A 230,686-nucleotide genomic window follows, 5' to 3' on the forward strand; every position below is an offset into this window, starting at 1 on the left:
CGATTCAGGAAGACAAGCGGAAAAATACAGATTTGTTTCAACCGCTCACCTTTTAACCATAACGCCTATTTTTGCTGCTTTTTTATCGCCGAAGGGAGATCAGCAAGGCTGTTTAATACCCAATCCGCCGCACTTTCTGCTTCCGGGTTTATCGGCTTGCCGGTACGCACCAGCACTTTTGTCCCGACGCCTGCTGCCGTAGCCGCCTGCATATCTTCTAATTTGTCACCCACCATATACGAGGCGGCCATATCAATGTGCAAAAAGTCGCGAGCCGAGATCAGCATTCCTGGATGCGGTTTGCGACAATCGCAAACCTGGCGATACTCTTCCACACTTCCCTGCGGGTGATGCGGGCAGTAATAGATACCATCAAGGTCGACATCGCGATCCGCCAGCGACCAGTCCATCCATTCTGTTAATGTCTCAAACTGCGCTTCGGTGAACTTGCCGCGCGCGATCCCTGACTGGTTGGTGACAACCACCAGCGCATAGCCCATCGTCTTGAGCTCACGCATGGCATCAATAACACCGTCGATAAATTCGAACTCGTCGATTTCATGTACGTAGCCGTGATCCACATTAATAGTGCCGTCACGGTCGAGAAAAATTGCGGGTACGGACTTTGCCACCTTTTATAGCTCCTGAATAAGGCATGTGCCGCTAGTATCGCATTTTTCGGCAGGCAAGAAAGTGCTCATCGTAGAAACCCTGATTGATTTAGACGTCTGGATGCCTTAACATCCATTTTGTTGACGGTTTTTGACCGTATCAGGCAGACGAAAATGCCACGGCTAACTACATTACGATAATAAATAATCAATGATTAAACTTTCGAATATCACAAAAGTGTTCCATCAGGGGACTCGCACCATTCAGGCGCTGAACAACGTTAGCCTGCATGTCCCTGCCGGACAAATTTATGGCGTCATCGGTGCTTCCGGTGCCGGTAAAAGTACGCTGATCCGCTGTGTAAACCTGCTGGAGCGCCCGACAGAAGGAAGCGTTCAGGTTGGCGGACAGGAACTGACGACACTATCTGAATCTGAACTGACTAAAGCGCGTCGTCAGATTGGCATGATTTTCCAGCACTTCAACCTGCTGGCCTCCCGAACCGTTTTTGGTAATGTCGCGCTGCCGCTGGAACTCGACAACACGCCGAAAGATGAGATCAAACGCCGCGTGACAGAACTGCTTGACCTTGTGGGGCTGGGTGATAAGCACGACAGCTATCCGGCAAACCTTTCTGGTGGTCAGAAACAGCGTGTCGCTATCGCCCGTGCACTGGCAAGCCAGCCGAAAGTATTGCTGTGCGATGAAGCCACCAGCGCGCTGGACCCAGCCACTACTCGCTCCATTCTCGAACTGCTGAAAGACATCAACCGTCGTCTTGGTCTGACCATACTGTTGATCACGCACGAAATGGATGTGGTGAAACGCATCTGCGACTGCGTAGCCGTCATCAGCAACGGTGAGCTGATTGAGCAAGATACTGTCAGCGAAGTGTTTTCCCACCCGAAAACCCCGTTGGCGCAAAAGTTTATTCAGTCCACGCTGCATCTGGATATTCCGGAGGATTATCTGGCGCGCCTGAAGACAGAATCGACGACCGACAGCGTCCCGATGTTGCGCATGGAATTCACCGGTCAGTCGGTGGATGCGCCGCTGCTTTCCGAGACGGCGCGTCGCTTTAACGTGAATAACAACATTATCAGCGCGCAGATGGATTACGCCGGCGGCGTCAAGTTCGGCATCATGCTGACCGAAATGCACGGCACACAAGAAGAAACGCAAGCCGCGATCGCCTGGCTGCAGGAACACCATGTAAAAGTAGAGGTACTGGGTTATGTCTGAGCCGATGATGTGGCTGCTGGTACGCGGCGTCTGGGAAACGCTGGCAATGACCTTCGTATCCGGGTTCTTTGGTTTTGTGATTGGTCTGCCGGTGGGCGTTCTGCTGTATGTGACGCGTCCCGGGCAAATTATCGAGAATGCTAAGCTCTACCGTACGCTTTCTGCGGTCGTGAATATCTTCCGTTCGATTCCTTTCATTATCTTACTGGTATGGATGATCCCGTTCACCCGCGTGATTGTGGGCACTTCTATTGGTTTGCAGGCTGCAATTGTCCCGCTCACCGTCGGCGCGGCGCCGTTTATCGCCCGCATGGTGGAAAACGCGCTGCTGGAAATCCCGACCGGCCTGATTGAAGCCTCGCGTGCGATGGGCGCGACGCCGCTGCAAATCGTACGTAAGGTGCTTCTGCCAGAAGCGCTGCCAGGTCTGGTGAACGCGGCGACCATTACACTGATTACCCTGGTCGGTTATTCCGCGATGGGCGGTGCCGTGGGCGCCGGCGGTCTTGGACAGATCGGCTATCAGTACGGTTACATTGGATACAATGCAACCGTGATGAACACAGTGCTGGTATTACTCGTTGTTCTGGTTTATTTAATTCAGTTCGCGGGCGATCGTATCGTCCGTACGGTGACGCACAAGTAACGTTCGACAAAACATAACATCACATTAAGGAAATAAGCATGGCGTTCAAATTCAAAACCTTTGCGGCAGTTGGGGCCCTGATTGGTTCTCTGGCACTTGTGGGTTGCGGTCAGGATGAAAAAGATCCAAACCACATCAAAGTCGGCGTGATTGTGGGTGCAGAGCAGCAGGTTGCTGAAGTTGCACAGAAAGTCGCGAAAGAAAAATACGGCCTGGATGTCGAACTGGTGACCTTCAATGACTACGTTCTGCCGAACGAAGCGCTGAGCAAAGGCGATATCGATGCCAACGCCTTCCAGCACAAGCCGTACCTGGATCAACAAATCAAAGATCGCGGATACAAGCTGGTTGCCGCAGGCAACACCTTTGTATATCCGATTGCAGGTTATTCCAAAAAAATCAAATCTCTGGATGAACTTCAGGATGGCGCGCAGGTAGCGGTTCCGAACGATCCGACCAACCTGGGACGTTCCCTGCTGCTGCTGGAGAAAGTCGGTCTGATCAAACTGAAAGAGGGCGTGGGCCTGCTGCCGACCTCTTTGGATATCGTCGAAAACCCGAAAAATCTGAAAATTGTCGAACTGGAAGCACCTCAGTTGCCGCGTTCTCTTGACGATGCGCAGATTGCTCTGGCGGTGATCAACACCACTTACGCCAGCCAGATCAACCTGACGCCGGCAAAAGACGGTATCTTCGTTGAAGATAAAGATTCCCCGTACGTTAACCTGATCGTGACCCGTGAAGATAACAAAGACGCGGAGAACGTGAAGAAATTCGTCCAGGCTTATCAGTCCGACGAAGTTTACGAAGCGGCAAATAAAGTCTTCAACGGTGGTGCTGTTAAGGGCTGGTAATTTTTAGGCGCTTTTCACAAACTGTAATATCATTCAGGACGGGCATTTGCCCGTCTTGTCATTTATGCAAGCTCCTGATTCAATATGTGACAGTTAGATCATTCATTGAGGAAATATTATGCGTGCTTTACCGATCTGTTTATTGGCACTCATGCTGAGCGGCTGTTCCATGCTAAGCAGATCCCCTGTTGAACCCGTTCAAAGCACCGCAACCCCGCCAAAAGCGGAGCCGGAAAAACCGAAAGCGCCGCGCGCTGTTCCCGTCAGAATTTACACCAATGCTGAAGATCTGGTCGGCAAACCGTTCCGCGATCTCGGTGAAGTGACCGGTGAATCCTGTCAGGCCTCTAATCAGGACTCTCCACCGAACATCCCGACGGCACGTAAACGCATGCAGATTAACGCGTCGAAAATGAAAGCCAATGCCGTTTTGCTGCATAGCTGTGAAGTCACCAGCGGGACGCCAGGCTGCTATCGTCAGGCTGTCTGCATTGGGTCTGCCCTTAACATCTCGGCTAAATGAGTCATTTTCAATTCGGGCAAATCGGCGTTATCCGCTCACCTTACAAAGAAAAGTTCGCCGTTCCCCGCCAGCCGGGGCTGGTAAAAAGCGCCAACGGCGAACTGCATTTATTGCCGCCTTATAACCAGGCCGATGCGGTACGCGGCCTGGAGGCATTCAGCCACTTATGGGTGATCTTTGTTTTCCATCAGACGATGGAAGGGGGATGGCGTCCAACCGTACGCCCGCCTCGTCTTGGCGGTAACGCGCGTATGGGCGTGTTCGCCACACGCTCAACGTTTCGCCCCAACCCTGTCGGCATGTCGCTGGTCGAACTGAAAGGCGTTGTCTGTCAGAAAGATCAGGTCATTCTGCAACTGGGCAGTCTGGACCTTGTTGACGGTACGCCGGTCATCGACATCAAGCCCTATCTGCCGTTTGCGGAATCTCTGCCGGATGCCACAGCCAGCTATGCGCAACAGGCGCCGCTGGCTGACATGCAGGTGAGTTTTACCGACGAGATTGAGCGCCAGTTTCTTGCGCTGGAAAAATACTACCCGCAATTGAAGACGTTTATTCGTGAAGTACTGGCGCAGGACCCGCGTCCTGCCTATCGAAAAGGGGAAGAGACGGGCAAAACCTACGCCGTCTGGCTGCATGATTTCAACGTGCGTTGGCGTGTAACCGAGACGGGTTTTGAAGTCTTTGCGTTGGAACCCCGCTAATTTCACGCCCTTCTCTTTTGACATCCCTTTCTCGCTGGTAAACTAAATCACTTTTTTTGTGTCAGGCTCGCATTGAGCCTGTTCGATCGTTCAACTGGAACCGTAACAACATGCGTACTAGCCAATACCTGCTCTCCACTCTGAAGGAGACACCTGCCGACGCCGAGGTGATCAGCCACCAGCTGATGCTGCGCGCCGGGATGATCCGCAAGCTGGCCTCCGGGTTATACACCTGGCTGCCGACCGGCGTGCGCGTCCTGAAAAAAGTTGAGAACATCGTGCGTGAAGAGATGAACAACGCCGGTGCGATCGAGGTGTTAATGCCGGTGGTTCAGCCTTCTGAACTATGGCAAGAGAGCGGCCGTTGGGAACAATATGGTCCGGAACTGCTGCGTATTGCTGACCGTGGCGATCGTCCGTTCGTACTTGGCCCAACGCACGAAGAAGTGATCACCGACCTGATTCGTAACGAGCTCAGCTCTTACAAACAGTTGCCGCTGAACTTCTACCAGATTCAGACTAAATTCCGTGACGAAGTGCGTCCGCGTTTCGGCGTGATGCGCTCCCGTGAATTCCTGATGAAAGATGCGTACTCTTTCCATACCTCTCAGGAATCGCTGCAGGAAACCTACGACGCGATGTACGCCGCGTACAGCAAAATCTTCAGCCGCATGGGGCTGGATTTCCGCGCGGTACAGGCTGACACCGGTTCTATCGGCGGCAGCGCTTCGCACGAATTCCAGGTACTGGCACAAAGCGGCGAAGACGATGTGATCTTCTCTGATTCCTCTGATTACGCAGCAAACATTGAATTTGCGGAAGCCGTTGCGCCGAAAGAGCCGCGCGCCGCTGCAACGCAAGAGATGACGCTGGTTGATACGCCGAACGCAAAAACCATCGCCGAGCTGGTTGAACAGTTCAATCTGCCAATCGAGAAAACCGTGAAAACCCTGCTGGTGAAAGCCGTGGAAGACAGCAAGTCTCCGCTGGTCGCACTGCTGGTTCGCGGCGATCACGAACTGAACGAAGTCAAAGCGGAAAAACTGCCGCAGGTTGCCAGCCCGCTGACGTTCGCAACCGAAGAAGAGATCCGCGCGCTGGTGAATGCCGGTCCGGGTTCTTTGGGCCCGGTGAACATGCCAGTGCCGGTGATTATTGACCGTACCGTTGCCGCAATGAGTGATTTCGCGGCAGGTGCTAACGTGGATGGTAAGCATTACTTTGGCATTAACTGGGATCGCGATGTCGCAACCCCGGAAGTCGCTGACATCCGTAACGTCGTCGCCGGCGATCCAAGCCCGGATGGTAAAGGCACGCTGCTTATCAAACGCGGTATCGAAGTCGGTCATATCTTCCAGTTGGGCACCAAGTACTCTGAAGCAATGAAAGCCGCCGTTCAGGGTGAAGACGGTCGCAACCAGATCCTGACGATGGGCTGCTACGGCATCGGGGTAACGCGTGTGGTAGCCGCCGCCATTGAGCAAAACTACGACGAGCGCGGGATTGTCTGGCCTGACGCTATCGCCCCGTTCCAGGTAGCGATTCTGCCAATGAATATGCATAAATCCTATCGCGTGCAGGAACTGGCCGAAAAACTGTATGCCGAACTGCGTGCGCAGGGCATCGAAGTGCTGATGGACGATCGTAAAGAGCGCCCGGGCGTAATGTTCGCAGATATGGAACTGATCGGTATTCCGCACACTATCGTGCTGGGCGATCGTAACCTCGATAACGATGATATCGAATATAAATATCGTCGTAATGGTGAGAAACAACTGATCAAAACCGGCGACATCGTTGACTATCTGGTCAAAGCCATCAAAGGTTAAACCATAAAAAAACCCCGCTCCGGCGGGGTTTCTGGTCCTGGCGCAGGATTATTTACTACTGCAGTCCTGACCGGGGATAAATTTAATCTCTTTATCCGCCATCAACGTCTTCACCGGTTCCTGAGTATCCGGATTCGCTTCCAGCGTGAAGTGCCCTTCTACAGACAACAGCACGGGTTTTTCACTGGCACCACGTGCGGCAAGATAACCACGCTCCAGTTCTGCATTGCTGGCAACGGCAACGCGCTTACCGGTCGCACAGTCGGTAAAGGTTGCGGCGTCCGCCATATAGAAGTACATGCCTCGCATCGCCATCGGCGTGACCGGCAAACTGGATTTCACCGGTTCAAGCGTATAGTTGAACTGAGACTCTACCGGATTACCTTCCCGATCGAGCATCTCCAGCGCTTCGCCTTTCGCGCGGTAGTAAGACTTCTCACCCTGACTGTCGGTCAGTACCAGTTTATCGGCTGTGCGCGCCCAGGTGCCATAGGAAGCAAAAGAAGAGGGTTCTTCACGTACGCCCTGATAGCGTTCGTTCATTACCCATGTGCCATCTTTCTCCAGAAACAGTGAGGTCTCAATCCCTTCGCAGTCGGCACATGGCAAAATGCCCCGCCAGCTTTGCTGCATCGGTTTTAATTCCGCAACCTGCGTCGGCTGGATAACGTCAACCTCAGAACGGTGGTTACAGCCAATCAATGCGAAGAGCGTAAACGCCGCCATCGCTGAAAGTAGTGTTTTTTTCACCCTGACTCCCTATCAAATTTTATTCCTGCCCGTCATTCATCGCGACGGACTTTACCGCGAAGGGCTTTTACTGAAGATTTCTGCGCCTTCGAATTTAATCTTCTCTCTTTCGATGCCCGCGTCGGTCGGGTTGCGCGTCGGCTTTTTTGTTCTACAGTGAGTTCTTTTATCACCGCCACCAATCTGGCAAGCGCCGCTTCCCGATTCAACTCCTGGTTGCGGTACTCCTGCGCTTTGATAATCACCACGCCATCGGCCGTAATCAGATGATGGCTGGCGGCCAACAGACGTTCCTTATAATACTCTGGCAGGCTGGAGGCCCGAATGTCAAAACGCAAATGTATCGCCGTTGAGGTTTTATTCACGTGCTGTCCGCCAGCTCCCTGTGCGCGAATAGCGGTGATCTCCAGCTCATCGTCGGGGATCGAGACGGTTCGCGAAATCACAATCATGCCGGTTGCTGCCACGCCGCCAGATGGATTTCCAGATTATTCTGAGAATCAGACAGCCAGATGGCCCCGTCCTGAATCGTCGCCTGTAGCGTCATGGTGCGATCAGCAAAGGCGCTGAGTTGAGCCAGTTGTTCATCATCCAGATACCAGACGGTCAGATTAGAAAACGTCGCGCATTTGCTCTGGTTTTGCTGCCACCAGATGTGCGCTGCCCGATTATTGTAGGTAAACAGGGCAACCTCCGCGGCCTGAGTACAGGCTTTTTTGATACGCCGTTCATCCGGCAGGCCCAGCTCTATCCATAAATCGATCCCCAGATGATCGTTACGCAGCCACGCTTCCGGCTCGTCTTCCGCGCTCAAGCCGCGGGTAAATTGCAGACGCTCATTGGCGTACTTAATCCACGCCAGCAGGCGCAGCATCATACGTTCCTGGGTTTCCGAGGGATGACGCGCTAACGTCAACGCCGCATCCAGAAACTGGTTGCGGTCAAGATCCGCCACGTTGACGACGGCTTTATAAATTGTCGCTTTAAGCGCCATGAAAAACTCCTTTCGAATCAGGCGGCCATTGTAGCGAAAACCACGCCAAAAGGCTGTCAAAGGATAGTCAATCAAGGCGCTGATATTGCCTGAATGGCTGTGGTATAGTCACCTTGCTAAACAGAGTTTATCTTCGTAGGCTTAGACTTGCATCCACGGTGAAGTCAGAATGCTGACAGGAGGGCATGTGGAAAAATATTGTGAGTTAATACGCAAGCGGTATGCGGAAATCGCCAGCGGAGACTTAGGGTATGTCCCGGATGCGCTGGGTTGCGTATTGAAAGTGCTTAATGAAATAGCGGCTGACAGCGCCCTTTCAGAGTCGGTCAGGGAAAAGGCGGCCTATGCTGCGGCGAACTTACTGGTGAGCGATTATGTCAATGAATGATACATACCAACCCATCAATTGTGATGACTACGACAACCTCGAGCTCGCCTGCCAGCATCATTTATTACTGACGCTGGAAATGAAAGACGGCGAAGTTCTGCAGGCAAAGGCCAACGATCTGGTTTCACGTAAGAACGTGGAATATCTGATCACCGAGGCGGCGGGTGAAACACGCGAGCTTCGTCTCGATAAAATTGCCAGCTTCAGCCACCCGGAAATTGGTACCGTGGTGGTTAGCGAATCCTGAACAGATGTTGCCGGATGACGGTGCAAGCACCTTATCCGGCCTACTCGCCATGCGATAGTAGGCCGGATAAGCACAGCGCCATCCGGCATTTCAGCCGATATTATCCCACACCAGTTCCACACCCGGTTCCTCACCCGCCGCTCCGTCACGCGTGACAAATACGCCCGCTGCCGCAATCAGCGTTTCGCCATAAAACAGCAAGGGCGTGGTCTCGCGTCGCCAGGGCGGCACGTTCCGCTCCTGCCAGATTTTCTTGAGCTTACGCCCGCCGTTGCGTCCAACAATGTGCAGCAACCCGGAAGCGGTAAAGCGAATGCTGACCCGTTCATCCTCACGCGGCATACGCAATTCGCCCCCCGGCTGTAGCCGGACAATACCCAGTTCGGCAGGTAATACCAGCGATGATTGCCCGCGAGGCCAGTGCAGTACGGCATCACGTTGTCCGGCAACGGTTTTAATCCACCACAGTTGATCCTGATAGCGCCGTACTTCGAACTCGCCGAAACGCAGACAAGGCGATGCGTCTTCACGCGCCATCGCCACCTCCAGCCAGAGACGCTCCAGCCCATCGCGCGAAGGCATCGGCGCATTCTGCTTCGCCAGCCAGCGTCTGAGCAGCGCGGCGCGACGAACCTCGCTCATCCCCATCAACGGCGTTAGCGCCAGCGTGCCGTTTACGGTGATACAGGCCGACAACTCTTCGGCCAACAGTTCATCCAGCAGGCTTTCCTGTTCAGCGCACAGCGCTGCGCTGCGCGCCGTGGCATCAGCAAAATGCGGCCAGCGCTGTTGCAAGCGCGGAAGAATATGCAGCCGCAGGAAGTTACGATCGTAGGCATCATCCTGGTTGCTTTCGTCTTCAATCCAGCGAAGCTGATGTTCTCTCGCCCACTGTTCCAGCGCATTGCGGCTTTGCGTTAACAGCGGACGAATAAGCCGGGTTCCGGCAAATGACGTTACCGCCGCCATGGCAGACAGCCCCGCCGGTCCGCTACCGCGCTTAAGCGCCAGTAAAAAGGTTTCACACTGATCGTCCAGATGCTGCGCCGTCGCCAGCTCCTCGCCGGGAAGTAGCGTCTGCGCAAAAGCCTGATACCGGGCCTGTCTGGCATGCGCTTCAATTCCCAGTCCCGCCTCTGCCAACGTTACGCGCTCCACCACCAGCGGCACTTGCCATTGGGCACAAACGGCTTCGCAATGCGCCACCCACGCATCAGCATGCGTGCTTAATCCGTGGTGGATATGAATCGCACGCAGAGAAAGTGCAGGCTGCTGCGCCCGCCATTGCACCAGTTGGTGCAGGAGTACGGTTGAATCCAGACCGCCGCTATATGCGACCAGAATCTGTTGCGAGGAAAAAAGCGATGTATTCAGCGTAAGTGTTGTCATAGCGATTATTTACAGTGACGTTGCCCGGCACGTTACCGGGCAATCATCGCAATAACAAGTCTTACTGTTCATACAGTTCGAGCGGCAGACCATCCGGGTCTTTAAAAAAGGTGAAGCGTTTGTTGGTGAAAGGATCAATGCGGATGGCTTCGCAATTGACATGATTTGCCTCAAGATGTGCCACCGATTTATCGAGGTCATCCACGCTGAACGCCAGATGGCGCAAACCGCAGGCTTCCGGATGACCAGGACGCGCTGGCGGGAAAGGAAATGAAAAAAGCTCAATCACATATTGTCCGTTCAGCGCCAGATCGCCCTTCCACGAGTCTCGTTCTGCACGATAGGCCTCGCTCAGCAGCGTAAACCCCAGAATATCGCAATAGAAGGACTTACTCGCGGCATAGTCTGTCGCAATAATCGCAATATGGTGAACCTGTTTTAATCCCAGCATAGTGTCTTCATCTCCGTAATTTATCATCAGCACGTTACCCGCCCGGGAGCGCTCAGAGCAAGTCGTTATGCCGTTTTTAAGACTCGGACGAGGTATACGCCGTCGTCATCCTGTTTCGCGCCATGGATATCTGTTTCAAAGCCCGGATAATGATGGCCGACAGAACAGAGCATCAGCAGGAAATCGAGTACGGCGCGACTTTGTTCAGTAATCATTTCTCCCGGCATCAATAGCGGCACTCCTGGCGGATACGGCAGGATCATATTCGCCGACACGCGTCCGACCAGTTGATCAAGCGTTACCGTTTCGACTTCGCCTTTGATCTGTCTCTGCCAGGCCTGATGTGGTGTCATGATCATTTCCGGCAACGTGTCAAATGCGCGCAGCATCAGTCCGGGCAGATCGTGCTGGCGGATAAGCGAATGGATCCCCTGAGCCAGATCCTGAATACGCATATTGCGATAAAAATCGGGATCTTCCGCATACAGATCCGGAAGCATATTTTTTACGCGCAGATTGAGATCGTAAGCACGCTTAAATTCGGTCAGGCCACGCAACAGCCCCATCGCCCGGGTTTTATCAATACCGATGCTGAAGAGAAACAGCAAATTGTAAGGCCCGGTTTTCTCGACCACTACGCCGCGCTCATCAAGGAATTTCGCCACCAGCGCAGCGGGGATCCCGTCTTCACTCATGTTCCCCTGCTCATCCATACCGGGCGTCAGAATGGTCACTTTTACCGGATCGAGGAACATATGGTCATCGTCGGCATCGGTAAACCCGTGCCAGTTTTCACCAGGGGCAACCGGCCAACATTCCGCTTCGTCCACCTCTTCCGGCTGCCAGATATCAAAGAACCAGCCGTCAGACTCCTCGCGCAACCGCTGTACTTCTTTGCGAAAATGCAACGCGCGCTCCACAGAGCGATTGATTAATCGCTTACCGGGATTGCCCCGCAGCATCGCTGCCGCCGTCTCGATGGAGGCGACAATCGGATAACTCGGCGAGGTCGAGGTGTGCATCATAAACGCTTCGTTGAAGGTCTCTTCGTCATAGTCCCCTTTTATATGGATCAGCGACGCCTGCGATAGCGCCGCCAGCATTTTGTGGGTGGACTGCGTTTCGAAAATCACCTTACCCGGCACCCGTTCACCGCTCATCCCACTTTTCCCCTGATAAATGGGGTGAAAATGGGTATACGGCACCCAGGCGGAATCGAAGTGGATCGAAGGGACATCCAGCGTCTGTTTGATCCAGTTGGTGTTATACAGCAAACCATCGTAGGTCGAGTTGGTGATGACGGCGTGAACCGGCCATTGCGCCTGCGCGGTCGCGGCCACCTTGCTCGCAATACTTTCACGTGTAAATTCGCGCCGTGGAATGCCACCCAGAATACCAAGAGCGTTACGCGTCGGCTTCAGCCAGACAGGTACTACGTCGCTCATCATCAACAAATGCGCCAGTGATTTATGGCAGTTACGGTCAATCAACAGCGTGCTTCCACTCGGCGCGGCGTACATCCCCACAATTTTGTTGGAGGTTGACGTGCCGTTGGTCACCATGTAGCTCTGCTCCGCGCCAAAGGTACGGGCGATGTACTCTTCCGCTTCCAGGTGCGGCCCGGTGTGGTCGAGCAACGACCCCAGTTCTGTTACCGAAATCGACACATCCGCTTTGAGCGTGTTGCCGCCGAAAAAGTCATAAAACAGGCAGCCCACCGGGCTTTTTTGATAGGCCGTTCCGGCCATATGACCCGGCGTACAGAAGGTATATTTCCCCTCTTTTACATAGGTGAACAAGGCCTGGGTAAAAGGTGGCGTGATATTGTCGAGATACTCGCCGGTGTACTGGCGAATACGCGTCGCGATGTCTTCCGCCTGACCCAGCGCATACTCAAAAAACCATAGCGCCATGCGCATGTCGTGAACGCTGACGTCCATCGTCGAATGCGTGTTGATAAACGCGAACAGCGGTAAATACTCATTAAGCTGGTTAATCTCGCTGCACAGATCAAGACTGTACTCATCCCAGTCAAAAATGACGCCGCAGATACGCGGGTTGTGTTCAATAAATTTCAGCAGGTCGACGCTGTTTTGCGGCCAGATAATCTGAAATCCCTGTGATTGCAGTGCACGCTCAAGCTCTTTAATGGGCTCGTCTTTATAAAAAACCCCGTGCGGTCCCATAATAGCGATGATATTCATGCGTTCCTCCTGGAAAAACCTTAGCTAATCATAGCCTGTTCAAACCGCAGGTAAAAAAAAGGGCCACAATTTGTTGTGGCCCTTTTCGGAATCGTCAACGCTTACGCGTAACCGTAGCTCATCAGACGCTGATAGCGACGGTTTTTCAAATCTTCAGTGCTCAATACCTCGAGATCCGCGAGGTCAGCCAGCAGTTGCGCTTTCAGTGAAGCCGCCATCGCTTCCGGATTACGATGCGCACCACCCAACGGTTCCGGAATGATCGAGTCGATAAGCTTCAGCTCTTTCAGACGCGGCGCAACGATACCCATCGCTTCTGCAGCCAGTGGCGCTTTGTCCGCACTTTTCCACAGAATGGAAGCACAGCCTTCCGGGGAGATAACGGAATAGGTGCTGTATTGCAGCATATTCACTTTATCGCCCACGCCGATCGCCAGCGCGCCACCGGAACCGCCCTCGCCGATCACGGTACAGATAACCGGCACGCTCAGGCGTGACATTTCACGCAGGTTACGCGCGATTGCTTCAGACTGTCCGCGTTCTTCCGCACCGACGCCTGGGTAAGCACCCGGGGTATCGATAAAGGTAATGATCGGCATGTTGAAACGCTCAGCCATCTCCATCAGACGCAGCGCTTTACGATAGCCTTCCGGCGCCGGCATACCGAAGTTACGACGGATTTTTTCTTTGGTCTCACGGCCCTTCTGATGACCAATGATCATCACCGGACGACCGTCCAGACGCGCGATGCCGCCGACGATCGCTTTATCGTCGGCATAAGCGCGATCGCCCGCCAGTTCGTCAAATTCATCAAACGCCAGGCGAACATAATCCAGGGTGTAAGGACGCTGCGGATGGCGTGCCAGTTGGGCAACCTGCCATGCGCCAAGATCGGCGAAGATTTTGCGCGTCAACTCTACGCTCTTTTCACGCAGGCGATGCACTTCTTCATCGATGTTAATATCCAGTTTCTCGTCCTGACGGCTCACCGCAGTCAGAGAATCGATTTTTGCTTCCAGCTCTGCAATCGGCTGTTCAAAATCAAGGAAATTCAGACTCATAGTATTCCTGTATTAGTCAAACTCCAGTTCCACCTGCTCCGAACCAATGAGGCCACGGAGATCGTTTAGCAAACGATCGCTCGGAGAGACACGCCAGGTCGCGCCAAAACGCAACCGCGCACGTGCATCCGCCCTCTGATAGTAGAGATGTACTGGAATTGTCCCCGAGCGGTGGGGTTCCAGAGACTGACGGAGTCGGTTTAAAAGCTGATCATCAATTTGCCTGTCCGTCAGCGAGATAGCAAGCCCGCGAGCATATTTTTCCCGGGCTTCGTCAATATCCATCACTTCGCGGGCGGTCATTTTAAGCCCCCCGCTGAAGTCATCAAAGCTGACCTGTCCGCTGACGATAAGTATGCGGTCTTTTTCCAGCAATTGCTGGTATTTATCCAGGGCGTCGGTAAATAACATCACCTCCAGACGTCCGGAACGGTCATCCAGCGTACAGATGCCGATACGATTGCCGCGCTTGGTGACCATAACCCTTGCGGCAATGACGAGCCCCGCAGCCGTGGTCACTTTACCACGTTCTGTCGGATGCATGTCTTTCAGCCTGTAGCCTCCGACATAGCGCTCAATTTCTTTTAAATACTGATTGATCGGGTGTCCCGTCAGGTATAACCCCAACGTTTCGCGTTCCCCATCTAACACCACCTGCTCTGGCCACGGCTGGCAGCTGGCGTAGGACTGTTCGATTTGCTCCGGCTCTTCCGCCAGTACGCCGAACATATCCGCCTGACCAATCGCTTCCGCTTTCGCGTGCTGGTCAGCGGCCTTCAGCGCATCGCCCAGCGAGTTCATCAGCGCAGCGCGATGTGGACCGAGCCTGTCAAAAGCCCCGGACATGATCAATTTTTCCAGCACGCGCCGGTTGAGCTTTTTGGTATCGGTACGGGCGCAAAGATCGAACAGCTCGCGGAAGTAACCGCCGTTGTTACGCGCCTCGATGATCGCCTCGATCGGACCTTCGCCAACGCCCTTGATCGCGCCGATGCCGTAGACAATCTCGCCGTCGTCATTAACGTGGAAGTGATACAGCCCGGAGTTGATATCCGGCGGCAGGATTTTCAGCCCCATGCGCCAGCATTCATCCACCAGCCCCACCACCTTCTCGGTGTTGTCCATATCCGCGGTCATCACCGCCGCCATAAACTCAGCAGGATAGTGAGCTTTCAACCACAGCGTTTGATACGACACCAAAGCATAGGCGGCGGAGTGGGATTTGTTAAATCCGTACCCGGCGAATTTCTCCACCAGATCGAAGATTTTCATCGCCAGTTCGCCGTCAATACCGTTTTTCTTCGCGCCGTCTTCAAAGATGGAGCGCTGCTTGGCCATCTCTTCCGGCTTTTTCTTACCCATCGCACGACGCAGCATATCCGCACCGCCAAGAGTATAGCCAGAGAGCACCTGGGCAATCTGCATCACCTGTTCCTGATACAGGATGATGCCATAGGTCGGCTCCAGTACCGGTTTCAGGCTTTCGTGCTGCCACTGCACATCGGGATAGGAGATCTCTTCGCGCCCGTGCTTACGGTCGATGAAGTTATCAACCATCCCGGACTGCAACGGCCCCGGACGGAACAGCGCCACCAGTGCGATCATATCTTCAAAGCAGTCAGGTTGCAGACGCTTAATCAGGTCTTTCATGCCGCGGGATTCAAGCTGGAAGACCGCGGTGGTTTCCGAGCGCTGCAGCATGTCGAAGCTTTTTTTGTCATCCAGCGGGATAGCCGCAATATCCAGCGGCGGCTCGCCGTTCTTCTCGCGGCGGGCGTTGATCATCTCCAGCGCCCAGTTGATGATGGTGAGCGTACGCAGGCCGAGGAAGTCGAACTTCACCAGGCCGGCATATTCCACATCGTTTTTATCAAACTGGGTAACCGGGTGCAGCCCCTGTTCATCACAGTACAGCGGCGCGAAGTCGGTGATTTTCGTTGGGGCGATCACCACGCCACCGGCGTGTTTACCGGCATTACGGGTGACGCCTTCCAGCTTACGCGCCATGTCGATCAGCGCTTTAACCTCTTCATCTGCCTCGTAGATTTCTGGCAGTTGTGGTTCAGCCTCGAAGGCTTTCGCCAGCGTCATCCCCGGATCGGGCGGCACCAGTTTTGAAATCCTGTCGACAAAACCGTACGGGTGGCCCAGTACACGCCCCACGTCGCGAATAACCGCTTTCGCGGCCATTGTACCGAAGGTGATAATCTGCGATACCGCATCACGACCATACATGTCCGCCACATGTTCGATCACCTGATCGCGTTTCTCCATACAGAAGTCAACGTCGAAGTCAGGCATGGAGACACGTTCCGGGTTAAGGAAACGTTCGAACAGCAGGTCAAATTCCAGCGGATCGAGATCGGTGATTTTCAGCGCGTAGGCCACCAGCGATCCCGCACCGGAACCACGACCCGGACCTACCGGTACACCGTTGTCTTTTGACCACTGGATAAACTCCATCACGATGAGGAAGTAGCCCGGGAACCCCATCTGGTTGATCACCTGCAGTTCAATATCCAGGCGTTCATCGTAAGGCGGGCGTTTCTCTTTCCGCTCAGCTTCATCCGGGAACAGGAATTCCAGACGCTCTTCCAGCCCCTCTTTCGATTTCACCACCAGAAAATCTTCCGTGGTCATATCGCCGGTCGGGAACTGCGGCAGGAAATACTCGCCCAGACGCACCGTTACGTTACAACGTTTGGCGATTTCAACGGTGTTTTCCAGCGCTTCCGGAATATCAGAAAAGAGTTCGCACATCTCCTCTTCCGAGCGCATATATTGCTGCGGCGAGTAGTTACGCGGACGTTTGGGATCGTCGAGGGTGAAGCCATCGTGAATAGCGACGCGAATTTCATGTGCGTCAAAGTCATCACTGTTGATAAAGCGCACATCGTTGGTGGCGACCACCGGCAAACCACGCGCTTCCGCCAGCGCAACGGCAGCATGAAGATAGTTCTCTTCATCGGGACGACCGGTACGGATAAGCTCCAGGAAGTAACAATCCGGGAAGTGTTCTTCATAGAACGCGACGCACTCATCGACCAGCGCGCTGTTGCCGCGCAGCAGGCTGCGCCCGACATCGCCCATGCGCCCGCCGGAAAGCAGGATCAAACCTTCTTTCAGTTCAATCAACCAGTCACGATCGATGATCGGCCCCGCCGCGCCATAGCCACGTTGATAGGCTTTTGAAATCAACAGCGTCAGATTTTGATAGCCGGTGTTATTGGCGGCGAGCACTGTCAGATGCGTCAGTTCATCCCCCATCAGCTCGCTCTGAACATGGAAATCGGCGCCAACAATAGGTTTAATCCCTGCGCCATGACCCGCTCCGTAGAACTTCACCAGACCACAGAGATTGGTAAAATCGGTGATCGCCAGCGCAGGCATGCCTAACGCGGCCGCCTTTTTCACCAGCGGCCCGGTTTTCGCCAGCCCATCGATCATGGAGTAGTCGCTGTGCACCCGCAGGTGAACGAAACGAGGTTCAGACATCTTGAGATTCCTTCAACACAAGAATCAGGACACGAGTCCCAGTGCGCGTTTAACGGGAGCAAAGCTACGTCGGTGATGCTCCGTTGCGCCATGTTTAGCCAGTTTTTCCAGATGGAAAGCGGTTGGATACCCTTTGTGTTGGGCAAAACCATATTGCGGGAAAACGATATCCAGCGCAGCCATTTCAGCGTCACGCGTGACTTTTGCAAGAATAGATGCGGCGCTGATTTCCGCTACACGGCTATCGCCTTTGACGACCGCCATTGATGGCACAGGCAAGACCGGGCAACGATTGCCGTCGATCAGCACGTATTCCGGCGCAATATGTAACCCCGCCACCGCTCGCTGCATGGCCAGCATCGTAGCGTGGAGAATATTCAGCTCATCAATTTCGTGCGGTTCCGCACGACCGAGGCTCCAGCTCAACGCTTTTTCTTTGATTTCGTCATACAGCGCCAGACGGCGCTTTTCAGATAATTTTTTGGAATCGTTAAGACCCACAATCGGGCGAGCAGGGTCGAGGATCACGGCAGCGGTAACGACCGCACCGACCAACGGACCGCGCCCGACTTCATCCACACCCGCCACTAAATGCGTGTGCGGATAAACAAATTCGATCATCGTGCTAACTCCAGGACCGCATCCGCCGCCTGCTCATCGGCGTTACAGCGGATCTGCTGATGCAGTTCGCGGAAAGTATCATGCATGGCGTGGCTGGTCTTCCCGTTGGCTAACAGGGGCAGTAGCGCCTCAGCCAGCTTCTGCGGCTCGCACTCTTCCTGCAACAACTCTTTCACCAGTTCTCTGCCCGCCAGCAAGTTGGGTAGCGAGACATAGTCGGTTTTTACCAGACGCTTCGCCAGCCAGAACGTGAAGGGCTTCATACGGTATCCCACCACCATCGGGCATTTCGCTAACATGCACTCAAGGGCGGCCGTCCCCGACGCCAGCAACGCCGCGTCACTGGCCACCATCGCTTCACGCCCCATGCCGTCGAGCAGGTGAACAGACAGTTCCGGAGCGACTTCCGCTTTTATTTTCTCGAACTGCTCACGCCGTTTGGTATTCACCAGCGGCACCACCACTTCAAGATCAGGGTAAGTCTGACGCAACCGTTGAGCCGTTTTCAGGAAATCTGCGCTGAGCATTTCCACTTCCGCGCCGCGACTGCCGGGTAATAACGCCAGACAGTGCGCATCATGAGGGATCCCCAGCACATCCCGCGCCGCGTTTTTATCCGGGTCAAGCGGCATCGCATCCGCCATCGTGTGGCCGATAAAACGGCACGGCACATGATACTTATCGTAAAACGCTTTTTCGAAAGGCAGAAAAGCCAGAACCATGTCGGTGGATCTGCCTATTTTGAAAACGCGTTTCTGTCGCCACGCCCAGACGGACGGACTGACGTAATGAATCGTCTTGATACCCTGCTTTTTCAGATTCCCTTCAAGAGTGATATTGAAATCAGGTGCATCAATACCGACGAAGACATCGGGCCGCAGCTCAGTGAATCGACGGGTCAGGTCGGCACGGATATGCAACAGACGACGCAGACGTCCGAGCACTTCCACAATGCCCATTACCGCCAGTTCTTCCATTTCATACCAGGCTTCACAGCCTTCAGCCTGCATTCGCGGGCCGGCGACGCCAACAAAACGCGCGTCAGGTACGCGCGCTTTTAGCGCCCGGATCAAGCCGGCACCAAGAATATCGCCGGAGGTTTCTCCGGCGACCAGGGCAATCGTTAAGGGGCGCTGCTCAGCCATTAACGAATCAGGCCGCGTGTTGAGCGGACAAAGAAATCGCTGAACGGCTGCACTTCCGGGTACTGCTTCGCCAGTTCGGCGATTTCCGGTTTTACTTCGTCCAGGGTTTTGCCGCTACGGTACAGCGCTTTGTAAGCATTGCGAATCGCGGTGATCGCCTCGCGGGTAAAACCGCGACGCTTCAGCCCTTCAATGTTGACGCCATACGGCGTCGCGTGGTTGCCCTGAGCAATAACGTACGGCGGAACGTCCTGAGCAACGCCAGAACAGCCGCCGACCATCACGTGTGCGCCAATAATGCAGAACTGGTGCACCGCGGTCATGCCACCGATGATGACGTAATCATCCAGCGAGACGTGACCAGCAAGCGTAGCGTTATTGGCCAGAATACAGCGATCACCGATAGTGCAATCATGTGCCACGTGGGCATTGATCATCAGTAAGTTATCGCTGCCCACCTTCGTCAGTCCACCGCCCTGCACTGTGCCACGATGAATGGTAACGCTTTCGCGAATGCGGTTACGATCGCCAATTTCCACGCGGGTCGGTTCACCAGCATATTTCAGATCCTGGTTCACTTCACCAATGGAGGCGAACTGATAAATCTCGTTATCACGGCCAATTTTAGTATGACCGTTAACGACAACGTGAGACTTCAGTACGGTACCCTCACCAATTTCAACATGGGGTCCAACAAGGCAAAAAGGGCCAATGTGAACATTAGCGCCAAGTGAAGCGCCCTCTTCCACAATGGCGGTCGGATGAACAAAGGCGGATTTATCAATCACGTATCAGGCCTCCCGGCTACGAGCACACATCATCGTTGCTTCGCAAACTACTTTACCGTCGACCAGAGCAACCCCTTTGAAGCGGGTCAGGCCACGGCGCGTTTTCTCGAAAGTGACTTCCATGATCATCTGATCGCCTGGCACGACAGGACGCTTGAAGCGCGCTTCATCGATACCAGCGAAATAATAGAGTTCTCCCGGCTCCAGTTTACCGACGCTTTTAAACGCCAGAATACCGGTCGCCTGTGCCATTGCTTCCAGAATCAGCACGCCAGGGAAAATCGGTTTACCCGGGAAATGGCCCTGGAAAAACGGCTCGTTTACGGAGACATTTTTCACTGCGCGCAGAAAACGACCTTCTTCAAAGTCCAGCACACGGTCTACCAGTAAAAACGGAAAACGGTGCGGCAGAAGTTCTAAAATCTCTTCAATGTGCAGAGTATGAGTGTTAGTAGTCAAAATACTCTTCCTGTCCAAATATGCTAAAAGCCAATAATAACACGGCCTGCCGCAATCGTATGAATGCCGACAGGCCGTAAAGTATGTGTGACCGGGTGAGAGTTTAGTCTTGTTGATTAACCTTGCGCTCAATGGCTTTGAGGCGCTTGCTCATATCATCAATGTTCATCACCAGTGCGGCTGTCTTACGCCATACTTTGTTAGGTTGCAGCGGAATGCCTGAGGAATAGACGCCCGGTTCAGTGATGGGACGCATCACCATCCCCATGCCCGTCACGGTCACCTTATCGCATATTTCCATATGCCCGTTGATCACGCTGGCACCGCCAATCATGCAGTAACGGCCAATCTTCAGACTGCCCGCCATAATGACGCCACCGGCAACCGCCGTATTGTCGCCAATCACAACGTTATGTGCAATCTGACACTGGTTATCAATGATAACCCCATTGCCGATCACAGTGTCATCCAGTGCGCCACGATCAATAGTGGTACAAGCACCGATCTCCACACGATCGCCAATAATGACGCGACCTAACTGCGGGATCTTCACCCAATTGCCACGATCGTTAGCGTAACCAAATCCGTCAGCACCAATGACTGTGCTGGACTGGATCAGGCAATTCTGACCGATCTGAATGTCGTGGTAAACCGTTACATTCGCCCATAAGCGCGAACCGGCCCCAATTTTCGTATTTTTCCCGACGAAGCAACCCGCGCCGATAATCACGTTATCGCCAAGCTCCACGCCAGATTCAATCACCGCATTTGCGCCAATTGAGACATTGCTACCCAGCGTTGCCGTCGCATCAATCACTGCACTCGGTGCAATGTTCTGCGCCGGCTGCGGCGTGGTATCTAAAATTTGTGCCATACGCGCGTACGTCAGGTAGGGATTCTTCACTACCAGCGCAGCACTCTTAGCAAAAGGGAGGGAGTCCTGCGTCATGACAACAGCAGACGCCTGGCATAAGCCTAAGTGCTCACGGTATTTCGGATTCACCATGAACGTAATGTGACCCGTTTGCGCAGATTGCATGGACGCAACGCCGGTGATGACGATATCGCCATCACCGTGTAATTCTGCATCCAACTGCTCTGCTAAATCAGCCAGTCGAATTGAAGGCATTACTTATTTAACCTGTTTCAGTACGTCGGCGGTGATGTCTTTTACATCGCTGCTGTTGTAAGCAACGGTGTTCGCGTCAACGACCAGATCGATGCTCTGGCTGCTGGCAACAGATTTCACCGCAGTCTGGATACGAGTAACCAGTTTGCCGCGTTCTTCGTTGGAACGACGTGCACGATCCTGCTCAAAAGCCTGCGCTTTTTGAGAGAAGGTCTGGCGCTGAGCCATTACGTCTTTTTCCAGCTTAGTACGATCGCTACCTGCTTTCATGGACTGCAGACGCTGCATTTTAGATTGCAGATCAGATTCCATACGCTGCAGTTCGCTCGCGCGGCCTTTAAACTCATTTTCCAACGTGTTGGAAACACCGGTCTTCTGTGCAACCTGCTGGAACAGGCTACCCATGTTGACGATAGCAATTTTGTCAGCAGCCTGTGCAGACGTAACCATTGCTAAACCGAGACCTGCCGCTAATAACCACTTTTTCACAATAAACTCCTTACCATCCCATTTGCACCCGAAGGTACAGTTCTTTGCGTGGCCAGGCGATCCCATGCAAGATCGCCTAAAGTCATCGCTACACTACCATTACATTCCTTTGCGAAGAACAATTACCAGGTTTTACCAATGTTAAACTGGAACTGCTCTTTTTTGTCTCCATCGTAATCCTTAAACGGCTGGGCGTAGGAGAAGACCAACGGCCCCAATGGGGACATCCATTGTAATGCGATACCAGCAGACATACGGATATTGCTTGGATCACTGTAGTCTGGATAACCGGAATATGCACTTGAATCCCAGTTAGTATCCCAGACGGTACCCATATCCCAGAAGAACGAAGTACGAACCGAGTTGGCGTATTTATCACTGATGAACGGCGTTGGGGTAATGAACTCAAGGCTGGCGACAGCCATGGCGTTACCACCCACTGCGTCATCCGATTTACACGGCGCTGACTGCGTGCTTTCACATTCGTTATCGTAGTCGTTATCGCCATCATGACGACTGCTGGACGGGAAATAGACCGCCTTAGGACCGATGGTGTTGGACTGGAAGCCACGCACGGTGCTGGAACCACCGGCATAGAAGTTCTCATAGAACGGCATCTCTTTGCCGCCGAATCCATCCCCATAGCCCCAACGGGTACGACCGAGAACCACCCACTTGTGATCGTCATCGATCGGTACGTAGGTTGCGGTATCCAGTGTCGCTTTGTAGAACTCGTTATCAGAGCCAGGGATCGTCACTTTACCGTTCAGATTGATACGCGTCCCTTCCGTCGGGAAGAAGCCACGGTCAAGCTTGTTATAGGTCCAACCGTAGTTGAAGGTGAAGTCGTTTGCGCTGTAAGAGTTGCGGTCATTCGAGTTATCCGGGTATTCGCCCACGGAGTTCAAATAACGCCACATCGCGACCTGCGGCTGCATGTTGGACAGGGAGTTATGCACATACCCTAAGCCAGCACGCAATGTGTTGTATTCGTTGACAGGGAAGCCCAGCGTGACGTCTGTACCATAACTTTTGTTGGTATAGTCAGACAGATCCGCATCGTTCGCATCAAAGTCGTTATAGAAGACACGACCGCCCAGACTCACGCCATCAACGGTGAAGTATGGGTTAGTAACGGACAGTTCGCTGTAGGTCTGGTAATCGTTCTTAGTACCGTTAATCCCTACCGCGTAACCCGTACCCAGCCAGTTATCCTGCTGAACACCGGCCTGGAAGCTTACACCGCTTTCCGTACCGTAACCAACACCGAAGTTGAAGCTACCGGTGTTACGCTCTTTCACCTTATAGACCACATCAACCTGGTCCGGGCTGCCCGGAACACGCTGCGTGTCGGTGTCGACCGTTTCAAAGTAACCCAGACGGTTCAGACGCTCTTTACCCTGATCAACCATATCACTGCCCAGCCATGCCCCTTCCATCTGGCGCATTTCGCGACGCAGAACGGCATCTTTGGACGTGTCGTTACCTTCAAAACGGATCTTACGCACGTAGAAACGGTTACCCGCATCAACGTTTACGCGCAGCATAACGGTTTTGTCAGTATCGTTGATTTCCGGCTGTGACTGAACACGCGGATAGGCGTAACCATAGCGACCCAGAAGCTTCTTAATATCATCTTCCATTTTGGTCACTTTGGTGCCGTTGTAGAGTTCGCCCGGCTCAATTTTGGTCAGGCTTTCGATCTCCGCAGAGTGCCCCGCCAGGTTCCCCGTTACCTGAACGCCAGAAAGCTTATACTGCTCGCCTTCCGTGATGTTCACGGTAATGTAGATCCCTTTCTTATCCGGGGTCAGGCTGACCTGCGTTGAGTCGATGTTGAAACGCGCGTAACCGCGATCCAGATAGTAACTGCGCAGGGTTTCAAGGTCACCCGCCAGTTTCTGCTTCTGGTACTTGCGATCGCCAACAACGTTCCACCACGGAACCTCATCACGCAACTGGAAGTGAGAGATCAGTTCATCCGTGCTGAAGGCATGATTACCGACGATATTGATCTGCTGGATCTTCGCCGATACCCCTTCCTGGAACACCAGTTTAAGGTCAACACGGTTGCGCGGCAGCGGCGTGACAACGGCTTTCACGCTGGCACTGTATTTACCGACGCTGTAGTAGAAGTCTTCAAGACCTTTCTCGATATCGGCAATGGTGGTGCGATCCAAAGATTCGCCAACACGCACGCCAGAAGCCTCGAGGTTTTGCTTCAGCATGTCATCTTTCACCGATTTGTTACCGGAGAAGGTGATGCTGGCAATGGTCGGACGTTCTTTTACCTGAACCAGAAGCGTATCGCCATCGCGTAGGACACGAACATCCTCAAAGTTGCCAGTGGCAAACAGTGCGCGAATGGTATTACTGATATCTTCATCATTAACCGTGTCGCCTGTGCGCACCGGCATACTGAGGAGGGCCGCACCAACGGCGACACGCTGCAGGCCTTCGAAATGAATGTCCTTCACTACGAACCCTTCAGCACCGTATACGGTCGCGCTGCTAAACAGCAGCGACGCTATGAGCAACTTTTTCATCGCCATCGTTATTATGCGTTCTTCCTAACTAACTCTCTTACAACCGAGAGAAATCATTGAAAAGTGCAAGCCCCATTAACAGCACCAGCAATATCGAGCCAATGCGATAACTAAAGTCTTGAACCCGCTCGGATACCGGCCCGCCCTTAAGCTTTTCAATCGCCAGGAACAGCAGATGCCCCCCGTCAAGTACGGGCAACGGAAACAGGTTGATTATCCCTAAGTTCACGCTGATTAGCGCAAGGAACATCAGATAATAAATCACCCCGAACTCCGCTGACATCCCAGCCCCCTGAGCGATAGAAATCGGCCCACTGAGGTTGTTCAGTTTCACATCACCGGTTATCAATTTTCCCAGCATACTGACCGTCAGCTTCATCAACTGCCACGTTTTATCCGTGGCCTGTGCAATGGCGCTGAACGGCCCATACTGGCGTACTGTCTTGTACTCATCCGGCAGAGGAATGATTTTCGGCACAACGCCGGCAAACCCTTCTGCCTTCCCATTACCCGTTTTCGAATCCGGAATTAATGTTAAAGACAAGGCACTGCCCTGCCTTTCAATTTCCAGCGCTAACGGCTGACCCGGATTATCGCGCACCAGGTTCACGAACGTCATCCACTGCGTTAACGGCTGACCATCGACTTTAACGATCCTGTCGCCGGCTTGCAAACCCGCCTTACTTGCGGCGGACTGTGCCTGGACTTCTGACAGCACCGGTTCAATCTGTGGCCCGCGTGGTCGAATCCCTAAAGAAGATACAGGATCTTCCTTATCAGGCTCAAATGCCCAATGCCGTAAATTCAGTGTTTTTTCCTGCCGCTGGTTGCTGCCGAAAGGCGCTACGCTGATTGTCGTCTGTTGATCGCCAATTTTCGCGATCAGTTGTAAACGCACTGCGTCCCAATCAGGGGTTTCGATACCATCAACGGCTTTAAGTTCCGTGCCAGGAATAATTTGCGCCTGAGCGGCAATCGAGTTGGGCGTTATTTCACCAACAACCGGACGAACGCCAGGAACACCGATGATAAACACCAGCCAGTAAGCGAAGATAGCGAAGAGGAAATTAGCAACCGGACCGGCGGCAATGATCGCTGCGCGCTGGCCGACGGTTTTATTGTTGAAAGCGTGGTGACGCAGTTCCGGGATCACCGGTTCCGCGCGCTCATCCAGCATTTTGACATAGCCGCCCAGCGGGATCAGGGCGATGACATATTCGGTCCCAGACCGATCGGTACGGCGCCAGAGCGCTTTACCAAATCCAATAGAAAAGCGCTCGACACGGACACCGCAGCGCCGGGCAACCCAGAAATGACCAAATTCATGTACGGTGATCAACACACCCAGTGCGACAATGAATGCAGCCAGATTCCAGAGAATACTCAGCATAAAACCTTCCGTTAAAGCGTCTTGAATACCAGTAACAACAGGCAAGCAAAGACCGGTACTGCCGCCGTCAGGCTGTCAATACGGTCCAGAATACCACCGTGCCCTGGAATCAAATGACCGCTGTCTTTAATTCCTGCTTCACGCTTAAACATGCTCTCGGTCAGATCGCCCAGCACAGAGGCCAGCGCAGCGACAATAGAACAGATTAATAAGGTGACAGGCGCAACTTCCAGATTCGCCCACATGCCGTAACCCCAGGAGATAACGGCTGCCGTGGCAAGGCCACCAAAAAAGCCTTGCCAGGTTTTCCCCGGCGACACTTTTGGTGCCAGTTTATGTTTGCCAAACAGTTTACCAAACATGTACGCCCCGGAGTCGGCTCCCCAGACCAGGATCATGACATAGAGCAGCCATATTGCGCCACTGTAATGATTCTCGTCGTAATGCCAGGCTCGCAGCGCCAACATTCCCCAGAAGAAGGGAACGATCGTAAGCACGCCAAAAATTAGGCGTAATGTCTTCGAATGACGCCAGATCGTCGCCGAGCCGGGGTAGAAAAACACCAGCGCTAGCGCAGCGACCCACCAACCCAACGATGCCCACAGAGAGACCTCGACCAGCGGCTGATGAATATTATGGTGATATTCCGGCAGCAGAAACAGCATCAGTGCGAGCAACAGCCCACACAGCACCGCCAGCCAGACGCGTTGCGTGCGCGTGGCAAAACCGCTTAACTGTCCCCATTCCCACGCGGCAAGCATACAAACAACCAGCGTTACGATGGCGAACCCCACCGGCGGCAGCAAAAACAGCGCCGCGATGACCACGGGTATTAAAACAAAAGCAGAAATCAGGCGATACTTCAGCAAAAGCGACCCCCATCAGGCTTTATCATCACCGGGCTCGGTGCCGCCGAAACGACGCTCTCGATTAGCAAAGGCATGCAGCGCACCTTCAAAGTCTTGTTCATCGAAATCGGGCCAGAGAACATCTGTAAAGTAAAGTTCGGCATAGGCAATTTGCCAAAGCAAAAAGTTACTTATTCGATGCTCTCCCCCAGTCCTAATTACTAAATCTACCGGAGCCAGCTCATGCATACAGATTTGTTGGTTAAGCATGTCTTCATCAATCTGATCAGGACGCAGTAATCCTTCCTGCACCTGTTCTGCCAGTTGTCTGACTCCCTGGACAATATCCCAACGTCCGCCGTAATTCGCCGCAATATTCAGCGTCAGCCCGGTATTCTGGGCGGTAAGCGCTTCAGACTTACGAATACGTTCTTGCAAACGCGCGTTAAATCGGCTGGTATCGCCAATAATGCGCAGGCGAACGTTATGGCGATGCAGGCTTTTCACTTCACTGTCCAGCGCCCACACAAATAACTCCATTAACGCGCTCACTTCCTGCGCCGGACGATTCCAGTTTTCACTACTAAAGGCATACAGCGTTAACGCATCAATACCATTATTGGCAGCAAAAGAGACGGCACGGCGGACGGATTTCGCTCCGGCCTTATGCCCAAATGCACGAATCTTCCCTTGCTTTTTCGCCCAGCGACCATTGCCATCCATAATGATCGCGACATGACGGCAGCCATGTGCAGGCAAATTTTCGCTTTCTGGTTGAGTTGCAGACAACATAACGCGTTTTAGTCCCTGAAAGGATTTAGCGGTACTCAGGAATACTGAAGCCTTTTGCTCTTCATCCTTCAGGCTGCCTCTTCGCTGGCGGTGATCACTCGCCCCAGTCACATACTCTTTGTATGCTCCAGGGAACTCATTCACATGCCGCCTTGATGCAACCTGAATGATTTTGTGCATCCACAAAAAAGCCGTGTCAAACCACGGCTTACCTGACCCAAAAAAGCCAACTACCTGCGATCAGGTGGCGCAGACTATATCACTGAAGCACAACGCTAACAAATAGCACAATCTCCTGAGGAAGGATTATCCTCAGCTTGCGAGTCGCATCACTTGTTTTCTGGCGACTTCTCGCGCAATGGCATCCACCTGCAACACGTCATCCACGCTCTGCGGTTCCTGCAGGTCCATCTGCTCCAGCACGGCTAAATTGAGATCGGCAATATCGGTAAAGCGTATTTCTTCAGCAAGAAATGCAGCAACGACTACTTCATTGGCTGCATTCAGCGCAGTTGTGGCTGCCTGCCCCTGCTCGAACGCCTCCATTGCCAGTTTCAGGCAAGGATAGCGCTGGTAATCCGGCGCGCTGAAGGTTAACGCACTGAGTTTGCAAAAATCGAGCGGCTTCACGCCAGAGGTTACGCGATTCGGCCAGGCCATCGTATGGGCGATAGGCGTACGCATGTCCGGTTCACCCAGTTGTGCCAGAACGCTGCCGTCCTGATAACGCACCATTGAGTGAATGACCGACTGCGGGTGAATCAGCACTTCCATCTGGCGGGCACTGGCATTAAACAACCAACGCGCTTCAATGTATTCCAGACCTTTATTCATCATGGTGGCGGAGTCGACGGAAATTTTACGTCCCATCGACCAGTTCGGATGACGACATGCCTGATCGGGCGTCATCGACACCAGTTCATGCAGCGGCGTTTCCCGGAACGGGCCACCAGACCCGGTAAGCAAAACCGACATCACGCCATTTTGCTCCAGGTCAGCGTATCCCAGATTGTGTTGAATGGGTTGGGGCATACTCTGAAAAATCGCGTTGTGTTCGCTGTCTACCGGTAAAAGTTGGGCTTTGCTCTGCTTCACCGCGTCCATAAACAGGCGTCCACAGGTCACCAGTGACTCTTTGTTAGCCAACAGAATGGTTTTTCCCGCACGAATCGCAGCAAGCGTCGGCAGAAGGCCGGCGGCGCCCACGATAGCGGCCATCACCTGATCGACCTCATCAAGCGCCGCCATCTCACAAGCTGCCTGTTGCCCGCTCAGGACTTCCGTCCGGCTACCCTGCTGTTTCAGCGTGGCGTTGAGAAGGCGAGCGCTGGCGTCATCATCCATCACGGCATAACGCGGGGAAAATTCCAGGCACTGCTCAACCATACGGCTGACATTTTTACCGGCCACCAGCGCGATAACGCGAAAGCGCTCAGGGTTATGGCGCACCACGTCCAGCGTGCTGCAACCGATAGAGCCGGTCGAGCCCAGAATGGTTAGTTGCTTCATGAAATGTCCGAAAAATGAAACAGATAAAAAAGCAAAACGCCGCCAGCCGATCGTATGATCTTCTGAGCGGCGTTTTGAGCGTACAGGAGAATCAGAACTGCATCAGTTCCGCTTCTTTATCTGCCAGCGCCGCATCCACTTTCTTGATAGCAGCGTCCGTCATTTTCTGTACGTCGTCCTGAGAACGGCGATCGTCATCTTCGCTGATCTCTTTGTCTTTCAGCAGTGCCTTCACTTTGTCGTTCGCATCACGGCGGACGTTACGTACCGCAACACGCGCCTGTTCAGCTTCGCCACGAACGATTTTCGTCAGATCTTTACGACGTTCTTCCGTCAGCGGAGGCAGCGGAACGCGAATATCGCTGCCCGCAGAGCTCGGGTTCAGACCGAGGTCAGAGGCCATAATCGCTTTCTCAACGGCCGGGCTCATTGAGCGGTCAAACACGTTGATCTTCAGGGTACGGGAATCTTCTACCGTAACGCTTGCCAGCTGACGCAGCGGCGTAGGCGTGCCGTAATATTCCACGACAATGCCATCCAGCAGGCTGGGAGAAGCACGACCCGTGCGTATTTTGCTGATTTGGTTTTTGAACGCTTCTACGCATTTTTCCATGCGTACTTCAGCATCTTTTCTGATATCGCTAATCACGTTACGAATCCTTGAAAACTTGTCTCAGTCAGACCAGACAGTACACCTGTAGAGGTGTGCTTAGTATAGCCCTGATTAAAATATTACGGGTAAGCCCGCGATATTAACGCGGAATCTTACCCCGATTTCGACATTACGGGAATTATTCCGTAATCAATGTGCCTTCTTTTTCACCCATGACCACGCGACGCAGTGCGCCAGGTTTGTTCATGTTAAAGACACGAATCGGCAATTTGTGGTCACGCGCCAGCGTAAACGCAGCCAAATCCATCACTTTCAGTTCTTTATCCAGAACCTCATTGTAGGTCAACTGCTCGTACATCGTAGCAGCAGGATCTTTCGCCGGATCGGCGGTAAAGACGCCATCGACTTTCGTCGCTTTCAGCACCACGTCAGCTTCGATTTCAATACCGCGCAGGCACGCTGCAGAGTCAGTGGTGAAGAAAGGATTACCGGTCCCCGCAGAGAGGATCACCACGCGGTTATTACGCAGCAGGCTGATTGCCTCTGCCCAGCTGTAGTTATCGCACACGCCATTGAGCGGAATAGCGGACATCAGGCGGGCGTTCACATAGGCGCGGTGAAGCGCATCGCGCATTGCCAGGCCGTTCATCACGGTGGCCAGCATGCCCATGTGGTCGCCCACAACGCGGTTCATACCCGCTTTCGCCAGACCAGCACCACGGAACAAGTTACCGCCACCAATCACCACACCAACCTGAATACCCAGTTCAACCAGTTCTTTGATTTCCTGAGCCATACGATCCAAGATGCTTGCGTCAATACCGAAGCCTTCCGAACCCTGCAGAGCTTCGCCACTTAACTTAAGCAGAATGCGTTTATAGACGGGTTTTGCATTGGTAGCCATGTTTCTTTCCTGAGACTGTCAACGATTTAAAATGAGGGGTAAATTCTGGCGACAATGATATGTCGCTTCTCAGTACAACGAAATAAGAGCCATACTGATTTTGCGTGACGGGTGACAAAAAGAAGCCGCCCTCAGGCGGCTCCTTTTCGACAATTAAGACTGCTTGGACATCGCAGCAACTTCTGCTGCAAAGTCAGTCTCAACTTTCTCGATGCCTTCGCCCACTTCGAAGCGGATGAAGCCAGTTACGTCAGCGTTGTGCTCTTTCAGCAGCTGACCAACAGACTTGCTCGGCTCCATAACGAAAGGCTGGCCAGTCAGAGAAACTTCGCCGGTGAATTTCTTCATGCGGCCTTCAACCATTTTCTCTGCGATTTCTTTCGGCTTACCAGACTGCATCGCGATGTCCAGCTGAACCTGGTACTCTTTTTCTACCACTTCAGCAGACACGTCTTCCGGCTTAACGAATTCAGGCTTGCTTGCAGCAACGTGCATAGCCAGCTGTTTAACCAGCTCTTCGTCAGCGCCTTTAGCAGCAACCAGAACACCGATGCGCGCACCGTGCTGGTAGCTGCCCAGAACGTCGCCTTCCAGGGAAGCGATACGACGGATGTTGATGTTCTCACCGATTTTTGCAACCAGCGCAACACGCTCTTCTTCGAACTGCGCTTTCAGCACTTCAACGTCAGTGATTTTGCCAGCAACCGCTGCGTCCAGAACTTTGTCAGCAAATGCCTGGAAACCGCCGTCTTTAGCAACGAAGTCAGTCTGGCAGTTAACTTCCAGAATGAAGGCGATGTTGCCGTCGATTTTGGTTTTGATTACGCCGTCAGCAGCAACGTTGCCTGCTTTTTTCGCTGCTTTGATAGCACCGGACTTACGCATGTTTTCGATTGCCAGCTCGATGTCGCCATTCGCTTCAGTCAGTGCTTTTTTGCAATCCATCATGCCTGCGCCAGTACGTTCACGCAGCTCTTTTACCAGGGATGCGGTAATTTCAGCCATTCTAAAATCCTCGGAAGATGTGATCTGCCCGGCGTCAAACCGTACAGATTTAAAAGTGAAAAAGGGGGCCATATACAGGCCCCCTAACCAAACATGATACTACCTGGTTTATAAGGGCTCTTCCCCTTCATATTCCGAGTCGCAGATGCGTTATCTTCGCTCGCTCATCCCGGTCACTTACTGATGTAAGCTCCCGGGAGTTCTCGAGCTTGCCGCCTTTCTGCAACTCGAACTATCTCGGGGAAGTTATCAAGCCTTATTATTCAGCTTCTACGAAGCTTTCTTCCGCCTGGGAAGCCAGATCCTGAGAACGGCCTTCACGAACGGTTGCAGCGACAGCGCCCAGGTACAGGCTAACAGCACGGATTGCGTCGTCGTTACCCGGGATAACGAAGTCAACACCGTCCGGATCAGAGTTGGTATCAACGATAGCAAATACCGGAATACCCAGGTTGTTTGCTTCTTTGATAGCAATGTGCTCGTGGTCAGCATCGATAACGAACAGAGCGTCCGGCAGACCGCCCATGTCTTTGATACCGCCCAGGCTGTTTTCCAGTTTCTCAAGCTCACGAGTGCGCATCAGCGCTTCTTTCTTGGTCAGCTTTTCGAAAGTACCGTCCTGAGACTGAGTTTCCAGGTCTTTCAGACGTTTGATGGACTGACGAACGGTTTTCCAGTTAGTCAGCATACCGCCCAGCCAGCGATGGTTCACGAAGAACTGATCGCAGCTGTTAGCAGCGTCTTTCACCGCTTCGCTTGCAGCGCGTTTAGTACCAACGAAAAGGATTTTACCTTTGCGAGAAGCGATCTTGTTCAGTTCAGCCAGCGCTTCGTTGAACATCGGTACAGTTTTCTCAAGGTTGATGATGTGAACTTTGTTACGCGCACCGAAGATGAACGGCTTCATTTTCGGGTTCCAGTAACGGGTCTGGTGACCAAAGTGAACACCAGCCTTGAGCATGTCGCGCATGGAAACAGTTGCCATGTTTAAAACCTCTATAGATAAAGTTGGGGTTATGCCTCCACGTATCCCATATTACCGACCCCAAAGGGCACCCCGGAATATGTGCCGATACGTGTGTGTTGTTACACAAAGTGAGATTTGTCGCTTCCGTCCATTCTGTGTATATGAAATGAGATCGGAAGTCCGGCGCGCTTTATACCACAAATACGCCGTGGACACCAATAATTGTTGGCTTGCTGTGCTGTTAATGATTCTCAATTTGGCAGCATGTATGCTGGACTGATACCATTGACAGCACTTACACAATTATTGTCGGAATAATCGACACTGATGGACAGAATTCATGGCTATCTCAATCAAGACCCCTGAAGAAATCGAAAAAATGCGCGTCGCGGGCCGTCTGGCCGCGGAAGTGCTGGAGATGATCGAACCGTATATCAAACCGGGCGTCAGCACGGGTGAACTGGATCGCATCTGTAATGACTACATCGTTAACGAGCAACACGCGATCTCGGCTTGTCTCGGCTATCACGGTTATCCTAAATCCGTCTGCATCTCCATTAATGAAGTGGTGTGTCACGGGATTCCGGATGACGCCAAGCATCTGAAAGATGGCGATATCGTCAACATCGACGTGACGGTCATTAAAGATGACTATCACGGCGATACGTCCAAAATGTTTATTGTCGGCAAACCGACCATTCTGGGCGAGCGCCTGTGCCGCGTCACTCAGGAGAGCCTGTATCTGGCGCTGCGTATGGTGAAGCCAGGCATTCGTCTGCGTACGCTCGGCGCGGCAATCCAGAAGTATGCCGAAGGTGAAGGCTTCTCCGTGGTGCGTGAATACTGCGGACACGGCATTGGTCGCGGCTTCCATGAAGAGCCGCAGGTGCTGCACTATGATGCGGACGACGGCGGCGTGGTGCTGCAGCCGGGCATGACCTTTACCATTGAGCCGATGCTGAACGCCGGTGATTATCGTATCCGTACGATGAAAGACGGCTGGACGGTCAAAACCAAAGACCGGAGCTTGTCTGCGCAATACGAGCATACTATTGTGGTGACCGAAAACGGCTGCGAAATTCTGACATTACGCAAGGATGACACCATCCCGGCGGTCATTACGCACGACGCATAACTTTTTTGCCTGATGGCGCTATCGCTTATCAGGCCTACAAATGGCACCTTTACTCAAAATCATTCGAGTTGCTTCAAGACGGCAAGAGAGTGAATCTCCAGGAGCGTACAAAAGTACGTGACTGGAGTGAACGAGCGCAGCCAACGCAGAAGCAGCCTGAAGGATGAAGAGTAAATCCGTAGGCCGGGTAAGGCGCTTTCGCCATATCCGGCTTTTTTAATGGGTGGCGACAATGAATACTCTTCCTGAACAGCACGCGAACACCGCACTCCCCACCCTACCCGGCCAGCCGCAAAACCCGGGAGCCTGGTCACGCGACGAACTCACCGTCGCCGGGATCAAAACGCATATAGACACCTTCCAGCAATGGTTAGGCGATGCCTTCGACAGTGGGATTTCCGCTGAACAGCTTATTGAAGCGCGTACGGAATTTATCGATCAACTACTGCAACGCCTGTGGATTGACGCCGGTTTTGGGCAGATTGCCGATCTGGCTCTGGTCGCCGTCGGCGGCTACGGGCGCGGTGAACTGCACCCACTTTCCGATATTGACCTGCTGATCCTCAGCCGCAAAAAATTACCGGACGATCAGGCGCAAAAGGTCGGCGAGCTGCTGACATTGCTGTGGGACGTCAAACTGGAAGTGGGACACAGCGTGCGCACGCTGGAAGAGTGTCTGCTGGAAGGGTTATCCGATCTGACCGTCGCCACTAACCTGATTGAAACCCGTCTGTTGATTGGCGACGTCGCGTTGTTCCTGGAACTGCAAAAGCATATTTTCAGTGAAGGGTTCTGGCCGTCTGATAAGTTTTACGCCGCCAAAGTAGAAGAGCAAAATCAGCGCCACCAGCGCTATCACGGCACCAGCTATAACCTTGAGCCGGATATCAAAAGTAGCCCCGGCGGTCTGCGCGATATCCACACGCTGCAGTGGGTCGCTCGCCGTCATTTTGGCGCCACCTCACTCGACGAAATGGTCGGCTTCGGCTTCTTAACCCAGGCGGAACGCGCTGAGCTCAACGAATGCCTGCACATTCTGTGGCGCATTCGTTTTGCCCTGCACTTAGTGGTCAGTCGTTACGATAACCGCCTGCTGTTCGATCGCCAGTTGAGCGTCGCTCAGCGCCTGAACTACAGCGGCGAAGGCAACGAACCGGTTGAGCAGATGATGAAGGATTACTTCCGCGTCACCCGCCGCGTCACTGAACTCAACCAGATGCTGCTGCAGCTGTTTGACGAAGCGATCCTCGCGCTGTCCGCCGACGAAAAGCCGCGTCCTATTGATGACGATTTTCAACTGCGCGGCACGCTGATCGATCTGCGTCAGGACGATCTGTTCATCCGCGAACCGGAAGCGATCCTGCGGATGTTCTATACCATGGTGCGCAACAGCGCGATCACCGGGATCTACTCCACTACCCTGCGCCATCTGCGCCATGCACGCCGCCACCTGAACCAGCCGCTGTGTTATATCCCGGAGGCGCGGTCGCTGTTTCTCAGTATGCTGCGCCATCCTGGCGCAGTCAGCCGCGGTCTGCTGCCGATGCACCGCCATAGCGTGCTGTGGGCCTATATGCCGCAATGGTCACGGATTGTCGGGCAGATGCAGTTTGACCTGTTCCATGCCTACACCGTTGACGAACACACGATTCGCGTGATGCTGAAGCTGGAAAGTTTTGCCAAAGAAGAGACCCGTCAGCGCCACCCGTTGTGCGTGGATCTCTGGCCGCGTCTGCGACAGCCGGAACTGATATTTATCGCTGCGCTGTTTCACGATATTGCCAAAGGACGCGGCGGCGACCACTCGGTGCTGGGCGCACAGGACGTGCTCAAGTTTGCGGAACTGCACGGACTGAACTCGCGCGAAACGCAGCTGATTGCCTGGCTGGTTCGCCAGCACCTGCTGATGTCGGTGACCGCTCAGCGCCGGGATATTCAGGATCCCGAAGTCATTAAACAGTTCGCCGAAGAGGTACAAACGGAGCACCGCCTGCGCTTTCTGGTCTGCCTGACAGTCGCGGATATTTGCGCCACCAACGAAACGCTGTGGAACAGCTGGAAGCAAAGTCTGCTACGTGAACTGTACTTCGCCACGGAAAAACAGCTGCGTCGGGGAATGCAAAACACGCCGGATATGCGTGAACGCGTGCGCCACCATCAATTGCAGGCGCTGGCGCTTCTGCGCATGGACAATATTGATGAAGAAGCGCTGCACCATATCTGGTCGCGCTGTCGCGCCAACTACTTCGTGCGACACAGCCCAAACCAGCTGGCCTGGCATGCGCGTCATCTGTTACAGCACGATCTCAGCGAGCCGCTCATTCTGCTTAGCCCGCAGGCCACGCGCGGCGGGACGGAAATATTCATCTGGAGTCCGGATCGCCCGTATCTTTTTGCCGCCGTCTGCGCCGAGCTGGACCGGCGTAACCTAAGCGTCCACGATGCGCAGATTTTCACGACCCGAGATGGCATGGCGATGGACACCTTTATCGTACTGGAACCGGACGGCAGCCCGCTCTCATCAGACAGGCACGAAGCGATCCGCTTTGGACTGGAACAGGCGATCACCCAGCGCACCTGGCAACCGCCGCAACCACGTCGACAGCCGGCCAAATTGCGTCACTTTACCGTCGATACCGAGGTCACATTCCTGCCCACGCACACCGACCGCAAATCGTTCCTCGAGCTGATTGCGCTCGACCAGCCTGGACTGCTGGCGCGGGTCGGGCAAATTTTTGCCGATCTGGGAATTTCGCTTCATGGCGCCCGAATTACAACCATTGGCGAGCGAGTAGAAGATTTATTCATAATCGCCACAGCGGACCGGCGTGCGCTTAATAATGCGCTGCAGCAGGAAGTGCATCAACGGTTGACAGAGGCCCTCAATCCAAACGATAAAGGGTAGTGTGTTTATTTATAGGGAAAGAGTTTAACAATGCAGCAGTTACAGAACGTTATTGAGACCGCTTTTGAGCGCCGTGCCGACATTACTCCGGCCAATGTGGATACCGTGACCCGTGAAGCGGTGAATCAGGTGATTTCTCTGCTGGATTCCGGCGCACTGCGTGTGGCAGAAAAGGTGGACGGTCAGTGGGTGACTCACCAGTGGTTGAAGAAAGCGGTGCTGCTCTCTTTCCGTATCAACGATAACCAGGTGATTGATGGCGCGGAAAGCCGCTACTTCGATAAAGTGCCGATGAAATTCGCCGACTACGACGAAGCGCGCTTCCAGAAAGAAGGTTTTCGTGTGGTTCCGCCGGCGGCGGTACGTCAGGGTGCGTTTATCGCCCGTAACACCGTGTTGATGCCGTCTTATGTCAACATCGGCGCTTATGTTGATGAAGGCACGATGGTCGATACCTGGGCAACCGTCGGTTCCTGTGCGCAGATCGGTAAGAACGTTCACCTGTCCGGCGGTGTCGGCATCGGTGGCGTACTGGAGCCGCTACAGGCGAACCCGACCATCATTGAAGACAACTGCTTCATCGGCGCGCGTTCGGAAGTCGTCGAAGGCGTAATCGTCGAAGAAGGTTCCGTGATTTCCATGGGCGTCTATATTGGTCAGAGCACCCGTATTTACGACCGTGAAACCGGCGAAGTCCATTATGGTCGCGTGCCAGCAGGCTCCGTTGTCGTTTCCGGCAACCTGCCGTCGAAAGACGGTAAGTACAGCCTGTACTGTGCGGTGATTGTGAAAAAAGTCGACGCCAAAACGCGTGGCAAGGTCGGTATCAACGAGTTATTGCGAACCATCGACTAAGGATGATTTGAAAAAGCGGGCTTAGCCCGCTTTTTTTCACTCTGCGAGTGGCGCAAACAGGGCTTTTCGTTAATTATTCAATAGTTATAGTGAGCTTAAGGGTACCGCTATGTATGACAATCTGAAAAGTCTGGGCATTACTAATCCTGAAGAAATCGATCGTTACAGCCTGCGGCAAGAAGCCAACAACGATATCCTGAAAATCTATTTCCAGAAGGATAAAGGTGAATTCTTTGCCAAAAGCGTGAAGTTTAAATATCCTCGCCAGCGCAAGACCGTGGTCGCCGATGGAATTGGTCAGGGCTACAAAGAAGTGCAGGAAATCAGCCCTAATCTGCGCTACGTGATCGACGAACTCGATCAGATCTGCCAGCGCGATCGCACTGAAGTTGATCTAAAACGTAAGATCCTTGACGATTTACGCCATCTGGAAAGCGTGGTGGCGAATAAGATCACCGAAATCGAAGCCGATCTGGAAAAACTGACGCGTAAATAATTCGTTTGTTGCCGGATGGCGGCGTCATACGCCTTATCCGGCCTACTGGTACATCCTCGTAGGCCTGATAAGCGTAGCGCCATCAGGCAATTAATCACTGCTGATCATCCAGCTGCAACGCCACGTACAGCAGCAGTCGATCGTCGAAATTTCCCAAATCCAGCCCGGTCAATTCCGAGATGCGATTCAGTCGATACTCCAGCGTATTCCGGTGAATAAACAGTGCCTTAGAGGTCGCCAACGGCTGCACGTTATGGCGAAACCAGGCCGCCAGGGTGCGGCGCAATAAACCGTTATTGTCCATCGCTTTCAGCCGTACCAGCGGTCGTGCCAGCTCATTGGCCTGCCAGCCGCCACGCAGACTGTCGAGCAGTACCGGCAGCATCAAATCCTGATAAAAGTAGCTGCGGCTTTCCGGCATTCGTTGTTTGCCGACCATCATTGTCGTGCGCGCAGTACGGTACGAACGCGCAATGCTGCCTGGTCCGGTAAAATAGTTGCCCAGCGCAACGCGAAAACGCAACTGCCCGTTCTCTTTCATACGCGCAATAAGTTGCTCAACGCGCTTGCGATGATCTTCGGCATCCCAGCGGCCAAACGCATTCAGCGCCGGTTTTAACACCACCATCTCGGTCAGCGAAACAATCGCGATCAGGTTATTACGTTCCGGGGTGGTTAGCGCGTTCTGGAGCTGTTGTAGCTCAGCCATCGCACTGTCCACACCAAGCTGGCCGCTGTCGACTTCCACCACCGCCACCACGCGCGGCTGATTAAGATCGATCCCCAGGCGTTGCGCCCATTCGGTCAACGACGGGGTGTTCTCTTCTGCCTGGATCAGGTTCATCACCAGTTCTTCGCGCAGACGGCTGTCCTGCGCCAGCAGGTGCATCAGACGCGACTGCTCCAGCATCATCTCCGCCGTCATGCACACCAGTTCGCCATATTTGCGTAAATGCTCAGGTTCACCGGTCAGGCCAATCACGCCGACAATTTCGCCTTCCAGACGCAGCGGCAGGTTAATCCCCTGACGGACCCCATGCAGATGACGCGCGACTGCATCATCAATATCCACCACGCGCCCTTGCGAGAGGACTAACAGCGCCCCTTCGTGCAATTCACCAATACGTTCGCGATCGCCGCTACCGATGATCCGCCCACGGGCATCCATTACGTTGATATTGGTATCAATGATGCGCATTGTGCGCGCCACGATATCCTGCGCCATTTTGGTATCAAGATGCCAGCCAGCCATAAATCCCTCCTGTGAGCAGAGCTCCAGCATAAGGAAGATCACAAACGGCGGCATTGTGCAGATGCACAAAGCAAAGGAGAGAAGTATGGAGTTGTGGGTAGTATCACAAAAAGAAACCCCCTCCTGTCACAGGAGGGGGCTCTGGAAGGGATTACTGCATCAGCAAATAGATAGTGCTGTCGCCACGCTGAATGTTCAGCGCCAGAACAGACGGTTTGCTGTCGAGGATTTTCCGCAGCTCAGCGATGTTTTTCACCGGCTGCTGGTTAGCACCGATAATCACATCACCTTTTTTCAGGCCAATCTGCGCTGCCGGGGTGTTCGCTTTCACGTTATTCACCACCACGCCTTTGTCCTGACCTTTATTGCTCATTTCAGCCCCTTCAATACCGCTGAAGATAGAGCTGGAGTCAACCTGAGTCTGGCTGCTTTGCTGAAGTTCCAGATTCACCGTGACCGGCTTGCCGTCGCGCAGCAGACCGAGGGTAATTTTGCTGCCTACCGGCATGGTGCCGACCTGCGCACGCAGTGCGGCGAAGCTGCTGATCGGCTTGCCGTTCAGGGAGGTGATCACATCCCCGGCTTTAATCCCGGCCTTCGAGGCAGACGAATTCGGCATAACCTGGCTGACAAACGCGCCGCGCTGCGCGTCAACTTTCATCGCTTTCGCCAGTTCGGAGCTCAGTTCGGTCCCCATAATGCCCAGCTCACCGCGTTTCACCTGGCCGAACTCAACCATTTGAGACGTCAGGTTTTTCACCATGTTGCTCGGGATCGCAAAACCGATACCGATGTTGCCGCCGTCCGGCGCGAGAATCGCTGTGTTAATACCGATCAACTCGCCATTCAGGTTAACCAACGCGCCACCGGAGTTACCGCGGTTGATCGCCGCATCGGTCTGGATGAAGTTTTCATAGTTCTGCGCATTCAGGCCGCTACGACCCAGCGCAGAGACGATACCGGAGGTAACCGTCTCGCCCAGACCAAACGGGTTACCGATGGCGACAGTGTAATCCCCCACGCGCAGCGTGTCGGAGTCAGCCAGCTTAATCGCCGTCAGGTTTTTCGGATCCTGAATCTGGATCAGCGCGATATCGGAACGCGGGTCTTTGCCGACGATCTTCGCGTCGAATTTACGACCATCGCTTAACTGAACTTTAATCACCGTGGCGTTATCCACCACGTGGTTGTTGGTCACGACATAGCCTTTCGCGGCGTCAATGATGACACCGGAACCCAGCGCCATAAATTTCTGCTGCTGGCCGCCGCCATTACCGCCCTGTGGGCCACCCTGGCAGAAAGGTGAACTCTGGAACGGGGAACCGTCCTGGCAGAACGGGGAATCATCACCAAAGAACTGCTGGAAATTACGCGGCATACGCGGCGTATTCACGGTCGTGCTACCTTCCACGTTAATGCTGACCACCGATGGCATCACTTTTTCGAGCATCGGTGCCAGACTTGGCATCTGCTGCGCGGTCGTCGCTGATGCTGTTTCAGCGGCCGTGGCAGAAAGCGGGGATAACGCCAAACCTAAACTCAGAGCCAGTGCACTCATTGCTAATGTGGTTTTTTTCATGTGTCTCAATCTCAATTAACAGATAACGCAAAATTGCTGTGTACGTCAGATTCATTTTATAGCGCTAAGTTCCGGACAGAAGTTTATGGAAAAGGTAAAAATTTATTGTCCGTCTTTACAAAACTCCGCTTATTGTTCGACTGCCATCAGTCGCCGATATTCATCCCATGCATAGAGATCGGTCATCCCGCTGATATAATCCTGAATAAGACGACAGCGGTAATAATATTCCCACAAGGGATACTCAGTTGAATCTGTTCTTAATTTACCCACAGCCTCCATATAGGCCAGCCGATGGCGCGTTGACAGTTTCTGAAATAAGCGGGATTCGATAGGGAAGCGCGGCAGGCGCTCTTTTTCCACCAGCTCGCTAAAATCCGCCAGCGGCAGGCTTAATAAAGGACGGTAGATATCGAGTAAACCACTGATCACCCGATAGCCCTGTAATTCAAGCTGCTCAACATCTGGATGGCTAAACACATGTTTAATCGCCACATTTTTATAAAGTTTCAGCAGGCGGCTGTAATTACTGCCATCTTCCAGCAATGCCTGATTGAACGTGCCGTCGAAAACCTGCGCTAAATTATCAATAAAGCGCTGCGCGGCGTAAGGCACCAGTTTATTTAGCGTATTGACCCGCAAATACATGAAGAATTGATCTTCAGTGCTGCGACTCAGAGAATTGGCGCGCGATTTCTCCCAGGCATTTTCAACAACCTGCGCAAAGAGCGAACCTTTCTCGTGCTCCCCCCAGGCCTCATGTAAATGGTGATAAAGTTGCTCAACGCTGAAGATTCTTTTCTCTACCGCGTCCTCCAGATCGGCGACGCAATAAGAGATATCGTCAGCGGCTTCCATTATCCACGTTAACGGAAAGCGACTGTAAACCGCGAGATCGAGTTCTTTACGTAACCTCGCAATATACGGTTCTTCAGAAAGGTAATAACCTGGTTTTTTCATTAAATAGTTGTGCGTCGCAGGTGTTTCTCCCCGCCACCATGCCGGACGGGTATATTTTAAGATCCCGCCGACCTGGGCCCAGGTCAGGTTCATGCGCATCAACGTTTGTACCAGACGAATACCTTGCGCATTCCCTTCGAAATGGCACAGATCCTGGCGCACCTTACGGCGGAGATCGTTTAGCACTTCTTCACCCTCGCGCAGACGCAGCGTCGCCACAATGCAACGATCTTCAGTTAAGGGTTGGCTTTCGGCATCAGCAGGATGCAATCGCTGGCGAAACCAGTCATTGATCGCCGCCTCGCCAAAGTGCCCAAACGGCGGGTTGCCTATGTCATGCATCAGGCAGGACATCTCGACAATGCTCTCAAAAGGTCCGGTCAGCTCGTCCAGTCCGTACTGTTCCAGCAGCTTCAGTTCTTTAAGACGGCTTAACACCTCTTTGGCGATATAGCGCCCCACCTGCTGAACTTCCATGGAATGAGTCAGGCGCGTGCGAACCGACGCATTACGTTCGAGGGGAAACACCTGGGTTTTTTGCTGCAGGCGACGGATCGCCGGGGAGTTAATAATCCGCCCGCGGTCGCTTTCAAAAATGCGCAGGATCTCATGCTCGGTTTTAACACCCTGCGGTGAACGATAACGACGGTGCCAGTTTATTTTTTTCCGGAAATCAATCTGTGACATGTCCTCTCCCGCGTGAGAATGCACTTCACCTTAAGCGCATGGTAAACTATGCCTTTAAATCTCACCTGGCGCGAGTAAATCTATGAAAATCGGCATCATTGGTGCAATGGAAGAAGAGGTTACGCTGCTGCGTGACAAAATCGAAAATCGTCAAACTCTCACTCTGGGCGGTTGCGAAATTTACACCGGTCAGCTTAACGGAACCGACGTTGCGCTACTGAAATCCGGTATTGGTAAAGTGGCGGCGGCGCTGGGCGCGACGCTGCTGCTCGAACGCTGCAAACCGGACGTCATTATTAATACCGGTTCCGCTGGCGGTCTCGCCCCGACGCTGAAAGTCGGCGACATTGTGGTCTCTGATGAAGCGCGTTATCACGACGCTGACGTCACCGCTTTTGGCTATGAATTCGGCCAACTTCCGGGTTGCCCGGCCGGTTTTAAAGCCGATGAAAAACTGATTGCAGCGGCAGAGTCCTGCATCTCTGAGCTGAACCTGAACGCAGTACGCGGCTTGATTGTCAGCGGCGATGCCTTCATTAACGGCTCCGTGGGGCTTGCGAAAATCCGTCATAACTTCCCTCAGGCCATAGCCGTTGAGATGGAAGCCACTGCGATTGCGCATGTTTGCCATAATTTCAGCGTGCCGTTTGTGGTGGTCCGCGCAATCTCTGACGTTGCCGATCAGCAGTCTCATCTGAGCTTTGACGAGTTCCTGGCCGTTGCCGCGAAGCAGTCCACGCTGATGGTCGAAACGCTGGTACAGAAACTGGCGCATGGTTAACGCACTCTTCAGGGCGCTTGTCGCCCTGCTGTTAGCTCTTCCGGTGTGGCTACATGCCGCACCTCGCGTGATTACCCTCTCTCCTGCCAATACGGAACTCGCCTTTGCCGCCGGGATCACCCCCGTTGGCGTCAGTAGCTATTCTGACTATCCGCCGCAGGCGCAACACATTGAACAGGTTGCCACCTGGCAAGGGATGAATCTGGAACGGATCGTGGCGCTGAAGCCGGATTTGGTTCTCGCCTGGCGCGGCGGCAATGCCGAACGGCAAGTCAATCAGCTCACGTCGCTGGGTATCAAGGTCATGTGGATCGACGCCGTCACCATTGAGCAAATTGCCGACACGTTGCAAAAGCTGGCCGACTTTAGCCCACACCCCGAAATGGCAAAGCACGCCGCGCAAACCTTGCTGGACGACTATTCGCAGCTAAAATCTCAGTATGCAGGCAAAGCGAAAAAACGCGTTTTTTTGCAGTTTGGCATCAATCCGCCCTTCACCAGCGGAAAAGGATCGATTCAAAACGAGGTTATTGAGCTTTGCGGTGGAGAAAATATCTTTGCCGGTAGTCGGGCTCCCTGGCCGCAGGTCAGTCGCGAACAGGTGCTGGCGCGTTCTCCGCAAGCGATCGTTGTCGCCGGCGATGCAGGTGAAATTCTCAAAATTAAGCAATACTGGGGTGATCAACTACAAATTCCTGTCATTCCCCTCAACAGTGACTGGTTTGAACGCGCAAGCCCGCGTATTATCCTCGCCGCAAAACAACTCTGTAATGCGCTTTCCCTGGTGAATTAGCGCCTGCCCCAACAGGTGTGTTGTGAGGATTTGATCATGCTCGTCTATTGGCTGGATATTGTCGGCACAGCGGTATTTGCTATCTCTGGCGTATTGTTGGCCGGGAAACTGCGTATGGACCCGTTTGGCGTGCTGGTATTGGGCGTCGTTACCGCCGTGGGCGGCGGGACGATTCGTGATATGGCATTAGATAACGGACCGGTTTTCTGGGTTAAAGATCCAACCGATCTGGTGGTGGCAATGGTTACCAGCATGTTGACTATCCTGCTGGTACGCCAGCCCAGACGCTTACCCAAATGGATGCTGCCGGTGCTGGACGCCGTCGGCCTGGCCGTATTTGTGGGGATCGGCGTCAACAAAGCGTTTATTGCAGGGACAGGGCCGCTGGTAGCTATCTGTATGGGCGTCATCACCGGTGTGGGCGGCGGTATTATTCGCGATGTGCTGGCACGAGAAATCCCGATGATCCTGCGTACGGAAATCTACGCAACAGCCTGTATTATCGGCGGGATCGTTCATGCAACCGCACATTACACCTTCGCGATGCCGCTGGAAGCCGCCAGTATGTTGGGAATGGTCGTCACGCTGGTGATTCGCCTGGCGGCGATCCGCTGGCATCTGAAGCTGCCGACTTTTGCGTTAGATGAGAATAGCCGTTGACTTGATTTTGCCCGATGGCGCTGCGCTTATCGGGCCTACAACAGAACAACACCGTAGGCCGGATAAGGCATTTATGCCGTCATCCGGCATGACAGACAGCACTCAGATGCTGAAGGAAGAACCACACCCGCAGGTGCTTTTCGCATTCGGGTTGGTGACTACGAAGCGGGAACCTTCCAGACCTTCGGTGTAGTCAACAGAACCACCGACCAGATACTGCAGGCTCATTGGGTCAACCACCAGGCCAACGCCCTGCTTTTCGATGGTCATATCGCCTTCGTTGACCTGGTCATCAAAGGTAAAACCATACTGAAAACCGCTGCAACCGCCACCGGTGATATAAACACGCAGTTTCAGATTCGGGTTTTCTTCGTCCGCGATCAGGCTTTTTACTTTATTGGCTGCTGCTTCAGTAAATTGCAGTGGCAGCGCTACGTCATCACTCATATTTTTGCTCCAAACGACATCGGCAATTGGGCAAATTCTGACCCAATACTGGCGTCATTATCTAATACCCTGGTATTTCATTCAAGTATTCTCGCCAGCAGTGGTCGTCTGACTTTTTGCCGCCTGCTCCGCTTCCTGCTTTGCCAGCGTGCGGGCAAGAATGGTTGAGTATAGCGGTTTTCCGCCGAGGAATTGCGCCAATAGTGTTGCGCCAAGGCAGGTAATAATCATTGGCAAAATGAGCTGATAGTTATCGGTCATTTCCAGCACCAACACGATACCGGTCAGCGGCGCACGCACGGAGGCCGCCAGCAGCGCGCCCATTCCGGCAATGGCGAACGTTCCGGCCTCAAGCTGATAATGTGGAAATCCAGCCGCCGCTGCCATCCCAAATGCGGTGCCCAACAGTGTACCCAGCGCCAGCATCGGGGCAAAAATCCCGCCGGGCGCACCCGAAGAGAAGCAAAGTAAAGTGGTGATCACACGGGCAATAAAGATAAACAGCAGCAGTCCGACGCTAAAATTGCCCGCTGCGGCGATTGGAATAAGGTTAAAACCGCCGCCAGACGCCGCCGGTTCAATCAGCCCCAGAATGCCGCACAGGCCGCCAATCGCACCGCCCATCAGCACCCATTTGGTGGTGTTTCCATGATGAAAGCGCTGGAACATATCCTGAGTGCGCAACACCAGCTTATTAAATACCGGCCCCACACAGCCAAAAATCATCCCGAGGATCAGATACAGCCACAGCGTATTGACCGGCGCGTTGGACAATTTCCCCACCTCAATGATCGGCGATTCGCCGTTGAAAATGCGGAAAACAATGCTCGACATGATCACGCCGGTAAAAACGGCTTTGATCGAGATGAGGTTATAGCGAAACTGCGGGCGCATCTCCTCAATGATAAACAGAATGCCCGCCAGCGGCGCGTTGAACGCCGCCGAGAGGCCCGCTGCCGCACCGGTCGCCAGCAGGGTATGGCGCGCCTCGGCGCTGCGCATACGGAAAATATCCAGCACCATACGACCAATATTCCCGCCAATCTGCACCGTCGGCCCTTCGCGCCCCAGCACCATGCCCGCGCCCAGCGTGCCCATCCCGCCAATAAACTTGACCGGCAACACACGCCACCAGCGCACAGGGCGAAGCTCTTCCAGCGCACCTTCGATCTCGGGGATCCCGGAACCGCCCGCTTCCGGCGCAAATTTACGCACCAGAAAATAGCCGACCATTGCCAGTAATGCGGAGAGAATAAACGCCAGCGGCCAGAGCAGAAGCGGATGGTCAGCTACATTCACCAACGCGCCGATACGCAGATTTTGCACCCAGCTCACCGCTTTTTCGAACGCCACGCCCGCCAGACCGGTAAGCGTCCCCACCACTGCCGCCATCAATAAGATCGCCAGCGGCGTTTTATCCCGCTCCAGCAACCGACGTATTTGGTCTCTGCGCCGTAAGCGCACAATTTGCTGTGCTTCAAAAGAGGGAGTTTCTGTCTTCATCAGATGATCATTAATTGGTAATACAAATGCAGAGGCGGCATTGTACTCGCCTCTTACCCGAAAATCCCCTTCAAATCGTAATGTTTCAAATGCGCAAAACTTTCATAACCTTCTCTGAATAACTAGAATAGCGGGCATTCACTTTTTCTACGAACCAGGAACCCATCCATGAGTAAGTCTGAAAACCTCTACAGCGCAGCACGCGAGCTAATCCCCGGCGGCGTTAACTCCCCTGTTCGCGCCTTTACTGGCGTGGGTGGTACTCCGCTGTTTATTGAAAAAGCGGACGGCGCGTATCTGTACGATGTCGATGGCAAAGCCTATATCGATTACGTCGGATCCTGGGGACCAATGGTGCTGGGGCACAACCATCCGGCGATCCGTAACGCGGTAATCGAAGCCGCCGAACGCGGCCTGAGCTTCGGCGCGCCAACCGAAATGGAAGTCAAAATGGCCGCGCTGGTCACCGAACTGGTGCCGACGATGGATATGGTACGAATGGTGAATTCCGGAACAGAAGCAACGATGAGCGCCATTCGCCTGGCTCGCGGCTTCACCGGACGCGATAAAATCATCAAATTCGAAGGCTGCTATCACGGCCACGCCGACTGCCTGCTGGTAAAAGCCGGTTCCGGCGCGCTGACGCTGGGCCAGCCAAACTCTCCGGGCGTGCCGGCTGATTTCGCGAAGCACACCCTGACCTGCACCTATAACGATCTCAATTCCGTGCGTGCCGCGTTCGAGCAGTTCCCGCAGGAGATCGCCTGTATCATCGTTGAGCCAGTGGCAGGCAATATGAACTGCATCCCGCCGCTGCCGGAATTTCTGCCGGGTCTGCGCGCACTGTGCGATGAGTTCGGCGCGCTGCTGATTATCGACGAAGTCATGACTGGCTTTCGCGTAGCGCTTGCCGGAGCACAAGATTACTACAACGTGGTGCCGGATCTGACCTGTCTGGGCAAAATCATCGGCGGCGGTATGCCCGTGGGCGCGTTCGGTGGTCGCCGTGACGTGATGGATGCGCTGGCGCCAACCGGCCCGGTTTACCAGGCGGGAACCCTTTCCGGTAACCCGATTGCGATGGCGGCCGGTTTTGCCTGCCTGACGGAAGTCGCGCAGCCGGGCATTCACGAAACGCTGGATGAATTAACCACGCGCCTTGCCGACGGTTTACTGAAAGCCGCGCAGGACGCGGGGATTCCGCTGGTCGTTAACCATGTCGGCGGCATGTTCGGGATTTTCTTCACCAACGCAAAAACCGTGACCTGTTATCAGGACGTGATGGCCTGCGATGTGGAACGCTTTAAACGTTTCTTCCACCTGATGCTGGATGAGGGTGTATACCTTGCACCATCGGCGTTTGAAGCGGGCTTTATGTCCGTGGCGCACAGTGTGGAGGACATCAATAACACTATCGACGCCGCGCGTCGGGTGTTCGCGAAGCTGTAACAGAGTACGTTTTAAACCGTAGGCCGGGTGAGGCAAAGCCACCACCCGGCTTTTTTATTGCCGGATGGCGACGCGAAGCGTCTTATCCGGCCTGCACGAAAAACATCCGAATCAACGACTCTGCTTACGTAACAGATAGATAAAGTACGGCGCGCCGATAAACGTCGAAAGTATCCCCGCCGGGATCTGATACGGGAACAGCACCATCCGCCCGCACCAGTCGGCAAAGATGAGCAATAAGCCCCCCGCCAGCGCCGACATCACAATATGTGGCATCGTTCGACGAAAACCTAACATCCGCGCGATATGCGGTGCCATCAGCCCGACAAAACTCAGCGGACCAATGGTCATCGTGGCCGAGGCCGTCAGGCTGGCCGCCAGTAACAGCAGCGCGATACGCGACGGGGTCAGCGCCATCCCAACAGCACGAGCGGTATCGCCACCCAGCGGTAAAATGGTTAGCCAACGGCGGCACAGCGGCGTGATGGCTAACAGGACAACCATCACAATCCCGGTGCGCAGCACCTGTTCGCTTGTCGCGTTATAAGTCGAGCCGGAGATCCAGGTTAACACGCCGGCCATACGCGGATCGCCGCTTGCCTGTAACATCATCAACAGCATAGTGAAGGCCGTGCTGAGCGCCATCCCGGCCAGCAGCATACGGTGGGGGGAGAATCCTCCCCGTCCGGCAGCAATCATAATGATCAACAGCGTGGCGGCAGCACCGAGACTCCCGGCGGGCAACAGCCAGCCAAACGCATTGCCCGGCACCAGAAACAGCATCAGCACCACGCCAAACGCCGCGCCGGAGCTGATCCCCAGCACCTCAGGACTCGCCATCGGGTTCCCGGTCAAGCGCTGGATAATGCAGCCTGCCACCGCCAGCATGATACCGGCAATCATTGCAGCCAGAATACGCGGCCAGCGCCAGGGCATCAGTTCTTCAAGCTGTGCGCCGCTGGCCCAGTTCCAGCCCAGCGCGTTACGCCCCAGCGACAGCGCGACATATGCCCCGATCAACAACAGCACGCCGCCGAGCAACGCATAACCCAGCACATGCTGACGTTCCGTCGCCACTTGGTTGCTGACGTTCATGTCCGGCGCGCTCTGACTTCGCAGTCGCGGTAGCAGCCACAGCAGCAGCGGTGCGCCGATCAGCGCTGTCACAGAACCGGTGGACACTTCCATCCATACGCGGGTCAGCCAGAGAATGACCTGATCGGAAAGCCAGAGAATCAGCGCGCCGATAAGCGGCGCCAGCATCAGGCGCGCCAGCAGACGCCGCGCGCCGAGCATTTTCGCCAGCAACGGCGCAAACAGGCCAATAAAACCGATAATCCCCACCGCATTGACCAGCAGCGCGCTGAGCACGATCGCCAGCGATAGCGCCGCCAGACGCGCCAGCGACAGCGCCAGCCCTAAATTACGCGCCACGCCGTCGTCCAGCCCCATCAGGGTCAGCGGGCGCAGCAGTAACAGAGTGAGCATTACCCCGCCCAGCAGTTGCGGCCACAGACGCTGCACCCCGCTCCAGTCGGTTTGCGTCAGCGTACCGGTGCTCCACAGAAACATACTTTGCAACTGATCGTGGTGGAAGATAACCAGTAACTGATTGATTGCCCCGCAGTACAAACTAACGACCAGGCCCGCGAGGATCAACGTGACGGGAGACAGACGTTTGCCCCAGGCGACGCCAAACACCAGCGCCCCGACGATACACGCCCCCGCCAGTGCGGCGAACTGCGCGGCCAGTACGCCTGGAATCGCCCACAGCGTAGTGACCGTTATGCCCAACTGTGCGCCGGTCGCCACACCGAGTGTGGTCGGTTCTGCAAGCGGGTTACGCAGCACCTGTTGAAAGAGCACGCCAACCAGGCCCAGTCCAGCCCCGACCAGCAGGGAGATAACCAGACGAGGGAGAAGACTGTAGTGGAAAATCATCTGTTCGATGATATCGATATTGGGCGACCACAGCGCCTGCTGCCACTGAGCGCGCGGCAACGCGATGGAGAAGTTCGTCCAGGTCAAGCCCACAGCGACGATGAACAGCAGCAGCAGGAGGGAGGCCGGGAAGAGTGCAATCCGTTTGCTCACGATTTGCCCCCTAACGCCTTATCCAGAATACGCACAAACTGCATGGACGATAACGTCGCGCCGTAGAACCACACTGCCGGTACGCGCTGAAAACGACCTTCACGCACGAACGGCATCGCCTGCCAGAGTGGCGTCGCCATCAGCGTTTCCATCTCTTTGTTATTGCCATGGTCAAAACAGAGCACGTCGGCGTCTTTATAGGCAGCCAGGCGATCGATACCCACCGCAGTACTGCCCCAGAAATTGGTTTCGCCCTGCCAGGCGTTACGGATGCCGTACTCATCCAGCACCCCCTGGAACAGACAGTTCGGGCCGAAAACCAGCATATGACGCGGATCGAGCAGCGTCATCAACAGCAACGGACGATCGCCTCGCTGCACAAAGCGCGGCTTCCGGCTGGCAATAAACTGATCGTATTCCGCCAGATGTCGCTCAGCCGCAGATTCCAGATTCAGCATCTGCGCCATGTCGATCAGCGATCGACGCGCTACGGCTAAGGGCTGTTTGCCATCGCTGAAGTTGAAGCCACGTCCGGGCGCAATTCGCGCCAGCGTTTCGGGGGAAGGACCGTACCCTGTCGACCAGAACATGTAGGAGGGCTTCATTTCGGTCAGCAGTTCAAGATTCGGCTCGGTGCGTAATCCAACATCAATCACCGACGCAGGCAGCGGCGGCTCGTTCACCCACAGGCGGTAGTTGGGAATATCCGCCACGCCATAAGGCGTCACGCCAAGCGCCAGCAGCAACTCGACGGGCAGCCACTCCAGCGCCACGATCCGGTGCGGGTTAACCGCGGTCGCACGCGCCGTGTTCATCTGCCAGAGCAGTGGGGAGAGTGCCATCGCCGTTAATAAACGACGACGAGTGATGGGGGGTAATCCGCGCATTAGTAGACAAAACTCACGGGCGCGGCCCCTGCCGGATGCGGCAGGATCCCCATCGGGAGACCATAAATCAGCTCCAGAGTTTCGCTGCGCATCAGTTCGGCAGGCGTACCCTGAGCAATCATTTCGCCACCGCGCAGCGCGACCAGATAGTCGCAGTAGCGGGCAGCCATATTAATATCATGCAGCACCGCGATCACCGTCAGTCCCCGTTGTTGGCTGAGACGATGCACCAGCGCAAGGACATCGACCTGATGAGCAATATCCAGTGCCGAGGTGGGTTCATCCAGTAACAGGCAGCGACTGTCTTGTGCCACCAGCATTGCTATCCATGCGCGCTGACGTTCACCACCGGAGAGGCTATCGACCAGACGATGCGCCAGCGGTTTTAACCCTACCAGCGCGATCGCCTCTTCCACTTTTTCTCTGTCCGCCACGCCAAAACGTCCCAGCGCCCCGTGCCACGGATAGCGACCGATCGCCACCAGTTCACGTACGGTCATCCCTTCCGCCGCTGGCAACTGCTGCGGTAAATATGCCACCTTGCGGGCAAACGCTTTGCTGTTCCAGCTGTTCAGCGGCTGGGCATCGAGCAGGATATCCCCTTGCGACGGCGGCTGGTGGCGGCCCAACATTTTTAACAACGTGGATTTACCTGAACCATTGTGACCAATCAGGCCAGTCACTTTACCGATGGGAAAAGTTAACGACAGAGGGTGCAGAAGCGTGCGACCGGGCACGCGAAAGGAGACATCACGCAGTGCAAACGTGGTATCGGGATGATGGGTCTGTTCCTGCATAGCGGCCAACTTGTAAAGCGGGCACGCAATGCGTGCCCAAAGAAAAATTAGAAACGGAAGGTTGCCGTCGCAACGACCTGACGTTCCGCGCCCCAGAAGCAGCCATAGGTGTTAAAGCAGCTGGCGACGTATTCGCGGTCAAACAGGTTGTTGACGTGCAGCGCGACGTTGGAACCCGCCATGCCCAGACGTGCCAGATCATAGCGGACCAGCGCATCCACCAGGGTGTAGCTGCCGACTTTAAAGGAGTTAGCCGGATCGCCATAGCTGGAGCTGGTATAGCGGACGCCGGTGCCCAGAGTCAGACCGGAGAGCGGGCCGTCAAACATCGTGTAATCGCCCCACAGCGACGCCATATGTTTTGGCACCTGTGCCGGAGTGTTGCCTTTGTAATTGGTGTCGGTGGTGTATTCCGCATCTGTATAGGTATAGGAACCGACCACGTTAACGCTGGCAGACAGCGCCGCTTTTGCTTCCACTTCAACGCCGCGGGAGCGAATCTCGCCGCCTTCAACCGAGAAGAACGAACCGTTCGGATCGGCCATCAGGTTGTTGGTTTTGGTCAACTGATAGACCGCACCGGTGAGCACGATCGGACGATCGTTCGGGACATATTTCACGCCCGCTTCGTACTGCTTGCCTTTAGACGGAGCAAAGATGCTGCCATTCGCGCCCACGGTAGACGCCGGTTCGAACGATTCGCTGTAGCTGAAGTACGGAGTCACGCCGTTGTCGAACAGGTAGTTTACGCCGCCGCGCCAGGTGAACTCGTTATCATTACGCGAGTGCTGAGTATTCTCTTCACGATCCAGAGTGTCCTGCTGCGCCCAGTCGTAACGACCGCCCAGCGTAACCAGCACCTTGTCCCACTGCATCTGATCCTGCACATACGCCCCGGTCTGCTTCTGCTTGTTAAGCACGCGATAGGCTGCGCCTGGGCCTGGATGGGATCCGAAGTCGAAATCACTGCGATCAAGGTTATAGATGTCAGACGGCGCAACCGAACCCGCCCAGCCAAACCAGGAATTGATGTCGTTACGCATACGCATGAAGTCAACACCGGTCAGCAGTGTATGATCCAGAGAGCCGGTCGCAAACTTGCTTTGCAGTTGGGTATCCACAGAGAAGTTCTGCAGTTTTTCGTTATCATCGACGTATTGACGGGTCAGCGTATGACCCCACTGTGACTGCGGAATACTTTTACATGGGCTTAATTTGAGTGCAGCTACGTCTTTGGTGTACAACGGATCGGAACACATGCCGTAGCCGTATACACTGTTCTGCGAAACTTTGTTTTCCGCGTAACGCAGGTTCTGACGCACGGTAAAAGTATCGTTGAATTCGTGGTCGAAGCTATACCCGACCATCTTCTCATTACGAGAGTAGGTATTGTTTTTCGCGCCTTCATTGAAGTCGGTCGACAGACGCTTACCGTTCGGCAGCGTGCTGACGGTCCCTTCTTTCGGCAGCCAACCGTAGTAACCGGTCTCGGGTTCGTTCTGGAAGTAGGACAGGAACGTGAAGTTGGTTTTGTCATCCGGACGCCAGCTAAAGGACGGCGCGATAGCATAACGCTGTTCTTCCGCCCCCTGTTGCTGCGCATTCGCCGAGCGGGCCAGACCCGTTAAACGGTAAGAGTAAACGCCGTCGTCGTCCAGCGCATCGCTGAAGTCAAAACCGGTCTGGAACAGGCTGTCCGTACCCATTTTAAACTGAACTTCTTTCAGCGGCTCGGTGGTCGGACGCTTGCTGACCATATTCAGTAAGCCACCCGGGTTGCTCTTTCCGTACAGAACGGAAACCGGCCCACGCATCACTTCCGCGCGTTCCAGCATATAAGGGTCAATCACCGCATCGTTGTAGAAATTCCCCTGCATCTTCAGGCCGTTCAGATAGTTATTCTGACTTTGGCCATCGGCAGCGAAACCGCGAATGATCAGGTAGTCGTAGGTGTTGGACGCGCCACGCGTTCCTACTGCGACGCCAGGCGTGTAGCTGAGCGCTTCTTTTACGGATTTCGGCTGGTGCAGCGCCATCTCTTCGGCAGTCACCACAGAAATAGACTGGGGAACTTTCTGAATCGGGGTATCCGTTTTGGTCGCAGTGGCAGACTGACGTGCCGCGATGGTTGCCGCCGGGCCCCATGCACTTTCCTGCGGAGCAGGAGCTGCGGTGACGGTGATCGTGTCTTCTTTTTTCGGTTCAACCGCCGCCTGTGCACAGACAGACATGCCGCTAACCGCTGTGGCAACTACAGCTGCAATTTTACGCAGCGAGTGTTTTGGCTGAGCAGTTTTTTGACGCGCCATTGGTATATCTCTGATGGAAAGTGAATGATAACGTAAACGAGAATTATTATTATGACCGCAGAATAATATTCGAAACGCGGTTGCGATAGCAAGCGATACGCGTCCCTACCAAAACTGAGGGGTTAAGAAATATCCAGATGAAAAGAAAGGGTTAAAAAAGAAGTCAGAAATGTTTCTGCGAAGTCATTGCCGGATGGCGGCGAAAGCGCCATCCGGCACGGCGATTAATTACCGCCAAACATATCTTTAATCCAGCCGGCAACCCCGTCGCTGTCTTTCTTCTCTTCCTTCGGCGGCTGCTGTTGCTGCTGCGGTTGCTGCTGAGAAGATTGATCGAACGGATTTCCGGTCGGCTGTTGCATCATCTCACCCTGCTGGCAGAGTGAATCCGGGTCTGAGGTCCAGACCGGCAACGTGCGCATACCGCCGCTGCAGACGAAATTACCGTCATAGTCGACGCCCATCTCCGCAATATCCTCCGGCGGAGTTAACGTCAGCGGCGTCGGCGTCTGGTTAGCCAGATAACGCTGATAAATCGACATCGCCCCGCTCGCACCGTACAGCTTCGTCGGCTGGTTGTTATCGCGCCCTACCCAGGTGATGGTCACCTGACTACCGTCGATACCGGCAAACCAGGTATCGACGTTGTTGTTGGTGGTCCCGGTTTTACCTGCCAGATGCAGATTCGGGTACTTCGCGCCCAGCTGACGACCCGTACCACGCTGCACCACCTGCTGCATCGTCCACAACGTCATATAGGCCGCCTGAGCCGGAACGGCGCGCTCCGCCTGCGGGAAGCTCTGGTACAGCACGGTACCATCTTCAGCAATCACCGAACGCAGCGCGGAAAGCGGCGCGCGGTTACCGCCGCTGGCAATGGTCTGGAACGCCTGTGCCACTTCAATCGGCGTCAGGTTCAGCGCCCCCAGCAGCATAGCCGGAACCGGATGCAGCTGTTCTTTCGGTACGCCCAGTTTCAGCCAGGTATCGGTAACGGCTGGCAAACCAAGCGCCATCCCCAGATTAACCGTCGGCACGTTCATGGAGCGCGTCAGCGCATCCACCAGCATCACTTTTCCGCTTTCGCTATAACGGCGATCGTCATTCTGCGGCGACCACACCTGGCCGTTCGGCTGGCGCAGCGCAATCGGCGCATCGGCAATCCAGGTGTTCAGACGATAGATTTTCGGCTGGCTTAGCGCAGTCAAATAGGTCGCCGGTTTTGCCAGAGAACCAATCGAACGACGTGCCTGCATCGCACGGTTATAACCGGCAAACTGCGGCTCCGCCCCACCGACCATCGCACGCACTTCACCACTGAAGCGGTCTACCACCACAATCGCCGTTTCCAGATCGCTCAGCTTGCGCTGTTTCTTCAGCTCCGGAATTCCGTCAACTGCCGCTTTTTCTGCGGCATCCTGGGCGACAGAGTCAAAGGTGGTGAAGATCTTCACGCCAGAGAGATCTTTGACTTTATCACCCAGCTTCGCCTGTAACTCCTGACGCACCATCTGCATGAACGCGGGCTGTGGTGAGATCACCCCACCGCGTGGCTGCACGCCTAACGGACGTGCGCTCAGCATGTCGTACAGTTCCTGATCGATCACCTGCTGTTGTTGCAGCAGACGCAGCACCAGGTTGCGACGTTCCAGTGCCAGTTTCGGGTTACGCCACGGGTTGTAGATTGAGGCCCCTTTCACCATGCCGACCAGCAGCGCCTGCTGATCGAGACTCAGCTCTTCCACCGGGCGACCAAAGTAGTAAAGGCTCGCCAGCGGGAAACCACGAATTTCGTTGTCGCCGCTCTGACCGAGATACACCTCGTTCATGTAAAGCTCAAGAATACGATCCTTGCTGTAGCGAGCGTCCATCAGCAGCGCCATGTAGGCTTCGTTGGCCTTACGCCAGTACGAACGCTCGCTGGAAAGGAAAAGGTTTTTCACCAGCTGTTGGGTCAGGGTACTTGCCCCCTGAACCGTGCGTCCGGCGGTCAGGTTCGCCAGTACCGCGCGACCGATGGAGTACAGACTCACCCCATCGTGCTCGTAGAAATGGCGGTCTTCGGTTGCCAGCAGAGTATCCACCAGCAGGTCCGGGAAGCCGCTGCGCGGAACGAACAGACGCTGTTCGCCGTTTGGCGACGACAGCATGGTGATCAAACGCGGATCGAGACGGAAGAAACCGAACTGGCGGTTGTTGTCCATGTTGACGATGGTGTCCAGATGACCGCCATCGAACGTCAGACGCGCGCGCACCTGACCCTCCTTGCTGTCCGGGAAATCAAACGGACGGCGGATCATCTCAATGCTGTTCGCCTGCACGGTAAACTCGCCAGGACGCGTCATCTTGCTGACCTGACGATACTGGGTCGCTTCCAGCAGTTTAACCATTTCGTTTTTGCTGACCGACATTTCCGGCTCAAGGTTGACCATCCGGCCATACACCGCCGCCGGCAACTGCCAGACTTTGCCATCAATACGGCTACGGATTTTTTGATCCAGATAGACGCCGTAAATAGCCAGCAGAACCGCAAAAACAATCGCAATTTTCAGCAGCAGCCACAACCAGCCACGCTTACCACGAGGCTTACGCCCTTTGCCCTTACCTTTACGCGGCATCGGTTCTTCATCCTCATAGTCATCATCATAATCGTCGTCATACTCATCATCTCTGAGTTGGCGACGGCTCACCTTTTGTTTCACCGGACGCGTGGGTTTTCCCTTGCGTCCAATTGGCTCGCGGTCATTCCCGGCCATGCTTTTTCTCCGCAACATTCAGGCGCAAAGGCCTGATTCTCTGTTCTTCTGTCAGAAGACAGAAGAAGAAATCTCTCAATTATCTGGCTGATTTGCCGGATGACGCTTCGTTTATCCGGCCTACGAATACTTTTTAGTGCGCCGCGTCGGCGCGGTATTCGCCGGATCGTCCGGCCAGACATGTTTGGGATAGCGCCCTTTCATCTCTTTTTGCACCTCGCGATACGACCCTTGCCAGAATGCGCCCAAATCGCGGGTGATCTGCAACGGCCGCTGCGCGGGGGATAAGAGCTCCAGCACCAGGGGCACACGGCCCTCCGCAATCGTCGGCGTGCTGGCCTCGCCGAACATTTCCTGCATTCTGACCGCCAGCGCCGGCGGGTTATCTTCGTGATAGCGAATGGCAATCCGACTTCCCGTCGGCACAGTGTAATGTGTGGGTAGCGAACTCACCAGACGTTGCTGTAGGGAATAATCCAGTAATCCGCTTAATGCCTGGTGAACATCCAACGATTTCAGGCCGCGCAGCGAATGCACGCCGGCCATGTGCGGCAACAGCCACTCTTCCAGCGTCGCCAGTAACGTCTCGTCATCAACCGCAGGCCAGTTATACTCCGGCAGCCATTTCGCCGCACAGTGCAGACGTAACCGCAATTGTTCCGCCGCCGGTGTCCAGTTGAGTACACTCAGTCCTTTATCGCGGATGCCGTTAAGCATCGCCAGGTGTAGCTCCTCTTCGGACGGTTTTGCCAGCGGCTGGACTTTGACTGTCAGTTGCCCTATCCGCATTCTGCGCCACGCTTTCAACGTCCCCTGCGCTTCATCCCACTCAATAGTATCAGACTGCTGGAGCAATTCAGGGCAACGCTGAACAAGCGCGTCGATATCCAGCGGCAACGCCAGCAGAATGCGCGCATCCGGCGAGGTACTGCCCTGCAACAGCAGAGGCGCAATCAGCCACTCATGCCGTCCCAGCGCATCATCGGCGTCCAGCGCCGCGCCCATACCGTTGGCAAGTTGGTAACGCCCATCCTGGCTGCGTCGACGCGCAATCCGGTCGGCAAAGGCCCGGGCGAGAAGCGATGCCGTATGCACGGCATCCTCTGCGCCGCTACGGACATGCAGACGTCTGAGAAGTTGCTGGCTGCGCTGCTGCCAGGCGGGGTGATGTCGGGAAAACGCCCCCCCCAGATCGGTATTGCCCATTCGCGGCGGCTCCTCAAGAATGGCCGCCAGCTTTGCCGCCGTAGCCGCTTCGTCAGGCGTGGAGGCGCTGGCTAACATCGCCGCTAAGCGCGGGTCATTACCTAAAGCCGCCATTTTTTGCCCCATCGCACTGAGCTGCTCGCCGTCCAGCGCCCCCAGCATGTGTAGCAGCCGTTTCGCCGCCTGTAAGTTGACGGCGGGCGGTAGATCCAGCCAGGTCAGTTGCGCGGGATCGCGACATCCCCACTGCAATAGCTCCATCAGCAATCCTGAGAGATCGCTGTGCAACATCTCAGCATCGCCCTGCGTCGCCGCACGTTCCGCCTGCTCTTTCGCCAGCAGGTGCAGGCAGATGCCCGGTTCCAGACGCCCGGCGCGACCGGCGCGTTGGGTCATTGATGCCTGGCTGATGCGCTGAGTGATCAACCGGGTCAAGCCGGTGCGTGCATCAAATCGTGCGACGCGCTCCTGTGCGCAGTCCACCACCAGCCGGATGCCCTCAATGGTCAGACTGGTCTCCGCAATATTGGTCGCCAGCACGACTTTGCGCATCCCGTCCGGGGCAGGCAGAATCGCTTTACGTTGCTCATTCAGCGACAGCGCGCCATACAGCGGGCACAGCAATGTATCGCTGCCGACTCGCGTACTTAATTGCTCCTGCACGCGCAGAATTTCCCCGACGCCGGGTAAAAACAGCAGCAGCGAGCCGGGCTCTTTGCGCAGTAGTTCGGCGCAGGCGACCGCCACGGCCTCGTCAAAACGCAATTGCGCCGCCAGCGGCTGATAGCGGCGTTCAACGGGAAAAGCGCGCCCTTCGGAAACGATCGCTGGCGCATCCGGCAGGCACTGTTGCAGGCGATCGTTATCCAGCGTGGCGGACATGACCAGCAGTTTAAGATCGTCTCGCAGCCCTTGCTGCACGTCCAGCAGCAATGCCAGCGCGAGATCCGCCTGCAGACTGCGTTCGTGAAATTCATCGAGGATCACCAGCCCCACGCCACTGAGTTCCGGATCACGCTGGATCATACGCGTCAGAACCCCTTCGGTAACGACCTCAAGCCGCGTCGTTGGCCCCACACAGGATTGCGCCCGCATCCGGTAGCCAACGGTCTCGCCAGGCGCTTCACCGAGCAGTTCCGCCAGTCGTTGCGCCACATTGCGCGCTGCCAGACGGCGCGGTTCCAGCAGAATAATCCGCCCACTGATCCCCTTATGCGTCAGAAATTGCAGCGGTAGCCAGGTTGACTTACCGGCGCCCGTCGGCGCGCTCAGCAATACCTGCGGCGCAGAATCGAGGGCAGTAAGCAGTTCAGGCAAAACAGCGGCAACAGGCAATGACGTCACAAATGGCTCCAGAGGGTTAACATTCTTCGCGCTGCATTGTAGCATCGCGTTAATTCATAACCGAGTACCGACGATGTCTGAGCCGAAACGGCTGTTTTTTGCCCTCGAACTCCCCTCCACCGTGCGCGAAGAGATAATACAGTGGCGGGCGGCGCACTTCCTCCCTGAGGCGGGACGCCCCGTTGCGGCTGAAAACCTGCATCTCACGTTGGCCTTTTTAGGCGACGTCAGCGCGGATAAGGAAAAAGCGCTGGCGACGCTTGCCGGGCGCATTCGCCAGCCCGGATTTACGCTCAGGCTGGATGACGCCGGCCAATGGTTACGTTCGCGGGTGGTCTGGCTCGGGTCGCGTCAGTCTCCGCGCGGGCTGCTGCAACTGGCCAATATGCTGCGGGCTCAGGCAGCACGCAACGGCTGCTATCAAAGTCCACAACCGTTTCATCCCCACATCACGCTGCTGCGCGACGCCAGCCATGCGGTGGCGATCCCGCCGCCGGGCTTTTGCTGGTCCTTTCCGGTCACGGAATTTGCCCTCTATGCCTCGACCTTTGCACGCGGTCGCACGCGTTATACGGAACTTCAGCGCTGGTCGCTCAGCGAATAATTAAGGAAATGCGCGATGCACTTTACGCCCCCTCTCCAGCGCGCGACGCTGGTTCAACGATATAAACGCTTTTTAGCCGATGTGATCACACCGGACGGAACGGAACTCACGCTACACTGCCCGAATACCGGCGCGATGACGGGTTGTGCCACGCCCGGTGATACGGTCTGGTATTCGACGTCAGAGAATATCAAACGCAAATATCCGCACACCTGGGAATTAACCCAAACCCAGACGGGCGCGTTAATTTGCGTGAATACGTTATGGGCGAACAGACTGACCAAAGAGGCCATTGAACAGGGACGTATTTCAGAGCTTTCAGGCTATTCCACGCTGAAAAGCGAAGTAAAATACGGCGCCGAACGAAGCCGCATTGATTTTATGTTACAGGCAGATTCACGGCCTGACTGCTATATTGAAGTGAAATCGGTAACGTTAGCGGAAAAGGACTTTGGTTATTTTCCCGATGCCATTACTGAACGAGGTCAGAAACATCTTCGGGAACTGATGAACGTAGCGGCTGAGGGCAAACGCGCGGTGATTTTCTTTGCCGTTTTGCACTCTGCCATTACACGGTTTTCACCCGCGCGCCATATTGACGCGAAATATGCGCAACTATTATTCGAAGCACAGCGTAAGGGGGTAGAAATTCTGGTTTATAAAGCGGAACTTTCTGCCGATAGTATGACTCTGATAGAGCCATTAACTGTCACTTTATAGTGTTGTAAACAATTGGTTATTTAGTATTCTGGTCGCGTGCGCAAATACGCTTTTCCTCACAGGGTTGTCAAGTGTTACGTTTAGTTAATTGCTATCCTGAAAAGCATCTGCTATTTATAGCGACCTGATTTTTCCCCCGAACATGGGGATCGATAGTGCGTGTTAAGGAGAAGCAACATGCAAGAAGGGCAAAACCGTAAAACATCGTCCCTGAGTATTCTCGCCATCGCTGGGGTGGAGCCGTACCAGGAGAAACCGGGCGAAGAGTATATGAACGAAGCCCAGCTGTCGCACTTCAGGCGTATTCTTGAAGCATGGCGTAATCAACTTAGGGATGAAGTCGATCGCACCGTTACTCATATGCAGGATGAAGCTGCCAACTTCCCGGATCCGGTAGACCGTGCCGCGCAGGAAGAAGAGTTCAGCCTCGAACTGCGTAACCGTGACCGTGAGCGCAAACTGATCAAAAAGATCGAGAAAACGCTGAAGAAGGTTGAAGACGAAGATTTCGGCTACTGCGAATCCTGCGGTGTGGAAATTGGTATTCGTCGCCTGGAAGCGCGTCCAACAGCCGATCTGTGCATCGACTGCAAAACGCTGGCTGAAATTCGCGAAAAACAAATGGCAGGCTAAGCCTCCCCATTTGATCACATTTACAACAGGCGGGGTTTTCCCCGCCTTTTCATTTTTCTGCAACGATGACTGACTCACACTATATTGGCCGATTCGCCCCGTCACCTTCCGGTGAACTGCACTTTGGCTCCCTTATTGCAGCGCTCGGCAGCTACTTACAGGCTCGCGCCCATAAGGGAATATGGCGAGTACGTATCGAAGATATTGATCCCCCTCGTGAAGTTCCCGGTGCCGCTGACACTATTTTGCGTCAACTGGAACATTACGGCCTGCACTGGGACGGCGACATTTTATGGCAGTCACAGCGCCATGATGCCTACCGCGAAGCGCTCGCCTGGTTATATGACCGAGGGTTGAGCTACTACTGCACCTGTACCCGGGCGCGAATTCAGAGTATTGGCGGGATTTATGACGGCCACTGCCGCGCGTTGCAAAACGGGCCGGAACAGGCGGCAGTGCGCATTAAACAGCGGCATCCTGTCACCCATTTTCACGATCGGCTACGCGGCGACATTCAGGCCGACGAACGCCTTGCCAGAGAAGATTTTATTATTCATCGCCGTGACGGACTGTTCGCCTATAACCTGGCGGTGGTGGTGGACGATCATTTTCAGGGAATCAGCGAAATCGTGCGCGGAGCCGATCTGATTGAGCCGACGGTACGACAGATTTCGCTGTACCAGCAGTTCGGCTGGACGCCCCCGGACTATATTCATCTCCCGCTGGCGCTCAATGAACTAGGCGCTAAACTTTCCAAACAGAATCATGCCCCTGCCTTGCCGCACGGCGATCCGCGCCCCGTTCTGATGGAGGCGCTGCGCTTTCTCGGGCAACACAGTGATTTGCCATGGCAGGAGATGCGCGTCGACGAGATCCTGACATCTGCGGTGGCAAGCTGGACGCTTTCGACAGTCCCGAACTCGGCGATTGTAAATCCGGCATTCTCAAATACGTCGTGCTGAGCTATGATTAGCCGCTATTTTTACACAGCAAACGATTTGAACTGAATTTTGAATATTGTTTGACACTACCGAGGTGCACTATTTTTACCCGAGTCGCTAATTTTTGCCGCAAGGTGCTAAGCCGCGAGGAGAGCGAGGCCGAAATTGCCGTCGCCCGTCCGCGTATGACGGTCATCCCGCGCGAGCAGCACGCTATTTCACGCAAAGATATCAGTGAAAATGCCCTGAAGGTAATGTACAGGCTGAATAAAGCGGGATACGAAGCCTGGCTGGTTGGCGGTGGCGTCCGTGACCTTCTGCTCGGCAAAAAACCGAAGGATTTCGACGTCACGACGAATGCGACGCCAGACCAGGTGCGCAAACTGTTCCGCAACTGCCGCCTTGTCGGCCGCCGTTTCCGTCTGGCACACGTCATGTTTGGCCCGGAAATTATTGAAGTCGCCACTTTTCGTGGTCATCACGAAGGCAGCGAAAGTGACCGCACCACGTCCCAGCGCGGACAAAACGGCATGCTGTTGCGTGACAACATTTTCGGCTCCATCGAAGAAGACGCCCAGCGACGTGACTTCACGATTAACAGCCTCTATTACAGCGTCGCTGATTTCACCGTTCGCGACTATGTCGGCGGCATGCAGGATCTGGAAGATGGCGTGATCCGCCTGATTGGCAATCCGGAAACTCGCTACCGCGAAGATCCGGTGCGCATGCTGCGCGCCGTACGTTTCGCGGCAAAACTCGATATGCAGATAAGCCCGGAAACGGCAGAGCCGATCCCGCGCCTGGCAACCCTGATCAATGACGTGCCGCCTGCCCGTTTGTTTGAAGAGGCGTTGAAGCTGCTGCAGGCGGGCTACGGCTACGAAACCTATAAAAAGCTGCGCGAATACAGCCTGTTCCAGCCGCTGTTCCCGACCATTACTCGCTATTTCACCGAGAATGGCGACAGTCCGATGGAACGCATCATTGCGCAAGTGCTGAAGAATACCGATAACCGCATTCATAACGATATGCGTGTTAATCCGGCGTTCCTGTTTGCCGCGATGTTCTGGTATCCGCTACTGGAAATGGCGCAGAAAATCGCCCAGGAAAGCGGTCTGGCCTACTACGACGCCTTCGCGCTGGCGATGAATGAAGTGCTGGATGAAGCCTGCCGTTCGCTGGCGATCCCGAAACGTCTCACCTCGCTGACGCGTGATATCTGGCAATTACAGCTGCGCATGTCCCGTCGTCAGGGTAAACGTGCCTGGAAGCTGATGGAGCATCCGAAGTTCCGCGCCGCGTATGATTTACTCGCGCTGCGTGCCGAAGTGGAAAATAACGCCGAACTGCAGCGTCTGGTGCAGTGGTGGGGTGAGTTCCAGGTTTCCGCACCGCCAGAGCAGAAAGGGATGCTGAACGAGCTGGATGAAGATCCGTCGCCGCGCCGTCGTCATCGTCGTCCGCGTAAACGTGCGCCGCGTCGTGAAGGAACGGCATGACCCTCGCTTACATCGCACTGGGCAGCAATCTGGCCTCTCCTCTGGAGCAGGTCAATGCTGCCATCAATGCGATACGCGAGATCCCTGAAAGCCGGATTGTCGCCCTCTCTTCTTTTTATCGAACCCCGCCGCTGGGGCCGCAGGATCAGCCCGATTACCTGAACGCCGCCGTGGCGCTGGAAACGACGCTCGAGCCAGACGCTTTGCTCGATCACACTCAGCGTATTGAACTCCAGCAAGGCCGGGTACGCAAAGCTGAACGCTGGGGACCGCGCACGTTGGATCTGGATATCATGCTGTTTGGCGATCGCATCATCCGCAGCGAACGGTTGACCGTGCCGCACTACGATATGAAAAATCGCGGTTTTATGCTCTGGCCGCTGTTTGAAATCGCCCCTGACCTGCATTTCCCTGACGGCCTCTCATTGCATCACATACTTACTCACCTTGGCGCAGAAAAACCCGCACGCTGGTAATAGCCCTAACCTAAATTCCTGATTATTGCTTTCGCGCAAACAGTTGCTCAAAACAATTGCCCCCCTGAATGTGACTGCTAGAATGCCGGTAAATATGACGTCCACCATCAGGAAATGTTATGAAACCGACCACGATCTCAGTGTTGCAAAAGTGCAAACAAGAGAAAAAACGCTTCGCTACTATCACTGCTTATGACTACAGCTTCGCGAAGCTGTTTGCCGACGAAGGTATCACTGTGATGCTGGTCGGAGATTCCCTGGGAATGACGGTACAAGGGCATGACTCTACCCTGCCAGTAACCGTAGACGACATCGCTTACCACACACGTGCAGTGCGTCGTGGTGCGCCGAATTGCCTGCTGCTCGCCGATCTGCCGTTTATGGCTTACGCGACGCCGGAACAGGCCTGCGAAAATTCCGCCATCGTCATGCGAGCGGGCGCGAATATGGTCAAGATTGAAGGCGGCGCCTGGCTGGTGGATACCGTGAAAATGCTCACCGAGCGTGCGGTGCCCGTCTGCGGACATTTAGGTCTGACGCCTCAATCGGTCAATATCTTCGGCGGCTATAAAATTCAGGGGCGTGGCGATGCCGGACAGGTTTTGCTGGACGATGCGCTGGCGCTGGAAGCGGCAGGCGCACAGCTCATTGTGCTGGAATGCGTACCGGTTGAGCTGGCTAAACGCGTGACGGAGGCGCTCGCCATTCCGGTTATCGGTATCGGCGCCGGCAACGTCACCGACGGACAAATTCTGGTGATGCACGACGCCTTTGGCATCACCGGCGGCCATATTCCGAAATTTGCCAAAAATTTCCTTACGCAAGCAGGCGACATGCGCGCCGCGGTACGGCAGTATATTGCCGAGGTTGAGTCCGGCGTCTATCCGGGCGAAGAACACAGTTTCCATTAAGGAGTCTTGTTGTGCTGATTATTGAAACCCTGCCGCTGCTGCGTCAGCATATCCGCAGAGCCCGTCAGGAAGGTAAGCGCATTGCGCTGGTGCCGACGATGGGCAACCTGCATGACGGCCACATGAAGCTGGTTGATGAAGCCAAAGCCCGTGCGGACATCGTGGTAGTGAGTATTTTCGTCAACCCGATGCAGTTTGACCGTCCGGACGATCTGGTGCGCTACCCTCGCACGCTGCAGGAAGACTGCGAAAAACTGAACAAGCGTAAGGTGGATTTCGTCTTTGCTCCCGCGCCGGACCAAATCTATCCTCAGGGCACCGACGGGCAGACCTACGTGGACGTACCCGGCCTTTCGACGATGCTGGAAGGCGCCAGCCGTCCTGGCCACTTTCGCGGTGTTTCTACCATCGTCAGCAAACTGTTCAATCTGGTACAACCGGACGTCGCCTGCTTTGGCGAGAAAGACTTCCAGCAACTGGCGCTGATCCGCAAAATGGTTGCTGATATGGGCTACGACATCGAGATCGTCGGCGTGCCGATTATTCGTGCCAAAGACGGCTTAGCCCTGAGTTCACGTAACGGGTATCTCACCGCCGAACAACGCAAAATCGCCCCGGGTTTGTATAAAGTGATGAGCCGCATCGCTGAGAAACTACAGGCCGGCGAGCGTGAACTGGAAGAGATTATTGCCATCGCTGAACAGGAGCTGACGGAAAAAGGCTTCCGGCCCGATGACATTCAGATCCGCGATGCTGACACGCTGCTTGAGCTGACCGAAAACAGCCAGCGCGCGGTGATTCTGGTTGCTGCATGGCTTGGCCAGGCACGGTTAATTGACAATCAGACGGTAGCATTAACCCAGTAGACAGGGGTTAAAAATCGGGCAATACTGCCTGAGAAATTTCTCAAAGCAGGTTTCGGCCTGCTTCGTTATCGATACGAGTTTAAGGTAGACGTTATGATTCGCACTATGCTGCAGGGCAAACTCCACCGCGTGAAAGTGACTCAGGCGGACCTGCACTATGAAGGTTCCTGCGCCATCGATCAGGATTTTCTGGATGCCGCCGGGATTCTGGAAAATGAAGCCATTGATATCTGGAACGTGAGCAACGGCAAACGCTTCTCTACTTATGCGATTGCCGCCGAGCGCGGTTCAAAAATCATCTCCGTCAACGGCGCGGCGGCACACTGCGCCAGCGTGGGCGACATTGTGATTATCGCCAGCTTCGTCACCATGTCCGATGAAGAAGCGCGCCGCTGGCAGCCAAAGGTCGCTTACTTCGAAGGCGACAACGAAATGAAACGCACCGCGAAAGCGATTCCGGTTCAGGTTGCGTAAGCGAACTACCCCTGCGGCTGATTACTGATCAGCCGCGACATGGTCTCCAGCGAATCCGTTCTCAAGATATACAGGCGTTTCAGTAAATACGGATTATCCCCCGGCTTCACCTTCCCTTTCACCGTTGTCACCGCCAGGTGAAATCCAGCCTCTTCTGCAGCTTTCACGGCCGTCGCGTTATAGCCGCCAAAGGGATACGAAAGATAAAGCACATGCGGATTAAACGGGGCCAGCGCACGCCGGGAGCGGGCAAAATCAAACAGAATATTGTGATGGCTGCGGCTGAGCAGGATTGGCCGTCGATAGCCATCTACCCGATGTAAAAAGTGCGTATGAGACTGAAAGTCAAACACGTCGCGGATGCCATTGAGTTCTGAAATGCTCATGAACTGCAGCGATTTGGGATCCCATTTTTGCGGCCGCACTTTAATTCGCGACGAGATAATAAAGGCCGTCGCTTTCATGCCGTACTGCTTCAGTACCGGATATGCATAGCGGCTCACCGACTTCAGACCATCATCAAAGGTAATCACTACCGCCCGCGCAGGCAGATTCAGTTTATTGCGTACATAACCGTCCAGTTGAGCCATCGTCAACGTGCTGTAACCGCGATCGCGCAGCCAGGTCATCTGGTTGCTGAAGGCGCGAACGGATGTCGTGGTGGAGGTGTGGCGAAAGCGCGTATTCTCTTCATCGCGCAGAATATGGTGGTAGGTCAGCACCGGCAGTCCACGGTCTTCCTGCGCGTCAAGGGCGCTGATCCAGGCCAGTCGGTCACCAATGCGGATCTGATACCAGGTTTGATTCAGCCGGTCTTTGAGCTTGCTGATAATGGGATAACGCAGATTTTCCACCAGTAAGCCAAACGGTGCGCTGCCGACATTCGGCGCGTTATAAATGGGCGTGGCTTGCCAGGTAATTAGATTCTGGTTGCTGAGCGGTTTATTGAGATCGCCGAGGCTGTCCTCAACGCGTTGTTTACCCTGCACCGGCTCCAGATGGCCCTTGTCGATAAACCCGGTACCGAAACCAAATTTAAACTCGTAATAATCGGCGGCAACCGGCGTCACTGAGATAATCTGCCCGGCGCGAATATTCCCCACGGTAATCATGTTATCGCCAATTTGCGCCCAGATAGCCGCATCTTCTGTGGTTTGCATATAACGGGCAGGTAAAACCGCACTGACAACCGTCGAAAAGGTCAGCAACAGCAAACAGAGGTATTTGATCATCAATAATAACCGGGGAAAGAAACAACGCGACGATTGTACCAATTCACCTCATTAATAAGAATGATTAATACTCATACAAATCGTGTAACAGAACAAAGGGGGGATTTTTCTGCTGCTGATGCCACAGGCTGGTGACGTCTGGTCCACCGAGGGCAACAATCTGGTCACGAAACGCCGAACTACTCATGAATTCTCGCGCTGGGAGCATTTGCTCCAGCAACGTTACAGAAATGCCAGAAATGACTTCACACTGCGGATGCTTATGGCTCATCAGTGACGCCACGCGATACGGCGCCTCGCCGGGAAGATCCGTGAGAAAGATGACCCCATCTCCGGAATCTGTGGCGTGTAATGCATCGCACATCATCCGACTCAACATGTTCGCGCTCAGCCCATGCCAGAAATTCACCGCCCGGCATTGCGCCAGCGGGCCGTGTTTTTTTTCCAGCAGGCTTAGCAGTTCCTCGGCCTTATCGTCGTGACAGGTAATGACCCAACCCAGCATTTCTCACCTCATTAGCAGGCAAGTAGTTTATCAGAGTGACAAATTGAGAATGATGACAATGGTCAACAATCACCCTCTCCTCGTACAGAGAAGAGGGTGAAAACGGTTAACTACGTAAGCCACGCCCACGCTGGATTAAAGACCAGCACAGCAGATAGAACGCCACAATAAAGACCACCAGCACGCCAAATGTCGTCACCAGCGGCACATCGTGAATGCCGAGGAAGCCGTAGCGAAAACCGCTGATCATGTAGACGATGGGGTTCAGTTGCGACAAGCCCTGCCAGAACGGCGGCAGCAGCGTCAGCGAGTAAAACACCCCACCGAGGTAGGTCAACGGTGTCAGGACAAAAGTCGGGATCAGGCTGATGTCGTCAAAGGTTTTCGCAAATACCGCGTTCAACAGACCCGCCAGGGAGAACAGAATGGCGGTCAACACCAGCGTCAGCGCGACAAAAACCCACGAATGCACCTGGAACGGGACAAAGAACAGCGAAATCGACGTGACCAGAACTCCGACACATAGCCCGCGCGCCACCCCCCCGCCAACAAACCCGGCAATAATAACGTGCGTCGGTACGGGGGCCACCAGCAGCTCTTCAATGTTGCGCTGGAACTTGGCGCTAAAAAAAGACGAGGCGACATTCGCGTATGCGTTGGTGATCACCGCCATCATGATAAGCCCCGGCACGATAAACTGCATGTAGCTAAAACCGTGCATCTCGCCAATGCGGGAACCAATCAGATTACCGAAGATAATAAAATAGAGCGTCATGGTAATGACCGGCGGCACCAGCGTCTGGATCCAGATCCGCATAAAGCGGTTGATCTCTTTCGCCCAGATGCTTTTTAACGCGACCCAGTAAAGCTGCATCATGCGCGATCTCCTTGTTTTTCATGAACCAGTGACACAAACAGCTCCTCAAGGCGGTTCGCTTTGTTACGCATACTTAGCACCTGAATCCCCTGTTCGCTAAGCTGGCTAAAGACACTGTTAATCCCTTGCTCGCGCAGCACTTCCACTTCCAGCGTTGAGGTGTCCACCAGCCGGTACTGATAACCCTCCAGCTTCGGCAACGGGCTTTTCGCCGCCAAATCGAGAATAAAGGTTTCGGATTTGAGTTTAGAAAGCAGGTTTTTCATCGAAGTATTTTCGACCAGCTCGCCGTGCTGAATAATCCCGATATTACGGCAGAGCATTTCCGCCTCTTCCAGGTAGTGCGTGGTGAGGATGATCGTGGTGCCTTTATCATTTAAATCCTTCAAAAAACCCCACATCGAGCGGCGAAGTTCAATATCCACGCCCGCAGTCGGTTCATCAAGGATCAGCAATTTCGGTTCGTGCATCAGCGCGCGGGCAATCATCAGACGGCGCTTCATCCCGCCGGACAACATCCGCGCACGTTCGTTGCGCTTTTCCCAAAGATCGAGCTGTTTTAAATACTTTTCGCTGCGCTCAATTGCCTCTTTACGCTCAACGCCATAGTAGCCCGCCTGATTCACCACAATCTGTTGTACGGTCTCAAACGGGTTGAAGTTAAATTCCTGCGGCACCAGCCCGAGCTGACGTTTGGCGTTAACGACATCTTTCTCAAGATCGTAGCCAAAGACGCTGACGCGCCCGGACGATTTATTCACCAGCGAGCTGATAATGCCGATGGTGGTCGACTTGCCTGCCCCGTTAGGCCCTAAAAGCGCGTAAAAATCCCCCGCTTCGACCTGTAAATCTATCCCGCGAAGCGCCTGAACGCCGCCGGGATAGGTTTTTTTAAGTTGTTGAAGTTCCAGTGCAATGGTCATAAATTTTTACTTACCTTACGTACTTACACTTTATATGTGGTTTAAATAATCCCGGAGTTGCCCTATATTAGCCCAACGCACTTATTTGGTTACAGGTCGTTAACCTCCATGAAAGACATAGATACACTCATCAGCAACAATGCACTATGGTCAAAAATGCTGGTGGAAGAGGATTCCGGATTTTTTGAGAAACTGGCGCAAGCGCAGAAACCGCGCTTTCTATGGATTGGATGTTCCGACAGTCGCGTTCCCGCAGAACGTTTAACCGGTCTTGAACCGGGCGAATTGTTTGTCCACCGTAATGTGGCCAACCTGGTTATCCACACCGATCTCAACTGCCTCTCCGTTGTTCAGTATGCCGTTGATGTCCTCGAAGTTGAACACATTATTATCTGTGGGCACTACGGGTGTGGCGGCGTACAGGCAGCGGTCGATAATCCTGAACTGGGGCTCATCGACAACTGGCTGCTGCATATCCGTGATATCTGGTTCAAACATAGCTCATTGCTGGGTGAAATGCCGCAAGAGCGCCGTATGGATACGCTGTGTGAACTGAACGTGATGGAGCAGGTATACAACCTGGGCCACTCTACCATCATGCAGTCAGCCTGGAAACGGGGTCAGAAAGTGACTATCCACGGCTGGGCCTACGGTATTCACGACGGCCTGCTGCGCGATCTGGAAGTGACCGCGACCAGTCGCGCCACGCTTGAACAGCGTTATCGCCAGGGCGTGTCTAACCTCAGCCAGAAACACATCAACCATAAATAAAAATCCCCGGTCATGTACCGGGGATGTATCCAGTCAAAGCCGGGTTATCCCGGCTTTTTTACGCTTACTCGTCGAGCAAGACCACTTTGCCGACATACGGCAGATGGCGATAGCGCTGGGCGTAATCAATGCCGTAGCCGACCACAAACTCATCCGGAATAGAGAAGCCGACAAATTCGACCGGCACATTCACTTCACGACGAGAGGGTTTATCCAGCAACGTACAAATAGCCAGTGATTTTGGCTCACGCAGGCTCAGAATTTCACGCACTTTCGACAGCGTATTACCGGAGTCGATAATGTCTTCCACAATCAGCACGTCTTTACCGCGAATGTCTTCGTCGAGATCTTTGAGGATTTTCACATCACGCGTGGTGGACATGCCGCTACCGTAGCTGGAGGCGGTCATAAAATCGACTTCATGAGATACCTGGACTTCACGGCACAGGTCCGCCATAAACATGAATGAGCCACGTAGCAGACCCACCAGCACCATATCACTGCCGCTGTCTTTATAACGCTCAGTAATCTGACGACCCAGTTCAGCGATACGCGCTTTGATCTCCGCTTCGGGGATCATGACTTCTACAGTATGTTTCATATCTCTAACCATATGATTTAAAAACAAATCACTCAATGCCTGCTCTTGATAAGTCAGCATCTAAGCGCAAGGCACGCAGTATACCAGTAAAAGCATTTATTCGCGGCATCTCTTAATAAAGCTCATTTTGTGATGACGATCACACATGTTAAATCCTATAATTAATTGCTACTAAAAAATTAACAAATTGAGATGGTGTATTTTTATGGCAGATAACAACGCACGTTCGCCACGGTTACTCGTGACGCTAACGGCCCTCTTTGCAGCGCTATGCGGGCTTTACCTTCTGATCGGCGGAGGCTGGCTGGTCGCCATAGGCGGCTCCTGGTACTATCCGATTGCAGGACTGGTGATGCTGGGCGTTGCCGTATTGCTCTGGCGCAGCAAACGTTCCGCGCTCTGGCTCTACGCCGCCCTGCTCCTCGCCACACTGATTTGGGGCGTCTGGGAAGTTGGCTTCGATTTCTGGGCGCTGACGCCGCGCAGTGACATCCTGGTCTTCTTCGGCATCTGGCTGATTTTACCGTTCGTCTGGCATCGCCTGGTTGTCCCCTCCCGCGGCGCCGTGGCTGCACTGGTTGTCGCCCTGCTGATTAGCGGCGGGATCCTCACCTGGGCGGGCTTTAATGATCCGCAGGAGATCAACGGTACGCTGAGCGCAGACGCCACACCGGCCGAACCTATTTCCACCGTTTCGGATAACGACTGGCCTGCGTATGGCCGTAATCAGGAAGGCCAACGCTTCTCGCCGCTCAAGCAGATCAACGCCGATAACGTCCACAACCTGAAAGAAGCGTGGGTATTCCGTACCGGCGATCTGAAGCAGCCGAACGATCCAGGTGAAATCACCAATGAAGTGACGCCGATTAAGGTTGGCGATACGCTGTATCTCTGTACCGCCCACCAGCGGCTGTTCGCACTGGATGCCGCTACCGGTAAAGAGAAGTGGCATTTCGATCCGCAACTCAATACCAATACCAGCTTCCAGCACGTGACCTGTCGCGGCGTGTCGTACCATGAAGCGAAAGCCGATAACGCTTCCCCGGAAGTGGTTGCCGATTGTCCACGCCGCATCATCCTGCCGGTGAACGATGGTCGTCTGTTTGCAGTGAACGCCGAAACCGGCAAGCTGTGTGAAACCTTTGCCAACAAAGGTATTCTGAATCTGCAGACCAACATGCCGGACACCACGCCGGGTCTGTATGAACCCACGTCACCGCCGATCATCAGTGATAAAACTATCGTGATTGCCGGTTCGGTAACGGATAACTTCTCGACGCGCGAAACGTCAGGGGTAATCCGTGGTTTTGACGTCAATAACGGCAAACTGCTGTGGGCGTTCGATCCGGGCGCGAAAGATCCGAATGCAATCCCTTCTGATGAGCACTCTTTTACCTTTAACTCGCCGAACTCCTGGGCTCCTGCTGCCTACGATGCGAAGCTGGATCTGGTCTATCTGCCAATGGGCGTGACCACGCCGGATATCTGGGGGGGGAACCGTACGCCAGAGCAGGAACGCTATGCCAGCTCGATTCTGGCGCTGAACGCGACGACCGGTAAGCTGGCCTGGAGCTATCAGACCGTTCACCACGATCTGTGGGATATGGATATGCCTTCTCAACCGACGCTGGCGGATATCACCGTCAAAGGTGAGAAAGTCCCGGTCATCTATGCACCGGCAAAAACCGGCAATATCTTTGTTCTCGACCGTCGTAACGGTGAACTGGTGGTTCCGGCGCCGGAAAAACCGGTTCCGCAAGGGGCGGCGAAAGGCGATTACGTCACGAAAACGCAGCCGTTCTCCGAGTTAAGCTTCCGTCCGAAGAAAGATCTGACCGGAGCGGATATGTGGGGTGCCACCATGTTCGACCAACTGGTGTGCCGCGTGATGTTCCACCAGATGCGCTATGAAGGCATCTTCACCCCGCCGTCTGAGCAGGGCACGCTGGTGTTCCCGGGCAATCTTGGAATGTTCGAATGGGGCGGAATCTCAGTCGATCCGAACCGTCAGGTGGCGATTGCCAATCCGATGGCGCTGCCGTTTGTTTCTAAGCTGATCCCGCGTGGGCCAGGTAATCCGATGGAACAGCCGAAAGAGGCAAAAGGTACGGGCACCGAATCCGGTATTCAGCCGCAGTACGGCGTGCCGTTTGGCGTCACCCTGAATCCGTTCCTGTCACCGTTTGGTCTGCCGTGTAAGCAACCGGCATGGGGTTATATCTCTGCACTGGATTTAAAAACCAACGAAGTGGTGTGGAAAAAGCGCATTGGTACACCGCAGGACAGCATGCCGTTCCCGATGCCAGTTCCGGTACCGTTCAACATGGGGATGCCGATGCTGGGTGGTCCTATCTCAACGGCAGGCAACGTGCTGTTTATTGCCGCTACGGCGGATAACTACCTGCGTGCCTATAACATGAGTAACGGTGAGAAACTGTGGCAAGGCCGTTTGCCGGCAGGCGGACAAGCGACGCCGATGACCTATGAGGTTAACGGTAAACAGTATGTGGTCATTTCAGCCGGGGGCCACGGCTCATTTGGTACGAAGATGGGCGATTATATCGTCGCTTACGCATTGCCTGACGACGCGAAATAATCATATTGCCCGGTAAAAACCGGGCATATTGCCGGATGGCGGCTACGCCTTATCCGGCCTACAAAGATATATAAACCCAGGCCTGATAAGCGAAGCGCCCCGGCATTTTTATACCGTAAAGCCTAACATCATTCCGGTATCTTCATGTTCCAGCAGATGACAGTGCGCCATATATGCGTGCTCTTTCGGCGCATCATGATCAAATTTCACTAACACCTCGCTGACGCCGCCTTCCACCCGAACGGTATCTTTCCAGCCCGTACGATGTGCTGCTGGTGTCTGGCCATTTTCTGACAAAATGCGGAACTGCGTGCCGTGAATATGGAACGGGTGCAGCATCATGTCGCCCACCCCGGAGATAACCCAGCGTTCATACTGACCTTTGCTGGCCGCGAACATCGGCTTGTTCATATCGAACGCCACGCCATTTATCTTATTAGCGTTATGGAAATCAAATTGGCCGCCGTGGTTCATGTGGCCCATGTCGCCATGCTGCATGTTACCCATATGCCCCTGCATCTGCCTATGATGCATGCCCGCCATCGCCTGATCGCCGTACTTTTTCATCAGCATCTGCATCCCCATCATGTCGAGCATCGGATCCATCGACAGTTGCAGATTACGCACCGTCAGCCCGTCAACTGAAGGTAGCGCAGGCATTGAGCTGAGGGTGTCCGGCAGCGTACCGGAGGCATTCACGGCAACCGGCTGAATACGCATGACCGGATGCGGCTTATCAAACGGCGCAATCGCCATCCCCATCTGGCTGACCGGCAGGGTAACCAAATCAAACGGTTTACCGTCACTAACGTCCACCAGCACTTCAAAACGCTCGCCCATCAGCATGGGCAGTTCGTTGACTTTTACCGGTTCCGCCAACAGCCCGCCATCGCTGGCAATGACGTACAACGGACGCTTATCGCTGGCGGCAAAATTAAGTGAACGGGCGTTACAGCCGTTAAGCAACCGCAGACGCAACCAACCGCGCGGTGCCGCATGCTGAGGATAAATAGCCCCGTTGGTCAGCAGCGTATCGCCAAACCATCCTACGGCCGCCGTCATCACATCCAGTTGGTAATCAATCTGCCCGTCCGTGTTAAAGCGTTTGTCCTGGACAATCACCGGAATATCATCAATGCCCCACTGTTTTGGCAGCAGCAGTTTATGAATCTCTTCATCTTCAATCAGAACCAGACCGGCTAAGCCCATCGCCACCTGATGCCCGGTTTTCCCGTGCTGATGAGGGTGAAACCAGCAGGTCGCCGCACGCTGTTCCGGCGTAAACGTGACGGCACGTTTTCCGCCTGCCGGGATTATCCCCTGCGGCCCGCCGTCCACCTCGCCCGGCACTTCCAGTCCGTGCCAGTGCAGCGTGGTCTCTTCGTTAAGCTGGTTATGGATATCCACCGTTACCGCCTTACCTTTTTGCAGCTTCAGCGCGGGTCCGAGCAAGGAGCCGTTATAACCCCATGTCGTTGCCGTTTTTCCGGCAAAAGTCGACTGACCGGCTTTCACCATCAGCGAGATATGGTTACGCGCATCGGCGGTAAGAAGCTCAGGAATGGGTAATGCGGGGCGTTCGGCGGCAAAGACAGTGCGACTCCAGAGCGGTAAGGCGGATGAGAGCCCAAGAACCACAGAATATTTTAAGAAATCACGGCGTTGCATAATCATTTCCTTATTTTGCTGCAGGCGAAATAAAGCCAATTCTTGAGCATAGACCCTCCCCTTACGGCAAGGTCAAGTCAGTGATCTCACTTAATGCACAATAAAAGTCGTCGCCTCGCCTCCAGTATGCTAACGTTGATATTCCGTGATGCAGTGGTAGAAGCAATGAAGACGTTTTTCAGAACCGTGTTGTTCGGCAGCCTGATGGCTGTATGCGCAAACAGCTATGCGCTCAGTGAATCTGAAGCCGAAGATATGGCCGATTTGACGGCCGTTTTTGTCTTTCTGAAAAACGACTGCGGCTACCAGAATTTACCCAATGGACAGATTCGTCGCGCGCTGGTTTTCTTTGCACAGCAAAACCAGTGGGACCTCAGCAATTACGACACCTTCGATATGAAATCTCTCGGTGAAGACAGCTATCGCGATTTAAGTGGTATCGGTATTCCTGTCGCCAAAAAATGCAAAGCGCTGGCCCGCGATTCCCTGAGCCTGCTGGCCTACGTAAAATAAATTCCCGTCGGTATTGCTGAAATAATGACCGTGCATCAACGGTCATTGTTAGCTATGATGTTGCGCCCTTTTTTCACAGGTGTTAACAAAGGAGGCATCACCCCATGGCCGAAAAATCACAGTGGCATGAAACGCTACACGACCAGTTTGGGCAGTACTTTGCCATCGATAACGTTCTCTATCACGAGAAGACCGATCATCAGGATCTCATCATTTTCGAAAACGCCGCGTTCGGCCGCGTGATGGCGCTGGATGGCGTGATCCAGACCACCGAGCGCGATGAATTTATTTATCACGAAATGATGACGCATGTTCCGTTAATGGCTCACGGTCATGCGAAGCATGTGCTGATTATTGGCGGCGGCGACGGCGCAATGCTGCGTGAAGTCACCCGACATAAAAACGTCGAAACCATCACCATGGTGGAGATTGACGCTGGCGTAGTCTCGTTTTGCCGCCAGTATTTACCCAACCACAACGCTGGCAGCTATGACGATCCGCGCTTTACGCTGGTCATCGATGACGGCGTGAATTTCGTCAACCAGACGCAACACACCTTTGATGTGATCATCTCCGACTGTACCGACCCGATCGGCCCCGGCGAGAGCCTGTTCACCTCGGCGTTTTATGAAGGCTGCAAGCGCTGCCTGAATCCGGGTGGCATTTTTGTCGCGCAGAACGGCGTCTGTTTCCTGCAGCAGGACGAAGCGCTCGACAGCTATCGCAAGCTCAGCCACTACTTCAGTGATGTCGGTTTCTATCAGGCAGCTATTCCGACCTACTACGGCGGCATTATGACCTTCGCCTGGGCGACGGATAATGACGCGCTGCGTCACTTGTCGACTGAAATCATCCAGGCCCGTTTTCGTACCTCCGGCCTGAAATGTCGCTATTACAACCCGGCAATCCACACCGCAGCGTTTGCCTTACCTCAGTATCTGCAAGACGCGCTGGCGACAGCATCGTCCTAAGGAGAAGATAAGAAATTGAAAAAACTGAAACTGCATGGTTTTAACAATCTGACCAAAAGTCTGAGTTTTTGTATTTACGATATCTGCTATGCCAAAACTGCAGAAGAACGTGATGGGTACATCGCCTATATCGACGAACTCTATAACGCCAACCGTCTGACCGAAATCCTGTCAGAAACCTGCTCTATTATCGGCGCCAATATCCTGAATATCGCCCGTCAGGATTATGAACCCCAGGGGGCCAGCGTCACCATTCTGGTGAGTGAAGAACCTGTCGATCCGCAACTGATTGATAAAACAGAGCATCCCGGCCCGCTGCCGGAAACGGTGGTGGCGCATCTCGATAAGAGCCATATTTGCGTACATACCTATCCGGAGAGCCATCCGGAAGGCGGCTTGTGCACCTTCCGCGCCGATATTGAGGTTTCAACCTGCGGCGTGATTTCCCCGCTCAAAGCGCTGAATTATCTGATCCACCAGTTAGAGTCCGATATCGTGACCATTGATTATCGCGTGCGTGGATTTACCCGAGATATCAACGGGATGAAGCACTTTATCGATCATGAGATTAACTCCATCCAGAACTTTATGTCCGAGGATATGAAGTCGCTGTATGACATGGTGGACGTGAACGTGTATCAGGAAAATATTTTCCATACCAAAATGCTGCTTAAGGAGTTCGACCTTAAGCACTACATGTTCCATACCCGCCCAGAAGACTTGACCGACGCGGAGCGCAAAGAGATCACCGCTGCGCTGTGGAAAGAGATGCGAGAGATTTACTACGGGCGCAATATCCCGGGCGTGTAAGAAAAATGCTCAGGCGCGTGTCGGCGCGCCTGAGCCAGGATCTTTATTGACTCAATATGTCATGCAGTACAGTTGCCAGCGCCGCTGGATTTTCCCAGAACATTGAATGCCCGGCGTCTGGCACGATGGCAACAGGTATGCCGTTATCGCTGACATACTCCAGGTCACTGTCCGGTAAAGATTGTTCGCCAAAAACCAGCGCACGTAAACAGGACAATCTCAGGAAAGTGTCCATGCACGATGACGAAGTGCACTCCTTTCGTTTCGAGGGTAGATATAAGAGAAAAGCGAGGCCATTTCAGCCCGGTGGGTCTTATTGTTGCCTAAGGCTACTGCTTTATGATTTGGTTATACTTAAAGCGGTTGTACTTATTTACGCTGCAATTACCCGGTTTTGCATGTCTATTTAATTCATTGGCTAATCTTGAAAAACGTTTCCCGCGTGAATACTTCCTTATCTGCGGGGTTTTTCTTGCTGTACTGATTGATGATCACATAGTCGCCTGTAAGCTGGAGATCTTGCGCTTCATCTACGCTATCGGGAAGGCTGGTTAGTTCCCGATACACACCGTTATCACTATCTATCACCTTAGCGTAAAACCACGGGAAAACTCCGCCCATATCGTAGAAACGGAAACGGATCACACCATCCCTAACCGATTCAATCTCTAACTGTCTGCCCATTGTGGGGCAGTTGCCAAACTTATTGGAGCCGTCCGGGTTAGTACCCTTGCAGTACACGTAATCGCTATCACTACCGCTATTTACGTACATAGTAGCAGAGGCATTTAGAGAGATAAGAGACAACACCAAAGCGGCTAAGGCGTGTCCTGCTTTCATTGTTCACACCCCTGATTTTTCGAATGATAAAACGGCTTAGGATCCACCGCTTCTCCGCTGGCTTTCTCAAAGATTTTGTTATTGTCGATTGCTTCATAATCCGTGAATTGATCAGGATCGTTATAGAATTTCATGTAACTAACGCTCACTTTTCCATCGCTTGCGTACTGCACAACGTCAATTTCTTCCAAATTATCCCGGCTCCTAAAGATGGTGTTAGTAAGCGCTGGTGTAGAGGCGGCATTAGGGTTGTACAGCGGGTAAAGCACACCGCCCATAATCAATCCCTTCTCTGTGATACGCATAGGAGACGGGGAAACATCCTTGCACGTAAACGGCTTTGAAAGGTCAATTGAACTATCAAATATCCCCGCTTTGGCGGATACGGCTGCACCTGACATGATCCCACTTATGATTAATAACACTGCTTTATGATAATTTTTCATTCAATACCTACTCCCTTAAACACCTACAGCACCTGGCACTGTAAAAAATTTCCTACACCCTCGGCTTTGAGCCTGTACCAAATTTTGTGTAATTGCCTGGTTTTGACATATTCAATCCAGCATCAAAAGAAGGTTAATTTATGGGCGAAAAACAATTACAGAGGGACTATTCATTTCCCCAACGATTCAGGAATTCTGCGATATCATCGATGCGTTGCGCGTCAATGCCAGCTTCGACCGCCATCTCCTGCTGAGCCTCTTCGCCGATCTCTTCGTTATTTGTTAAGCGAGTAATCAGTAGCTGGAAATAGCGAGCAAGGGCATCACGCTCCGACGCGTTAACTGGCTCTGCGGATTCCGTCGAATACTCATCCACGATGTCATAAAATTTCAGTGGTATTTCATTACCCATCACTTATCTCCAGGGTTATCCCAACGTCTGTCACCGGATTATTAAGGTTGTACCAGCGTCAGGGCGACGGATTGCGCTTTCAGTTCGGCCTGCACGGCCTGCGGTAAATTAACATCGGTGATGACGTCGGTAAAGCGGCTGAGAGAGGCGACATTAAACAGTGAATGGGCACCATATTTACTGCTGTCAGCCAGCAACACCTTACGCTGGGCGTTAGCGATAACTTCCTGCTTCAGCCCCGCTTTGTCCTCGGTCGGCGTGGTCACACCCTTTTCCATACTCCAGGTGTTACAGCTCATAAAGGCGATATCCGGGTAGACGCTGCGCAGCATTTTGCGACCAAACTCACCGATGCAGGACTGGCTGCTGTCATCAATCCGGCCGCCGACAATGGTCACTTCTATCTGGCGAAACTCCGATAAAAACAGGGCGATGTGCAGATCAACGGTGATAATGCGTAATGGAAGATGCGTTAAACACTTCGCCAGTTCCAGCATGGTTGTACCGGCATCGAGCACTACGGCATCGCCAGCCTGGACCAGAGATGCCGCATAACGTGCAATCGCCCGTTTTTCGGCGGGCGATCGCAGTTGTTTCTCGTTGGTGGTGGGTTGAGCAGGTTCAAAGCGCCGTAACGCAACACCGCCGTGGCTGCGACTGATCACCCCTTGTTCATCCAGTTTGATCAGGTCGCGTCGGATCGTCGCCGGGGATGCGTCAACGGCATCCACGAGTTGTTCCACGGTCACCAGCGTATGATTTTTCAAATACGCCACTATCTTATCCAGACGGTGTTGTCCTTTCATAACAGGAAATTACGCCAGTTGCATTGCCAGTTTAATCGATACGGCCATGCTCTCAGATTTTGCTTTTCCCGTCCAGGCGATATCAAATGCCGTCCCGTGATCGGCAGAGGTGCGGATAAACGGCAACCCCGCCGTGATATTGACGCCATCGTAAAAACCAAGCAGTTTCAATGGGATATGACCCTGGTCGTGATACATCGCCACCACCATGTCATATTGCCCTTCATACGCCTGTAAAAACACGGTGTCCGGCGGACACGGACCGTAAACATCTATCCCCTTCGCCTTCATGTTCTCAATCGCCGGACCGACGATGCGAATCTCCTCATCGCCAAACAGCCCGTTCTCCCCGGCATGGGGGTTCACTCCGGCCACGGCTATACGCGGCTGCGTATAACCCACACGCTTCAGAAAGGTGTCGGCGATACCAATCACCGTTTCCACGCGCTGTCCGTTCAGGGTATCGAGGAACTTACGCAGGGCGATGTGGGTGGAAACATGAATGACTTTCAGCTTATCGGTGTAAAGCACCATCGCATAGTCGCGGCTTTCCGTCAGCGTCGCCAGCAGCTCGGTATGCCCTGGGAAATGATGTCCACCCAGGTGCAGCGCTTCTTTATTCAGCGGCGCAGTGGCGATAGCATGAACATCGCCTTTCATCGCCAGTTCTGTCGCCCGTTTTACGCAGCGATAGGCCAGATCGCCTGCCTGTGCTTGTACTTTACCCGGCTCCAGCGCTTCCGGCTGTGCCAGCGGTTCATCAATCACATGAATGATGCCAGGTGCGAATCGGGCGTCCGCCACCTGCGTAATGGCGCGAAACGTCACGCCTTCAGCCAGACCCGCAGCCTGTAACCGCTTCAGCGTATGCAGGCATCCCACCACCACCAGCGGCGCGCCGTTAAGTTCATCTTCACTGAGCGCTTTAACAATAATTTCCGGACCGATCCCCGCAGGATCGCCCATCGTAATCGCGACTGTTTTAGTTACCACTGTACATCTCCTCAATAAAATAAAGCGCATCACAAAGGGTGCTGTCGGAGCCGAATCCTCCTGCTTTGGTGATCACCGGCAGATCGTCAATTTCGCTGTTCACAAACGTGCCGCACGGAATACACGGCGCCACCTCGCGTTGAATACGATACCCTTCCGCCCCCAGCGCACTGGCAACGGCGGTCGCAATATCCCCTCCGGTCAGGAACAGGCCGCCAATACGCGCCTGCTCAATAATGCGTAATGTGATTATGCCAAGACGCTGGCTTAACCGTTCGCCAAGCGCCTGACGGCTCATCCCCACGCTGGCACATAGCGTGTCGATCATCTGTCGGTCTTCTGCGCTCCGGCTGGTACGTAAAATTGTATGCTGTTGGTGGCTCAGTAACGCACAGGCCTGTTCCACCACCGATGCTATCTCCTGCGCGAAGTGGGCAGAAACCAACCGTGAGACATCGATATCAACAACCTTTGCTCTCCCCTGACACAGCGCCTTGTCTACCTGACGCCGTGTGGCTTCACTCATCGAACCCGCCACCACCAGCACCGGGAGCTCCTGCTTTTCCTGCATGAACATTCTGACGGGCAACGCATTGGCGAGCCCGGCGGCTCCCACCAGTAACGGCAGTGTCTCCTGTTCACAGATGGCTTGTGCAATCAGCGACAGATCGCGATCTTCCACCGCGTCCACCACGACCATGCATTCGCCCTGTTTAGCCAGGGCGCTCAACAGCGCGCTCAGTTGTCCGCGACGGACATCATCGAGCGACACTTCATGCACCGGAATGTCACTTTGCAGCGTGACCAGTTCCGCAATGCGCGAAGAGATAATCGGCGTTTTGGGATCGCTGGCAAATTCGGTCTCCAGAAGTGGGATGCCATTGACCAGGCACAGTCCGTCACGCGTCGTGCGCCCTGCGGCGGGGATTGCCGCAGCAATCACTGCCAGCTTGCGGTTAGCGGCGCGCATCGCCGCCGCCACCTCGGCGCCCACGTTGCCACGAAAGGTCGAGTCGATTTTTTTATATACCAGCGGCGTGTTTGCCCCTTCGCACCAGGAGGCCAAAGCCTGATGGACGGCCTGCGCGGCGTTTGCCGCAGGAATTGCCCGACTTTCGGTGTTGATCACCAGCACATCAGCACGACGGGAAGGCTTCTGCGTCGGGGTGAGCATTACCTCCGTGCGCGCCCCTTTTTTCGCCAGCTGTACGCCGGTATCGTTAGAGCCCGTAAAGTCATCGGCGATAACGATCATTTTCATGCTTTATTCTCCTGAGCAACCTGACGCGCCTGCTTTTTGGCTACCCACGAGGTGAGGATCGGCGTCAGGATCGCGGTAGTGATCACCGAGGCGGCAATCAGCGGCGCAGCAGCAGCGGCAACTTGCGCTAGCGAAGGGTCAGCCTGCGCAATCGCCAGTGGCGTCGCGACGGCATTACCCGCCGTACTGGAGGCTGCCGCACCGGCAATTCCACTCCCCCCCACCAGACGGTCTGCGCGAATGTTGAAAAAACCGCCGACGAACGTGGTCAGCACACCCAGCAGGATACCCGCCAGACCGCCCTGCAGCAGCATCTCCAGGTTAATACCGGCCCCCAGCGCAAAAGCGAAGAACGGAATCAACAGCGGCCCGCCTTTGGTCAGGAAATCACGCATGTTGTGATCGAGGTTGCCGAGGATCATGCCGACCACCAGCGGAACCAGGACCGCCACCAGCGCCATGATCGGAATGTTGGCCATTCCTGCGGCGCCCAGCGCGATCATCGTAAAGAACGGACCGTCATTGAGAGACAGAATGGAGATCGCGCCTACATCGCGTTCATTGCCGAACTCACCGACTAACGCCGCGTACAGCCCGCCGTTGGAGTTACTCATGGCGGCAATAATCGCCACGCCGCTCAGGCCAAAGATCCCATCCGCGCCGAACAGATGCTCAACGCCCAGACCGATCGCAATGGCAATCAGCAATTTAGTCAGTGTGATCGTACCGCCTTGCAACAACGCCTGGGGCGCTGCTTTTACGCTGATCCCAGCCCCCATACACAGCAGGAATGCGCCGATCAGCGGCGCAGCGCCGTTTTTAAACAAGGCAGTGGTAAAGCCGCCGATCTCCAGCGCCTGCGGGGCAAAGGTATTGATAATGGCACCGATAACCAGTGGCACGACCATCATGCCGCCGGGTACGCGTTCTATTGCCTTTTTGATGTTCATGGTCTTCCCGCCTGTTGTTATGTTGTGATTAAATTAAATCATAACGATTATATTTAATCAAATTAAGAACACAAACGCGCCGGATCACAGTTTTAAAATGATTAATAAAAATCAAACAATCATTTTTTGGATAAAAAAAAGCCGAACGCAAACGCCCGGCTTCATTGTTGATTGAAATCATTCAGGATTGACGCAGAAATTCCCGGTATGCGTTTATCACCTGAAGAAAATCCTCAACGCCGCACAGCGACAGGCTCTCTTCATCGTAGTAACTCATCCCTTCTTCCATTTCGTCGCCCGAAAACTCCAGTTGATTGGCGCGGATCATGACCTCTTCGCCATCCATCCAGAGCGTATATTCATGCCCTGCCCGTTGCCAGGAACGTTCGCTGCCTTTCAACGCGTGTGCCGCTTGCTCCACTTCCTCCAGCAGTGCCAGGTTTTCTTTCACTTCTTCATTAAACCAGTGCCCAACCACTTCGTGCCCCATGGACATGCGCACCAAAACTCGCCCGGTAACATCACGCAGAAATTCGTAATCCATAATGTAGTCCTCTGCTCCCGGCAATGCGCCAGTACCGCATTGCGCCTTGGTTTAATTATCGCAGCCTGGACGCAGAAAAAAAGCGGATCGGGTATAAGGAATAGAAAATAAAAATGCCCGGAGAAGCGCGCTTCTCCGGGCATTGACGCATTTTTACGCGAAAGGCGTTAACGCATTACACTGCGGTCTGAAAAATCACACCGTCTGCTTTCTCGGTGTACTGAGAGAGCTGGTCGAAGTTCAGGTAACGATAGGTATCAACTGCCGTTTTATCCACCTGCGCTACATAGGTCTGGTACTCTTCCGGCGTCGGCAGTTTGCCGATCAGCGCCGCTACCGCCGCCAGCTCCGCAGAAGCCAGATAGACGTTCGCGCCAGTCCCTAAACGGTTCGGGAAGTTACGTGTAGATGTTGAAACCACCGTCGCGCCGTCGGCAACACGCGCCTGGTTACCCATGCACAGTGAACAGCCCGGAATTTCAATACGCGCACCGCTCTTACCAAAGACGCTGTAGTAGCCCTCTTCAGTCAGCTGCGCGGCATCCATACGGGTTGGCGGCGCCACCCACAGACGCGTCGGCAACTGGCCTTTGTGTGCATCCAGCAATTTACCGGCCGCGCGGAAGTGACCAATGTTGGTCATGCAGGAACCAATAAACACTTCGTCGATTTTGTCGCCCTGCACATCAGAAAGCAGACGCGCATCGTCCGGATCGTTCGGCGCACACAGGATAGGCTCTTTGATATCGGCCAGATCGATGTCGATCACCGCAGCGTATTCCGCATCCGCATCGGCTTCCAGCAGTTGTGGATCCGCCAGCCATTTTTCCATGCCCTGAATACGACGTTCCAGCGTACGACGGTCGCCATAGCCTTCTGCGATCATCCACTTCAGCAGAACGATGTTGGAGGTCAGGTATTCCACGATCGGCTCTTTGTTCAGCTTGATGGTACACCCTGCCGCAGAACGCTCGGCGGAGGCATCAGTCAGCTCAAACGCCTGCTCGACTTTCAGATCCGGCAGACCTTCGATTTCGAGAATACGGCCAGAGAAGATGTTCTTCTTGCCTTTCTTCTCAACGGTCAGCAGACCCTGTTTGATCGCATACAGCGGAATGGCGTGTACCAGATCGCGCAGGGTGATACCCGGCTGCATTTTGCCTTTGAAGCGCACCAGCACCGATTCCGGCATATCCAGCGGCATGACGCCGGTCGCCGCAGCAAACGCCACCAGACCCGAGCCCGCCGGGAAGGAGATGCCAATCGGGAAACGGGTATGGGAGTCACCACCGGTACCGACGGTATCCGGCAGCAGCATGCGGTTCAGCCAGGAGTGGATCACGCCATCGCCCGGACGCAGCGAAACACCGCCGCGGTTCATAATAAAGTCAGGCAGCGTGTGGTGCGTGGTGACGTCAACCGGCTTCGGATAAGCGGCTGTGTGGCAGAAGGACTGCATCACCAGGTCCGCAGAGAAGCCCAGACACGCCAGGTCCTTCAGTTCGTCACGGGTCATTGGACCGGTGGTATCCTGAGAACCTACGGAGGTCATCTTCGGTTCGCAGTACGCCCCCGGACGGATGCCCGCTACACCACACGCACGACCTACCATTTTCTGCGCCAGCGAGAAACCACGGCTGCTTTCAGCCACGTCTTTCGCCTGACGGAAAACGTCTGAGTGCGGCAGGCCCAGCGCTTCACGCGCCTTGGTGGTCAGACCGCGACCGATGATCAGCGGAATACGACCGCCCGCACGCACTTCATCAATCAGCACGTCGGTTTTCAGTTCAAAGCTTGCCAGCAGTTCGCCAGTTTCATGGTTACGTACTTCACCTTTGTACGGGTAAACGTCGATCACATCACCCATGTTCAGGTTTGACACATCCACTTCGATCGGCAGTGCGCCTGCATCTTCCATGGTGTTGAAGAAGATAGGGGCGATTTTACCGCCGAGGCACAGACCGCCGCCGCGCTTGTTCGGCACATGAGGAATGTCATCCCCCATGAACCACAGCACGGAGTTGGTGGCGGATTTACGTGAAGAACCGGTCCCAACGACGTCACCGACGTAAGCCAGCGGGTAACCCTTTTGTTGCAGGGCTTCAATCTGTTTGATCGGGCCTACGACGCCCGGTTGATCCGGCTCGATACCTTCGCGGGCGTTTTTCAGCATCGCTAACGCGTGCAGCGGGATATCCGGGCGAGACCATGCATCCGGCGCCGGAGACAGGTCATCGGTGTTGGTTTCACCGGTCACTTTGAAGACGGTGACGGTCATTTTTTCAGCCAGCGGCGGACGGCTCAGGAACCATTCAGCGTCGGCCCAGGACTGCATCACCTGCTTCGCAAATTCGTTACCCGCTTTGGCTTTTTCTTCTACGTCGTAGAAGTTATCGAACATCAGCAGCGTATGGGAGAGCGCTTTGGCGGCAATCGGCGCCAGTTTCGCATCGTCCAGGGCGTCGATCAGCGGATGAATGTTGTAACCGCCCTGCATGGTGCCGAGCAGTTCAATCGCTTTTTCAGGCGTAATCAGCGGGGAAGTCGTTTCGCCTTTCGCGACGGCAGCGAGAAAACCCGCTTTGACATAGGCGGCTTCATCGACGCCAGGGGGAACACGGTTGATCAACAGGTCTAACAGGAATTCTTCTTCGCCCGCAGGCGGATTCTTTAGCAGCTCGACGAGCGCGGCCATTTGGGTTGCATCTAAGGGTTTGGGCACAATCCCCTCGGCGGCACGTTCTGCTACGTGCTTACGGTATTCTTCTAGCACGACGGTTCTCCTCGCTCTCATTGTCATAGTGCGGCGCTTTATCGATGGGCGATTCTCTTCACGCTCCTGTGAGACAGCAGTTTGTAGGGTAAATGCCCGGTTCCGCAATGGGCAGAATAACAGGATTTTAGCGGGGTGTTAATCTGTTTACAAAAAAGCAACATAAAAAAGTGGCTGAATCGTTAAGGATGGTCTAATGCCCTTTTCCCTTCACGAAGCGGGGTCGATATCGCTGTTACGAATGGTCACATTATTTCGTATTCTTATAATCACGGAACGACACCGATCCCAAGATTAGTCAAAAATTAAACTATCGTCTCTTTATACTCACGCATCACTGCACCTGCGGGTGGCAGCACTTCGACCATAGCGATTTCCAGGAAATCGGGAGTAAGAAAATGACGTTGCCCTTTAAACCCCACGTGCTTGCGCTGATCTGTAGCGCCGGTCTACTCGCTGCTTCAGGCGTGCTGTATGTCAAAAGCCGCACGCCGGAAGCCCCGACTCAGCCCACGACTCCCGTCGCCGCACAACCGGTCACAGAAGCGCCCCCTGTTGCTAAAAGCACCTTTAGCACCGCGCAAATCGATCAATGGGTCGCACCAATTGCCCTCTATCCGGACCCGCTGCTTTCTCAGGTTCTGATGGCCTCGACCTACCCGGCGAATGTCGTTCAGGCAGTACAATGGTCGCGCGATAATCCGACACAGCAAGGCGATGCCGCCATTCAGGCAGTCGCAAACCAGCCGTGGGATCCCAGCGTGAAATCGCTGGTTGCTTTCCCGCAACTCATGACGCTGATGGGGGAAAACCCGGAGTGGGTACAAAATCTCGGCGATGCGTTTCTGGCGCAACCGCAGGACGTGATGGATTCCGTGCAACGCCTGCGCCTGCTGGCCCAGCAAACCGGCTCGCTCAAATCCACTCCGCAGCAGACAGTAACCAGCACGCCGAAAAAGAGCGCCACAACTGCGCCCACAAGCACAGCCTCCGCGACAAAATCCAGCGCCGTTTCCGCCGCCCCAGCCTCCACGGTGATTAAAATTGAACCTGCCGATCCGCAGGTGGTATACGTCCCCAGCTATAACCCCTCCACGGTTTATGGCACCTGGCCTAACACCGCGTACCCACCGGTGTATCTCCCGCCGACACCAGGGGAACAATTTGCCGGCAGTTTTGTGAAAGGGTTCGGTTACAGCCTGGGCGTCGCAACGACTTACGCACTGTTCAGCAATATCGACTGGGATGACGACGATCATCACCACGATGATCACCATCATGATGACGATCACCACGGCGGCAACGGTTATCAACACAACGGCGATAACATCAATATCAACGTGGATAACTTCAACCGCATCTCCGGGCAGAATCTGAAAACGCAGAACATGACCTGGCAGCACAACCCGGCGTATCGCGGCGGCGTGCCGTACCAAAACGCCTCAACGGCGCAGCGCTTCCATACGACCGACGTCAGCGGCGGCCTCAGCGCCACACAACAGCCTGCTGCGACCGCCTCCCGGGACAGCCAGCGTCAGGCGGCGATGGCACAACTGCAACAGCGTCATCCGGATGCGTCAAAAACGCTGGCTCAGCAACCAACGGCCACAACGCGTGATGCCCAGCGCAAAGCGGCGTCCCAGCAGTTGAATCAGGTTGCCCAACGCAATAACTATCGCGGCTATGACGACAACAGCAACAACGCGCGTCGTCAGAATGCGCAGCAGACGCTGAAACAATCGACCACGCCGACACAACAACAGCATCGTGACGATCTCAGAGCCAAAGCGCAGCAACACCCTGTCTCACAGCAACAGCGGGAGACGGTACGTCAGCGCGTCGAGTCCTCCTCGTCACAGCCGCGCCAGCCTGTATTCCAGCAAAACCGGGCGAACGTTTTTAGCGGCAATGACAGTCGTTCGCCAAACTGGCAATCACAGCGACAGCGCGGCCAGGAGAGCCGCCGTCTGAGTAACGTCAGCAATGAGCAACGAGCCCACATGCGCGAACGCGCATCTGAACACCATGAATTTCGTCGTCGTTAACGGGAGCCGATAATGAAAAAAGTACTGTTAAGCACCCTGCTGCTCTCGCTGCCGTTAATGAGCTACGCCCAGCAGATGTTCTCCACACCGGACGAAGCCGCCAGCGCCTTTGCCCGTGCAATTGCCGGCAATAACGATGCGCAACTGAACGCTCTGTTAGGTGATGACTGGCAACAGTATTTACCGCCTAAAGGCGCGGACCCGGAAGCCATTGCGCGCTTTAACCGCGACTGGAAGGTCAGCCATCAGATTGTGCAACAAGGTAACGTGGCCCACCTGAACGTCGGTCAGGAGAACTGGCAGTTGCCCATCCCCATCGTGAAGGCGAGTAAAGGCTGGCATTTTGATATGTCTGCCGCGCAGGATGAGATCCTCACGCGTACGATTGGCCGCAACGAACTCTCGGCGATTGAAGCCATGCGTGCCTACGTCGACGCCCAGTATGACTACTGGCAGCGCAAACAAGCTTTTGCCACCCGAATTATCAGCCATGCCGGTCAACAGGACGGTCTGTACTGGCCAGTCAAACCCGGTGAAGCGCCCAGTCCGTTAGGTCCGGCCTTCAGTCCTGAGTCGCCTGGCGAAGGATATCACGGCTATTATTTCCGCATTATCGCCAGCGATAACACAAAAGGATTTGCGCTGCTCGCCTGGCCGGTTACCTGGGGCGAAACGGGTGTGATGAGCTTCATGGTCAGTCAGGACGACCGGGTGTATCAGACGGATTTAGGCAAAGATAGTGGACTAAAAGCTATCGCGATAGAAAAATTTACGCCACACGAGCCGTGGAAGCCGGTGGAGTAACAGGCATAAAAAAAGCGGCATTTACGCCGCTTTTTCGTTACCGGAAGGCTGAAGATTACTTCTTCTTCTTCGCTTTCGCGTTCGGCAGGTCAGTGATGCTACCTTCGAACACTTCTGCCGCCAGGCCAACAGACTCGTGCAGAGTCGGGTGAGCGTGGATGGTCAGCGCGATGTCTTCTGCGTCACAGCCCATTTCGATTGCCAGACCGATCTCACCCAGCAGCTCGCCGCCGTTGGTACCGACAATCGCACCACCGATAACGCGGTGAGTTTCTTTGTCGAAAATCAGTTTGGTCATACCGTCTGCGCAGTCGGAAGCGATAGCACGGCCAGAAGCAGCCCACGGGAAGGTGGCTGTTTCATAGCTGATGCCTTTCTCTTTCGCTTCTTTCTCCGTCAGACCAACCCATGCTACTTCTGGTTCAGTGTAGGCAATGGATGGTATCACTTTCGGATCGAAGTAGTGCTTCATGCCCGCGATAACTTCGGCGGCAACGTGACCTTCGTGAACACCTTTGTGCGCCAGCATCGGCTGACCGACGATATCGCCAATAGCAAAGATGTGCGGCACGTTGGTGCGCAGCTGTTTGTCAACACGGATGAAGCCACGGTCGTCCACTTCCACGCCTGCTTTGCCAGCGTCGAGGTTTTTACCGTTCGGCACACGACCGATTGCCACCAGCACGGCATCATAACGCTGCGCTTCAGCAGGCGCTTTTTTGCCTTCCATGGAAACGTAAATACCGTCTTCTTTCGCTTCAACGGCAGTCACTTTGGTTTCCAGCATCAGGTTGAATTTCTTGCTGATGCGCTTGGTGAAGACTTTAACAATGTCTTTGTCGGCCGCCGGAATAACCTGGTCAAACATTTCAACCACGTCAATCTCTGAACCCAGCGCGTGGTACACAGTCCCCATTTCCAGACCGATGATACCGCCCCCCATAACCAGCAGACGCTTCGGTACGGATTTCAGTTCCAGGGCGTCAGTGGAATCCCACACGCGCGGATCTTCATGAGGAATAAACGGCAACTGGATCGGACGGGAACCCGCCGCGATGATCGCGTTGTCGAAGTTGATCACGGTTTTGCCGTTCTCGCCTTCCACTTCCAGGGTGTTCGCCCCGGTGAATTTACCCAGACCGGTAACCACTTTCACTTTACGGCCTTTCGCCATGCCAGCCAGACCGCCGGTCAGCTGAGTGATTACTTTTTCTTTCCAGGTACGAATCTTGTCGATATCGGTTTTCGGCTCGCCGAAGACGATACCGTGTTCTGCCAGCGCTTTGGCTTCTTCGATAACTTTGGCTACGTGCAGCAGTGCTTTAGAAGGGATACAGCCGACGTTCAGACAAACACCGCCGAGGGTGCTGTAACGTTCTACGATGACGGTTTCCAGACCTAAATCAGCGCAACGGAAGGCTGCAGAGTAACCTGCGGGGCCTGCCCCAAGTACCACGACCTGAGTTTTGATTTCAGTACTCATCATGACCTCTTAATTTATTTCCGGCGAATCCCTGGTCTTGTCGCCCATCGTCCACCGGGTCGTTCTATCCGTCCGTATTTTACAAAATTGTTAACAATTTTGAAACAACAAAACGGCAACGATTTATCTTTAGCACTAATAACCCCAAAACCATCATGAGATTACCAGAAAAAAGCCGGCCGTCGGGCCGGCTTTTTTGCTTACATCACCAGGCGGCGAATGTCAGACAGCATATTGTTGATGATGGTAATGAAACGCGCACCATCAGCACCGTCAATCACGCGGTGGTCGAAGGACAGAGAGATCGGCATCATCAGACGCGGTACGAACTCTTTACCGTTCCACACCGGCTCCATCGCGGACTTGGAGACACCGAGGATAGCCACTTCCGGCGCGTTCACAATCGGCGCAAAGTGAGTGGTACCCAGGCCGCCGATGCTGGAGATAGTGAAGCAACCGCCCTGCATTTCGCCAGCAGTCAGCTTACCGTCACGCGCTTTCTTAGAGATCGCCGTCAGTTCACGAGACAGCTCGGTCACGCTCTTCTTGTTCACATCTTTAAAGACCGGAACCACCAGACCATTCGGCGTATCTACCGCCACACCGATGTTGATGTATTTCTTCAGCGTCAGGCGCTGACCGTCTTCGGACAGAGAGCTGTTGAAGCGCGGCATCTGCTCAAGAGCAGCGGCAACGGCTTTCATGATGAACACAACCGGGGTGAATTTCACGTCCAGTTTGCGCTTCTCAGCTTCGGCGTTCTGCTGTTTACGGAACGCTTCCAGATCGGTGATATCGGTTTTGTCGAAGTGAGTCACGTGCGGGATCATCACCCAGTTACGGCTCAGGTTAGCACCAGAGATTTTCTGGATGCGGCCCAGTTCCACTTCTTCGATTTCACCAAACTTGCTGAAGTCCACTTTTGGCCACGGCAGCATGCCCGGGATGCCGCCGCCGGTGGCAGCAGCAGGTGCAGATTCAGCGCGTTTCACCGCGTCTTTTACATAGGCCTGAACGTCTTCGCGCAGGATACGGCCTTTACGACCGGTGCCTTTCACTTTCGCCAGGTTAACGCCGAATTCGCGCGCCAGGCGGCGGATCAGCGGGGTCGCGTGCACGTATGCGTCGTTTTCAGCGAATTCAGTTTTGCCTTCCGCTTTAGCCGGTGCAGCGGCCGGTTTCTCTGCTTTCGCAGCCGGAGCCGGTGCAGCCGCTTCCTGCTTAGCAGCCGGAGCCGCGGCAGGCGCAGCGCCTTCCACTTCGAAGATCATGATCAGGGAGCCGGTGGAGACTTTATCGCCGGTGTTGATTTTGATCTCTTTGACGGTGCCCGCGAACGGCGCCGGGACTTCCATTGAGGCCTTGTCGCCTTCAACGGTGATCAGTGATTGTTCAGCGGCCACTTTATCGCCCACTTTCACCATCACTTCGGTCACTTCAACTTCGTCACCGCCGATGTCCGGTACGTTAACTTCTTTAGAGCCGGATGCCGCGGCCGGAGCGGAAGCCGCCTGCTCTTTGACTTCAGGTTTTGCAGCCGCAGCCGGCGCAGCGCCTTCCACTTCGAATACCATGATCAGGGAGCCGGTGGAGACTTTGTCGCCAGTGCTAATTTTGATCTCTTTAACCTTGCCCGCGAACGGAGAAGGAACTTCCATGGAGGCTTTGTCGCCTTCCACGGTGATCAGAGACTGCTCAGCGGTCACGCTGTCGCCAACTTTGACCATGATTTCGGTGACTTCAACTTCGTCGCTGCCGATATCCGGTACGTTAACTTCTTTCACGCCGCCCGTTGCAGCAGGGGCTGCCGCCGGAGCCGCTTCTTCTTTCTTCTCTTCTGCCTTGGCAGGTGCAGCGTCAGCTGCACCGTCGGCGGAATCGAAAATCATAATCAGTTTGCCGGTCTCGGTTTTGTCGCCGACAGAGACTTTAATCTCTTTTACGACGCCAGCCTGCGGAGACGGGACTTCCATAGAGGCTTTATCGCCTTCTACGGTGATCAGCGACTGTTCGGCTTCTACCTTGTCGCCCACTTTGACCAGGATCTCGGTGATTTCAACTTCATCTGCCCCGATGTCCGGTACTTTGATTTCGATAGCCATTATTCTTTTACCTCTTACGCCAGACGCGGGTTAACTTTTTCTGCATCGATGTTGAATTTGGTAATTGCGTCTGCGACCACTTTCTTATCGATTTCGCCACGTTTAGCCAGTTCGCCCAGGGCCGCGACTACCACGTAGGAAGCATCCACTTCGAAGTGGTGACGCAGATTTTCACGGCTGTCAGAGCGACCGAAACCGTCGGTACCCAGTACGCGATAATCATCAGCCGGTACATAAGTACGAACCTGTTCGGCAAACAGTTTCATATAGTCAGTTGATGCTACAGCCGGAGCGTCGTTCATCACCTGAGCGATGTACGGAACGCGCGGAGTTTCCATTGGGTGCAGCATGTTCCAGCGTTCACAGTCCTGACCATCACGCGCCAGTTCAGTGAAGGAGGTGACGCTGTACACGTCAGAGCCCACGCCGTAGTCTTTCGCCAGGATCTCTGCCGCTTCACGCACGTGACGCAGGATAGAACCGGAGCCCAGCAGCTGAACTTTACCTTTGCTACCTTCCAGGGTTTCGAGTTTGTAGATACCTTTACGGATACCTTCCTCAGCACCTTCCGGCATGGCTGGCATGTGGTAGTTTTCGTTCAGCGTGGTGATGTAGTAGTAAATGTTCTCTTGCGCTTCACCGTACATGCGTTGCAGACCATCGTGCATGATCACAGCAACTTCGTAGGCGTAAGACGGATCGTAAGAGATACAGTTCGGGATCGTCAGAGACTGAATATGGCTGTGACCATCTTCGTGCTGCAGACCTTCACCGTTCAGCGTTGTACGACCAGACGTCCCGCCAATCAGGAAGCCACGCGCCTGCTGATCGCCTGCTGCCCAGCACAGGTCGCCGATACGCTGGAACCCGAACATGGAGTAGTAGATGTAGAACGGGATCATCGGCAGATCGTTGGTGCTGTAGGAAGTCGCCGCAGCCAGCCAGGAAGACCCTGCGCCCAGCTCGTTGATGCCTTCCTGCAGAATCTGACCTTTCTCGTCTTCTTTGTAGTACGCAACCTGCTCACGGTCCTGCGGGGTGTACTGCTGACCGTTCGGGCTGTAAATACCAATCTGGCGGAACAGACCTTCCATACCGAAAGTACGCGCTTCGTCGGCGATGATCGGAACCAGACGATCTTTGATCGATTTGTTCTTCAGCATCACATTCAGGGCACGAACGAAAGCGATAGTGGTGGAGATCTCTTTGTTCTGCTCTTCCAGCAGCGCACCGAAGTCTTCCAGAGTCGGCAGTTCCAGCTTCTCGGTGAAGTTCGGCTGACGAGACGGCAGATAACCGTGCAGCGCCTGGCGGCGTTCGTGCAGGTATTTGTGCTCTTCAGACCCTTCCGGGAAGGTGATGTAAGACAGTTTTTCAACCTGCTCATCGGTGACAGGAACGTTGAAGCGGTCGCGAATGTAGCGCACGCCGTCCATGTTCATTTTCTTCACCTGGTGAGCGATGTTTTTACCTTCGGCGGTGTCACCCATGCCATAACCTTTGATGGTATGGGCCAGAATGACGGTAGCTTTGCCTTTGGTTTCCTGCGCTTTTTTCAGTGCAGCGTAGACTTTCTTCGGATCGTGACCACCACGGTTCAGCGCCCAGATCTGCTCATCAGTCCAGTCGGCAACCAGTGCTGCGGTTTCCGGGTATTTACCGAAGAAGTGCTCACGAACGTATGCGCCATCTTTGGATTTGAAGGTCTGGTAGTCGCCGTCAACGGTTTCGTTCATCAGTTGGATCAGTTTACCGCTGGTGTCTTTACGCAGCAGTTCATCCCAACGACCGCCCCACATCACTTTGATCACGTTCCAGCCAGCACCTTCGAAGATACCTTCCAGTTCGTTAACGATTTTGCCGTTACCGGTGACCGGGCCGTCCAGACGCTGCAGGTTGCAGTTGATGACGAAGACCAGGTTGTCCAGTTTTTCACGGGTCGCAATGGTGATAGCGCCCTTGGATTCCGGTTCGTCCATTTCACCGTCGCCGAGGAAAGCGTAAACGGTCTGTTTAGAGGTGTCTTTCAGGCCACGGTGTTCCAGATATTTCAGGAATTTAGCCTGATAGATAGCACCGATTGGGCCCAGACCCATAGAAACGGTCGGGAACTGCCAGAATTCCGGCATCAGTTTCGGGTGCGGGTAGGAAGACAGGCCATTGCCATGAACTTCCTGACGGAAGTTGTCCATCTGCTCTTCGGTCAGACGACCTTCCAGGAATGCGCGGGCGTAAATGCCCGGGGAGATGTGGCCCTGGAAGTAAACCAGGTCGCCGCCATCCTGCTCATTGCGGGCACGGAAGAAGTGGTTGAAGCACACATCGTACACGGTCGCAGAAGACTGGAAGGATGCCATGTGGCCGCCCAGCTCGAGGTCTTTTTTCGACGCACGCAGCACGGTCATGATGGCGTTCCAACGGATAGCAGAACGAATACGACGCTCCAGCTCCAGATTGCCCGGATATTCCGGCTCATCTTCAACGGCAATAGTGTTGATGTAATTGCTTGCCCCTGTACCTGCCGCTACTTTCACGCCGCCTTTGCGGGCTTCAGAAAGCAGCTGGTCAATCAGATACTGAGCGCGCTCAACACCTTCTTCACGGATGACCGATTCGATCGCCTGTAGCCAGTCGCGAGTTTCGATCGGATCCACGTCATTTGGGAAACGTTCTGACATGGGGGTATTCCTTATCTATCTAATACGTTGAGTTATCTGGAACCTGTCCCATTAAACTTTCGCCAGAAAGTTTAATAAGACAGGTTCTGCGTTTAGTTGCCGCGCTTTTAATTCATTAGCGCTTGATTTACAACATCTTCTGGCTAACGAGCTACCAGAAAAATCACTAATTCTTTCGCTGCTCCAGACGACGTAAGGCGCGTTCACGGCGGCTCTCCTCACGACTGCGATCGAGCAGAATCTCTTCGATAAACGCCAGATGGCGATGTGATGCTTCACGCGCCTCTTCTGGCTTACCGGCAATAATCGCTTCGAAAATACGGGTGCGGTGACTACTCACCAGCGGAAGCATCTCGCGACGCGAATAGAGCAACTCGAAGTTCTGACGAACGTTCTGAGCCAGCATGGGTTCCATACACCTTAGCAGATGAAGTAGCACCACATTGTGCGCCGCTTCGGTGACAGCAATTTGATACTGGAGGACCGCATCGGACTCGGCATCGCGGTCGCCCGACTCTTGCGCCAGTTCAATGGCATGGTGCAGTTCACGAATGCGCGTTTTGTCTTCATCCGTGCTGCGCAGCGCTGCGTAATATGCAGCAATGCCTTCCAACGCATGGCGCGTCTCAAGCAGGTCAAACTGGGATTCAGGATGGTCGGAGAGCAGTTCTACCAGTGGATCGCTAAAGCTCTGCCACAGGCTACTCTGAACAAAAGTGCCACCACCCTGGCGACGAAGCAGCAATCCCTTCGCTTCGAGACGTTGAATCGCCTCGCGCAAGGAGGGACGGGAGACGTCGAACTGTTTCGCCAGTTCGCGTTCCGGAGGGAGTTTTTCGCCGGGGCGCAGTGTGCCCTCAAGGATCAAAAACTCCAGCTGTTGCTCAATCACATCGGATAATTTTGGTTGGCGGATTTTGCTGTAGGCCATGATGTCCTGTCTTAAGCCATTTGCCCGAAGTCAATTGGTCTTACCAATTTCATATCTGTGACGCTAAAGTAACAAAGTATTCACCTTATGTCCATACAGGTTTTGATTGAAATCAGTAAACCAGGCACATTTTAACAACATTACAGAAATAACGTTTCAAACATGTAACTATGCACAAATGTTAAATTTACCTCCCTCGAAGTGGTTTTAACCTTAATGAAACGAAGAAAAATCCTGGTTGAACCGATTCAAACGCCTATTTATTCAAAATAAGAGCATAACTAGTTAATTCAGGTCTGATGAAAGTGTTACCAGGGGGTAAAATGAGGGACGGGTAATTGCTCTCTTTTTATTCAACTCGTCAGCATCCATTCACAAAGCAGGTGCATTCCCTGCCGCATACCATTATTCTGATCCTGACAAAAGAGTTTCGGCGACATTTTAAAAACCATTGCTGTAAACAAAATAATACAACAAACGGAATTGCAAACTTACACGCATCACTGCGTAGGACAAATAATAATGACTCAAATTGCCTGGTCGCCATAACGCAACCGGGTACTAAAGGGTAAACCACACACGAGGTTTCATGATGGATAGTCAGCAGCACGGCGAGCAGCTAAAGCGCGGCCTTAAGAACCGCCATATCCAGCTTATCGCGCTGGGCGGTGCAATAGGAACAGGTCTGTTCCTGGGGAGCGCCTCCGTTATTCAGTCCGCGGGCCCCGGTATTATTCTGGGTTATGCGATTGCGGGTTTTATTGCCTTCCTTATTATGCGCCAGTTGGGTGAGATGGTGGTTGAGGAGCCGGTTGCCGGTTCGTTCAGTCACTTTGCCTATAAGTACTGGGGGAGTTTTGCCGGCTTTGCGTCAGGCTGGAACTATTGGGTGCTGTACGTGTTGGTCGCGATGGCGGAACTGACCGCCGTCGGCAAGTACATTCAGTTCTGGTGGCCCGAGATCCCGACATGGGTTTCGGCAGCCGTCTTCTTCATCGCTATTAACGCCATCAACCTGACCAACGTAAAAGTGTTCGGTGAAATGGAGTTCTGGTTTGCCATCATCAAAGTCATCGCCGTGGTCGCGATGATTATCTTTGGCGGCTGGCTGCTGTTCAGCGGCAATGGTGGTCCACAGGCGACCGTACGTAACCTGTGGGAACAGGGCGGTTTTCTGCCTCACGGCATGACCGGGCTGGTGATGATGATGGCGATCATCATGTTCTCGTTCGGTGGGCTGGAGCTGGTCGGTATTACCGCCGCTGAAGCCGATAACCCGGAGCAAAGCATCCCGAAAGCCACCAATCAGGTTATCTACCGTATTCTGATTTTCTATGTGGGTTCACTGGCCGTTCTGCTCTCTCTGCTGCCGTGGACGCGTGTCACTGCCGACACCAGCCCGTTTGTCCTGATCTTCCACGAGCTGGGTGATACCTTCGTGGCGAACGCGCTGAATATCGTAGTACTGACCGCGGCGCTGTCGGTGTACAACAGCTGCGTTTACTGTAACAGCCGCATGCTGTTTGGGCTGGCGCAGCAGGGTAACGCCCCCAAAATACTGCTCTCTGTCGATAAGCGCGGCGTGCCGGTGAACACCATTATTGTCTCCGCACTGGTCACAGCGCTGTGCGTACTGATCAACTATATGGCGCCGGAGTCCGCCTTCGGTCTGCTGATGGCGCTGGTGGTCTCCGCGCTGGTGATCAACTGGGCGATGATAAGCCTGGCGCACATCAAATTCCGCCGCGCCAAGCAGCAACAGGGGGTGAAAACCCGCTTCCCGGCGCTGTTCTATCCGCTGGGTAACTGGGTCTGTCTGGCCTTCATGGCGGCGGTGCTGGTGATTATGCTGATGACGCCGGGTATGGCGATTTCGGTTTACCTGATCCCGGTATGGCTGGTTGTGCTGGGCATCGGTTATCTGTGCAAACAGAAAACCGCGAAGACAGCAAAAGCGCATTAATCCTTCTGACCCTCACCCGTCCTGGGTGAGGGTTGTTACCTGCCTCACACTTTTCCCCCAACAGCCATTTCGTCCATATCAGCGGCGCTATCCTGCAACGCAATTCATGGCTTACAGACGAATAATTCTTTCCATCACCTTGATGGGGAGACATCTCAATGGATACAGGTAAGCTGTCGGTAAGAGAAAAGATTGGTTATGGCATGGGCGATGCCGGATGCAACATCATCTTTGGCGCTATCATGCTGTTTGTGAACTACTTTTATACGGATATCTTTGGTCTCGCCCCGGCGCTGGTCGGGGTATTATTACTGTCAGTACGCGTTATTGATGCCGTTACTGACCCCATTATGGGCGCTATTGCTGATCGGACCCAAAGCAAATATGGCCGTTTTCGTCCATGGTTACTGTGGATTGCCTTCCCTTACGCGCTGTTCAGCATTCTGATGTTCACCACCCCGGAATGGACTTATAGCAGCAAAGTTATCTATGCGTTTGTCACCTACTTTCTGCTGTCAATTACCTACACGGCGATTAACATTCCCTACTGTTCGTTAGGCGGCGTGATCACCAACGACCCGAAAGAACGCGTGGCCTGCCAGTCTTACCGCTTTGTGCTGGTCGGAATCGCGACCCTTTTGCTGTCGCTGACTCTGCTGCCGATGGTTGACTGGTTTGGCGGGGATAATAAAGCGAAGGGCTATCAACTGGCGATGACCGTGCTGGCGATTATCGGTATGTGCATGTTCCTGTTCTGCTTCGCCAGCGTTCGTGAGCGCGTACGCCCTGCTGTCCCCACCCACGACGATATGAAGAACGACTTCAAAGACGTGTGGAAAAACGACCAATGGGTACGCATTCTGCTGCTGACGCTGTGTAACGTCTGCCCGGGCTTCATCCGGATGGCAGCAACCATGTATTACGTCACCTGGGTCATGGGACAAAGCACCCACTTCGCCACGCTTTTTATCAGCCTCGGCGTTGTCGGCATGATGATCGGTAGCGTACTGGCGAAAGTACTGACCGACCGCTGGTGCAAGCTGAAAGTCTTCTTCTGGACCAACATCGGGCTGGCGATCTTCTCCTGCACGTTTTACTTCTTCGATCCCAAAGCCACGGTGATGATTGTGGCGCTCTACTTCCTGCTCAACATTCTGCACCAGATCCCGTCACCGCTGCACTGGTCGCTGATGGCGGACGTTGACGACTATGGTGAATGGAAAACGGGTAAACGCATTACCGGCATCAGCTTCTCCGGCAACCTGTTCTTTCTGAAGCTCGGTCTGGCGATTGCCGGCGCGATGGTCGGCTTCCTGCTCTCATGGTACGGCTACGATGCCGGAGCGAAAGCGCAAAGCGATTCCGCGATCAACGGTATCGTGCTGCTCTTTACCGTCATTCCGGGCGTCGGCTATTTGATTACCGCCGGCGTGGTACGTCTGCTGAAAGTCGATCGGGAATTGATGAAACAGATTCAGGACGACCTGGAAAAACGTCGTACTAACTATCGCGAACTGAATGATTATCAGGAACTGAAAGCCACTGAAACCGTAAGGAAAGCCTGATGCAAAACTGGCCCAACCCATTTATCGAACAACGCGCCGATCCGTTTATCCTGCGCGACGGCAGCGATTACTATTTTATTGCTTCAGTACCGGAATACGACCGACTGGAAATCCGCCGGGCGGATTCGCTGGAAGGATTGCGCACAGCGACACCCGTTATCGTCTGGCGCAAACCCGAATATGGACCGATGAGCGAACTGATCTGGGCACCGGAAATCCATCATCTCGACGGGAAATGGATTATTTACTTTGCGGCCGCGCCTACCCGGACACTCGACAAACTGGGCATGTTTCAGCATCGGATGTACGCGCTGGAGTGCACCGGTACCGATCCGCTCACCGGCAGCTGGGTTGAGAAAGGCCAGGTGAAAACGCCATTTGATACCTTTGCACTCGATGCCACAACCTTTCACCATCAGGGAAAACAGTGGTATCTGTGGGCGCAAAAATCACCGGATATCGCCGGTAACTCCAATATTTATCTGGCTGAGCTGGAAAATCCGTGGACGATTAAAGGCCAGCCGGTGATGCTCAGCAAGCCAGAGTACGATTGGGAGTGTCGGGGCTTTTGGGTAAACGAAGGTCCGGCGGTATTAACTCACGGTGACCGGCTGTTCATCAGCTACTCCGCCAGCGCCACGGACGAAAACTACTGCATGGGACTGTTATGGATTGATATCCATGCCGATCCGTTGAACCCGGCAAACTGGCACAAATCCCCGCGTCCGGTGTTCACCACCAGCCAGGAAAATCGTCAATATGGACCCGGGCACAACAGCTTTACCCAAACACCGGAGGGGGATGACGTGCTGGTGTATCACGCACGCAACTACACCGAAATTGAAGGCGATCCGCTTTACGATCCTAATCGCCATACCCGTCTGAAGCTGATTCACTGGGATGAAAACGGAATGCCGGATTTTGGCATCCCGCCTGCGGATACACTGTAAAATCGTTGCCCGGTAACACGCGACTTACCGGGCGTCCTGCCGGTACGTTAAATTAACGTGCCATAAATGGTGAGCACGGCAATCACCACCACTAAGGCAAACGACGTTTTCTTCGCCATGGAAACTGCCGCTCTCGGCGTTTCAACCTTATCGGTATGCGGCTCGCGCGCCAGCGAGAACTGCGCCAAACGTGTTAACACCTGATACTGCGATGTACGCAGATCTGCCAGCGAGGCAAACCATGCGGGCAGCGCTTTTTCGCCATGACCGATCAGAGCATACACCACGCCCGCCAGACGCACCGGGATCCAGTCCAGCACGTGGAGAATGGCATCAATACCCGACTGTAAACGTTCAAGCGGCGTCTGGTAGCGCGCCAGCCAGGACTGCCACGAACGCAGAAAGGCATAGCCCACCAGCAGTACCGGCCCACAAGAACCACCGACAATCAGCCAGAACAGCGGCGCGATATAGAAACGGAAGTTAATCCACAGCAGCGCGTTTTGCAGTTCACGTAAAAACTCGCGCTCATTGCAATCCGGTGGAACGCCATGAATCATCGTCAGTTCGCTGGCCATCGCCGTACGGGCATGCGCATCATCACGCGACGCCGCGTTAAGATAGGCATGGTAGTGCATTCGTACTTTGCCCGCACCAATGCACAGCAACCCAATAAGGATCCACGCCACAATCGTTGGCACATTAAACAGTAGTCCATCGAGCGCTCGCAGCAGCAGGAACGTGACCACCATTGCGATAATCATCATCCCCAGCGTACGCGCCATCGAGAAGCGTTTGACCCGGCGGAAAAACGCTTCTAAACGGTGATCGAGCTGCCAGTGTTCGCCCAGCTTAAACAGGCGCTCGACGAGCAGCACCAGTAATGTCGTAAACAGCGTCATGTCATCTCCTTATCTGACGAGGCGGTGATCAGGGCGCGAAACTTTGCCCAGTCAAAAGCCGGACCGGGATCGGTCTTACGCTCAGGCGCAATATCGCAGTGCCCGGTTATGTTTTCGGCAATAGCCGGGTAAATCTTTATCAACGCATCCGTGATGGCGGCCAGTTGTTGGTACTGGACATCGGTGTAGGCCAGTGAATCGGTCCCTTCCAGCTCAATGCCAATCGAAAAGTCATTGCAGCGTTCACGCCCATGATAGTTCGACACACCGGCATGCCATGCACGCTTATCAAAAGGAACATACTGAACGATTTCGCCATCGCGACGAATCAGACAATGAGCGGAAACGCGAAGATGCGCGATTTCGGCAAAAAAGGGATGGGCGTTGGGATCAATTGTTCCAGTGAATAGTGCGTCAATCCACGGACCGCCAAACTCACCGGGCGGCAGGCTGATATTGTGCACCACCAGTAAGGAGGGAACTTCATCATCCGGGCGGCAATCATAATGCGGAGAAGGAACGCGACGCGCTTCTGCCAGCCAGCCCTTGTCTAACAACATGCCGAATCTCCTTTTGAGTGGTGCTTATAGCCGCTTCAGAGTAGCATGTTTCTACCTTATGATTCGTTAGCAATTTGGAGTTTTCTCATGCCGCCTCGCCGCTATAACCCTGACTACCGACGTGACGCGCTGTTGGAACGTATTAACCTGGATATCCCAAACGTTGTCGCTCAGGCGCTGCGTGAAGATTTAGGCGGTGAAGTGGATGCCAGCAACGATATTACGGCTCAACTTTTACCGGAGAACACCCGTTCTCATGCCACGGTCATCACCCGTGAAGACGGCGTTTTTTGTGGAAAACGCTGGGTAGAAGAGGTCTTTATTCAACTGTCCGGCGATGATGTCAGCATCACCTGGCATGTGGAAGACGGCGACAGCATCAAGGCCAACCAACCGCTGTTTGAGCTGGACGGCCCCTCTCGCGTGTTATTGACCGGCGAGCGTACCGCGCTGAACTTCGTGCAGACCCTGTCAGGGGTTGCCAGCGAAGTGCGTAAGTACGTTGATATTCTGGCGGGCACAAAGACCCAACTTTTAGATACGCGTAAAACCCTGCCGGGGCTGCGTACCGCGCTGAAATATGCCGTGCTCTGCGGCGGCGGCGCGAATCATCGACTGGGGCTTTCGGATGCCTTCCTGATCAAAGAGAACCACATTATTGCTTCCGGCTCAGTGCGTCAGGCGGTGGAAAAAGCCTTCTGGCTTCATCCGGATGTGCCAGTAGAAGTCGAAGTTGAAAACCTCGATGAACTGGACGATGCGCTGAAAGCCGGTGCCGACATCATCATGTTGGACAACTTTGAAACGGAACAGATGCGTGAGGCGGTAAAACGGACCAACGGCCAGGCGCGCCTGGAAGTTTCCGGCAACGTAACCCACGAAACGCTGCGGGAATTCGCGGAAACCGGCGTCGATTTTATCTCCGTTGGTGCGCTAACCAAGCATCTCCGGGCGCTCGATTTGTCCATGCGCTTCGCTAACGCGTAAACATGATATGGCCCGATAACGCGCTGCTTATCGGGTCTTCTTGACCCTTCCCGCTATAAAATTCCTCGTAGTGCCTCGCAACAACATGTCTTACGGCTACAACCCGATAATATTCCTCTGAAGCCACCTTCCCGATTCATTTTTTGCTGCTCGCCTGGCGTACCGGCGTTTGCCAAAGTGACGTTCACTCACTCAAGGAGCGAACAATGGATAAACAACGCGGATTTACCCTTATTGAACTGATGGTCGTCATCGGCATTATTGCCATCCTCAGCGCCATCGGCATTCCGGCTTATCAGAACTATCTGCGCAAAGCGGCGCTGACCGATATGCTGCAAACCTTTGTCCCCTACCGCACTGCCGTCGAACTCTGCGCCCTGGAGCACGGTGGCACAGACACCTGCGACGCAGGCGTCAACGGGATTCCCTCTCCTACAACAACGCGCTATGTCTCAGGAATGAGCGTCGAAAATGGGGTGGTTTCTCTTACCGGCCAGGAAAGCCTGAACGGACTTAGCGTCACCATGACGCCGGGATGGGACAAAGCAGAAGGCATTACGGGCTGGACGCGTAACTGCAACATCCAGAATGACAGCACGTTAAAACAGGCCTGCGAAGATGTCTTTCGCTTTGATAGCCATTAAGGAAGCGCCATGAACACGACGCAACTCAGCGCGCTGTGCCAGCGCTACCAGGGAATATTACTTGATGCCAATAACGATGCGGTACACATTGCCGTCGAAAATGCCCCTTCTCATGAACTGCTGGACGCCCTGCATTTCGCCACAACTCGCCGCATTGAGATTGCCTGCTGGACGCGCCAGCAAATGGAACAACACCAGCATCACTCCTCACCCTCGTTGCCGTCCGTGGTACCTGAAAACAGCGTCAGCGCAGCGGTTATGCTGGATAAAACATTACAGAGCGCGCTGGCGAAACGGGCTTCGGATATCCACATAGAACCCGCTGAGCATCACGTTCGCCTTCGCTTACGGGTCGACGGCGTGCTGCATAGCTTACCCGATATCGCCAAAGAGACCGGCATCGCCCTGACGGCACGCCTGAAAGTATTAAGCCATCTGGATATCGCGGAACACCGCTTGCCGCAGGACGGGCAATTTACCGTTGAGCTAAACGGCGCTACCGTCTCTTTTCGTATCGCTACCCTTCCTTGCCGCTATGGCGAAAAGGTAGTGCTGCGATTGCTGCAACAGGTGAATCAGGCTCTGGATGTCTCCACGCTGGGTATGCATGACACGCAGCTCGCTGCCTTTATCCACGCCCTGCAACAACCACAAGGGCTGATCCTCGTCACCGGCCCTACGGGTAGCGGTAAAACAGTCACCCTTTATAGCGCGTTGCAAACGCGGAACGCACCGGAGGTGAACCTGTGTAGCGTTGAAGATCCCGTGGAAATTCCCCTCGACGGTATCAATCAGACGCAGATCCATCCGCGTGCCGGACTGACCTTTCAGGGCGTGTTACGGGCACTGCTGCGTCAGGATCCTGATATCATCATGGTGGGCGAAATCCGCGACGGCGAAACCGCAGAAATTGCCATTAAGGCCGCACAGACCGGGCATCTCGTGCTTTCCACGCTGCATACTAACTCAACCTGTGAAGCGCTGGTGCGCTTACAACAAATGGGCGTGGCGCGCTGGATGCTCTCTTCCGCGTTAACCCTGGTCGTGGCACAACGCCTGGTCAGAAAGCTGTGTCCACATTGTCGGCGGCTTATTGACGATCCGATTCGTTTACCGCCCGCATACTATCCAACGCCGCTTCCCCGCTGGCAGGCGGTTGGCTGCGAACACTGTTATCACGGATTCTATGGTCGCGCAGCGCTGTTTGAACTGCTCGCGATCACTGCCGAACTGCGTCATCAAATAGCCAGTGATATCTCAGCAGCAACGCTGGAAGCCCATGCGAAACAGGCTGGAATGAGCACACTCTTTGAAAGCGGGTGCCGCGCCGTCGATCAAGGGCTAACCACATTCGAGGAACTGGTGCGTATTCTGGGTATGCCAGATGATCACTAAAAAGCTGTGGTACTGGCAGGGAATGTATCCCGATGGCCTGCCCGGGGAGGGAACCCTCTGGGCAGGAAATCGACTCCTGCTGATGCAAGAACTGGAACAACGCCAGGTCATGCCCCTTCGCGTGAAACTTTTGCGCGTAAAACGTGCGCTTTGGCGCAATGACCAATGTACGGAAGTCATTCACCAACTCGCCACGCTCCTGAAAGCGGGTTTGACACTCTCCGAAGGGCTGGAACTGCTCGCCGGACAGCAACCAAGCAAGCAGTGGCAAGCATTGCTGGGGAGTCTTGCGTACGAACTGGAACACGGTACGCCACTCTCCAGCGCGCTGGCGCAGTGGCCAGATGTCTTTCCGCCGCTGTATCAGGCAATGATTCGTACCGGTGAACTGACAGGGAAACTGGATGAATGCTGCTTTGAACTCGCCCGGCAACAGAAGGCGCAAAGACAGTTAACCGATAAGGTCAAAAAAGCGCTGCGTTACCCCATCATTATTTTAACGATGGCGGCCATGGTTGTGCTGGCGATGCTCCACTTTGTCCTGCCTGAATTTGCTGCCATTTACCAGACCTTTAACACGCCGCTACCTGCTCTCACTCAGGGGATCATCGCGTTTGCCGACTGGAGTCAACGCTGGGGCTGGCTGATTATCCTGCTGGCCGTCATGCTTATCGTGGCCAATAGTCTGTTGAACCGAAAGCCCGAATGGCAAATTCTGCGCCAGCGCGGATTACTCCGCATGCCTGTTATGGGACCGTTAATCCGGGGCCAGAAACTCACACAAATCTTTACTATCCTCGCACTGACTCAGACAGCGGGGATCGCTTTTTTACCCGCGCTTGAGAGTGTGAAAGAGACGATTCAGTGCCCCTACTGGGCACTGCGACTGGCACAGGTACAGCACGATATCAGTACCGGCGTGCCCGTCTGGCAGGCGCTCAAAAATGCGCAAGAATTTAGCCCGCTGTGCCTGCAACTGGTCAGGACAGGCGAAGCCTCTGGTTCGCTGGATATCATGCTGCGTAACCTTGCCCGTCATCATAATGAACATACCCAGGCACTGGCCGACAACCTGGCGGCGTTACTGGAGCCTGCGCTGCTGGTGATTACCGGGCTTATCATCGGCACACTGGTCGTGGCGATGTATTTACCGATTTTCCATCTGGGCGATGCGATGAGTGGCGTGGGATAACGAAGGAAAGCCAAAAGCAGAACTGGCGCTGAATGCAGCGCCAGTACAGGAAATTACAGGCTATTGAAAACGCGGTTTTCTTGTTCCTGAACCCGGATAAATGTCGTACGTTTGGTCAGTTCTTTCAGACGAGAGGCGCCGACATAGGTACAGGCTGAACGCAGGCCGCCGAGGATATCGCGCGCGGTGTTCTCCACCGGGCCGCGCAGCGGCAGCTTGACGGTTTTCCCTTCCGCAGCCCGATACTGCGCAACGCCACCGACATGACGGGTCATAGCGGATTCAGAGCTCATGCCGTAGAACAGCATGAATTTTTCGCCGTTTTCTTCAACGATTTTACCGCCACTCTCTTCGTGACCGGCCAGCATACCGCCAAGCATCACGAAATCAGCGCCGCCGCCGAATGCTTTCGCCACATCTCCAGGCATGGTACAACCACCATCGCTGACAATCATCCCACCCAGACCGTGCGCCGCATCAGCACATTCGATCACCGCAGACAGTTGCGGATAACCAACACCGGTTTTCACACGGGTGGTGCAGACGGAACCCGGACCAATCCCGACCTTAACGATATCCGCGCCGGACAGAACCAGTTCCTCACACATTTCGCCCGTCACCACGTTACCGGCGCAAATGGTTTTGGTCGGCCAGGCTTCACGCGCTTTCGACACGAACTGGACGAAGTGTTCGGAATAGCCATTGGCAACATCGATGCAGACAAAGTTCAGTGCCGGATCCAACGCCAGAATCTGTTTGGTCTTCTCGAAATCCGCATCGGACGTACCGGTAGAAACCATAACGTGCTTGAGAACATCAGCAGACGCCGTGCCAACGAAGGCCGCCCAGTCTTCAACGGTATAATGCTTATGAACGGCGGTCAGCACATCGAAAGAGGCGAGAGCCGTTGCCATCGCAAATGTTCCGACGGTATCCATATTAGCAGCAATAATCGGAACGCCGGACCAGGTCTGACCTGAGTGTTTGAAGGTGAATTGACGTTCCAGCTCAACGTCGGAACGACTTTTAAGAGTAGAACGCTTAGGGCGGATAAGAACGTCTTTGAAACCTAACTTCAGATCTTCTTCAATACGCATGTGCGGATTCCTGGGGTTAAGGGCTATTGGTATGAGAGCGCAACTCCAGTGACGCTATCATACGCACTAATCAATGCCGCGCAAGACTGCGAAAATCTCTTTTTTTACGCTACAATCCCATAAATTTACCTGGTGAAAGGCAGGCGATCCCTGCGTCATCATGGCCAGTGTACGTTCAACATTTAACCAATTGATTATCATAGTGAATTCCCGGGAAGCAAACGTATGAAGTATACAGTAGCCTTAACTGGCGGCATTGGCAGTGGTAAAAGCACCGTCGCGAATGCCTTTGCTGATCTCGGAATTCAGATAATTGACGCAGATATTATTGCCCGACAGGTGGTCGAGCCGGGCACACCTGCACTGGATGCCATTGCGGCACATTTTGGCCCTGAACTGATTGCCGCAGACGGCACGCTGCATCGTCGACTGCTGCGCGAACGGATTTTTGCTGATCCGCAAGAGAAGGCCTGGCTCAGTGCCTTGCTTCATCCGCTCATCCAGCAGGAGACCCAACGTCAGTTGCAACAGGCGACGTCTGCGTACGTGCTGTGGGTGGTGCCATTGCTGGTTGAAAACGGCCTTTATCGCCAGGCAAACCGCGTGCTCGTCGTGGATGTCACCCCCGAGACGCAGCTTTCCCGGACCATGCAGCGCGACGACGTTACGCGCGCGCACGTCGAACAGATTCTCGCAGCCCAGGCATCGCGTGAAGCGCGCCTTGCCGTGGCAGACGATGTTATTGATAATAATGGCGCACCAGACTCCATCATGTCGGATGTCGCCCGCCTGCACGCACGTTATCTCCAGCTTGCGTCGCAGTTTGTCTCACAGGAAAAACCGTAATGCACACCCAGGTCCTTTTTGAACACCCTCTCAATGAGAAGATGCGTACATGGTTGCGCATTGAATTTTTGATTCAACAACTCTCCACCCGCTTACCGATTGCAGAGAGTTCAGATGCCCTGCACTTCTTTCGTAATGCCGGAGATTTGTTGGACGTATTCGAACGTGGCGAAGTGCGTACAGAATTACTGAAAGAGCTTGAGCGTCAGCAACGTAAGCTTCAGGCATGGATTGAAGTCCCGGGTGTCGATCAGAGCCGTATTGATGCTCTGCGCCAGCAATTAAAAACGGCTGGCAGTGTTTTGATCTCCGCGCCGCGTATGGGACAGTTTTTGCGTGAGGATCGGCTGATTGCCCTGGTCCGCCAGCGTTTGAGCATTCCCGGCGGTTGCTGCAGCTTTGATTTACCGACGCTACATATCTGGCTGCATATGCCGCAAACGCAGCGTGATGCGCAAGTCGATAGCTGGCTTGCCAGTCTGAACCCGCTGAACCAGGCGCTGACATTGATCCTGGATTTGATTCGCAACTCAGCCCCGTTCCGTAAGCAAACCAGCCTGAATGGCTTTTATCAGGACAACGGGGAAGACGCAGATTTACTGCGCCTGCAGTTGCCGCTGGGTTTAGAGCTTTACCCGCAAATTTCCGGTCATAAGAGCCGTTTTGCGATCCGCTTTATGCCGTTCGATAGCGATAATGGCGTCGTGCCTGAACGCCTGGATTTCGAACTGGCCTGCTGTTAAGGAATAAACATGTCAGAGACAATCACCGTAAACTGCCCAACCTGCGGCAAAACAGTAGTATGGGGCGAGATAAGTCCGTATCGCCCGTTCTGCTCAAAACGTTGTCAGTTAATCGATTTAGGCGAATGGGCTGCCGAAGAGAAACGCATTCCCAGCAGTGGCGATCTCTCCGAAAGCGACGACTGGAGCGAAGGGAAAGAGTAAATCTGCCGTCACGCAGGCGGGCAGGTGCAGTACCCCGCCAAACTTTGCCGGATGACGGTCTGCCTTATCCGGCCTGCAGATTTTGTTTTAACTTCGCAATCACCGGTTCATTTGCCGGTGGAAAATCCTTCGCCTGCAATACCCCGGTGGCAATCCATTTCCCAGGCTGTCCTTCTTTCCCCCACGGCTCGCCTTTCCAGCTTTCGACCAGCCAGAACCACAGCGTGATATGCCTGTCCGGAAACTGATACTCCAGCTTCTCGAAAAGTATGGCGCCTACCGGCGTAATTCCCACCTCCTCCTCGAGTTCGCGACTCAGCGCCTGCTCCGGCGTCTCTCCGGCCTCAATCTTTCCGCCAGGAAATTCCAGTTTGTTCGCCATATGTGCGTCAGGCGCACGCTGGGTGATAAAAATTTCGTTATACGGATTACGGATAATCCCGACGGCGATATTCAATTTTTTCATATTGTCGTATCCATAAAAAAGGCGCAGTTTCCTGCGCCTCATCGTTATTATTCAGATCTTAGCTCAGACGGCCGTGGCACTGTTTGTATTTTTTACCGGAACCACACGGACACGGATCGTTACGACCCACCTTACGCTCGCCCGTTTGCGCCGCCAGATCGGCCGCTGCGGCGCTGTCATCATCCTGGTGGCTCAGCTGCTGCATCTGCGCTAAACGCTCTGCTTCTTCACGACGCTGTTGCTCCATCGCTTCGACTTCTTCCGGCATGCGTACCTGAACTTTGCTCAACGTACTGATCACTTCGTATTTCAGTGACTCCAGCATGGACGCGAACATCGCGAAGGATTCACGCTTATATTCCTGCTTCGGATCTTTCTGCGCATAGCCACGCAGGTGGATACCCTGACGCAGGTAATCCATCGCTGCGAGGTGCTCTTTCCACAGGGAATCAAGCGTTTGCAACATGACGCCTTTTTCAAAGTGACGCATCATCTCTGCGCCAACCACTTCTTCTTTGCGCTGATACACTTCGATGGCCTGCGCCAGGATACGCTCACGTAACGTCTCTTCATGCAGCTCCGGCTCTTTATCCAGCCATTCTGCAATCGGCATATCCAAATCAAAGTCATTTTTCAGACGTTCCTGCAGGCCCGGAACATCCCACATTTCTTCCAGAGACTGTGGCGGAATGTAAGCATCAATGGTGACTTTAAACACGTCCTCACGGATGCTGTTAATGGTTTCGCTAACGTCGCTGACATCCAGCAATTCATTACGCTGGCTATAAATTGCGCGACGCTGATCGTTAGCAACATCATCATATTCCAGCAGTTGCTTACGAATATCGAAGTTGCGGCTTTCCACTTTACGCTGCGCATTGGCAATCGCTTTAGTGACCCACGGGTGCTCAATAGCCTCGCCCGGTTTCATCCCCAGTTTACGCATCATGCCGGACACGCGGTCAGAGGCAAAAATACGCATCAACGCATCTTCCATCGACAGGTAGAAACGCGAAGAACCCGCATCCCCCTGACGACCGGAACGACCGCGCAGCTGGTTATCGATACGGCGAGATTCATGGCGTTCAGTACCAATGATGTGCAAACCACCGGACGCCAGCACCGCTTCATGACGAACCTGCCAGTCAGCTTTAATCTGTGCAATTTGCTCTGGCGTTGGGTTCTCCAGCGCGGCCACTTCTGCCTGCCAGCTACCACCCAGCACAATATCCGTACCACGACCGGCCATGTTGGTGGCAATGGTCACTGCCGCCGGGTAGCCTGCCTGCGCAACAATCGCAGCTTCGTTGGCGTGGAATTTGGCGTTCAGCACGTTGTGCTTGATACCGGCTTTGGTCAGTTCATTAGAAACCACTTCGGATTTCTCGATGGAAATAGTCCCCACCAGAACCGGCTGACCATTGGCTGTACGCTCTTTGATATCTTCAATGATCGCCTGGATTTTTTCTGCTTCGGTCATATAAACCAGATCCGGCATATCCTTACGGATCATCGGACGGTTAGTCGGCACCACCACGGTATCCAGTTTATAGATTGAGCTGAACTCGAACGCTTCGGTATCTGCCGTACCGGTCATACCGGCCAGTTTTTCATACAGACGGAAGTAGTTCTGGAAAGTGATCGAGGCCAGCGTCTGGTTCTCGTTCTGGATCTCCACACCCTCTTTCGCTTCTACAGCCTGGTGCAGGCCATCGGACCAGCGACGGCCCTGCATGGTACGACCGGTGTGTTCGTCAACGATGATGACTTCACCGTCTTTGACGATGTAGTCAACGTCGCGGGTGAACAGCGCGTGTGCGCGCAACGCCGCAGTCACGTGGTGCATCAGCATAATGTTGCCCGGAGAGTACAGCGACTCGCCTTCATCCATAATGCCTTCTTTCACCAGCAGTTCTTCAATCAATACCAGGCCGCGTTCGGTCAGGTTAACCTGACGCGCTTTTTCATCGACGGAGAAGTGACCTTCGCCCTGGAAGGTGTCGGAATCTTCTTTCTCCTGACGAATCAGGTGCGGGATGATTTTGTTCACTTTCTTGTACATTTCCGAGCTGTCTTCCGCCGGGCCGGAAATGATCAGTGGCGTACGCGCTTCATCGATCAGAATGGAGTCAACCTCATCCACCAACGCATAGTGCAGCTTACGCTGTACACGCTCTTCAGGGCTGAACGCCATGTTGTCACGCAAGTAGTCAAAGCCATATTCGTTGTTAGTGCCGTAGGTAATGTCAGCGGCATAGGCTTCGCGCTTGGCTGGTGCAGGCATCCCCGGCAGGTTGATGCCGACGGTCATACCCAGGAATTCGAACAGCGGGCGGTTGTTTTCGGCGTCACGTTGCGCCAGGTAGTCGTTCACGGTAACGACGTGAACGCCTTTGCCGCTCAGCGCATTCAGGTAAGCGGGCAACGTTGCCGTCAGGGTTTTACCTTCACCGGTACGCATTTCCGCGATGCAGCGTTCGTTAAGTACCATCCCACCGAGCAACTGAACGTCGAAGTGACGCATGCCGAATACACGCTTACTGGCCTCACGTACGACAGCAAACGCTTCCGGAATCAGGCTTTCCACGCTTTCGCCTTTTTCCAGGCGCGCACGGAATTCACCCGTTTTCGCTTTCAGTTCCTCATCGGAGAGTTTTTCCATCTCCGGTTCCATGGCATTGATCACTGCAACTGCTTTACGCATACGACGCAACGTACGATCGTTACGGCTACCGAATACTTTCGTTAATAATTTGATTAGCATATTAAAATCTCAAACGCCCCGCGATGTGGGGTCATAATAATGTATTGAAGTTTATTGGGTTTTTTAGCTGAGGCGTTGAGGGCCGGCGCGGATCCCCTGCGCCTGACTGATCCAGGCGGGAACGGTGAATACGGCCTGAGGCGTAAAATGAGCATACGTTATACATGGCGCACTTGCCGAAGGCATCCCTTCCTGAGTCAGCATCGCGCTGAGTGTGTTCAGTAAGGCTAAATGGTGCGCCTGGAGCGGTAACGGTTCTTCAGCAACGGGCAGCGCCTGTGGTGCCATTGCGAAGGAAAGATGACGGATGACCGTACGAATAGCATGCTGATGCCAGTAGTCGACGGTGAAATTAGGGCGACGATTGCTCGCTTCCAGCAATGCCAGCTGGCTGAAATTGACTTTAACGCTTTGATCGTGGCTGCTGGCTGCCGCTTTTGCAGGCGTCGTCGGCTCAACGCTGTTCCCGAGCGCGGGCAGGCCAAAGCTCGCCGCGACCATCCCTAATAAGAGATGCGGCCAGAAATAGCGTCTACCTAACTGTCGCCAGCGCGTCAGTATTCCACTCACGTTATTGCCATCCCAATCGTGTTATTCAAAACGTTTTTTGCGCACAAATCTTATCATTAATGCGCAGGCACTACAGCAGTATTGATGAGAAGTTGCGGGTAAAAGTGCTTAAGAAAGCAGCGTTCGCACAGCATCGCTATTCGGTATGTGCACGAACAACACCGAATGACACTTTTGATGACAGGCAGAGCAGAAAAATGCCAAAAAAAAACGACTGGCTTACCTGGCCGGAGAGAGTGCCAGATTTACCAGTCGAATTTATGCGACAACCTGTGTCGTTATGCCAGTACGGTCGAAGGCGCTTTGAAAGCCAGCGGCAGTTCTGCGTCGTCCTGGAAGGTCACAAACTCCCAGGCTTCCTGTTTTGCCAGGACGGCCTGCAGCAGTTTGTTATTCAATGCATGACCGGATTTATACGCGGTAAATGCACCAATAATATTGTGACCACACATGAACAGGTCGCCAATGGCGTCGAGCATTTTGTGACGAACGAATTCATCTTCAAAACGCAGACCGTCTTCGTTCAGTACGCGATAATCGTCAACAACGATGGCACAATCGAAGCTACCGCCCAGGCACAGGCCACGGGACTGCAGATATTCGATATCACGCATGAAACCAAAAGTACGCGCGCGGCTGATCTGGCGCATGAACGCGTCAGCAGAGAAATTCATCGCATAGCGCTGAGTGCTGGAGTCGATCGCCGGATGATTAAAGTCGATGGTGAAATCCAACGTAAAACCATTGAACGGTCTGAACTCGGCCCACTTGTCGCCATCTTCGACCCGAACAGTCTCTTTAATGCGTACAAATTTCTTGGCGCTGTTCAGTTCTTCAATACCGGCGTCAAGCAGCAGGTAGACGAACGGAGCAGCACTGCCATCCATGATCGGGATTTCCGGAGCATCGACTTCGATAACAATGTTATCGATACCCAGACCCGCCAGAGCAGCGTTAAGATGCTCAACGGTTGAAATCCGTACATCATGCTCATTAACCAGACACGTACAGAGCATGGTATCACGCACAGATTTGGCATCGGCCGGGAAATCTACCGGTGGATTCAAGTCGGTGCGACGATAGATGACCCCGGTATTAGCCGGCGCAGGGCGTAATGTCAGGGTGACTTTCTTGCCGGTATGCAAACCGACGCCAGTCGCCTGAACGATACGTTTAAGTGTCCTTTGTTTGATCATCGTATAATCTCGCCAAATTACCTATCCAACCGAAGTGTACTATACATTCGGTGGGCCAGTTTAGCACAAAGAGCCTCGAATCCCAAATTCCAGCCAATTCTTAGTCAGCTTGCTTACGCAGGAACGCAGGGATATCCAGATAATCCGGTTCTTTCGCGGTTTGCGGCGTATTGTCGTTCACCACTTTCGCGACCGGTTTCTGTTCTTGCGTCAACGGTGCCATGCCGTGCTGCTGGTAACGGTCCATCACCGGCTGCTGCACCTGTTTATTGGTAACCAGGGTAATTTCAGGACGCTTGTCCATACCGATACCGGTAGCAACAACGGTGACACGCAGCTCGTCGTTCATATCCGGGTCGAGAGAGGTACCGATCACCACGGTTGCGTTATCCGATGCAAAAGCACGGATGGTGTTACCCACGGTTTCGAACTCATCCAGACGCAGGTCGAAGCCGGCCGTGATGTTGACCAGTACGCCACGCGCACCCGACAGATCGATATCTTCCAGCAGCGGAGAAGAGATCGCCATTTCAGCAGCTTCTTCCGCACGGTCTTCACCGCTCGCCACGCCGGAACCCATCATCGCATAGCCCATTTCAGACATCACGGTGCGTACGTCAGCAAAGTCGACGTTCATCAGACCCGGACGGGTGATCAGTTCCGCGATACCCTGCACCGCGCCTTTCAGCACGTCGTTCGCCGCGCCAAACGCGTCGAGCAAGGAGATACCACGACCGAGGACTTTCAGCAGTTTGTCATTCGGGATGGTGATCAGCGAGTCCACATGCTTGGACAGCTCAGTGATCCCCTGCTCGGCGAAAGCCATGCGCTTTTTGCCTTCAAAATTGAAAGGCTTGGTCACGACCGCAACGGTCAGGATCCCTAAATCTTTAGCCACTTCCGCAACCACTGGCGCTGCACCGGTACCGGTACCGCCGCCCATGCCTGCGGCGATGAACACCATGTCAGCGCCGTCAAGCGCGGCACGCAGCGCTTCACGGTCTTCATCTGCTGCATTGCGACCAACTTCCGGGTTCGCACCCGCACCCAGACCTTTGGTAATACCGCTACCGATCTGAATAGTCTGGCCAACCGCCGTCTTTCGCAACGCCTGAGCGTCGGTATTTACCGCGAAGAATTCAACACCCTCAATGCGCTCGCGCACCATGTGTTCAACGGCATTACCGCCGCCGCCACCGACGCCGATGACTTTAATCACCGCGTCGTTGGTCAGTTCCATAGGTTCAAACATAGTTTCTCTCTCCGTTGTGCCTGTCGCCTGAGGCCGTAATTTTCGCCGGCCTCATAAAAAATTAAAACTCTTTTCGCAGCCAGCTGTTAAGACGTTTAATCCAGGAGCCGACTGAAGCCGTAACACGTTTTTCTACTTCCGCTTCGCCACTTAAATGGGACTCTTTCCCGTAGTGAAGCAGCCCCACCGCCGTTGAGTAATACGGCTCCTGAGCGTAATCCGTCAGACCGGTAATATTCAGCGGCGCACCGATACGCACTTGCGTATGGAACACGCGCTGGGCACAGGCGGCAAGACCTTCAATTTGCGCCGCGCCACCGGTCAGTACAATCCCCGCCGCCAGGTGATGTTTTACCCCTTGCTGGCGAAGCTGTTCCTGTAATTGCAATATCTCTTCGTTGACCAGATTGAGCAGTTCGGTATAACGCGGCTCAATCACCTCTGCCAGCGTCTGTCGTTGCAGACTGCGCGGTGGACGTCCACCCACGCTTGGCACTTCAACGCTTTCATCTTTTCCGACGATGGATCCCAGCGCGCAGCCGTGGCGAACTTTAATCGCTTCGGCGTCGCTCGGCGGCGTACCGAAGGCATACGCGATGTCGCTGGTGACCACATTACCTGCATAAGGGATCACTTTGGTATGGCGCAAGGCTCCGCCAGTATAAACGGCGATGTCCATTGTACCACCACCAATATCGACGACGCAGACGCCCAGTTCACGTTCATCTTCCGTCAAGACGGAATAACTGGCCGCCAGTCCGGCGAATATCAGTTGGTCAACTTTCAGGCCACAACGTTCCACGGCTTTAACAATGTTCTTCGCCATATCGTTGTGGCAGGTGATCAAATGCACTTTTGCCTGCATGCGAACACCGGAAAGACCGACCGGGTTTTTAATCCCTTCCTGATAGTCAATCGCATATTCCTGCGGGATAACGTGCAGAACACGGTGCTCATCGCGAACGCGCACTGATTTCGCGGTATGCACGACGTTTTCCACGTCTTCCTGCGTCACTTCTTCTTCCGAAATCGGCACCATGCCGATTTCATTCTGACAGCTAATGTGTTTGCCCGAAAGCGCCAGATAGACTGATGAAATCTGGCAATCTGCCATCAGTTCTGCCTGATCAATGGCGCGCTGCACGCATTTCACCACGGATTCGAGGTCGTTCACCCCGCCTTTATCCATCCCCCGTGACGGGCAACTGCCCACGCCAATGATATTGACCATACCGTCGGGCAGAACTTCCCCTACTAAAGCGGCGACCTTCGCGGTGCCAATCTCCAGTCCAACTACCAGTTTTCTGTCCGTCGCCTTGATCATTGTTGTTCTGCCTGTGCCTGATTCTGTTGCTGATTAGATTCCTCAGGAGGTAAGGGAACCCACCCTACTGCCGCCCCCGAGTCATAACGCAAATCAACGTAGCTAATCCGTTTGCCATCGGTTTGCGCCTGCTGCTGTAAAACCGGGTAAAGTTCTACAAAGCGAGCCAAACGTTTCATCGTGTCGCCCCTGCCAAGGTTGAGCTTAATATCGTTATTAAGCGTCAACTGCCAGGAACGACGTGCGGTCATTGCCGCTTCCTTTAGGGTAAACCGGTCTTTCGCCAACACTTGCGACATGTCACGATATCCCTGCAACACTTCACTCGCACTGCCTTCCGGGCCAGATAACATAGGTAAAACCTGCTTACTGGTGCGATCGGCCGGCACGCTGAAGGCATTTCCTTCGGCGTCTACCATATGCTGATCATTCCATCGCGCAATCGGCACATATTCAACCAGATGAATCTTCAATTCATCAGGCCATTGCTTTCTGACGCTGGCCTGCTTAATCCATGGCAAGCGTTCAATCTGGCTCTGGATGATATTCACATCCTGAGTCATAAAGGTGCCTGGCGCGCCCAGCGCCAGAATCGACTGGCGAATATCATCATTCTTCGTGTAATGGCGCTCACCGGTTAACACCAGCTTTGACAGCGGCAAACGCTGCGCATCTTCCATCCACCCCAACACAACCCAGCCGCTGACCAGCACGGTACACAGCACCGTCAGCAGGAAGAAAATCCCTGCAAGACGCGTTCCATTATTGCGACGTGAGGAAGAAGTCTCTTCTTCACTGTTTCGCGTGTTCAGCGCAGCCTGCGACATATCAGTCCGCCAACGCCAGAATTCGTACCACCAACTGCGAGAAACTCATCCCCGCCTGTCGCGCCGCCATTGGCACCAGACTGTGGCTGGTCATTCCCGGTGAGGTATTCGCTTCCAGCAGATAAAACTGGCCATCGTTATCCAGCATGACGTCAATGCGCCCCCAGCCTTTACAGCCCAGGGTTGTCCATGCTTTCAGCACTAATTCCTGCAAAATAGCCTCTTGTTCGCTTTCCAGACCCGCAGGGCAGAAATACTGTGTTTCATCAGACAGATACTTCGCCTCATAATCATAGAAGGTTCCTGCGGGTTGGATACGAATTGCGGGTAAAATTTCTTCACCCACAATCGCTACCGTAAATTCTGGACCGCTGAGCCATTTCTCGATCAGAACGTCTTCATCATGCTGAAATGCCAGCGTTAATGCATCCTGTAAAGCGTCATATTCTGACACTTTCGACATTCCCACGCTGGACCCTTCACGGCTGGGCTTCACAATCAGCGGTAAACCCAGTGCAGAAATTTGCTTAACCTGTTCTTCAGCAAGGCCTTTTTCAAACTGAGATCGCGTCAGCGAGACCCACGGCGCGACAGGTAATCCCGCCCCCTGCCACAGCAGCTTGCTGCGCAGTTTATCCATGGAGATCGCCGATGCCATCACGCCGCTGCCGGTATAAGGCAAGCCAACCAGCTCCAGCAGTCCCTGTAAGGTTCCGTCTTCCCCGCCACGACCATGCAGGGCGATAAAAACTTTCTGAAAGCCCATCGATTTCAGCTGCGTCACGTCGACCTCTTTCGGATCGACCGGATGCGCATCCACACCGCCTTCACGTAAACCGGCCAGCACTGCCGCGCCGGAATTCAGCGAGACATCACGTTCAGCAGAGGTACCGCCCAGCAGGACCGCGATTTTATCAGCCATGTTGTTCGTCCTCCTGAATTCGCGGCTTCAGTTTGATTTCAGCTAAGGAACGCGCGATTTTGCCGATATTTCCCGCACCCTGCACCAGAATCAAGTCGTTGCCGGTTAATACGGGTGCCAGCATTTCTGCAACCTGCGCCGGATCGGAAACCAGAATCGGGTCTATTTTTCCGCGACCGCGAATCGTGCGGCACAGCGAACGGCTGTCCGCCCCTGGAATCGGCGCTTCGCCCGCCGCGTACACATCCAGCATCAGCAACGCATCAACCTGGGTCAGCACGTTGGCAAAGTCGTCATACAGATCACGCGTACGCGTGAAACGGTGCGGCTGAAACAGCATCACCAGATTTTTGTCCGGCCATCCCGCCCGCGCCGCTTTAATGGTCGCGTCCACTTCCGTCGGGTGATGACCATAATCATCCACCAGCATTGCCGTACCGGTTTTACCGTTCACTGGCTCAAGCGGGAATTCACCGAGGAAATCAAAACGGCGCCCGGTACCCTGGAAGCTTTCCAGCGCGCGCAGAATGGCGTCGTCTTCAATACCTTCTTCCGTCGCGACGGCGACGGCCGCCGCTGCGTTGAGGGCGTTATGGCGACCGGGCGCATTCAACGTCACGCGCAGCGCCGGCATCCCTTGACGCAACAGGGTGAAATGCCCCTGCGGTCCCACCTGCTGATAATCTTCAACGCGAACGTCAGCGTCATCGCTAAAGCCATAAGTTGTGGTCTGACGTCCCACGCGCGGCAACAGCTCGCGGATCACAGGGTCATCAACACACATCACCGCACGACCATAAAACGGCAGGTTATGCAGGAAATTAATAAACGTCTGTTTTAAATTTTCGAAATCGCCATGGTAAGTATCCATGTGATCGGCTTCGATATTGGTGACAATCGCCACCATCGGCTGCAGATGCAGGAACGACGCGTCGCTCTCATCCGCTTCCGCAATTAAGTAACGGCTATGGCCCAGACGCGCATGCACGCCTGCCGCTTTCACCAGACCGCCATTAACGAAGGTCGGATCCAGTCCAGCTTCCGCGTAAATGCTGGAGACCATCGCGGTAGTGGTTGTTTTACCGTGCGTTCCGGCTATCGCAATGCCGTGACGAAAACGCATTAATTCTGCCAGCATCTCCGCGCGACGAATGACCGGGATACGCGCTTCATGCGCCGCCACAATCTCCGGGTTATCGGCAGAGATGGCGCTGGAAACCACAACCACGCTCGCATCAAGGACGTTTTCCGGGCGATGATTGAAATAAATCGTTGCGCCCAGGTTCATTAACTGCTGCGTCACCGGGTTTGGCGCTAAATCGGAACCACTGATCTGATACCCTTCATTGGCAAGAACTTCGGCAATACCGCCCATCCCGGCACCACCGATGCCGACAAAGTGGATGTGCCGAACGCGACGCATTTCGGGCACGATGGAACGCAGTTTTGCCAGTTGTTGTGTATTCATTCTTTACGCCATTAACTTCGAAAAAACCTGCGATGCAAAAGGCACCGCTACAATTACGCCCGGGCAGCCCGGCTCACTTCAGTGGCGACACGCTCAGTGGCATCCGGAATGGATGCAGCGCGGGCACGTTCTGCCATGGTTAACAAACTTTCTCGCGACCACCCGGCCAGGGTGCTGGCGACAGCATCCACAGTAAACTGCGGCTGCTCGAGAATTTTGGCTGCGCCCGCTTTTTCCAGCGGCAGCGCATTCCAGTACTGCTGTCGGTCTTTATGCTGAAAGGGTACAAACAGCGCGGGTAAACCGGCAGCGGCAATCTCACTTACCGTTAATGCGCCAGAACGACAAACCACGACATCGGCCCACGCATAGGCGGCCGCCATGTCATCAATAAATTCCGTCACCTTATGCTGCGGTTGCCCCGCCTCGGCATAAGCCTGTTCTACGGTCTGCTGCGCGCCTTTGCCACTCTGATGCCAGATGGTTACCGCATCACCCAGTCTGGCGGCAACCTGCGGTAAAGTCTGATTCAGGACGCGAGCGCCCTGCGATCCGCCCACCACCAACACGCGAATCGGACCTTCGCGTCCTGCCAGACGATCCTGCGGTAGCGGCAGCGCGAGCACGTCGGTGCGAACCGGATTGCCCACGACTTCCGCTTTCGGGAACGCGCCAGGAAATGCCTGCATCACTTTAGTGGCAATTTTCGCCAGCCATTTGTTGGTTAACCCGGCGATACCATTTTGCTCGTGCAATACGACCGGAATGCCCAGTGACCACGCGGCCAGACCGCCGGGACCAGAAACGTAGCCGCCCATTCCCAGCACCACGTCGGGTTTAAAATGCTTCATGATCGCGCGCGCCTGACGCCATGCGTTAAAAATTCGCAAAGGGGCGGCCAACAGCGCTTTCACGCCTTTCCCACGCAATCCCGAGATACGGATGAAGTCAATGTCGATGCCATGTTTTGGCACTAAATCCGCTTCCATACGATCTGCGGTACCCAGCCAGCGAACTTCCCAGCCCTGGGTCATTAAATGGTGCGCGACCGCCAGTCCCGGGAACACGTGTCCACCGGTACCGCCCGCCATCACCATTAACCGCTTCGCTTGACCACTCATCGTGAACCTCGTGTAAACGCCTGCGCTTTTTCCAGACGCGTTTCATAATCAATTCGCAACAAAAACATGATAGCTGTCGACATAATCAGCAAACTCGAGCCACCATAACTGATGAGCGGCAGCGTCAGACCTTTGGTTGGCAGCATTCCTGCCGCCGCGCCGACGTTCACCAGTGCCTGAAAACTAAACCAAATACCGATGGAGCAGGCCAAAAACCCGGAAAAACGGTGGTCGATCTGTAGCGCTTTGCGGCCAATCGACATCGCGCGAAAAGCGACGAAGAATACCATTAAAAGCGCCAATACCACACCGATATAACCCAGTTCTTCCCCAATGATGGCGAAGATAAAGTCCGTATGCGCCTCCGGCAGATACTCCAGTTTTTGTACCGAATTACCCAATCCTTGCCCCCACATTTCACCGCGACCGAACGCCATCAGTGATTGGGTGAGCTGGTATCCGCTACCAAACGGATCTTCCCACGGGTTCCAGAACGAGGTCACACGGCGAATACGATACGGTTCGGCAAGGATCAGCAGAACGACCGCTGAAATCCCCATGCCGATAATGGCGATGAACTGCCACAACTTCGCCCCGGCCAGAAACAGCATCGCCAGCGTGGTCACGAACAGCACCACCACCGTACCAAGATCAGGCTGCGCCAGCAGCAGGATCGCCAGAACCAGAATCACGCCCATCGGCTTTAAAAAGCCGCGCAGGTTATTTCGGACTTCGTCAACCTTGCGCACCAGGTAGTTCGCCAGATAGCAGAACAGCGACAGCTTGGTAAACTCAGCAGGCTGAATACGCAGAGGACCTAATGCAATCCAACGCGATGCCCCGTTCACCGAACTCCCCACCACCAGCACGATCAACAGCATAATGATCGAGGCGATCAGCATCGTGGTGCTGTACTTCTGCCAGAACTCCATCGGCAGACGCAGCGTGATCATCGCCAGACAAAATGCCAGAAAAATGTAGAGCGCATCACGCTTGGCAAACAGAAACGGATCGCCCGCCAGACGCTGCCCAACGGGCATGGATGCTGACGTCACCATGATAAAACCGATCGCCGCAAGGCCTAACGTCAGCCATAGCAGCACGCGATCGTACATGATCAGGCTGTCAGAATCTTTGTCCCGTGAGGCCATCACCCAGCCTTTAAGCGCCGCAAAAACCCATCCCAGGATGCCAAATCCCGGCAGGCGCGGCATTCTCAGGCGAGGGAGAGATAAACGCATCAACCCAACTCCTTCGCCAGACGGGTAAAGACATCGCCCCGTTGCTCAAAATTCTTAAACTGATCGAGACTGGCGCAGGCCGGAGACAGCAACACCATGTCGCCCGGCTTCACGCGAGGCGCCAGCAGGCGCATGGCCTCTTCCATCGTCTCGGTTTGTTCCGCGATGTCCGGTCGCAGCGCCGCCAGTTGCGCGCCATCGCGGCCGAAGCAGTACATCCGCACGCGATCGCCTTCCAGATAACGACGCAGCGAAGTGAAGTCCGCCGATTTGCCATCGCCGCCCAGCAGCAGATGCAACGTACCGTCAACGTGCAGACCGTTCAGCGCCGCTTCGGTGCTGCCGACATTGGTGGCCTTCGAGTCGTTAATCCAGCGTACGCCGTTATGTTCCAGCACCAGCTGGAAACGATGCGCCAGCCCGGTGAATGTCGTCAGCGCTTTCAGACTGCTGGCGCGCGGCAGGCCTACGGCATCAGCCAGCGCCAGCGCCGCCAGGGCGTTGGTGTAGTTATGCTGACCGGAAAGCGTCATCTCTTTCACGTTCAGGATCTTCTCACCTTTGACGCGCAGCCAGGTTTCGCCCTGCTGACGGTTAAGATGATAATCGCCCATATTGACGCCAAAGCTCACGCAGCGCTCATCGGCACCACGAATCGGCATCGTCAGCGCATCATCAGCATTGACCACGCAGACTTTCGCGTTCTCGTAAACGCGCAGTTTTGCCGCACGATACTGTTGCAAACCAAACGGATACCGGTCCATGTGATCCTCGGTAACGTTCAGAATGGTGGCCGCAGCCGCCTGCAGGCTGAACGTGGTTTCCAGCTGGAAGCTGGAGAGTTCAAGCACATACAGTTCGCGTTCTGCATCCAGCAGCATCAACGCAGGCAGACCAATGTTGCCGCCCACGCCAACGTTCACGCCGGCCGCTTTCGCCATTTCACCAACCAGTGTCGTGACCGTGCTTTTTCCGTTGGATCCCGTAATCGCCACTATCGGTGCCTGCGCTTCGCGACAGAACAGTTCAATATCACCGACGATCTCAACGCCCGCAGCGGACGCCGCGCTCAACGAAGGATGCGCAAGCGCGATACCAGGGCTTGCCACAATCAAATCCGCCGCCAGCAACCAGTCGTCGTTCAGACTACCGACATGGCGTTCTACCGCTTCCGGTAACTTATCCAGTCCCGGCGGTGTCGCACGGGTATCCATCACGCGAGGGGTGACGCCACGAGCGAGGAAAAAGTCCACGCAAGAGAGTCCGGTTAACCCCAGACCGATAATGACGACGTTTTTACCCTGGTAATCAGCCATGATTAACGTACCTTCAGCGTTGCCAGGCCAATCAGGACCAGCATCAGCGAAATAATCCAGAAGCGCACAATCACGCGCGGTTCCGGCCAACCTTTCAGTTCATAGTGGTGATGAATCGGCGCCATACGGAAAATACGCTGACCGCGCAGCTTGAAGGAGCCGACCTGCAATATGACCGACAGGGTCTCCACTACAAACACTCCGCCCATAATGACCAGCAGAAATTCCTGACGCAGCAGCACGGCGATAATACCGAGCGCGCCACCCAGCGCCAACGAACCGACGTCGCCCATAAAGACCTGTGCCGGATAGGTGTTAAACCACAGGAAACCTAAGCCTGCCCCGACTATCGCCGTACAGACGATCACCAGTTCCCCGGCGTGGCGTAGATACGGAATATGCAGATAGTTGGCGAAATTCATGTTGCCAGTCGCCCACGCCACCAATGCGAAACCACCCGCGACGAAAACAGTTGGCATAATCGCCAGACCATCCAGACCGTCGGTCAGGTTCACCGCGTTGCCGGTACCGACAATCACAAAATACGCCAGAAGAACGTAGAACAGCCCAAGCTGCGGCATGACATCCTTGAAGAACGGCACGACCAACTCTGTCGCTGGCGTATCTTTGCCTGCCAGATACAACGCGAAAGCGACGCCCAGCGCAATGACCGACATCCAGAAATATTTCCAGCGGGCAATCAGGCCCTTGGTGTCTTTGCGGACCACTTTGCGGTAGTCATCGACGAAGCCGATAATGCCGTAACCAATCAGCACCACCAGCACGCACCAGACGTACGGGTTGGATGGATACGCCCACAGCAGAACAGAAATGACGATCGCCGTGAGGATCATGATCCCGCCCATCGTTGGCGTTCCACGTTTACTGAAGTGGGACTCCGGACCATCGTTACGCACGACCTGGCCGAAGGAGAGTTTTTGCAGACGGGCGATCATGCGCGGTCCCATCCACAATGAGATGAACAGCGCGGTCAGCAGGCTGACAATGGCGCGAAACGTCAGATAGGAAAAGACGTTAAAGCCGGAATAATATTTGACCAAATGTTCGGCCAGCCAAACTAACATGATCCTTTCTCCTGTAATGCGCGTACTACCTCTTCCATGGCGGCACTACGTGAACCCTTCACTAAAATAGTCATTATTTTTTGTTCTACGATCAGCGCGTTAAGACGAGCGACCAGCGCGGTTTTATCCGCAAAATGTTCGCCAACCCCGCTCGCGTCGCTGATGGCTTTGCTCAGTTTCCCTGCGCTCAAGACACAGTCGATACCCGCCGCTTTCGCCGCTTCGCCCACCTGCACATGGCAGGCTTCACTTTCGCCGCCTAACTCAGCCATATCACCGACCACCAGCACCCGATAACCCGGCATTTCAGACAGAACCTGTACCGCTGCGGTCATTGAGCCAACGTTGGCGTTATAGGAGTCATCGAGCAGCAGTTGATTTTCCGCCAACTGGACAGGGAACAGACGCCCCGGCACCGCTTCTAAATTCGCCAGACCGGTTTTGATCGCCTCCAGCGTCGCGCCAACGGCCATCGACAGCGCCGCCGCCGCCAGTGCATTGGCAATATTGTGACGCCCCGGCAACGGCAGCAGCACATCAATGCTCCCGCCAGGCGTTTGCATCGTGAACTCGGTGCCATGGGAAGTCACGTGCACATTTGTCGCGGTGAAATCGCTGTTGGCGGTATTCGGTGAAAAACGCCAGACTTTACGATCGCCGATGATACTCTGCCAGTTCAGCCAGTCATTGTTATCGGCATTCATAATAGCGATGCCGTTTTCAGGCAGACCGGTGAAGATTTCGCCTTTCGCTTTCGCCACTCCCGCCAGGGAGCCAAAGCCCTCCAGATGCGCCGCCGCCAGGTTGTTGACCAGTGCGGCTTCCGGGCGCGTCAGGCTGACGGTCCAGGCAATTTCGCCCTGGTGATTAGCGCCTAATTCAATGACCGCATAATCATATTCAGCGGTTAAGCGCAGCAACGTCATCGGCACGCCGATATCGTTATTCAGGTTACCTGCGGTGTAGAGCGTGTTTCCGCACTGGCTGAGAATCGCCGCCGTCATCTCTTTCACGGAGGTTTTGCCAGAAGAGCCCGTTAACGCCACCACGCGTGCCGGAACCTGAGCGCGAACCCATGCCGCCAGCTCACCGAATGCCAGACGGGTGTCTTTCACCACCACCTGCGGCAGGTCGATATCCAGGGGACGACTCACCAGCAGTGCGCCCGCCCCACCCTCTTTTGCCTGTTCGACAAAATCGTGGGCATCAAAACGTTCACCTTTGAGCGCCACAAACAGGCAGCCAGGCGTCAACTTACGCGTATCGGTGGTGACGGCATCAAGGGAGAGATCGTGCCCTTTCAGTTCGCCGCCGAGAATACCGGCAAGTTGGCTGAGCGTTACGCGAATCATGCGATCACCCCCAGCAGACGCGCCGCGGTCACGCGGTCGGAATAATCGAGACGCTGAGTACCGACAATCTGGTAATCCTCGTGGCCTTTACCCGCCACCAGCACCACATCGTTATCTTTCGCCTGCATAATGGCGTTGGTCACCGCTTCGGCGCGACCTTCCATCACTTTTGCCCGACCAGCGTCCAGCATGCCTGCCAGAATGTCGTCGATAATGGCGCGTGGCTCTTCAGTACGCGGGTTGTCGTCCGTTACGACCACAACATCAGCGAACTCTTCGGCAATCGCCCCCATCAGCGGGCGCTTGCCTTTGTCGCGATCGCCGCCGCAGCCAAAGACACACCAGAGTTGCCCGGTGCAGTGCAGGCGCGCCGCCTGCAGCGCTTTTTCCAGCGCATCAGGGGTATGGGCATAATCGACCACCACGGTGGTTTTACCCGGCGCACTAAAAACCTCCATGCGCCCGCATACCGGCTGCAGACGTGCCGCGGTGTTTAACAGGTCAGCCAGCGGATAGCCCAGCGCCAGCAGCGTGGCCAGCGCCAGCAACAGGTTGCTGACGTTAAACGCGCCCATCAGGCGGCTTTCAATTTCGCCTTCGCCCCAGCTTGAGGCAAAGCGGATGGTTGCGCCGCTATCGTGATAATTCACCTCAACCGCTTTCAGCCAGCGGCCATGACAGTTCGGATTAATGTGGTCTTCCATCGAGACGGCCACAGCATCCGGCAGATTCGCCAGCCAGCGGCGACCGACTTCATCATCCGCGTTGATAATCGCCTGCCCACAATGGTGCGTGGAAAAAAGCAGCCATTTCGCGGCTTCGTAATGTTCCATATCGCCGTGATAATCCAGATGATCGCGGCTTAAATTAGTAAATACGGAGGCGGCAAATTTCAGTGCCGCGACGCGATGCTGCACCAGACCGTGGGAAGAGACTTCCATCGCGCACAGGGTCGCACCCTGGTCAACCAACCCCGCCAGTACCTGCTGAACGTCAACGGCTGAGCCGGTGGTATTTTCCGTTGGGATCACTTTGCCGAGCAGACCGTTTCCGACCGTGCCCATTACCGCACTGGTTTCGCCGAGCAGTTGGCTCCACTGCGCCAGCAACTGGGTCGTGGTGGTTTTACCGTTAGTCCCGGTAACGCCGATCAGACGCATATTTTCAGATGGCTCGTGATAGAAGCGGCCCGCCAGTGCAGATAAACGCTCGTTAAGCTGGCTCAAATAGACAACCGGTACGCCGTGCATTTCACGCACTTCACCGTCGGTCGCCTCATCTTTTGCTTCTGCAATAATGGCAGCCACACCTTGCGCTATCGCCTGCGGGATATATCGACGCCCGTCCGCCTGATGACCTTTCACTGCCACAAAGAGATCGCCCGACGCAGCCACACGGCTGTCGAGTGTCATCTCTCGCAGTTCTCGCGCAGGTAAACCGGTTACCCACGGAGCAAGAAGGTCGCGCAAATTACGATCTGCCACCTGTTCCCTCGCCTTGATTAATTACGAATTCACTTTTTTCGCCCGTTGCCAGCGCATCCGGTTCGATGTTCATGGTGCGCAGAACGCCGCCCATGATGGCACCAAACACCGGCGCGGAAACGGCGCCGCCGTAGTATTTACCCGCCTGCGGATCGTTGATAACAACAACCAGCGCAAAGCGCGGCTGACTCGCAGGCGCAACGCCTGCGGTATAAGCAATGTATTTGTTGATGTAGCGGCCATCCGGACCAACTTTCTTCGCCGTACCGGTTTTAATCGCGATGCGATAGCCCTTGATCGCCGCCTTCACGCCGCCGCCGCCCGGCAGCGCCACGCTTTCCATCATGTGCACAACGGTACGTACGGTCGATTCCGGGAAAATGCGCTCACCGGGAACCGGTGGATCAACTTTGGTGATCGACAGAGGACGATAAACGCCGTAGCTGCCAATCGTTGCGTAGACTCGCGCTAACTGTAACGGGGTTACCATTAGCCCGTAGCCGAAAGAGAAGGTGGCCCTCTCTATGTCAGACCACCGTTGTTTTTGAGGATATAAGCCACTGCGTTCTCCGACCAACCCCAAATTGGTCGCTTTTCCCAGCCCAAAACGTGAGTAAGTGTCTACTAACGCTGAGGACGGCATCGCTAACGCCAGTTTAGAAACACCGACGTTACTCGACTTCTGTAAAACCCCGGTCAGGGTCAATTCGCTGTAGCGTGCCACGTCTTTGATTTCGTGGCCGTTAATTCGGTAGGGTACGGTATTGAGCACGCTGTTTTCCCGCACCACGCCGCGCTGAAGCGCGGTCATCACCACCATCGGTTTGACGGTAGAACCCGGCTCGAAAACGTCGGTAATGGTACGGTTACGCATCGCGTCTTTTGGCGTGCCGCTCAGGTTGTTTGGGTTGTAGGAAGGGCTGTTGGCCATCGCCAACACTTCTCCGGTGTTCACATCCACCAGCACCGCGCTCCCGGATTCCGCCTTGTTAAACGCCACGGCATTATTCAGCTCACGATAAACCAGCGCCTGTAGACGTTCGTCAATGCTCAGCGCAAGGTTATGCGCCGCCTGGCTGTCGGTGGAGGAGATATCTTCGATAACACGCCCGTAGCGGTCTTTACGCACGATACGCTCGCCCGGTTGTCCGGTGAGCCATTTATCAAAACTCTTCTCAACGCCTTCAATCCCCTGGCTATCTACGTTGGTAAAACCAATGAGGTGAGCGGTCACTTCGCCGGAGGGGTAGTAACGACGGGATTCTTCGCGCAGATAAATACCCGGTAACTTCAGCTTTTTGATGTAATCCGCCATGTCCGGGTTTAGCTGTCGCGCCAGATAGATAAAGCGCCCTTTCGGGTTAGCATTGATACGGGCGGCCAGCTGATCAAGAGGGATATTCAGCGCGGTAGAGAGCGCTCGCCAGCGATCGCCAACGCTGACGCCACCGGCGGCATGGACTTCTTTCGGATCGGCCCAGATAGCCTTCACCGGGACGCTGACGGCCAGTGGACGGCCCGAACGGTCGGTGATCATGCCACGCGAGGTTGCCACTTCCTGTACGCGAAGCGAACGCATGTCGCCCTGACGTACCAGCATGTCTGGCGCGATAATCTGCAGCCACGCGACACGGCCCAGCAGGAAACCCAGCGCCAGTAGAATGCAGCCGCACAGCAACGCAAAACGCCAACTGATAAAGTTGGCCTGTTCTTCCTGACGTTTTGGTTTTAGCGTTTTTGCCGCTGCTTTCATGCGTCGCGTTATTCCTTATTTTTGCACTACGATATTTTCTTGTGAGGGATCCACATGCTGCATTTGCAGCTTCTCCGTTGCGATCCGTTCCACCCGGCTATGATCGCCGAGCGCATTCTCCTCAAGAATCAGGTTGCGCCACTCGATATCCAGCGCATCACGCTCCAGAACCAGTTGTTCACGTTGCGCAGTCAGTAACCGTGTATGGTGCGCAGTGGTGACGACGGTTACCGCCGTCACAATGATGCAAATGAACAGGCAGAGTGGCAGCTTCCCAAATCGCAAAAGATCGTCACCGATCACGCCAGGCAATGCATGGCGCTCGTGGCTTCCAATCGATCCCTTAACTTTGCTGAGGGCTTCTGTCACTCTGCTGATCATGCGTTCGTCCTCTCTGCAATGCGCAGAACTGAACTACGGGCACGAGGATTCTCTGCAACCTCTTCTTCTCCCGGCATCAACTTGCCTAATGCTCGTAACTCACGACCGCCCAGTTTTTTGAGCTGCTCTTCCGTCATCGGTAACCCAGCCGGAACCTGCGGACCGCGGCTTTGCTCACGCATAAAGCGTTTCACAATACGGTCTTCCAGAGAGTGGAAACTGATGATGGAAAGCCGCCCACCCGGGGCCAGCACGCTGAGCGAGCTTTTTAGCGCCTGCTCTATCTCCTCCAGTTCACTGTTCACCCAGATGCGCACCGCCTGGAAGGTACGGGTCGCGGGATGTTTGAATTTGTCCTTCACCGGCGTTGCCGCCGCGACCACTTCCGCCAGTTCTTTGGTGCGGGTCATGGGCTGTTCGCGGTTGCGCTCAACGATGGCGCGGGCAATACGTTTCGCAAAACGCTCTTCGCCAAAGGTTTTCAGTACCCAGGCGATATCAGCTTCTTCTGCGGTTTGCAGCCACTCGGCAGCCGACTGACCGCGCGTGGGATCCATGCGCATATCCAGCGGTCCGTCACGCATGAAGGAAAAACCACGTTCTGCATCGTCAAGCTGCGGTGAAGAAACGCCAAGATCGAGGAGAATCCCATCGATCTTGCCGGTCAGTTCGCGCTCGCTAACATAATCAGCCAGCGCAGAGAAAGGGCCATGAATGATGGAGAAGCGGGGATCATTGATGGTCTGGGCGACAGCGATCGCCTGCGGATCGCGATCGATTGCCAGCAGACGTCCCTCCTCGCCAAGCTGCGAGAGAATGAGACGCGAATGACCACCGCGACCAAATGTTCCATCAATGTAGATGCCATCAGGGCGAATATTCAGACCGTTTACGGCCTCGTCCAGCAGCACCGTGGTGTGTTTAAAATTTTCCATCATCTTATAGAGACAAGTCCTGCAGGCGCTCCGATAACGTTCCGGTCGCGCTCTGCTCTGCGTCGATATCTTCCTTGACCTGTTGATACCAGGTCGTTTCATCCCACAGCTCAAACTTGTTGAACTGCCCAACCAGCATCACTTCTTTTGTCAGCCCGGCATGTTGCCGCAGGACAGGCGCAACCAGCAATCGCCCGGCGCTGTCCATCTGACATTCGCTGGCATGCCCCAACAGTAAGCGCTGCACGCGGCGCTCTACCGGGTTCATGCTCGACAGACGCGATAATTTTTGCTCGATAATTTCCCATTCAGGCAGGGGGTAAAGCAGCAGGCACGGGTGATGGATGTCAATGGTACAAACCATTTGACCGGTAGCGCTCTCGATCAGTTGATCCCGGTAACGGGTAGGCACAGATAAACGCCCTTTACTGTCGAGATTGACTAACGTTGCTCCCCGGAACATGCCAGTCTCCCCCCTCATTACCACTTTGCCCCACAAATTCCCACTCAAAGGAGTTTACGGAGCGGAGGAAAACCTTGTCAAGCGAGTCACAACGCTTACCAGAGTAAAAAACCCAATGTTTACGGCTAATATCAGCTTTGATTAAATTCTGTCCAACGAACGAAGCAAATTAACGTCATGAATATTTGTAAGAAAAAAATCCCAAAACTCATCACCGTTTTAAAACGAACATTTATTCTCAGGAGGGAATATAAAGTGTCAGTTTGCGACGCGAGCGGCATTTTAGGACATATTGCATCATGAATACAGCCCCTGTTTATCACTGCTCACCCCGCGCACCGACGAGTCCGCAGGACATTCGCTTCGCAAAGACAAGAAATGTCTGTTAATTCGGCAATTCACGACAAGCATGTAACAAAATAATACAAAGCTAACTTGCCGTTACGTCTCAATAACCTGAAACCCGCTTTGTTTCGTTTAAATTCAGTTTATTTAGGTAAAGTTGAGAAAATGATAAGGAATAATCTTAATTACGGTGAGGGTATAAGTGAGAGGAAATCCTTAAGCTGCGCCAGAAAAATTGTCTTCTGACGCAGAATTCAGAAATTGACTAGCTGCGGCTCAATACGCCCCGACGATAGAGATTACGTTTAATACGCGTTAAACCTGGTTTTGGTTTACGCGGTTCATCCAGACTCGCCAGGACAATTTCCAGTACACGCTCTGCGACATCACGATGGCGCTGCGCCACTGCCAGGACCGGGCACTGCAGGAAATCCAGCAGTTCGTTATCGCCAAAGGTCGCAATCGCCAGATCGGATGGCAGCTTACCGTCGCGCCGTAACGTCACATCCATCACCCCTTGCAATAGGGCAAATGAGGTAGTGAACAACGCCTGCGGCATCGGATGCGTTTCCAGCCATTTTTCAAACAGTTGTGCCGCTGCTTCGCGCTCATAGCTGTTGGCATAAAGGAAATTCACTTCACGCGGATCGTCTTTCCAGGCGGTACGGAAACCCTGCTCGCGCAAGAAACTGACGGATAACTCCGGCAGCGCGCCCAAATAAAGCACCGTGTCAGCCGGGAACTTACGCAACTCTCCGGCCAACATTTCAGCGTCGTCCTGATCGGCACCCACAACACTGGTAAAATGTTCACGATCTAATGCACGATCCAGCGCCACAATGGGGAACGTGTCGTTGGCCCAACGCTGATAGAACGGGTGCTCCGGCGGCAGCGAAGTGGAAACAATGATCGCATCAACCTGACGCTGTAAAAGATGTTCAATGCAGCGCATTTCGTTATCGGGCTGATCTTCCGAACAAGCAATCAGCAGCTGATAACCACGCTGGCGGGCCTGACGCTCAAGATAATTTGCAATGCGGGTATAGCTCGTGTTCTCCAGATCCGGGATAACCAGACCGATGGAACGTGTGCGTCCAGCACGTAGCCCGGCGGCCACAGCATTCGGGTGGTAATTATGCTCACGCACCACCGCCATGACTTTCTCGACAGTCTTGTCGCTCACGCGGTATTGCTTTGCTTTTCCGTTTATCACGTAGCTTGCAGTCGTTCGCGATACACCAGCCAGCCGAGCGATTTCATCCAGTTTCACAATTGCCCCTTGCGTAAAATGTACAAACCATAACCATTGTAACGGCATGGGTTAAAATCGGTAACATCTAAGCGCAGAATAGTGACTGCGGCAACCGCTTTTATTCCGGGTTACCACGAATTTCGCAAAAAAAAGCCCAACCGATAATATTGGGCTTATGCATTAACGAAAAGAGAATGGTTAGCGCATTATTTTGTCACCGCGGGATAGCCCCACCACACCGGAACGGGCAACCTCAACGATTTTTGCCACCTCACGCAGCGTCGCCAGAAAAGCGTCCAGCTTATCGCTGGTTCCTGCCAGCTGTACGGTATAGAGGGTCGGCGTGACGTCAATAATCTGTCCGCGGAAGATTTCGGTATTGCGCTTCACCTCCTCCCGTCCATAACCGCTGGCCTGGATTTTCACCAGCATGATTTCACGCTCAACGTGCGCGCCGTGCCCCAGTTCGCTGACCCGTAACACATCCACCAGCTTGTGCAGTTGCTTTTCAATCTGCTCCAGCACCTTTTCATCACCTACCGTCTGGATGGTCATACGAGAGAGTGTAGGATCATCCGTCGGCGCCACGGTGAGGCTTTCAATATTGTAACCACGCTGAGCAAAAAGGCCGATTACGCGCGACAGCGCACCGGATTCGTTCTCCAGCAATACTGATAATATCCGGCGCATAATCAGGTCCTCTCCGTTTTACTTAACCACATTTCATCCATCCCGCCGCCGCGAATCTGCATCGGATAGACGTGCTCGCTGCCATCAACGGTAACGTCGACAAACACCAGGCGACCTTTTTTCACTTGCGCCAGGGCTTCACTCAGTTGATTTTCCAGTTCATCAGGACGGGAAATCTGAATGCCGACATGTCCGTAGGCCTCTGCCAGGCGAACAAAATCAGGCAGTGATTGCATATACGATTGAGAGTGACGCCCCGAGTAAATCATGTCCTGCCATTGCTTCACCATACCCAGATAGCGGTTGTTCAGGTTTAGCACCAGAACCGGCAGTTCATACTGTAGCGCGGTTGACAGTTCCTGAATGTTCATCTGAATGCTGCCGTCGCCTGTCACACAAACCACCGTTTCCTCTGGCAACGCCATCTTCACCCCGAGTGCCGCGGGCAGGCCGAAGCCCATCGTGCCGAGACCGCCGGAGTTAATCCAGCGACGCGGCTTATCAAAGGGATAATACAGCGCCGCAAACATCTGATGCTGACCGACATCAGAGGTCACATACGCGTCGCCATTGGTCAGACGCCAGATAGCCTCGATAACCGCCTGCGGCTTGATACTTTCACTCTGCGTGTCATATTTCAGGCACTGGCGCGCTCGCCAGCGTTCAATTTGTTGCCACCAGTCGCGAATGTCATCCAGCGGTTGCGGTGCCGTTTCCTGCGGCAGTAATTCGAGTATCTGCTCAAGCACCTGACGCGCATCGCCCACAATCGGGATATCTGCCGTCACCGTTTTGGAGATTGACGTCGGGTCGATATCAATGTGCAGTACCGTCGCATTTGGACAATACTTGGCCAGATTATTCGTCGTGCGGTCGTCGAAACGAACCCCGACGGCAAAAATTACGTCGGCGTTATGCATTGTCATGTTGGCTTCATAAGTGCCATGCATGCCCAACATCCCGAGCGACTGACGGTGTGTTGCGGGAAATGCCCCAAGCCCCATCAGTGAAGAGACCACCGGCAGGTTGAGCGCTTCGACAGTCCGGTGCAGTTGCTCGTGGCACGACGCCGTCACCGCCCCGCCGCCAACGTAGACAACCGGTTTTTTCGCCGCGACCAGCGTTTGCAGGGCGCGCTTAATCTGCCCTTTATGTCCCGCGGTGGTCGGGTTATATGATCGCATGCTGACCGTTTCAGGCCAGGAATAAGGCAATTTTTTGCCGGGATTAAGAATGTCCTTCGGCAAATCCACCACCACCGGTCCCGGACGGCCGCTCGCCGCCAGCCAGAAAGCCTTTTTCAGCACCTGTGGAATATCTTCCGTCTGCTTCACCAGAAAACTGTGTTTCACGACCGGGCGGGAGATCCCCACCATGTCGCACTCCTGAAAGGCGTCATAGCCAATCAACGAGGTCGCGACCTGACCGGAAAGAATCACTAACGGAATAGAATCCATATACGCCGTTGCGATGCCGGTAATCGCATTGGTGGCGCCAGGACCCGAAGTCACCAGCACCACACCCACTTCTCCCGTAGCCCGCGCCAGGCCATCGGCCATATGCACGGCAGCCTGTTCATGGCGTACGAGCACATGATCGATCCCACCGACCGTATGCAACGCATCATAAATATCGAGGACGGCGCCCCCGGGATAACCGAATACCTGCTTAACGCCCTGATCGATAAGCGATCTGACGACCATTTCGGCTCCAGACAACATCTCCATGGCTTGCCTCACTGAATGACGATTAATGATGTGTAAAACACCTTAACCGCTCCCCAGGACACAGGCAATTCAGAGAAAGGGGCAAAGACGCCGGAAAATAAGCATAAATGAGAGGGAGGCGACAGATTAATGGTGAATAAAACTAAATTTTATTCATGTAATGATAATTAATCGGCTTAAAATGGGCACATACAGCGAATCATCAATTTTTTCGTGGACAGAAAAAAGAATGACAAGCTCAAATCAGGATAAAATTCCAGAAAATTAAATCGAAGCAGGATAAACCGGATGTTTCACCCGGTTTATCTCATTCGCGGCTAACGCTTACAGACGGAGGCCAATAATTCTTCCATCCATTGATGTCCTTTATCCCGCCCCGCAGCTTCATGCCATGAAAGATAACATGTTCTGCTATTCAGTTTTAAAGGTAACGGTAATATCTGGAGATCCAGAGAGGTCGCGAACTCTTCAGCTAACCAGCGCGGGGCAATGGCCACCAGATGCGTTTGCGATACAACATTCAGAACACTGATTAATGCCATTCCCTGATAGGCCACACACGATTGTGAATCAACCGTGTCGTACCAGGGTCGGCTAAATGAGTCAAAACGGTCAAGTGAAACAACAGCATGTTGTTCATTATAAACATCACTTTCCACTAATGGCCCGTTAATGCGTGGATGCTTACGGCTGGCGACCAAAACCATTTCATCATTAAACAATGGAACACTTGTAAATTCAGGACGACGGAATTCCTCATAACTAATGACAAATTCTGTTTCCTGATAACGTAACTGGTGTTCAGTATCTTTATTTAAGGATGACTTAAATACAACATGAATATTCGGTGCGATTTTTTCAACACGATTATAAATCAGAGAGGTCAGGGTATTATCTAAAGGACTGCAAACACAAAGATGGAAGATGCGCTCACTGCTGCCAGGTTCAAAGCCGGAGCCGGGCAATTCATTCTGCACTAATTGCAGCGCCTGGCGGACGGAACCGAAGAGCTGGAAAGCCCGCGCAGTGGGCTGGATCCCACGACCGTAACGCACAAAAAGTTCATCATTAAACATCACCTTAAGACGCGCCACGGCGTTACTTACGGCAGGCTGTGACATCCCGAGGGCATGCGCGGCACGAGTAATATTTTGCTCCTGCATCACCGCATCAAATACAGTCAACAGGTTAAGATCAACCATACGAAGTTGCGGTTTATCCATCTCTAAATGAGGGGGGTTGGGTTTATCTACAGTTACTTCTGGCATACTTAACTCCATTGTCACGCTTAACTCCCTTTTTCTTGCCGGAATGCAGAGAAATAATCTCAGAGAATATGATTTACCATGCATATAAAATAAGAAAAAGGGCAGAGATTGAAATTAGGAAAATATAAATGTGCGGGAAGAACATCGTAGAAACCCACATCAGAACGAGGCCTAACTCTTCACAACACGGTAAATCATAAATTTTAATGACGGGAGCAATATAAACATAAGCAAGGCAAATAAACAATCATACGTTTAATGAATAAAACACCATCATCCAATAAAATATTTATATTACTTACGCGTTAATTATTAACATTCACTTATCATTAAGCCTATTACCAGAAATTATAAATTAATTAATATTCGCAATAAAATCTTCAAAATCATAAAGATAAACAATTCATTTTTGCCCTGTCCTGCCAAAACATCCCTGACTCATTTGAAAGTAAACATGCTTAAATATGTCAAACAATGAAAAGTGTAAGCCCACCGCCATTTTTTCATCGCCAATAGCAGAAAAAGTTCAGCACAATTAGCTAAATCATCGCCTCCTTTTTCTTCTGCCTGCCGCGGTGTTTTCACAGACAGGGTTGACATCCGTCATCGTATCCAGTACCACTAAAAGCATATCGCATTCGCATGGAGTTGATTTAATGATTCGTATCGCTCGCTTCAACGGTCTACTACTACTAAACGCATCTTCGTTGCGCGGTAGACTGGTGAGCGGCATTCAGCATTAAGTCGTATCCAGTTAGATAAAAAACCCGCGCCGTTGCGCGGGTTTTTTTATGCTCGAAGCAAGGCGCCCTAAAGACCAAGGACCTAAAACATGAGCCAGCAAGTCATTATTTTCGATACCACTTTACGCGATGGAGAACAGGCGTTACAGGCAAGCCTGAGTGTGAAAGAGAAGCTGCAGATTGCGCTGGCCCTTGAGCGTATGGGTGTTGACGTAATGGAAGTCGGTTTCCCTGTCTCTTCTCCTGGCGACTTCGAATCCGTACAAACCATCGCCCGTCAGGTTAAAAATAGCCGGGTTTGCGCATTAGCCCGCTGTGTGGAAAAAGATATCGACGTTGCAGCTGAGTCGCTGAAGGTCGCCGAAGCCTTCCGTATTCATACCTTTATTGCCACCTCACCGATGCATATCGCCACCAAGCTGCGCAGCACGCTGGACGAGGTGATTGAGCGCGCGGTCTATATGGTCAAACGCGCCCGTAATTACACCGACGATGTCGAGTTCTCTTGTGAGGATGCAGGCCGTACGCCGATCGCCGATCTGGCCCGTGTTGTGGAAGCCGCCATTAATGCTGGCGCTAAAACCATCAACATCCCGGACACCGTCGGCTACACCATGCCCTTCGAGTTCGCAGGCATTATCTCCGGTCTGTATGAGCGCGTACCAAATATCGATAAAGCGATCATTTCCGTCCACACCCATGACGACTTAGGTCTGGGCGTCGGCAATGCGCTGGCGGCGGTTCACGCTGGCGCACGTCAGGTAGAAGGCGCGATGAACGGAATTGGCGAGCGTGCCGGTAACTGCTCGCTGGAAGAGGTGATCATGGCGATTAAAGTTCGCCAGGACATCCTGAACGTCAGCACCCGCATTAACCATCAGGAGATCTGGCGTACAAGCCAGTTAGTCAGTCAGATCTGCAATATGCCGATCCCGGCGAACAAAGCCATTGTCGGCAGCGGCGCGTTTGCCCACTCATCCGGCATCCACCAGGATGGCGTACTGAAGAACCGTGAAAACTACGAAATCATGACGCCGGAATCCATCGGTCTGAATCAGGTGCAACTGAACCTGACCTCCCGTTCCGGGCGCGCAGCGGTAAAACACCGTATGGATGAGATGGGTTATAAAGAGAGTGAATACAGTCTGGACAATCTGTACGACGCCTTCCTGAAGCTGGCCGATAAAAAAGGTCAGGTGTTTGATTACGATCTGGAAGCGCTGGCGTTTATTGGCAAACAACAGGAAGAGCCAGAGCACTTCCGCCTGGATTATTTCAGCGTCCAGTCCGGTTCTAACGATATTGCCACCGCCTCCGTCAAGCTGGCTTGCGGCAGCGAGGTCAAAGCCGAAGCGGCTAACGGTAACGGTCCGGTCGATGCGATTTATCAGGCGATCAACCGCATTACCGATTACGACATTGAGCTGGTGAAATACAGCCTGTCCGCCAAAGGACACGGTAAAGATGCGCTGGGTCAGGTGGATATCGTCGCGAACTATAACGGACGTCGCTTCCACGGCGTCGGTCTGGCGACGGATATTGTTGAATCGTCCGCGAAAGCGATGGTGCACGTACTGAACAACATCTGGCGTGCCGCAGAAGTCGAAAAAGAGTTGCAACGTAAAGCTCAGAACAACGAGAACAACAAGGAAACCGTGTGATGTCGAAGAATTATCATATTGCTGTTTTGCCGGGCGACGGTATTGGTCCGGAAGTCATGGCGCAAGCCCTGAAAGTCCTGGAAGCCATTCGCCATCGATTTGAGATGCGCATTACCACCAGCCATTACGATGTGGGCGGCGCGGCAATCGACAGCCAGGGTGAACCGCTGCCGAAAACAACCGTCGAAGGTTGTGAGCAGGCTGACGCCGTGCTGTTTGGTTCCGTCGGCGGCCCGAAATGGGAACATCTGCCACCGGACAGCCAGCCGGAGCGCGGCGCGCTGCTGCCGCTGCGCAAGCACTTCAAACTGTTCAGCAATCTGCGTCCGGCAAAACTGTATCAGGGCCTGGAAGCCTTCTGCCCACTGCGTGCCGACATCGCAGCAAATGGCTTCGACATTCTGTGTGTTCGTGAACTGACCGGCGGGATCTACTTCGGTCAGCCAAAAGGTCGCGAAGGCAGCGGCCAGCATGAAAAAGCGTTCGATACCGAGGTCTATCACCGCTTTGAAATTGAACGTATTGCGCGCATCGCGTTTGAATCTGCGCGTAAACGCCGCCGCAAAGTGACCTCTGTCGATAAAGCGAACGTTCTGCAAACCTCTATTTTGTGGCGCGAAATCGTCAATGAAATCGCCAAAGAATATCCGGACGTTGAGCTGGCGCATATGTACATCGACAACGCTACCATGCAGTTGATTAAAGACCCGTCCCAGTTCGACGTACTGCTGTGTTCCAACCTGTTTGGCGACATTTTGTCTGACGAATGCGCGATGATTACCGGCTCGATGGGCATGCTGCCCTCCGCCAGCCTGAACGAGCACGGTTTTGGTTTATATGAACCGGCGGGCGGCTCCGCACCGGATATTGCCGGCAAGAATATTGCTAACCCGATTGCGCAGATTTTGTCGCTGGCGCTGCTGCTGCGCTACAGCCTGGATGCCGATGACGCGGCATCCGCTATTGAACGTGCGGTTAACCGCGCATTAGAAGAAGGTATCCGCACCGGTGATTTAGCCCGTGGCGCGGCGGCCGTCGGTACAGATGAAATGGGCGACATCATTGCTCGTTATGTCGCACAAGGGGTGTAATCATGGCTAAAACGTTATACGAAAAATTGTTTGATGCGCACGTGGTCTATGAGGCGCAAAACGAGACCCCGCTGTTATATATCGACAGACATCTGGTGCATGAAGTGACCTCTCCGCAGGCGTTCGACGGCCTGCGTGCGCACGGCCGTCCGGTTCGTCAACCGGGTAAAACCTATGCCACGATGGATCACAACGTCTCCACGCAGACCAAAGATATCAATGCGTCCGGCGAGATGGCGCGTATCCAGATGCAGGAACTGATTAAGAACTGCAACGAGTTTGGCGTTGAACTGTACGATCTGAACCACCCGTATCAGGGCATCGTTCACGTGATGGGGCCAGAACAGGGCGTCACTCTGCCGGGAATGACCATCGTCTGCGGCGACTCGCATACCGCGACCCACGGCGCCTTTGGCGCGCTGGCGTTCGGTATCGGCACCTCCGAAGTGGAGCACGTGCTGGCGACCCAGACCCTGAAGCAGGGTCGCGCCAAAACCATGAAGATTGAAGTCAAAGGCACCGCAGCGCCGGGAATTACTGCCAAAGACATCGTGCTGGCAATTATCGGTAAGACCGGTAGCGCCGGCGGTACCGGCCACGTCGTTGAGTTTTGCGGCGATGCCATCCGCGCCCTGAGCATGGAAGGCCGAATGACCTTGTGCAATATGGCAATCGAAATGGGTGCTAAAGCAGGACTGGTCGCGCCGGATGAAACCACCTTTAATTACGTCAAAGGTCGTCTGCACGCGCCGAAAGGTAAAGATTTTGATGACGCGGTAGCGTACTGGAAAACGCTGCACACCGACGCCGACGCAAGCTTTGATACCGTTGTCACCTTACAGGCTGAAGAGATTGCCCCGCAGGTGACCTGGGGTACCAACCCGGGCCAGGTGATCTCCGTGACGGACAACATTCCCGATCCGGCTTCATTTACCGATCCGGTTGAGCGTGCCAGCGCCGAAAAAGCGCTGGCCTATATGGGGCTGAAACCGGGTGTGCCGTTAACGGAAGTGGCGATCGATAAAGTGTTCATCGGCTCGTGCACTAACTCGCGTATTGAAGATTTGCGCGCCGCCGCAGAGGTCGCCAAAGGTCGTAAAGTCGCGCCGGGCGTCCAGGCGCTGGTGGTTCCTGGCTCCGGTCCGGTGAAAGCGCAGGCAGAAGCGGAAGGACTGGATAAGATCTTTATCGAAGCCGGTTTCGAGTGGCGTCTGCCGGGCTGCTCCATGTGTCTGGCCATGAACAACGACCGTCTGAATCCGGGCGAACGCTGCGCGTCGACCAGCAACCGTAACTTTGAAGGGCGTCAAGGCCGCGGTGGGCGTACCCATCTGGTCAGCCCGGCGATGGCCGCTGCTGCTGCCGTTGCCGGTCATTTTGCCGACATTCGCAGCATCAAATAAAGGAGACTCCCATGGCAGAGAAATTTACCCAACATACAGGCCTGGTTGTCCCGCTGGATGCCGCCAACGTCGATACCGACGCCATCATTCCGAAGCAGTTTTTGCAGAAGGTGACCCGTACCGGTTTTGGCGCACACCTGTTCAATGACTGGCGTTTTCTGGATGAAAAAGGTCAGCAGCCGAATCCGGCGTTCGTCCTGAACTTCCCGGAATACAAAGGGGCGTCAATTCTGCTGGCGCGTGAAAACTTCGGCTGCGGCTCTTCTCGTGAGCACGCGCCGTGGGCGTTGACGGACTACGGCTTCAAAGTAGTGATTGCGCCGAGCTTCGCGGACATCTTCTACGGCAACAGCTTTAACAACCAGTTGCTGCCCGTTAAGTTAAGTGATGAAGAAGTCGACGAGTTATTTACGCTGGTACAGGCGAATCCAGGTATTCACTTCGAAGTGGATCTGGAAGCGCAGGTTGTGAAAGCAGGCGAGAAAGCCTATCACTTTAACATCGACGCCTTCCGCCGCCACTGCATGCTGAACGGTCTGGACAGCATCGGGTTGACGCTGCAACACGAAGACGCGATCGCCGAGTACGAAGACAAGCAGCCCGCGTTTATGCGCTAAGCACGCAATGCCGGATGCGCTTCGCTTATCCGGCCTACGGATTCCTGTAGGTCGGATAAGGCGTTAGCCGCTATCCGGCAATCCATAAATCAAACGTCTTTCACCCGCCCGGTCATCACCAGCGTAACCAGCGAAATCGCCGCAATCACCCAGTACACCGCGAAATGACCATAGCTTTGGGCAACCGCACCCTGAATGACCCCGGCCAGAATCACGCCGGTCGAAATACTGTTAGTAAATAGCGTCGTCGCCGATCCGGCCCGCCCCGGCATCAGGTCCTGGAACCAGAGCATACCAATACCCGCGATAATCCCGATAAACACCGCATTAAACAGTTGCAGCATCAGCAGCGCCTGATGGCTATGGAAGAAAATCAAACCGAGATAAAACAGCACGCCCGCGGTGACGGCAATAAGCATCATCCGGCGCTTGCCGAAGCGTTTTACGTAGAAGCCGGCAAGGATCATCATCGGGATTTCCAGTCCTGCCGCGGTACCCATCAGGATCCCGGCAAGCTTATCCGGCAGCCCAAGCTCAGCGCTAATCCAGAGCGGCATATCGATGATGTACATGGTGTTGCAGGTCCACATCAGCGTGGAAGCGATAAACAACATTCGTACGTTTTTATCCTGCCAGCCGCCAGTCTGGATCACCGGCGCATCCGCCGGTTGCTCAACGCGGGCGACGGACGGCAACATAAAGGCAATCAGGATGAAACTGAGCGCAAAAATCGCGGCGGCAATTGAAAACATCACGGTAAAGCCGTAATTCAGCGCCAGCATAAAGGCCATCGGCGGGCCAATCACCCACGCCAGTGAAAGCTGCGCACGCATCACCGAACTGAACATCACCACTTCACGCGCCGAGCTGTCGGCATATTCCCGCGCCAGCGCGAACAATTGCGGCATCGCGGTATTTGCCAGCGACGCCAGCAGTACACCACAGGTGATCAGCGTCAGGTAGTGGCGGTTAAAGGCAAACAGCAGCGCATTACCGACGGCCATCAGGCAACAAAACAGAATCAGCTTGCGCCGATCTCCCTGGCTGTCCGAGCGTGTTGCCAGCGCAAGACTCACCCCAATCCCGGCGATGGCGTTAACGGTGTAAAACAATCCCACCCAGAACGGCTGCGCCCCGACCTCACGACTGAGAAACAGGCTCAACGTCGGCGCCTGTAGCGCCCCCGCCACCCCCATCATAAAAGCGACGAGCATAAACGCCGCGTACACACCGTTGAGACGTCGTCCCATCGTCATTAACCAGAGCATATTTTTCCTTTATCAGCGCAGCCAAAACGAAAAAAGCCAGCAGATAATACCTGCTGGCGCGGTGATTAACACCAATACTCAGTCACACATGATGTCTGCCATTCCGGGGTCAGGCTGTCACCTCCCACTGCATCAGTTCTTCCAGTATCTTTAAGCGCTGCGGCGCGCTCAGGCAAGCCAACCAGGACAACCCTTCTGTCGCGGCAAAGTACTTCTGATAAAACTGGCGCATAGATGACCCCTTCATAGTGCTTCATCGGAATGTATTATTGGCCTAATATAGGGATAATAAAATTGCTGAGTTTTTCGCAGGAGTTCCCCTTTTATGTCCTCTGGTCGTCTGCAACAACAGTTCATCCGCTTGTGGCAATGCTGCGACGGCAAAGCACAGGACACCACGCTGAACGAACTGGCGGATCTGCTGAGCTGCTCGCGTCGCCATATGCGCACATTGCTCAACACCATGCAGGAACGCGGCTGGCTGACGTGGGAGGCTGAGGTCGGGCGCGGAAAACGTTCACGCTTAACCTTCCTGTATACCGGACTGGCACTCCAGCAGCAGCGTGCGGAAGACCTGCTGGAACAGGACAGGATCGATCAATTAGTACAACTGGTTGGCGACAAAGCCGCCGTACGGCAGATGCTGGTTTCCCATCTGGGCCGCAGTTTCCGCCAGGGGCGCCATATCCTGCGCGTGCTCTACTACCGCCCGCTGCAAAACCTGCTGCCAGGTACAGCGCTGCGACGTTCAGAAACCCATATTGCCCGCCAGATTTTCAGCGCCCTGATCCGCGTAAAAGAGGAAAATGGGGAACTGGAAGCGGACATTGCCCACCACTGGCAGCAAATATCGCCCCTGCACTGGCGCTTTTTTCTGCGTCCGGGGATCCATTTTCACCACGGTCGTGAACTGGAGATGGACGATGTGGTGTCGTCATTAAGGCGCATTAATACGTTACCGCTCTACTCGCACATCAGCGAGATCGTCTCGCCAACGCCCTGGACGCTGGACATCCATCTTTCGCAGCCCGATCGCTGGCTACCGTGGCTGCTGGGCCAGGTTCCGGCAATGATCCTCCCGCGTGAGTGGGAAACCCTGAACAATTTCGCCAGCCATCCGATTGGTACTGGCCCGTACGCAGTGATACGCAATACGCGTAATCAGCTAAAAATTCATGCCTTTGATGACTTCTTCGGTTTTCGCGCCCTGATTGACGAGGTGAATGTATGGGTGTTGCCAGATATCGGCGACGAGCCGAACGGCGGCCTGACGCTGAAAGGCCCTACTGAAGATGAAAAGGCCATCGAGAGCCGACTTGAAGAGGGGTGTTATTACCTGCTGTTCGATGCCCGTACCCATCGCGGCGCCAGTCAGGAAGTCAGAGAGTGGGTCAGTCGTGTGCTCTCGCCCAGCAACCTGCTTTACTATGCCGATGAACAGTATCAGCGCCACTGGTTCCCGGCCTATGGTTTGCTGCCCCGTTGGCATCATGCGCGACCGGGACATGGCGAAAAACCCGCCGGGCTGGAGACGCTCACACTGACCTATTATCACGAACACATCGAACATCAGGTGATTGCGCAGATCATGAGCCAGCTTCTGGCGCAACATCAGGTGAAGCTGAATATTCAGGAGATCGACTACGATCAATGGCATTCCGGGGAAATTGAGAGCGACATCTGGCTTAACAGCGCCAACTTCACCCTGCCGCTCGACTTCTCGTTGTTCGCGCATCTGTGTGAAGTCCCGCTGTTACAGCACTGCATTCCGCTGGACTGGGAAGCCGACGCCGCACGCTGGCGCACCGGCGAGATGAATCTCGCCGTCTGGTGCCAACAACTGCTCGCCAGCAAAGCGATTGTGCCACTGATCCATCATTGGCTGATTATCCAGGGCCAGCGCAGTATGCGCGGCTTGCGCATGAACACCCTCGGCTGGTTCGACTTTAAATCCGCGTGGTTCGCGCCGCCGGATCCATGATTGCCGCAACGCGGCAAAATCACTACACTAACGCCGTTCTCAACGGGGTGCTAATTAAACATACACAAAATCATGCAAGCTGCATCAAGGCGGCAAACGAGTGAATCTCCGGGAGCATAGAACACTATGTGACTGGGGTGAGCGAACGCAGCCAACACAGAGGCGGTTTGAATGATGAAGTGTATGGGCTGAGATAATACCCGTCGAACCTGATCCGGATAACGCCGGCGAAGGGATTTGAGGCTACCGCTCAAAATCCTTTGCCACCCATTTTTTGAGGTGCAAAGTGTTAAAAAAATGTCTTCCCCTTATTCTTCTGTGTGCAGCGCCCGCCTTCGCCAAACCTGTACTTACTGTCTATACCTACGATTCGTTCGCCGCAGACTGGGGCCCTGGCCCGGCGGTGAAAAAAGCCTTTGAAGCCGACTGCAACTGCGAGCTGAAGCTGGTGGCGCTGGAAGATGGCGTGTCGTTACTTAATCGCCTGCGAATGGAAGGGAAAAACAGCAAAGCCGACGTGGTGCTGGGGCTGGATAACAACCTGCTGGAAGCGGCGACGCAAACCCAGCTGTTTGCAAAAAGTGGCGTCGCCAGCGAAGCGGTCAATGTACCGGGCGGCTGGAAAAATGACACCTTTGTCCCGTTTGATTACGGCTACTTTGCATTTGTGTATGACAAAAACAAACTCAAAAATCCGCCGAAAAGCCTGAAGGAACTGGTCGAGAGCGATCAGAAATGGCGGGTGATTTATCAGGATCCGCGCACCAGTACGCCAGGCCTTGGGCTGATGCTGTGGATGCAGAAAGTGTATGGTGACAAAACGCCACAGGCGTGGCAGAAGCTGGCGGCCAAAACCGTCACGGTCACCAAAGGCTGGAGCGAAGCCTATGGCCTGTTCCTGAAAGGTGAAAGCGATCTGGTGTTGAGCTACACCACCTCACCGGCGTATCACATCATCGAAGAGAAAAAGGATAATTTCGCCGCCGCCAACTTTAGCGAAGGTCATTATCTGCAGGTAGAAGTCGCCGCGCGTACCGCGGCCAGTAAGCAGCCTGAGCTGGCGGAAAAGTTCCTCAAGTTCATGATCTCGCCAGCGTTTCAGAAGGCAATCCCCACCGGCAACTGGATGTATCCGGTGGCGAATGTCACCCTGCCCGCCGGGTTTGAACAACTGGCTAAGCCCGCAACCACCCTGGAGTTCACTCCAGCGGAAGTGGCGGCACAACGCCAGGCATGGATTAGCGAATGGCAACGCGCCGTCAGCCGCTAATTGCCGGCTGGCTAATTCCAGGCCTTTGTGCCGCCACGCTGATGGTGGCGGTAGCGCTGGCCGCCTTTCTGGCCTTGTGGTTCAACGCGCCGCAGGCGGCATGGTCCTCGCTGTGGCGGGACAGCTACCTGTGGCATGTGGTGCGTTTTTCCTTCTGGCAGGCCTTTTTGTCGGCAGTGCTTTCGGTGGTTCCGGCCATCTTCCTTGCGCGGGCGCTGTACCGACGCCGCTTTCCGGGGCGGCTGGCTTTGCTGCGCCTGTGCGCCATGACGCTGATCCTCCCGGTGCTGGTTGCGGTATTTGGTATTCTCAGCGTCTACGGACGCCAGGGCTGGCTGGCCTCGCTCTGGCACATGCTTGGGCTGGAGTGGACCTTCTCGCCTTACGGCTTGCAGGGCATCCTGCTGGCTCACATCTTTTTTAATCTGCCAATGGCAAGCCGCCTGCTGTTGCAGTCGCTGGAAAATATCCCCGGCGAGCAGCGCCAGCTTGCGGCACAGCTCGGTATCCGCGGCTGGCAGTTCTTTCGCTTTGTCGAGTGGCCGTGGCTGCGTCGCCAAATCCCGCCTGTCGCCGCGCTGATTTTTATGCTCTGTTTTGCCAGCTTCGCGACCGTACTGTCGCTGGGCGGCGGGCCGCAGGCGACGACCATTGAGCTGGCGATTTATCAGGCGCTTAATTTCGACTACGATCCCGCGCGCGCTGCCATGCTGGCGTTGATCCAGATGGTGTGCTGTCTGGCGCTGGTACTCCTCAGCCAACGATTAAGTAAAGCTATCGCTCCCGGCACCACCCTGGTTCAGGGATGGCGCGATCCGGACGATCGGCTGCACAGCCGTTTAACCGATGCTTTGCTGATTGTCCTCGCGCTGCTGCTGTTGCTTCCACCGTTGTTGGCGGTGATGGTCGACGGGGTGAATCGTCACCTGATGGACGTGCTCGCTCAGCCCATTTTGTGGCAGGCGGTGTGGACCTCGCTGCGTATTGCGCTGGCAGCGGGTCTGCTGTGCGTGATCCTGACGATGATGCTGCTGTGGAGCAGCCGCGAACTGCGCGCCCGTCAGCAGTTATTGGCAGGACAAGCGCTGGAACTCAGTGGGATGCTTATTCTGGCGATGCCAGGCATCGTGCTGGCCACCGGCTTTTTCCTGTTGCTTAACAACAGCATCGGCCTGCCGGAGTCCGCTGACGGCATCGTGATTTTCACCAATGCGCTGATGGCCATTCCCTACGCGCTGAAAGTGCTGGAAAACCCGATGCGCGATGTTACCGCCCGCTACACGATGCTGTGTCAGTCGCTGGGGATTGAGGGCTGGCAGCGGCTAAAAGTAGTAGAGCTACGGGCATTAAAGCGTCCGCTGGCGCAGGCGCTGGCTTTTGCCTGCGTACTGTCGATCGGTGATTTCGGCGTGGTGGCGCTGTTCGGCAATGACGACTTCCGCACCCTGCCATTTTATCTTTATCAGCAAATTGGCTCTTATCGCAGTCAGGACGGCGCCGTCACTGCGCTCTTATTGCTGATCCTGTGCTTTATTTTATTTACCGTTATTGAGACGTTACCGGGGCGAAATGCTAAAACTGACTGACATCACCTGGCTTTATCATCATCTGCCCATGCGCTTTACGCTGTCCGTGGCACGCGGTGAACAGGTGGCGATTCTGGGGCCGAGCGGCGCAGGGAAAAGCACATTGCTGAGTCTGATTGCCGGTTTTCTCAAACCAGCCCGCGGCAGCCTGCTGATCGAAGGAGAAGATCACACCACCACGCCGCCGTCACGCCGCCCGGTGTCGATGCTGTTTCAGGAAAACAATCTGTTCAGCCACTTAAACGTTGAGCAAAACATTGGTCTGGGGCTGGATCCCGGACTGAAATTAAGCGCTGAACAGAAAGAGAAGCGCCGGCATATCGCGCAACAAATGGGGATCGAGACATTGATGGCCCGCCTGCCCGGTGAGCTTTCTGGTGGTCAGCGCCAGCGTGTCGCACTGGCGCGTTGTCTGGTGCGTGAACAGCCCGTGCTGCTGCTGGATGAACCGTTTTCGGCCCTCGATCCCGCGCTGCGCCAGGAGATGCTGACGCTGGTAAGCGATATCTGCCATGCCCGGCAACTGACGCTGCTGATGGTTTCACACAGCGTGGAGGATGCGGCGCGCATCGCGGCGCGCTCTGTCGTCGTGGCCGACGGTCGCATCGCCTGGCAGGGCGATACGAATGAGCTGCTGAGTGGCCGAGCCAGCGCCTCGGCGCTGTTAGGCATTAAAGAATAATGGATTGCCGGATGGCGCTTACGCTTATCCGGCCTACGCGGATTCCTGTCTGTAGGCCGGATAAGCGTAAGCGCCATCCGGCAGAAATATCAGTAGCCCACCACTTTTCGCAGAATATCGATGTACATCGGCATCAGCGGGTGACGCAGCAACGTCACCAGCGCGACAATCCCCATCCCCAGCACCACCGGCGCCAGCCAGAGCAGGCGTCCTTTTGGCAGGTAGGGCGTTAAGCGGTCCGTTGCAGCTTTTCCGCTGCGCCACAGGCGCCAGCACAACCAGCCACCGAGCCACAGCAGGATGGCTGTCGCCAGCAGCAGCCACTTAAACTCACCGCTTTGCATCCCCGCCGGAATATCAATTGCCGCACCCGCCAGAATCCCCGGCAGAAAATAAAATGGCGGCCAGAGCAGGCAGCCAATAATGTTGGGCGTGATGAATTTCGCCACCGGCAGATCGAGCATTCCGGCGACCATCGGCACCAGCGGGCGGGTTGGGCCAACGAAGCGTCCCACCAGAATCGTGAACATACTGTGCTGATGCAGCGCATGCTCGGTTTTATCGAGCAGCGCCTTGTTCTTTTTCATGAACGACCAGCGATGCAGCGGTTTTTTGAAACGCCAGCCCAGCCAGAACGAGATCCAGTCGCCAAGCAGACAGCCGACAATTCCCGCCAGCCATGCATGCCAGAAGTTGAGTTCCCCGCTGCCGATCAGGGCGCCCAGCCCGGCCATCAATACCGTTCCCGGTAAAATCAACCCCACCAGCGCCAGCGATTCCAGAAAGGCCACCAGCGCCACAGCAATCAAAGCGTACATGGCGGACTGGAGAATAAAGTGTTCCAGCAATGCTTGCATAATGCGTCCGTCAGTTTTACGAAACAGGGATTCTGCAAACCCATCCCTGCGACGTCAAGCGACCAATCATCTGAATAGTTACAGGTTATGACATCTTTACGGACACATCATTCACTTTTTCTTCACAACCGGCGCAACAGCATGCTGCAAGTCCAGGCATTTGAGTCATTTCACGGTTTCGTAGTATTCCAGTTCAAGGGCATCCCTTTTTTGGTATACACAAAACCGTTGGTAGTTATCAGCGTAATCATGCTGATCATGATACACCCACAAACAATTATATTTTACTGAAGGACTTAATTGCTGCAAAAAATCTAATAAACATGCTTTTTTAGCAGTAATATCAGTAATACCCCTCCACTTTATGACAACATATGTATGTTGATCATCCAGGTCATAATAATGTTCATATTCAACTTCTTTTGATAGTTGTGGTACCTTTTTCAGAAGGTCAGGGGTATATAACCAGTAAGAAAGAATATCATCACGTCTGTAATGATGATCCCCTGACATCAAAGCAAAACAGCCAAAGAAGACAATAAAAGGGAGCAGAAGTAATGACAATAATAGTAAAATCCATTTTTTCATGTTCACCATTACCTCTGTGGTGAGTGAGAGTGAAGAAGAAAAAAAAGTGGACGTTCAAAGGGAGAGTCAGCATAATTTATCGTATTAGATACTGAACCATAAAGCTCATGATTTATCCTGTCTTTATTCTTAAAAAAACCATCGACAGGACTATTATGAAACTGATTATACATTACACCGGTAAAACCGCCATCCAGCGGTTTTATATAATCCAACCAGTCGGGAAGTTTTTTCCTGATAGGTTCACCATATTTAAAGGGAGTCATTGTGCTGAATAAATAGGGGAAAAATCCTGTATTCTTATAATGACCGATAGGATCATGGGAATCCCAGATCTGTAGCGCTGTGTCATATGACACAGGATTCGCTAGCCATAGTGGGTCTGGCCCTCCTCCAAATACACGATAAAACCCTACTAAATCAGATAACAAATCCTCAACGCTAAATCCGCTATCTGTATACCAATTGAAGAGTATAGAGTCTTGCCATGCTTCAAATCTTTTTGCAGTTCCGTACATAAGAGTCAGCGCGACTCTTGCTTTCATTGCAGGAGTGAGACAGGAGCGAACCATCACCTGAGTCAAGACACCAGTATGAAAATCTATATTAACATCAAGTATCTTTTTCCTTATACCCATTTCCTGATAATAATCTATGGAATAATACCAATCATTTAAGGACTCATAATACATAGCGCCAAATTCGTTCTCCAACTTTGTTTTTAACACTCGGGCATCATTTCCTTGTGCATGTCCCAAATCAATCCACCCTAACTTCTCCGTATACACTAAACCCTTTCGTTTTGTCGTAGCAAACATGCCATCAGTAATATCATTACGATTGCTCATTATGCGTCTCCTTTGCGGAGAGCATAATTCACTCTATTTTCAATTCACAAATGCTATTTTTTTATTAATCCTTTAGAACCATTCATTATTATGATACATTGCAGCGTAAAAATAGATTAGTCAGTGAGCGTCATTGCGACTTCACAACGGCGCTCAGAAAATAACTTTATTCACAACCGGCGCGGAACTCGCTCGGACTGGCGCCGGTGCATTTTTTAAAGACGCGGGAAAAATAGAGCTGGTCGTCGAACCCGACATTACGCCCGACGGTGGCAATCGGCATGCGTGTTGTACTGAGCAGCAGTTTCGCCTGGCTGATACGTTGATCCTCACGCCAGCTCAACACGCTGATCCCCAACTGCTGGCGGAACAGGTGCGACAGGCGCGATGGCGACAGGCAGACATGCTGGGCAACGCTGGCAATATCGAAGTGGCTGTCCGCCAGATGATCGCTGATGTACTGACAGGCATCGCGCACGCGGTTATCCATCGGCGGATGCAGCGAGGCGTTGATCGCCTCCATGCGCCTCAGTAGTAACTGCTCCAGCAGGTTGATCGCCAACAGTTCGCAGTAGCGCCCTTCTCCCTGCCCGGCACTGATGATCTGGCCGAACAGTTCATTAAAATGCGGCTGGAGCGCCTCGTCCGGACGGAAAAATCCGGTCTGCGCAAAAATAGGCGGCCAGGTCAGCCACTCCTGCCAGTATGCACGGGGGCGGAAGTAAACCCACTGGTGATACCATTCGCTGGCATCCGGATGGCGCCCGTAGTGATGAATTTCGCCTGGCGGGAACAGCAAAATATCGCCAGGTCGACAGACAAACTCCCTGCCGTGATTTTTGATCACCCCTTCACCCCGAATCGTGAGGTTAAGGATATAACCTTTCATCCCCAACGGCCTGTCGATAAAAAAATCCAGATAGCCGTTGGCGTCTATCGGCGTTAAACCCGCAACCAGATGCGCGTTAAACGAGTACCCCGGCAGGAGAGGGTCATTTTGCGGTTCAGCCATAATTTCACGACTCCCGAGGTTCGGTAAGGAAACAAATTGTCCATATTACGCAAGGCAGCCTTGTTTGCGCCCTGCTTCGCCGCCGCATTATCGCTGGCAGTCCATCAACCCCGCTTGTGAAAAGCATTATGTAACAACTCAGCGCGATGACTGCGGCAAAAACGGGTAACAAAAGTGTCTATAACTGGAGCAGAAATGTCCACATTGATTATTTGCACGGCGTCACACTTTGCGATGCCATAGCATTTTAATCCATAAGATTAGCGGATCCTACCTGACGGTTTTTATCCCTACTCACTACTGTTTCTCCATACCCGTATTTCTGGATGGAGTAAGAGGATGGCAATTGCAATTGGCCTCGATTTTGGCAGTGATTCTGTGCGCGCACTAGCAGTGGAATGCGCGACCGGCGAAGAGATCGCGACCAGCGTAGAGTGGTATCCACGCTGGCAGGAGGGGCGTTATTGCGACGCGCCGAACAACCGGTTCCGCCATCATCCACGCGACTATATCGAATCGATGGAAGCGGCGCTGAAAAGCGTGCTGGCTGAGCTGAGCACGGCGCAGCGCGCGGAAGTCGTTGGGATTGGCGTCGACAGTACCGGCTCAACGCCAGCCCCCATTGATGCTGACGGCAATGTCCTTGCGCTCCGGGAAGAGTTCGCGGAAAACCCGAACGCGATGTTTGTCCTGTGGAAAGACCACACGTCGGTGGAAGAAGCCGAAGCCATTACCCGTCTGTGCCACTCGCCGGGCAAAGTAGATTACTCCCGCTACATTGGCGGCATTTACTCCAGCGAATGGTTCTGGGCCAAAATTCTTCACGTCACCCGCGAGGACAGCGCCGTCGCCCAGGCCGCCGCCTCCTGGATTGAACTGTGCGACTGGGTGCCCGCCCTGCTTTCTGGCACCACGCGCCCGCAGGATATCCGCCGGGGTCGCTGCAGCGCCGGGCACAAATCGCTGTGGCATGAAAGCTGGGGCGGTCTGCCGCCCGCCAGCTTCTTCGACGAACTCGATCCGATCATTAACCAGCATTTACCGTATCCCCTTTTTACCGACACCTTCACCGCCGATCTGCCGGTCGGAACGCTCTGCAAAGAGTGGGCGCAACGCTTGGGTCTGCCAGAAAGCGTGGTGATCTCCGGAGGCGCGTTCGACTGCCATATGGGCGCGGTTGGCGCAGGCGCACAGCCCAACGCGCTGGTGAAAGTCATTGGAACCTCCACCTGCGACATCCTGATTGCGGACAAACAGAGCGTCGGTGAGCGTGCCGTGAAAGGTATTTGCGGCCAGGTCGATGGTAGCGTGGTGCCTGGTTTTATTGGCCTGGAGGCGGGTCAGTCTGCCTTTGGCGACATCTACGCATGGTTTGGACGCATTCTCGGCTGGCCGCTTGAGCAGCTCGCCGCGCAGCATCCTGAACTGAAAGAGCAGATTAAAGCCAGCCAGAAACAACTCCTGCCCGCGCTGACCGACGCCTGGGCGAAAAATCCGTCGCTGGATCATTTGCCAGTGGTGCTTGACTGGTTTAACGGCCGCCGTACGCCGAACGCAAACCAGCGTCTGAAAGGGGTGATAACGGATCTGAATCTGGCCACGGATGCTCCGGCGCTGTTTGGCGGACTGATCGCCGCGACCGCCTTTGGCGCGCGCGCCATTATGGAATGCTTTACCGAACAAGGTATTGCCGTTAACAACGTGATGGCGCTGGGCGGCATCGCCCGGAAAAACCAGGTCATTATGCAGGCCTGCTGCGATGTCCTGAACCGTCCGCTACAAATTGTCGCCTCCGATCAGTGCTGTGCGCTGGGGGCAGCCATCTTCGCCGCCGTGGCAGCCAACGTGCATGCCGATATCCCTGCCGCCCAGCAAAAAATGGCGAGCGCGGTGGAAAACACGCTGCAACCTCGCCCCGCGCAGGCCCAACGTTTCGAACAGCTTTATCGCCGCTATCAGCAATGGGCGGTAAGCGCTGAACAACATTATCTTCCGACTGCCGCCCCGGTAAATCACACACCGGCTGATCAGGCAACCCTGACTCACTAAGGACACGACAATGACTATTTTTGATAATTATGAAGTGTGGTTTGTAATTGGCAGCCAGCATTTGTACGGCCCACAGACGCTGCATCAGGTCACTCAGCACGCGGAGCACGTCGTCAAGGCGCTGAATACCGAAGCGAAACTGCCCTGCAAACTGGTTCTGAAACCACTGGGGACCTCGCCGGATGAGATCACCGCCATTTGCCGTGATGCCAACTATGACGATCGCTGTGCGGGTCTGGTGGTCTGGCTGCATACCTTCTCTCCGGCCAAAATGTGGATCAACGGCCTGGCGATCCTCAACAAACCGCTGCTGCAATTCCACACCCAGTTCAATGCCGCCCTGCCGTGGGACAGCATCGATATGGACTTTATGAATCTGAATCAGACTGCGCATGGTGGCCGCGAGTTCGGCTTCATCGGCGCGCGTATGCGTCAACAACACGCGGTGGTCACCGGCCACTGGCAGGATCAGCAGGCGCACAAACGTATCGGCGCCTGGATGCGTCATGCCGTATCGAAACTCGATACCCGTCATCTGAAAGTGTGCCGCTTTGGCGACAACATGCGCGAAGTGGCTGTGACCGATGGTGATAAAGTCGCCGCGCAGATCAAATTTGGTTTCTCGGTGAACACCTGGGCAGTGGGCGATCTGGTGCAGGTGGTGAACGCCGTCAGCGACGGTGATATCAATGCGCTGATCGATGAGTACGAAAGCTCGTATACCCTGACCCCCGCCACCCAGGTTCACGGCGACAAACGCCAGAACGTGCTGGAAGCGGCGCGTATCGAACTGGGCATGAAGCGCTTTCTGGAACAGGGCGGCTTCCACGCATTTACCACCACTTTTGAAGATTTGCACGGTCTGAAACAGCTTCCGGGTCTGGCCGTACAGCGCCTGATGCAGCAGGGCTACGGCTTTGCGGGCGAAGGCGACTGGAAAACTGCCGCTCTGCTTCGCATCATGAAAGTGATGTCTACCGGTCTGCAGGGCGGCACCTCCTTTATGGAGGATTACACCTATCACTTCGAGAAAGGCAACGATCTGGTGCTCGGCTCCCACATGCTGGAAGTCTGTCCGTCGATCGCGGTGGACGAAAAACCGATCCTCGATGTCCAGCCTCTCGGCATTGGCGGTAAAGACGATCCCGCCCGTCTGATTTTCAATACGAAGACCGGCCCGGCGGTAGTCGCCAGCCTGATCGACCTCGGCGATCGCTATCGTCTGCTGGTCAACTGCATCGACACCGTGAAAACCCCGCACTCGCTGCCGAAACTGCCGGTTGCCAACGCGCTGTGGAAAGCCCAACCGGACCTGCCGACCGCGTCCGAAGCGTGGATCCTGGCCGGCGGCGCGCACCATACCGTCTTCAGCCATGCGCTGGATCTCAACGATATGCGTCAGTTCGCCGAAATGCACGATATCGAAATCGCCGTGATTGATAACGATACCCGCCTGCCCGCCTTCAAAGACGCGCTGCGCTGGAACGATGTGTATTACGGGTTTAAACGTTAAGCGAATGGTTGCCTGATGGCGCTTTGCCGATCGGACCTACATTTCTGTGTAGGCCCGATAAGGCGTTTACGCCGTCATCAGGCAGGGAGAAAAACATGCTAGAAGATCTCAAACGCCAGGTACTGGAAGCGAATCTGGCGCTGCCAAAGCACAACCTGGTCACGCTCACCTGGGGGAACGTCAGTGCCGTCGATCGCGACCACGGCGTCTTTGTCATTAAACCTTCCGGCGTTGATTACAGTGTGATGACCGCTGACGATATGGTGGTTGTCAGCATCGCGACGGGTGAAGTGATTGAAGGTCAGAAAAAGCCCTCGTCCGATACGCCCACCCATCGTCTGCTGTATCAGGCCTTTCCCACCATTGGCGGTATCGTGCATACCCATTCGCGCCACGCGACTATCTGGGCACAGGCCGGACAGTCCATTCCGGCAACGGGCACCACGCACGCCGACTATTTCTACGGCACCATTCCCTGCACCCGCAAAATGACCGACCATGAGATCAACGGTGAGTATGAGTGGGAAACCGGCAAGGTGATCGTCGAAACCTTTAAGATGCATGAAATAGACGCCGCGCAAATGCCAGGCGTACTGGTGCATTCACACGGTCCCTTCGCGTGGGGGAAAAACGCCGAAGACGCGGTGCATAACGCCATCGTCTTAGAAGAGGTCGCCTATATGGGCATTTTCTGCCGCCAGCTCGCGCCACAGTTACCTGATATGCAGCAAACGTTGCTGGATAAGCATTACCTGCGCAAGCACGGCGCTAAAGCCTATTACGGGCAGTAGCGCCGATAAAGACTGTATAAAACCCCAGCACAGCGTACTGAACCAGGCTATAATCATGCCTGGTTTTTTTAATGGATAAACAGCGTGGCGCAGGCAGGTTTTATCTTAACCCGGCACTGGCGGGATACGTCGCAGGGAACCGAAGTCTCCTTCTGGCTGGCAACAGACAGCGGGCCTTTGCAGGTATCGCTTGCGCCGCAGGAATCCGTTGCGTTTATCCCCACCGCGCTTACCGCCCGCGTCACGTCGTTATTAAGTGGGGAAAATGGCTACCGCCTGGTGCCGCTTAACCTCAACGATTTTCATCGGCAACCCGTTTCGGGTCTTTACTGTCGTTCGCATCGCCAGTTGATGCGACTGGAAAAGCTGCTGCGTGAGAACGGCGTGACGGTTTATGAAGGCGATGTCCGTCCGCCGGAGCGCTATCTGATGGAACGCTTTATCACCTCACCGGTATGGGTCGAAGGTGAGCAGCGCAACGGAGCGATCGTCAACGCGCGATTAAAACCCCATCCCGACTATCGTCCGCCGCTCAAATGGCTTTCTCTGGACATTGAGACAACGCGCCACGGCGAGCTGTACTGTATTGGTCTGGAAGGCTGCGGGCAGCGCGTTGTCTATATGCTCGGCCCCGAAAATGGCGATGCCTCAACGCTTGATTTCCAGCTTGAGTATGTCAACAGCCGCCCACAACTGCTGGAAAAACTGAACGAGTGGATTGCCCGTCACGATCCCGACATCATCATCGGCTGGAACGTGGTGCAGTTTGACCTGCGCGTGTTGCAAAAACATGCTGAGCGCTACCGTATTCCCCTGCGTTTTGGCCGCGATAACAGCGAACTCGAATGGCGTGAGCACGGTTTTAAAAATGGCGTTTTTTTCGCCCAGGCCAAAGGGCGACTGATTATTGACGGCATTGAAGCGCTGAAATCTGCGTTCTGGAATTTCTCGTCATTTTCGCTGGAGACCGTTTCGCAGGAACTGCTTGGCGAGGGTAAATCGATCGATAATCCCTGGGATCGCATGGATGAGATAGACAGACGTTTTGCCGAAGATAAACCCGCGCTCGCGACCTACAATCTGAAAGATTGCGAGCTGGTGACGCGGGTCTTTCATAAAACCGAGATCGTGCCGTTCCTGTTAGAACGCGCTACGGTTAACGGTTTACCGGTCGATCGTCACGGCGGTTCCGTTGCCGCGTTCGGCCACCTCTATTTTCCACGTATGCACCGCGCCGGATACGTTGCGCCGAACCTCGGTGAAGTGCCGCCCCACGCCAGCCCCGGCGGTTACGTGATGGATTCGTGTCCCGGCTTGTATGATTCGGTGCTGGTGCTGGATTACAAAAGCCTGTACCCCTCGATCATTCGCACCTTTTTGATAGACCCCGTGGGTCTGGTGGAAGGGATGGCGCACCCGGATCCCGAACACAGTACCGAAGGATTTCTCGACGCCTGGTTCTCGCGGGAAAAACACTGCCTGCCAGAGATCGTGACGTCGATCTGGCAGGGTCGTGAGGAGGCAAAGCGCCACGGCAACAAACCGCTTTCTCAGGCGCTGAAGATCATCATGAATGCCTTTTACGGTGTGCTCGGCACGACGGCCTGTCGTTTCTTCGATCCCCGCCTGGCGTCGTCGATCACCATGCGCGGTCACGCGATCATGCGCCAGACCAAAGCGCTGATTGAGGCCCAGGGCTATGACGTGATTTATGGCGACACCGACTCCACCTTCGTCTGGCTGAAGCGCGCCCACACAGAAGAGGAAGCGGCGAAAATTGGCCGCGCGTTAGTGGCGCACGTCAACGCCTGGTGGACGCAATCGCTTCAGGAGAAGAACCTTACCAGCGCGCTGGAACTGGAGTATGAAACGCATTTCTGTCGCTTTCTGATGCCCACTATCCGTGGGGCGGATACCGGCAGCAAAAAACGCTACGCGGGTCTAATTCAGGAAGGAGAAAGCCAGCGCATGGTGTTTAAAGGTCTGGAAACCGTGCGTACCGACTGGACGCCGCTGGCGCAGCAGTTCCAGCAAGAATTGTATCTGCGTATTTTTCGTCACGAGCCGTATCAGGATTACGTGCGTGAAACCATTGATCGGCTGATGGCTGGCGAACTGGACGATCGTCTGGTCTATCGCAAGCGCCTGCGCCGACCGTTGAGCGAATACCAGCGCAACGTTCCGCCACATGTACGCGCCGCCAGACTGGCTGATGAAGAGAATCTGAAGCGAGGGCGCCCGGCGCAGTACCAGAACCGCGGCACCATTCACTATGTCTGGACCCTGAACGGCCCGGAGCCAAAGGATTATCAACACTCGCCTCTGGATTACGAGCATTACCTGACGCGCCAGCTCCAGCCCGTCGCGGAAGGAATTCTTCCGTTCATTGATGATAACTTTGCTACACTACTGACAGGCCAATTAGGGTTATTTTGACGCGTGACGAATCCATCGCCATCCATTACCATAGCGCCCTTTCCATTCCTGGACCCAATTTACCTTGCTGCCACCGTTTTTCTCTGGCAGAGGGTGATTATTGCCTGCAATTAAAGATATAGAGCCGAACAAATATGCCTTTTACACTTGGTCAACGCTGGATCAGCGATACAGAAAGCGAACTGGGACTTGGAACCGTTGTCGCCATGGATGCCCGTACCGTCACTTTGCTTTTTCCTTCCACCGGTGAAAATCGCCTGTATGCGCGCAGTGACTCCCCCGTGACCCGCGTGATGTTCAACCCAGGCGATACCATTACCAGTCATGAAGGCTGGCAGCTGCAAATCGATGAAGTAAAAGAAGAAAACGGTTTGCTTGCCTACATCGGCACCCGCCTTGATACCGAAGAAGCCGGGGTGACGCTGCGTGAAGTCCTGCTCGACAGTAAACTGGCATTCAGTAAACCGCAGGACCGACTGTTTGCCGGTCAGATTGACCGCATGGACCGCTTTGCGCTGCGCTATCGCGCACGTAAATTTCAGAGCGAACAGTACCGTATGCCGTGGAGCGGCCTGCGCGGTCAGCGCACCAGCCTGATCCCTCATCAGCTCAACATTGCCCACGACGTGGGTCGTCGTCATGCCCCGCGCGTACTGCTGGCAGATGAAGTCGGTCTGGGTAAAACCATTGAAGCCGGGATGATTCTGCATCAACAACTGCTTTCTGGCGCGGCAGAACGAGTGCTGATCATTGTGCCGGAAACTTTGCAGCATCAGTGGCTGGTCGAAATGCTGCGCCGTTTTAATCTGCGTTTCGCCCTGTTTGACGATGAACGCTACGCCGAAGCGCAACACGATGCCTATAACCCGTTTGAAACCGAGCAACTGGTTATCTGTTCACTGGATTTTGCCCGCCGTAACAAACAGCGTCTGGAACACCTGTGCGATGCTGAATGGGATCTGCTGGTTGTCGATGAAGCTCACCATCTCGTCTGGAGCGAAGAGGCGCCGAGCCGTGAATATGTCGCGATCGAACAACTGGCGGAACGCGTGCCAGGCGTACTGTTGCTGACCGCCACCCCGGAACAACTGGGTATGGAAAGTCACTTTGCCCGTCTGCGTCTGCTGGATCCTAACCGTTTCCACGATTTCGCACAGTTTGTTGAAGAGCAGAAAAACTACCGTCCGGTCGCCGACGCCGTAGCCATGCTGCTGGCCGGTAACAAGCTCAGCAATGAAGAGCTCAACATGCTGGGCGAACTGATTGGCGAGCAGGATATTGAACCGCTGCTGCAAACCGCGAACAGCGACCGCGACGGTGCGCAGAACGCGCGTCAGGAACTGGTCTCCATGCTGATGGACCGCCACGGCACCAGCCGCGTGCTGTTCCGTAACACCCGTAATGGCGTAAAAGGTTTCCCGAAACGCGAACTGCACACCATTAAGCTGCCGCTGCCGACGCAGTATCAGACTGCCATTAAAGTGTCCGGCATCATGGGGGCCCGCAAAGACGCCGAGGACAGAGCGCGTGACATGCTCTATCCGGAACAGATTTATCAGGAATTTGAAGGCGATACCGGTACCTGGTGGAACTTCGACCCGCGCGTCGAGTGGCTGATGGGCTACCTGACCAGCCATCGCTCGCAGAAAGTGCTGGTGATCTGCGCGAAGGCGGCAACCGCCCTGCAACTTGAGCAAGTGCTGCGCGAGCGCGAAGGTATCCGCGCCGCCGTGTTCCACGAAGGGATGTCGATTATCGAACGTGACCGTGCCGCCGCCTGGTTTGGCGAAGAGGACAGCGGCGCGCAGGTGCTGCTGTGTTCAGAAATCGGCTCGGAAGGTCGTAACTTTCAGTTCGCCAGCAACCTGGTGATGTTTGACCTGCCGTTCAATCCGGACCTGCTGGAGCAGCGTATTGGTCGTCTCGACCGTATCGGACAGGCGCATGATATCCAAATCCACGTCCCGTATTTAGAGAAAACCGCCCAGTCGGTGCTGGTTCGCTGGTATCACGAAGGTCTGGATGCGTTCGAACATACCTGCCCGACCGGTCGCGCTATCTATGACTCGGTTTACAGCAACCTGATTAACTATCTGGCGGCCCCCGAAGAGACCGATGGCTTTGATGAGCTGATCAAAAGCTGTCGCGAACAACACGAAGCGCTGAAAGCGCAACTGGAACAGGGCCGCGACCGCCTGCTGGAGATCCACTCCAACGGCGGTGAAAAAGCGCAGCAACTGGCCGAAAGCATTGAAGAGCAGGATGACGACACCAGCCTTATCGCCTTTGCCATGAACCTGTTTGATATCGTGGGGATTAACCAGGACGATCGCGGCGAAAACCTGATAGTACTGACGCCATCCGATCACATGCTGGTTCCGGACTTTCCGGGGCTGCCGGAAGACGGTTGTACCATTACCTTTGAACGTGACGTGGCGCTGTCACGTGAAGACGCCCAGTTTATTACCTGGGAGCATCCGCTGATCCGTAACGGACTGGATCTGATCCTCTCCGGTGATACCGGTAGCAGTACCATTTCCTTGTTAAAGAATAAGGCGCTGCCGGTCGGTACGCTGCTGCTGGAACTGGTATACGTTGTGGAAGCCCAGGCACCGAAGCAGTTGCAGCTTAACCGCTTCCTGCCGCCGACGCCGGTGCGCATGCTACTGGATAAAAACGGCAACAACCTCGCGGCGCAGGTGGAGTTTGAAACCTTCAACCGTCAGTTGAGTGCCGTAAACCGCCACACCGGCAGCAAGCTGGTTAACGCGGTGCAGCAGGATGTTCACGCGATTCTGCAACTGGGTGAAGCGCAGGTTGAAAAGTCCGCCCGCGCCCTGATTGACGCTGCACGCAATGAAGCGGATGAAAAACTGTCTGCTGAATTGTCGCGCCTGGAAGCGCTGCGCGCCGTCAACCCGAACATTCGTGATGACGAACTCGCGGCGATTGAAAGCAACCGTCAGCAGGTGCTGGAAAGCCTGAGTCAGGCAGGATGGCGTCTGGATGCGCTACGTCTTATCGTCGTCACGCATCAGTAACGGAGCCGACTATGGGGATGGAAAACTACAACCCGCCGCAGGATCCCTGGCTGGTTATCCTGTATCAGGATGAGCACATTATTGTGGTCAACAAGCCGAGCGGCTTGTTGTCCGTGCCGGGGCGTCTTGCGGAGCACAAAGACAGCGTAATGACGCGTATTCAACGCGACTTTCCGCAGGCAGAATCTGTGCATCGGCTGGATATGGCCACCAGCGGCGTGATTGTAGTGGCCCTCACTAAAGCGGCGGAGCGAGAGTTGAAGCGTCAGTTTCGCGAGCGCGAGCCGAAAAAACAGTATGTGGCGCGGGTATGGGGACATCCCGCGCCCGCAGAAGGACTGGTGGATTTACCGCTGATCTGCGACTGGCCGAATCGTCCGAAACAGAAAGTATGTTATGAAACCGGCAAAGCGGCGCAGACCGAATATGAAGTGGTGGAGTTTGCGGCAGATAACACCGCGAGGGTCGTGTTGAAGCCCATCACCGGGCGTTCGCACCAACTGCGCGTGCATATGCTGGCGTTAGGCCACCCCATTCTCGGCGACCGTTTTTATGCTCCGCCCGACGCGCTGGCGATGGCTCCCCGACTCCAGTTGCATGCCGAGATGCTGACCATCACTCATCCCGCATACGGCAACAGCATGACGTTTAAAGCGCCAGCTGATTTCTAACAATAATGCCTGATGGCGCTACGCTTATCAGGCCTACGTTCGGGCTTTGTAGGCCGGATAAAGCGCGTTGCGTCGCCATCCGGCAAAAGCATTATTTAAAGCCTTTCTGCTCTTTGATTAGCTCGTAAGCCTTCTGAATTTCCTGCGCTTTCTGCTTCGCCATTTCCATCATTTCCGGCGGCAGGCCTTTCGCCACCAGCTTATCCGGATGGTGCTCGCTCATCAGCTTACGGTAAGCGCGTTTAATCGTGGTTGCGTCGTCGGTAGGTTTAACGCCGAGGACGTTGCAGGCATCCTCCAGCGTCGGGCCACGCTGCGCCTGCTGCCAGCCACCGCCGCCGGACTGCTGCTGATAACCGCCGCCAAACTGCGCGCCCCCCTGCATCATGCGCAGGAACTGATCGAACTGAGTTCGGGAAATGCCCAGCTCTTCGGCAATCACATACAGCACTTCACGCTCGTTGGGATGCAGCGAACCATCGGCAAACGCCGCCTGAATCTGAATTTCGAGAAACATGCGGATAAGATCGAAACGGCCAAAACAGACGCTGCGAAACTGGCGCATTTTTTCACGTAACGGGTAGTTGTCCGATTTTCCGATACGAAACGCATTTTGCGCAGCCGATCGCGATTCGCCATGCAAATTCATCCTGTCCATCAGTACATTGGCGACATGGATATCGGCTTCGGTCACCCGACCTTTCGATTTGGTTAAGTGCCCCATCACCTCAAAGGTGGTAGCAAAAAACAATGCCTGACGCTCACGCTGGTTGGCAAACCACGCCATTTTGCGGCTACGGGCTTTGTCGAACATGTGGCCGATTAACAGCCCCAGAACCACGCCCCAAAAGCCGCCGCCCATGAGCAGAGCCACGGCCACGCCAATTATTTTTCCCCAGTACTGCATAGACTCCCCAATTTGTCTCACTCTCAGTGAGGCCAGGTCCCACAAAATAAGCGGCTTTCTACGATCTTTCGGCTACGGTCAATTGTGGGACATCGCCTATAATTTGCATTATCATACCTGTCATTCACAGCCGTGACTAACACCACAGACGCTATAGCGGCAGGATTAACACTAGCGCTACGAACATGAGTAAGTTAGGCTGTGGCGGTTTGTCACGCGCGACGCTACTGATGATGGAACAATAAAATACAACGTATGAAAAAACGTATTCCCACCCTCCTGGCCACAATGATTGCCACTGCCCTTTACAGTCAACAGGGTCTGGCAGCCAGTCTCGCCTCACAATGTATGTTAGGCGTGCCAGCCTATGACCGTCCTCTGGTGCAGGGCGAGACAAATGAACTCCCCGTCACGATTAATGCCGATCACGCGAAAGGAAATTATCCTGATGACGCGGTGTTTACCGGCAATGTGGACATCATGCAGGGCAACAGTCGCCTGCAGGCCGACGAGGTGCAGCTTCATCAGAAAGAGGCTCAGGGTCAGCCTGAGCCTGTGCGTACCGTCGATGCGCTCGGCAACGTCCATTACGATGACAACCAGGTTATCCTGAAAGGACCGAAAGGCTGGGCGAACCTGAACACCAAAGACACCAACGTCTGGGAAGGCGACTACCAGATGGTGGGCCGTCAGGGCCGCGGGAAAGCGGATCTGATGAAACAGCGCGGCGAAAACCGCTATACCATTCTTGAGAACGGGAGTTTCACCTCCTGTCTGCCGGGTTCTGATACCTGGAGCGTCGTCGGTAGCGAAGTGATCCATGACCGTGAAGAACAGGTCGCGGAAATCTGGAACGCCCGCTTTAAGCTGGGTCCGGTTCCTGTCTTTTACAGTCCGTATTTGCAGTTGCCGGTGGGGGATAAACGCCGCTCCGGTTTCCTGATCCCTAACGCCAAGTACACGACAAAGAACTATTTTGAGTTCTATCTGCCGTATTACTGGAACATCGCGCCAAATATGGATGCGACCCTGACGCCGCACTATATGCACCGTCGTGGCGGCGTGATGTGGGAGAACGAATTCCGCTACCTGAGCCAGGCGGGCGCAGGTCTGATGGAATTTGACTATCTGAACTCCGATCGCGTCTACGATGATGAACACCCGAACGATAGCAACTCGCGCCGCTGGCTATTTTACTGGCAGCACTCAGGGGTAATGGATCAGGTGTGGCGCTTCAATGTCAACTACACCAAGGTGAGCGACTCCAGCTACTTTAATGATTTCGATAACAAGTATGGTTCCAGCACCGACGGTTACGCCACGCAGAAATTCAGCGTCGGCTATGCGGTGCAGAACTTTGACGCCACGGTCTCGACCAAACAGTTCCAGGTGTTCAGCGATCAGAACACCAGCAGCTACTCCGCTGAACCACAGCTAGACGTCAACTTCTATCAGAACGACCTGGGTCCGTTCGATACCCGTATTTATGGCCAGGCCGTGCATTTTGTGAATACCAGAGACAACATGCCGGAAGCGACGCGTCTGCACCTGGAGCCGACCATCAACCTGCCGTTGTCGAACCAGTGGGGCAGCATCAACACCGAAGCGAAGCTGCTGGCGACCCATTATCAGCAAACCAATCTGGACTGGTATAACAGTCGTAATACCACTCAGTTGGATGATAGCGCCAACCGCGTGATGCCACAGTTCAAAGTCGACGGCAAGATGGTGTTTGAACGGGATATGAATATGCTCGCGCCGGGTTATACCCAGACGCTGGAGCCGCGCGCGCAGTATCTGTACGTGCCGTATCGCGACCAGAGCAACATCTATAACTACGACTCTTCCCTGCTGCAATCGGACTATACCGGCCTGTTCCGGGATCGAACCTATGGCGGGCTGGACCGCATTGCCTCAGCGAACCAGGTCACGACGGGCGTCACATCTCGCGTATATGATGAGGCAGCGGTTGAACGTTTTAACGTTTCTGTGGGTCAAATCTACTATTTCACGGAGTCTCGTACCGGCGATGACAACATCCAATGGGAGAATGATGACCAGACAGGTTCATTAGTATGGGCGGGTGACACCTACTGGCGTATTTCGGATCGTTGGGGCCTGCGTGGCGGTATTCAGTACGACACCCGTCTGGATAGTGTCGCCACCAGCAGTTCCAGTATTGAATATCGACGTGATGAAGACCGTCTGGTTCAGTTGAACTACCGTTACGCCAGCCCGGAATATATTCAGGCCACGCTACCTGCGTATTACTCTACGGCTGAGCAATACAAAAACGGGATTAGCCAGATCGGTACCGTCGCCAGTTGGCCGATTGCCGATCGCTGGTCGATTGTGGGTGCCTACTACTTCGACACCAACGTGAATAAACCCGCCGACCAGATGTTAGGTGTGCAGTACAACTCCTGCTGTTATGCGATCCGCGTCGGTTACGAGCGTAAGCTGAACGGTTGGGATAGCGATAAAGAACACGCGGTTTATGACAACGTGATTGGCTTTAACATTGAACTTCGTGGTCTGAGCTCTAATTACGGTCTCGGCACGAGTGAGATGTTGCGTTCCAACATTTTGCCATATCAAAACTCTTTGTGATCTGATTGATTTACCACGTAATCCGCAGTGCGGTTAATTGAAATGGAAAAAGTATGAAGAACTGGAAAACGCTGCTTCTCGGTATCGCCATGATCGCGAATACCAGTTTCGCTGCCCCGCAGGTAGTCGATAAAGTCGCAGCCGTCGTAAATAACGGTGTGGTACTGGAAAGCGACGTTGATGGCCTGATGCAGTCTGTCAAACTGAACGCTAACCAGGCGGGTCAACAGCTTCCGGACGACGCTACGCTGCGTCATCAGATCCTGGAACGTCTGATCATGGATCAGATTGTCCTGCAAATGGGTCAGAAGATGGGCGTAAAAATCTCTGACGAACAGCTTGATCAGGCAATTGCCAACATCGCCAAACAGAACAACATGACGCTGGACCAGATGCGCAGCCGTCTGGCTTACGATGGACTGAACTACTCAACCTATCGTAACCAGATCCGCAAAGAGATGACCATCTCTGAAGTGCGTAACAACGAAGTGCGCCGCCGCGTGACGATCCTGCCGCAGGAAGTGGATGCGCTGGCGCAGCAGGTTGGCAATCAAAATGATGCCAGCACGGAGCTGAATCTGAGCCATATCCTGATCCCCCTGCCGGAAAACCCAACATCTGATCAGGTGAACGAAGCTGAATCCCAGGCACGTTCCGTTGTTGATCAAGCCCGTAATGGCAGCGACTTCGGTAAGCTGGCGATCACCTACTCTGCTGACCAGCAGGCGCTGAAAGGCGGCCAGATGGGTTGGGGTCGTATTCAGGAACTGCCGGGCATTTTTGCCCAGGCGCTGAGCACCGCGAAGAAAGGCGACATCGTTGGTCCGATTCGTTCCGGTGTCGGCTTCCATATTCTGAAAGTGAACGATATGCGCGGCCAGACTCAGAGCATCTCTGTCACTGAAGTCCATGCTCGCCATATTTTGCTGAAGCCGTCACCGATCATGACCGATCAGCAGGCGCGTCTGAAGCTTGAGCAGATCGCGGCAGATATCAAGAGCGGTAAAACCACCTTTGCCGCGGCAGCAAAAGAGTTCTCTCAGGATCCGGGCTCTGCTAACCAGGGCGGCGATCTGGGCTGGGCGGCTGCGGACATTTTCGATCCGGCATTCCGTGATGCGTTAACCCGCATGAACAAAGGCCAGATGAGCGCACCGGTGCACTCCTCTTTCGGTTGGCACCTGATCGAACTGCTGGATACGCGTAACGTCGATAAAACCGACGCCGCGCAGAAAGATCGCGCTTACCGTATGCTGATGAACCGGAAGTTCTCAGAAGAAGCAGCAACCTGGATGCAGGAACAACGCGCCAGCGCTTACGTTAAAATCCTGAGCAATTAATGACGGTTGCTCAACGCGTAGTGATCACTCCCGGCGAGCCCGCCGGGATTGGTCCGGATCTCGTCGTTCAACTTGCCCAGCGCGACTGGCCGGTTGAACTGGTGGTCTGCGCCGATGCCACAGTATTGGCTGACCGGGCGGCAATGCTCGGTCTTCCCCTCACGTTACGCCCTTATTCCCCACAAAGTCCTGCTAAACCGCAGACTGCCGGCACGCTTACGCTGTTACCGGTCTCGCTTCGTGCGCCTGTCGTTGCTGGGCAATTGGCCGTGGAGAATGGCGAGTATGTGGTGCAGACGCTGGCCCGGGCCTGTGACGGTTGTATCGAGGGTGAATTTGCGGCGCTGATTACGGGTCCAGTGCATAAGGGCGTTATCAACGACGCAGGCGTGCCTTTCACCGGTCATACCGAGTTTTTTGAAGAGCGCTCGCAGGCGAAAAAAGTGGTGATGATGCTGGCGACGGAGGAGTTACGCGTCGCACTGGCGACGACCCACCTGCCGCTGCGTGACGTCGCCGATGCCATTACGCCAGCGCTGCTGCACGAAGTGATTGGCATTTTGCATCACGATCTGCGCACCAAATTTGGCGTGGGCGATCCGCACGTGCTGGTCTGTGGTCTGAATCCACATGCCGGTGAAGGGGGGCATATGGGCAGCGAGGAGATCGACACGATCGTTCCGGTGCTCGACACGCTACGCGCGCAAGGGATGAAATTGACAGGTCCATTACCCGCCGACACGCTGTTTCAGGCCAAATATCTGCAACATGCGGATGCGGTGCTGGCGATGTACCACGATCAGGGTCTCCCCGTGCTAAAATACCAGGGATTTGGTCGGGGCGTGAATATTACGCTGGGCCTGCCCTTTATTCGTACCTCAGTTGATCACGGCACCGCGCTTGAACTGGCGGGTCGGGGCGAAGCTGATGTCGGCAGTTTTATTACGGCGCTTAATCTCGCCATCAAAATGATTGTTAATACCCAATGAATAATCGAGTCCATCAGGGCCACTTAGCCCGTAAACGCTTCGGGCAAAACTTCCTCAACGATCAGTTTGTGATCGACAGTATTGTCTCCGCCATCAACCCGCAAAAGGGTCAGGCGATGGTCGAAATCGGCCCTGGTCTGGCCGCGTTGACGGAGCCGGTTGGCGAACGTCTGGATGCGCTGACAGTGATTGAACTGGACCGCGATCTGGCCGCACGTCTGCAAACGCATCCCTTCCTGGGGCCGAAGCTGACTATTTATCAGCAGGACGCCATGACCATGAATTTCGGCGAATTGTCTGAAAAGATGGGTCAACCGCTGCGCGTGTTCGGTAACCTGCCTTATAACATCTCTACGCCGCTGATGTTCCACCTGTTTAGCTATACTGATGCCATTGCCGATATGCACTTTATGTTGCAAAAAGAGGTGGTGAATCGTCTGGTTGCAGGACCAAACAGTAAGGCGTATGGTCGATTAAGTGTGATGGCGCAATATTATTGCAACGTGATCCCGGTGCTTGAAGTACCGCCGACTGCCTTCACACCACCGCCCAAAGTGGATTCCGCCGTTGTACGCCTGGTGCCGCATAAAACGATGCCATATCCGGTGAAAGATGTTCGCGTGTTAAGCCGTATCACCACAGAAGCGTTTAACCAGCGTCGTAAAACGATTCGTAACAGCCTCAGCAACCTGTTCAGCGTTGAGGTACTGACGGAACTGGGTGTAGACCCGACAATGCGAGCGGAAAATATCTCTGTCGCGCAGTACTGCCGGATGGCGAACTATCTGTCAGAAAACGCGCCATCGAAGGAGAGTTAAGCATGATCAATTCGCCCCGAGTGTGTATTCAGGTTCAAAGCGTCTACATTGAGGCGCAATCTTCACCTGATGATGAACGTTACGTTTTTGCCTACACCGTAACCATCCGCAATCTGGGGCGAGCGCCCGTACAGCTACTGGGTCGCTATTGGTTGATAACCAACGGTCATGGCAGAGAAACTGAAGTCCAGGGAGAAGGCGTGGTCGGCGTTCAGCCACACATTGATCCTGGCGAAGAGTACCAGTATACCAGCGGCGCCGTTATCGAAACGCCGCTGGGCACCATGCAGGGTCACTACGAAATGATCGATGAGAATGGCGTCGCCTTTACCATCGACATTCCCGTTTTCCGACTCGCCGTCCCTACTCTCATTCACTAAAACAATAGCTATGGCAACATACCTTATTGGCGACGTTCACGGTTGCTACGACGAACTGATCGCATTGCTACAACAAGTCAATTTTACCTCTGAAAGCGATACGCTGTGGCTGACGGGTGACCTGGTTGCCCGTGGTCCCGGTTCACTGGACGTGCTGCGTTATGTGAAATCACTCGGCGACTGCGTGCGCCTGGTGCTGGGCAATCACGATCTGCATCTGCTGGCGGTGTTTGCCGGTATCAGTCGCAATAAACCAAAAGACCGTTTGACCCCATTGCTGGAAGCACCGGACGCGGATGAACTGCTCAACTGGTTGCGCCGTCAACCGCTGTTGCAGATAGATGAAGAGAAGAAACTGGTGATGGCACATGCGGGTATCACGCCGCAGTGGGATTTACAGACCGCCAAAGAGTGCGCGCGCGATGTCGAAGCGGTGCTGTCGAGCGACTCATACCCCTTCTTTCTTGATGCCATGTATGGCGACATGCCAAATAACTGGACGCCAGAATTGAGCGGGCTGGCACGCCTGCGCTTTATCACTAATGCCTTTACCCGGATGCGTTACTGCTTCCCGAACGGGCAACTGGATATGTACAGCAAAGAGTCACCGGAAGATGCCCCGGCCCCCTTAAAACCGTGGTTTGCTATTCCCGGACCGGTCAGCGAAGCCTACAGTATTGCGTTTGGTCACTGGGCGTCTCTGGAAGGAAAAGGAACGCCGGAGGGAATCTATGCGCTGGATACCGGTTGCTGCTGGGGAGGGAATTTAACCTGCCTGCGCTGGGAAGATAAGCAGTACTTTGTGCAGCCGTCAAACCGGCAGATGGATCTGAATGAAGGCGAAGCCGTTAACGCCTGATCTGTTTTGCCTGATAGCGCTACGCTTATCAGGTCTACGAGATGGGTTTGTAGACCGGAGAAAACATTCACAGCTCCATTCTACATTTATGTCGTTTTTTCGCCTGATGGCGCTGCGCTTATCAGGCCTACGAAAGGGTTGTAGGCCGGATAAGACGCTAAGCGTCACCATCAGGCACTCATCGCTTAGCGGCGTTCCAGAATCTCGAAGCAATAGCTGTGTGAGTTCTGCCCGTCGGCGTCGTGAAACTCGCTGAACACTGATTCCCAGTCATCCGGCTCGTAGTCCGGGAAATGCGTATCCCCTTCCACTTCTGCGTCGATGTGCGTCAGATACAGTTTTTGCGCTTTGGGCAGGAACTGCTCGTATACGCGACCACCGCCAATCACCATAATTTCTGGCGCGTCGCCGCAGGCCGCAATCGCTTCATCAACCGATTTCACCCACTGCACGCGATCGTCAGTACCCGGCTGGCTGCTGATGACAATATTTTTACGTCCTGGCAATGGTCGGCCGATGGATTCCCAGGTATGGCGTCCCATAACGACAGGTTTATTTAACGTATTACGTTTAAACCAGGCGAGATCGGCTGGCAGATTCCACGGCATGGCGTTTTCCATGCCAATAACGCGATCTACTGCTAACGCAGCAATCAGACTGATCATTGAATATTTCCCGGAAGCAAAAAAAATTGTCGCCACTATACGGAAAGTGCAATCTTTCGTCGACTAACGAACAGAAGAAGAGCACGAAAATTTTCCGTTCTGCTGGCGAGTCCACGACTTCGCGGTGGACTCCCGGCATTACAGTATTTCAAAAACAATCGGTTAACAGTAAAGTTTGCAGTACATCACAATTTTGACTCAGGTTGACGGTTTAACTGCTGGCTCATCGGCAACGTCTCCCGTGTGTTTACCTTCTTCAGTTCCCTGCCAGCCATGACGCTGAATTAACGACAGATGCTCGCGGTCCTCGGTGATGATTTCACTCAGCATCGCGCTGGTCCGTTTATAGACTGCCGCCCGGGAGGTGGCATCATCCTCACCTTTCGCCATCTCTTCTACCATTTGCGTATTAAAGCGACGGAACAGGTCCGCGCGCTCCCGCGCTTCATAACGTCCCAGCCCGAGGCTTTCCAGCGCCAGACGCCCGGTTTTAAGCGCGCCTTCAAACGTTTCACGTTCCGGCTGATCCACCCCCGCCTGGCGCAAACGAATGTAATGATCGACATCACGTGCCCGGGCAATGATTTGCAGGTTCGGGAAATGCTCTTTTACCATCTCCGTCAGCTCCAGGCTGGTTTGTGGATCGTCGATGGCGTTGATCAGCACTTCCGCTTTCGCCGCGCCGGCGGACTCCAGCAGATCCATCCGCGTCGCATCACCGTAGAACACCTTCATGCCAAATTTACGCAGCGTCTCGATGTGGTCCGGATCGTGATCGAGAACGACCATTTTCACACCGCTGGAGAGCAGTAAGCGGCCAGTGATCTGCCCGAAGCGCCCAAACCCGGCAATAATCACCCGCGGCTGCTCTTCATCAATCTCATCGGCTTCCCGCTCTTCACCGGAGGCTGATTTCTCCATTCGCGTGAGGATGACCAGGAAAATCGGCGTCGCGGCCATCGACAGCGCCACCGCCAGCGTCAGCGCCTTCGCCCATTGTGGATCGAGCACGTTCGCCATCTGCGCCGCGCCAAAGACCACGAACGCGAACTCACTGCCCTGCCCCAGCAGAACTGCAAACCAGCGACGCTGTTTATTGGGTACCTGCAAAGGACGGGCAATCAGCCACAGCATCCCGATTTTAATTACCAGGAAGCCAACCAGAAGAATGACGATACGCAGCGGATTATCGATAAGCGTCCCAAAATCGACAGACATGCCGACGCCGATAAAGAACAACCCCAGCAACAATCCCTTAAACGGCTCAATGTCGCTTTCCAGCGCGTGACGGTACTCAGAGCTTGCCAGCAATACGCCGGCGAGGAACGCCCCCATCGCCATCGACAGCCCCACTTCTTCAAGCAGCAGTCCGAAGCCGAAGACCAGAAACAGCGCCACGGCGCTGAACACTTCTCGCAGACCTGAACGTGCAACGAAACGCAGCGCCGGGCGGGTGACATAGCGCCCCAGCACGACCACCAGCACCAGCGCGCCGGCGACCTTCAGCGCCGACAACGCGAATGCCCCAAGCGTGGTTGACGCCCCGCTGGTCGCCAGTAACGGAATCATCGCCACCAGCGGAATCGCCGCGATGTCCTGGAACAGCAGCACGGCAAAGGCGCTGCGTCCCATCTGCGACACGGTCAGGTTGCGCTCATTCATCGCCTGCATGGCAATTGCCGTGGAGGAGAGCGCCAGCGTCATACCGATCAGCTCCGCCACCTGCCAGCGCAGGCCGAGGAACATACAAAACAGGCCAATCAGGCCGCCGCAAACCACCATCTGTAGCGCGCCGCCACCAAACACCGAGGCGCGCAGTTTCCATAAGCGCTGAGGATCGAGCTCAAGACCAATGACAAACAGCATCAGTACCACGCCGATTTCCGCAAAATGCAAAATGGACTCGGCGTCCGTCACCAGCCGCAATCCCCAGGGGCCAATAATGCACCCGGCGATGAGATAACCCAGCACCGAGCCTAAGCCCAACCGGACGGCAATCGGCACGATCAGCGCCGCTGAACCAAGATAAATCAGCGCCTGTATCAGCGTATGGCTATCCATTGTGCGCCTCCTGCCATTCCATCAGTCGTTGCTTATAATGACGCGCCTGCGCCTGCAGCGTTTCGTCGTCACAGATAAACGTACAATGCATAGCAAACGGCGCAAGCCAGTTGAGCCCGCAGTAGATCGCTGTCGCCTGGAGGGGTTGTGAGAGTACGTCGAAACCCGGATGCGAGCCAATATTGAAGTGATTATCGCCACCGCCGGTGGTAACCGCCCACATCAGCGGTTTACCGCGCAGCGCGGTCCCGCCGTGACCATAAGCCCAGCCGTGGGATAGCACTTTATCCATCCACAGTTTGAGTAAGGGGGGAACGCTGTACCATTGCATGGGATGCTGCCAGACAATCAGATCAGCGCGAGAAAGCGCCTCTTGTTCCGCAGCAATATCGATATTGAAATCAGGATAGAGTTCATAGAGCGAACGAACTTCAACGCCTTCCAGCGTCCTTGCCTGCTCAAGCATCCGTTTATTCGCATGCGAATGCTGCGGATAAGGATGCGCATAAATAATGAGGATCATGTTTAGCCTGTTGTTTTACCGCTCTGTTTTATAAGAGAGTGTAGTCAGTAATCCAACAGGCTAATAGTGAATATTATTGAGCAGATGAATGGAGAAAACTGAACTAGTTATCCAGTTCGCTCATGTTTTTCACCTGATCGCGGTTGATTTGCTCCGTCTGGCCCGTTTCTGCGTTTTTATAGGAAACCAGGCCCGTGTCATCGTCCACCTGCGGTTTACCGTCGGTAACAATGGTGCGGCCATCAGTCGTACGCACAGCCTGATTCGAAGAGCAGCCGGCAAGGGTGAAGACAGTTGCTGCGGCAAAAATGGACGCGATTAAAAGTTTCTTTTGCATGGTGTTCTCCCTGCTTTTCAGTCATTTTCAGTGATATACCCATTAACTGTAGACGCACTGACTGAGGTTGAGGGTAAATACAGAACACTCTGAAGACTCACCTTAACACAACGGTTTCCTGCGAATTGTCATCGTACTGGTCTGGGCAAGCGTCAGGCCGCGCGTTTCTGGCGCGAAGGCGATGGAGACCAACAGCCCGACCAACGAGATCCCCGCCCCCATCAACATCACCTGACTAATGCCATATTTAGTGATGAAAATAGGCAACGCCCAGGTGGAGAGAATGGTACCGACACGACTCAACGACATGATGACCCCCACTGCGGAGGCGCGGATGTCGGTTGGGAACAGTTCATTGGGATAAAGCCATTGCAAATTCCCCGGTCCGCCAGAGAAAAAGGCGTACACCGCAAATGCCGTCACCACCAGCCAGATGCCCATTTCCGGGATCAGCCCCAGCACCGCCAGCGCCAGCGTCATCATCACGAAGCTGCCAATCAGCAGCGGCCTCCGCCCCGCGCTGTTCAGCCAGAACATCGGCGGGATACAGCCCAGCATAAAGAACAGGCTGATCACCACATTTCCCAGCGCCGCGCTCTTCCCGGCCCCCAGTCCCAGCAGACCGACAATCTGCGGACCAAAGGTGTAAATGGCAAACATCGGGATCACCTGACAGGTCCAGATCGCGGCAACAAACAGCACAAACGGGAAGTGGCGACGATTAAACAACTGCAGAAAGCGTGTCTCCTGCGCCGTGTCTTCATCGAATGCCACCGGCTCGCCGAACAGCTTGATCATCATCGCTTCACACTCTTTGACCCGCCCTTTGCGCAACAGCCAGCGTGGAGATTCGGGCAGATCGAAGCGGCCGATCAGGATCAACAGGCAAGGGATCGCCGCGCTGCCCAGCATCCAGCGCCAGCCGCCCTCAACGTCATAGAGCCAGTAACCAACCAGATCGGCACAGGTCGCGCCGACGTACCACATCGCCGCAATAAAGCTTATTGAGAAAGCGCGTTGACGGGTGCTGGAAAACTCGGTAATCATCGAGGTGGCAATGGGATAATCCGCACCAATCACCACGCCAATCAGCACCCGCATCACCAGCAGTTCAACCGGGGATGAGATAAACATGGTGGCCACCGATATCACCCCAATGGCGATGATATCGATGAGAAACATTTTGCGCCGTCCCACTTTATCCGAGATATAACCAAACAAAGAGGTGCCAACAAACAGCCCTGCCAGCGTCCCCGCGCCCAGCAGGCCAATCCACTCAGCATCCAGTTTCAGCGCTGGAGTGAGTTGTTCCAGCGCAACGCCAATCATCACCAGCACATAGCCGTCCAGAAACGGCCCGCCGCTTCCCCACAGCATGATCCTGCGGTGAATCGAGGAGAACTGAATATCATCAAAGTTCCTGGGCTGTTGCATGGCAATGTCCTGTTTGCCGACATTCGGCATTAGTGCTTAACTGCCTGATGGCGCTGCGCTTATCAGGCCTACTTAACCCCACTGGCCGGATAGGGCGTTTTCGCCGCCATCCGGCATCGGTACTCTCATTGCCTGATGGCGCTGCGATTATCAGGCCTACTTATCCCTACAGGCCGGATAGGGCGTTTTCGCCGCCATCCGGCATCGGTACTCTCATTGCCTGATGGCGCTTCGCTTATCAGGCCTACTTATCTCCTGTAGGCCTGATAGGGCGTTTTCGCCGCCATCCGGCATCGGTACTCTCACTGCCTGATGGCGCTGCGCTTATCAGGCCTACTTATCTCCTGTAGGCCGGATAAGGCGTTTTCGCCGCCATCCGGCAGTGGAGCGTCTACCTGTGCTCATTAACCGTAGCGAAACTCCACGCCGAAAGTGCCGCGCGGGTACTCCCATTTTTCCAGCGCCGTATCAAGTCCGAGAATCCGACAGGTGCCGCACTCCAGGCAACCGGCATAATCAAAGCGCACGCTGCCGTCATCCTGCTTTTTGTATAACCCGGCCGGACAGGCTTTGATCAACACTTCCAGCACCTGTTTGTCCGGCGCGGTTTTCATGATGATGTGCGGATGCTCTTCATCGACATTGAATTTGTTGACGCCCAGTTTGACGTCCACGTTGACGGGAGAAGTCATAATACGGTCACTCCTTTAATGCCATCCTTCATCAGGTTGATGAATCCGACCTTCTTCGCATGGCGCAGGATCGTCTTACGCATCGGCACCGGCGCACTGCCGTCGACGGTAAAGAGATCGCGTGCAATACCGACGACCATTTCCGGATAGCGAGTAAACATGCGTGGGTTATCAAGGAAGGCGGGCAGCCGCTGGTACATACGCATATCGCGCATCGGACCGTTGTCGAGATGTTGACGATATGCCGCCAGTCCCTGACGGCTAAAGTCGTTGCTTTGCATGGCTGAGAGCACCGTCTTCGCCGCCGCTTCACCTGCCGCCACCGCGAGATCCATCCCGCGGATCGTAAAGCCGAGGTTCATACACATGCCTGCCGCATCACCGGCAATCAACACACCGTCGCCCACCAGTTCTGGCTGCATGTTCATCCCCGCTTCCGGCACCACGTGCGCCGCGTACTCCATCAGCTTGCCGCCGGCGATCAGCGGCGCAACGGCCGGATGCTGTTTGAAATCTTCCAGCATTTGCGGGACTGATTTTTTCGCTTCTTTCAGATGATGAAGTCCGCACACCAGCCCCAAAGACAGGGTGTTTTCGTTGGTATAGAGGAAGCCACCGCCCATCAGGCCATCCGTGGGCGATCCGGCAAACAGACAGGCCGCCCCTTCGTTGCCCTGCAGCTGGAAGCGATCTTCAATCACCGACTTCGGCAGTTCGATCAGCTCTTTCACGCCGACCGCCACGTGTGCGGCCTCAACGCGTTTTGCCATCCCCAGTTTTTCCGCCAGCAGGGAGTTGACGCCATCGGCGAGGATCACCACTTTTGATTCAATGATGTCGCCATCCGCTTCTACGCCAACGACTTTGCCATCGCGCTGCACGACGTTATCCACGCGGATCCCGGTGATCAACTGCGCGCCGGCCTCTTCCGCCTGCTCCATCAACCAGGCGTCAAATTTACTGCGTAAAACCGAGTAAGAAACCTGCGACGGGCCGGCCTTTTCGCCGTTAAGATAGTCCACGGTCATCGCCCCGTTATCGGTCATAAAGGCGAGCTTTTCATGGATAATGACTCGCTCAACAGGGGCCTGCTCAGCAAAGCCTGGAAGAATGCGCTCCAGACTGTGGGCGTAAATGCGCCCACCGGTGACATTCTTCGCGCCAGCGGAATTTCCGCGCTCGATAACCAACACCTGGGCCCCTTCACGGGCGAGCACCAGGGCCGCGACGGAACCGGCAAGCCCCGCGCCCACGATGATGGCATCAAAGATATCTTCGGACATACGTACTCCCTGCCTGAATGGGTTAGCGTGCCAGTGCGGTCGTCAGCGCGGGCAGGATCTTCAGCGCATCGCCGACAATGCCGTAATCCGCGTACTGAAAAATCGGCGCATTTTTGTCTTTGTTGATGGCAAAAATAGTCTGCGCGCCGTTTGCCCCTACCATGTGCTGGATCTGCCCGGAGATCCCCACCGCCAGGTACAGTTCCGGCTTGAGCATCAGATTCGAGATCCCGACATAGCGCTCATGCTCCATCCATTTCTCGTTTTCGGCGACCGGACGCGAGCAGGCCAGCTCTGCGCCAATGGCCTGACACAGCGCCTGCGCCAGTGAGATGTTCTCTTTGCTGCCGATACCGCGCCCCACGCTGACCACCAGCCGGGCTTTGTCGAGATCGACGCTGTTACTCTGACGGGGCTGCGTGGCGGTGCGCGTAACGGTAATTCCCGGCGCCTGCCAGGCTACGCTGTGCGTTTCGCCGCTGCGGGTCGCATCCGGCTGTTGCGCCTCAAAGGTGCCGCTGCTAAGCGTCAGTACCGCTAACGGCGTGGAGAGCGTCTCTTCACCCATCGCCAGACCGCCATATACCATGTGTTTGACCGTCGCCCGGCCATCGTGCTGCGTCACAGCGCTGGCATCATTAGACACCACCGCCGCAAGGCGATAGCCCAGTTTTGCCGCCAGCAGTTTGCCGCGACGGGTGTTGGGCAACAGTAACAGGCCAGAATCGCCCTGTTGACGAACGGTCTGTGCCATCACGTCCGCATAATCTTCCACCATGCGATCGTCTGGCTTGCCGCTCAGTTGCCAGACGTGATGTGCGCCCAACTGAATGGCCGCAGTAGCCTCATCGGCGCTTTGCACAAACGCGTTAATTTTTTCACCTAAAATCTGCGCGCCGCTCATCAGTTCCGGCAGGCGAGACGCGGTATCGCTGAATACCCAGACGCTGGAAAACTTGCTCATAACATCCCCTTCTTAATTAATGATTTTGCGCAGACTATCGGCAAACGCAGCGATCTGTTCTTCACCATCGCCTTCAATCACAATGCGCTGGCGCTCACGTTGTTTCGGTGCGGCCACCGTTTGCGTGGACCAGGCGTCCCCGGCGCTAAAGCCAATGTCCGCCGCCGACCAGACCTGAACCGGTTTTTTCGCCGCACCCAGAATGGCTTTCATCGATGGAATTTGTGGGGAGTTAATATCGGTGGAAACGGCCACGACCGCCGGAAGCGGAATGCTCAGCGTTTCAATTTCATCTTCCAGTTCACGTTCAACGGTCAGCATGGTTTCCGTCAGGGAGAGGATTTTGCTCACGCCATTGATGGCCGGAATGCTCAGCGTTTCGCCCACCAGCAGGCTGACCTGCTGGGCGTAGAGATCGGAGGAGCCATCGCCGCAGAGAATCAGGTCAAAGCCCGACTTTTGCGCGGCAGCGGCCAGCGCCGCTGCGGTTTGCTGTGGCAGTGCCTGCTCAAACTGGTCGTCAATGACCACCACCAGTTCGTCCGGGCCGCGGGAAAGGACATCCTTACGGCCTTTCGCGTTGGTTAACGCCTTGCCGCCCACACTCAGGGCGATCACCTGCGCGTCGCTGGCCTGCTGTTTCAGTTGGCAGGCCGCTTCAATCGCATTCAGATCGTACTGGCTGATTTTGCCATCTGCTTTGCTGAAATCTAATGAACCATCTGCGTGATTGACAACAATATCCTGTTCATCAGGTACGCACTTGTAGCAAGTAATTATCTTCATTGCATCTCCAGATATCATGAAGGAAACGTATTTATATCGGCGGTGTTAAATACAGATATCACGCTCTTTAATTCGGAAATAAAACCATAATCACCAATATTGAAAATGTCACACACTGATATTCGCAACTTTCAATATTGTTAAGCACCTCACCAATATTGAAATTCGGGGGCAAAAAGAAATATTTTCAATATTGTCTGGCAGATCACCAATATTGAACGCCAAACGGTGAAAAACCCGACAAACACAAACCTAACACGATGATTAATAATCATTTTAAAAGATAAAGAGCGCCAAAACGCCCCAGACAAAAAGTGTGACGAAGATTACAGAATGCCGCAAAATGAATACCCATTATGAGTTACTCGCCAACGCGTCCTGAGGTTAAAAGAGTAACAACAAATATTTAATAAAAATAAACAAAAATAAAACAAACGGGAACGCTAAATAAATTTCGTTTTCAACCTGGAATTCACTCATGAAAAATGAAAAGAGAAAGTCTGGAATTGAGCCAAAGGTTTTCTTTCCGCCGCTAATAATCGTCGGAATACTTTGCTGGCTAACGGTACGCGATCTCGATGCCGCAAACGTCGTTATTAATGCCGTCTTCAGTTATGTCACCAATGTCTGGGGATGGGCATTTGAGTGGTATATGGTCATTATGCTCATCGGCTGGTTCTGGCTGGTGTTTGGTCCCTACGCAAAAAAGAAATTAGGTGACGAGAAACCGGAGTTCAGCACCGCCAGCTGGATCTTCATGATGTTCGCCTCCTGTACCTCTGCCGCCGTGCTGTTCTGGGGGTCGATAGAGATTTACTACTACATCTCCACGCCGCCGTTTGGCCTGGAGCCTAATTCCACCGGGGCGAAAGAGATTGGCCTCGCATACAGCCTGTTCCACTGGGGACCGCTGCCGTGGGCGACCTATAGTTTCCTCTCTGTGGCCTTCGCCTACTTCTTCTTTGTGCGCAAGATGGACGTCATTCGTCCCAGCTCCACGCTGGTGCCGTTGGTTGGCGAAAAGCACGCCAAAGGGCTGTTAGGCACCATCATTGATAACTTCTATCTGGTCGCACTGATCTTCGCGATGGGCACCAGCCTTGGGCTGGCGACGCCGCTGGTCACCGAATGTATGCAGTACCTGTTTGGTATCCCGCACACGCTGCAACTCGATGCGATCATCATTACCTGCTGGATCATTCTGAACGCCATTTGCGTGGCCTGCGGCCTGCAAAAAGGGGTCAGGATCGCCAGCGACGTGCGCAGCTATCTGAGCTTCCTGATGCTCGGCTGGGTGTTCATCGTCAGCGGCGCCAGCTTCATCATGAACTACTTCACCGACTCCGTCGGGACGCTGCTGATGTATCTGCCGCGTATGCTGTTCTACACAGACCCTATCGCCAAAGGCGGCTTCCCGCAGGGCTGGACGGTCTTCTACTGGGCGTGGTGGGTGATTTACGCCATCCAGATGAGTATCTTCCTGGCGCGTATCTCTCGCGGTCGTACCGTGCGTGAACTGTGCTTTGGCATGGTGCTGGGCCTGACGGCCTCCACCTGGATCCTGTGGACGGTGCTGGGCAGTAACACTCTGCTATTGATGGATAAAAACATCATCAACATCCCACAACTGATTGAACAGCACGGCGTCGCGCGCGCGATTATCGAAACCTGGGCTGCCCTGCCGTTCAGTACCGCCACGATGTGGGGATTCTTTATCCTCTGCTTTATTGCCACCGTTACGCTTATCAACGCCTGCTCTTACACCCTGGCGATGTCAACCTGTCGTGAAGTGCGCGATGGCGAAGAGCCGCCGCTGCTGGTGCGTATTGGCTGGTCCGTGCTGGTCGGTGTGATTGGCATTGTGCTGCTGGCGCTCGGCGGCCTGAAGCCGATACAAACCGCGATTATCGCCGGAGGATGCCCGCTGTTCTTCGTCAACATTATGGTGACGCTCTCCTTTATCAAAGACGCCAAAGTGCACTGGAAAGATAAATAAACCTAATTACCCCATGACATAGAGGTTAGAAGATGGATTTCAATTTCAATGATGAGCAGGAACTGTTTGTCGCCGGTATTCGTGAACTGATGGCCAGTGAGAACTGGGAAGCCTATTTTGCCGAGTGCGATCGCGACAGCGTGTATCCGGAGCGTTTCGTGAAAGCGCTGGCGGATATGGGTATCGATAGCCTGCTGATCCCGGAAGAACATGGCGGCCTGGAAGCCGGATTCGTCACCGTAGCTGCCGTCTGGATGGAACTGGGACGCCTCGGCGCGCCTACGTACGTGCTGTATCAACTGCCAGGCGGATTTAATACCTTCCTGCGCGAAGGTACCCAGGAGCAGATCGATAAAATCATGGCATTCCAGGGAACCGGGAAACAGATGTGGAACTCCGCCATCACCGAACCGGGAGCGGGATCGGATGTTGGTAGTCTGAAAACCTCTTATACCCGCAAAAATGGTAAGGTTTATCTTAATGGCAGTAAGTGTTTTATCACCAGTAGCGCCTACACCCCCTATATCGTGGTGATGGCAAGAGACGGCGCTTCCCCGGATAAACCTGTCTACACCGAATGGTTTGTCGACATGAGTAAACCCGGCATCAAGGTCAACAAACTTGAGAAGTTGGGTCTGCGCATGGACAGCTGCTGTGAAATCAACTTTGACGATGTCGAACTGGACGAAAAAGACATGTTCGGTCGGGAAGGGAATGGCTTTAACCGCGTAAAAGAAGAGTTCGACCACGAACGTTTCCTGGTAGCCCTCACCAACTACGGTACTGCAATGTGCGCCTTTGAAGATGCGGCGCGCTACGCCAACCAGCGCGTGCAGTTTGGCGAAACGATCGGTCGTTTCCAGTTGATCCAGGAGAAGTTCGCCCATATGGCGATCAAATTAAACTCCATGAAAAACATGTTGTTGGAAGCAGCCTGGAAAGCTGACAACGGGACTATCACCTCGGGTGATGCGGCGATGTGTAAATACTTCTGCGCCAACGCGGCGTTTGAAGTCGTGGATACCTCCATGCAGGTTCTCGGTGGTGTAGGGATTGCGGGTAACCACCGCATCACCCGCTTCTGGCGTGACCTGCGCGTTGACCGCGTATCCGGCGGCTCTGATGAAATGCAGATCCTGACGCTCGGTCGTGCCGTGCTGAAACAATACCGTTAAGACCGCGACATGCCCGGTGGCGCTGTGCTTACCGGGCCAATGCTTGTAGGCCGGATAAGGCGTTTATGCCGCCATCCGGCATCGACAGCCTGATGGCGACGCTTTGTGTCTTATCAGGCCTACAAATTTATCAGGAGCATTTTATGGATCGTCTACCAATGCCTGCTTTTGGGCCGCTTGCCGGGCTGCGGGTTGTCTTCTCCGGGATCGAAATCGCCGGCCCCTTCGCCGGGCAGATGTTTGCCGAGTGGGGCGCTGAAGTTATCTGGATTGAGAACGTCGCCTGGGCCGATACCATCCGCGTTCAGCCGAACTATCCGCAGTTGTCGCGGCGTAATCTGCACGCGCTCTCGCTGAATATTTTTAAAGATGAAGGCCGGGAAGCGTTTCTGAAACTGATGGAAACCACCGATATCTTCATTGAAGCCAGTAAAGGTCCGGCGTTTGCCCGCCGCGGAATTACCGATGAGGTCCTGTGGCAACATAACCCGAAACTGGTTATCGCTCACCTGTCCGGCTTCGGTCAGTACGGTACCGAGGAGTACACCAACCTTCCGGCCTATAACACCATCGCTCAGGCCTTCAGCGGTTATCTGATCCAAAACGGCGACGTTGACCAGCCGATGCCCGCGTTCCCGTATACCGCCGACTACTTCTCTGGTATGACGGCGACCACTGCCGCGCTGGCGGCACTGCATAAAGTGCGTGAAACCGGCAAAGGCGAAAGTATCGATGTGGCAATGTACGAAGTCATGCTGCGCATGGGTCAGTACTTCATGATGGATTACTTCAACGGTGGCGAAATTTGCCCGCGCATGACCAAAGGTAAAGATCCCTACTACGCCGGCTGTGGGCTGTATAAATGCGCCGACGGCTACATCGTGATGGAGCTGGTGGGGATTACGCAGGTCACCGAATGTTTTAAAGACATCGGTCTGGCGCACATTCTCGGCACGCCGGAAGTGCCGGAAGGAACACAGCTGATTCACCGCGTCGAGTGCCCGTACGGACCGCTGGTCGAAGAAAAACTGGATGCGTGGCTGGCCGCACATACCATCGAGGAAGTACAGGCGCGTTTCGCCGAGCTGAATATTGCCTGCGCCAAAGTGCTGACCATTCCGGAACTGGAAGGCAATCCGCAGTATGTTGCCCGCGAATCCATCACCCAGTGGCAAACGATGGATGGCCGCACCTGCAAAGGGCCAAACGTGATGCCGAAATTCAAAAACAACCCAGGGAAAATCTGGCGCGGCATGCCGTCGCACGGCATGGATACCGCCGCCATCCTGAAAAACATCGGTTACAACGACGCAGACATTAAGGAACTGGTCAGTAAGGGTCTGGCCAAAGTTGAGAACTAAACGCGGCGCGCTGGCCGGCTCGTCCGGTTAGCGCTTTCGCCCGTGAAAAATGGAAAGAGGTGCAATGGATATCGTTGGCGGACAACATTTACGTCAGATGTGGGACGACCTGGCTGAAGTTTATGGCTCCAAAACGGCGCTGATTTGCGAATCCTGCGAAGGGGTCGTACGCCAGTACAGCTATGCCTCACTTAATGAGGAAATTAACCGGACGGCAAACCTTTTCCACACGTTGGGGATCCGCAAAGGCGATAAGGTCGCCCTGCATCTGGATAACTGCCCGGAGTTTTTCTTTTGCTGGTTTGGACTGGCGAAAATTGGCGCGGTCATGGTGCCGATCAATGCCCGACTGCTGCGTGATGAAAGCGCGTGGATCCTGCAAAACAGCGAGGTTCAGTTGCTGGTGACCAGCGCCGCTTTTTATCCGATGTATCGTCAGATCCAACAAGAGGAGACGACGCCGCTTAGCCATATCTGTCTGATTGGTGAGGCGTTGCCGGTCGCTGATGACGTAAGCCATTTTACGACGCTTAAGGACCAGCAGCCGACAGCATTGCGCTATACCCCACCGTTATCCACGGACGACATGGCCGAGATCCTCTTTACCTCCGGTACCACCTCTCGTCCTAAAGGGGTGGTCATCACCCACTACAACCTGCGTTTTGCCGGCTACTATTCGTCGTGGCAATGCGCCCTGCGCGATGACGATATTTACCTGACGGTCATGCCTGCGTTTCACATCGACTGCCAGTGCACTGCCGCCATGGCCGCATTCTCCGTTGGGGCCACCTTCGTGCTGATTGAAAAATACAGCGCCCGTGTTTTCTGGGGACAAGTGCGTAAATACCGCGCGACCGTCACGGAATGTATCCCGATGATGATCAGAACGTTGATGGTTCAACCCGCCTCGCCGCTGGACAGAGAACACTGCTTACGGGAAGTGATGTACTACCTCAACCTGTCAGTGCAGGAAAAAGACGCGTTTCTGGAGCGCTTCGGGGTACGTCTGCTGACCTCCTACGGCATGACGGAAACCATTGTCGGCATCATCGGCGATCGCCCCGGTGATAAGCGACGCTGGCCCTCCATTGGACGCCCCGGTTTTGGCTATGAAGCGGAAATTCGTGATGAGCAAAACCGTGCGCTGCCCGCCGGTGAAATTGGGGAAATTTGTATCAAGGGTGTGCCGGGTAAAACGATTTTCAAAGAGTACTACGGCAGGCCGGATGCCACCGCCAAAGCGCTCGAGCCGACCGGCTGGCTGCATACCGGTGATTCCGGCTATCGCGACGAAGACGGTTTTTTCTATTTTGTCGATCGCCGCTGCAACATGATTAAACGTGGAGGAGAAAACGTCTCCTGCGTGGAACTGGAAAATATTATTTCAGGGCACCCCAAAATTCAGGACATCGTCGTTATCGGAATTAAAGATTCAATCCGTGACGAAGCGATAAAAGCCTTTGTGGTACTTAACGAGGGTGAAACGCTCAGCGAAGAAGAGTTTTTCAGCTTCTGTGAAAATAATATGGCGAAATTTAAAGTCCCTTCAATTATGGAGATTAGAACCGACCTGCCCCGAAATTGTTCAGGAAAAATAATCAAAAAAAACCTGAAATAACCCTACAGGCAGGAATAACCCCTGCCAGACATCCTATTACTGGAGATGAATCATGAGTGAATCTTTACATTTAACCCGCAACGGATCGATTCTGGAAATTATGCTGGATCGACCTAAAGCGAATGCCATTGATGCAAAAACCAGTTTTCAAATGGGCGAGGTTTTTCTTAATTTCCGTGACGATCCCGAACTGCGCGTGGCGATAATTACCGGTGTGGGCGAGAAGTTTTTTTCCGCCGGCTGGGATTTAAAAGCCGCGGCGGAAGGTGAAGCGCCAGACGCCGATTTTGGCCCCGGCGGATTCGCCGGCCTGACCGAAATCTTCAATCTCGACAAACCGGTGATCGCCGCCGTCAATGGCTATGCGTTCGGCGGCGGCTTTGAACTGGCGCTGGCCGCAGACTTTATTGTCTGTGCCGATAACGCCAGCTTTGCCCTGCCAGAAGCGAAACTCGGCATCGTACCAGACAGCGGCGGCGTCCTGCGCCTGCCGAAAATCCTGCCCCCGGCTATCGTCAACGAAATGGTGATGACCGGCAGACGCATGGATGCAGAAGAAGCGCTGCGCTGGGGCATTGTTAACCGAGTGGTCAGCCAGCAGGCATTGATGGACAGTGCGCGTGAACTGGCGCAACAGCTGGTGAACAGCGCACCGCTGGCCATCGCCGCACTGAAAGAGATTTACCGCACAACCAGTGAAATGCCGGTGGAAGAGGCTTATCGCTTTATCCGCAGCGGCGTGCTGAAGCATTATCCGTCCGTGCTGCACTCCGAAGATGCGCTCGAAGGGCCGCAGGCGTTCGCAGAAAAACGCGAGCCGGTCTGGAAAGGACGTTAATGCCTGATGGCGCTGCGCTTATCAGGCCTACTCCGTCCCCTATATTTACGCCGCCATCCGGCAATAAACACACCGTCCCGTAGGCCGGATAAGGCGTTTACGCCGCCATCCGGCAAAAACAATTGAGGAATGTCGATGAGCTTCTACGCCTTTGAAGGCTTAATTCCGGTGGTTCATCCTGAGGCGTATGTGCATCCCAGCGCGGTGCTGATTGGCGATGTCATCGTCGGGGCTGGCGTGTACATCGGCCCGCTTGCATCGCTACGTGGTGACTATGGTCGCCTGGTCCTTGAAGCCGGTTCCAACCTTCAGGATGGCTGCATCATGCATGGCTACTGCGATACGGACACGGTGGTACGCGAGAATGGACACATCGGACACGGTGCTATCCTGCACGGTTGCGTGATAGGCCGGGACGCACTGGTCGGCATGAACAGCGTGATTATGGACGGTGCGGTGATCGGCGAAGAAAGCATTGTCGCCGCCATGAGTTTCGTCAAAGCCGGATTTATCGGCGCAGCACGGCAGTTGCTGGTCGGTACGCCAGCCCGCGTCATTCGCGACGTCAGCGAACAGGAACTGCACTGGAAGCGGCTGAATACGCAGGAATATCAGGATCTCGCCGTACGCTGTCGGGCATCGCTACGGGAAACGTCGCCATTAACGGCGGTTGAAGCAAACCGGCCACGCCTGAAGGGCACAACCGAGGTGAAGGCTAAAGCGGTAAGGTAATCATGCCGGATGGTCGTGTGCCATCCGGCAAAACAGAGCTTACCGACGCATACTTTTTGACAGCATCATCTGCCATTTCTGCTCGCGGTTCAGTTCTGACGGCGGCACTGCCGTCATCCGCGGAGATTTGCTGACCATCTTCTCCTGCGCGCTATGCCCCAGGCGGGCATACAGCTGTGGATCAATGTGTGTCACTCTGACCAGGCGTTGACACTGACATCCACGACCTTCCAGTTGATTAGGGATAGTCTTAGTCTCGCAATTAATTTCCCCGACCTCAGCGAGAATATAAGAGACCGTATTGATCGCTTTGCAGTGATCCATATTAAAGTGCTTCGCAATCTCTTTTGCACTCACCCAACGCTTTTCTGCCATCACCCAATCGGCAATTAACAGGTAAAGCGGCTTTTCAACATATTCTTCACACATAAGCACACCATTTCACAAATTAAAAATCTTGTTATGCCCTGTCTGTAAAATACAAAAACAAGACCCTATTTAAATTGTGGGATCTAATGATAGTAAGCAACTTAACGGCGCATTAGTGTGAGCCAAATCTTGCTTGTTACATTGAATACTGTCCATCTGTGCAATATATCCCCAGGAATGAACTGAGTGCATAAAAAAACGGCTCCGTTTCCGGAACCGTTTTTGCAGCAGACGCAAATGATACCGCTGATTATTTTTTAATTTGCGCGTGCATTTCCTGAACGGAGGTCACTTTCTCCGTCGCATCGGCATTCAGCGCCATCGCGGTGGCAAAGCCTCCGTTCAGCGTCGTGTCGTAGTGCACTTTGTACTGCAGCGCGCTACGGCGAATCACCCTGGAGTCTTCGATGGCGCGACGACCTGCGGTGGTGTTGATGATGTAGGTGTATTCGCCATTCTTGATACGGTCCTGAATGTGCGGACGACCTTCATGCACCTTGTTCACCAGGCGTGGGTTAATACCGGCTTCACCCAGCACAATCGCGGTACCGTGGGTGGCGTCCAGTTCAAAGCCCTGCTTCAGCAGTTTCGCCGCCAGGTCAACCACGCGCTCTTTATCACCTTCACGTACGGAGAGCAGCGCACGGCCCTGTTTTTTCATGGTAGAGCTGCTGCCCAGTTGCGCCTTGGCGAACGCTTCCGCAAAGGTACGACCCACGCCCATCACTTCCCCGGTAGAGCGCATTTCTGGCCCTAACAGCGGGTCAACGCCCGGGAATTTGTTGAACGGCAGCACCACCTCTTTCACCGAGTAGTACGGCGGGATAATTTCTTTGGTCACGCCCTGCTCGGCCAGCGATTTACCGGCCATCACGCGCGCCGCGACTTTCGCCAGCGGTACGCCGGTCGCTTTGGAGACGAACGGTACAGTACGCGCCGCACGCGGGTTAACTTCAATCAGGTAGACTTCGTTATCTTTCACCGCAAACTGCACGTTCATCAGACCACGAACCTGCAGTTCGAAGGCCAGCTTCTGCACCTGCTGGCGCATCACATCCTGAATTTCCTGGCTCAGCGTGTAGGCCGGCAGAGAACAGGCGGAGTCACCGGAGTGCACGCCTGCTTGTTCGATGTGTTCCATGATGCCGCCAATCAGCACCATTTCGCCGTCGCAGATGGCGTCGACATCCACTTCTACCGCATCATCCAGGAAGCGGTCGAGCAGAACCGGCGCATCGTTGGAAACGCTAACGGCGGTCTGGAAGTAACGGCGCAGGTCAGCTTCGTCGTAGACGATTTCCATCGCCCGACCGCCCAGCACATACGACGGACGCACCACCAGCGGATAGCCAATCTCTTTGGCTTTTTCGACAGCCTGTTCGATGGCCGTCACGGTGGCGTTAGCCGGTTGTTTCAGCTTCAGACGGTCAACCGCATGCTGGAAACGCTCGCGGTCTTCCGCGCGGTCAATCGCGTCCGGGCTGGTGCCGATAACCGGCACGCCAGCCGCTTCCAGCGCACGGGCCAGTTTCAGCGGAGTCTGCCCACCGTACTGCACGATCACGCCCTTCGGCTTCTCAATGCGCACGATTTCCAGCACATCTTCCAGCGTGACCGGCTCAAAGTAGAGGCGGTCGGAAGTGTCGTAGTCGGTAGAGACCGTTTCCGGGTTACAGTTGACCATGATGGTTTCGTAACCGTCTTCGCGCAGCGCCAGAGAGGCGTGTACGCAGCAGTAGTCGAATTCGATGCCCTGGCCGATACGGTTTGGACCGCCGCCAAGCACCATAATCTTGTCGCGGTCAACGGACGGGTTCGCCTCGCACTCATCTTCATACGTGGAGTACATGTAAGCGGTATCGGTGGCAAATTCTGCCGCGCAGGTGTCCACACGCTTGTAGACCGGGTGCAGATTGTACTGGTCGCGCAGTTTGCGGATTTCTGCTTCACGTACGCCCGCCAGTTTAGCCAGACGCGCATCGGCAAAGCCTTTGCGTTTCAGCTGGCGCAGGAAGTCAGGGGTCAGGCCGTTAATGCCCAGCTCAGCCACTTTTTCTTCCAGACGCACCAGCTCTTCAATTTGTACCAGGAACCAGCGGTCAATGTTGGTCAGGTTAAACACGCCGTCAACGGAGAGGCCCGCGCGGAAGGCATCGGCGATATACCAGATACGCTCAGCGCCCGCGTCTTTCAGCTCACGGCGGATTTTTGTCAACGCTTCCGGGTCATCCAGGCTCACTTTCGGGTCAAAGCCGGTAGCACCTACTTCCAGACCACGCAGCGCTTTTTGCAGAGATTCCTGCTGGGTACGGCCAATCGCCATCACTTCGCCGACCGATTTCATCTGGGTCGTCAGACGGTCGTTAGCGCCAACGAATTTTTCGAAGTTGAAGCGTGGGATTTTAGTGACCACGTAGTCGATGGACGGTTCGAACGATGCCGGGGTACGACCGCCAGTGATGTCATTCACCAGCTCATCGAGGGTGTAACCCACTGCCAGTTTCGCCGCGACTTTCGCAATCGGGAAGCCGGTGGCTTTCGACGCCAGCGCCGAGGAGCGGGATACGCGCGGGTTCATTTCAATCACGATCAGGCGACCGTTTTTCGGGTTTACCGCGAACTGCACGTTTGAACCGCCGGTTTCTACGCCGATTTCACGCAGTACCGCCATCGAGGCGTTACGCATGATTTGATACTCTTTGTCGGTCAGCGTCTGGGCCGGTGCAACCGTGATGGAGTCACCGGTGTGAATGCCCATGGCATCGAAGTTTTCAATAGAGCAGACGATGATGCAGTTGTCGTTTTTATCACGCACCACTTCCATCTCGTACTCTTTCCAGCCAATCAGCGACTCGTCAATCAACAGCTCGTTGGTTGGGGAGAGATCCAGACCGCGGGTACAAATTTCTTCAAACTCTTCGCGGTTGTAGGCGATACCGCCGCCGGTGCCGCCCATGGTAAAGGAAGGACGGATAATGCACGGATAACCGACGTCAGCCGCGACCGCCAGCGCCTCTTCCATCGTGTGCGCGATACCGGAACGTGCGGTGTCGAGACCAATCTTCTTCATCGCGATATCGAAACGACGGCGGTCTTCGGCTTTATCAATTGCGTCGGCGGTCGCACCAATCATGGTGACGCCGAACTCTTCCAGCACGCCCTGGCGTTCCAGTTCCAGCGCGCAGTTCAGCGCCGTCTGTCCACCCATGGTCGGCAGCACCGCGTCTGGGCGCTCTTTTTCAATAATCTTGCGTACCACTTCCCAGTGAATCGGCTCGATGTAGGTCGCATCGGCCATTTCCGGGTCGGTCATAATCGTTGCCGGGTTGGAGTTCACCAGAATGACGCGATACCCCTCTTCACGCAGCGCTTTACACGCCTGCGCGCCGGAATAGTCAAACTCACACGCCTGACCGATCACAATCGGGCCCGCGCCGAGAATCAGGATACTTTTTATGTCTGTACGTTTTGGCATGGCTCTCTTAACTCCTGATTATTTCGCGGACTGACGGTATTGCTCAATTAACTCGATAAAATGGTCGAACAACGGCGCGGCATCGTGCGGCCCCGGGCTCGCTTCCGGGTGCCCCTGGAAACTGAATGCCGGTTTGTCGGTGCGATGAATCCCTTGCAGGGTGCCATCAAACAGCGACTTATGGGTCACGCGCAGGTTGGCCGGCATCGATGCTTCATCCACCGCAAAGCCGTGGTTCTGGGCGGTAATCATCACCGTATTGTTGTCGATATCTTTGACCGGATGGTTACCACCGTGGTGACCGAATTTCATCTTCACAGTTTTCGCCCCGCTCGCCAGCGCCAGCAGCTGATGGCCTAAGCAGATGCCAAACACCGGAATATCGGTCTCGAGGAATTTCTGAATGGCGTCGATAGCGTAATCGCACGGTGCCGGGTCACCAGGCCCGTTCGAGAGGAAGATGCCGTCCGGGTTCATCTTCAGCACGTCTTCTGCCGACGTTTTTGCCGGGACAACCGTCAGGCGGCAGCCGCGGTCCACCAGCATGCGCAGGATGTTGCGCTTAGCGCCAAAGTCGTAGGCGACAACATGGAACGGCAGTTCGTCTTCTTTCTTTGCTTCCGGCAGGTCATCCGCCAGCGTCCAGCTCCCCTGGGTCCAGCTGTAAGATTCCGTGGTGGTCACTTCCTTCGCGAGATCCATACCATTCAGGCCCGGGAAGGCTTTCGCTTTTTCCAGCGCCAGCGCCGCATCCGGGTTATCACCCGCGATGATGCAACCGTTCTGCGCCCCTTTCTCGCGCAGCAGACGCGTCAGCTTACGGGTATCGATATCGGCAATCGCCACGATGTTATGGCGTTTCAGGTAAGAAGAGAGGTCTTCGGTATTGCGGAAGTTACTGGCAATCAGCGGCAGGTCACGGATGACAAGGCCTTGCGCATGGACCTGGGAGGATTCTTCATCGGCGGCATTGGTGCCGACATTACCGATATGGGGATAAGTAAGAGTAACGATTTGGCGGGAATAGGAAGGATCAGTGAGGATTTCTTGATAACCGGTCATTGAAGTATTGAAAACGACTTCCCCAACCGCCGAACCTGTTGCCCCTATGGCCCGACCGTGAAACTGGGTTCCGTCTTCCAGAACCAATAGCGCTGACTTAATCAAAACACCCTCCAGAGAATATTCACTCACTTTATTTGCATATTAATGCATTTTCATGGCATGGATCAATGCAAATTTGCTTACCCGCGGATTTCTGGCAAACGGCGGCATTCTGGAGATATGGCAGGCAAAAGTCAACTTAAAGGCGGTATTTTTTATATTCTTTTGCGACTCAGGATGAGATCAAAGGATTTAACAGGCAAAAAGATCAGCTAACCCTGGCAGGAAAACGCTTGCGTGAACAATTATGCGTAGAATATAGCCTCAGGCTTCGAAAAAGTGGACCATCTGGTCAAAATTTACATTCAGGTAACGTAAAACAGAGAGAAAAGATAAATTTTTACGGCATTCGTAATGAAAATCACCTGTAGCAAGCAAAATAAAAGGGCAATAAAAATATTGCCCTATGTAATCAATGTATTGAGATTACAATAACCACATCACGAAAGGTAATAATTGACTATAAATTGTTGAGATCAAGCACATCTCGCATATCAAAAAGACCATTTTGTTTGGCACTGACCCAAAGTGCCGATCTCACCGCACCATTGGCAAAAGTCATACGGCTGGACGCTTTATGGGTGATTTCGACACGTTCGCCGATATCCGCAAACATTGCAGTGTGTTCACCTACAATATCCCCGGCGCGGACGGTGGCAAAACCAATCGTTCCAGGCACGCGTTCGCCGGTATAACCTTCACGACTGTAGACGGCACACTCTTTCAAATCTTTATCCAGCGCATGAGCAATCGCCTCGCCCATCGCCAGCGCCGTGCCTGACGGCGCATCCACTTTATGACGGTGGTGCGCTTCAATAATTTCGATGTCGGTATAATCGCCCATCACCTTCGCCGCTTTTTCCAGCAGCTTAAGCATCACGTTGACGCCGACGCTAAAGTTCGCCGCGAAGACAATGCCAATTTCCTGAGCGGCGTCGCGAATCGCCTGTTTTCCCGCATCGTCAAAACCGGTGGTGCCAATGACCATCCCTTTGCCATGCTGACGACAAAACGCCAGATGATTCAGCGTGCCTTCCGGACGGGTAAAATCAATGAACACATCGAAATCATCTTTTATTGCCTCAAGGCGACTTTGCACGGTAACGCCTGTCTTCCCGACGCCCGCCAGTTCTCCGGCATCGCTACCCAGCAGGGATGATCCTTCGCGCTCAAGCGCCGCACCAAGCGCAACGCCTTCCATCTGTAGCGCTGCCTGAATTAACTGGCGGCCCATACGGCCACCCGCGCCCGCTATCGCGACACGGACCTGTGCATCATGCATAGTTATTCTCTTACGTTAAAATGATGTAAATCGTTTTCAGATTAACCAGCACAGTGTCATGCCGCTAGCCAAAAACGTCGATAATTAGAATTTAATGATAAACAGAGAGTGATATCAGTAAAAGGCATGACGATCTGGAATAAATCTCGCCATACCGTTATTGGCGTTTGGGTTTACGGTGCCAGCGCCAAAACCTCCGCCACCCACTGCTGGAAACCTGCAACATCAATATCCAGCGCAACCTGCACATTCGCCGGTTGGCTCATTCGCCCCTCAATATCCACCACGGTGGTCCCTGCGGTATAGTCCCCCCGGGTTTCAACCGCGACAAAACATGGCTTGACGGTAAACAGTTCCGGACGCACCAGCCAGGCAATCGCGCAGAGATCGTGCATTCGCACGCCGGTGCGCATTGTTCCGCTGCGATAGTGGCTGAACAAGGCATGTAGCATCTTCCCCGTACGATTGAGGGTGGGCAGCGAGGCCAGATAATCCGGCGTCAACATCGCCTGGTTTGTGACATCCAGCCCACACATCACAATCTCAATACCACTCTGGAATACGCGCGCTGCGGCTTCCGGATCAACCGCGATATTGAATTCGGCATTAGGGGTGAAGTTCCCGCGCCCGGCAGAACCGCCCATGATCACCAGACGGCGGATGTTGAAGGTGCACTCCGGATAGTGCATCAGCAACAGCGCAATATTCGTCAGCGGACCGATCGCCACCAGCGTGATCGGCTGCGGGGCGCTGATCAGCGCGTCACGAAGGGCGATAAACGCCGGTTTCGCCAGCGGCTGCCGGTCATGACCGACAAAGTCGTAACCTTCCATACCGGATTCACCGTGAACATAGGCGGCGTCGCGTAGCGGACGTAGCAGCGGCGTGGCGGCCCCCTGTGCCAGAGGCACATCGGCATTCCAGAAATGCAGCAGTTGTAGGGCGTTGCGGGTGGTTTTCTCCACGGAGACGTTTCCGGCAACCGTGGTCATCAGTTGCAGGTCGAGCTGCGGGGCAAACAGCGCGGCAGCAATCGCTGCGGCATCATCAATGCCAGGGTCGGTATCGAGAATAATGGGCAGACGTTCCATAAGTGATTCTCCCTTATGCGTTTATTAGCCATTTTGCTGTCATTTAGCTTACTATATAGCCCATCACTGTGAAGGTATTTAGCCAGGAAATGCAATGAAAGTCGTGCAGGCCAGTCTCTCCGAATTCGTTACCCAGCATCTTGCCGGGCGCATTCTGCGCGGCGAACTGGCGGCAGGCAGCGCGCTGCCAGGTGAAAATGAGCTGGCGACCGAGTACAACGTCTCACGTACCTCGCTGCGCAATGCGTTAGCAACACTCGCCGCCAAAGGACTTATCTCTATTCAGGCGAAAAAGCGCAGCACCGTCAATGCCCGCGACCAGTGGAGCTTGCTGGATATCGATGTCCTGAACTGGCTGGCGACAGGTAAAGTCGATGCCGAACTGGTGGAACAACTGATGGTCACGCGTCTGATGTTTGAACCCAATGTCGCCACGCTTGCGGCGCTGAATGCCAATGGTCACGATCTGGCCGCAATGGAAGATGCGCTCACACTGATGCGAAGCGGTCAGCTGGAAGCTGAAAAAACCAAATTTGAAGCCGGCGATGTCGCCTTCCACCAGGCACTCCTGCGAGCCACACACAACCCTTTCCTGCTGGCACTGGGCAATGCGCTTAGCGCCGCGATGGTCCTCTCTTTCCGTCAGACGCTGGAAGAAGATCTGCATGAGACGAAAACGGCGGTGGATGAGCATTTTCAATTGTTTGAAGCCATTCGCCTGCGCCAGGCAGATGACGCGAGGGCATTTATGCGCAGTATTCTGCTGCATGCCGCCGGAAAAAGTATCTGGCAGGATCGCCCCGCCTGCGTTGATCATCTTCTTTAATCCCTCACTGACATAATTTCGATCTCTCTCACAGATCGTGGTGTTTTTTTGCTCTAGCATTCTTGTATTACAAGATTAACTTATTTGTATTACATGAAATGAAAAAACACTGGATCGCCGTCGACTGGGGCACGACCAACTTTCGTGCATTTTTACTCAATGACCAGCAGGTTATTGCTTCAATATCAAAAGCATGCGGGCTACTTTCTCTTACTAAAGCGGAATTTGGCGCTACGCTGCATCAGCACCTGGAACCGTGGCTCAACGAGCACGGCGCACTTCCGGTGGTAATGGCTGGGATGGTCGGTTCACAGCAGGGCTGGCAGGAAGTACCGTACGTTTTCACTCCCGCTTCGGCGCAAACGTTGCGGAAAAATGCGCTACCCATGACCACGCCATGGGGCAGCCAGGCATGGATTATTCCCGGCGTAAGCTCCGACAGTGCGTTCGGCTTACCCGACGTGATGCGCGGTGAAGAGGTCCAGTTGATGGGACTGAATACTCTTCATCCGGCAGATGAGGTTTACGCCATTTTGCCTGGCACTCACAGCAAACACGCCCAACTGAGCCACGGTGAAATCACCCATTTCACCACGCTAATGACGGGCGAACTCTTTTCGCTGCTCAGTCAACACTCGTTGTTGGGGCGGGCGTTACCAGAACAGCAGGATGATAGTGACGCCTTTATGAAAGGCGTATTGACCGCCCAGGCGCATATCCCCTTCAGCCATCTCATTTTTTCTGCTCGTACCCGTCGCCTGAATAACGAACTGGAGCCGTCATCGATTCACAGCTATCTCTCTGGGCTGCTGATTGGTTATGAGCTCTCCAGCATGTCTGCAGAAAAAGAGAACTGGCTCGTCGGCTCGCCTGCGCTTTGCCAACGCTATCTGCACGCTGCAAAAGCAATGCAAATTTCATTGCGTATTGCCGACGGCGATACCTGCTTTTTACACGGCATGGCCGCTCTTTATACACAGCTACAGGAGACACACGCATGACCCCAGAGATTTTTTTTGAACACTGGCGAAAAGAACCGCTGCCGCTGATTGCTATTCTTCGCGGTATTACGCCAAAGGATGCGGTGAGCGCCGCAGAAATTCTGATTGAAGCCGGATTCCGCTGGCTGGAAGTGCCGCTCAATAGTCCATCAGCCCTGGAATCTATTCGACTGATGCGCCAGTGCGCTGGCAATAACGCAAAGATTGGCGCGGGTACGGTGTTAACTGCCACGCAGGTCGACGAAGTGGCTGAAGCAGGCGGTCAGTTGATTATCTCACCAAATGCCGATGCCGCTGTTATTCAGCGCACCCGTCAGCGCAACATGGTGAGTCTGCCTGGCGTGATGACGCCAACAGAAGCGTTTGCCGCACTAGACGCGGGTGCCAGCGCCCTGAAACTGTTCCCGGCGGAACAGCTTTCCCCGGAATTATTAAAAGCGCTCCGCGCGGTTCTTCCCCGCAATCTTGCCTGTTTACCGGTGGGCGGAATTCGCCCGGATACGGACCAAATGCAGCGCTACGTGCAGGCCGGAGCCAACGGTTTCGGGCTGGGTGGCGCACTTTATCAGGCAGGAATGCCGCTGGATGAACTGGCGAAACGCGCCGACGCATACCGCCAGGCATGGGAGCAGGTGCAATAACGATGAATCGCTTGATGGCAGACAACCTGCGTTGTGTTGGCGATTACCGGGCGCAGCTTGGTGAAACACCGATCTGGTGTGAGCGCAGCGCTTCTCTGTTGTGGGTCGACATTCTGGCGGGGAAACTGCTGCGCCACTGGCCGCAGGCTCAACGTACTGAAATACACGAGGTGCCAGAGTTTACCAGCGCCGTGCTGTTAACCACGCTTCAGGACGTGTTCATTGCAGTCAGTCAAAGCGGGATCTGGCGTTATGACTACCTCAGCCTCACGAAAACATTGCTTTCACCGTGGCCGGAAGTGGAAAAAGGGAAGCGCCCCAATGAAGCGGCGATAGCGCCAGACGGATCGCTGTGGTTCAGCACGATGGATCCAAAAGCGATAGAGACGTCTGGCGCGTGGTATCGGCTGGATGCCGCGGGCGGTGAAGCAAAAAAGATGCTCGGCGCACAGCAGGTGCCCAACACGCTGCAGTGGCACGACGACTACGTCTGGTTTGCCGATTCCCTTCGTCATCAAATTCATTGCGCGAGGGAAACCACCGATGCGCTGATTATTGAGCAATCCTGGACCGTTCCCGGCATTCCGGACGGTTCAGCGCTCACCACCGATGGCCTGTTGATAAACGCTCGCTGGGGCTCGTCTTTACTAACTGTTGCGGCATTAAAGAAAACAACCATGACGCCGCTCTATGACCTGCCGCTGCCGGTATGCCAACCCAGTAGCTGTACGCTTGGCGGATCTGAATTTTCCGATCTTTTTATTACTTCCGCACGCGATGGACTGCTGAGTCCTGGCAGCATCGACGGTGCACTTATCAGCATAAAAACCCCCTACACGGGCAGACCTGCGAACCGCTTCAGGCTCTGACCGGGAATAAGAAAGGTAATGTTATGACGACATCTTCTTCGACTCTCAACCGACAGGCGCTGAGCGTCTGCTTCCTGGCTGCCCTGGCAGGCCTGCTGTTTGGTCTGGATATGGGCGTTATCGCGGGCGCGCTGCCGTTTCTTGCCCAGGAATTCCAGCTCAGCAGCCACCAACAGGAAATCGTGGTCAGCATCATGATGTTCGGTGCGGCACTAGGCGCGCTGGGCAGCGGTCCAATATCCTCTGCGCTCGGTCGTCGTAAAAGCCTGTTGCTCGGCGCTCTGCTGTTTATTGTCGGCTCCGTCGGTTGTGCTTTTTCCGCCAGCATGGAAGTGCTTGCCATTTCTCGCTTTATTCTCGGTCTGGCGGTGGGTGTTGCCTCTTTCACCGCGCCGTTGTACCTGTCTGAAATTGCAGCAGAAAACATCCGCGGCAGCATGATTTCACTGTACCAGTTGATGATAACCATCGGCATCCTGGCCGCGTTCATTTCTGACACGCTCTTGAGCGGAGGCGGACACTGGCGCTGGATGCTTGGCGTGATTACCTTCCCGGCGATCATTTTGTTTATTGGCGTGCTGACGTTACCGGAAAGTCCTCGCTGGCTGGCGATGAAAGACAAGCACGCGCTGGCGGAAAAAGTCCTGTGTCTGCTGCGTAACAGTCAGCGTGAGGCACGTGAAGAACTGGAGCAGATCCGTGAAAGCGTGAAGATGAAGCAGCGCGGCTGGCAGTTATTTCGCAACAATCGCCATTTCCGTCGCTCAACCGGTCTGGGGATTCTGCTGCAGTTTATGCAGCAGTTCACCGGCATGACCGTCATCATGTATTACGCGCCAAAGATTTTTGAGATTGCCGGTTTCGCCACCGTTCATGAGCAAATGTGGGGCACGGTGATCGCCGGATTGACCAACGTTTTAGCCACGTTTATCGCCATTGGTCTGGTGGATCGCTGGGGTCGCAAGCCCATCCTGAAACTGGGTTATGCCGTGATGGCGGTATGTATGGGGATCCTCGGTTATATGTTCTACAGCGGGATCACTGGCCTGACTGAACAATACGTCGCCGTTGCCGTACTGCTGATCTTTATTACCGGTTTTGCGATGAGCGCAGGCCCGCTGATCTGGGTGCTCTGCTCGGAGATCCAACCGCTTGCCGGACGCGACTTTGGCGTCACCTGCTCCACCATGGCGAACTGGATCGCCAACATGATTATCGGTGCTACCTTCCTGACGCTAATTGACACTATAGGTAGCCCGAACACCTTCTGGCTGTATGGCGTGCTCAACGTTATCTGCATCGGCCTGACCATTCTGTTTGTCCCTGAGACCAAAAATATCTCTCTGGAACATATCGAACGCAACCTGATGAGCGGCGCTGCACTACGCGATATCGGGCAGCGTGACATCCCTCAGCCTGACAACCGCCCTGCGGTTAACTAAGCGAGAGCACAACAATGACAACAACTACCGAAGACAGCGTTTACCGTAAAGTCACGCGCAGACTGATCCCGTTTTTGATCCTCTGCTATTTCTTTGCCTATCTCGATCGCGTCAACGTCGGATTCGCCAAACTGCATATGCAGGATGCGCTGAATTTTAGCGATACGGTGTATGGACTCGGCGCGGGCATCTTCTTTATCGGTTATTTTCTGTTTGAGCTGCCAAGTAACCTGTTGATGCAGCGCTTTGGCCCGCGCTTCTGGATCGCCCGTATTATGGCCACGTGGGCCATTCTTTCCGCCGCGATGATTTTTGTTACCACACCCACACAGTTCTATGTGCTGCGTTTCCTGCTCGGTGTGGCGGAAGCGGGATTCTTCCCGGGGATCGTGTTCTATCTGACGCTGTGGTTTCCTTCATGGCGCTCGGCGCGTACGCTGGGGCTGTTTATTCTGGTCACGCCTCTCTCCACCATCATCGGCAGCCCACTGTCCGGCCTTATCCTGAAACTGTTTGAAGGTGTAGACGGTCTCCATAACTGGCAGTGGCTGTTCCTGGTCGAAGCCATTCCGTCATTCCTGCTGGCTTTCGTGGTGCTGCGCTATCTCGATAACGACGTGAAATCAGCTAAATGGCTGAACGACACTGAAAAGCAGATCATTCTCAGCGACCTGGCTCGCGATAACCACAACCGTGAACAGGCCAATGCGGGCCAGGCCAGCAGCACGCTGAGCGCCATGTTCCGCAATGGTTATGTCTGGCTGCTGGCGCTGATTTTCTTCAGCTTTAACATCGGTTATTACGGTATCAACTTCTGGCTGCCGTCGATCATCAAAAGTTCCGGCATCAGCGATGACCTGCATATTGGTCTGCTGGCGGCGCTACCTTATGTTTTCGGCGCAGCGTTTATGGTCTGGAACAGTCGCCATTCCGATCTCAAACAGGAACGCCGCTGGCATATCGCCATTCCGGCATTGATTGGCTGCGTAGGCCTGGCGCTCAGCGCTTATTGTAGCGGCTCGACATTCTGGATGATGGCCTGGATCTGTCTTGCCATGTCCGGCACGTTGGCATTGATCCCAACCTATATCAGCCTGCCGGGGGCCATGCTTTCCGGTACCGCTGCCGCCGCAGGCATCGCACTGGTGAACTCCGTCGGCAATCTCGCCGGGTTCTTTGGCCCCACGGTACTCGGCTGGCTGAAAGACACAACCGGCAGCACTGACGGCGGGCTATATATTCTCGCCGGTTTCCTGCTACTCGTCGTGCCGCTGATCCTGCTGTTACCCGCCCGGCTTGCCAACCCAAAACGTCAGCCACGTCCTGAACAACTCAATGGGCAGCACGACGCTTCCCAACACACTAATTAACCATGATGAAAGAGAATGCTATGAAGAGTGAATGTGGAGGATGTGCCAGTTGTGGCACGCATTTCAGCCCCATCCTCGAGGGTGATGATGGCGCGTTAAAACGCGCCCTGTATAAATCCATGGGCCACACAGACGAACAACTGCGCCGTCCGGTGATTGCGGTGGTCAACAGTTACACCAATGCCACCGCCGGGCATGCCAATCTCAATGAACTCACGGCAAACGTGCTTAAAGGCATCGACGAAGCGGGCGGCGTAGGGATGGTATTCGGCACTATCGCCCCTTGCGACGGCATCGCCGAAGGGCATCTGGGGATGCGCTACATCCTTGCCGCCCGGGAAGTGATCGCTATGTCGATTGAGAGCATGATGCGCGCTCACCGCTTTGACGGCATGGTGTTACTTGGTTCGTGTGACAAAATCGTGCCTGCCATGCTGATGGCGGCGGCCCGTCTGGATATCCCTGCCATTATGGTCAACGGCGGTCCGATGTATCCGGCAGAGTACAAAGGCAAACACTGGGACGGAAATATTGTCACGGAAGCCATTGGCTGGAAAACGCGGGGTGAAATAACCGAAGAGGAATTCGCCTACATCGAAAATATCGCCGAACCCGGGCCGGGCTCCTGCACCATGTACGGTACAGCGAACACCATGTGCTGTATCGCGGAAGTACTGGGCATGAGCCTGCCGGGTAGCAGTACGCTGCCCGCCGTTTCGCAGGAACGACGCGTCTGTGCAGTAGAAACCGGAAAACAGGCTGTAACCCTGGTGCGTGAGGGGATTAACGCGCGCCAGATAATCACGCCAGAATCCATTCATAACGCCATGGTCTATCTGCTGGCGACGGGCGGTTCCACCAACGCCATTCTTCATCTTCAGGCTATTCATTACGAAGCGGAACTGGGGCATTTACCGCTTTCCTCCTTCGATAAGCTCAGCCATCAGGTGCCGCTGGTCGCGTCGCTCTACCCGGCTTCTGAACATGACATGATCGATTTCTGGGAAGCGGGTGGCGTTCGTGCCGTTGAGCATGAAATTGCAGCACTGATGAACCGCGATGCGCTGACCGTGGTCGGAAAAACCAAAGCAGAACTGTTGGCTGAAGGGCACAAAACCACGCGTCCGGAAGTGATTCGTTCGCTGGCAATCCCGGTGCGCAGTGAAGCAGGCGTCGCTGTTCTGCATGGCAATCTGTCACCACTGGGCTGCGTAGTGAAACCCGCCGCCGTCCCTGAAAATCTGATGACCTTTCGTGGCCCGGCCGTGGTATTCAACAGCGAACAGGAGTCGGTCGACGCCATCATGTCAGGCAATATTAACCCTGGTAGCGTGCTGGTGTTGCGCTACGAAGGACCCAAAGGCGGGCCGGGCATGCCGGAAATGTATAAGCCGATGAAATGCCTTGAAGGGATGGGACTTTCTGACAGTTGTGCGCTGATCACCGACGGACGTTTTTCCGGTTCCAACCGCGGGTTGTTCGTCGGCCATATTTCACCGGAAGCCACTGAAGGCGGCGCGCTGGGGCTGGTAGAGGATGGCGACGAGATCGCCATCGACATTCCAGCCCGTTTGCTCACTCTGCATGTGGATGAAGCGACACTCGCCCAACGCCGTGAAATCTGGAAGCCAGTCTATAAAGAAGTGCCGCGCGGTTTTCTGCGCCTTTATCGCCGCTGGGCATTACCCGCCGCTCAGGGGGCGGTACTAGCCGATCGGGAGGATATGGAATGAGTACGCATTACACCGCCGCCCACATCTGCGGCGTAAACCCTATCGTGGCGATGCCGTTCACCTCACAAGGCGAAATTGACGAACGTAGTTTTATCCGCCTGCTGGAGCATCTCGCCACCAGCGGTGCGAACGGCGCGACGCTGTTTGGGATAGCCAGCGAGTTTCCAAAGCTTGATGACAGTGAGCGCGATCGCCTGGCGCAGTTGATGATCAACACGCTGGCAGGCAGCCCGCTGTATCGTGCTTTTTCCGTGACGGATCACAGTACAGAAATCGCTATCAAGCGGGCCACGCGCTATCAGGCGCTGGGTGCCGATGCGCTGATGCTGCTGCCGCCGTTTTTTCTCTCGCCCAGCCCTCAGGCGATTCAGGAACATATTTTCGCCGTGCTGGAAGCCGTTGATATTCCAGTGATGGTGCAATATGCGCCAGGCGAGACCGGGCTACCGATTACGCCAGAGCAGCTCGCCACCGTGGCGGAACGTTATCCACATGCCGTGTTTAAAATCGAGTGCAACCCGCCCGTGGATTACACCCGCGAATTCCTGCGTTATGCGCCACAGGCCTGCGTTCTGAACGGCTATGCTGGATTGTATATGTTGCAAATGCTGGAAGCGGGCGGCAAGGGCGTGATGCCGGGCTGTTCGTTTACCGAAGTATATGTGCGGATTTATCGCCACTGGCAAGCAGGAGAAATCCAGCAGGCAAAAGCGCTTCACCAGCAACTGTTGCCGTTTATTCAGCGCTGGATGAGTCATTGCGAATACATTATTCAGGTGGAAAAAACACTGCTGATGCAGCGCGGTATTATCGCCAGCGACTACTGTCGCCGTCCTGGCTGGGCGCTGGACACAGACGATCGGCAGGCGATTACCCAACTGATCCATGATTTTAACTTAGCGTAAGGGACAAATATGACCACGCAACATACGCCCCGCATCGTGTTGGTCACCGGGACCAGCCAGGGCATCGGCGAAGCCATCGCCCGCACCTTCTTGCAAAATGGCGATATCGTGATTGGCTGCGCCTTTTCGTCACTGGAGAAAGCCGCCAGCGCTCGCCAGATGCTGGAAGAATTCAACGGGCGCTATCACTACTTTTCGGTTGACGTAACACAAACTGCGGCAATTAAACAGTTCGTCATTGAGGCAGAAAAGCTATACGGACGCATTGATGTTGTTGTTTCTAACGCCGGGAAAAACGTGTTCAAAGGTATCGACTGCGAAGAGAGCGACTGGTCGCATAATCTGGATTTGAACCTGCGTTCGCACTGGTATCTGGCGAAATGTGCCCGCCCGGCGCTGCAAAAGAGTCACGGCGTGATTTTAATTATCACATCGAATCACGCCTTCTCCACCATGCCGGGCTGTGCGCCGTATAACATTACCAAGCGTGCATTACTGTCGCTTGTACAAAGCCTGACGATTGAATGGGGGCCAGAGATCCGCACCGTTGGCATCGCACCGGGCTTTATTGATACCGCCGGGAATCAGGCGTGGTTTGATGGGCACCCTGATGCCCGAATTGCCCGTGAGAAAACGGTGAAGAAGCATCCCGTTGGACGCATCGGCAAGCCGGAAGAAGTCGGTGAACTGTGTCTGTTTTTAAGCAGCGAAAAAGCTGGATTTATTGCGGGCACCACTATCGTGATGGACGGTGGGCGTAGCGCCATCATGCAGGATGAAGACGACGAGTAAGATAAAAGGGGGCTTATGCCCCCCTGAGAGTGATGACAAACCTCATCCCGATGTCGAACGAACAGAAAGCACTCAGTAAAAAACAAGGAAAATCAATTTATTGATTTTCGGCTGATAACCACAAAGAAGGAAAAACCACGTTTTTTCCTTCTTTGTCAGCAGTCTGAGGGGGCTTTTGCCCCCTGGTTTAATCAACCTGCTGAATGTCGAGTCGCAACTCTTTCGGCACTTCGAAAACAATATTTTCTTCACGGCCTTCCAGCGGGATAGCCTCGCCGCCACCCAGTTCCTGCAGACGCTTGATAACGTTTTGCACCAGTATATCCGGCGCCGACGCCCCTGCGGTAACGCCTACGCATTTCGCCTCTTTCACCCAGGCTTCCTGGATATCGGTCGCATCGTCAATCAGAAACGCCGCTTTCCCCATCCGCTGCGCCAGTTCGGCCAGACGGTTTGAGTTTGACGAGTTCTTTGAACCGACTACCAGCACGACATCCGCCTGTTCCGCCAGCGCACGCACCGCTTCCTGACGATTAGTAGTGGCGTAGCAAATGTCATCTTTACGCGGCCCGACGATTTTCGGGAAGCGCTGGCGCAACGCGTCAATCACGTCTGACGTATCGTCGACGGAAAGCGTAGTCTGGGTCATAAAGGAGAGTTTGCCTTCGTTTTTCACATTCAGTGAAAAAACATCTTCCGGCGATTCCACCAGATACATGCCCCCTGCCGGGTTGCTGTACTGCCCCATCGTGCCTTCCACTTCAGGGTGCCCGGCGTGACCAATCAGGATCGACTCCTCGCCCCGACGGCTGGCGCGCGCCACTTCCATGTGCACTTTGGTTACCAACGGACAGGTCGCGTCAAAGACAGTGAGATCGCGACTTTTCGCTTCGTTGCGTACCGCCTGAGAAACACCATGTGCGGAGAAGATCAGGATCGCACCGTCCGGCACTTCGCTGATCTGCTCGATGAAAATCGCCCCGCGTTCGCGCAGGCTGTCGACAACGTAGCGGTTATGTACCACTTCATGACGAACGTAAATCGGCGCACCGTAAATGGCCAGCGCGTTTTCAACAATGCTGATAGCGCGGTCTACGCCGGCGCAAAAACCGCGCGGGTTGGCCAACAGGATCTGCATGTTACGCCTCCAGTGCCGGATCGACTTCCAGCACTTCAATATCAAAATGAACGGTATGCCCGGCCAGCGGATGGTTGAAATCGACGGTTATCGAATCACCGTTAATTTCGCGGATCACGCCAGGCATCTCACTGCCGTCCATTGCGGTAAAGAGCATAATAGCCCCGATTTCAGGTTCGCCTGCGTCCATAAATTCACGGCGCGAGAAGTACTGAATCAGGTCAGGCGTCGTGATGCCAAACGCGGCATCCGGCTCCAGGGAAAAAGTGGTTTTATCGCCGTCTTTCAGTCCAAGAAGATGTTGCTCCAGTCCTTCAGACAGAGAACCATCCCCCAGGCGGAAAAGCGCGGGCTTGCCGTTATTACGGGTTGACTCTGCGGTGGAGCCATCGTCGAGTTTTAAGGTGAAGTGCACCAGCACCGCACTGTTACTCTGTACTGATTTAGACATGCAGGTTGCTCACTTGTTGTGACTCCCCTGTTAGCCCGATGGCGCTGGCGCTTATCGGGCCTACAAGGATCGCGCTATTTTGTAGGCCGGATAAGGCGTTTACGCCGCCATCCGGCACATGTTTGCCTGATGGCGCTAAGCTTATCAGGCCTACAACACCTGATCAGCACCATCCGGCATTTTGTTACGCCTGCTTTTTCGGCAGGAAACCTTCCAGCACAATCAACGCGGCACCGACACAAATCGCTGTGTCCGCCAGGTTGAAGGTCGCAAAATGCCAGTCCCCGACGTAGAAATCGATCATGTCGACAACGAAGCCATGCCACAGACGATCGAACAGGTTTCCTAACGCACCACCAATGATTAAAGCGTATGCGATGTTATTCAGCTTCTGCGTGGCTTTCGAACGGTACATCATAACCGCCAGAATGACACAGATACCGATCGCGATACCGGCAAAGAACCAGCGTTGCCAGCCGCCGCTATCGGCGAGGAAGCTAAACGCCGCACCATAGTTACGCGCATAATGCAGATTAAGCGACGGGAACAGCGATACCGTATCCCCCAGAGCAAAATTCTGGAGGATCAGGTACTTGCTGCCCAAATCGATAATCAGCACGACTACCACCAGCCACAGCCAGCGTAGCCCTGTTGAACAAAGAGGCTTACTCATCAGGCAAACTTACGTTTTTCGCCATCACCGGCGACGTTGCTGACACAGCGGCCGCAGATTTCTGCGTGTTCCGCCACCTTGCCGACATCGGTGGTGTAGTGCCAGCAGCGCGGACACTTATCACCTTCGGCTTTACTCAATGCAATTTTCAGCCCTTTGAGCAGTTCGCTTTGCTGAGCATCCGCAGAAGCCCCGGCATAGTCCGCGACTTTCGCCCCGGAGGTCAACAGGACAAATCGTAATTCGTCGCCCAGCGCAGTCAGCTTAGCCGCCAGTTCAGGTTCCGCGTACAGTGTCACTGCCGCTTCCAGAGAACCACCCACTTTCTTATCGGCACGCGCCTGTTCGATGACCTTGTTCACTTCGCCACGAACCTGCAGCAGCACATCCCAGAAACCGTCGTTCATCGCTTCGGTATCCGCCAGACCAAACAGGCCGGTGTACCATTCGCCAGTGAAGACATATTTCTCGCGATCGCCCGGCAGATAACCCCAGATTTCATCTGCGGTGAAGGACATGATCGGCGCCATCCAGCGAACCAGCGCTTCCGCGATATGCCAGAGCGCGCTCTGACAGCTACGACGCGCCACACTGTCTGCCTTCGCGGTGTACTGACGGTCTTTGATGATATCAAGATAGAACGAGCCCATTTCCACAGAGCAGAAGCGCATCAGGCGCTGTACCACTTCATGGAAATCGTACGCTTCATACGCTTTCAGGATATCTTCCTGTGCCGCTTTCGCGCAGCCCACCGCCCATCGGTCCAGAACCACCATCTCTTCCGGTTTCACCATGTCTTTAACCGGATCAAACCCGTTCAGGTTCGCCAGCAAGAAACGCGCAGTGTTACGGATACGACGATAGCTGTCGGCGGCACGTTTGAGGATCTCATCCGAAACCGCCATTTCACCGGTGTAGTCGGTAGAGGCGACCCACAGACGCAGAATGTCCGCGCCCAGTTTGTTCATCACATCCTGCGGCGAAACGGTATTGCCGATGGATTTGGACATCTTGCGGCCCTGACCGTCGACGGTAAAGCCGTGAGTCAGTACCTGGCGATACGGCGCTTTGCCTTTCATCGCCGTGGAGATCATCAGCGAAGACATGAACCAGCCACGGTGCTGGTCGGAGCCTTCCAGATACATATCCGCGGCTTGACCGGCGAATTCCGGACGCACATCCACAACGGAGGCATGTGTGGATCCTGAATCAAACCAGACGTCCAGAGTATCCGGCACTTTCACGTACTGATCGGCTTCGTCGCCCAGAATCTCTTTCGGGTCCAGATCCCACCAGGCCTGAATACCATCAACTTCAACGCGCTTCGCCACTTCTTCCATCAGTTCGATGGCGCGCGGATGCAGCTCTTCAGTGTCTTTGTGAACGAACAGAGACATCGGCACGCCCCAGGTACGCTGACGGGAGATACACCAGTCAGGGCGGTTGGCAACCATTGACTCGATACGCGCCTGGCCCCAGTCCGGGATCCACTGCACGCCTTTGATCTCTTTCAGCGACTGCTCGCGCAGACCTTTCTGATCCATGCTGACAAACCACTGCGGGGTCGCACGGAAGATGATAGGCGTCTTATGACGCCAGCAGCACGGATAGCTGTGCTGCATTTTCTCGACGTGCAACAGCGCGCCTTTTTCGCTCAACAGCGCAACCACAATATCGTTCGCCTTAAAGACGTTCACTCCGTCCAGCGTCGGATAGGTGCCCGGCAGATAAGCGCCGTCCGGTCCTACCGGGTTAGCGACTTCCAGACCGTATTTCTGGCCGATGACATAGTCATCCGGACCATGGCCTGGCGCGGTATGCACAGCGCCCGTACCAGCATCCAGCGTTACATGATCGCCGAGGATCGCCGGAACGTCGAAGCCCATAAACGGATGGGTAAAGCGCAGCAGTTCAAGCTCCGCCCCTTTTACGGTAGCGAGAACGGTAAAGTCCGTCGCGCCAATACGCTGCATCACGCTTTCAACCAGATCTTTGGCGAGGATCACCGCCTGACCGTCGATCTGTACCAGCGCATAGTCAAAGTCCGGCGCAAGGGAGATCGCACGGTTTGCGGGCAGGGTCCACGGCGTGGTGGTCCAGATAACCAGCGAAATCGGGCCGTTAACGGAGGAGACGCCAAATTTGGCCTTCACCGCGTCCTGATCGGCGGCAACGAAGGCCACATCAATGGACGGAGAGGTTTTGTCATAATATTCGACTTCCGCTTCTGCCAGCGCAGAACGGCAGTCAACGCACCAGTGCACCGGCTTCGCGCCTTTATGCAGATGACCGTTACCGATGATTTTGCCCAGCGCGCGAATGATATTGGCTTCAGTTTTGAAGTCCATGGTCAAATACGGATGAGACCAGTCGCCAAGCACGCCCAGACGGATAAAGTCTTTGCGCTGGCCGTCAACCTGCGTCGCTGCATATTCACGGCACTTCGCACGGAACTCCGCAGCGGTAAATTTCTCACCCGGCTTACCGAATTCCTGCTCCACTTTCAGCTCGATTGGCAGACCGTGGCAGTCCCAACCCGGAACATAAGGCGAGTCATATCCCGCGAGTCCTTTGGACTTCACGATAATGTCTTTCAGAATCTTGTTAACCGAGTGACCAATATGAATGCTGCCATTCGCATAAGGAGGGCCATCATGCAGAATGAAGGTTTTTTTGCCTTTTTTGGCCGCACGAATGATGCCGTACAGGTCATCATCAGTCCAACGCGCCAGCATTCCCGGTTCGCGCTTCGCGAGATCGCCGCGCATCGGGAACCCTGTTTCCGGCAAATTCAGGGTTGATTTAAAGTCACTCATCAGATTCTCGGTTCCGTATTGATTACCCAGGCCTTTAAGCCGGTTTTGTTAGCCCAAAAAAATCACGGGCAGTTAATTCATCACGCGCAATCTGCGCTTTGAGTTCATCCAGCGAGGCAAATCGCTGTTCATTGCGTATTTTTTTACGCAGCACTACATCTATATGGCGACCGTAGAGGTCCATTGCAATATCCAGCAAATGCACTTCCAGTTGCTGGCGCACGCCCGAGACCGTCGGACGTGTCCCGATGTTTGCCACACCGGGCAATGGCTTTTCGCCAAGCCCCATCACTTCTACCGCATAGACCCCTTTAACCGGGGAAACCTGACGACGCAGCGGTAAATTTGCCGTCGGGAAACCAATGGTGCGTCCAAGTTCATCACCGTGCACAACGCGACCAGAGATGGTAAACGGATGGCCCAGCAGGCTTTCGGCAAGAGACAGGTTGTCCTGCGCCAGCGCCTGACGCACGGCGGTACTGCTGATACGAACGCCACCCTCGCAGAAGGTTTGGGTGCTGGTAATATCGAAACCATATTCCACACCCGCCTTCTGTAATAACAAGAAATCGCCTTCGCGACCAGCGCCAAAGCGGAAATCATCACCCACCGCGAGAAATTGCACCCCAAGACGCTTCACTAGCAGATCGCTGATAAAGTTCTGTGCCGTGAGGGCGGCAAAACGGCGGTCAAATCGCACACACAGCACGTAGTCGACGCCGCATTGCGCAAGATAACGCAATTTCTCACGCAGGCGGGTCAGGCGCGCAGGCGCTTTGTCCGTCGCAAACAGTTCAAGCGGCTGTGGTTCGAAAATCATCACCATCACCGGTAAGCCACGTCTGCGCCCTTCTTCCTGCAAACCTTGCAGCAGCGCACGATGACCACGATGCACGCCGTCGAAATTACCAATAGTCAGCACACACCCGTGCGGGGCCTGACTGAGATTATGTATGCCGCGTATCAGCTTCATGTCTGGCTCAAAACAGTGAAAATCGCCAAAGTATACCTTGTACGGCGGTCAAGGTTAACCGGCGATTGATGTGGTGAAACAGAAAGCAGATGGATTTCATTACCCTGAGACAAAACTCACCGTCCACTGACAACGCAATTCAATTTTTATCGCTGAAAAGCTGTATTCACAGCCCGCAAGCTGGTAGAATCCTGCGCCATCACTACGTAACGAGTGCCGCGAGATTAACGGCGCTTATTTGCACAAATCCATTGACAAAAGAAGGCTAAAAGGGCATATTCCTCGGCCTTTGAATTGTCCATATAGAACACATTTGGGAGTTGGACCTTGGCTAATATCAAATCAGCTAAGAAGCGCGCCGTTCAGTCTGAAAAGGCTCGTAAGCACAACGCAAGCCGTCGCTCTATGATGCGTACTTTCATCAAGAAAGTATACGCAGCTATCGAAGCTGGCGACAAAGCTACTGCACTGAAAGCATTTAACGAAATGCAACCAATCGTGGACCGTCAGGCTGCTAAAGGTCTGATCCACAAAAACAAAGCTGCACGTCATAAAGCTAACCTGACTGCACAGATCAACAAACTGGCTTAATCGCCTGTTGATTGTTGCTTTGTGAAAAAACCCGCGCAAGCGGGTTTTTTTATGTCTGGACTATTTGTTCTGGGGCGTAAATAACGCCGAATAGTTTGTATTGCAGATACGCTGAACCGCCGGGTGCTGAATCATCCTCTCGGCAAAGATGGCATGATATTCCTCCATCACATTCTCCACGCGACCAATTTCGACCACCGAGTCATCTGCGTAAAAATCATTCGCATAGAGTGTCGGGGCCACGAAAATCGCGTTGTGCGTCGCACCAAAGGCTTTCATCAATGCGGCGTCGTCAAACTCCCCCAGAATTTCAACCTTCAGCCCCTGGGAATTAATCCAGTTCAGTAACTTGCGCCCCAACATCGAACGCCGTCCAGGGATCAGCAGACGTCGCTCTTCCAGGCAGGCCGGGAAGGATTTTTCCGGTAACGGTTGGGTACACCAGAAGCTTACGCTACACTCGCCAATCTTCACCGAAAACAGCCCTTCCTGCTGCGTTGAGTCAATCGGGCAGTCCGAGATGATCATGTCGAGCTTATGCTGGCTGAGCTGCTCCAGTAGCATCTCATGGGTCGATTCAAAACAGCGCAGGTGGATCTGTTCCCCTTCAACGACAGCGGCATCCAGTACATTGCTGACCAGTCGCTTCGACAGCGCATCCGCCACGCCAACGTCAAATAACAGATTGGACTCTTTACGGTAGTTCACGATATCCAGCATCTCCTGGCTGAGGGTAAACATTTTATCCGCATAGCGAAAAATCAGTTCGCCGAGTTCGCTGGGCTCCAGACCGCGCCCCTTACGCTTGAAGAGTTTACCCTGCAGGCGCTCCTCAAGCGCTTTAATCTGCCCGGTGATGGTTTGCGGCGTTAAATAGAGCGCCTCCGCCGCACCGACCACTGAGCCCTCTTTATAGACGTGCCAGAAATAATAGAGATGGTTGTAATTAATATGGGACATACACTCACTCTGATAAATGTGACAAAGTGGGAGCCATAAGAGGCTCCCCAGCTAATTCGCCCGTTCAGGCAGACGGGCGTAAACGCGCGCGCAGCAAGCTGTAGCCAATCACCGCCGACAGCAGGGAGCCAATCAGGATCCCTAGCTTCGCCCAGTTAATCAGCTCTGGATCCACGCTGCTAAAGGCCAGGCTGGCGATAAAGATCGACATCGTAAAGCCAATGCCGCACAGGATGCCGACCGCCATAATTTGCGGGAATGAGGTTCCCTCCGGCAGATGCGCCAGCTTAAGGCGCAGCGCCAGCCAGCAGAACAAACTGATCCCCAGCGGCTTGCCCACCAGCAGACCCGCAATAATGCCCAATGGCAGAATGGAGGTCAGCCCGTCCATCGTCACGCCCTGCAAAGAAACGCCCGCATTGGCGAAGGCAAACAGCGGCAGGATCAGATACGCCACCCACGGATGCAGAACATGTTCCAGACGCTTCGCGGGGGAACGCCCGTATTTCTCTTTCAATGGAATGAAAAAGCCGACAATCACCCCTGCCAGCGTCGCATGGACGCCGGATTTCAGCACGGCGGTCCACAGTACCGCGCCAACGAGGATGTACACCCCCGTGCGCCGGACGCCGCACAGATTCAGAAGCGCCAGCAATGCTATGGCAAACGCCGCAACGCCCAGCGAAACCATCGACAGATCGTTGGTATAAAACAGAGCAATAATGACTATCGCGCCGAGATCGTCGATGATCGCCAGCGCCATGAGGAAAATTTTCAGCGCCAACGGCACCCTGCTGCCGAGCAGCGCCAGAACGCCCAGCGCAAACGCGATATCTGTGGCAGCCGGGATCGCCCAGCCTTCGCGAGTGATCGGATCGGCATAGTTGAATGCCAGATACAGCAGCGCCGGGACAATCATTCCGCCGATGGCGGCAACCACCGGGAAAGCCGCCTGGCGCAGACTTGCCAGAGAGCCCTGCATTAACTCGCGCTTGACCTCAAGGCCAATCAACAAGAAAAACACCGCCATCAGGGCGTCGTTAATCCACAACAGCATGTTTTTATTGATCTCAAGCGCGCCAACGCGCAGTTGGACAGGCGTCTCGAGAAAGGCGTGATACCATCCGCTGGTCACACCCATATTGGCCATCAGCATGGCCAGCACTGCGGCGATGATAAGAATGATGCCCCCAGAGGCATCACTGCTAAAGAAACGATGCAGATGTTTCACTTTTTATTCTCTCTATAAGGTGAATACTTCGTAATTACTATCATACCTTTCATAAATAATCGTTAAAACCAGATTATCCATGATAGAACGCTCGCTTTTTCCGATCTATAGAGACATAAAATAAAAAAGCCTGAGATCTCGCAATCCCAGGCTTTATGAGCGATATGGCAAGAGGTGATTAGCGCGTCAAATCGTCAAAGAACTTTTTCACGCCGTCAAAGAAACTCTTGGAGCGCGGGCTGTTGTGTTCACCCGTTGGACCGCCAAAGCTTTCCTGCAGATCTTTGAGCAGTTGTTTTTGCTTCTCATTGAGACCAACCGGCGTTTCGACTACGACACGGCACAGTAAATCGCCCTGCGCGCCACCACGAACCGACTTCACGCCTTTGCCGCGCATACGGAACAGTTTTCCGGTCTGCGTTTCGCTGGGTACTTTCAGCTTCACGCGACCATCCAGCGTCGGCACTTCAATCTCGCCGCCGAGTGCAGCCATCGCAAAATTGATCGGCACTTCACAGTACAGGTTGTTGCCTTCACGTTCGAAAATTGGGTGCTGTTTCACCTGAACCTGAACATACAGGTCCCCTGCCGGTGCGCCGTGCTCACCGGCTTCACCTTCGCCGGAGAGGCGAATTCGGTCACCGGTATCCACGCCAGCCGGGATTTTAACCGACAGCGTTTTGCTCTTCTCGACACGACCATGACCGTGGCACTTATTGCACGGATCTTTAATCAGCGTACCGCGTCCCTGACAGTGCGGACAGGTTTGCTGAACCGCGAAGAACCCCTGACGCATCTGCACCTGGCCGGAACCATGACAGGTTGGACAGGTCTGCGGCTGAGTCCCCGCTTTCGCGCCACTGCCGTGGCAGACATCACACTCTTCCAGCGTCGGAATGCGGATCTCTTTGGTCACGCCACGTACGGCTTCTTCCAGGGTGAGATCCATGTTGTAACGTAAATCGGCCCCACGCGCAGCACGTTGACGACCCCGACCACCGCCAAAGATATCGCCAAAAACGTCACCAAAGATATCGCTGAAGTCAGCGCCGCCGCCAAAACCGCCCTGCTCAAACGCGGCGTGACCATACTGGTCATAAGCGGCGCGTTTTTGCGAGTCAGTCAGGACTTCATACGCTTCTTTGATCTCTTTAAACTTGGCTTCGGCCTCTTTATCACCCTGGTTACGGTCCGGGTGAAACTTCATGGCCAGCCGCTTATAGGCCTTTTTGATTTCACGCTCTTCCGCTGTTTTGGAAACGCCTAAAATCTCGTAATAATCAAGCTTCGCCATCTTTTTTATCTGCCCTTAACATGCGTGCACGGGCGGAGAGGAAACCTCTTCGCCCGTGCCAGTAATTACCCGTTCAAAGGGCGATTATTTTTTATCTTTCACTTCTTCGAACTCAGCGTCGACAACATCATCATCTTTCGCGTTGTTGGCGGAAGTATCAGCGGAACCCGCCTGCTGCTGCGCATGCTGTTGCTGAGCAATTTCCATCAGTTTCTGGGAAACCTGCGCCAGTTCCTGCATCTTCGCTTCGATAGCCGCTTTGTCTTCGCCTTTCAGCGCCGTTTCCAGTGCGGTCAGTGCAGACTCGATAGCCGTTTTGTCGTCAGCCGGCAGTTGTTCGCCTGCTTCTTCAACCTGCTTGCGAGTGCTGTGCAGCAAATGATCGCCCTGGTTGCGGGTCTGAACCAGCTCTTCAAACTTACGGTCAGACTCAGCGTTCGCTTCCGCTTCGCGAACCATTTTCTGAATTTCTTCTTCATTCAGACCAGAAGAGGCCTTGATGGTGATCTTCTGCTCTTTACCGCTGTTTTTGTCTTTCGCGGAAACGTGCAGGATACCGTCAGCATCAATATCGAAGGTTACTTCGATCTGCGGCATGCCGCGCGGTGCCGGGTTGATCCCATCCAGGTTGAACTGACCCAGAGATTTGTTATCAGACGCACGTTTACGTTCACCCTGCAGCACATGGATGGTTACCGCAGACTGGTTGTCTTCAGCGGTAGAGAACACCTGGCTGTGCTTGGTCGGGATAGTGGTGTTTTTGGTGATCAGCGCCGTCATTACGCCGCCCATGGTTTCAATACCCAGAGACAGTGGGGTAACGTCGAGCAGCAGTACGTCTTTCACATCACCGGTCAATACACCACCCTGAACGGCAGCACCGATAGCCACGGCTTCGTCCGGGTTCACGTCTTTACGCGGTTCTTTACCAAAGAACTCAGCCACTTTTTTCTGCACCATTGGCATACGCGTCTGGCCACCAACGAGGATAACGTCGTTGATATCAGAGACGGACAGGCCAGCATCCTGCAGAGCGACTTTCAGCGGCTCGATGGAACGGTTCACCAGGTCTTCGACCAGGCTTTCCAGTTTCGCGCGAGTCACTTTGATGTTCATGTGTTTCGGACCGGTAGCATCTGCAGTGATGTACGGCAGGTTCACGTCGGTCTGCTGCGCAGAAGAAAGCTCGATTTTCGCTTTTTCTGCCGCTTCTTTCAGGCGCTGCATGGCCAGCGGATCGTTACGCAGGTCAATGCCCTGATCTTTCTTAAATTCTTCAACCAGATAGTTGATCATACGGCTGTCGAAGTCTTCACCACCCAGGTGGGTATCACCGTTGGTTGCCAGAACTTCAAAGGTTTTTTCGCCGTCAACTTCATCAATTTCGATAATAGAGATATCGAATGTACCACCACCCAGGTCGTAAACCGCGATAGTACGGTTACCGACTTCTTTATCCAGACCATATGCCAGCGCGGCGGCAGTCGGTTCGTTGATGATACGTTTTACTTCCAGACCTGCGATACGGCCGGCGTCTTTGGTTGCCTGACGCTGAGCATCGTTAAAGTAAGCCGGTACGGTGATAACTGCTTCAGTTACCGGTTCACCCAGGTAATCTTCAGCCGTTTTCTTCATTTTCTTCAGCACTTCTGCAGAGATCTGCGGCGGTGCCATTTTCTGACCTTTCACATCCAGCCATGCGTCGCCGTTATCGGCGCCAATGATTTTGTACGGCATGATGGAAACATCACGTTGAACTTCTTCGTCCTGGAAGCGGCGGCCAATCAGGCGTTTAATCGCAAACAGGGTGTTTTGCGGGTTTGTCACGGCCTGACGTTTAGCCGGCTGACCAACCAGAGTTTCACCATCCTGGGTATAAGCAATGATAGAAGGCGTGGTGCGATCGCCCTCGGCGTTCTCCAGCACACGTGCAGTAGTGCCATCCATAATCGCTACACAAGAGTTGGTAGTACCCAGGTCGATACCAATAATTTTACCCATCTAAACGTCTCCACTAAAAATTCGGTCAACATGTGGTTGTGAGTCTGTAATAAGGGCGAAACGTGCGGTTTCAACTACCTGATTCGTTTTTTTTCAGACTCACCACTGCGGTTGACTACTAAGTGGGGTCGTAACCCACTTCATCAAGGGGGGAATGAAAAAAAAATTTCTCTCTCCACCCCAATAAATCGTCATTAAAACCAGAACAGACGATCAGCGATAGCTTTTTGATGGCCTAAATATTCACAAAAAGCATGAGAAAGAATGAATGATTCATCAAAAAATTGTAATAAAAAGAAAAGATTACGAACCTGAATCCTTGCAATGAGGGGCGTAAGATAACGATCATTTTACTGACCTAAATAACGAGAAAGACCATGAAATCGATTCTGACGTTTTCCGTCAGCCTGATGGTGGGCGCTCTGTTAACCACGAGCGTTCAGGCTAACGACCACAAGGTATTGGGGATCATTGCAATGCCTCGAAATGAAACCAACGATCTGGCGCTGAAGATCCCCGTCTGCCGCCCGGTCAAACGCATTCAGTTAACCAGCGGGCACGGCGACGTCCAGCTTAGCGGCGCGTCCGTCTATTTCAAAGCCTCTCGCAGCGCTAATCAGAGCCTGAATATTCCGCACCTGATTAAAGAAGGACAGACCACTGAGTGGATCAACATCAATAGCGATAACGACAATAAGCGTTGCGTCTCCAAAATCACCTTCTCGGGTCACACGGTGAACTCTTCTGATATGGCGACGTTAAAAATTATTGGCGACGACTAAGCCGCTGCTTTTTCTCCGTAACACCTGGCAAAAAATGGACGCAGAACAGCGACAGGAATTCCTGCAAGCCATCAACGCCAAAGTCATTAAACTGGAAGAGTTGCTGCCGCTCCTGCTGAAAGATCGCCAACTGGCAAAAGGGGTTTCACACCTCCTCTCCGGTCAGCTCACCCGAATTCTACGCACCCATGCCGCGATGAGTGTATTGGGCCACGGTTTGCTTCGCGGCGCAGGTCTCGGCGGCCCGGTAGGCGCTGCTGCAAATTGCCTGTTTGCGTCGGGTCTATAACGCCACAAGAGCGTGATGTTCATCACTGGGGAAAATAATCCATTTTCCCCTTATCAGATCATAGACAGCCCCTTCTCTCCTGATTATCATGCCGCGCCCCGAACGGTGTCATGTTTTGGCAGGGGTAACTATTTCACCATTCAATTAATGATGATTTTGAGGATTTATGGGCAACACTAAGTTGGCTAACCCGGCACCGCTGGGCCTGATGGGCTTCGGCATGACCACCATTCTGCTTAACCTGCATAACGCGGGTTTCTTCGCCCTTGACGGTATTATTCTCGCGATGGGAATTTTCTACGGTGGTATCGCGCAAATTTTTGCCGGCCTGCTGGAATACAAAAAAGGAAACACCTTCGGTTTGACCGCCTTCACCTCTTACGGCTCATTCTGGCTGACGCTGGTTGCAATCCTGCTGATGCCGAAAATGGGTCTGACAGAAGCCCCGAATGCACAGTTCCTCGGTGCCTACCTGGGTCTGTGGGGCGTATTCACCCTCTTTATGTTCTTCGGCACGCTGACCGGCGCACGTGCGCTGCAGTTTGTGTTTCTGAGCCTGACCGTTCTGTTCGCCTTGCTGGCTGTGGGTAACATTGCGGGTAACGAAGCGGTGATCCATTTTGCCGGCTGGGTTGGCCTGGTATGTGGCGCAAGCGCCATTTATCTGGCGATGGGTGAAGTGCTGAACGAACAGTTTGGCCGTACCATCCTGCCTATTGGCGAAAAACACTGATTGTCCTCACGGCTGCTTCCCGGCAGCCGTTTTTATTATTCCCGGTTATATTCCGCGGCCAGATACTCCAGTAACCAAACCACATTACGCGGTGCCAGTCGGGTTAACTGTGACCAGATGGGATGCACGTAGAGCCAGCTCTGAAAGACGCGGGCGGGCTTTAGAATCGCGTGTCGAAACGATGACTGCCCCTGTTCGCCGGTAAGATAACAGACCGCTAACTCATAGCCACGTTGCGAATAGCAATGCCAGGTGTCGTGCCAGATAATATCAGACAAAATGGTTTCACTGCGCAGTCGCCGACTCACATCGCGAGTGCCGATTTCATGGACAAATCCCATCCGGGTGCTTTGTTTCACCACTTCATTACGATTTGCCATCAGGCAGCCGCCATACAAAAAACACTCATGCTCCAGCCAGTGCTGCACAGACAACACGCGGTCATGCGTTAACGCATAGACCAGATCAAAGTGGCGATAGGCCGCAAGTACGGGTTTAACGATTGCACCACCATCATCACGCTTCAGTCGCGCAGGGCCATACGAGATATCATAATAGAGCGGACGGCGGGCAATCGTTCTGTCCTTATCGAAAATCCGCCGCACCACGCCCTGTGCGCTTATCTTCTCGCTGGGTGCACAGAAGTACATCCATTCCGCCGGAATGCCCTCGCGCGAAGCAACATAATTCGTCGACAACGCAATCACCCTGCCCGTTTTATTCTCTGCCGTCACAATGACATACAGCAGGCTTTCACTGCTGTTGAAAGGCACCCTGAACGTTACAGTAGAAAACTCAGCGTCGAGCGATACCCGTTGGGAGTGCACCTGCTCAACCCCGGCCCAAAAAGCCAGTCGCGAGAGTTCCCGTCCCATCACCTGACTCCTCCCCTCGACGGACCGAAGCAACGCACCGTCAGCAATGGCGTCACGTAGCGCCAGGAGTCGACTGTCATAAACAACGGGCCCCGCATAATGGGTAAAGGAACGATGACAGGTGCGGCAGTGCCAGCGTTGCCGTTGACTGCCGCTTTTCCCGTGCCGGACCAACATTCCCTTTGGTCCGCAAACCGGGCAGCACAACATGACGCCTGAATAATGCCGGTTGGTTTGTTGACTGTAAGCGTCGAGCGCCATGGTTGAAATCAGCGGAAATAAAAAGCCGCATTCCGGACAGCGACAGTTAAGACCTGCAGATTGCCAGGCAGGGCTGTGCGCGACACCGAACAGAGAGCAACCGATCGTTTTGCAGCAGTTCACATGCTCCCAGCGTGTCATTCTGCATCCGCCTTATTAACCCAGATAATGACGGATATCGGATGGCGCATATCCTTGCTCCCAAAGCGATTTCATCATCAGCATATACGGCTCGACGAAGCCGAAGAAGGCGCGGTAGCCCGCACAAAAAGCATTGAGTTCCGCAAGACCACGTGAAGAAAAGGCCACCCTGTCTTTCGGGCATCCGCCGTAACAAGCAAAACGATATTTACAGGCGATACACTCCGGAGCTTGTGGCTGCCTGGCATGACCAAACTGCTGATTTTTGTCACTATCAAGCATCTGCCTGATTGTCTGCTGATGGAGATTACCCAGCAAATGCTGAGGATTCACAAAATGATCGCACTGGTAAAGGTCTCCGTTCTGTTCAAGGGCAAAGGCGCTGCCGCAAGATGGCGCAAAGACACAGGTCAACGCGGGCAATCCGCACCAGGCAGCAAAGGCATGCTCAAAAATGGGAACTTCTATGATGCCAATATCCAGGCGCACCCACTGGTAAAAAATAGTTTTCAAAAACGTACCTAACGCAGCGGGGCTTACACTTCTGGTGGTGGCGCTATCAGGCGAGGTTTCGAGCAGCGGAATGAACTGCATATGACGACTGCCGAGGTGTTTAAGGTATTCATACACCCGCAGTGGATGTTCACTGTTCACGGCATTGACTACCGTCAGGGTGTTAAACGCCACCTCATACTGTTGCAGCAATTTCACCGCTTTCTCAACACGCTGATGCGTGGGTTTTCCGGAAACGGTTTTGCGAAAGACGTCGTGCAGGGCGGCGTCGCCATCGATCGAGATGCCAATCAGAAACTGCTGCTGTTGGAAAAACTGGCACCAGGCGTCATCAAGTAAAATCCCGTTGGTCTGGAAGGTATTAATAATGGTTTTACCCTGTGCCAGTTCCTGTTGCAGCGCCACGGCGCGGCGAAAGAAGTCCAGTCCGGCGAGCGTCGGTTCTCCTCCCTGCCAGGTAAAGATCACCTCTTCGGTATCCTGGGCGGCGATTTGCTGGCGGACTAACCGCTTAAGGGTCTCATCATCCATACAGCGGTCGCGACGATCCGGGTAAAGATGAGCCTTATCAAGATAAAAACAGTAATCGCAGCCCAGATTGCATTGCGCCCCGGTAGGCTTCACCATGACATGACAACTTTTCATCACAGATTTCCTTTGCGGTTGCGGCTCTGTCTTGATAACCGCAGAGCCGCAACCCGCGTTAGTTCCAGTCCACAGCGGTCGGTTTATCGCCCCGAGCTTCCATTAATGCATCATGCTCAATGCTCTCTTTGTAGCTGGCGAGAGCCGCCGTCAGGCGCTTCTCAATGTCCGGCTGCTTACCCAGTTGGTTCATCGTTTCGCCGCGATCCAACTTCAGGTTGTAGAGATATTTCGGCTTGCTCTCTCGGTCGAAAATCATTTTCCAGTCGCCGTCCCGCAATGCCCACATATCGGTCGGATCGTCCTGGAAAGGCATATCGATTGCGGTCAGAATCGGTTTATGACGTGTGATGTTCTGCCCCTCAAGAACCGGCACGATGGATTCGCCGTCAATGATGCGATCCTTCGGCAATGCAAAGTGGGCAAGTTCGGCGAGGGTCGGCAGGACATCCAGGCCACTCACCGGCACATCAGAGATAGTCCCTGGTTGCAAGTGCTTGCCGTATTTCACAATCGCCGGCACACGGATACCGCCATCCCACAAATTATCTTTACGTCCGCGCAATCCGTCGGTCTCACCGGCAAGATTTAGCTCATACCATTTACGCGCTTCGCGCGTCACCGGACCGTTGTCGCTGGTAAAAATCACAATGGTATTGTCTTCCTCACCCATCGCCTTAATTTTTGCCAACACCTTCCCGACCTGCGCATCCATATAACTGATGTTGGCGTAATATTCGCCCGGGCCACGATAAGGTTTATCCGCCCAGTCGGCATAGAACAGGTCCGGATGCTGTTTCTCGTAGTCGCTCATGTAGTTTTTGTACATTTCCAGATACTTTTTCGGCGAGGCGAGCGGGCTGTGGACTTCCGTAAAGGCGACATACATAAAGAACGGGTTACGATCTTTTTTATGCTCCAGCCAGTTAATCGCCTCCTGGCTGACAAATTCCCCGCTTATCTGGTTAACCGTCCCCAGCGCTTTACCGTTACGGTAAAAGCCGTTGGGATAGACCACGCCGTAACGGGGCCGCGTTTTCACCTTATCGAGATCGCTGGTGACGAATCCGGCGGCATTAACCAGCGAATAGTCAAAACCGGCCTCCTTCGCCTGCGGTTGATCCTGACGGTCAGCCCCTGCATTCAGGTGCCATTTCCCCATCATCGCGGTGTCATACCCTTGTTCCTTTAAATAATTGGCTATCGTTTTTTCATTTCGCCCCAGCGCAACATTTTTCGTTACCGGGATCCAGGAACGAATATTGGTCCGAAACGGCGTTCGTCCGGTTAATAACCCGGCGCGGGAAGGCGAACAAAGTGGCGCAGGGGCATAATATTGCGTAAAGCGCACCCCTTCCTGTGCCAGCTTATCAATATTTGGCGTTTTAACGACCGGATGTCCGTAAATACCTAAATCGCCATAGCCTAAGTCATCAGCAAGAATAATAACAACGTTAGGCTTATTGCTATCACCTCTCGTTTTCTCTGCCGCAACGACATTATTTACCGCGCCAGAGGAGCACAGTGCGGTACCGACCAGAATGGCCAGAACATGTTTTTTCATCATAAAATCCTTGTTAAAGAAAAATCAGAACTCGTAGCCGAGCATATAAATGAGTTGGTCCCCATAATTGTCATAGCCGAGTTTGTTATCGAAATAACGGTATGTCACACTGGCTTTTAAATGCGGATAGAATTTCCAGGCTAACGTTAATCCTCCGTTAATCCCGTTTCTACCGTGTTGCTGTTCTGCGTAAGCGTCATTACGATCCAGTTCAAATTCATTCCAGTTGGAAAGCACCATGTTTTGCCCCCACAGGTCGAACATCCAGGCGGAGGTCCAACCGACAACATAACCATTCAGACCGTTGGCTTGCCCATGTTTTGAGGAGGTATAGTCATTAGAGAGGTTATGCAGCGCAATATAGGGTTTAAAAAAACCAGAAGGGCCAGACCAGCCTAGATAGCCAAAGCCATACATCATATTAAGTTCATCGCCCCAGGTATTTTCAAACTGGCCGTATAATTTCCCCATCACACTGAAATCAGATCCTAATAAACGAATATGGGTCTGCGCGGACATAACATGGTTACGTCCCTCTACCGGATGGTTTAATACATTACTTTCATAAAAAGAATAAAATTCGCCTTTATCAAATACCGCGCCAAAGTCTGCCGTGGCTTTCCAGACCTCACCACGATGAGTATTAACGAATCCATTATTCCAGTTAGCATATCCGGCATTTATCGAACCATAGGTATATTTTAATTCTGTTGATTGTGCGGCGCACGAGAAGAGAACTGCCAGCGTCAGTACTCCTCCGCAGAGGGTATTCATTTTCATCATTAACGCTCCCTGATGTCATATCCAAAGAAAGGAAAAATTATTTCATCAGGATGCATGGTAGGGAGAGTACTCCTCGTATTACGTGATAATTTTCACACATTTCTTGTGAGAAAATTAACACCCTCGAGAGGTCACAGAAAGTGGGGATATATCAGGTTTAACGAGTTGAATACTGGATGGCATCATCCAAAAAAACCGCTGATGGCCACAGCCTGTCAGCGGCTTCACGTCCTCAGGCGTTGCTATCACGCCTTGCACTTTTCGGGCGAAAAGATGCGACGATTTCCGGCGCGGTTTCCACATACGGCCCTTCAAGAAGCTGTATACAATACGGTACACTTGCGAAGATACCCGCCACGACCACATTCCCTTCGGCATCCTTCACCCCTTCCAGGGTCTCTTTGATCGATTTCGGCTGACCGGGCAGATTGAGAATTAACGCCTGTTTACGGATCACCCCAACCTGGCGCGACAGGATCGCCGTCGGCACAAAGTGCAGACTGATCTGGCGCATTTGCTCGCCAAAGCCTGGCATCTGGCGATCGGCAACCGCGAGGGTCGCATCCGGCGTCACATCACGACGCGCAGGACCGGTGCCACCAGTGGTGAGCACCAGATGGCAACTCATCTCGTCCACCAGCTCACACAGCGTTTGTTCGATGATGGCCTGCTCGTCAGGAATCAAGCGTGTCTGGACCTCGAAAGGGGTGGTCAGCGCCATCGATAGCCACTCTTCAAGCGCCGGAATGCCTTTATCCTGATAGACACCGCTGGAGGCGCGGTCAGAAATGGAAACTAAGCCAATACGTAAGGTGTTCATGATTATTCCGTTTAAACAGTCTCGTTAAACAGAATGATACACTGCGAAGGGAAGGACAGACAGGGTTCAGAAGAGGTAGCGTGACCGGCGTACCAGCCACGCTATATCAGGCACAACGGATTACAGCAGATCGCCGATCATTTTTTCCAGTTTTTCCTGGTCGACAGCAAACTTACGGATACCGTCCGCCAGTTTATCTACCGCCATCGGATCCTGGTTGTGCTGCCACAGGAACTCAGACTCGGTGATGCGCTCCGGACGCGCTTTCACTTCGCCAGAGAAGGAGAGTTTACGTTCGATAGCCCCTTCGCTTTCCGCCAGCTCTTTCAGCAGTGCCGGTGCGATGGTCAGGCGGTCACAGCCGGCCAGCTCAAGGATTTCGCCGATGTTGCGGAAGCTTGCGCCCATCACAACGGTCTCGTAGCCGTGCTGTTTGTAGTATTCGTAGATCTCCGTTACGGAAACCACGCCCGGATCTTCCGCCGGCGCATACTCTTTCTTGTCGGTATTGGATTTATACCAGTCAAGGATACGGCCCACGAACGGGGAGATCAGGTACACACCAGCTTCCGCACAAGCACGCGCCTGCGCAAAGGAGAACAGCAGCGTCAGGTTACAGTTGATGCCTTCTTTTTCCAGCTGCTCTGCAGCGCGGATGCCCTGCCAGGTCGACGCCAGCTTGATCAGAATACGATCGTTGCTGATACCTGCATCGTTATACAATTTAATGATGCGTTTCGCTTTGGCGATAGAGGCATCGGTGTCATAGGACAGACGCGCATCCACCTCAGTGGAGATACGTCCCGGTACCAGTTTCAGGATCTCCAGACCGATGTTCACGGCCAGTTTGTCGGTAGCGTCAACAATCTGCTGCGCGCGGTCGCTGCTCTGCTGCTTAGCCCAGGCAACAGCGTCATCAATCAGCTTACGGTATTCTGGGATCTGCGCTGCGTTAAGAATGAGAGAAGGGTTGGTTGTGGCATCCTGCGGCTGATACAGCTTCATTGCCGCGATGTCTCCGGTGTCGGCCACCACGGTGGTGAACTGACGAAGGGAGGTCAATTTGTCCGTCATGATAGTGTTTCTCTTTAAACAGCTTGTTAGGGGGATGTAACCGGTCTGCCCTGATGATAACACGACGTTGTGACAGCGCAACCGAAGACAATGCGGTTATCCCCATGAAGGCATCTGCGGACAATTTCTGGTCCGGGCTTGATGTGACGCCCCATTCAGGTACGCAACCTCATGTATACTACGCGGTCGCTATCAATTGCCCGGCAGCGTATATACTATTCGACAATTGGTAACGCTTACACAGGGTTGTTAAGGCGTACCGGCAGCAACAAGAGGGATGTTAATGCCTGATTTTTTCACGTTTATTAATGATGTGCTCTGGGGATCGGTGATGATCTATCTGCTCTTCGGAGCAGGATGTTGGTTTACCTGGCGCACAGGCTTCGTACAATTTCGTTATATCCGCCAGTTTGGCAGAAGTCTGAAAAACAGTATTAGTCCGCAGCCGGGTGGGTTAACCTCGTTTCAGTCGCTGTGCACCAGCCTTGCCGCTCGTATCGGTAGCGGTAACCTGGCGGGTGTGGCGCTGGCCATTACCGCAGGTGGACCAGGCGCTGTGTTCTGGATGTGGGTCGCCGCTATCATTGGTATGGCGACCTCGTTTGCTGAATGTTCCCTCGCACAGCTTTACAAAGAGCGCGATCGCCATGGTCAGTTTCGCGGCGGCCCCGCCTGGTATATGGCACGCGGTTTAGGCATGCGCTGGATGGGGGTTCTGTTCGCCATCTTTTTGCTGGTAGCCTATGGACTGGTGTTCAATAGCGTACAGGCCAACTCCGTTGCCCGCGCGCTGAAATTCGCTTTCGATTTTCCACCGGTCGTCACCGGTTGCGTCATGGCGCTCGCCGCCCTGCTGGTCATCGTTCGGGGGATGAAAGGCGTGGCGCGGATGATGCAGTGGTTCGTCCCCTTGATGGCGCTGATGTGGGTGATCACCAGTCTGGTGGTTTGTCTGATCAACCTCGAACAACTGCCGGATATCATTATCTCCATTGTTAAAAGCGCGTTTGGCTGGCAAGAAGCGGCGGGCGGCGTGGCGGGATACACGCTGAGTCAGGCGTTAACCAGCGGTTTCCAACGCAGCATGTTTTCCAATGAAGCCGGAATGGGCTCTACGCCTAACGCGGCTGCTGCCGCCGCATCCTGGCCACCGCATCCTGCGGCGCAGGGGATTGTGCAAATGATTGGTATTTTTATCGATACGCTGATCGTCTGTAGTGCAACGGCAATGCTGGTTTTACTGGCCGGTAACGACGCCACCTATGCGCCGATGGAAGGGATCCAACTGCTGCAGAAGGCCATGAATACGCTGGTCGGAGACTGGGGCGCGGCGTTCGTTGCGATCATTGTGATTCTGTTTGCCTTCAGCTCTATCGTGGTCAACTACATCTATGCGGAAAACAACCTGTACTTTCTGAACCTGGACAATAAGCGCATCATCTGGGTTTTACGCATTACCACCTGTTCAACCGTCATAGCCGGAACCTTGCTCAGCTTCCCGCTGCTGTGGCAAATGGCGGATATCATCATGGCCTGTATGGCGATCACCAACCTGACGGCGATATTACTGCTTTCTCCGGTTGTACATACTCTGGCCAGCGACTACCTGCGTCAGCGCAAACTGGGCATTCGTCCGGTCTTTGATCCACTGCGCTATCCGGACATCGGACAGCAACTGGCGCCGGATGCCTGGGACGATATACCGCGAGACTAATCGCAACTATCGATCAACTCAGCCCTGTTTTTTGCTACAGTCGCAGTAAATTTCCTGCAAGGACTGGATATGCTGATTCTGATTTCACCTGCAAAAACGCTCGACTACCAGAGCCCGCTGGCAACAACACGCTATACGCTGCCTGAGCTGCTGGACTATTCCCAGCAGCTGATTCACGTGGCACGCCAACTTTCTGCCCCACAAATCGGTAAACTGATGCACATCAGCGATAAGCTCGCCGATCTGAACGCCACCCGTTTTCACGACTGGCAGCCGGACTTCACGCCGGAAAACGCACGTCAGGCCATTCTGGCCTTCAAAGGCGATGTCTATACCGGATTACAGGCCGACACCTTCAGCGAAGCCGATTTCGATTTTGCCCAGCAGCATTTGCGTATGCTCTCAGGTTTGTACGGCGTGCTGCGCCCGCTGGATCTAATGCAGCCTTATCGTCTGGAAATGGGCATTCGTCTGGAGAACGCCAAAGGGAAGGATCTGTATCAGTTCTGGGGCGATGTCATCACGGATAAGCTAAATGAAGCGCTCGCCGCACAGGGCGATCAGGTGGTGATTAACCTTGCCTCAGATGAATATTTTCGTTCAGTGAAGCCGAAAAAACTCAATGCCGAGCTGATTAAACCCGTCTTCCTCGACGAGAAAAACGGCACGTTCAAAGTCATCAGCTTCTACGCCAAAAAAGCGCGCGGCCTGATGAGCCGTTATATCATTGAAAATCGCCTGACGACGCCAGAACAGCTCACGGACTTTAACAGTGAAGGTTACTTCTTTGATGAAGCCGCGTCTGGCAACGGCGAACTGGTGTTTAAGCGTCACGAGCAGTAATGCGCATTTCGCCGGATGGCGGCTACGCCTTATCCGGCCTGCCCATCTCCACCGTCTGACAGGCCCGGTAAGCGATGGCGCCACCGGGCACACTGTTTAGCGCGTCATCATCAGCTTACGCAGAGCGGCAAAATCCGCAGGCAAATGTTGCGAAAGCAGCGGTAGATCCGCGCGTTCGGCCAGTTCTTTCGGCAGATCCAGCGTTTCATTGAGGATCGCTTCCACGCTCTCTTTAAACTTCGCCGGGTGCGCCGTGCCGAGGAACAGGCCGTACTCGCCCGGATTGAGCTGGTCACGCAGAGCGCGGTAAGCCACGGCGGCATGAGGCTCAGAAGTGTAGCCCTTTGCTTTCAGTTCGCGCATCGTTTCCTGCGTGGTCTCATCATCCACCGCCGCATAACCGAGCTCGTTCAGACGCCAGATTTTACGGCGGAACAGTTCCTCTACGCGCGGCCAGTTGTTTGGCTGACTAACATCCATCGCGTTAGACAACGTCGCCTGAGTCGCTTTTGGCGCCCACTGCCCGTCCTGCAGGAAGCGTGGCACGGTGTCGTTAACGTTGGTGGCGGCGATAAAACGCTTCACCGGCAGGCCGAGAGATTTCGCCAGCAGGCCCGCCGTCAGATCGCCAAAGTTGCCGCTCGGGACAGAAACCACCAGCTGATTCCGCGCTTCCTGCGGCAATTGCGCCACGGCTTCAAAGTAGTAGCAAATCTGCGCCAGCAGCCGACTGATGTTGATAGAGTTTGCCGAATTCAGCCCCAGCGCCGCTTTCAGCTCTTCATCATCAAACGCCTGTTTAACCAGCGCCTGGCAGGCATCAAAATCACCATCGATGGCGACAGTTTCAATGTTGCCACCCAGCGTGCAGAACAGTTTTTCCTGCAGCGGACTGATTTTGCCATTCGGATAGAGGATCACCACGCGCACGTTCGGCAGACCATAAAACGCATGCGCTACCGCCGCTCCAGTATCACCAGAAGTCGCCGTCAGAATGGTCACCGGCTTGTCACCACTGATGTGGGTCAGCATCTGCGCCATAAAACGCCCGCCGAAATCTTTAAACGCCAGCGTCGGGCCATGGAACAACTCCAGACAGCCGACATCGCCTTCCACCCGGGCAACCGGCGCCGGGAAAGCAAAAGCAGCGCGTACGCGTTCTTCGAGGATCTCCTGTGGGATTTCATCGCCAATAAACGCCGAAAGGATCTTCGCGCTGCGGCTGACAAAGTCCAGGTTCAGCATCTCATCCACTTCTGTCAGGTTGAATTCCGGCAGTTCGTGCGGGAAAAACAGCCCCTGATTTTTACCCAGCCCCTGCGTGACGGCCTGCGCAAAACTAACCTGTTCGTTGTGATCTTTAAGATTGTAGAGTTTCATCAATTATCCCAGTACTCGTGCGCCCGCCGTGTCCAGCCGGCAAATATGAACAAAGCCTTCCTGATTTTGCAGATAGTGACTGCCAAGCCAGTCCGCCACGCGCTGCGCGGTCTCCGTTTTATCGCAGAGCGCAAACAGCGTCGGCCCTGAACCGGAAATACCGCTCGCCAGCGCGCCAATTTCCGCGACGGCCTGACGCGCCTGAGCAAAACCAGGCAGCAGACGTTCGCGGTACGGTTCGGCAATCACATCCTTCATCAGTTTCGCCGCAAGCGCAGGCTGGCGGGAATAGCAGGCGTGAATAAACCCTGCCAGGTGACGCCCGTGGGCAATGCAATCCTGGCGACGATACTGCGCAGGCAAAATCGCCCGCGCTTCTGCCGTGGAGACTTTAATGCCAGGATAAGCCAGCACCCACAGCCACTCATCAAAGCCTGGCACCTGCTGACTGATAATGCCGTTTTCTTCGATCATCAACTGCATACCGCCGAGGAAACACGGCGCGACGTTATCGTAATGAATACTGCCGGAGATACGCCCTTCCAGCTCGCCCATGATCGCCAGCAGGCGTGTGTCATTGAGCGGCTTACCGCAGTGCTCATTCATCGCCACCAGCGCGGCCACGACGGAGCAAGCGCTGGAACCTAATCCGGAGCCGATCGGCATATTCTTTTCCAGCGTCATCGCCACCGGAATTTGTTTACCCAGTTCCTGACAGAAACGCTCCCAGCACTGGTAAACAATATTCTCTCGCGGTTCTGGCGGCAGTTTGTCGGCAAAACGGCCCAGATTATTCAGGCTGAAATCGTCCGCCGCCTCGACCGTTACCACATCGCCCAATAGTGAACCATCAACTGGCGTCACCGCCGCCCCAAGCACATCAAATCCAACGCTCATATTGGCACTGGAAGCCGGGGCATAAACTTTAACCATGTTAAACTCCTAGCTTCCATGAGAGAGTGCGCAGCAGATCAGCAAACACCCCTGCCGCCGTGACGTCGTTACCTGCACCATAACCGCGCAGAACCAACGGCAGCGGCTGATAGTAGTGGCTGTAGAACGCCAGCGCGTTTTCGCCGTTTTTCACTTTGTACAACGGATCGTTACCGTCCACTTCGGCAATCTTCACCCGGCAGACGCCGTCTTCTTCGATGTTGCCAACATAGCGCAATACTTTGCCCTCATCACGGGCTTTCGCCACGCGCGCGGCGAAGGCATCATCCAGTCGCGACAGGTTCGCCATAAAC

At 54.3% G+C, this 230,686-nt stretch carries 203 protein-coding genes, 4 pseudogenes and 1 riboswitch (1 of these 208 cut by a window edge); of the genes and pseudogenes, 85 read left to right on the forward strand and 122 right to left on the reverse strand.

Annotated features, from left to right (window positions below):
- Positions 1–65: 65 nt before the first annotated feature.
- Positions 66–632, reverse strand: a complete 567-nt coding sequence (gene gmhB / locus QNN88_RS12775) for a D-glycero-beta-D-manno-heptose 1,7-bisphosphate 7-phosphatase (protein ID WP_414240553.1) — start codon at positions 630–632, stop codon at positions 66–68.
- A 190-nt stretch (positions 633–822) separates the two neighbouring features.
- Here gmhB and metN point away from each other — a divergent pair, with 190 nt between their 5' ends.
- The 6 genes from metN to proS all read left to right on the forward strand — a co-directional run bounded on the left by metN (position 823) and on the right by proS (position 6,410).
- Entirely contained in the window at positions 823–1,854 is a 1,032-nt protein-coding gene (metN, locus tag QNN88_RS12780) for a methionine ABC transporter ATP-binding protein MetN (RefSeq protein ID WP_414240554.1), read from the forward strand.
- Positions 1,847–2,500: a methionine ABC transporter permease MetI gene (locus QNN88_RS12785; protein WP_042323638.1), complete on the forward strand. Its 654-nt coding sequence runs from the start codon at positions 1,847–1,849 to the stop codon at positions 2,498–2,500. The genes metN and QNN88_RS12785 overlap by 8 nt, the downstream gene beginning before the upstream one ends.
- Positions 2,501–2,538: 38 nt before the next feature.
- Positions 2,539–3,354 carry a methionine ABC transporter substrate-binding lipoprotein MetQ gene (gene metQ, locus QNN88_RS12790; RefSeq protein WP_414240555.1) on the forward strand — a complete coding sequence of 272 codons (816 nt, stop codon included), beginning with the start codon at positions 2,539–2,541 and terminating at the stop codon, positions 3,352–3,354.
- Between the two features lie 118 nt (positions 3,355–3,472).
- Entirely contained in the window at positions 3,473–3,877 is a 405-nt protein-coding gene (rcsF, locus tag QNN88_RS12795) for an Rcs stress response system protein RcsF (protein WP_042323642.1), read from the forward strand.
- Positions 3,874–4,581 (forward strand): tRNA (N6-threonylcarbamoyladenosine(37)-N6)-methyltransferase TrmO, encoded by a 708-nt coding sequence (gene tsaA, locus QNN88_RS12800; protein WP_414240556.1) that lies wholly within the window; start codon positions 3,874–3,876, stop codon positions 4,579–4,581. Before rcsF ends, tsaA begins: the two co-directional genes overlap by 4 nt.
- A 110-nt stretch (positions 4,582–4,691) precedes the next feature.
- The gene (gene proS / locus QNN88_RS12805; protein ID WP_414240557.1) at positions 4,692–6,410 is read left to right on the forward strand and encodes a proline--tRNA ligase; all 1,719 of its coding nucleotides are present in this window, start codon (positions 4,692–4,694) and stop codon (positions 6,408–6,410) included.
- A 48-nt stretch (positions 6,411–6,458) separates the two neighbouring features.
- Here the strand turns inward: proS and nlpE are convergent, their stop codons facing one another.
- The 3 genes from nlpE to QNN88_RS12820 are packed head-to-tail and all read right to left on the reverse strand — an operon-like array spanning position 6,459 to position 8,154.
- Entirely contained in the window at positions 6,459–7,160 is a 702-nt protein-coding gene (gene nlpE, locus QNN88_RS12810) for an envelope stress response activation lipoprotein NlpE (RefSeq protein ID WP_414240558.1), read from the reverse strand.
- Positions 7,161–7,192: 32 nt separating this feature from the next.
- Positions 7,193–7,612 (reverse strand): alternative ribosome rescue aminoacyl-tRNA hydrolase ArfB, encoded by a 420-nt coding sequence (gene arfB, locus QNN88_RS12815; RefSeq protein WP_414240559.1) that lies wholly within the window; start codon positions 7,610–7,612, stop codon positions 7,193–7,195.
- Positions 7,609–8,154, reverse strand: coding sequence for a YaeQ family protein (locus QNN88_RS12820; RefSeq protein ID WP_414240560.1), 546 nt, complete (start codon positions 8,152–8,154; stop codon positions 7,609–7,611). The genes arfB and QNN88_RS12820 overlap by 4 nt, the downstream gene beginning before the upstream one ends.
- 187 nt (positions 8,155–8,341) lie before the next feature.
- On the opposite strand from QNN88_RS12820, the gene QNN88_RS12825 reads away from it, so the two are divergent.
- Entirely contained in the window at positions 8,342–8,542 is a 201-nt protein-coding gene (locus QNN88_RS12825; protein WP_414240561.1) for a YaeP family protein, read from the forward strand.
- A complete protein-coding gene (gene rof, locus QNN88_RS12830) occupies positions 8,529–8,789 on the forward strand; it encodes a Rho-binding antiterminator (protein WP_414240562.1) in 261 nt (86 codons plus the stop codon). Before QNN88_RS12825 ends, rof begins: the two co-directional genes overlap by 14 nt.
- A 90-nt stretch (positions 8,790–8,879) precedes the next feature.
- Here rof and tilS read toward each other — a convergent pair whose 3' ends face one another.
- The 20 genes from tilS to rpsB form a co-directional block, all read right to left on the reverse strand.
- Entirely contained in the window at positions 8,880–10,178 is a 1,299-nt protein-coding gene (gene tilS / locus QNN88_RS12835) for a tRNA lysidine(34) synthetase TilS (protein WP_414240563.1), read from the reverse strand.
- 61 nt (positions 10,179–10,239) lie between these two features.
- Entirely contained in the window at positions 10,240–10,629 is a 390-nt protein-coding gene (locus QNN88_RS12840; RefSeq protein ID WP_414240564.1) for a VOC family protein, read from the reverse strand.
- A 65-nt stretch (positions 10,630–10,694) separates the two neighbouring features.
- The gene (ldcC, locus tag QNN88_RS12845; protein ID WP_414240565.1) at positions 10,695–12,833 is read right to left on the reverse strand and encodes a lysine decarboxylase LdcC; all 2,139 of its coding nucleotides are present in this window, start codon (positions 12,831–12,833) and stop codon (positions 10,695–10,697) included.
- Positions 12,834–12,934: 101 nt separating this feature from the next.
- Positions 12,935–13,894 carry an acetyl-CoA carboxylase carboxyl transferase subunit alpha gene (accA, locus tag QNN88_RS12850; protein WP_414240566.1) on the reverse strand — a complete coding sequence of 320 codons (960 nt, stop codon included), beginning with the start codon at positions 13,892–13,894 and terminating at the stop codon, positions 12,935–12,937.
- 12 nt (positions 13,895–13,906) lie between these two features.
- A complete protein-coding gene (gene dnaE, locus QNN88_RS12855) occupies positions 13,907–17,389 on the reverse strand; it encodes a DNA polymerase III subunit alpha (protein WP_414240567.1) in 3,483 nt (1,160 codons plus the stop codon).
- Between the two features lie 24 nt (positions 17,390–17,413).
- On the reverse strand, positions 17,414–18,010 hold the full coding sequence (rnhB, locus tag QNN88_RS12860; RefSeq protein WP_414240568.1) for a ribonuclease HII: 597 nt from the start codon (positions 18,008–18,010) through the stop codon (positions 17,414–17,416).
- Positions 18,007–19,155 (reverse strand): lipid-A-disaccharide synthase, encoded by a 1,149-nt coding sequence (gene lpxB, locus QNN88_RS12865; RefSeq protein ID WP_414240569.1) that lies wholly within the window; start codon positions 19,153–19,155, stop codon positions 18,007–18,009. Before lpxB ends, rnhB begins: the two co-directional genes overlap by 4 nt.
- Positions 19,155–19,943 carry an acyl-ACP--UDP-N-acetylglucosamine O-acyltransferase gene (lpxA, locus tag QNN88_RS12870; protein ID WP_414240570.1) on the reverse strand — a complete coding sequence of 263 codons (789 nt, stop codon included), beginning with the start codon at positions 19,941–19,943 and terminating at the stop codon, positions 19,155–19,157. The genes lpxB and lpxA overlap by 1 nt, the downstream gene beginning before the upstream one ends.
- Before the next feature lie 3 nt (positions 19,944–19,946).
- Entirely contained in the window at positions 19,947–20,402 is a 456-nt protein-coding gene (gene fabZ / locus QNN88_RS12875; RefSeq protein WP_003018528.1) for a 3-hydroxyacyl-ACP dehydratase FabZ, read from the reverse strand.
- A 103-nt stretch (positions 20,403–20,505) separates the two neighbouring features.
- On the reverse strand, positions 20,506–21,531 hold the full coding sequence (gene lpxD, locus QNN88_RS12880) for a UDP-3-O-(3-hydroxymyristoyl)glucosamine N-acyltransferase (protein WP_414240571.1): 1,026 nt from the start codon (positions 21,529–21,531) through the stop codon (positions 20,506–20,508).
- Positions 21,532–21,534: 3 nt separating this feature from the next.
- Positions 21,535–22,020, reverse strand: a complete 486-nt coding sequence (skp, locus tag QNN88_RS12885; RefSeq protein ID WP_042323679.1) for a molecular chaperone Skp — start codon at positions 22,018–22,020, stop codon at positions 21,535–21,537.
- Between the two features lie 122 nt (positions 22,021–22,142).
- Positions 22,143–24,572 carry an outer membrane protein assembly factor BamA gene (gene bamA / locus QNN88_RS12890; RefSeq protein ID WP_414240572.1) on the reverse strand — a complete coding sequence of 810 codons (2,430 nt, stop codon included), beginning with the start codon at positions 24,570–24,572 and terminating at the stop codon, positions 22,143–22,145.
- A 31-nt stretch (positions 24,573–24,603) separates the two neighbouring features.
- Complete coding sequence (rseP, locus tag QNN88_RS12895) at positions 24,604–25,956, reverse strand: sigma E protease regulator RseP (protein WP_414240573.1); 1,353 nt, start codon at positions 25,954–25,956, stop codon at positions 24,604–24,606.
- 11 nt (positions 25,957–25,967) lie between these two features.
- The gene (gene cdsA / locus QNN88_RS12900) at positions 25,968–26,825 is read right to left on the reverse strand and encodes a phosphatidate cytidylyltransferase (RefSeq protein WP_414240574.1); all 858 of its coding nucleotides are present in this window, start codon (positions 26,823–26,825) and stop codon (positions 25,968–25,970) included.
- A gap of 12 nt (positions 26,826–26,837) precedes the next feature.
- Positions 26,838–27,596 carry a (2E,6E)-farnesyl-diphosphate-specific ditrans,polycis-undecaprenyl-diphosphate synthase gene (ispU, locus tag QNN88_RS12905; RefSeq protein WP_414240791.1) on the reverse strand — a complete coding sequence of 253 codons (759 nt, stop codon included), beginning with the start codon at positions 27,594–27,596 and terminating at the stop codon, positions 26,838–26,840.
- A 312-nt stretch (positions 27,597–27,908) separates the two neighbouring features.
- On the reverse strand, positions 27,909–29,105 hold the full coding sequence (ispC, locus tag QNN88_RS12910) for a 1-deoxy-D-xylulose-5-phosphate reductoisomerase (RefSeq protein WP_414240575.1): 1,197 nt from the start codon (positions 29,103–29,105) through the stop codon (positions 27,909–27,911).
- 91 nt (positions 29,106–29,196) lie between these two features.
- Positions 29,197–29,754, reverse strand: coding sequence for a ribosome recycling factor (gene frr, locus QNN88_RS12915; RefSeq protein ID WP_042323692.1), 558 nt, complete (start codon positions 29,752–29,754; stop codon positions 29,197–29,199).
- Positions 29,755–29,896: 142 nt separating this feature from the next.
- Positions 29,897–30,622, reverse strand: a complete 726-nt coding sequence (gene pyrH, locus QNN88_RS12920) for a UMP kinase (protein ID WP_042997866.1) — start codon at positions 30,620–30,622, stop codon at positions 29,897–29,899.
- Positions 30,623–30,775: 153 nt separating this feature from the next.
- The gene (gene tsf / locus QNN88_RS12925; protein WP_042323696.1) at positions 30,776–31,627 is read right to left on the reverse strand and encodes a translation elongation factor Ts; all 852 of its coding nucleotides are present in this window, start codon (positions 31,625–31,627) and stop codon (positions 30,776–30,778) included.
- Positions 31,628–31,886: 259 nt separating this feature from the next.
- The gene (gene rpsB, locus QNN88_RS12930) at positions 31,887–32,612 is read right to left on the reverse strand and encodes a 30S ribosomal protein S2 (protein ID WP_012133990.1); all 726 of its coding nucleotides are present in this window, start codon (positions 32,610–32,612) and stop codon (positions 31,887–31,889) included.
- Positions 32,613–32,934: 322 nt separating this feature from the next.
- Between rpsB and map the strand changes: the two genes are divergently transcribed.
- The 4 genes from map (at position 32,935) to QNN88_RS12950 (ending at position 37,985) form a co-directional block, all read left to right on the forward strand.
- Positions 32,935–33,729, forward strand: coding sequence for a type I methionyl aminopeptidase (map, locus tag QNN88_RS12935; RefSeq protein WP_414240576.1), 795 nt, complete (start codon positions 32,935–32,937; stop codon positions 33,727–33,729).
- Positions 33,730–33,961: 232 nt separating this feature from the next.
- On the forward strand, positions 33,962–36,634 hold the full coding sequence (gene glnD / locus QNN88_RS12940; protein WP_414240577.1) for a bifunctional uridylyltransferase/uridylyl-removing protein GlnD: 2,673 nt from the start codon (positions 33,962–33,964) through the stop codon (positions 36,632–36,634).
- Positions 36,635–36,664: 30 nt separating this feature from the next.
- The gene (gene dapD, locus QNN88_RS12945; protein ID WP_042997869.1) at positions 36,665–37,489 is read left to right on the forward strand and encodes a 2,3,4,5-tetrahydropyridine-2,6-dicarboxylate N-succinyltransferase; all 825 of its coding nucleotides are present in this window, start codon (positions 36,665–36,667) and stop codon (positions 37,487–37,489) included.
- Between the two features lie 109 nt (positions 37,490–37,598).
- Complete coding sequence (locus QNN88_RS12950) at positions 37,599–37,985, forward strand: DUF3461 family protein (RefSeq protein ID WP_042289892.1); 387 nt, start codon at positions 37,599–37,601, stop codon at positions 37,983–37,985.
- A gap of 94 nt (positions 37,986–38,079) precedes the next feature.
- Here QNN88_RS12950 and cdaR read toward each other — a convergent pair whose 3' ends face one another.
- The 3 genes from cdaR to dgt all read right to left on the reverse strand — a co-directional run bounded on the left by cdaR (position 38,080) and on the right by dgt (position 42,463).
- Positions 38,080–39,237 (reverse strand): DNA-binding transcriptional regulator CdaR, encoded by a 1,158-nt coding sequence (cdaR, locus tag QNN88_RS12955; protein ID WP_414240578.1) that lies wholly within the window; start codon positions 39,235–39,237, stop codon positions 38,080–38,082.
- Positions 39,238–39,388: 151 nt separating this feature from the next.
- Positions 39,389–40,816 carry a serine endoprotease DegP gene (degP, locus tag QNN88_RS12960; protein WP_414240579.1) on the reverse strand — a complete coding sequence of 476 codons (1,428 nt, stop codon included), beginning with the start codon at positions 40,814–40,816 and terminating at the stop codon, positions 39,389–39,391.
- 129 nt (positions 40,817–40,945) lie between these two features.
- The gene (gene dgt, locus QNN88_RS12965) at positions 40,946–42,463 is read right to left on the reverse strand and encodes a dGTPase (protein ID WP_414240580.1); all 1,518 of its coding nucleotides are present in this window, start codon (positions 42,461–42,463) and stop codon (positions 40,946–40,948) included.
- Between the two features lie 82 nt (positions 42,464–42,545).
- Between dgt and mtnN the strand changes: the two genes are divergently transcribed.
- The 3 genes from mtnN to QNN88_RS12980 are packed head-to-tail and all read left to right on the forward strand — an operon-like array spanning position 42,546 to position 44,697.
- Complete coding sequence (gene mtnN / locus QNN88_RS12970; protein ID WP_414240581.1) at positions 42,546–43,244, forward strand: 5'-methylthioadenosine/S-adenosylhomocysteine nucleosidase; 699 nt, start codon at positions 42,546–42,548, stop codon at positions 43,242–43,244.
- A complete protein-coding gene (btuF, locus tag QNN88_RS12975) occupies positions 43,237–44,037 on the forward strand; it encodes a vitamin B12 ABC transporter substrate-binding protein BtuF (protein WP_414240582.1) in 801 nt (266 codons plus the stop codon). Before mtnN ends, btuF begins: the two co-directional genes overlap by 8 nt.
- A 36-nt stretch (positions 44,038–44,073) precedes the next feature.
- Positions 44,074–44,697 (forward strand): TRIC cation channel family protein, encoded by a 624-nt coding sequence (locus tag QNN88_RS12980; RefSeq protein WP_414240583.1) that lies wholly within the window; start codon positions 44,074–44,076, stop codon positions 44,695–44,697.
- 102 nt (positions 44,698–44,799) lie between these two features.
- Here QNN88_RS12980 and erpA read toward each other — a convergent pair whose 3' ends face one another.
- The 3 genes and pseudogenes from erpA to clcA all read right to left on the reverse strand — a co-directional run bounded on the left by erpA (position 44,800) and on the right by clcA (position 46,647).
- Positions 44,800–45,144, reverse strand: coding sequence for an iron-sulfur cluster insertion protein ErpA (erpA, locus tag QNN88_RS12985; RefSeq protein ID WP_042997877.1), 345 nt, complete (start codon positions 45,142–45,144; stop codon positions 44,800–44,802).
- Positions 45,141–45,194: pseudogene (gene yadW, locus QNN88_RS12990) on the reverse strand (small protein YadW); the annotation flags it as partial. The gene erpA and the pseudogene yadW, both read right to left, overlap by 4 nt.
- Before the next feature lie 31 nt (positions 45,195–45,225).
- Positions 45,226–46,647: a H(+)/Cl(-) exchange transporter ClcA gene (gene clcA / locus QNN88_RS12995; protein WP_414240584.1), complete on the reverse strand. Its 1,422-nt coding sequence runs from the start codon at positions 46,645–46,647 to the stop codon at positions 45,226–45,228.
- 168 nt (positions 46,648–46,815) lie between these two features.
- Between clcA and hemL the strand changes: the two genes are divergently transcribed.
- Positions 46,816–48,096, forward strand: a complete 1,281-nt coding sequence (hemL, locus tag QNN88_RS13000; protein WP_414240585.1) for a glutamate-1-semialdehyde 2,1-aminomutase — start codon at positions 46,816–46,818, stop codon at positions 48,094–48,096.
- 111 nt (positions 48,097–48,207) lie between these two features.
- On the opposite strand, the gene fhuB is transcribed toward hemL, so the two are convergent.
- The 6 genes from fhuB to hrpB form a co-directional block, all read right to left on the reverse strand.
- Positions 48,208–50,190, reverse strand: coding sequence for a Fe(3+)-hydroxamate ABC transporter permease FhuB (fhuB, locus tag QNN88_RS13005; RefSeq protein WP_414240586.1), 1,983 nt, complete (start codon positions 50,188–50,190; stop codon positions 48,208–48,210).
- Positions 50,187–51,077: a Fe(3+)-hydroxamate ABC transporter substrate-binding protein FhuD gene (fhuD, locus tag QNN88_RS13010; protein ID WP_414240587.1), complete on the reverse strand. Its 891-nt coding sequence runs from the start codon at positions 51,075–51,077 to the stop codon at positions 50,187–50,189. Before fhuD ends, fhuB begins: the two co-directional genes overlap by 4 nt.
- Positions 51,077–51,874: a Fe3+-hydroxamate ABC transporter ATP-binding protein FhuC gene (gene fhuC / locus QNN88_RS13015; RefSeq protein ID WP_414240588.1), complete on the reverse strand. Its 798-nt coding sequence runs from the start codon at positions 51,872–51,874 to the stop codon at positions 51,077–51,079. Before fhuC ends, fhuD begins: the two co-directional genes overlap by 1 nt.
- A 47-nt stretch (positions 51,875–51,921) precedes the next feature.
- Positions 51,922–54,183, reverse strand: coding sequence for a ferrichrome porin FhuA (gene fhuA / locus QNN88_RS13020; protein ID WP_414240589.1), 2,262 nt, complete (start codon positions 54,181–54,183; stop codon positions 51,922–51,924).
- A 224-nt stretch (positions 54,184–54,407) separates the two neighbouring features.
- Positions 54,408–56,939 carry a bifunctional glycosyl transferase/transpeptidase gene (gene mrcB, locus QNN88_RS13025; protein ID WP_414240590.1) on the reverse strand — a complete coding sequence of 844 codons (2,532 nt, stop codon included), beginning with the start codon at positions 56,937–56,939 and terminating at the stop codon, positions 54,408–54,410.
- 120 nt (positions 56,940–57,059) lie between these two features.
- Positions 57,060–59,489 (reverse strand): ATP-dependent helicase HrpB, encoded by a 2,430-nt coding sequence (gene hrpB, locus QNN88_RS13030; RefSeq protein WP_414240591.1) that lies wholly within the window; start codon positions 59,487–59,489, stop codon positions 57,060–57,062.
- A gap of 73 nt (positions 59,490–59,562) precedes the next feature.
- Here hrpB and thpR point away from each other — a divergent pair, with 73 nt between their 5' ends.
- The 9 genes from thpR (at position 59,563) to panD (ending at position 66,613) form a co-directional block, all read left to right on the forward strand.
- The gene (thpR, locus tag QNN88_RS13035) at positions 59,563–60,093 is read left to right on the forward strand and encodes an RNA 2',3'-cyclic phosphodiesterase (RefSeq protein ID WP_414240592.1); all 531 of its coding nucleotides are present in this window, start codon (positions 59,563–59,565) and stop codon (positions 60,091–60,093) included.
- A 15-nt stretch (positions 60,094–60,108) separates the two neighbouring features.
- On the forward strand, positions 60,109–60,813 hold the full coding sequence (gene sfsA / locus QNN88_RS13040) for a DNA/RNA nuclease SfsA (RefSeq protein WP_414240593.1): 705 nt from the start codon (positions 60,109–60,111) through the stop codon (positions 60,811–60,813).
- Between the two features lie 177 nt (positions 60,814–60,990).
- On the forward strand, positions 60,991–61,446 hold the full coding sequence (gene dksA / locus QNN88_RS13045; RefSeq protein ID WP_003829221.1) for an RNA polymerase-binding protein DksA: 456 nt from the start codon (positions 60,991–60,993) through the stop codon (positions 61,444–61,446).
- Positions 61,447–61,511: 65 nt separating this feature from the next.
- On the forward strand, positions 61,512–62,408 hold the full coding sequence (gene gluQRS / locus QNN88_RS13050; protein WP_414240594.1) for a tRNA glutamyl-Q(34) synthetase GluQRS: 897 nt from the start codon (positions 61,512–61,514) through the stop codon (positions 62,406–62,408).
- An 80-nt stretch (positions 62,409–62,488) separates the two neighbouring features.
- On the forward strand, positions 62,489–63,886 hold the full coding sequence (gene pcnB, locus QNN88_RS13055; RefSeq protein WP_414240792.1) for a polynucleotide adenylyltransferase PcnB: 1,398 nt from the start codon (positions 62,489–62,491) through the stop codon (positions 63,884–63,886).
- Complete coding sequence (gene folK, locus QNN88_RS13060) at positions 63,883–64,362, forward strand: 2-amino-4-hydroxy-6-hydroxymethyldihydropteridine diphosphokinase (RefSeq protein ID WP_414240595.1); 480 nt, start codon at positions 63,883–63,885, stop codon at positions 64,360–64,362. The genes pcnB and folK overlap by 4 nt, the downstream gene beginning before the upstream one ends.
- Before the next feature lie 119 nt (positions 64,363–64,481).
- Positions 64,482–65,273 (forward strand): 3-methyl-2-oxobutanoate hydroxymethyltransferase, encoded by a 792-nt coding sequence (gene panB / locus QNN88_RS13065; protein ID WP_414240596.1) that lies wholly within the window; start codon positions 64,482–64,484, stop codon positions 65,271–65,273.
- 11 nt (positions 65,274–65,284) lie between these two features.
- Positions 65,285–66,139 carry a pantoate--beta-alanine ligase gene (panC, locus tag QNN88_RS13070; RefSeq protein WP_414240597.1) on the forward strand — a complete coding sequence of 285 codons (855 nt, stop codon included), beginning with the start codon at positions 65,285–65,287 and terminating at the stop codon, positions 66,137–66,139.
- Positions 66,140–66,232: 93 nt separating this feature from the next.
- Positions 66,233–66,613 carry an aspartate 1-decarboxylase gene (gene panD / locus QNN88_RS13075; RefSeq protein WP_414240598.1) on the forward strand — a complete coding sequence of 127 codons (381 nt, stop codon included), beginning with the start codon at positions 66,233–66,235 and terminating at the stop codon, positions 66,611–66,613.
- Positions 66,614–66,618: 5 nt separating this feature from the next.
- Here panD and QNN88_RS13080 read toward each other — a convergent pair whose 3' ends face one another.
- The 4 genes from QNN88_RS13080 to QNN88_RS13095 form a co-directional block, all read right to left on the reverse strand.
- On the reverse strand, positions 66,619–67,845 hold the full coding sequence (locus QNN88_RS13080) for a polysaccharide deacetylase family protein (protein ID WP_414240599.1): 1,227 nt from the start codon (positions 67,843–67,845) through the stop codon (positions 66,619–66,621).
- Positions 67,846–67,909: 64 nt separating this feature from the next.
- Positions 67,910–68,350, reverse strand: a complete 441-nt coding sequence (locus QNN88_RS13085; protein ID WP_414240600.1) for a PTS sugar transporter subunit IIA — start codon at positions 68,348–68,350, stop codon at positions 67,910–67,912.
- Positions 68,351–68,456: 106 nt separating this feature from the next.
- Positions 68,457–69,227, reverse strand: coding sequence for an ABC transporter permease (locus QNN88_RS13090; protein WP_414240601.1), 771 nt, complete (start codon positions 69,225–69,227; stop codon positions 68,457–68,459).
- Entirely contained in the window at positions 69,224–70,150 is a 927-nt protein-coding gene (locus tag QNN88_RS13095) for an ABC transporter ATP-binding protein (protein WP_414240602.1), read from the reverse strand. The genes QNN88_RS13090 and QNN88_RS13095 overlap by 4 nt, the downstream gene beginning before the upstream one ends.
- A gap of 108 nt (positions 70,151–70,258) precedes the next feature.
- On the opposite strand from QNN88_RS13095, the gene can reads away from it, so the two are divergent.
- The gene (can, locus tag QNN88_RS13100) at positions 70,259–70,921 is read left to right on the forward strand and encodes a carbonate dehydratase (RefSeq protein ID WP_414240603.1); all 663 of its coding nucleotides are present in this window, start codon (positions 70,259–70,261) and stop codon (positions 70,919–70,921) included.
- A 64-nt stretch (positions 70,922–70,985) separates the two neighbouring features.
- Here the strand turns inward: can and hpt are convergent, their stop codons facing one another.
- Positions 70,986–71,522 (reverse strand): hypoxanthine phosphoribosyltransferase, encoded by a 537-nt coding sequence (gene hpt, locus QNN88_RS13105; protein ID WP_414240604.1) that lies wholly within the window; start codon positions 71,520–71,522, stop codon positions 70,986–70,988.
- A 205-nt stretch (positions 71,523–71,727) separates the two neighbouring features.
- Here hpt and QNN88_RS13110 point away from each other — a divergent pair, with 205 nt between their 5' ends.
- Entirely contained in the window at positions 71,728–74,118 is a 2,391-nt protein-coding gene (locus tag QNN88_RS13110) for a glucose/quinate/shikimate family membrane-bound PQQ-dependent dehydrogenase (protein ID WP_414240605.1), read from the forward strand.
- Positions 74,119–74,226: 108 nt separating this feature from the next.
- Here QNN88_RS13110 and cueO read toward each other — a convergent pair whose 3' ends face one another.
- Positions 74,227–75,786, reverse strand: a complete 1,560-nt coding sequence (gene cueO, locus QNN88_RS13115) for a multicopper oxidase CueO (protein WP_414240606.1) — start codon at positions 75,784–75,786, stop codon at positions 74,227–74,229.
- A gap of 165 nt (positions 75,787–75,951) precedes the next feature.
- Between cueO and QNN88_RS13120 the strand changes: the two genes are divergently transcribed.
- The 3 genes from QNN88_RS13120 (at position 75,952) to speD (ending at position 78,080) form a co-directional block, all read left to right on the forward strand.
- The gene (locus tag QNN88_RS13120) at positions 75,952–76,299 is read left to right on the forward strand and encodes a YacC family pilotin-like protein (protein ID WP_000846617.1); all 348 of its coding nucleotides are present in this window, start codon (positions 75,952–75,954) and stop codon (positions 76,297–76,299) included.
- Between the two features lie 104 nt (positions 76,300–76,403).
- Positions 76,404–77,270: a polyamine aminopropyltransferase gene (gene speE, locus QNN88_RS13125; protein ID WP_414240607.1), complete on the forward strand. Its 867-nt coding sequence runs from the start codon at positions 76,404–76,406 to the stop codon at positions 77,268–77,270.
- Positions 77,271–77,285: 15 nt separating this feature from the next.
- On the forward strand, positions 77,286–78,080 hold the full coding sequence (gene speD / locus QNN88_RS13130; protein WP_216081797.1) for an adenosylmethionine decarboxylase: 795 nt from the start codon (positions 77,286–77,288) through the stop codon (positions 78,078–78,080).
- A 43-nt stretch (positions 78,081–78,123) separates the two neighbouring features.
- On the opposite strand, the gene QNN88_RS13135 is transcribed toward speD, so the two are convergent.
- The 10 genes from QNN88_RS13135 to acnB all read right to left on the reverse strand — a co-directional run bounded on the left by QNN88_RS13135 (position 78,124) and on the right by acnB (position 87,105).
- Positions 78,124–78,297, reverse strand: a complete 174-nt coding sequence (locus tag QNN88_RS13135; protein WP_414240608.1) for a hypothetical protein — start codon at positions 78,295–78,297, stop codon at positions 78,124–78,126.
- 194 nt (positions 78,298–78,491) lie between these two features.
- Positions 78,492–78,920 carry a hypothetical protein gene (locus QNN88_RS13140; protein WP_414240609.1) on the reverse strand — a complete coding sequence of 143 codons (429 nt, stop codon included), beginning with the start codon at positions 78,918–78,920 and terminating at the stop codon, positions 78,492–78,494.
- Positions 78,917–79,366 carry a hypothetical protein gene (locus tag QNN88_RS13145; RefSeq protein ID WP_414240610.1) on the reverse strand — a complete coding sequence of 150 codons (450 nt, stop codon included), beginning with the start codon at positions 79,364–79,366 and terminating at the stop codon, positions 78,917–78,919. Before QNN88_RS13145 ends, QNN88_RS13140 begins: the two co-directional genes overlap by 4 nt.
- A 166-nt stretch (positions 79,367–79,532) precedes the next feature.
- Complete coding sequence (locus QNN88_RS13150) at positions 79,533–79,778, reverse strand: YmjA family protein (RefSeq protein WP_414240611.1); 246 nt, start codon at positions 79,776–79,778, stop codon at positions 79,533–79,535.
- Between the two features lie 41 nt (positions 79,779–79,819).
- Positions 79,820–80,584 carry a DeoR/GlpR family DNA-binding transcription regulator gene (locus QNN88_RS13155; protein ID WP_414240612.1) on the reverse strand — a complete coding sequence of 255 codons (765 nt, stop codon included), beginning with the start codon at positions 80,582–80,584 and terminating at the stop codon, positions 79,820–79,822.
- Between the two features lie 9 nt (positions 80,585–80,593).
- Positions 80,594–81,577 (reverse strand): D-threonate 4-phosphate dehydrogenase, encoded by a 984-nt coding sequence (locus QNN88_RS13160; RefSeq protein WP_414240613.1) that lies wholly within the window; start codon positions 81,575–81,577, stop codon positions 80,594–80,596.
- Entirely contained in the window at positions 81,567–82,838 is a 1,272-nt protein-coding gene (gene dtnK / locus QNN88_RS13165; RefSeq protein WP_414240614.1) for a D-threonate kinase, read from the reverse strand. The genes QNN88_RS13160 and dtnK overlap by 11 nt, the downstream gene beginning before the upstream one ends.
- Positions 82,835–83,788 (reverse strand): 2-keto-3-deoxygluconate permease 1, encoded by a 954-nt coding sequence (locus tag QNN88_RS13170; RefSeq protein WP_414240615.1) that lies wholly within the window; start codon positions 83,786–83,788, stop codon positions 82,835–82,837. The genes dtnK and QNN88_RS13170 overlap by 4 nt, the downstream gene beginning before the upstream one ends.
- A 181-nt stretch (positions 83,789–83,969) precedes the next feature.
- Complete coding sequence (yacL, locus tag QNN88_RS13175) at positions 83,970–84,332, reverse strand: protein YacL (RefSeq protein WP_414240616.1); 363 nt, start codon at positions 84,330–84,332, stop codon at positions 83,970–83,972.
- 175 nt (positions 84,333–84,507) lie between these two features.
- Positions 84,508–87,105, reverse strand: coding sequence for a bifunctional aconitate hydratase 2/2-methylisocitrate dehydratase (gene acnB, locus QNN88_RS13180; RefSeq protein WP_414240617.1), 2,598 nt, complete (start codon positions 87,103–87,105; stop codon positions 84,508–84,510).
- Positions 87,106–87,503: 398 nt separating this feature from the next.
- Here acnB and QNN88_RS13185 point away from each other — a divergent pair, with 398 nt between their 5' ends.
- Positions 87,504–89,150 (forward strand): DUF3300 domain-containing protein, encoded by a 1,647-nt coding sequence (locus QNN88_RS13185; RefSeq protein ID WP_414240618.1) that lies wholly within the window; start codon positions 87,504–87,506, stop codon positions 89,148–89,150.
- Positions 89,151–89,162: 12 nt separating this feature from the next.
- On the forward strand, positions 89,163–89,954 hold the full coding sequence (locus tag QNN88_RS13190) for a DUF2950 family protein (RefSeq protein WP_414240619.1): 792 nt from the start codon (positions 89,163–89,165) through the stop codon (positions 89,952–89,954).
- A 55-nt stretch (positions 89,955–90,009) separates the two neighbouring features.
- Here the strand turns inward: QNN88_RS13190 and lpdA are convergent, their stop codons facing one another.
- The 4 genes from lpdA to pdhR form a co-directional block, all read right to left on the reverse strand.
- Positions 90,010–91,437, reverse strand: coding sequence for a dihydrolipoyl dehydrogenase (lpdA, locus tag QNN88_RS13195; RefSeq protein ID WP_042997911.1), 1,428 nt, complete (start codon positions 91,435–91,437; stop codon positions 90,010–90,012).
- Positions 91,438–91,637: 200 nt separating this feature from the next.
- A complete protein-coding gene (aceF, locus tag QNN88_RS13200) occupies positions 91,638–93,539 on the reverse strand; it encodes a pyruvate dehydrogenase complex dihydrolipoyllysine-residue acetyltransferase (protein WP_414240620.1) in 1,902 nt (633 codons plus the stop codon).
- A 14-nt stretch (positions 93,540–93,553) separates the two neighbouring features.
- On the reverse strand, positions 93,554–96,217 hold the full coding sequence (gene aceE, locus QNN88_RS13205; RefSeq protein WP_414240621.1) for a pyruvate dehydrogenase (acetyl-transferring), homodimeric type: 2,664 nt from the start codon (positions 96,215–96,217) through the stop codon (positions 93,554–93,556).
- A 166-nt stretch (positions 96,218–96,383) separates the two neighbouring features.
- Positions 96,384–97,148, reverse strand: coding sequence for a pyruvate dehydrogenase complex transcriptional repressor PdhR (gene pdhR, locus QNN88_RS13210; RefSeq protein WP_046475536.1), 765 nt, complete (start codon positions 97,146–97,148; stop codon positions 96,384–96,386).
- A gap of 589 nt (positions 97,149–97,737) precedes the next feature.
- On the opposite strand from pdhR, the gene aroP reads away from it, so the two are divergent.
- From aroP to QNN88_RS13225, 3 genes are all read left to right on the forward strand, one after another.
- Positions 97,738–99,111 carry an aromatic amino acid transporter AroP gene (gene aroP, locus QNN88_RS13215; protein WP_414240622.1) on the forward strand — a complete coding sequence of 458 codons (1,374 nt, stop codon included), beginning with the start codon at positions 97,738–97,740 and terminating at the stop codon, positions 99,109–99,111.
- A 158-nt stretch (positions 99,112–99,269) separates the two neighbouring features.
- Positions 99,270–100,676, forward strand: a complete 1,407-nt coding sequence (locus QNN88_RS13220; RefSeq protein WP_414240623.1) for a glycoside-pentoside-hexuronide (GPH):cation symporter — start codon at positions 99,270–99,272, stop codon at positions 100,674–100,676.
- On the forward strand, positions 100,676–101,626 hold the full coding sequence (locus tag QNN88_RS13225) for a family 43 glycosylhydrolase (protein WP_414240624.1): 951 nt from the start codon (positions 100,676–100,678) through the stop codon (positions 101,624–101,626). Before QNN88_RS13220 ends, QNN88_RS13225 begins: the two co-directional genes overlap by 1 nt.
- Positions 101,627–101,673: 47 nt before the next feature.
- Here QNN88_RS13225 and ampE read toward each other — a convergent pair whose 3' ends face one another.
- The gene (gene ampE / locus QNN88_RS13230; protein ID WP_414240625.1) at positions 101,674–102,528 is read right to left on the reverse strand and encodes a beta-lactamase regulator AmpE; all 855 of its coding nucleotides are present in this window, start codon (positions 102,526–102,528) and stop codon (positions 101,674–101,676) included.
- Positions 102,525–103,088, reverse strand: a complete 564-nt coding sequence (ampD, locus tag QNN88_RS13235; RefSeq protein WP_414240626.1) for a 1,6-anhydro-N-acetylmuramyl-L-alanine amidase AmpD — start codon at positions 103,086–103,088, stop codon at positions 102,525–102,527. The genes ampE and ampD overlap by 4 nt, the downstream gene beginning before the upstream one ends.
- Positions 103,089–103,175: 87 nt before the next feature.
- On the opposite strand from ampD, the gene nadC reads away from it, so the two are divergent.
- From nadC to hofC, 4 genes are all read left to right on the forward strand, one after another.
- Positions 103,176–104,075, forward strand: coding sequence for a carboxylating nicotinate-nucleotide diphosphorylase (gene nadC, locus QNN88_RS13240; protein ID WP_414240627.1), 900 nt, complete (start codon positions 103,176–103,178; stop codon positions 104,073–104,075).
- A 206-nt stretch (positions 104,076–104,281) separates the two neighbouring features.
- Positions 104,282–104,719 (forward strand): prepilin peptidase-dependent pilin, encoded by a 438-nt coding sequence (gene ppdD / locus QNN88_RS13245; RefSeq protein WP_414240628.1) that lies wholly within the window; start codon positions 104,282–104,284, stop codon positions 104,717–104,719.
- 9 nt (positions 104,720–104,728) lie between these two features.
- Complete coding sequence (gspE, locus tag QNN88_RS13250) at positions 104,729–106,114, forward strand: type II secretion system protein GspE (RefSeq protein ID WP_414240629.1); 1,386 nt, start codon at positions 104,729–104,731, stop codon at positions 106,112–106,114.
- A complete protein-coding gene (hofC, locus tag QNN88_RS13255) occupies positions 106,104–107,306 on the forward strand; it encodes a protein transport protein HofC (RefSeq protein ID WP_414240630.1) in 1,203 nt (400 codons plus the stop codon). The genes gspE and hofC overlap by 11 nt, the downstream gene beginning before the upstream one ends.
- 53 nt (positions 107,307–107,359) lie before the next feature.
- Here hofC and QNN88_RS13260 read toward each other — a convergent pair whose 3' ends face one another.
- On the reverse strand, positions 107,360–108,403 hold the full coding sequence (locus QNN88_RS13260) for a GMP reductase (RefSeq protein WP_414240631.1): 1,044 nt from the start codon (positions 108,401–108,403) through the stop codon (positions 107,360–107,362).
- 225 nt (positions 108,404–108,628) lie between these two features.
- Here QNN88_RS13260 and coaE point away from each other — a divergent pair, with 225 nt between their 5' ends.
- From coaE to yacG, 3 genes are read left to right on the forward strand one after another with little or no spacing between them, the layout of a single operon-like run.
- Entirely contained in the window at positions 108,629–109,249 is a 621-nt protein-coding gene (gene coaE / locus QNN88_RS13265) for a dephospho-CoA kinase (RefSeq protein WP_414240632.1), read from the forward strand.
- Positions 109,249–109,992 carry a cell division protein ZapD gene (gene zapD, locus QNN88_RS13270; RefSeq protein WP_414240633.1) on the forward strand — a complete coding sequence of 248 codons (744 nt, stop codon included), beginning with the start codon at positions 109,249–109,251 and terminating at the stop codon, positions 109,990–109,992. Before coaE ends, zapD begins: the two co-directional genes overlap by 1 nt.
- Positions 109,993–110,001: 9 nt before the next feature.
- The gene (gene yacG, locus QNN88_RS13275) at positions 110,002–110,196 is read left to right on the forward strand and encodes a DNA gyrase inhibitor YacG (RefSeq protein WP_414240634.1); all 195 of its coding nucleotides are present in this window, start codon (positions 110,002–110,004) and stop codon (positions 110,194–110,196) included.
- A 64-nt stretch (positions 110,197–110,260) separates the two neighbouring features.
- Here the strand turns inward: yacG and mutT are convergent, their stop codons facing one another.
- The 23 genes from mutT to leuO form a co-directional block, all read right to left on the reverse strand.
- Entirely contained in the window at positions 110,261–110,662 is a 402-nt protein-coding gene (mutT, locus tag QNN88_RS13280) for an 8-oxo-dGTP diphosphatase MutT (RefSeq protein WP_414240635.1), read from the reverse strand.
- A gap of 58 nt (positions 110,663–110,720) precedes the next feature.
- On the reverse strand, positions 110,721–113,426 hold the full coding sequence (gene secA, locus QNN88_RS13285) for a preprotein translocase subunit SecA (protein ID WP_414240636.1): 2,706 nt from the start codon (positions 113,424–113,426) through the stop codon (positions 110,721–110,723).
- 63 nt (positions 113,427–113,489) lie between these two features.
- Complete coding sequence (secM, locus tag QNN88_RS13290) at positions 113,490–113,996, reverse strand: secA translation cis-regulator SecM (RefSeq protein WP_414240637.1); 507 nt, start codon at positions 113,994–113,996, stop codon at positions 113,490–113,492.
- Between the two features lie 278 nt (positions 113,997–114,274).
- A complete protein-coding gene (gene lpxC, locus QNN88_RS13295) occupies positions 114,275–115,192 on the reverse strand; it encodes a UDP-3-O-acyl-N-acetylglucosamine deacetylase (protein ID WP_414240638.1) in 918 nt (305 codons plus the stop codon).
- Between the two features lie 100 nt (positions 115,193–115,292).
- Entirely contained in the window at positions 115,293–116,444 is a 1,152-nt protein-coding gene (gene ftsZ, locus QNN88_RS13300; RefSeq protein WP_004857884.1) for a cell division protein FtsZ, read from the reverse strand.
- Positions 116,445–116,505: 61 nt separating this feature from the next.
- Complete coding sequence (gene ftsA / locus QNN88_RS13305) at positions 116,506–117,768, reverse strand: cell division protein FtsA (RefSeq protein WP_003018755.1); 1,263 nt, start codon at positions 117,766–117,768, stop codon at positions 116,506–116,508.
- On the reverse strand, positions 117,765–118,595 hold the full coding sequence (gene ftsQ, locus QNN88_RS13310) for a cell division protein FtsQ (RefSeq protein ID WP_414240639.1): 831 nt from the start codon (positions 118,593–118,595) through the stop codon (positions 117,765–117,767). The genes ftsA and ftsQ overlap by 4 nt, the downstream gene beginning before the upstream one ends.
- Position 118,596: 1 nt before the next feature.
- Entirely contained in the window at positions 118,597–119,517 is a 921-nt protein-coding gene (locus QNN88_RS13315; RefSeq protein WP_414240640.1) for a D-alanine--D-alanine ligase, read from the reverse strand.
- Positions 119,510–120,985 carry a UDP-N-acetylmuramate--L-alanine ligase gene (murC, locus tag QNN88_RS13320; protein WP_414240641.1) on the reverse strand — a complete coding sequence of 492 codons (1,476 nt, stop codon included), beginning with the start codon at positions 120,983–120,985 and terminating at the stop codon, positions 119,510–119,512. Before murC ends, QNN88_RS13315 begins: the two co-directional genes overlap by 8 nt.
- Positions 120,986–121,038: 53 nt before the next feature.
- A complete protein-coding gene (gene murG / locus QNN88_RS13325; RefSeq protein ID WP_414240642.1) occupies positions 121,039–122,106 on the reverse strand; it encodes an undecaprenyldiphospho-muramoylpentapeptide beta-N-acetylglucosaminyltransferase in 1,068 nt (355 codons plus the stop codon).
- Complete coding sequence (ftsW, locus tag QNN88_RS13330; protein ID WP_414240643.1) at positions 122,103–123,347, reverse strand: cell division protein FtsW; 1,245 nt, start codon at positions 123,345–123,347, stop codon at positions 122,103–122,105. The genes murG and ftsW overlap by 4 nt, the downstream gene beginning before the upstream one ends.
- Positions 123,347–124,663: a UDP-N-acetylmuramoyl-L-alanine--D-glutamate ligase gene (gene murD, locus QNN88_RS13335; protein ID WP_414240644.1), complete on the reverse strand. Its 1,317-nt coding sequence runs from the start codon at positions 124,661–124,663 to the stop codon at positions 123,347–123,349. Before murD ends, ftsW begins: the two co-directional genes overlap by 1 nt.
- A gap of 2 nt (positions 124,664–124,665) precedes the next feature.
- Positions 124,666–125,748 carry a phospho-N-acetylmuramoyl-pentapeptide-transferase gene (gene mraY / locus QNN88_RS13340; RefSeq protein ID WP_042997938.1) on the reverse strand — a complete coding sequence of 361 codons (1,083 nt, stop codon included), beginning with the start codon at positions 125,746–125,748 and terminating at the stop codon, positions 124,666–124,668.
- The gene (gene murF, locus QNN88_RS13345) at positions 125,742–127,100 is read right to left on the reverse strand and encodes a UDP-N-acetylmuramoyl-tripeptide--D-alanyl-D-alanine ligase (RefSeq protein WP_414240645.1); all 1,359 of its coding nucleotides are present in this window, start codon (positions 127,098–127,100) and stop codon (positions 125,742–125,744) included. The genes mraY and murF overlap by 7 nt, the downstream gene beginning before the upstream one ends.
- Complete coding sequence (gene murE / locus QNN88_RS13350) at positions 127,097–128,584, reverse strand: UDP-N-acetylmuramoyl-L-alanyl-D-glutamate--2,6-diaminopimelate ligase (RefSeq protein WP_414240646.1); 1,488 nt, start codon at positions 128,582–128,584, stop codon at positions 127,097–127,099. Before murE ends, murF begins: the two co-directional genes overlap by 4 nt.
- A complete protein-coding gene (gene ftsI, locus QNN88_RS13355; protein WP_414240647.1) occupies positions 128,571–130,337 on the reverse strand; it encodes a peptidoglycan glycosyltransferase FtsI in 1,767 nt (588 codons plus the stop codon). Before ftsI ends, murE begins: the two co-directional genes overlap by 14 nt.
- A gap of 15 nt (positions 130,338–130,352) precedes the next feature.
- Entirely contained in the window at positions 130,353–130,718 is a 366-nt protein-coding gene (gene ftsL, locus QNN88_RS13360; RefSeq protein ID WP_414240648.1) for a cell division protein FtsL, read from the reverse strand.
- On the reverse strand, positions 130,715–131,656 hold the full coding sequence (gene rsmH, locus QNN88_RS13365) for a 16S rRNA (cytosine(1402)-N(4))-methyltransferase RsmH (protein ID WP_414240649.1): 942 nt from the start codon (positions 131,654–131,656) through the stop codon (positions 130,715–130,717). The genes ftsL and rsmH overlap by 4 nt, the downstream gene beginning before the upstream one ends.
- Before the next feature lies 1 nt (position 131,657).
- The gene (gene mraZ, locus QNN88_RS13370; protein WP_044255498.1) at positions 131,658–132,116 is read right to left on the reverse strand and encodes a division/cell wall cluster transcriptional repressor MraZ; all 459 of its coding nucleotides are present in this window, start codon (positions 132,114–132,116) and stop codon (positions 131,658–131,660) included.
- Positions 132,117–132,726: 610 nt separating this feature from the next.
- Positions 132,727–133,731 (reverse strand): catabolite repressor/activator, encoded by a 1,005-nt coding sequence (gene cra / locus QNN88_RS13375; protein WP_414240650.1) that lies wholly within the window; start codon positions 133,729–133,731, stop codon positions 132,727–132,729.
- Between the two features lie 180 nt (positions 133,732–133,911).
- Positions 133,912–134,403 (reverse strand): acetolactate synthase small subunit, encoded by a 492-nt coding sequence (gene ilvN / locus QNN88_RS13380; RefSeq protein WP_336218488.1) that lies wholly within the window; start codon positions 134,401–134,403, stop codon positions 133,912–133,914.
- Positions 134,404–134,405: 2 nt separating this feature from the next.
- Entirely contained in the window at positions 134,406–136,130 is a 1,725-nt protein-coding gene (gene ilvI, locus QNN88_RS13385) for an acetolactate synthase 3 large subunit (RefSeq protein WP_414240651.1), read from the reverse strand.
- 317 nt (positions 136,131–136,447) lie between these two features.
- Positions 136,448–137,398: a transcriptional regulator LeuO gene (gene leuO, locus QNN88_RS13390; protein WP_414240652.1), complete on the reverse strand. Its 951-nt coding sequence runs from the start codon at positions 137,396–137,398 to the stop codon at positions 136,448–136,450.
- A 656-nt stretch (positions 137,399–138,054) separates the two neighbouring features.
- Between leuO and leuL the strand changes: the two genes are divergently transcribed.
- The 5 genes from leuL to leuD all read left to right on the forward strand — a co-directional run bounded on the left by leuL (position 138,055) and on the right by leuD (position 142,913).
- Positions 138,055–138,141 (forward strand): leu operon leader peptide, encoded by an 87-nt coding sequence (gene leuL, locus QNN88_RS13395; protein ID WP_042323878.1) that lies wholly within the window; start codon positions 138,055–138,057, stop codon positions 138,139–138,141.
- Between the two features lie 89 nt (positions 138,142–138,230).
- Positions 138,231–139,802 (forward strand): 2-isopropylmalate synthase, encoded by a 1,572-nt coding sequence (leuA, locus tag QNN88_RS13400; protein ID WP_414240653.1) that lies wholly within the window; start codon positions 138,231–138,233, stop codon positions 139,800–139,802.
- On the forward strand, positions 139,802–140,893 hold the full coding sequence (gene leuB, locus QNN88_RS13405) for a 3-isopropylmalate dehydrogenase (protein ID WP_414240654.1): 1,092 nt from the start codon (positions 139,802–139,804) through the stop codon (positions 140,891–140,893). The genes leuA and leuB overlap by 1 nt, the downstream gene beginning before the upstream one ends.
- Positions 140,894–140,895: 2 nt before the next feature.
- Positions 140,896–142,296, forward strand: a complete 1,401-nt coding sequence (gene leuC / locus QNN88_RS13410; RefSeq protein ID WP_414240655.1) for a 3-isopropylmalate dehydratase large subunit — start codon at positions 140,896–140,898, stop codon at positions 142,294–142,296.
- An 11-nt stretch (positions 142,297–142,307) separates the two neighbouring features.
- Entirely contained in the window at positions 142,308–142,913 is a 606-nt protein-coding gene (gene leuD, locus QNN88_RS13415) for a 3-isopropylmalate dehydratase small subunit (protein ID WP_414240656.1), read from the forward strand.
- Between the two features lie 89 nt (positions 142,914–143,002).
- On the opposite strand, the gene QNN88_RS13420 is transcribed toward leuD, so the two are convergent.
- Both QNN88_RS13420 and sgrT read right to left on the reverse strand, forming a co-directional pair.
- A complete protein-coding gene (locus QNN88_RS13420; protein ID WP_414240657.1) occupies positions 143,003–144,181 on the reverse strand; it encodes a sugar efflux transporter in 1,179 nt (392 codons plus the stop codon).
- Between the two features lie 109 nt (positions 144,182–144,290).
- A complete protein-coding gene (sgrT, locus tag QNN88_RS13425; protein ID WP_414240658.1) occupies positions 144,291–144,413 on the reverse strand; it encodes a glucose uptake inhibitor SgrT in 123 nt (40 codons plus the stop codon).
- Between the two features lie 93 nt (positions 144,414–144,506).
- On the opposite strand from sgrT, the gene sgrR reads away from it, so the two are divergent.
- From sgrR to thiQ, 4 genes are all read left to right on the forward strand, one after another.
- Positions 144,507–146,162, forward strand: coding sequence for an HTH-type transcriptional regulator SgrR (gene sgrR / locus QNN88_RS13430; RefSeq protein ID WP_414240659.1), 1,656 nt, complete (start codon positions 144,507–144,509; stop codon positions 146,160–146,162).
- A gap of 33 nt (positions 146,163–146,195) precedes the next feature.
- Positions 146,196–146,416, forward strand: a riboswitch (TPP riboswitch).
- A gap of 32 nt (positions 146,417–146,448) precedes the next feature.
- Positions 146,449–147,432 carry a thiamine ABC transporter substrate binding subunit gene (gene thiB / locus QNN88_RS13435; protein ID WP_414240660.1) on the forward strand — a complete coding sequence of 328 codons (984 nt, stop codon included), beginning with the start codon at positions 146,449–146,451 and terminating at the stop codon, positions 147,430–147,432.
- Complete coding sequence (thiP, locus tag QNN88_RS13440) at positions 147,408–149,018, forward strand: thiamine/thiamine pyrophosphate ABC transporter permease ThiP (protein ID WP_414240661.1); 1,611 nt, start codon at positions 147,408–147,410, stop codon at positions 149,016–149,018. The genes thiB and thiP overlap by 25 nt, the downstream gene beginning before the upstream one ends.
- Entirely contained in the window at positions 149,002–149,700 is a 699-nt protein-coding gene (gene thiQ, locus QNN88_RS13445) for a thiamine ABC transporter ATP-binding protein ThiQ (RefSeq protein ID WP_414240662.1), read from the forward strand. The genes thiP and thiQ overlap by 17 nt, the downstream gene beginning before the upstream one ends.
- 89 nt (positions 149,701–149,789) lie before the next feature.
- Here the strand turns inward: thiQ and QNN88_RS13450 are convergent, their stop codons facing one another.
- The 4 genes from QNN88_RS13450 to araC form a co-directional block, all read right to left on the reverse strand.
- Positions 149,790–150,557: a DedA family protein gene (locus QNN88_RS13450; RefSeq protein ID WP_414240663.1), complete on the reverse strand. Its 768-nt coding sequence runs from the start codon at positions 150,555–150,557 to the stop codon at positions 149,790–149,792.
- A 165-nt stretch (positions 150,558–150,722) separates the two neighbouring features.
- Positions 150,723–151,145: a hypothetical protein gene (locus QNN88_RS13455; RefSeq protein WP_414240664.1), complete on the reverse strand. Its 423-nt coding sequence runs from the start codon at positions 151,143–151,145 to the stop codon at positions 150,723–150,725.
- Positions 151,146–151,153: 8 nt separating this feature from the next.
- Positions 151,154–151,993 carry a hypothetical protein gene (locus QNN88_RS13460; protein WP_414240665.1) on the reverse strand — a complete coding sequence of 280 codons (840 nt, stop codon included), beginning with the start codon at positions 151,991–151,993 and terminating at the stop codon, positions 151,154–151,156.
- A gap of 166 nt (positions 151,994–152,159) precedes the next feature.
- Positions 152,160–153,005: an arabinose operon transcriptional regulator AraC gene (araC, locus tag QNN88_RS13465; protein WP_414240666.1), complete on the reverse strand. Its 846-nt coding sequence runs from the start codon at positions 153,003–153,005 to the stop codon at positions 152,160–152,162.
- Positions 153,006–153,344: 339 nt separating this feature from the next.
- Between araC and araB the strand changes: the two genes are divergently transcribed.
- The 6 genes from araB (at position 153,345) to rluA (ending at position 163,506) form a co-directional block, all read left to right on the forward strand.
- Positions 153,345–155,054: a ribulokinase gene (araB, locus tag QNN88_RS13470; protein WP_414240667.1), complete on the forward strand. Its 1,710-nt coding sequence runs from the start codon at positions 153,345–153,347 to the stop codon at positions 155,052–155,054.
- 10 nt (positions 155,055–155,064) lie between these two features.
- A complete protein-coding gene (gene araA, locus QNN88_RS13475) occupies positions 155,065–156,567 on the forward strand; it encodes an L-arabinose isomerase (RefSeq protein WP_414240668.1) in 1,503 nt (500 codons plus the stop codon).
- Between the two features lie 95 nt (positions 156,568–156,662).
- The gene (gene araD, locus QNN88_RS13480) at positions 156,663–157,358 is read left to right on the forward strand and encodes an L-ribulose-5-phosphate 4-epimerase (RefSeq protein ID WP_414240669.1); all 696 of its coding nucleotides are present in this window, start codon (positions 156,663–156,665) and stop codon (positions 157,356–157,358) included.
- Positions 157,359–157,442: 84 nt separating this feature from the next.
- Positions 157,443–159,794 carry a DNA polymerase II gene (polB, locus tag QNN88_RS13485; RefSeq protein ID WP_414240670.1) on the forward strand — a complete coding sequence of 784 codons (2,352 nt, stop codon included), beginning with the start codon at positions 157,443–157,445 and terminating at the stop codon, positions 159,792–159,794.
- Between the two features lie 134 nt (positions 159,795–159,928).
- On the forward strand, positions 159,929–162,835 hold the full coding sequence (gene rapA / locus QNN88_RS13490) for an RNA polymerase-associated protein RapA (protein WP_414240671.1): 2,907 nt from the start codon (positions 159,929–159,931) through the stop codon (positions 162,833–162,835).
- A gap of 11 nt (positions 162,836–162,846) precedes the next feature.
- Entirely contained in the window at positions 162,847–163,506 is a 660-nt protein-coding gene (rluA, locus tag QNN88_RS13495) for a bifunctional tRNA pseudouridine(32) synthase/23S rRNA pseudouridine(746) synthase RluA (RefSeq protein ID WP_414240672.1), read from the forward strand.
- Between the two features lie 91 nt (positions 163,507–163,597).
- On the opposite strand, the gene djlA is transcribed toward rluA, so the two are convergent.
- Positions 163,598–164,413, reverse strand: a complete 816-nt coding sequence (gene djlA, locus QNN88_RS13500) for a co-chaperone DjlA (protein WP_414240673.1) — start codon at positions 164,411–164,413, stop codon at positions 163,598–163,600.
- A gap of 255 nt (positions 164,414–164,668) precedes the next feature.
- Here djlA and lptD point away from each other — a divergent pair, with 255 nt between their 5' ends.
- Genes lptD through apaH form a run of 6 tightly spaced genes read left to right on the forward strand, consistent with a single transcriptional unit; the run spans position 164,669 to position 171,409 of the window.
- On the forward strand, positions 164,669–167,023 hold the full coding sequence (lptD, locus tag QNN88_RS13505; RefSeq protein WP_414240674.1) for an LPS assembly protein LptD: 2,355 nt from the start codon (positions 164,669–164,671) through the stop codon (positions 167,021–167,023).
- Between the two features lie 53 nt (positions 167,024–167,076).
- Positions 167,077–168,363: a peptidylprolyl isomerase SurA gene (gene surA, locus QNN88_RS13510; RefSeq protein ID WP_414240675.1), complete on the forward strand. Its 1,287-nt coding sequence runs from the start codon at positions 167,077–167,079 to the stop codon at positions 168,361–168,363.
- Positions 168,363–169,352 (forward strand): 4-hydroxythreonine-4-phosphate dehydrogenase PdxA, encoded by a 990-nt coding sequence (gene pdxA, locus QNN88_RS13515; protein ID WP_414240676.1) that lies wholly within the window; start codon positions 168,363–168,365, stop codon positions 169,350–169,352. The genes surA and pdxA overlap by 1 nt, the downstream gene beginning before the upstream one ends.
- Positions 169,349–170,170 (forward strand): 16S rRNA (adenine(1518)-N(6)/adenine(1519)-N(6))-dimethyltransferase RsmA, encoded by an 822-nt coding sequence (gene rsmA / locus QNN88_RS13520; RefSeq protein WP_414240677.1) that lies wholly within the window; start codon positions 169,349–169,351, stop codon positions 170,168–170,170. Before pdxA ends, rsmA begins: the two co-directional genes overlap by 4 nt.
- 2 nt (positions 170,171–170,172) lie before the next feature.
- Positions 170,173–170,550 (forward strand): Co2+/Mg2+ efflux protein ApaG, encoded by a 378-nt coding sequence (apaG, locus tag QNN88_RS13525; RefSeq protein WP_414240678.1) that lies wholly within the window; start codon positions 170,173–170,175, stop codon positions 170,548–170,550.
- A gap of 10 nt (positions 170,551–170,560) precedes the next feature.
- The gene (gene apaH / locus QNN88_RS13530; protein WP_414240679.1) at positions 170,561–171,409 is read left to right on the forward strand and encodes a bis(5'-nucleosyl)-tetraphosphatase (symmetrical) ApaH; all 849 of its coding nucleotides are present in this window, start codon (positions 170,561–170,563) and stop codon (positions 171,407–171,409) included.
- Positions 171,410–171,594: 185 nt separating this feature from the next.
- Here the strand turns inward: apaH and folA are convergent, their stop codons facing one another.
- The 5 genes from folA to QNN88_RS13555 form a co-directional block, all read right to left on the reverse strand.
- Positions 171,595–172,074, reverse strand: a complete 480-nt coding sequence (gene folA, locus QNN88_RS13535; RefSeq protein WP_042323929.1) for a type 3 dihydrofolate reductase — start codon at positions 172,072–172,074, stop codon at positions 171,595–171,597.
- A 198-nt stretch (positions 172,075–172,272) separates the two neighbouring features.
- Positions 172,273–174,135 (reverse strand): glutathione-regulated potassium-efflux system protein KefC, encoded by a 1,863-nt coding sequence (gene kefC, locus QNN88_RS13540; protein WP_414240680.1) that lies wholly within the window; start codon positions 174,133–174,135, stop codon positions 172,273–172,275.
- Positions 174,128–174,658: a glutathione-regulated potassium-efflux system oxidoreductase KefF gene (gene kefF / locus QNN88_RS13545; RefSeq protein WP_414240681.1), complete on the reverse strand. Its 531-nt coding sequence runs from the start codon at positions 174,656–174,658 to the stop codon at positions 174,128–174,130. Before kefF ends, kefC begins: the two co-directional genes overlap by 8 nt.
- A 103-nt stretch (positions 174,659–174,761) precedes the next feature.
- Positions 174,762–174,995 (reverse strand): YgdI/YgdR family lipoprotein, encoded by a 234-nt coding sequence (locus tag QNN88_RS13550; RefSeq protein ID WP_061076391.1) that lies wholly within the window; start codon positions 174,993–174,995, stop codon positions 174,762–174,764.
- 102 nt (positions 174,996–175,097) lie between these two features.
- A complete protein-coding gene (locus QNN88_RS13555) occupies positions 175,098–176,429 on the reverse strand; it encodes an MFS transporter (protein ID WP_414240682.1) in 1,332 nt (443 codons plus the stop codon).
- Between the two features lie 272 nt (positions 176,430–176,701).
- On the opposite strand from QNN88_RS13555, the pseudogene QNN88_RS13560 reads away from it, so the two are divergent.
- A pseudogene (locus QNN88_RS13560) lies at positions 176,702–176,810 on the forward strand (hypothetical protein); the annotation flags it as partial.
- Between the two features lie 23 nt (positions 176,811–176,833).
- Here the strand turns inward: QNN88_RS13560 and fixX are convergent.
- Genes fixX through QNN88_RS13580 form a run of 4 tightly spaced genes read right to left on the reverse strand, consistent with a single transcriptional unit; the run spans position 176,834 to position 180,154 of the window.
- On the reverse strand, positions 176,834–177,121 hold the full coding sequence (gene fixX / locus QNN88_RS13565) for a ferredoxin-like protein FixX (RefSeq protein ID WP_042997977.1): 288 nt from the start codon (positions 177,119–177,121) through the stop codon (positions 176,834–176,836).
- Positions 177,118–178,404: an FAD-dependent oxidoreductase gene (locus tag QNN88_RS13570; protein WP_414240683.1), complete on the reverse strand. Its 1,287-nt coding sequence runs from the start codon at positions 178,402–178,404 to the stop codon at positions 177,118–177,120. The genes fixX and QNN88_RS13570 overlap by 4 nt, the downstream gene beginning before the upstream one ends.
- Positions 178,405–178,426: 22 nt before the next feature.
- Positions 178,427–179,368: an electron transfer flavoprotein subunit alpha/FixB family protein gene (locus QNN88_RS13575; protein ID WP_414240684.1), complete on the reverse strand. Its 942-nt coding sequence runs from the start codon at positions 179,366–179,368 to the stop codon at positions 178,427–178,429.
- A gap of 12 nt (positions 179,369–179,380) precedes the next feature.
- The gene (locus QNN88_RS13580) at positions 179,381–180,154 is read right to left on the reverse strand and encodes an electron transfer flavoprotein FixA (RefSeq protein WP_414240685.1); all 774 of its coding nucleotides are present in this window, start codon (positions 180,152–180,154) and stop codon (positions 179,381–179,383) included.
- A 478-nt stretch (positions 180,155–180,632) separates the two neighbouring features.
- Between QNN88_RS13580 and caiT the strand changes: the two genes are divergently transcribed.
- From caiT to caiE, 6 genes are all read left to right on the forward strand, one after another.
- Positions 180,633–182,150 carry an L-carnitine/gamma-butyrobetaine antiporter gene (gene caiT / locus QNN88_RS13585; RefSeq protein ID WP_414240686.1) on the forward strand — a complete coding sequence of 506 codons (1,518 nt, stop codon included), beginning with the start codon at positions 180,633–180,635 and terminating at the stop codon, positions 182,148–182,150.
- A gap of 32 nt (positions 182,151–182,182) precedes the next feature.
- Positions 182,183–183,325 carry a crotonobetainyl-CoA dehydrogenase gene (caiA, locus tag QNN88_RS13590; protein WP_414240687.1) on the forward strand — a complete coding sequence of 381 codons (1,143 nt, stop codon included), beginning with the start codon at positions 182,183–182,185 and terminating at the stop codon, positions 183,323–183,325.
- A gap of 143 nt (positions 183,326–183,468) precedes the next feature.
- Positions 183,469–184,686, forward strand: coding sequence for an L-carnitine CoA-transferase (caiB, locus tag QNN88_RS13595; protein ID WP_044255581.1), 1,218 nt, complete (start codon positions 183,469–183,471; stop codon positions 184,684–184,686).
- 64 nt (positions 184,687–184,750) lie between these two features.
- The gene (caiC, locus tag QNN88_RS13600) at positions 184,751–186,304 is read left to right on the forward strand and encodes a crotonobetaine/carnitine-CoA ligase (protein WP_414240688.1); all 1,554 of its coding nucleotides are present in this window, start codon (positions 184,751–184,753) and stop codon (positions 186,302–186,304) included.
- Between the two features lie 52 nt (positions 186,305–186,356).
- Positions 186,357–187,142: a crotonobetainyl-CoA hydratase gene (caiD, locus tag QNN88_RS13605; RefSeq protein ID WP_414240689.1), complete on the forward strand. Its 786-nt coding sequence runs from the start codon at positions 186,357–186,359 to the stop codon at positions 187,140–187,142.
- Positions 187,143–187,277: 135 nt separating this feature from the next.
- Complete coding sequence (gene caiE / locus QNN88_RS13610; RefSeq protein ID WP_414240690.1) at positions 187,278–187,874, forward strand: carnitine operon protein CaiE; 597 nt, start codon at positions 187,278–187,280, stop codon at positions 187,872–187,874.
- A 39-nt stretch (positions 187,875–187,913) separates the two neighbouring features.
- Here the strand turns inward: caiE and caiF are convergent, their stop codons facing one another.
- From caiF to rihC, 5 genes are all read right to left on the reverse strand, one after another.
- Positions 187,914–188,303 (reverse strand): carnitine metabolism transcriptional regulator CaiF, encoded by a 390-nt coding sequence (caiF, locus tag QNN88_RS13615; protein WP_414240691.1) that lies wholly within the window; start codon positions 188,301–188,303, stop codon positions 187,914–187,916.
- Positions 188,304–188,553: 250 nt separating this feature from the next.
- Positions 188,554–191,778, reverse strand: a complete 3,225-nt coding sequence (gene carB / locus QNN88_RS13620) for a carbamoyl-phosphate synthase large subunit (protein WP_414240692.1) — start codon at positions 191,776–191,778, stop codon at positions 188,554–188,556.
- 18 nt (positions 191,779–191,796) lie between these two features.
- The gene (gene carA, locus QNN88_RS13625) at positions 191,797–192,945 is read right to left on the reverse strand and encodes a glutamine-hydrolyzing carbamoyl-phosphate synthase small subunit (protein WP_414240693.1); all 1,149 of its coding nucleotides are present in this window, start codon (positions 192,943–192,945) and stop codon (positions 191,797–191,799) included.
- A gap of 457 nt (positions 192,946–193,402) precedes the next feature.
- Complete coding sequence (dapB, locus tag QNN88_RS13630; RefSeq protein ID WP_414240694.1) at positions 193,403–194,224, reverse strand: 4-hydroxy-tetrahydrodipicolinate reductase; 822 nt, start codon at positions 194,222–194,224, stop codon at positions 193,403–193,405.
- A 173-nt stretch (positions 194,225–194,397) separates the two neighbouring features.
- The gene (gene rihC / locus QNN88_RS13635) at positions 194,398–195,315 is read right to left on the reverse strand and encodes a ribonucleoside hydrolase RihC (RefSeq protein WP_414240695.1); all 918 of its coding nucleotides are present in this window, start codon (positions 195,313–195,315) and stop codon (positions 194,398–194,400) included.
- A 94-nt stretch (positions 195,316–195,409) separates the two neighbouring features.
- On the opposite strand from rihC, the gene QNN88_RS13640 reads away from it, so the two are divergent.
- The 9 genes from QNN88_RS13640 to QNN88_RS13680 all read left to right on the forward strand — a co-directional run bounded on the left by QNN88_RS13640 (position 195,410) and on the right by QNN88_RS13680 (position 204,894).
- Entirely contained in the window at positions 195,410–196,141 is a 732-nt protein-coding gene (locus QNN88_RS13640) for a FadR/GntR family transcriptional regulator (protein WP_414240696.1), read from the forward strand.
- A gap of 98 nt (positions 196,142–196,239) precedes the next feature.
- Complete coding sequence (locus QNN88_RS13645) at positions 196,240–197,142, forward strand: 2-dehydro-3-deoxygalactonokinase (RefSeq protein WP_414240697.1); 903 nt, start codon at positions 196,240–196,242, stop codon at positions 197,140–197,142.
- Positions 197,139–197,783, forward strand: a complete 645-nt coding sequence (locus QNN88_RS13650; RefSeq protein WP_414240698.1) for a 2-dehydro-3-deoxy-6-phosphogalactonate aldolase — start codon at positions 197,139–197,141, stop codon at positions 197,781–197,783. Before QNN88_RS13645 ends, QNN88_RS13650 begins: the two co-directional genes overlap by 4 nt.
- Positions 197,784–197,785: 2 nt before the next feature.
- Positions 197,786–198,652: an SMP-30/gluconolactonase/LRE family protein gene (locus QNN88_RS13655; protein WP_414240699.1), complete on the forward strand. Its 867-nt coding sequence runs from the start codon at positions 197,786–197,788 to the stop codon at positions 198,650–198,652.
- 23 nt (positions 198,653–198,675) lie between these two features.
- Positions 198,676–200,094, forward strand: coding sequence for a sugar porter family MFS transporter (locus QNN88_RS13660; protein ID WP_414240700.1), 1,419 nt, complete (start codon positions 198,676–198,678; stop codon positions 200,092–200,094).
- 14 nt (positions 200,095–200,108) lie between these two features.
- A complete protein-coding gene (locus QNN88_RS13665; protein WP_414240701.1) occupies positions 200,109–201,464 on the forward strand; it encodes an MFS transporter in 1,356 nt (451 codons plus the stop codon).
- A gap of 20 nt (positions 201,465–201,484) precedes the next feature.
- Positions 201,485–203,197, forward strand: coding sequence for a dihydroxy-acid dehydratase (gene ilvD / locus QNN88_RS13670; protein ID WP_414240702.1), 1,713 nt, complete (start codon positions 201,485–201,487; stop codon positions 203,195–203,197).
- Entirely contained in the window at positions 203,194–204,102 is a 909-nt protein-coding gene (locus tag QNN88_RS13675; RefSeq protein ID WP_414240703.1) for a dihydrodipicolinate synthase family protein, read from the forward strand. The genes ilvD and QNN88_RS13675 overlap by 4 nt, the downstream gene beginning before the upstream one ends.
- Positions 204,103–204,111: 9 nt before the next feature.
- On the forward strand, positions 204,112–204,894 hold the full coding sequence (locus QNN88_RS13680; protein ID WP_414240704.1) for an SDR family NAD(P)-dependent oxidoreductase: 783 nt from the start codon (positions 204,112–204,114) through the stop codon (positions 204,892–204,894).
- A gap of 187 nt (positions 204,895–205,081) precedes the next feature.
- On the opposite strand, the gene ispH is transcribed toward QNN88_RS13680, so the two are convergent.
- From ispH to QNN88_RS13710, 6 genes and pseudogenes are all read right to left on the reverse strand, one after another.
- A complete protein-coding gene (ispH, locus tag QNN88_RS13685; protein ID WP_414240705.1) occupies positions 205,082–206,032 on the reverse strand; it encodes a 4-hydroxy-3-methylbut-2-enyl diphosphate reductase in 951 nt (316 codons plus the stop codon).
- Position 206,033: 1 nt separating this feature from the next.
- Positions 206,034–206,483 carry an FKBP-type peptidyl-prolyl cis-trans isomerase gene (fkpB, locus tag QNN88_RS13690; RefSeq protein ID WP_042998001.1) on the reverse strand — a complete coding sequence of 150 codons (450 nt, stop codon included), beginning with the start codon at positions 206,481–206,483 and terminating at the stop codon, positions 206,034–206,036.
- A 184-nt stretch (positions 206,484–206,667) separates the two neighbouring features.
- Positions 206,668–207,156 carry a signal peptidase II gene (lspA, locus tag QNN88_RS13695; protein ID WP_414240706.1) on the reverse strand — a complete coding sequence of 163 codons (489 nt, stop codon included), beginning with the start codon at positions 207,154–207,156 and terminating at the stop codon, positions 206,668–206,670.
- The gene (gene ileS, locus QNN88_RS13700; RefSeq protein ID WP_414240707.1) at positions 207,156–209,972 is read right to left on the reverse strand and encodes an isoleucine--tRNA ligase; all 2,817 of its coding nucleotides are present in this window, start codon (positions 209,970–209,972) and stop codon (positions 207,156–207,158) included. The genes lspA and ileS overlap by 1 nt, the downstream gene beginning before the upstream one ends.
- A 34-nt stretch (positions 209,973–210,006) precedes the next feature.
- Complete coding sequence (ribF, locus tag QNN88_RS13705) at positions 210,007–210,945, reverse strand: bifunctional riboflavin kinase/FAD synthetase (RefSeq protein ID WP_414240708.1); 939 nt, start codon at positions 210,943–210,945, stop codon at positions 210,007–210,009.
- A gap of 7 nt (positions 210,946–210,952) precedes the next feature.
- Positions 210,953–211,170: pseudogene (locus QNN88_RS13710) on the reverse strand (DUF2575 domain-containing protein).
- 102 nt (positions 211,171–211,272) lie between these two features.
- Here QNN88_RS13710 and rpsT point away from each other — a divergent pair.
- A complete protein-coding gene (gene rpsT / locus QNN88_RS13715; protein ID WP_003018940.1) occupies positions 211,273–211,536 on the forward strand; it encodes a 30S ribosomal protein S20 in 264 nt (87 codons plus the stop codon).
- A 60-nt stretch (positions 211,537–211,596) separates the two neighbouring features.
- Here the strand turns inward: rpsT and nhaR are convergent, their stop codons facing one another.
- The 4 genes from nhaR to dnaK form a co-directional block, all read right to left on the reverse strand.
- Positions 211,597–212,496 (reverse strand): transcriptional activator NhaR, encoded by a 900-nt coding sequence (gene nhaR, locus QNN88_RS13720; RefSeq protein WP_414240709.1) that lies wholly within the window; start codon positions 212,494–212,496, stop codon positions 211,597–211,599.
- Positions 212,497–212,560: 64 nt separating this feature from the next.
- On the reverse strand, positions 212,561–213,727 hold the full coding sequence (gene nhaA, locus QNN88_RS13725) for a Na+/H+ antiporter NhaA (RefSeq protein WP_414240710.1): 1,167 nt from the start codon (positions 213,725–213,727) through the stop codon (positions 212,561–212,563).
- A 178-nt stretch (positions 213,728–213,905) separates the two neighbouring features.
- Entirely contained in the window at positions 213,906–215,021 is a 1,116-nt protein-coding gene (gene dnaJ / locus QNN88_RS13730) for a molecular chaperone DnaJ (RefSeq protein ID WP_414240711.1), read from the reverse strand.
- An 84-nt stretch (positions 215,022–215,105) separates the two neighbouring features.
- A complete protein-coding gene (dnaK, locus tag QNN88_RS13735) occupies positions 215,106–217,022 on the reverse strand; it encodes a molecular chaperone DnaK (RefSeq protein ID WP_414240712.1) in 1,917 nt (638 codons plus the stop codon).
- 377 nt (positions 217,023–217,399) lie between these two features.
- On the opposite strand from dnaK, the gene QNN88_RS13740 reads away from it, so the two are divergent.
- From QNN88_RS13740 to satP, 3 genes and pseudogenes are all read left to right on the forward strand, one after another.
- Positions 217,400–217,804, forward strand: a complete 405-nt coding sequence (locus QNN88_RS13740) for a DUF2541 family protein (protein ID WP_414240713.1) — start codon at positions 217,400–217,402, stop codon at positions 217,802–217,804.
- A 10-nt stretch (positions 217,805–217,814) separates the two neighbouring features.
- Positions 217,815–218,069, forward strand: a pseudogene (locus QNN88_RS13745) (hypothetical protein); the annotation flags it as partial.
- A gap of 190 nt (positions 218,070–218,259) precedes the next feature.
- Positions 218,260–218,826, forward strand: coding sequence for an acetate uptake transporter (gene satP, locus QNN88_RS13750; RefSeq protein WP_046475236.1), 567 nt, complete (start codon positions 218,260–218,262; stop codon positions 218,824–218,826).
- Positions 218,827–218,861: 35 nt separating this feature from the next.
- Here the strand turns inward: satP and QNN88_RS13755 are convergent, their stop codons facing one another.
- The 6 genes from QNN88_RS13755 to tal form a co-directional block, all read right to left on the reverse strand.
- Positions 218,862–220,103, reverse strand: coding sequence for a hypothetical protein (locus QNN88_RS13755; protein ID WP_414240714.1), 1,242 nt, complete (start codon positions 220,101–220,103; stop codon positions 218,862–218,864).
- A 15-nt stretch (positions 220,104–220,118) separates the two neighbouring features.
- Positions 220,119–221,261, reverse strand: a complete 1,143-nt coding sequence (locus QNN88_RS13760) for an anaerobic sulfatase maturase (RefSeq protein ID WP_414240715.1) — start codon at positions 221,259–221,261, stop codon at positions 220,119–220,121.
- Between the two features lie 58 nt (positions 221,262–221,319).
- Complete coding sequence (locus QNN88_RS13765) at positions 221,320–222,825, reverse strand: sulfatase (protein ID WP_414240793.1); 1,506 nt, start codon at positions 222,823–222,825, stop codon at positions 221,320–221,322.
- A 24-nt stretch (positions 222,826–222,849) separates the two neighbouring features.
- Positions 222,850–223,605: an outer membrane protein OmpK gene (locus QNN88_RS13770; protein WP_414240794.1), complete on the reverse strand. Its 756-nt coding sequence runs from the start codon at positions 223,603–223,605 to the stop codon at positions 222,850–222,852.
- Between the two features lie 235 nt (positions 223,606–223,840).
- Positions 223,841–224,428: a molybdopterin adenylyltransferase gene (gene mog, locus QNN88_RS13775; RefSeq protein WP_414240716.1), complete on the reverse strand. Its 588-nt coding sequence runs from the start codon at positions 224,426–224,428 to the stop codon at positions 223,841–223,843.
- A 120-nt stretch (positions 224,429–224,548) separates the two neighbouring features.
- Complete coding sequence (gene tal / locus QNN88_RS13780) at positions 224,549–225,502, reverse strand: transaldolase (protein ID WP_414240717.1); 954 nt, start codon at positions 225,500–225,502, stop codon at positions 224,549–224,551.
- Between the two features lie 283 nt (positions 225,503–225,785).
- Here tal and QNN88_RS13785 point away from each other — a divergent pair, with 283 nt between their 5' ends.
- The gene (locus QNN88_RS13785) at positions 225,786–227,216 is read left to right on the forward strand and encodes an alanine/glycine:cation symporter family protein (RefSeq protein ID WP_414240718.1); all 1,431 of its coding nucleotides are present in this window, start codon (positions 225,786–225,788) and stop codon (positions 227,214–227,216) included.
- A 69-nt stretch (positions 227,217–227,285) separates the two neighbouring features.
- Positions 227,286–228,059, forward strand: coding sequence for a peroxide stress protein YaaA (gene yaaA / locus QNN88_RS13790; RefSeq protein WP_414240719.1), 774 nt, complete (start codon positions 227,286–227,288; stop codon positions 228,057–228,059).
- Between the two features lie 96 nt (positions 228,060–228,155).
- On the opposite strand, the gene thrC is transcribed toward yaaA, so the two are convergent.
- The 3 genes in view from thrC to thrA are tightly spaced (at most 3 nt apart) and all read right to left on the reverse strand, a layout consistent with a single transcriptional unit that may run on beyond the window.
- Positions 228,156–229,439: a threonine synthase gene (gene thrC / locus QNN88_RS13795; RefSeq protein ID WP_414240720.1), complete on the reverse strand. Its 1,284-nt coding sequence runs from the start codon at positions 229,437–229,439 to the stop codon at positions 228,156–228,158.
- Between the two features lie 3 nt (positions 229,440–229,442).
- A complete protein-coding gene (thrB, locus tag QNN88_RS13800; protein WP_414240721.1) occupies positions 229,443–230,372 on the reverse strand; it encodes a homoserine kinase in 930 nt (309 codons plus the stop codon).
- A gap of 1 nt (position 230,373) precedes the next feature.
- Positions 230,374–230,686: the 3' end of a bifunctional aspartate kinase/homoserine dehydrogenase I gene (gene thrA, locus QNN88_RS13805; protein WP_414240722.1), read on the reverse strand. It continues 2,150 nt past the right edge of the window; only the last 313 of its 2,463 coding nucleotides appear in the window; the start codon falls outside the window, past its right edge; its stop codon occupies positions 230,374–230,376.

This window comes from Citrobacter sp. ANG330 (assembly GCF_047467925.1).
GTDB classification, from domain to species: domain Bacteria; phylum Pseudomonadota; class Gammaproteobacteria; order Enterobacterales; family Enterobacteriaceae; genus Citrobacter_A; species Citrobacter_A amalonaticus_G.

Excerpts from the sequence above, each read along its gene's own strand:
- metN (WP_414240554.1), top strand. The coding sequence starts at position 823 with ATGATTAAACTTTCGAATATCACAAAAGTGTTCCATCAGGGGACTCGC.
- QNN88_RS12785 (WP_042323638.1), top strand. The coding sequence starts at position 1,847 with ATGTCTGAGCCGATGATGTGGCTGCTGGTACGCGGCGTCTGGGAAACG.
- metQ (WP_414240555.1), top strand. The coding sequence starts at position 2,539 with ATGGCGTTCAAATTCAAAACCTTTGCGGCAGTTGGGGCCCTGATTGGT.
- rcsF (WP_042323642.1), top strand. The coding sequence starts at position 3,473 with ATGCGTGCTTTACCGATCTGTTTATTGGCACTCATGCTGAGCGGCTGT.
- tsaA (WP_414240556.1), top strand. The coding sequence starts at position 3,874 with ATGAGTCATTTTCAATTCGGGCAAATCGGCGTTATCCGCTCACCTTAC.
- proS (WP_414240557.1), top strand. The coding sequence starts at position 4,692 with ATGCGTACTAGCCAATACCTGCTCTCCACTCTGAAGGAGACACCTGCC.
- arfB (WP_414240559.1), bottom strand. The coding sequence starts at position 7,612 with ATGATTGTGATTTCGCGAACCGTCTCGATCCCCGACGATGAGCTGGAG.
- QNN88_RS12820 (WP_414240560.1), bottom strand. The coding sequence starts at position 8,154 with ATGGCGCTTAAAGCGACAATTTATAAAGCCGTCGTCAACGTGGCGGAT.
- rof (WP_414240562.1), top strand. The coding sequence starts at position 8,529 with ATGTCAATGAATGATACATACCAACCCATCAATTGTGATGACTACGAC.
- tilS (WP_414240563.1), bottom strand. The coding sequence starts at position 10,178 with ATGACAACACTTACGCTGAATACATCGCTTTTTTCCTCGCAACAGATT.
- QNN88_RS12840 (WP_414240564.1), bottom strand. The coding sequence starts at position 10,629 with ATGCTGGGATTAAAACAGGTTCACCATATTGCGATTATTGCGACAGAC.
- ldcC (WP_414240565.1), bottom strand. The coding sequence starts at position 12,833 with ATGAATATCATCGCTATTATGGGACCGCACGGGGTTTTTTATAAAGAC.
- accA (WP_414240566.1), bottom strand. The coding sequence starts at position 13,894 with ATGAGTCTGAATTTCCTTGATTTTGAACAGCCGATTGCAGAGCTGGAA.
- dnaE (WP_414240567.1), bottom strand. The coding sequence starts at position 17,389 with ATGTCTGAACCTCGTTTCGTTCACCTGCGGGTGCACAGCGACTACTCC.
- rnhB (WP_414240568.1), bottom strand. The coding sequence starts at position 18,010 with ATGATCGAATTTGTTTATCCGCACACGCATTTAGTGGCGGGTGTGGAT.
- lpxB (WP_414240569.1), bottom strand. The coding sequence starts at position 19,155 with ATGGCTGAGCAGCGCCCCTTAACGATTGCCCTGGTCGCCGGAGAAACC.
- lpxD (WP_414240571.1), bottom strand. The coding sequence starts at position 21,531 with ATGCCTTCAATTCGACTGGCTGATTTAGCAGAGCAGTTGGATGCAGAA.
- bamA (WP_414240572.1), bottom strand. The coding sequence starts at position 24,572 with ATGGCGATGAAAAAGTTGCTCATAGCGTCGCTGCTGTTTAGCAGCGCG.
- rseP (WP_414240573.1), bottom strand. The coding sequence starts at position 25,956 with ATGCTGAGTATTCTCTGGAATCTGGCTGCATTCATTGTCGCACTGGGT.
- ispU (WP_414240791.1), bottom strand. The coding sequence starts at position 27,596 with ATGTTGTCTGCAACTCAACCAGAAAGCGAAAATTTGCCTGCACATGGC.
- ispC (WP_414240575.1), bottom strand. The coding sequence starts at position 29,105 with ATGAAGCAACTAACCATTCTGGGCTCGACCGGCTCTATCGGTTGCAGC.
- pyrH (WP_042997866.1), bottom strand. The coding sequence starts at position 30,622 with ATGGCTACCAATGCAAAACCCGTCTATAAACGCATTCTGCTTAAGTTA.
- tsf (WP_042323696.1), bottom strand. The coding sequence starts at position 31,627 with ATGGCTGAAATTACCGCATCCCTGGTAAAAGAGCTGCGTGAACGTACT.
- rpsB (WP_012133990.1), bottom strand. The coding sequence starts at position 32,612 with ATGGCAACTGTTTCCATGCGCGACATGCTCAAGGCTGGTGTTCACTTT.
- map (WP_414240576.1), top strand. The coding sequence starts at position 32,935 with ATGGCTATCTCAATCAAGACCCCTGAAGAAATCGAAAAAATGCGCGTC.
- glnD (WP_414240577.1), top strand. The coding sequence starts at position 33,962 with ATGAATACTCTTCCTGAACAGCACGCGAACACCGCACTCCCCACCCTA.
- dapD (WP_042997869.1), top strand. The coding sequence starts at position 36,665 with ATGCAGCAGTTACAGAACGTTATTGAGACCGCTTTTGAGCGCCGTGCC.
- QNN88_RS12950 (WP_042289892.1), top strand. The coding sequence starts at position 37,599 with ATGTATGACAATCTGAAAAGTCTGGGCATTACTAATCCTGAAGAAATC.
- cdaR (WP_414240578.1), bottom strand. The coding sequence starts at position 39,237 with ATGGCTGGCTGGCATCTTGATACCAAAATGGCGCAGGATATCGTGGCG.
- degP (WP_414240579.1), bottom strand. The coding sequence starts at position 40,816 with ATGAAAAAAACCACATTAGCAATGAGTGCACTGGCTCTGAGTTTAGGT.
- dgt (WP_414240580.1), bottom strand. The coding sequence starts at position 42,463 with ATGTCACAGATTGATTTCCGGAAAAAAATAAACTGGCACCGTCGTTAT.
- mtnN (WP_414240581.1), top strand. The coding sequence starts at position 42,546 with ATGAAAATCGGCATCATTGGTGCAATGGAAGAAGAGGTTACGCTGCTG.
- btuF (WP_414240582.1), top strand. The coding sequence starts at position 43,237 with ATGGTTAACGCACTCTTCAGGGCGCTTGTCGCCCTGCTGTTAGCTCTT.
- QNN88_RS12980 (WP_414240583.1), top strand. The coding sequence starts at position 44,074 with ATGCTCGTCTATTGGCTGGATATTGTCGGCACAGCGGTATTTGCTATC.
- erpA (WP_042997877.1), bottom strand. The coding sequence starts at position 45,144 with ATGAGTGATGACGTAGCGCTGCCACTGCAATTTACTGAAGCAGCAGCC.
- clcA (WP_414240584.1), bottom strand. The coding sequence starts at position 46,647 with ATGAAGACAGAAACTCCCTCTTTTGAAGCACAGCAAATTGTGCGCTTA.
- hemL (WP_414240585.1), top strand. The coding sequence starts at position 46,816 with ATGAGTAAGTCTGAAAACCTCTACAGCGCAGCACGCGAGCTAATCCCC.
- fhuD (WP_414240587.1), bottom strand. The coding sequence starts at position 51,077 with ATGCGCGGATTACCCCCCATCACTCGTCGTCGTTTATTAACGGCGATG.
- fhuC (WP_414240588.1), bottom strand. The coding sequence starts at position 51,874 with ATGCAGGAACAGACCCATCATCCCGATACCACGTTTGCACTGCGTGAT.
- fhuA (WP_414240589.1), bottom strand. The coding sequence starts at position 54,183 with ATGGCGCGTCAAAAAACTGCTCAGCCAAAACACTCGCTGCGTAAAATT.
- mrcB (WP_414240590.1), bottom strand. The coding sequence starts at position 56,939 with ATGGCCGGGAATGACCGCGAGCCAATTGGACGCAAGGGAAAACCCACG.
- thpR (WP_414240592.1), top strand. The coding sequence starts at position 59,563 with ATGTCTGAGCCGAAACGGCTGTTTTTTGCCCTCGAACTCCCCTCCACC.
- sfsA (WP_414240593.1), top strand. The coding sequence starts at position 60,109 with ATGCACTTTACGCCCCCTCTCCAGCGCGCGACGCTGGTTCAACGATAT.
- dksA (WP_003829221.1), top strand. The coding sequence starts at position 60,991 with ATGCAAGAAGGGCAAAACCGTAAAACATCGTCCCTGAGTATTCTCGCC.
- gluQRS (WP_414240594.1), top strand. The coding sequence starts at position 61,512 with ATGACTGACTCACACTATATTGGCCGATTCGCCCCGTCACCTTCCGGT.
- folK (WP_414240595.1), top strand. The coding sequence starts at position 63,883 with ATGACCCTCGCTTACATCGCACTGGGCAGCAATCTGGCCTCTCCTCTG.
- panB (WP_414240596.1), top strand. The coding sequence starts at position 64,482 with ATGAAACCGACCACGATCTCAGTGTTGCAAAAGTGCAAACAAGAGAAA.
- panD (WP_414240598.1), top strand. The coding sequence starts at position 66,233 with ATGATTCGCACTATGCTGCAGGGCAAACTCCACCGCGTGAAAGTGACT.
- QNN88_RS13080 (WP_414240599.1), bottom strand. The coding sequence starts at position 67,845 with ATGATCAAATACCTCTGTTTGCTGTTGCTGACCTTTTCGACGGTTGTC.
- QNN88_RS13085 (WP_414240600.1), bottom strand. The coding sequence starts at position 68,350 with ATGCTGGGTTGGGTCATTACCTGTCACGACGATAAGGCCGAGGAACTG.
- QNN88_RS13090 (WP_414240601.1), bottom strand. The coding sequence starts at position 69,227 with ATGATGCAGCTTTACTGGGTCGCGTTAAAAAGCATCTGGGCGAAAGAG.
- QNN88_RS13095 (WP_414240602.1), bottom strand. The coding sequence starts at position 70,150 with ATGACCATTGCACTGGAACTTCAACAACTTAAAAAAACCTATCCCGGC.
- can (WP_414240603.1), top strand. The coding sequence starts at position 70,259 with ATGAAAGACATAGATACACTCATCAGCAACAATGCACTATGGTCAAAA.
- hpt (WP_414240604.1), bottom strand. The coding sequence starts at position 71,522 with ATGAAACATACTGTAGAAGTCATGATCCCCGAAGCGGAGATCAAAGCG.
- QNN88_RS13110 (WP_414240605.1), top strand. The coding sequence starts at position 71,728 with ATGGCAGATAACAACGCACGTTCGCCACGGTTACTCGTGACGCTAACG.
- cueO (WP_414240606.1), bottom strand. The coding sequence starts at position 75,786 with ATGCAACGCCGTGATTTCTTAAAATATTCTGTGGTTCTTGGGCTCTCA.
- QNN88_RS13120 (WP_000846617.1), top strand. The coding sequence starts at position 75,952 with ATGAAGACGTTTTTCAGAACCGTGTTGTTCGGCAGCCTGATGGCTGTA.
- speE (WP_414240607.1), top strand. The coding sequence starts at position 76,404 with ATGGCCGAAAAATCACAGTGGCATGAAACGCTACACGACCAGTTTGGG.
- QNN88_RS13140 (WP_414240609.1), bottom strand. The coding sequence starts at position 78,920 with ATGAAAGCAGGACACGCCTTAGCCGCTTTGGTGTTGTCTCTTATCTCT.
- QNN88_RS13145 (WP_414240610.1), bottom strand. The coding sequence starts at position 79,366 with ATGAAAAATTATCATAAAGCAGTGTTATTAATCATAAGTGGGATCATG.
- QNN88_RS13150 (WP_414240611.1), bottom strand. The coding sequence starts at position 79,778 with ATGGGTAATGAAATACCACTGAAATTTTATGACATCGTGGATGAGTAT.
- QNN88_RS13155 (WP_414240612.1), bottom strand. The coding sequence starts at position 80,584 with ATGAAAGGACAACACCGTCTGGATAAGATAGTGGCGTATTTGAAAAAT.
- dtnK (WP_414240614.1), bottom strand. The coding sequence starts at position 82,838 with ATGAAAATGATCGTTATCGCCGATGACTTTACGGGCTCTAACGATACC.
- QNN88_RS13170 (WP_414240615.1), bottom strand. The coding sequence starts at position 83,788 with ATGAACATCAAAAAGGCAATAGAACGCGTACCCGGCGGCATGATGGTC.
- yacL (WP_414240616.1), bottom strand. The coding sequence starts at position 84,332 with ATGGATTACGAATTTCTGCGTGATGTTACCGGGCGAGTTTTGGTGCGC.
- QNN88_RS13185 (WP_414240618.1), top strand. The coding sequence starts at position 87,504 with ATGACGTTGCCCTTTAAACCCCACGTGCTTGCGCTGATCTGTAGCGCC.
- QNN88_RS13190 (WP_414240619.1), top strand. The coding sequence starts at position 89,163 with ATGAAAAAAGTACTGTTAAGCACCCTGCTGCTCTCGCTGCCGTTAATG.
- lpdA (WP_042997911.1), bottom strand. The coding sequence starts at position 91,437 with ATGAGTACTGAAATCAAAACTCAGGTCGTGGTACTTGGGGCAGGCCCC.
- aceF (WP_414240620.1), bottom strand. The coding sequence starts at position 93,539 with ATGGCTATCGAAATCAAAGTACCGGACATCGGGGCAGATGAAGTTGAA.
- aceE (WP_414240621.1), bottom strand. The coding sequence starts at position 96,217 with ATGTCAGAACGTTTCCCAAATGACGTGGATCCGATCGAAACTCGCGAC.
- pdhR (WP_046475536.1), bottom strand. The coding sequence starts at position 97,148 with ATGGCCTACAGCAAAATCCGCCAACCAAAATTATCCGATGTGATTGAG.
- aroP (WP_414240622.1), top strand. The coding sequence starts at position 97,738 with ATGATGGATAGTCAGCAGCACGGCGAGCAGCTAAAGCGCGGCCTTAAG.
- QNN88_RS13220 (WP_414240623.1), top strand. The coding sequence starts at position 99,270 with ATGGATACAGGTAAGCTGTCGGTAAGAGAAAAGATTGGTTATGGCATG.
- QNN88_RS13225 (WP_414240624.1), top strand. The coding sequence starts at position 100,676 with ATGCAAAACTGGCCCAACCCATTTATCGAACAACGCGCCGATCCGTTT.
- ampE (WP_414240625.1), bottom strand. The coding sequence starts at position 102,528 with ATGACGCTGTTTACGACATTACTGGTGCTGCTCGTCGAGCGCCTGTTT.
- ampD (WP_414240626.1), bottom strand. The coding sequence starts at position 103,088 with ATGTTGTTAGACAAGGGCTGGCTGGCAGAAGCGCGTCGCGTTCCTTCT.
- nadC (WP_414240627.1), top strand. The coding sequence starts at position 103,176 with ATGCCGCCTCGCCGCTATAACCCTGACTACCGACGTGACGCGCTGTTG.
- ppdD (WP_414240628.1), top strand. The coding sequence starts at position 104,282 with ATGGATAAACAACGCGGATTTACCCTTATTGAACTGATGGTCGTCATC.
- gspE (WP_414240629.1), top strand. The coding sequence starts at position 104,729 with ATGAACACGACGCAACTCAGCGCGCTGTGCCAGCGCTACCAGGGAATA.
- hofC (WP_414240630.1), top strand. The coding sequence starts at position 106,104 with ATGATCACTAAAAAGCTGTGGTACTGGCAGGGAATGTATCCCGATGGC.
- QNN88_RS13260 (WP_414240631.1), bottom strand. The coding sequence starts at position 108,403 with ATGCGTATTGAAGAAGATCTGAAGTTAGGTTTCAAAGACGTTCTTATC.
- coaE (WP_414240632.1), top strand. The coding sequence starts at position 108,629 with ATGAAGTATACAGTAGCCTTAACTGGCGGCATTGGCAGTGGTAAAAGC.
- zapD (WP_414240633.1), top strand. The coding sequence starts at position 109,249 with ATGCACACCCAGGTCCTTTTTGAACACCCTCTCAATGAGAAGATGCGT.
- yacG (WP_414240634.1), top strand. The coding sequence starts at position 110,002 with ATGTCAGAGACAATCACCGTAAACTGCCCAACCTGCGGCAAAACAGTA.
- mutT (WP_414240635.1), bottom strand. The coding sequence starts at position 110,662 with ATGAAAAAATTGAATATCGCCGTCGGGATTATCCGTAATCCGTATAAC.
- secA (WP_414240636.1), bottom strand. The coding sequence starts at position 113,426 with ATGCTAATCAAATTATTAACGAAAGTATTCGGTAGCCGTAACGATCGT.
- lpxC (WP_414240638.1), bottom strand. The coding sequence starts at position 115,192 with ATGATCAAACAAAGGACACTTAAACGTATCGTTCAGGCGACTGGCGTC.
- ftsZ (WP_004857884.1), bottom strand. The coding sequence starts at position 116,444 with ATGTTTGAACCTATGGAACTGACCAACGACGCGGTGATTAAAGTCATC.
- ftsA (WP_003018755.1), bottom strand. The coding sequence starts at position 117,768 with ATGATCAAGGCGACGGACAGAAAACTGGTAGTTGGACTGGAGATTGGC.
- ftsQ (WP_414240639.1), bottom strand. The coding sequence starts at position 118,595 with ATGTCGCAGGCTGCGCTGAACACGCGAAACAGTGAAGAAGAGACTTCT.
- QNN88_RS13315 (WP_414240640.1), bottom strand. The coding sequence starts at position 119,517 with ATGGCTGATAAAATCGCGGTCCTGCTGGGCGGTACCTCTGCTGAACGT.
- murC (WP_414240641.1), bottom strand. The coding sequence starts at position 120,985 with ATGAATACACAACAACTGGCAAAACTGCGTTCCATCGTGCCCGAAATG.
- murG (WP_414240642.1), bottom strand. The coding sequence starts at position 122,106 with ATGAGTGGTCAAGCGAAGCGGTTAATGGTGATGGCGGGCGGTACCGGT.
- ftsW (WP_414240643.1), bottom strand. The coding sequence starts at position 123,347 with ATGCGTTTATCTCTCCCTCGCCTGAGAATGCCGCGCCTGCCGGGATTT.
- murD (WP_414240644.1), bottom strand. The coding sequence starts at position 124,663 with ATGGCTGATTACCAGGGTAAAAACGTCGTCATTATCGGTCTGGGGTTA.
- mraY (WP_042997938.1), bottom strand. The coding sequence starts at position 125,748 with ATGTTAGTTTGGCTGGCCGAACATTTGGTCAAATATTATTCCGGCTTT.
- murF (WP_414240645.1), bottom strand. The coding sequence starts at position 127,100 with ATGATTCGCGTAACGCTCAGCCAACTTGCCGGTATTCTCGGCGGCGAA.
- ftsI (WP_414240647.1), bottom strand. The coding sequence starts at position 130,337 with ATGAAAGCAGCGGCAAAAACGCTAAAACCAAAACGTCAGGAAGAACAG.
- ftsL (WP_414240648.1), bottom strand. The coding sequence starts at position 130,718 with ATGATCAGCAGAGTGACAGAAGCCCTCAGCAAAGTTAAGGGATCGATT.
- rsmH (WP_414240649.1), bottom strand. The coding sequence starts at position 131,656 with ATGATGGAAAATTTTAAACACACCACGGTGCTGCTGGACGAGGCCGTA.
- mraZ (WP_044255498.1), bottom strand. The coding sequence starts at position 132,116 with ATGTTCCGGGGAGCAACGTTAGTCAATCTCGACAGTAAAGGGCGTTTA.
- ilvN (WP_336218488.1), bottom strand. The coding sequence starts at position 134,403 with ATGCGCCGGATATTATCAGTATTGCTGGAGAACGAATCCGGTGCGCTG.
- ilvI (WP_414240651.1), bottom strand. The coding sequence starts at position 136,130 with ATGGAGATGTTGTCTGGAGCCGAAATGGTCGTCAGATCGCTTATCGAT.
- leuO (WP_414240652.1), bottom strand. The coding sequence starts at position 137,398 with ATGCCAGAAGTAACTGTAGATAAACCCAACCCCCCTCATTTAGAGATG.
- leuL (WP_042323878.1), top strand. The coding sequence starts at position 138,055 with ATGATTCGTATCGCTCGCTTCAACGGTCTACTACTACTAAACGCATCT.
- leuA (WP_414240653.1), top strand. The coding sequence starts at position 138,231 with ATGAGCCAGCAAGTCATTATTTTCGATACCACTTTACGCGATGGAGAA.
- leuB (WP_414240654.1), top strand. The coding sequence starts at position 139,802 with ATGTCGAAGAATTATCATATTGCTGTTTTGCCGGGCGACGGTATTGGT.
- leuC (WP_414240655.1), top strand. The coding sequence starts at position 140,896 with ATGGCTAAAACGTTATACGAAAAATTGTTTGATGCGCACGTGGTCTAT.
- leuD (WP_414240656.1), top strand. The coding sequence starts at position 142,308 with ATGGCAGAGAAATTTACCCAACATACAGGCCTGGTTGTCCCGCTGGAT.
- QNN88_RS13420 (WP_414240657.1), bottom strand. The coding sequence starts at position 144,181 with ATGCTCTGGTTAATGACGATGGGACGACGTCTCAACGGTGTGTACGCG.
- sgrT (WP_414240658.1), bottom strand. The coding sequence starts at position 144,413 with ATGCGCCAGTTTTATCAGAAGTACTTTGCCGCGACAGAAGGGTTGTCC.
- sgrR (WP_414240659.1), top strand. The coding sequence starts at position 144,507 with ATGTCCTCTGGTCGTCTGCAACAACAGTTCATCCGCTTGTGGCAATGC.
- thiP (WP_414240661.1), top strand. The coding sequence starts at position 147,408 with ATGGCAACGCGCCGTCAGCCGCTAATTGCCGGCTGGCTAATTCCAGGC.
- thiQ (WP_414240662.1), top strand. The coding sequence starts at position 149,002 with ATGCTAAAACTGACTGACATCACCTGGCTTTATCATCATCTGCCCATG.
- QNN88_RS13450 (WP_414240663.1), bottom strand. The coding sequence starts at position 150,557 with ATGCAAGCATTGCTGGAACACTTTATTCTCCAGTCCGCCATGTACGCT.
- QNN88_RS13455 (WP_414240664.1), bottom strand. The coding sequence starts at position 151,145 with ATGAAAAAATGGATTTTACTATTATTGTCATTACTTCTGCTCCCTTTT.
- QNN88_RS13460 (WP_414240665.1), bottom strand. The coding sequence starts at position 151,993 with ATGAGCAATCGTAATGATATTACTGATGGCATGTTTGCTACGACAAAA.
- araC (WP_414240666.1), bottom strand. The coding sequence starts at position 153,005 with ATGGCTGAACCGCAAAATGACCCTCTCCTGCCGGGGTACTCGTTTAAC.
- araB (WP_414240667.1), top strand. The coding sequence starts at position 153,345 with ATGGCAATTGCAATTGGCCTCGATTTTGGCAGTGATTCTGTGCGCGCA.
- araA (WP_414240668.1), top strand. The coding sequence starts at position 155,065 with ATGACTATTTTTGATAATTATGAAGTGTGGTTTGTAATTGGCAGCCAG.
- araD (WP_414240669.1), top strand. The coding sequence starts at position 156,663 with ATGCTAGAAGATCTCAAACGCCAGGTACTGGAAGCGAATCTGGCGCTG.
- rapA (WP_414240671.1), top strand. The coding sequence starts at position 159,929 with ATGCCTTTTACACTTGGTCAACGCTGGATCAGCGATACAGAAAGCGAA.
- rluA (WP_414240672.1), top strand. The coding sequence starts at position 162,847 with ATGGGGATGGAAAACTACAACCCGCCGCAGGATCCCTGGCTGGTTATC.
- djlA (WP_414240673.1), bottom strand. The coding sequence starts at position 164,413 with ATGCAGTACTGGGGAAAAATAATTGGCGTGGCCGTGGCTCTGCTCATG.
- lptD (WP_414240674.1), top strand. The coding sequence starts at position 164,669 with ATGAAAAAACGTATTCCCACCCTCCTGGCCACAATGATTGCCACTGCC.
- surA (WP_414240675.1), top strand. The coding sequence starts at position 167,077 with ATGAAGAACTGGAAAACGCTGCTTCTCGGTATCGCCATGATCGCGAAT.
- pdxA (WP_414240676.1), top strand. The coding sequence starts at position 168,363 with ATGACGGTTGCTCAACGCGTAGTGATCACTCCCGGCGAGCCCGCCGGG.
- rsmA (WP_414240677.1), top strand. The coding sequence starts at position 169,349 with ATGAATAATCGAGTCCATCAGGGCCACTTAGCCCGTAAACGCTTCGGG.
- apaG (WP_414240678.1), top strand. The coding sequence starts at position 170,173 with ATGATCAATTCGCCCCGAGTGTGTATTCAGGTTCAAAGCGTCTACATT.
- apaH (WP_414240679.1), top strand. The coding sequence starts at position 170,561 with ATGGCAACATACCTTATTGGCGACGTTCACGGTTGCTACGACGAACTG.
- folA (WP_042323929.1), bottom strand. The coding sequence starts at position 172,074 with ATGATCAGTCTGATTGCTGCGTTAGCAGTAGATCGCGTTATTGGCATG.
- kefC (WP_414240680.1), bottom strand. The coding sequence starts at position 174,135 with ATGGATAGCCATACGCTGATACAGGCGCTGATTTATCTTGGTTCAGCG.
- kefF (WP_414240681.1), bottom strand. The coding sequence starts at position 174,658 with ATGATCCTCATTATTTATGCGCATCCTTATCCGCAGCATTCGCATGCG.
- QNN88_RS13550 (WP_061076391.1), bottom strand. The coding sequence starts at position 174,995 with ATGCAAAAGAAACTTTTAATCGCGTCCATTTTTGCCGCAGCAACTGTC.
- QNN88_RS13555 (WP_414240682.1), bottom strand. The coding sequence starts at position 176,429 with ATGCAACAGCCCAGGAACTTTGATGATATTCAGTTCTCCTCGATTCAC.
- fixX (WP_042997977.1), bottom strand. The coding sequence starts at position 177,121 with ATGACTTCTCCCGTCAACGTGGACGTCAAACTGGGCGTCAACAAATTC.
- QNN88_RS13570 (WP_414240683.1), bottom strand. The coding sequence starts at position 178,404 with ATGTCCGAAGATATCTTTGATGCCATCATCGTGGGCGCGGGGCTTGCC.
- QNN88_RS13575 (WP_414240684.1), bottom strand. The coding sequence starts at position 179,368 with ATGAGCAAGTTTTCCAGCGTCTGGGTATTCAGCGATACCGCGTCTCGC.
- QNN88_RS13580 (WP_414240685.1), bottom strand. The coding sequence starts at position 180,154 with ATGAAGATAATTACTTGCTACAAGTGCGTACCTGATGAACAGGATATT.
- caiT (WP_414240686.1), top strand. The coding sequence starts at position 180,633 with ATGAAAAATGAAAAGAGAAAGTCTGGAATTGAGCCAAAGGTTTTCTTT.
- caiA (WP_414240687.1), top strand. The coding sequence starts at position 182,183 with ATGGATTTCAATTTCAATGATGAGCAGGAACTGTTTGTCGCCGGTATT.
- caiB (WP_044255581.1), top strand. The coding sequence starts at position 183,469 with ATGGATCGTCTACCAATGCCTGCTTTTGGGCCGCTTGCCGGGCTGCGG.
- caiC (WP_414240688.1), top strand. The coding sequence starts at position 184,751 with ATGGATATCGTTGGCGGACAACATTTACGTCAGATGTGGGACGACCTG.
- caiD (WP_414240689.1), top strand. The coding sequence starts at position 186,357 with ATGAGTGAATCTTTACATTTAACCCGCAACGGATCGATTCTGGAAATT.
- caiE (WP_414240690.1), top strand. The coding sequence starts at position 187,278 with ATGAGCTTCTACGCCTTTGAAGGCTTAATTCCGGTGGTTCATCCTGAG.
- caiF (WP_414240691.1), bottom strand. The coding sequence starts at position 188,303 with ATGTGTGAAGAATATGTTGAAAAGCCGCTTTACCTGTTAATTGCCGAT.
- carB (WP_414240692.1), bottom strand. The coding sequence starts at position 191,778 with ATGCCAAAACGTACAGACATAAAAAGTATCCTGATTCTCGGCGCGGGC.
- dapB (WP_414240694.1), bottom strand. The coding sequence starts at position 194,224 with ATGCATGATGCACAGGTCCGTGTCGCGATAGCGGGCGCGGGTGGCCGT.
- rihC (WP_414240695.1), bottom strand. The coding sequence starts at position 195,315 with ATGGAACGTCTGCCCATTATTCTCGATACCGACCCTGGCATTGATGAT.
- QNN88_RS13640 (WP_414240696.1), top strand. The coding sequence starts at position 195,410 with ATGAAAGTCGTGCAGGCCAGTCTCTCCGAATTCGTTACCCAGCATCTT.
- QNN88_RS13645 (WP_414240697.1), top strand. The coding sequence starts at position 196,240 with ATGAAAAAACACTGGATCGCCGTCGACTGGGGCACGACCAACTTTCGT.
- QNN88_RS13650 (WP_414240698.1), top strand. The coding sequence starts at position 197,139 with ATGACCCCAGAGATTTTTTTTGAACACTGGCGAAAAGAACCGCTGCCG.
- QNN88_RS13655 (WP_414240699.1), top strand. The coding sequence starts at position 197,786 with ATGAATCGCTTGATGGCAGACAACCTGCGTTGTGTTGGCGATTACCGG.
- QNN88_RS13660 (WP_414240700.1), top strand. The coding sequence starts at position 198,676 with ATGACGACATCTTCTTCGACTCTCAACCGACAGGCGCTGAGCGTCTGC.
- QNN88_RS13665 (WP_414240701.1), top strand. The coding sequence starts at position 200,109 with ATGACAACAACTACCGAAGACAGCGTTTACCGTAAAGTCACGCGCAGA.
- ilvD (WP_414240702.1), top strand. The coding sequence starts at position 201,485 with ATGAAGAGTGAATGTGGAGGATGTGCCAGTTGTGGCACGCATTTCAGC.
- QNN88_RS13675 (WP_414240703.1), top strand. The coding sequence starts at position 203,194 with ATGAGTACGCATTACACCGCCGCCCACATCTGCGGCGTAAACCCTATC.
- QNN88_RS13680 (WP_414240704.1), top strand. The coding sequence starts at position 204,112 with ATGACCACGCAACATACGCCCCGCATCGTGTTGGTCACCGGGACCAGC.
- ispH (WP_414240705.1), bottom strand. The coding sequence starts at position 206,032 with ATGCAGATCCTGTTGGCCAACCCGCGCGGTTTTTGCGCCGGCGTAGAC.
- fkpB (WP_042998001.1), bottom strand. The coding sequence starts at position 206,483 with ATGTCTAAATCAGTACAGAGTAACAGTGCGGTGCTGGTGCACTTCACC.
- lspA (WP_414240706.1), bottom strand. The coding sequence starts at position 207,156 with ATGAGTAAGCCTCTTTGTTCAACAGGGCTACGCTGGCTGTGGCTGGTG.
- ileS (WP_414240707.1), bottom strand. The coding sequence starts at position 209,972 with ATGAGTGACTTTAAATCAACCCTGAATTTGCCGGAAACAGGGTTCCCG.
- ribF (WP_414240708.1), bottom strand. The coding sequence starts at position 210,945 with ATGAAGCTGATACGCGGCATACATAATCTCAGTCAGGCCCCGCACGGG.
- nhaR (WP_414240709.1), bottom strand. The coding sequence starts at position 212,496 with ATGTCCCATATTAATTACAACCATCTCTATTATTTCTGGCACGTCTAT.
- dnaJ (WP_414240711.1), bottom strand. The coding sequence starts at position 215,021 with ATGGCGAAGCTTGATTATTACGAGATTTTAGGCGTTTCCAAAACAGCG.
- dnaK (WP_414240712.1), bottom strand. The coding sequence starts at position 217,022 with ATGGGTAAAATTATTGGTATCGACCTGGGTACTACCAACTCTTGTGTA.
- QNN88_RS13740 (WP_414240713.1), top strand. The coding sequence starts at position 217,400 with ATGAAATCGATTCTGACGTTTTCCGTCAGCCTGATGGTGGGCGCTCTG.
- satP (WP_046475236.1), top strand. The coding sequence starts at position 218,260 with ATGGGCAACACTAAGTTGGCTAACCCGGCACCGCTGGGCCTGATGGGC.
- QNN88_RS13755 (WP_414240714.1), bottom strand. The coding sequence starts at position 220,103 with ATGACACGCTGGGAGCATGTGAACTGCTGCAAAACGATCGGTTGCTCT.
- QNN88_RS13760 (WP_414240715.1), bottom strand. The coding sequence starts at position 221,261 with ATGAAAAGTTGTCATGTCATGGTGAAGCCTACCGGGGCGCAATGCAAT.
- QNN88_RS13765 (WP_414240793.1), bottom strand. The coding sequence starts at position 222,825 with ATGAAAAAACATGTTCTGGCCATTCTGGTCGGTACCGCACTGTGCTCC.
- QNN88_RS13770 (WP_414240794.1), bottom strand. The coding sequence starts at position 223,605 with ATGAAAATGAATACCCTCTGCGGAGGAGTACTGACGCTGGCAGTTCTC.
- mog (WP_414240716.1), bottom strand. The coding sequence starts at position 224,428 with ATGAACACCTTACGTATTGGCTTAGTTTCCATTTCTGACCGCGCCTCC.
- tal (WP_414240717.1), bottom strand. The coding sequence starts at position 225,502 with ATGACGGACAAATTGACCTCCCTTCGTCAGTTCACCACCGTGGTGGCC.
- QNN88_RS13785 (WP_414240718.1), top strand. The coding sequence starts at position 225,786 with ATGCCTGATTTTTTCACGTTTATTAATGATGTGCTCTGGGGATCGGTG.
- yaaA (WP_414240719.1), top strand. The coding sequence starts at position 227,286 with ATGCTGATTCTGATTTCACCTGCAAAAACGCTCGACTACCAGAGCCCG.
- thrC (WP_414240720.1), bottom strand. The coding sequence starts at position 229,439 with ATGAAACTCTACAATCTTAAAGATCACAACGAACAGGTTAGTTTTGCG.
- thrB (WP_414240721.1), bottom strand. The coding sequence starts at position 230,372 with ATGGTTAAAGTTTATGCCCCGGCTTCCAGTGCCAATATGAGCGTTGGA.